This window comes from Microvirga sp. HS2 (assembly GCF_055792805.1).
The window spans coordinates 55,663-220,360 of the sequence record NZ_JBVVAJ010000006.1; the positions used below are offsets into that span (position 1 = coordinate 55,663).

General features: G+C 63.1%; 160 protein-coding genes, 4 tRNA genes, 2 pseudogenes and 2 riboswitches (1 of these 168 cut by a window edge). Of the genes and pseudogenes, 80 read left to right on the forward strand and 86 right to left on the reverse strand.

The features are described 5' to 3' along the window. The 5 genes from ACS5Q0_RS07520 to ACS5Q0_RS07540 form a co-directional block, all read right to left on the reverse strand. Nucleotides 1–423 carry the 5' portion of a nicotinamidase gene (locus ACS5Q0_RS07520; RefSeq protein ID WP_473125997.1) on the reverse strand. It extends 234 nt beyond the left edge of the window, so 423 of the gene's 657 nt are visible here — the first part of the coding sequence; it begins with the start codon at nucleotides 421–423; its stop codon lies off the left edge, out of view. A gap of 98 nt (nucleotides 424–521) precedes the next feature. Then, nucleotides 522–1,553, reverse strand: coding sequence for a BMP family ABC transporter substrate-binding protein (locus ACS5Q0_RS07525; protein WP_473126151.1), 1,032 nt, complete (start codon nucleotides 1,551–1,553; stop codon nucleotides 522–524). Nucleotides 1,554–1,687: 134 nt separating this feature from the next. After that, complete coding sequence (locus tag ACS5Q0_RS07530) at nucleotides 1,688–2,605, reverse strand: ABC transporter permease (RefSeq protein WP_473125998.1); 918 nt, start codon at nucleotides 2,603–2,605, stop codon at nucleotides 1,688–1,690. After that, the gene (locus ACS5Q0_RS07535) at nucleotides 2,602–3,678 is read right to left on the reverse strand and encodes an ABC transporter permease (RefSeq protein ID WP_473125999.1); all 1,077 of its coding nucleotides are present in this window, start codon (nucleotides 3,676–3,678) and stop codon (nucleotides 2,602–2,604) included. Before ACS5Q0_RS07535 ends, ACS5Q0_RS07530 begins: the two co-directional genes overlap by 4 nt. After that, nucleotides 3,668–5,215, reverse strand: coding sequence for an ABC transporter ATP-binding protein (locus tag ACS5Q0_RS07540; RefSeq protein ID WP_473126000.1), 1,548 nt, complete (start codon nucleotides 5,213–5,215; stop codon nucleotides 3,668–3,670). The genes ACS5Q0_RS07535 and ACS5Q0_RS07540 overlap by 11 nt, the downstream gene beginning before the upstream one ends. Before the next feature lie 150 nt (nucleotides 5,216–5,365). Here ACS5Q0_RS07540 and ACS5Q0_RS07545 point away from each other — a divergent pair, with 150 nt between their 5' ends. Then, nucleotides 5,366–6,574 (forward strand): UbiH/UbiF family hydroxylase, encoded by a 1,209-nt coding sequence (locus ACS5Q0_RS07545; protein ID WP_473126001.1) that lies wholly within the window; start codon nucleotides 5,366–5,368, stop codon nucleotides 6,572–6,574. Here the strand turns inward: ACS5Q0_RS07545 and ACS5Q0_RS07550 are convergent. Beyond that, a complete protein-coding gene (locus ACS5Q0_RS07550) occupies nucleotides 6,571–7,542 on the reverse strand; it encodes an AEC family transporter (RefSeq protein WP_473126002.1) in 972 nt (323 codons plus the stop codon). The genes ACS5Q0_RS07545 and ACS5Q0_RS07550 overlap by 4 nt on opposite strands. Nucleotides 7,543–7,806: 264 nt before the next feature. Between ACS5Q0_RS07550 and hspQ the strand changes: the two genes are divergently transcribed. Further along, on the forward strand, nucleotides 7,807–8,136 hold the full coding sequence (gene hspQ, locus ACS5Q0_RS07555; protein WP_473126152.1) for a heat shock protein HspQ: 330 nt from the start codon (nucleotides 7,807–7,809) through the stop codon (nucleotides 8,134–8,136). A gap of 77 nt (nucleotides 8,137–8,213) precedes the next feature. Here hspQ and ACS5Q0_RS07560 read toward each other — a convergent pair whose 3' ends face one another. Beyond that, nucleotides 8,214–8,993, reverse strand: coding sequence for an invasion associated locus B family protein (locus ACS5Q0_RS07560; protein ID WP_473126003.1), 780 nt, complete (start codon nucleotides 8,991–8,993; stop codon nucleotides 8,214–8,216). Nucleotides 8,994–9,207: 214 nt separating this feature from the next. On the opposite strand from ACS5Q0_RS07560, the gene ACS5Q0_RS07565 reads away from it, so the two are divergent. Continuing rightward, the gene (locus ACS5Q0_RS07565; protein WP_473126004.1) at nucleotides 9,208–11,019 is read left to right on the forward strand and encodes an extracellular solute-binding protein; all 1,812 of its coding nucleotides are present in this window, start codon (nucleotides 9,208–9,210) and stop codon (nucleotides 11,017–11,019) included. 101 nt (nucleotides 11,020–11,120) lie between these two features. Next, nucleotides 11,121–11,495: a response regulator gene (locus ACS5Q0_RS07570; RefSeq protein ID WP_473126005.1), complete on the forward strand. Its 375-nt coding sequence runs from the start codon at nucleotides 11,121–11,123 to the stop codon at nucleotides 11,493–11,495. A 76-nt stretch (nucleotides 11,496–11,571) separates the two neighbouring features. Here the strand turns inward: ACS5Q0_RS07570 and mfd are convergent, their stop codons facing one another. Together mfd and ACS5Q0_RS07580 are read right to left on the reverse strand one after the other, a co-directional pair. Then, a complete protein-coding gene (gene mfd, locus ACS5Q0_RS07575) occupies nucleotides 11,572–15,099 on the reverse strand; it encodes a transcription-repair coupling factor (RefSeq protein WP_473126006.1) in 3,528 nt (1,175 codons plus the stop codon). Nucleotides 15,100–15,176: 77 nt separating this feature from the next. Beyond that, nucleotides 15,177–15,473 carry an FAD assembly factor SdhE gene (locus tag ACS5Q0_RS07580; protein ID WP_473126007.1) on the reverse strand — a complete coding sequence of 99 codons (297 nt, stop codon included), beginning with the start codon at nucleotides 15,471–15,473 and terminating at the stop codon, nucleotides 15,177–15,179. A gap of 88 nt (nucleotides 15,474–15,561) precedes the next feature. Between ACS5Q0_RS07580 and recG the strand changes: the two genes are divergently transcribed. After that, nucleotides 15,562–17,679 carry an ATP-dependent DNA helicase RecG gene (recG, locus tag ACS5Q0_RS07585; protein WP_473126008.1) on the forward strand — a complete coding sequence of 706 codons (2,118 nt, stop codon included), beginning with the start codon at nucleotides 15,562–15,564 and terminating at the stop codon, nucleotides 17,677–17,679. Nucleotides 17,680–17,807: 128 nt separating this feature from the next. Here recG and glmS read toward each other — a convergent pair whose 3' ends face one another. Further along, the gene (glmS, locus tag ACS5Q0_RS07590; protein WP_473126009.1) at nucleotides 17,808–19,634 is read right to left on the reverse strand and encodes a glutamine--fructose-6-phosphate transaminase (isomerizing); all 1,827 of its coding nucleotides are present in this window, start codon (nucleotides 19,632–19,634) and stop codon (nucleotides 17,808–17,810) included. A gap of 111 nt (nucleotides 19,635–19,745) precedes the next feature. Continuing rightward, entirely contained in the window at nucleotides 19,746–21,122 is a 1,377-nt protein-coding gene (gene glmU, locus ACS5Q0_RS07595) for a bifunctional UDP-N-acetylglucosamine diphosphorylase/glucosamine-1-phosphate N-acetyltransferase GlmU (protein ID WP_473126010.1), read from the reverse strand. Between the two features lie 234 nt (nucleotides 21,123–21,356). On the opposite strand from glmU, the gene ACS5Q0_RS07600 reads away from it, so the two are divergent. Continuing rightward, nucleotides 21,357–22,877 carry an OpgD/OpgG family glucan biosynthesis protein gene (locus ACS5Q0_RS07600; RefSeq protein WP_473126011.1) on the forward strand — a complete coding sequence of 507 codons (1,521 nt, stop codon included), beginning with the start codon at nucleotides 21,357–21,359 and terminating at the stop codon, nucleotides 22,875–22,877. Beyond that, nucleotides 22,853–25,045, forward strand: coding sequence for a glucans biosynthesis glucosyltransferase MdoH (mdoH, locus tag ACS5Q0_RS07605; RefSeq protein ID WP_473126012.1), 2,193 nt, complete (start codon nucleotides 22,853–22,855; stop codon nucleotides 25,043–25,045). Before ACS5Q0_RS07600 ends, mdoH begins: the two co-directional genes overlap by 25 nt. Nucleotides 25,046–25,052: 7 nt before the next feature. Here mdoH and gcvA read toward each other — a convergent pair whose 3' ends face one another. Beyond that, the gene (gene gcvA / locus ACS5Q0_RS07610) at nucleotides 25,053–26,000 is read right to left on the reverse strand and encodes a transcriptional regulator GcvA (protein ID WP_473126013.1); all 948 of its coding nucleotides are present in this window, start codon (nucleotides 25,998–26,000) and stop codon (nucleotides 25,053–25,055) included. 128 nt (nucleotides 26,001–26,128) lie between these two features. On the opposite strand from gcvA, the gene ACS5Q0_RS07615 reads away from it, so the two are divergent. Further along, complete coding sequence (locus tag ACS5Q0_RS07615; RefSeq protein WP_473126014.1) at nucleotides 26,129–26,335, forward strand: hypothetical protein; 207 nt, start codon at nucleotides 26,129–26,131, stop codon at nucleotides 26,333–26,335. Nucleotides 26,336–26,339: 4 nt separating this feature from the next. On the opposite strand, the gene ACS5Q0_RS07620 is transcribed toward ACS5Q0_RS07615, so the two are convergent. After that, on the reverse strand, nucleotides 26,340–27,983 hold the full coding sequence (locus ACS5Q0_RS07620; protein WP_473126015.1) for a Na/Pi cotransporter family protein: 1,644 nt from the start codon (nucleotides 27,981–27,983) through the stop codon (nucleotides 26,340–26,342). A gap of 320 nt (nucleotides 27,984–28,303) precedes the next feature. Here ACS5Q0_RS07620 and ACS5Q0_RS07625 point away from each other — a divergent pair, with 320 nt between their 5' ends. The 3 genes from ACS5Q0_RS07625 to ACS5Q0_RS07635 all read left to right on the forward strand — a co-directional run bounded on the left by ACS5Q0_RS07625 (nucleotide 28,304) and on the right by ACS5Q0_RS07635 (nucleotide 33,039). After that, complete coding sequence (locus ACS5Q0_RS07625) at nucleotides 28,304–29,797, forward strand: acetyl-CoA hydrolase/transferase family protein (RefSeq protein ID WP_473126016.1); 1,494 nt, start codon at nucleotides 28,304–28,306, stop codon at nucleotides 29,795–29,797. 255 nt (nucleotides 29,798–30,052) lie between these two features. After that, nucleotides 30,053–30,394 carry a hypothetical protein gene (locus ACS5Q0_RS07630; RefSeq protein WP_473126017.1) on the forward strand — a complete coding sequence of 114 codons (342 nt, stop codon included), beginning with the start codon at nucleotides 30,053–30,055 and terminating at the stop codon, nucleotides 30,392–30,394. A gap of 143 nt (nucleotides 30,395–30,537) precedes the next feature. Next, on the forward strand, nucleotides 30,538–33,039 hold the full coding sequence (locus ACS5Q0_RS07635) for a cellulose binding domain-containing protein (RefSeq protein ID WP_473126018.1): 2,502 nt from the start codon (nucleotides 30,538–30,540) through the stop codon (nucleotides 33,037–33,039). A 52-nt stretch (nucleotides 33,040–33,091) separates the two neighbouring features. On the opposite strand, the gene ACS5Q0_RS07640 is transcribed toward ACS5Q0_RS07635, so the two are convergent. The 3 genes from ACS5Q0_RS07640 to ACS5Q0_RS07650 are packed head-to-tail and all read right to left on the reverse strand — an operon-like array spanning nucleotide 33,092 to nucleotide 36,682. Beyond that, nucleotides 33,092–34,132: a sensor histidine kinase gene (locus ACS5Q0_RS07640; protein ID WP_473126019.1), complete on the reverse strand. Its 1,041-nt coding sequence runs from the start codon at nucleotides 34,130–34,132 to the stop codon at nucleotides 33,092–33,094. Next, the gene (locus ACS5Q0_RS07645) at nucleotides 34,129–34,560 is read right to left on the reverse strand and encodes a response regulator (protein ID WP_473126020.1); all 432 of its coding nucleotides are present in this window, start codon (nucleotides 34,558–34,560) and stop codon (nucleotides 34,129–34,131) included. Before ACS5Q0_RS07645 ends, ACS5Q0_RS07640 begins: the two co-directional genes overlap by 4 nt. A gap of 1 nt (nucleotide 34,561) precedes the next feature. Next, nucleotides 34,562–36,682 carry a PAS domain-containing sensor histidine kinase gene (locus tag ACS5Q0_RS07650; protein ID WP_473126021.1) on the reverse strand — a complete coding sequence of 707 codons (2,121 nt, stop codon included), beginning with the start codon at nucleotides 36,680–36,682 and terminating at the stop codon, nucleotides 34,562–34,564. 216 nt (nucleotides 36,683–36,898) lie between these two features. On the opposite strand from ACS5Q0_RS07650, the gene ACS5Q0_RS07655 reads away from it, so the two are divergent. Beyond that, nucleotides 36,899–38,416 carry a peptide ligase PGM1-related protein gene (locus ACS5Q0_RS07655; RefSeq protein WP_473126022.1) on the forward strand — a complete coding sequence of 506 codons (1,518 nt, stop codon included), beginning with the start codon at nucleotides 36,899–36,901 and terminating at the stop codon, nucleotides 38,414–38,416. A 6-nt stretch (nucleotides 38,417–38,422) separates the two neighbouring features. Here the strand turns inward: ACS5Q0_RS07655 and purT are convergent, their stop codons facing one another. Continuing rightward, nucleotides 38,423–39,598, reverse strand: a complete 1,176-nt coding sequence (purT, locus tag ACS5Q0_RS07660; RefSeq protein ID WP_473126023.1) for a formate-dependent phosphoribosylglycinamide formyltransferase — start codon at nucleotides 39,596–39,598, stop codon at nucleotides 38,423–38,425. A 194-nt stretch (nucleotides 39,599–39,792) separates the two neighbouring features. Between purT and ACS5Q0_RS07665 the strand changes: the two genes are divergently transcribed. Together ACS5Q0_RS07665 and ACS5Q0_RS07670 are read left to right on the forward strand one after the other, a co-directional pair. Further along, the gene (locus ACS5Q0_RS07665) at nucleotides 39,793–40,095 is read left to right on the forward strand and encodes a hypothetical protein (protein ID WP_473126024.1); all 303 of its coding nucleotides are present in this window, start codon (nucleotides 39,793–39,795) and stop codon (nucleotides 40,093–40,095) included. Between the two features lie 73 nt (nucleotides 40,096–40,168). Continuing rightward, a complete protein-coding gene (locus ACS5Q0_RS07670; protein WP_473126025.1) occupies nucleotides 40,169–41,089 on the forward strand; it encodes a DMT family transporter in 921 nt (306 codons plus the stop codon). Between the two features lie 116 nt (nucleotides 41,090–41,205). Here the strand turns inward: ACS5Q0_RS07670 and ACS5Q0_RS07675 are convergent. From ACS5Q0_RS07675 to ACS5Q0_RS07700, 6 genes are all read right to left on the reverse strand, one after another. Further along, a tRNA-Arg gene (locus ACS5Q0_RS07675) sits at nucleotides 41,206–41,282 on the reverse strand. A gap of 20 nt (nucleotides 41,283–41,302) precedes the next feature. Next, complete coding sequence (locus ACS5Q0_RS07680; protein ID WP_473126026.1) at nucleotides 41,303–41,608, reverse strand: ETC complex I subunit; 306 nt, start codon at nucleotides 41,606–41,608, stop codon at nucleotides 41,303–41,305. Between the two features lie 39 nt (nucleotides 41,609–41,647). Next, nucleotides 41,648–41,724: transfer RNA gene (locus ACS5Q0_RS07685), tRNA-Pro, on the reverse strand. A 353-nt stretch (nucleotides 41,725–42,077) separates the two neighbouring features. Next, complete coding sequence (locus ACS5Q0_RS07690; RefSeq protein WP_473126027.1) at nucleotides 42,078–42,533, reverse strand: DUF192 domain-containing protein; 456 nt, start codon at nucleotides 42,531–42,533, stop codon at nucleotides 42,078–42,080. A gap of 12 nt (nucleotides 42,534–42,545) precedes the next feature. Further along, a complete protein-coding gene (locus ACS5Q0_RS07695; protein WP_473126028.1) occupies nucleotides 42,546–43,166 on the reverse strand; it encodes a cold-shock protein in 621 nt (206 codons plus the stop codon). A gap of 129 nt (nucleotides 43,167–43,295) precedes the next feature. After that, a complete protein-coding gene (locus ACS5Q0_RS07700; protein ID WP_473126029.1) occupies nucleotides 43,296–44,051 on the reverse strand; it encodes an SIR2 family NAD-dependent protein deacylase in 756 nt (251 codons plus the stop codon). 63 nt (nucleotides 44,052–44,114) lie between these two features. On the opposite strand from ACS5Q0_RS07700, the gene ACS5Q0_RS07705 reads away from it, so the two are divergent. The 4 genes from ACS5Q0_RS07705 to ACS5Q0_RS07720 all read left to right on the forward strand — a co-directional run bounded on the left by ACS5Q0_RS07705 (nucleotide 44,115) and on the right by ACS5Q0_RS07720 (nucleotide 46,800). Beyond that, nucleotides 44,115–45,140, forward strand: coding sequence for an acetyltransferase domain-containing protein (locus ACS5Q0_RS07705; RefSeq protein ID WP_473126030.1), 1,026 nt, complete (start codon nucleotides 44,115–44,117; stop codon nucleotides 45,138–45,140). A 194-nt stretch (nucleotides 45,141–45,334) separates the two neighbouring features. After that, on the forward strand, nucleotides 45,335–45,718 hold the full coding sequence (locus ACS5Q0_RS07710) for an acyl carrier protein (RefSeq protein WP_473126031.1): 384 nt from the start codon (nucleotides 45,335–45,337) through the stop codon (nucleotides 45,716–45,718). A 126-nt stretch (nucleotides 45,719–45,844) separates the two neighbouring features. Further along, entirely contained in the window at nucleotides 45,845–46,471 is a 627-nt protein-coding gene (locus tag ACS5Q0_RS07715; protein ID WP_473126032.1) for a 2-dehydro-3-deoxy-6-phosphogalactonate aldolase, read from the forward strand. 77 nt (nucleotides 46,472–46,548) lie between these two features. Continuing rightward, nucleotides 46,549–46,800, forward strand: coding sequence for a hypothetical protein (locus tag ACS5Q0_RS07720; protein WP_473126033.1), 252 nt, complete (start codon nucleotides 46,549–46,551; stop codon nucleotides 46,798–46,800). A gap of 157 nt (nucleotides 46,801–46,957) precedes the next feature. On the opposite strand, the gene ACS5Q0_RS07725 is transcribed toward ACS5Q0_RS07720, so the two are convergent. After that, a complete protein-coding gene (locus ACS5Q0_RS07725; protein WP_473126034.1) occupies nucleotides 46,958–47,191 on the reverse strand; it encodes a DUF6894 family protein in 234 nt (77 codons plus the stop codon). A 216-nt stretch (nucleotides 47,192–47,407) separates the two neighbouring features. Here ACS5Q0_RS07725 and ACS5Q0_RS07730 point away from each other — a divergent pair, with 216 nt between their 5' ends. Then, nucleotides 47,408–47,713, forward strand: coding sequence for a hypothetical protein (locus ACS5Q0_RS07730; RefSeq protein ID WP_473126035.1), 306 nt, complete (start codon nucleotides 47,408–47,410; stop codon nucleotides 47,711–47,713). Between the two features lie 54 nt (nucleotides 47,714–47,767). On the opposite strand, the gene ACS5Q0_RS07735 is transcribed toward ACS5Q0_RS07730, so the two are convergent. The 9 genes from ACS5Q0_RS07735 to ACS5Q0_RS07775 all read right to left on the reverse strand — a co-directional run bounded on the left by ACS5Q0_RS07735 (nucleotide 47,768) and on the right by ACS5Q0_RS07775 (nucleotide 55,860). Then, nucleotides 47,768–47,842 (reverse strand) — tRNA-Glu (locus tag ACS5Q0_RS07735). 81 nt (nucleotides 47,843–47,923) lie between these two features. Then, a complete protein-coding gene (gene recJ / locus ACS5Q0_RS07740; RefSeq protein ID WP_473126036.1) occupies nucleotides 47,924–49,735 on the reverse strand; it encodes a single-stranded-DNA-specific exonuclease RecJ in 1,812 nt (603 codons plus the stop codon). Between the two features lie 27 nt (nucleotides 49,736–49,762). Beyond that, the gene (locus tag ACS5Q0_RS07745) at nucleotides 49,763–50,203 is read right to left on the reverse strand and encodes a GNAT family N-acetyltransferase (protein WP_473126037.1); all 441 of its coding nucleotides are present in this window, start codon (nucleotides 50,201–50,203) and stop codon (nucleotides 49,763–49,765) included. Between the two features lie 134 nt (nucleotides 50,204–50,337). Beyond that, complete coding sequence (glpX, locus tag ACS5Q0_RS07750; protein ID WP_473126038.1) at nucleotides 50,338–51,336, reverse strand: class II fructose-bisphosphatase; 999 nt, start codon at nucleotides 51,334–51,336, stop codon at nucleotides 50,338–50,340. Between the two features lie 56 nt (nucleotides 51,337–51,392). Further along, nucleotides 51,393–52,718 (reverse strand): homoserine dehydrogenase, encoded by a 1,326-nt coding sequence (locus tag ACS5Q0_RS07755; RefSeq protein WP_473126039.1) that lies wholly within the window; start codon nucleotides 52,716–52,718, stop codon nucleotides 51,393–51,395. A 213-nt stretch (nucleotides 52,719–52,931) separates the two neighbouring features. After that, complete coding sequence (locus ACS5Q0_RS07760; RefSeq protein ID WP_473126040.1) at nucleotides 52,932–53,177, reverse strand: hypothetical protein; 246 nt, start codon at nucleotides 53,175–53,177, stop codon at nucleotides 52,932–52,934. 426 nt (nucleotides 53,178–53,603) lie between these two features. Further along, entirely contained in the window at nucleotides 53,604–54,167 is a 564-nt protein-coding gene (locus ACS5Q0_RS07765; protein ID WP_473126041.1) for a hypothetical protein, read from the reverse strand. A 3-nt stretch (nucleotides 54,168–54,170) separates the two neighbouring features. Further along, entirely contained in the window at nucleotides 54,171–55,391 is a 1,221-nt protein-coding gene (locus ACS5Q0_RS07770) for an LL-diaminopimelate aminotransferase (RefSeq protein WP_473126042.1), read from the reverse strand. 55 nt (nucleotides 55,392–55,446) lie between these two features. After that, entirely contained in the window at nucleotides 55,447–55,860 is a 414-nt protein-coding gene (locus tag ACS5Q0_RS07775; RefSeq protein WP_473126043.1) for a hypothetical protein, read from the reverse strand. 102 nt (nucleotides 55,861–55,962) lie between these two features. Here ACS5Q0_RS07775 and ACS5Q0_RS07780 point away from each other — a divergent pair, with 102 nt between their 5' ends. Continuing rightward, a complete protein-coding gene (locus ACS5Q0_RS07780) occupies nucleotides 55,963–57,768 on the forward strand; it encodes a PHA/PHB synthase family protein (protein ID WP_473126044.1) in 1,806 nt (601 codons plus the stop codon). 84 nt (nucleotides 57,769–57,852) lie between these two features. Here the strand turns inward: ACS5Q0_RS07780 and ACS5Q0_RS07785 are convergent, their stop codons facing one another. After that, on the reverse strand, nucleotides 57,853–59,193 hold the full coding sequence (locus ACS5Q0_RS07785; RefSeq protein WP_473126045.1) for an OmpP1/FadL family transporter: 1,341 nt from the start codon (nucleotides 59,191–59,193) through the stop codon (nucleotides 57,853–57,855). Between the two features lie 396 nt (nucleotides 59,194–59,589). Between ACS5Q0_RS07785 and ACS5Q0_RS07790 the strand changes: the two genes are divergently transcribed. After that, nucleotides 59,590–60,474, forward strand: a complete 885-nt coding sequence (locus ACS5Q0_RS07790; RefSeq protein WP_473126046.1) for a fumarylacetoacetate hydrolase family protein — start codon at nucleotides 59,590–59,592, stop codon at nucleotides 60,472–60,474. 123 nt (nucleotides 60,475–60,597) lie between these two features. Here ACS5Q0_RS07790 and argC read toward each other — a convergent pair whose 3' ends face one another. From argC to rplM, 6 genes are all read right to left on the reverse strand, one after another. Further along, nucleotides 60,598–61,557 carry an N-acetyl-gamma-glutamyl-phosphate reductase gene (argC, locus tag ACS5Q0_RS07795; RefSeq protein ID WP_473126047.1) on the reverse strand — a complete coding sequence of 320 codons (960 nt, stop codon included), beginning with the start codon at nucleotides 61,555–61,557 and terminating at the stop codon, nucleotides 60,598–60,600. Nucleotides 61,558–61,803: 246 nt separating this feature from the next. After that, the gene (locus tag ACS5Q0_RS07800) at nucleotides 61,804–62,181 is read right to left on the reverse strand and encodes a hypothetical protein (protein WP_473126048.1); all 378 of its coding nucleotides are present in this window, start codon (nucleotides 62,179–62,181) and stop codon (nucleotides 61,804–61,806) included. Between the two features lie 134 nt (nucleotides 62,182–62,315). Beyond that, nucleotides 62,316–63,131: a c-type heme family protein gene (locus tag ACS5Q0_RS07805; protein WP_473126049.1), complete on the reverse strand. Its 816-nt coding sequence runs from the start codon at nucleotides 63,129–63,131 to the stop codon at nucleotides 62,316–62,318. Continuing rightward, the gene (locus tag ACS5Q0_RS07810; RefSeq protein ID WP_473126050.1) at nucleotides 63,128–63,826 is read right to left on the reverse strand and encodes a hypothetical protein; all 699 of its coding nucleotides are present in this window, start codon (nucleotides 63,824–63,826) and stop codon (nucleotides 63,128–63,130) included. Before ACS5Q0_RS07810 ends, ACS5Q0_RS07805 begins: the two co-directional genes overlap by 4 nt. A 195-nt stretch (nucleotides 63,827–64,021) precedes the next feature. Beyond that, the gene (gene rpsI, locus ACS5Q0_RS07815) at nucleotides 64,022–64,498 is read right to left on the reverse strand and encodes a 30S ribosomal protein S9 (RefSeq protein ID WP_473126051.1); all 477 of its coding nucleotides are present in this window, start codon (nucleotides 64,496–64,498) and stop codon (nucleotides 64,022–64,024) included. Nucleotides 64,499–64,501: 3 nt separating this feature from the next. Beyond that, nucleotides 64,502–64,966: a 50S ribosomal protein L13 gene (gene rplM / locus ACS5Q0_RS07820; RefSeq protein ID WP_047189853.1), complete on the reverse strand. Its 465-nt coding sequence runs from the start codon at nucleotides 64,964–64,966 to the stop codon at nucleotides 64,502–64,504. A gap of 282 nt (nucleotides 64,967–65,248) precedes the next feature. On the opposite strand from rplM, the gene ACS5Q0_RS07825 reads away from it, so the two are divergent. Beyond that, nucleotides 65,249–65,887: a glutathione S-transferase family protein gene (locus ACS5Q0_RS07825; RefSeq protein ID WP_473126052.1), complete on the forward strand. Its 639-nt coding sequence runs from the start codon at nucleotides 65,249–65,251 to the stop codon at nucleotides 65,885–65,887. Between the two features lie 9 nt (nucleotides 65,888–65,896). Here the strand turns inward: ACS5Q0_RS07825 and ACS5Q0_RS07830 are convergent, their stop codons facing one another. After that, nucleotides 65,897–66,346, reverse strand: a complete 450-nt coding sequence (locus ACS5Q0_RS07830; protein WP_473126053.1) for a PaaI family thioesterase — start codon at nucleotides 66,344–66,346, stop codon at nucleotides 65,897–65,899. Between the two features lie 49 nt (nucleotides 66,347–66,395). Here ACS5Q0_RS07830 and ACS5Q0_RS07835 point away from each other — a divergent pair, with 49 nt between their 5' ends. Together ACS5Q0_RS07835 and ACS5Q0_RS07840 are read left to right on the forward strand one after the other, a co-directional pair. Further along, a complete protein-coding gene (locus ACS5Q0_RS07835; protein WP_473126153.1) occupies nucleotides 66,396–66,920 on the forward strand; it encodes a CoA-binding protein in 525 nt (174 codons plus the stop codon). Between the two features lie 97 nt (nucleotides 66,921–67,017). Beyond that, nucleotides 67,018–68,301, forward strand: a complete 1,284-nt coding sequence (locus ACS5Q0_RS07840; RefSeq protein ID WP_473126054.1) for an O-acetylhomoserine aminocarboxypropyltransferase — start codon at nucleotides 67,018–67,020, stop codon at nucleotides 68,299–68,301. 194 nt (nucleotides 68,302–68,495) lie between these two features. Here ACS5Q0_RS07840 and ACS5Q0_RS07845 read toward each other — a convergent pair whose 3' ends face one another. Further along, nucleotides 68,496–69,173 (reverse strand): AAA family ATPase, encoded by a 678-nt coding sequence (locus tag ACS5Q0_RS07845; RefSeq protein WP_473126055.1) that lies wholly within the window; start codon nucleotides 69,171–69,173, stop codon nucleotides 68,496–68,498. A 426-nt stretch (nucleotides 69,174–69,599) separates the two neighbouring features. Between ACS5Q0_RS07845 and ACS5Q0_RS07850 the strand changes: the two genes are divergently transcribed. Beyond that, on the forward strand, nucleotides 69,600–70,016 hold the full coding sequence (locus ACS5Q0_RS07850; protein WP_473126056.1) for a DUF1236 domain-containing protein: 417 nt from the start codon (nucleotides 69,600–69,602) through the stop codon (nucleotides 70,014–70,016). Between the two features lie 52 nt (nucleotides 70,017–70,068). Here the strand turns inward: ACS5Q0_RS07850 and ACS5Q0_RS07855 are convergent, their stop codons facing one another. Beyond that, nucleotides 70,069–71,163, reverse strand: a complete 1,095-nt coding sequence (locus ACS5Q0_RS07855; RefSeq protein ID WP_473126057.1) for a COX15/CtaA family protein — start codon at nucleotides 71,161–71,163, stop codon at nucleotides 70,069–70,071. Nucleotides 71,164–71,277: 114 nt separating this feature from the next. On the opposite strand from ACS5Q0_RS07855, the gene ACS5Q0_RS07860 reads away from it, so the two are divergent. Then, nucleotides 71,278–71,487, forward strand: coding sequence for a DUF2842 domain-containing protein (locus ACS5Q0_RS07860; RefSeq protein WP_473126058.1), 210 nt, complete (start codon nucleotides 71,278–71,280; stop codon nucleotides 71,485–71,487). On the opposite strand, the gene ACS5Q0_RS07865 is transcribed toward ACS5Q0_RS07860, so the two are convergent. The 5 genes from ACS5Q0_RS07865 to ACS5Q0_RS07885 all read right to left on the reverse strand — a co-directional run bounded on the left by ACS5Q0_RS07865 (nucleotide 71,484) and on the right by ACS5Q0_RS07885 (nucleotide 76,056). Beyond that, nucleotides 71,484–71,678 (reverse strand): hypothetical protein, encoded by a 195-nt coding sequence (locus ACS5Q0_RS07865; protein WP_473126059.1) that lies wholly within the window; start codon nucleotides 71,676–71,678, stop codon nucleotides 71,484–71,486. The genes ACS5Q0_RS07860 and ACS5Q0_RS07865 overlap by 4 nt on opposite strands. Nucleotides 71,679–71,796: 118 nt before the next feature. Beyond that, nucleotides 71,797–72,174 (reverse strand): hypothetical protein, encoded by a 378-nt coding sequence (locus ACS5Q0_RS07870; RefSeq protein ID WP_473126060.1) that lies wholly within the window; start codon nucleotides 72,172–72,174, stop codon nucleotides 71,797–71,799. A gap of 172 nt (nucleotides 72,175–72,346) precedes the next feature. Then, on the reverse strand, nucleotides 72,347–73,390 hold the full coding sequence (locus ACS5Q0_RS07875; RefSeq protein ID WP_473126061.1) for a response regulator: 1,044 nt from the start codon (nucleotides 73,388–73,390) through the stop codon (nucleotides 72,347–72,349). Nucleotides 73,391–73,402: 12 nt separating this feature from the next. Then, complete coding sequence (locus ACS5Q0_RS07880) at nucleotides 73,403–75,547, reverse strand: sensor histidine kinase (protein WP_473126062.1); 2,145 nt, start codon at nucleotides 75,545–75,547, stop codon at nucleotides 73,403–73,405. Between the two features lie 2 nt (nucleotides 75,548–75,549). Then, nucleotides 75,550–76,056, reverse strand: a complete 507-nt coding sequence (locus ACS5Q0_RS07885; protein ID WP_473126063.1) for a putative pterin-binding protein — start codon at nucleotides 76,054–76,056, stop codon at nucleotides 75,550–75,552. 336 nt (nucleotides 76,057–76,392) lie between these two features. Between ACS5Q0_RS07885 and ACS5Q0_RS07890 the strand changes: the two genes are divergently transcribed. Beyond that, a complete protein-coding gene (locus tag ACS5Q0_RS07890) occupies nucleotides 76,393–76,833 on the forward strand; it encodes a BA14K family protein (protein ID WP_473126064.1) in 441 nt (146 codons plus the stop codon). A 147-nt stretch (nucleotides 76,834–76,980) separates the two neighbouring features. After that, nucleotides 76,981–77,256 carry a hypothetical protein gene (locus tag ACS5Q0_RS07895; protein ID WP_473126065.1) on the forward strand — a complete coding sequence of 92 codons (276 nt, stop codon included), beginning with the start codon at nucleotides 76,981–76,983 and terminating at the stop codon, nucleotides 77,254–77,256. A 16-nt stretch (nucleotides 77,257–77,272) separates the two neighbouring features. On the opposite strand, the gene ACS5Q0_RS07900 is transcribed toward ACS5Q0_RS07895, so the two are convergent. Together ACS5Q0_RS07900 and ACS5Q0_RS07905 are read right to left on the reverse strand one after the other, a co-directional pair. Further along, nucleotides 77,273–78,256: a L,D-transpeptidase family protein gene (locus tag ACS5Q0_RS07900; protein WP_473126066.1), complete on the reverse strand. Its 984-nt coding sequence runs from the start codon at nucleotides 78,254–78,256 to the stop codon at nucleotides 77,273–77,275. 78 nt (nucleotides 78,257–78,334) lie between these two features. Beyond that, nucleotides 78,335–79,036: an extensin-like domain-containing protein gene (locus ACS5Q0_RS07905; protein WP_473126067.1), complete on the reverse strand. Its 702-nt coding sequence runs from the start codon at nucleotides 79,034–79,036 to the stop codon at nucleotides 78,335–78,337. Nucleotides 79,037–79,265: 229 nt separating this feature from the next. On the opposite strand from ACS5Q0_RS07905, the gene ACS5Q0_RS07910 reads away from it, so the two are divergent. Further along, nucleotides 79,266–79,652: a hypothetical protein gene (locus tag ACS5Q0_RS07910; protein ID WP_473126068.1), complete on the forward strand. Its 387-nt coding sequence runs from the start codon at nucleotides 79,266–79,268 to the stop codon at nucleotides 79,650–79,652. Nucleotides 79,653–79,694: 42 nt separating this feature from the next. On the opposite strand, the gene ACS5Q0_RS07915 is transcribed toward ACS5Q0_RS07910, so the two are convergent. From ACS5Q0_RS07915 to ACS5Q0_RS07935, 5 genes are all read right to left on the reverse strand, one after another. Then, nucleotides 79,695–80,009: a hypothetical protein gene (locus tag ACS5Q0_RS07915; protein WP_473126069.1), complete on the reverse strand. Its 315-nt coding sequence runs from the start codon at nucleotides 80,007–80,009 to the stop codon at nucleotides 79,695–79,697. A gap of 115 nt (nucleotides 80,010–80,124) precedes the next feature. Further along, a complete protein-coding gene (locus ACS5Q0_RS07920; protein ID WP_473126070.1) occupies nucleotides 80,125–80,502 on the reverse strand; it encodes a RidA family protein in 378 nt (125 codons plus the stop codon). 26 nt (nucleotides 80,503–80,528) lie between these two features. After that, nucleotides 80,529–81,356: a carbohydrate ABC transporter permease gene (locus ACS5Q0_RS07925; RefSeq protein WP_473126071.1), complete on the reverse strand. Its 828-nt coding sequence runs from the start codon at nucleotides 81,354–81,356 to the stop codon at nucleotides 80,529–80,531. Next, nucleotides 81,353–82,231, reverse strand: a complete 879-nt coding sequence (locus ACS5Q0_RS07930; protein WP_473126072.1) for a carbohydrate ABC transporter permease — start codon at nucleotides 82,229–82,231, stop codon at nucleotides 81,353–81,355. Before ACS5Q0_RS07930 ends, ACS5Q0_RS07925 begins: the two co-directional genes overlap by 4 nt. A 62-nt stretch (nucleotides 82,232–82,293) precedes the next feature. Then, the gene (locus ACS5Q0_RS07935) at nucleotides 82,294–83,550 is read right to left on the reverse strand and encodes an ABC transporter substrate-binding protein (RefSeq protein WP_473126073.1); all 1,257 of its coding nucleotides are present in this window, start codon (nucleotides 83,548–83,550) and stop codon (nucleotides 82,294–82,296) included. 179 nt (nucleotides 83,551–83,729) lie between these two features. On the opposite strand from ACS5Q0_RS07935, the gene ACS5Q0_RS07940 reads away from it, so the two are divergent. The 13 genes and pseudogenes from ACS5Q0_RS07940 (at nucleotide 83,730) to ACS5Q0_RS08000 (ending at nucleotide 97,197) form a co-directional block, all read left to right on the forward strand. Continuing rightward, on the forward strand, nucleotides 83,730–84,488 hold the full coding sequence (locus ACS5Q0_RS07940; protein WP_473126074.1) for an SDR family oxidoreductase: 759 nt from the start codon (nucleotides 83,730–83,732) through the stop codon (nucleotides 84,486–84,488). A gap of 12 nt (nucleotides 84,489–84,500) precedes the next feature. Beyond that, entirely contained in the window at nucleotides 84,501–85,580 is a 1,080-nt protein-coding gene (locus tag ACS5Q0_RS07945; RefSeq protein ID WP_473126075.1) for an ABC transporter ATP-binding protein, read from the forward strand. Further along, nucleotides 85,577–86,458 (forward strand): MurR/RpiR family transcriptional regulator, encoded by an 882-nt coding sequence (locus ACS5Q0_RS07950; protein ID WP_473126076.1) that lies wholly within the window; start codon nucleotides 85,577–85,579, stop codon nucleotides 86,456–86,458. Before ACS5Q0_RS07945 ends, ACS5Q0_RS07950 begins: the two co-directional genes overlap by 4 nt. A 16-nt stretch (nucleotides 86,459–86,474) precedes the next feature. Further along, complete coding sequence (locus ACS5Q0_RS07955; protein WP_473126077.1) at nucleotides 86,475–87,536, forward strand: D-TA family PLP-dependent enzyme; 1,062 nt, start codon at nucleotides 86,475–86,477, stop codon at nucleotides 87,534–87,536. A 42-nt stretch (nucleotides 87,537–87,578) separates the two neighbouring features. Continuing rightward, nucleotides 87,579–88,073, forward strand: coding sequence for a hypothetical protein (locus ACS5Q0_RS07960; RefSeq protein WP_473126154.1), 495 nt, complete (start codon nucleotides 87,579–87,581; stop codon nucleotides 88,071–88,073). Between the two features lie 39 nt (nucleotides 88,074–88,112). Then, complete coding sequence (locus ACS5Q0_RS07965; protein ID WP_473126078.1) at nucleotides 88,113–89,714, forward strand: N-acyl-D-amino-acid deacylase family protein; 1,602 nt, start codon at nucleotides 88,113–88,115, stop codon at nucleotides 89,712–89,714. A 345-nt stretch (nucleotides 89,715–90,059) separates the two neighbouring features. Beyond that, nucleotides 90,060–90,941 (forward strand): annotated as a pseudogene (locus tag ACS5Q0_RS07970) (AraC family transcriptional regulator); the annotation flags it as partial. A 194-nt stretch (nucleotides 90,942–91,135) separates the two neighbouring features. Further along, nucleotides 91,136–92,212 (forward strand): ABC transporter substrate-binding protein, encoded by a 1,077-nt coding sequence (locus ACS5Q0_RS07975; protein WP_473126079.1) that lies wholly within the window; start codon nucleotides 91,136–91,138, stop codon nucleotides 92,210–92,212. 78 nt (nucleotides 92,213–92,290) lie between these two features. Then, a complete protein-coding gene (locus ACS5Q0_RS07980) occupies nucleotides 92,291–93,115 on the forward strand; it encodes an ATP-binding cassette domain-containing protein (RefSeq protein WP_473126080.1) in 825 nt (274 codons plus the stop codon). Then, nucleotides 93,112–94,371 carry a sugar ABC transporter permease gene (locus ACS5Q0_RS07985; RefSeq protein WP_473126081.1) on the forward strand — a complete coding sequence of 420 codons (1,260 nt, stop codon included), beginning with the start codon at nucleotides 93,112–93,114 and terminating at the stop codon, nucleotides 94,369–94,371. The genes ACS5Q0_RS07980 and ACS5Q0_RS07985 overlap by 4 nt, the downstream gene beginning before the upstream one ends. Before the next feature lie 26 nt (nucleotides 94,372–94,397). Further along, entirely contained in the window at nucleotides 94,398–95,126 is a 729-nt protein-coding gene (locus ACS5Q0_RS07990; protein WP_473126082.1) for an SDR family oxidoreductase, read from the forward strand. A 61-nt stretch (nucleotides 95,127–95,187) separates the two neighbouring features. Continuing rightward, the gene (locus ACS5Q0_RS07995; protein WP_473126083.1) at nucleotides 95,188–96,795 is read left to right on the forward strand and encodes an FGGY-family carbohydrate kinase; all 1,608 of its coding nucleotides are present in this window, start codon (nucleotides 95,188–95,190) and stop codon (nucleotides 96,793–96,795) included. A 135-nt stretch (nucleotides 96,796–96,930) separates the two neighbouring features. Continuing rightward, nucleotides 96,931–97,197, forward strand: coding sequence for a hypothetical protein (locus ACS5Q0_RS08000; RefSeq protein WP_473126084.1), 267 nt, complete (start codon nucleotides 96,931–96,933; stop codon nucleotides 97,195–97,197). A gap of 224 nt (nucleotides 97,198–97,421) precedes the next feature. Here the strand turns inward: ACS5Q0_RS08000 and rnk (ACS5Q0_RS08005) are convergent, their stop codons facing one another. The 3 genes from rnk (ACS5Q0_RS08005) to ACS5Q0_RS08015 all read right to left on the reverse strand — a co-directional run bounded on the left by rnk (ACS5Q0_RS08005) (nucleotide 97,422) and on the right by ACS5Q0_RS08015 (nucleotide 100,602). Further along, nucleotides 97,422–97,850: a nucleoside diphosphate kinase regulator gene (rnk, locus tag ACS5Q0_RS08005; protein WP_473126085.1), complete on the reverse strand. Its 429-nt coding sequence runs from the start codon at nucleotides 97,848–97,850 to the stop codon at nucleotides 97,422–97,424. A gap of 690 nt (nucleotides 97,851–98,540) precedes the next feature. Then, nucleotides 98,541–99,341, reverse strand: coding sequence for a pseudouridine synthase (locus ACS5Q0_RS08010; protein ID WP_473126086.1), 801 nt, complete (start codon nucleotides 99,339–99,341; stop codon nucleotides 98,541–98,543). Nucleotides 99,342–99,354: 13 nt separating this feature from the next. Then, entirely contained in the window at nucleotides 99,355–100,602 is a 1,248-nt protein-coding gene (locus ACS5Q0_RS08015; RefSeq protein WP_473126155.1) for a Glu/Leu/Phe/Val family dehydrogenase, read from the reverse strand. A gap of 580 nt (nucleotides 100,603–101,182) precedes the next feature. On the opposite strand from ACS5Q0_RS08015, the gene ACS5Q0_RS08020 reads away from it, so the two are divergent. From ACS5Q0_RS08020 to ACS5Q0_RS08030, 3 genes are all read left to right on the forward strand, one after another. Next, nucleotides 101,183–103,096, forward strand: a complete 1,914-nt coding sequence (locus ACS5Q0_RS08020) for a C1 family peptidase (RefSeq protein WP_473126087.1) — start codon at nucleotides 101,183–101,185, stop codon at nucleotides 103,094–103,096. Nucleotides 103,097–103,317: 221 nt separating this feature from the next. Beyond that, nucleotides 103,318–103,656 carry a hypothetical protein gene (locus ACS5Q0_RS08025; protein ID WP_473126088.1) on the forward strand — a complete coding sequence of 113 codons (339 nt, stop codon included), beginning with the start codon at nucleotides 103,318–103,320 and terminating at the stop codon, nucleotides 103,654–103,656. A gap of 465 nt (nucleotides 103,657–104,121) precedes the next feature. Then, complete coding sequence (locus ACS5Q0_RS08030; protein ID WP_473126089.1) at nucleotides 104,122–104,760, forward strand: hypothetical protein; 639 nt, start codon at nucleotides 104,122–104,124, stop codon at nucleotides 104,758–104,760. Between the two features lie 21 nt (nucleotides 104,761–104,781). Here the strand turns inward: ACS5Q0_RS08030 and aqpZ are convergent, their stop codons facing one another. The 3 genes from aqpZ to ACS5Q0_RS08045 form a co-directional block, all read right to left on the reverse strand. Beyond that, nucleotides 104,782–105,534, reverse strand: a complete 753-nt coding sequence (aqpZ, locus tag ACS5Q0_RS08035) for an aquaporin Z (protein WP_473126090.1) — start codon at nucleotides 105,532–105,534, stop codon at nucleotides 104,782–104,784. Between the two features lie 91 nt (nucleotides 105,535–105,625). Further along, nucleotides 105,626–106,273, reverse strand: a complete 648-nt coding sequence (locus tag ACS5Q0_RS08040; RefSeq protein ID WP_473126091.1) for a hypothetical protein — start codon at nucleotides 106,271–106,273, stop codon at nucleotides 105,626–105,628. 203 nt (nucleotides 106,274–106,476) lie between these two features. After that, the gene (locus tag ACS5Q0_RS08045) at nucleotides 106,477–107,856 is read right to left on the reverse strand and encodes an aminotransferase-like domain-containing protein (protein WP_473126092.1); all 1,380 of its coding nucleotides are present in this window, start codon (nucleotides 107,854–107,856) and stop codon (nucleotides 106,477–106,479) included. Between the two features lie 181 nt (nucleotides 107,857–108,037). Here ACS5Q0_RS08045 and ACS5Q0_RS08050 point away from each other — a divergent pair, with 181 nt between their 5' ends. From ACS5Q0_RS08050 to ACS5Q0_RS08070, 5 genes are all read left to right on the forward strand, one after another. Next, on the forward strand, nucleotides 108,038–108,469 hold the full coding sequence (locus ACS5Q0_RS08050; protein WP_473126093.1) for a DUF983 domain-containing protein: 432 nt from the start codon (nucleotides 108,038–108,040) through the stop codon (nucleotides 108,467–108,469). A 295-nt stretch (nucleotides 108,470–108,764) separates the two neighbouring features. After that, nucleotides 108,765–109,346, forward strand: a complete 582-nt coding sequence (locus tag ACS5Q0_RS08055) for a GbsR/MarR family transcriptional regulator (RefSeq protein WP_473126094.1) — start codon at nucleotides 108,765–108,767, stop codon at nucleotides 109,344–109,346. 1 nt (nucleotide 109,347) lies between these two features. Further along, complete coding sequence (locus ACS5Q0_RS08060) at nucleotides 109,348–110,772, forward strand: cytochrome ubiquinol oxidase subunit I (protein WP_473126095.1); 1,425 nt, start codon at nucleotides 109,348–109,350, stop codon at nucleotides 110,770–110,772. A 3-nt stretch (nucleotides 110,773–110,775) separates the two neighbouring features. Further along, nucleotides 110,776–111,783 (forward strand): cytochrome d ubiquinol oxidase subunit II, encoded by a 1,008-nt coding sequence (gene cydB, locus ACS5Q0_RS08065; RefSeq protein ID WP_473126096.1) that lies wholly within the window; start codon nucleotides 110,776–110,778, stop codon nucleotides 111,781–111,783. Continuing rightward, nucleotides 111,783–111,905 carry a DUF2474 domain-containing protein gene (locus tag ACS5Q0_RS08070; RefSeq protein WP_473126097.1) on the forward strand — a complete coding sequence of 41 codons (123 nt, stop codon included), beginning with the start codon at nucleotides 111,783–111,785 and terminating at the stop codon, nucleotides 111,903–111,905. Before cydB ends, ACS5Q0_RS08070 begins: the two co-directional genes overlap by 1 nt. 28 nt (nucleotides 111,906–111,933) lie before the next feature. On the opposite strand, the gene ACS5Q0_RS08075 is transcribed toward ACS5Q0_RS08070, so the two are convergent. Together ACS5Q0_RS08075 and ACS5Q0_RS08080 are read right to left on the reverse strand one after the other, a co-directional pair. Next, nucleotides 111,934–112,911 (reverse strand): bile acid:sodium symporter family protein, encoded by a 978-nt coding sequence (locus ACS5Q0_RS08075; RefSeq protein ID WP_473126098.1) that lies wholly within the window; start codon nucleotides 112,909–112,911, stop codon nucleotides 111,934–111,936. A gap of 115 nt (nucleotides 112,912–113,026) precedes the next feature. After that, on the reverse strand, nucleotides 113,027–113,179 hold the full coding sequence (locus ACS5Q0_RS08080) for a hypothetical protein (RefSeq protein WP_473126099.1): 153 nt from the start codon (nucleotides 113,177–113,179) through the stop codon (nucleotides 113,027–113,029). Nucleotides 113,180–113,297: 118 nt separating this feature from the next. Here ACS5Q0_RS08080 and ACS5Q0_RS08085 point away from each other — a divergent pair, with 118 nt between their 5' ends. The 3 genes from ACS5Q0_RS08085 (at nucleotide 113,298) to rnk (ACS5Q0_RS08095) (ending at nucleotide 115,255) form a co-directional block, all read left to right on the forward strand. Then, nucleotides 113,298–114,011, forward strand: a complete 714-nt coding sequence (locus ACS5Q0_RS08085) for a FadR/GntR family transcriptional regulator (protein WP_473126100.1) — start codon at nucleotides 113,298–113,300, stop codon at nucleotides 114,009–114,011. 352 nt (nucleotides 114,012–114,363) lie between these two features. Continuing rightward, the gene (locus ACS5Q0_RS08090; RefSeq protein WP_473126101.1) at nucleotides 114,364–114,810 is read left to right on the forward strand and encodes a GreA/GreB family elongation factor; all 447 of its coding nucleotides are present in this window, start codon (nucleotides 114,364–114,366) and stop codon (nucleotides 114,808–114,810) included. Between the two features lie 7 nt (nucleotides 114,811–114,817). Continuing rightward, on the forward strand, nucleotides 114,818–115,255 hold the full coding sequence (rnk, locus tag ACS5Q0_RS08095; protein ID WP_473126102.1) for a nucleoside diphosphate kinase regulator: 438 nt from the start codon (nucleotides 114,818–114,820) through the stop codon (nucleotides 115,253–115,255). A 214-nt stretch (nucleotides 115,256–115,469) separates the two neighbouring features. Here rnk (ACS5Q0_RS08095) and ACS5Q0_RS08100 read toward each other — a convergent pair whose 3' ends face one another. The 6 genes from ACS5Q0_RS08100 to ACS5Q0_RS08125 form a co-directional block, all read right to left on the reverse strand. Then, nucleotides 115,470–115,931, reverse strand: coding sequence for a GreA/GreB family elongation factor (locus tag ACS5Q0_RS08100; RefSeq protein WP_473126103.1), 462 nt, complete (start codon nucleotides 115,929–115,931; stop codon nucleotides 115,470–115,472). A gap of 43 nt (nucleotides 115,932–115,974) precedes the next feature. After that, on the reverse strand, nucleotides 115,975–116,439 hold the full coding sequence (locus ACS5Q0_RS08105; RefSeq protein WP_473126104.1) for a RidA family protein: 465 nt from the start codon (nucleotides 116,437–116,439) through the stop codon (nucleotides 115,975–115,977). Between the two features lie 140 nt (nucleotides 116,440–116,579). Further along, complete coding sequence (gene speE, locus ACS5Q0_RS08110) at nucleotides 116,580–117,434, reverse strand: polyamine aminopropyltransferase (protein WP_473126105.1); 855 nt, start codon at nucleotides 117,432–117,434, stop codon at nucleotides 116,580–116,582. Then, entirely contained in the window at nucleotides 117,431–117,949 is a 519-nt protein-coding gene (gene speD, locus ACS5Q0_RS08115; protein WP_473126106.1) for an adenosylmethionine decarboxylase, read from the reverse strand. The genes speE and speD overlap by 4 nt, the downstream gene beginning before the upstream one ends. A 79-nt stretch (nucleotides 117,950–118,028) precedes the next feature. Continuing rightward, a complete protein-coding gene (gene rnk, locus ACS5Q0_RS08120) occupies nucleotides 118,029–118,658 on the reverse strand; it encodes a nucleoside diphosphate kinase regulator (protein ID WP_473126107.1) in 630 nt (209 codons plus the stop codon). A 221-nt stretch (nucleotides 118,659–118,879) separates the two neighbouring features. Beyond that, complete coding sequence (locus tag ACS5Q0_RS08125) at nucleotides 118,880–119,371, reverse strand: PTS sugar transporter subunit IIA (RefSeq protein WP_473126108.1); 492 nt, start codon at nucleotides 119,369–119,371, stop codon at nucleotides 118,880–118,882. Between the two features lie 425 nt (nucleotides 119,372–119,796). Here ACS5Q0_RS08125 and rnk (ACS5Q0_RS08130) point away from each other — a divergent pair, with 425 nt between their 5' ends. Further along, nucleotides 119,797–120,276 carry a nucleoside diphosphate kinase regulator gene (gene rnk / locus ACS5Q0_RS08130; protein ID WP_473126109.1) on the forward strand — a complete coding sequence of 160 codons (480 nt, stop codon included), beginning with the start codon at nucleotides 119,797–119,799 and terminating at the stop codon, nucleotides 120,274–120,276. 40 nt (nucleotides 120,277–120,316) lie between these two features. On the opposite strand, the gene ACS5Q0_RS08135 is transcribed toward rnk (ACS5Q0_RS08130), so the two are convergent. Beyond that, nucleotides 120,317–120,664, reverse strand: coding sequence for an HPF/RaiA family ribosome-associated protein (locus ACS5Q0_RS08135; RefSeq protein WP_473126110.1), 348 nt, complete (start codon nucleotides 120,662–120,664; stop codon nucleotides 120,317–120,319). A 1,168-nt stretch (nucleotides 120,665–121,832) separates the two neighbouring features. On the opposite strand from ACS5Q0_RS08135, the gene ACS5Q0_RS08140 reads away from it, so the two are divergent. Both ACS5Q0_RS08140 and ACS5Q0_RS08145 read left to right on the forward strand, forming a co-directional pair. Continuing rightward, nucleotides 121,833–122,024: a hypothetical protein gene (locus tag ACS5Q0_RS08140; protein ID WP_473126111.1), complete on the forward strand. Its 192-nt coding sequence runs from the start codon at nucleotides 121,833–121,835 to the stop codon at nucleotides 122,022–122,024. A gap of 13 nt (nucleotides 122,025–122,037) precedes the next feature. After that, nucleotides 122,038–122,262 (forward strand): hypothetical protein, encoded by a 225-nt coding sequence (locus ACS5Q0_RS08145; protein ID WP_473126112.1) that lies wholly within the window; start codon nucleotides 122,038–122,040, stop codon nucleotides 122,260–122,262. Between the two features lie 46 nt (nucleotides 122,263–122,308). Here ACS5Q0_RS08145 and thiC read toward each other — a convergent pair whose 3' ends face one another. Further along, nucleotides 122,309–124,156, reverse strand: coding sequence for a phosphomethylpyrimidine synthase ThiC (gene thiC, locus ACS5Q0_RS08150; RefSeq protein ID WP_473126113.1), 1,848 nt, complete (start codon nucleotides 124,154–124,156; stop codon nucleotides 122,309–122,311). Nucleotides 124,157–124,214: 58 nt separating this feature from the next. Then, nucleotides 124,215–124,322, reverse strand: a riboswitch (TPP riboswitch). A 90-nt stretch (nucleotides 124,323–124,412) separates the two neighbouring features. Then, nucleotides 124,413–124,516, forward strand: a riboswitch (TPP riboswitch). Between thiC and thiM the strand changes: the two genes are divergently transcribed. From thiM to ACS5Q0_RS08175, 5 genes are all read left to right on the forward strand, one after another. Beyond that, nucleotides 124,507–125,295, forward strand: coding sequence for a hydroxyethylthiazole kinase (gene thiM / locus ACS5Q0_RS08155; protein ID WP_473126114.1), 789 nt, complete (start codon nucleotides 124,507–124,509; stop codon nucleotides 125,293–125,295). Its footprint overlaps the riboswitch before it by 10 nt. Beyond that, nucleotides 125,292–125,957: a thiamine phosphate synthase gene (gene thiE / locus ACS5Q0_RS08160; protein ID WP_473126115.1), complete on the forward strand. Its 666-nt coding sequence runs from the start codon at nucleotides 125,292–125,294 to the stop codon at nucleotides 125,955–125,957. Before thiM ends, thiE begins: the two co-directional genes overlap by 4 nt. Beyond that, nucleotides 125,954–126,754 carry a bifunctional hydroxymethylpyrimidine kinase/phosphomethylpyrimidine kinase gene (gene thiD, locus ACS5Q0_RS08165; RefSeq protein WP_473126116.1) on the forward strand — a complete coding sequence of 267 codons (801 nt, stop codon included), beginning with the start codon at nucleotides 125,954–125,956 and terminating at the stop codon, nucleotides 126,752–126,754. Before thiE ends, thiD begins: the two co-directional genes overlap by 4 nt. An 85-nt stretch (nucleotides 126,755–126,839) precedes the next feature. Continuing rightward, nucleotides 126,840–127,829, forward strand: a complete 990-nt coding sequence (locus ACS5Q0_RS08170) for a TRAP transporter substrate-binding protein (RefSeq protein WP_473126117.1) — start codon at nucleotides 126,840–126,842, stop codon at nucleotides 127,827–127,829. 244 nt (nucleotides 127,830–128,073) lie between these two features. Next, nucleotides 128,074–129,021, forward strand: coding sequence for an aldo/keto reductase (locus tag ACS5Q0_RS08175; protein ID WP_473126118.1), 948 nt, complete (start codon nucleotides 128,074–128,076; stop codon nucleotides 129,019–129,021). 182 nt (nucleotides 129,022–129,203) lie between these two features. Here the strand turns inward: ACS5Q0_RS08175 and ACS5Q0_RS08180 are convergent, their stop codons facing one another. The 6 genes from ACS5Q0_RS08180 to ACS5Q0_RS08205 all read right to left on the reverse strand — a co-directional run bounded on the left by ACS5Q0_RS08180 (nucleotide 129,204) and on the right by ACS5Q0_RS08205 (nucleotide 135,202). Beyond that, a complete protein-coding gene (locus tag ACS5Q0_RS08180) occupies nucleotides 129,204–129,419 on the reverse strand; it encodes a hypothetical protein (RefSeq protein WP_473126119.1) in 216 nt (71 codons plus the stop codon). A gap of 135 nt (nucleotides 129,420–129,554) precedes the next feature. Then, nucleotides 129,555–130,253 (reverse strand): hypothetical protein, encoded by a 699-nt coding sequence (locus tag ACS5Q0_RS08185; protein ID WP_473126120.1) that lies wholly within the window; start codon nucleotides 130,251–130,253, stop codon nucleotides 129,555–129,557. Between the two features lie 322 nt (nucleotides 130,254–130,575). Then, complete coding sequence (locus ACS5Q0_RS08190; RefSeq protein ID WP_473126121.1) at nucleotides 130,576–132,093, reverse strand: UxaA family hydrolase; 1,518 nt, start codon at nucleotides 132,091–132,093, stop codon at nucleotides 130,576–130,578. 51 nt (nucleotides 132,094–132,144) lie between these two features. After that, nucleotides 132,145–133,551: a TRAP transporter large permease gene (locus tag ACS5Q0_RS08195; RefSeq protein ID WP_473126122.1), complete on the reverse strand. Its 1,407-nt coding sequence runs from the start codon at nucleotides 133,549–133,551 to the stop codon at nucleotides 132,145–132,147. Then, a complete protein-coding gene (locus tag ACS5Q0_RS08200; protein ID WP_473126123.1) occupies nucleotides 133,551–134,135 on the reverse strand; it encodes a TRAP transporter small permease in 585 nt (194 codons plus the stop codon). Before ACS5Q0_RS08200 ends, ACS5Q0_RS08195 begins: the two co-directional genes overlap by 1 nt. A gap of 104 nt (nucleotides 134,136–134,239) precedes the next feature. Further along, entirely contained in the window at nucleotides 134,240–135,202 is a 963-nt protein-coding gene (locus ACS5Q0_RS08205; RefSeq protein WP_473126156.1) for a sialic acid TRAP transporter substrate-binding protein SiaP, read from the reverse strand. 156 nt (nucleotides 135,203–135,358) lie between these two features. Between ACS5Q0_RS08205 and ACS5Q0_RS08210 the strand changes: the two genes are divergently transcribed. Continuing rightward, nucleotides 135,359–136,069, forward strand: a complete 711-nt coding sequence (locus ACS5Q0_RS08210; RefSeq protein WP_473126124.1) for a GntR family transcriptional regulator — start codon at nucleotides 135,359–135,361, stop codon at nucleotides 136,067–136,069. 11 nt (nucleotides 136,070–136,080) lie between these two features. On the opposite strand, the gene ACS5Q0_RS08215 is transcribed toward ACS5Q0_RS08210, so the two are convergent. Genes ACS5Q0_RS08215 through ACS5Q0_RS08225 form a run of 3 tightly spaced genes read right to left on the reverse strand, consistent with a single transcriptional unit; the run spans nucleotide 136,081 to nucleotide 138,407 of the window. Continuing rightward, nucleotides 136,081–136,920, reverse strand: a complete 840-nt coding sequence (locus ACS5Q0_RS08215; RefSeq protein ID WP_473126125.1) for an amidohydrolase family protein — start codon at nucleotides 136,918–136,920, stop codon at nucleotides 136,081–136,083. Between the two features lie 53 nt (nucleotides 136,921–136,973). Beyond that, a complete protein-coding gene (locus ACS5Q0_RS08220; protein WP_473126126.1) occupies nucleotides 136,974–137,408 on the reverse strand; it encodes an RbsD/FucU family protein in 435 nt (144 codons plus the stop codon). Nucleotides 137,409–137,429: 21 nt separating this feature from the next. Then, entirely contained in the window at nucleotides 137,430–138,407 is a 978-nt protein-coding gene (locus ACS5Q0_RS08225) for an aldo/keto reductase (RefSeq protein ID WP_473126127.1), read from the reverse strand. Nucleotides 138,408–138,858: 451 nt separating this feature from the next. Between ACS5Q0_RS08225 and ACS5Q0_RS08230 the strand changes: the two genes are divergently transcribed. The 3 genes from ACS5Q0_RS08230 to ACS5Q0_RS08240 all read left to right on the forward strand — a co-directional run bounded on the left by ACS5Q0_RS08230 (nucleotide 138,859) and on the right by ACS5Q0_RS08240 (nucleotide 142,451). Then, a complete protein-coding gene (locus ACS5Q0_RS08230; protein ID WP_473126128.1) occupies nucleotides 138,859–140,385 on the forward strand; it encodes a sugar ABC transporter ATP-binding protein in 1,527 nt (508 codons plus the stop codon). A gap of 32 nt (nucleotides 140,386–140,417) precedes the next feature. Beyond that, nucleotides 140,418–141,392, forward strand: coding sequence for an ABC transporter permease (locus tag ACS5Q0_RS08235; RefSeq protein ID WP_473126157.1), 975 nt, complete (start codon nucleotides 140,418–140,420; stop codon nucleotides 141,390–141,392). Between the two features lie 117 nt (nucleotides 141,393–141,509). After that, nucleotides 141,510–142,451, forward strand: coding sequence for a substrate-binding domain-containing protein (locus tag ACS5Q0_RS08240; protein WP_473126129.1), 942 nt, complete (start codon nucleotides 141,510–141,512; stop codon nucleotides 142,449–142,451). Between the two features lie 53 nt (nucleotides 142,452–142,504). Here ACS5Q0_RS08240 and ACS5Q0_RS08245 read toward each other — a convergent pair whose 3' ends face one another. Then, the gene (locus ACS5Q0_RS08245) at nucleotides 142,505–143,242 is read right to left on the reverse strand and encodes an FCD domain-containing protein (RefSeq protein WP_473126130.1); all 738 of its coding nucleotides are present in this window, start codon (nucleotides 143,240–143,242) and stop codon (nucleotides 142,505–142,507) included. Nucleotides 143,243–143,631: 389 nt separating this feature from the next. On the opposite strand from ACS5Q0_RS08245, the gene aldA reads away from it, so the two are divergent. The 8 genes from aldA (at nucleotide 143,632) to ACS5Q0_RS08285 (ending at nucleotide 153,385) form a co-directional block, all read left to right on the forward strand. Further along, nucleotides 143,632–145,104, forward strand: a complete 1,473-nt coding sequence (gene aldA / locus ACS5Q0_RS08250) for an aldehyde dehydrogenase (protein ID WP_473126131.1) — start codon at nucleotides 143,632–143,634, stop codon at nucleotides 145,102–145,104. Between the two features lie 75 nt (nucleotides 145,105–145,179). Further along, complete coding sequence (locus ACS5Q0_RS08255; protein ID WP_473126132.1) at nucleotides 145,180–146,160, forward strand: ABC transporter substrate-binding protein; 981 nt, start codon at nucleotides 145,180–145,182, stop codon at nucleotides 146,158–146,160. Between the two features lie 70 nt (nucleotides 146,161–146,230). After that, nucleotides 146,231–147,757, forward strand: coding sequence for a sugar ABC transporter ATP-binding protein (locus tag ACS5Q0_RS08260; RefSeq protein ID WP_473126133.1), 1,527 nt, complete (start codon nucleotides 146,231–146,233; stop codon nucleotides 147,755–147,757). Next, a complete protein-coding gene (locus ACS5Q0_RS08265; RefSeq protein WP_473126134.1) occupies nucleotides 147,750–148,757 on the forward strand; it encodes an ABC transporter permease in 1,008 nt (335 codons plus the stop codon). The genes ACS5Q0_RS08260 and ACS5Q0_RS08265 overlap by 8 nt, the downstream gene beginning before the upstream one ends. Nucleotides 148,758–148,765: 8 nt before the next feature. Next, the gene (locus ACS5Q0_RS08270) at nucleotides 148,766–149,743 is read left to right on the forward strand and encodes an ABC transporter permease (protein WP_473126135.1); all 978 of its coding nucleotides are present in this window, start codon (nucleotides 148,766–148,768) and stop codon (nucleotides 149,741–149,743) included. 36 nt (nucleotides 149,744–149,779) lie between these two features. After that, nucleotides 149,780–150,868 carry a mandelate racemase/muconate lactonizing enzyme family protein gene (locus tag ACS5Q0_RS08275; RefSeq protein ID WP_473126136.1) on the forward strand — a complete coding sequence of 363 codons (1,089 nt, stop codon included), beginning with the start codon at nucleotides 149,780–149,782 and terminating at the stop codon, nucleotides 150,866–150,868. Between the two features lie 23 nt (nucleotides 150,869–150,891). Then, nucleotides 150,892–151,647: an SDR family oxidoreductase gene (locus tag ACS5Q0_RS08280; RefSeq protein ID WP_473126137.1), complete on the forward strand. Its 756-nt coding sequence runs from the start codon at nucleotides 150,892–150,894 to the stop codon at nucleotides 151,645–151,647. 49 nt (nucleotides 151,648–151,696) lie between these two features. Next, on the forward strand, nucleotides 151,697–153,385 hold the full coding sequence (locus tag ACS5Q0_RS08285) for a GMC family oxidoreductase (RefSeq protein ID WP_473126138.1): 1,689 nt from the start codon (nucleotides 151,697–151,699) through the stop codon (nucleotides 153,383–153,385). A gap of 110 nt (nucleotides 153,386–153,495) precedes the next feature. Here the strand turns inward: ACS5Q0_RS08285 and ACS5Q0_RS08290 are convergent. Beyond that, nucleotides 153,496–154,599 (reverse strand): annotated as a pseudogene (locus tag ACS5Q0_RS08290) (GGDEF domain-containing protein); the annotation flags it as partial. A gap of 136 nt (nucleotides 154,600–154,735) precedes the next feature. Between ACS5Q0_RS08290 and ACS5Q0_RS08295 the strand changes: the two are divergent. Together ACS5Q0_RS08295 and ACS5Q0_RS08300 are read left to right on the forward strand one after the other, a co-directional pair. Continuing rightward, nucleotides 154,736–155,041, forward strand: coding sequence for a hypothetical protein (locus tag ACS5Q0_RS08295; protein ID WP_473126139.1), 306 nt, complete (start codon nucleotides 154,736–154,738; stop codon nucleotides 155,039–155,041). A gap of 212 nt (nucleotides 155,042–155,253) precedes the next feature. Next, entirely contained in the window at nucleotides 155,254–155,832 is a 579-nt protein-coding gene (locus ACS5Q0_RS08300) for a transglutaminase-like cysteine peptidase (protein WP_473126140.1), read from the forward strand. Between the two features lie 203 nt (nucleotides 155,833–156,035). On the opposite strand, the gene ACS5Q0_RS08305 is transcribed toward ACS5Q0_RS08300, so the two are convergent. Further along, nucleotides 156,036–156,461, reverse strand: coding sequence for a hypothetical protein (locus ACS5Q0_RS08305; RefSeq protein WP_473126141.1), 426 nt, complete (start codon nucleotides 156,459–156,461; stop codon nucleotides 156,036–156,038). A gap of 1,248 nt (nucleotides 156,462–157,709) precedes the next feature. On the opposite strand from ACS5Q0_RS08305, the gene ACS5Q0_RS08310 reads away from it, so the two are divergent. Beyond that, nucleotides 157,710–158,378: a response regulator transcription factor gene (locus ACS5Q0_RS08310; protein WP_473126142.1), complete on the forward strand. Its 669-nt coding sequence runs from the start codon at nucleotides 157,710–157,712 to the stop codon at nucleotides 158,376–158,378. 217 nt (nucleotides 158,379–158,595) lie between these two features. Further along, nucleotides 158,596–161,415: an EAL domain-containing protein gene (locus ACS5Q0_RS08315; RefSeq protein ID WP_473126143.1), complete on the forward strand. Its 2,820-nt coding sequence runs from the start codon at nucleotides 158,596–158,598 to the stop codon at nucleotides 161,413–161,415. A 55-nt stretch (nucleotides 161,416–161,470) separates the two neighbouring features. Here the strand turns inward: ACS5Q0_RS08315 and ACS5Q0_RS08320 are convergent, their stop codons facing one another. Beyond that, on the reverse strand, nucleotides 161,471–161,722 hold the full coding sequence (locus ACS5Q0_RS08320; RefSeq protein WP_473126144.1) for a DUF6894 family protein: 252 nt from the start codon (nucleotides 161,720–161,722) through the stop codon (nucleotides 161,471–161,473). A 268-nt stretch (nucleotides 161,723–161,990) separates the two neighbouring features. Between ACS5Q0_RS08320 and ACS5Q0_RS08325 the strand changes: the two genes are divergently transcribed. From ACS5Q0_RS08325 to ACS5Q0_RS08335, 3 genes are all read left to right on the forward strand, one after another. Further along, nucleotides 161,991–162,128 carry a hypothetical protein gene (locus ACS5Q0_RS08325; RefSeq protein WP_473126145.1) on the forward strand — a complete coding sequence of 46 codons (138 nt, stop codon included), beginning with the start codon at nucleotides 161,991–161,993 and terminating at the stop codon, nucleotides 162,126–162,128. A gap of 204 nt (nucleotides 162,129–162,332) precedes the next feature. After that, nucleotides 162,333–162,713 (forward strand): response regulator, encoded by a 381-nt coding sequence (locus ACS5Q0_RS08330; RefSeq protein WP_473126146.1) that lies wholly within the window; start codon nucleotides 162,333–162,335, stop codon nucleotides 162,711–162,713. Between the two features lie 118 nt (nucleotides 162,714–162,831). Beyond that, complete coding sequence (locus ACS5Q0_RS08335) at nucleotides 162,832–163,131, forward strand: transcriptional regulator (protein WP_473126147.1); 300 nt, start codon at nucleotides 162,832–162,834, stop codon at nucleotides 163,129–163,131. 594 nt (nucleotides 163,132–163,725) lie between these two features. Here the strand turns inward: ACS5Q0_RS08335 and ACS5Q0_RS08340 are convergent. Together ACS5Q0_RS08340 and ACS5Q0_RS08345 are read right to left on the reverse strand one after the other, a co-directional pair. Further along, nucleotides 163,726–163,803 (reverse strand) — tRNA-Pro (locus ACS5Q0_RS08340). Nucleotides 163,804–163,973: 170 nt separating this feature from the next. Then, on the reverse strand, nucleotides 163,974–164,189 hold the full coding sequence (locus ACS5Q0_RS08345) for a hypothetical protein (protein WP_473126148.1): 216 nt from the start codon (nucleotides 164,187–164,189) through the stop codon (nucleotides 163,974–163,976). Nucleotides 164,190–164,698 lie beyond the last annotated feature (509 nt).

Genomic DNA, 164,698 nt, shown 5'->3' on the forward strand with positions numbered 1-164,698 from the left:
CTCCAGCCCCGTCGCGGTTGCCCGGTCGGCCTCGCGGAAACCCGAATAGCTGTCGATGCCCGCATTGTAGCCTTTGCGGATGACGAGCTGCGCGTGGGGAATGTCGAGGTCGCGGGAAATCTCCGCGCCCGGCGCCCCCTGAACGCAATGGTCCGGCCACAGCACTTGCGGCCCATAGGCCAAGTCGATCATGTCGAACGGCTTCCGGCCGGAATGGCTCGATGCGAAGGAAGCATGCCCACGCGGATGCCAATCCTGCGTCAGGACCACATGCCGGAACGCCTTCGCCAGCCGATTGATCGGCCTGATGACCGCATCCCCATCGGCCACGGCCAGGGCTCCGCCCGGGAGAAAGTCATACTGCACGTCGACCACGATCAGGACATCGGATTCACGCGGTCGGATCGCTTCTTGCTCGGCCATTCTCGCCCTCCTCGTCAGGGGGCCTTTATAGGCGCCTCAAACGAAAAAGGCAGCCAATCTCTTGGCTGCCTTCGTGGTGATCCGGGAAGTCCCGCCGCTTATTGCGGGATCTTGTCGTCGATGCCCTTCACGTAGAAGTTCATGCTCAGGATCTGCTCGTCCGAGAGCGCGCCGTTGCCCTTGCACTCGACCTCCTTGCCGTCCTGGCTGACGATCGGGCACTTGAAGGGGTTGAGCTTGTGGGTCTTGATCGCGGCCTCGGTTTCCTCGGCCATCTTCTTCACGTCGTCAGGCATGTTCTTGTAGGGAGCCATCTGAACCATGTTGACGTCCAGACCGCCCCAGGTGTCCTCCGACTTCCAGGTGCCATCCAGAACGGCCTTGGTGCGCTGGATGTAATAGTCGCCCCAGTGGTCGATGATCGCCGTCAGCTGAGCCTTCGGAGCGAAGCGCTCCATGTCGGAGGCCTGGCCGAAGCCCAGCTTGCCGCGCGCCTCGGCGGCCTGGAGCGGAGCCGGGCTGTCTGTATGCTGCGTGATCACGTCCACGCCCTGGTCGAGCAGAGCCTTGGCGGCGTCGCCTTCCTTCGCTGGATCGAACCAGGAATTCACCCACACGACCTTCAGCTTCACGTTCGGGTTCACCGACTGCGCGCCGAGGAAATACGAGTTGATGCCGGAGATCACCTCCGGAATCGGGAAGGCGCCGACATAGCCGATGGTGCCGGACTTCGTCATCTTGCCCGCGATCTGGCCGGCGATGTAGCGGCCCTCGTGGAACTTGGCGGCATAGGTCGCGACGTTGGGGGCGCGCTTGAAGCCGGTCGCGTGCTCGAACTTGATGTTCGGATACTTCTTGGCGACCTTCAGGGTCGGCTCCATGAAGCCGAACGAGGTCGTGAAGATCAGCTTGTGGCCGGTGCGGGCCAGCTGCTCGATGGCGCGCTCGGAATCGGCTTCCGGCACGTTCTCGACGTAGGTGGTCTCCACCTTGTCGCCGAGAGCCTTCTCCATCTCCTTGCGGCCCTGATCGTGCTGGTAGCTGTAGCCGAAATCGCCGACCGGGCCGACATAGACGAAGCCGACCTTCAGCTTCTCCTGCGCGCCCGCGCTACCTGCGAAAAGAGCCATAGCGGCTGCGCCCGCCAAAGCCCCGATGATTGTCCTTGAAAGCATGCTCGCTCCCCCACGTTAAGGTTCCGTATCCCTGGCAGTTCAGAAGGTTTCTGGCAACACTTCTCGTGGCTAGAATAACATCAGTTTGATTACCGGTCAGGCACGAAAGGAACTCCGAGAGATCCCGGCGCTCCGATTGCCCGTCCATGCCGCAGAGACAGAAGCAGCAGCGCGAGGATCGTCGCCAGATATGGGACCGCCGACAGCGCCTGGGCCGGCACGCCGAACTGGGCCGCCTGGGCATGGAGCTGCAGCACGGTGGCCGTGCCGAAGATGTATGCTCCCACCAGCACCCAGGCCGGGCGCCAGGCCGCGAAGACGACCAGCGCGAGCGCGATCCAGCCGCGTCCCGACGTCATACCGGGAGCCCAGAACCGCGTGTAGACGAGCGACAGATAGGCTCCGGCGAGACCCGCGCAGGCTCCGCCGAACAGGATCGCGAGGAAACGCACCCGCAGAACCGGAAGTCCCAGGCCGTGCGCCGATCCATGGTTCTCGCCGATCGAGCGAAGGGTCAGGCCGGAGCGGGTCCTGCCGAGATAGAGCGCGATCAGCACCGTGAGCGCGATGGATCCGTAGACGAAGAGATCCTGCTCAAAGAAGAGGCGTCCGACCACCGGCAGGTCGCTCAGAACCGGGATGTCCAAGGGCGCGATCGGATCGCGTCGCGCGCCCACGAAAGGCGCTCCGATCAGGCCGGACAGGCCGATGCCGAAGATGGTAAGGGCCAGCCCCGAGCCGACCTGGTTCGCGGCAAAGCCCAGCACGGCCAAAGCGAAGAGCGCGGACATCGCGACTCCGGCCAGGATCCCGGCAAGCACGCCGATGAGCGTGGAGTCGAAGGTCACGGCGGCGGCGAAGGAGCACGCCGCGCCCATGATCATCATGCCTTCCACGCCGAGGTTGAGGACGCCCGACCGTTCCGTCACGAGCTCGCCCAGGGCGGCGATGAGGAGCGGCGTGGATGCCGTGACGATGGTGAGAAGAATGGCCTCGAAGGTGGTCACTTGCCCCCTCCCCGTGTCACGAGACGAATGCGGTTGCTGACGAGGGCGTCGGCCGCCAGGACGCAGAGCAGCAGGATCCCTTGGAAGGCCTGTGTCAGGTCCAGCGGCAGCTTCAGAAGGATCTGCGCGCTCTCTCCGCCGATGAAGGTGAGCGCGACGACCAGCGCCGCCACCAGGATTCCGAAGGGATTGAGCCTGCCTAAGAAAGCCACCGTGATGGCCGTGAACCCGTAGCCGGGGGAAATCGACGGCTGAAGCTGGCCGATCTGCCCGGAGACTTCGGCAATGCCCGCCAGTCCGGCGAGGCCGCCCGAAATGGCGAACACCGCGAGGGTCGTCGCCTTGGAGCTGAAGCCCGCGAACCGGGCGGCGCGCGGCGCATCGCCCGTGAGCTTCAGGCGGTAGCCGAACAGGGTTCGCCCGAGCACGACGGCGGTCACCAATACCGCGATGAGGGCGAAGACCGTTCCGTAATTCACGCGGCTCGCCTCGATCACCGGCGGCAGCGTCGCCGACGGGTCGAAGGTGACCGATTGCGGGAAGTTGAAGCCTTTCGGATCGCGCCAGGGACCGCGCACGAGATAGTCGAGCGTGAGCTGCGCGACATAGACGAGCATGAGGCTCGTCAGGATCTCGTTGACGCCGAAACGCGTTTTCAGAACGGCCGGGATGAGCCCGTAGAGCGCGCCGCCGATGATGCCGAGGATCAGCACGAGCGGCAGCACCCAGAAACCGGCATCGGTTCCATGGGTCTTCAGCGCGAGCCAGCTCCCTAGGACCGCGCCCATGACATACTGGCCTTCGGCGCCGATATTCCAGAGATTGGCGCGAAAGCAATAGGACAGGCCGATCGCGATCAGGGCGAGCGGCGTCGCCTTCACGAGCAGTTCCTGAAGCGACCAGGGATCGCTCAGAGGCTGCAGCACATAGACGTTGAAGGCCGCAATGGGCGAACGGCCCATGAGCCAGATCACGAAGCCTGCGATGAGGAACGACACGATGAACGCCACGACCGGCGCAACGGCGCGGGCGACGGGAGAAACGGTCGTGCGGGGGGTGAGCTCAAACCGCATGAGCGCCCCCTGGAGTTTGAGCCACGCCTAGCATTTCAAGGCCGACCGCCTCCTTGGTCCATGCGCCGATAGGTTTCAGCGGGCTCAGGTGTCCCTGGTGGATCACCGCCATCTGGTCGGCAACCTCGAACAGCTCGTCGAGATCCTGGCTGACCACCACGACGGCGCTGCCGTCGCGGGCGAGATCGACGAGAGACTGGCGGATGAGGCGCGCCGCGCCCGCATCCACGCCCCAGGTCGGCTGGTCCACGATCAGGAGCTTCGGCTTGCGGATGATTTCACGCCCGATGACGAATTTCTGCAGGTTGCCGCCGGAGAGCTTGCGCGCCTGAGGGTCGACTTCCGGCGTTCTCACGTCGAAGCTCTTGACGATCGTGCGGGCGAGCCGCTTGGCGGCGTTGAGAAGAATGAAGCCGGACCGGCTCACCTCGGTCGCGGCGTGCGAGATCAGCGTGTTCTCGCTCAGGCGGTGGGTCGGAGCGGCGGCATGGCCCAGACGCTCTTCCGGTACGAAGGCGGCGGCGAGACGGCGGCGGGCATCGATGCCCAGGGTGCCGCAAGGCCGGCCCGCGATGGCGATCGCATCGGCGCGGTCGCACAGCCTCTCGCCGGAAAGCGCCGCGAAGAGCTCGCTCTGTCCGTTGCCGGCGACCCCGGCGATGCCCACCACCTCGCCGGCCCGTGCCACGAGATTGATGTCCTTCAGGGCCTGCCCGTGGAGTCCCGCGGGCGGCATGTCGAGGTGATCGACCCGCAGGACCTCCTCACGGGGGACATGCGGCGCATCGGTGCGGATCTCGCCGACCTCGTTGCCGACCATCAGCGCGGCGATTTCCCGTGCGGTGCTCGCGCGCGGATCGATGGTCGCGACCACGCGCCCGGCCCTCAGGATGGTGGCGCGGCGGCAGAGACGACGCACCTCCTCGAGCTTGTGGGAGATGTAAAGGATCGAACAGCCGTCGGCGGAAAGCTTGTCCAGGGTCGTGAAGAGGTGCTCGGCCTCCTGCGGAGTCAGGACGGAAGTCGGCTCGTCGAGGATCAGGAGACGCGGGTTCTGCAGGAGGCACCGGACGATCTCGATGCGCTGGCGCTCGCCCGCGGACAGGGTCCAGACGGCGCGGTCTGCGTCGAGCGCGAGCCCGTAGGTGCGGCTGATCTCCCCGAGCTTGCTGCGGACCGTGGCAAGGCTCCACTCGCCGGAAAGGGCGACGGCGATATTCTCGGCAACGGTCATCTCGTCGAAGAGCGAGAAGTGCTGAAACACCATGCCCAGGCCGAGCGCCCGCGCCTCGACCGGGGAGCCGATGGTGACGGGCCGTCCTTCCCACCGGATTTCGCCCGCGCTGGGCTCGATGACGCCGTAAAGGATCTTGACGAGGGTCGACTTGCCGGCGCCGTTCTCGCCGAGCAGAGCATGGATCTCCCCCGGCTCGATGGACAGGTCTATGCCGTCATTGGCGAGCAGGTCGCCATAACGCTTGCTGATCCCTTTTAGCTCGACAAGGGGCGGCCCAGATGATGATACGTCTGCCTTCACGCAAGCGACTCTGAACTGAAGAGGTGGAAGTCGGTTCGACAAGAACCATGGATAACGATCATAGGGATGCGCCGCCTCGGTCGGCAATGGCGAATCCATGGATTATTGTGAGTCGGCAAGCCGTCCGGCGACAGATGACGGGGAAAGTTCTTGACTACGAAAAGCTACAGCATTGCCATTGTCGGAGCGGGAGCGGTCGGCCTGAGCGCTGCCCTGGCCTTCGCCCGCGACGGTTTCGAGACGGTCATGATCGGCGGCCTCGATGTCCGTCGCGACGGAAGGACCGTCGCTCTCCTCAACGGCTCGGTCCGTTTTCTGGAAGCTCTCGGCGTCTGGTCCCTTCTTGCTCCAGAAGCGGCTCCGCTCGAGGTGATGCGGATCATCGACGACACGGGCAGCCTGTTCCGCCCGCCTCCGGCCTCGTTCTCCTCGCGGGAAATTGATCTCGACGCGTTCGGCTGGAACATCGAAAACGTGACCCTCGTGGAGCGTTTGGCCGAGGCTGCCCGCTCGTACGAGCACCTGACGATCCTGCCCCAGCACGCCACCGACTTCCGGGCCGAGGAGGATCGGGCCGTCGTCACACTGGCCGACGGATCCGAGATCGAGGTCAATCTCGTGGTTGCGGCCGACGGGCGCAATTCCCGGCTGCGCCAGATCGCCGGGATCGAAGCCCGGACCTGGTCCTACCCACAGACGGCCCTGACCGCGATCCTGGCCCACGAGCGGGAACATAGGGAGACCTCGACCGAGTTTCACACCCGCAACGGCCCCTTCACGCTCGTTCCCCTCCCCGGCAAGCGCTCGAGCCTCGTCTGGGTGATGAGCCCCAAACAGGCCGAACAGCTCTCCAAGCTCGATGACGAGGCGCTGGCCCTGGCCATCGAGCGCCAGGCCCAGTCCCTCCTCGGGGCCATGCGGATCGACGGGCCGCGCGGGGTCGTGCCGATGACCGGGCTTTCCGTCGACCGGTTCGGCGCTCCCCGGCTCGCTCTCGTGGGCGAGGCGGCGCACGTCTTCCCACCGATCGGGGCCCAGGGCCTCAATCTGGGCTTTCGCGACGTGGCATCCCTGAGGGACGCGGTGGTAGACGCCTTCGACGACGGACGGGAGCCGGGATCCCCGGAAACGCTGAAACAATATCAGCGCAGCCGCGATCTCGACGTGCGTCTGCGGACTGCCGCCGTGGACGGGCTCAACAGAACGTTGCTGACAGGCCTTCTGCCGGCCGACCTCCTGAGGGGCGCCGGGCTTCTGGCGCTCAGCAAGGTCGGGCCCCTGCGCCGCGCGGTCATGCGCGAGGGCGTGCTGCCCCATATGGGAGCCCCCCGCCTCATGCAGGACGCCTCGACCGTTTAAGGAAAGAGATCGTAGGGCAAGGTGCCGGTGTTGGTCGTGAGGTAGAGCACGGCCGTCAGGGTCACGATCGACGCCAACGTGCCGATGAGGACGCAGGCGGAAGCGCGCTCGACGCCGACATTGTACTGGGTCGAGATCACGAAGATGTTCAGGGCGGGCGGCAGGGCGGCCATGGTCATGGCCGCGTAGGTCCAGGTCTGCCCGAAATCCCCGATAGCCGAGAGCACGATCCAGACCAGCAGCGGGTGCAGGATCAGCTTGACGAACACGAGCGCCGGCACCTCTCCGGGGATGCGGCCCAACGGGCGCATGGCCACGGTCACGCCGAGCAGGAAGAGCGCGCAGGGCGCGGCGGATCCCGACAGCCAGTTCACCATCTGATTGACGGGCCCGGGGATCGGGAGATGAAGATAGCTCGCCGCCATGCCGAGGGCGGTCGCCACGTTGAAGGGGTGGGTCAACACGCGCCAGACGATGCGGCGGATTGTTGCCGTCAGATTGAGCCTCTCCAGTCCTGCCAGGGACATGAGCAGCGGGACGACGGAGAACAGGAACAGGTTGTCGAACACGAAGATGAGGACGACCGGCGCGCTCGCGGCGGGGCCGATCGCGGCCAGGATCAGGGGCGGGCCCATATAGCCGACATTGGAATAGGAACCGGCGACGCCCTGCATGACCGATTGCGGCAGGTTCCTCGTGTGCCGCCACCCCGCCGCGAAGGACAGGAGGAAGGCGCAGGCGGTCGAGAAGGTGGTGCCCGCGATGAAAGCCCAGTTGGCGAGCTGATCCAGCGGCTTGTCGGCGATGAGCCGGAAGAACAGGCACGGCAGGGCCACGTAGATCAGGAAGAACTGCATCCAGGCGAGGCCCGCTTCCGGCTGCTTGACGGTCTTGCCGCAGAAGAATCCGAGGCCGATCAGGCCGAAGAATGGGGCGAGCAGGTTGAAAAGCCCGATCAGGTCGGACATCGCAGGCTCCTGATGCGAGGCTTAAGCAGCGAGAATAGGAGGTCATTCTTCTGGCAAGGTTCCACCCCTGCCGCAATCCCACCTTCGGAAAGCCGCTAGACCAAAATTGCAATGCTCGGCAGTCTATTCACTGAAAAATCGCCCCACCCTGCCCCATGGTTACTGGTAAACTATTGATGGGGTTCTCCGAATTGTGAAGGCAGCCGATTTGGAGATTCCAGCCAGCATATCTATATGCAAGGCTAAGGAGTTAGGACCATGCCTATGAAAGCGAGTTCGGCGAAATTCGCGATCGGCCAGGTGGTCAGGCATCGCCTGTTCGATTTCCGAGGCCTCATCTTCGATGTGGACCCTGAATTCGACAACACTGAAGAATGGTGGCTATCCATTCCCGAGGACGTTCGCCCCCGCAAGGATCAGCCGTTCTACCATCTCTTCGCCGAGAACGCGGAAACGGAATACATTGCCTATGTTTCCGAACAGAATTTGATGCCGGACCACTCGGACGAGCCCCTGCGCAATCCGATGATCGAGGAAATGTTCGTGCGCCAGCCCAACGGCGGATACAGGGCCAAGCCGAGCCTCGCGCACTGAGTCTCGCCAACTGACAGACTCAGCACAAACAAAAACGCCGGGCGAAAAGCCCGGCGTTTTTATTGGGGAGATCCCGATTACTGCTTGGGCGCCTGAGGAGCGGCCGGAGCGGGAGCAGCGCCCGGAGTGGCGGCAGCGCCGCCCTGGCTCTGGAGCATCTTCTGGCGCATCTCTTCGCTCTTCTTCTGGAGCTCTTCCTGGAGCTTCTTCTGCTGCTCCTCAAGCACCTTCGGGTCGATCGGAGGACCGTCGAAGGCCTTCGCGAAGCCTGCGGCCGGAACGGCGAAGGTGATCTCGCGGCCCACCTGATTCTGAACGCTGACGTTGAGGTTCGCGCCCTTCTTGAACGAGGCGATGAAGTCGTCCTTCACCTGGGCCTCGGCGAAGCAGCCATTGGGCAGGCACATCACGTAGCGGCCGGGGGTCGGCTGACCCTGATCGACGGCGAAGCGCAGGCCGGGCTGCAGGAGCAGGCCGAGCGGCATCACGAAGCGCACGACCTTCTGGGGCTGCGGGCCCTTCACGTCGTAGACCGCGAGCGCGAGAACCGGCTGGCCCTGATCCGAGACGAAGTCGCGGGTCGTGTAGCAGATCTCGGTGTTGGTGTTCTGGTCCTTGCCGCAGACCTTGGTCCATTCCGGCTGGGACGGCTCGGCCTTCACCTGGACGACCGTGGGGCCTGCCGGCTGCTGCGGCTGGCCCGGCTGACCCTGCGCGGGAGCGGCGGGCTTCGCCGGCTGAGCGGCGGGAGCCGCGGGCTTCTGAGCCTGAGCGGAAGCGGGCGCGCCAGCAAGGGCCAGGGCGATGGCCAGGCCACAGGTGCCCCCCAAGCTCGCGATGCGTGTCGCGAATGACATGTCGTTAGATCCTCTTCAGTCGAAAGGTCGGCTCTTGAATGGGCCGTTGGTATCCGGCTTTCTTAAACCTGCAATGGGACGGTGAATCTTTGCCGAATGCGGCGAAGACATGACCTGTGGGGCTCCTTTAACCTTTCATGGGCTAGGTTTCCAGTCACCCCGGTTAACTTTCTGTACAATATTGCCCCGAAATCCCCCGCGGAGCAGGAGACCCATGAGCCGCAGCCTCATACGGATAATTGGCCTGATCGCCATGTTGGTCGTGACGAGTATCGGGCCCGTGGCTGCGATAGAGGCCGGTGCTCCGCGGCATGGAATCGCCATGCATGGCGACCCCGCCCTTCCGGCGGATTTCCCCCACCTGCCCTATGCGAACCCGGATGCACCGAGGGGCGGACGAATCACCCTGGCGATCCAAGGGACCTTCGACAGCCTCAACCCCCTGATCGTGATCGGCGTCGCCCCGCCCGCCGTTCCCGATTACGTGCTGCAAAGCCTGATGATGCGCTCCCGGGACGAGCCTTTCACCGTCTATGGCCTGATCGCGCGCTCCGTGGAGATGCCGGACGACCGCAGTTCGGTGACCTTCAACCTCGATCCGCGCGCCCGCTTCTCGGACGGCCATCCGCTCACGTCCGATGACGTGCGCTTCACCTTCGAGCTCCTGAGGAAATACGGAAAGCCGTTCCACCGATCGAGCTTCGGTCAGATCAGATCCGTGACGGCGGAAAACCCGCACAGGATCACGTTCGACCTTTCGGGCTCCAACGATCGGGAATTGCCGCTCATCATCGCCACGATGCCGATCTTCCCGGCCCATGCGACCGATCCCGACACGTTCGACAAAACCACCCTCACCCCGCCCGTCGGGTCTGGCCCTTACGCCATTACCGAAGTCCGCCCCGGCGAGCGGATCGTCCTGAAGCGGCGAAAGGACTTCTGGGCCGAAGATCTGCCGATTCTGCGCGGCCTCTATAACTTCGACGAGATCCGCTACGATTTCTATCGTGACGACAACACCTTGTTCGAGGCTTTTCGCGCAGGACTTTATGATTTCCGTCTCGAAGGAGACCCCGCCCGCTGGGCGACGGGCTACACCTTTTCACGAATCGAGAGCGGGCGGACCGTTCGCGAAACCGTGCCGATCCGGCTCCCGAAGGGCATGAACGGCTTCGTCTTCAACACCCGACACCCGATCTTCGGTGACCCTCGGGTGCGGGAGGCCCTGGGCTACATGTTCGATTTCGACTGGCTCAACCGCAACCTGTATTACGGGCTGCTCACGCGGGCCGACAGCTACTTCTCGGGGTCGGAGCTCTCCTCGACGGGGCGCCCGGCGGACGAGCGCGAACGCGGGATCCTGGCCTCCTTCCCCGGAGCGGCGCGGGACGACATTCTGGAGGGCCAATGGAGGCCGCCCTCGCCGGACGGCTCGGGCCGGGACCGGACGATGGCCCGCTACGCCCTGTCGCTGCTGTCGGAATCCGGCTGGGCCCTCAAGGACGATGTTCTGCGCAACGAGCAGACCGGGGAGCCCTTCACGTTCGAGATGCTCGTCAGTTCGAGCCAGCAGGAGCGCCTCGCCCTCAACTTCGCCCAGTCGCTCGAGCGCATCGGGATCAAGGCGCGCGTCCGGCTCGTCGACAACGTGCAGTACTGGCGTCGCCTGTCGCAATTCGATTTCGACATGGTGCAATGGGTCTGGCCGGCTTCGGCCTCACCGGGGAACGAGCAGCGAAACCGCTGGAGTTCCGCGGCCGCGCAAAGGAGTGGCTCCCTCAATTTCGCAGGCGTCGCCTCTCCCGCCGTCGACCGCATGGTGGACGCTCTCCTAGAGGCGAAGACCAGGGAGGAATTCGTCTCGTCCGTCAGGGCCCTCGACCGGGTTTTGCTCTCGAGCTTCTACGTCATCCCGCTATTTTACGTGGGCGATCAATGGGTTGCCTATGATTCCAGCCTGAAGAAGCCCGACAGGACGCCTCTTTTCGGCACCTTTGTCGATTCCTGGTGGAAATCCCCCGACTAGCCCTTTTGCCGTGCGGGCTACCCTTATTGTTGCGGTTCCGTTCAGGTCGCCGATGCAACTAATCTTCTGCTTTGTTCGTTGAGGGGAGGTCTCCTGTCCCGATGAACGCGTTCTCACGCAAGGGTGTTGCAATGAATGGAATGCAGAAGGTTCTCGTCGTCGACAGCGGCGAGCGCGCTCCTGACAGCGCTCTTTCGGCAGAACTTGCCGGCATGGGATATGCCAGCGTCACGACGCCTTTCGAGGCCGCTGACGACGTTCTCGCCCTGATCCCCAGCCCCGCAGCCGTCGTGCTGCAGATGCCACGACATGCCAACTGGTCGGAAAGGAAACGGTTCCTGGAATTGGCGACGCGTCTGCGTAAGACTTTGGCCGCAAGCCATACGCCCGTGATCATCACCGGCGAGGCCAGCGGTGCGGCCACGATGCTCCAGAACGAGCTGAACACCCGAGTGGTGGCTGCGGCCGGGCTCTGACACTCACCCTTTAAGGAAGCCGAAGGGCTTTTCTTCCGTCGCGGCCTCCCCCACGACGCCGGCCTCGATCACGGGATCAAGCCGCCTTCTTCTCGGCGATCCGAACCAGATCCCGCAGGATGCTCGTGGACACCTTGATGCGTTCGTCCGGGGTCTCGACATCGCGCACGAACACGATCTTCATGTCAGGGCGCACCTTCGCGAAGGAAGCCTGCTCGGTCACGTAGGAGATGAGGCCTGCCGGATTGGCGTAGGAATTGTCGCGGAACGAGATGATGATGCCCTTCGGCCCGCCATCCACCTTCTCCACGTTGGCGCGGCGGCAGAGCACCTTGATCGCCATGATCTTGAGCAACTGATCCACTTCCGACGGAACGGGGCCGAAGCGGTCGACGAGTTCCGCCCGGAACGCATCGATCTCGCCGTCCGTCTCGAAGGTCGAGAGCCTGCGATAGAGGCCGAGGCGCAATTGAAGGTCGGCGATATAGCTCTCCGGGATCATCACCGGCGCGCCGACCGCGATGGTGGGCGACCATTGATCCTCGGCGGGCTCCTCGATGCCGGCCTTCAGCTGCGCGACCGCCTCCTCCAGCATCTGCTGATAGAGTTCGTAGCCCACTTCCTTGATGTGGCCGGACTGCTCCTCGCCGAGCAGGTTGCCCGCGCCGCGGATGTCGAGGTCGTGTGAAGCGAGCTGGAAGCCCGCGCCCAGCGTATCGAGGGTCTGGAGCACCTTGAGGCGCCGCTCGGCCTGCGTGGTCAGATTCTTGTTGGCGGGCACCGTGAACAGGGCGTAGGCGCGGGTCTTGGAGCGGCCGACGCGTCCACGGAGCTGATAGAGCTGCGACAGGCCGAACATGTCGGCGCGGTGCACGATCAGGGTGTTGGCGGTCGGAATGTCGAGGCCCGATTCCACGATGGTCGTGGAGAGAAGGATGTCGTACTTGCCCTCGTAAAAGGCGGTCATCACGTCCTCGAGCTGACCGGCGGCCATCTGGCCGTGAGCCACGGCGACCTTCGCCTCCGGCACCTCCCGGTCGAGGAACGTCTTCACCTCACCGAGATCGTCGAGGCGCGGCACCACATAGAAGGCCTGCCCACCCCTGTAGCGTTCCCGCAGGAGAGCTTCGCGAACAAGAAGCGGGTCGAACGGCGTGATGAAGGTGCGCACCGCCAGGCGGTCCACCGGCGGCGTGGTGATGAGCGAGAGTTCGCGCACGCCCGTCAGCGCGAGCTGCAGGGTTCGCGGGATCGGCGTCGCCGAGAGCGTCAGCACGTGCACCTCGGCGCGCAGCTCCTTCAGGCGCTCCTTGTGGGTCACGCCGAAATGCTGCTCCTCGTCGATGATGATGAGGCCGAGATCCTTGAACTTGATGGACTTGCCCAGGACCGCGTGGGTGCCGACCACGATGTCGACGGAACCGTCCGTCAGCCCTTCCTTGGTCTTCTTCAGCTCTCCCGAAGGCACGAAGCGGGAAGCCTGCGCGATGTTGAGCGGCAGCCCGCGGAAGCGGTCGCAGAAGGTTTTGTAGTGCTGGCGCGCCAGCAGCGTGGTCGGCACGACGACGGCCACCTGCTTGCCGCTCATGGCGGCCACGAAGGCGGCGCGCAGGGCGACTTCCGTCTTGCCGAAGCCCACGTCGCCGCAGACGAGGCGGTCCATCGGTCGGCCCGAGGCCATGTCGTCGAGCACCGCCTCGATGGCGTTGAGCTGGTCCTCGGTCTCCTCGTAGGGGAAACGCGCGGCGAACTCGTCGTAGAGCCCCTCCGGCGGGATCATGCGCGGGGCGTCCTTCAGGATGCGGGCCGCGGCGATCTTCATGAGCGCCCCGGCCATCTCCCGGATGCGCTGCTTCATGCGGGCCTTGCGCGCCTGCCAGGCCCCTCCGCCGAGCTTGTCGAGCTGGACTTCCGTCTCTTCCGATCCGTAGCGGGTCAGAAGCTCGATGTTCTCCACCGGCAGAAAGAGACGGTCGCCGCCCGCGTAATGCAGTTCGAGGCAATCGTGCGGCGCGCCCGCGGCCTCGATGGTCTTCAAGCCCTCGAAACGGCCGATGCCGTGATCCACGTGCACCACGAGATCGCCGGGCGTGAGCGCCGCGACCTCGGTGAGGAAGTCCTGCGGACGCCGCGACTTGCGCTTCTGGCGCACGAGACGGTCGCCCAGGATGTCCTGCTCGCTGATGACCGTCAGGTCACCCGTCTCGAAGCCGTGCTCCAGCGCCCAGATGCCGACCGGGATCTCGTTGCGCGGATAGGCCATCGTCTCCGAGAAGCGGCCGATCGGCTTCGTCTGCCTCAGGTCGTGATCCTGCAGCACGTGGCACAGGCGCTCGCGCGAGCCGTCCGACCAGGCACCGAGGATGACGCGCCTCCCCAGCCCCTGCTGGTCGCGGATGTGGCGGATCACGGCCTCGAACACGTTGGCGTTCTCGTCCGCCCGTTCGGCAATGAAATTCCGGCCCTGGCGCGCGCCGCAATCCACAACGATGCGCGGCGCTCCGGCTTCCGGCATGGCGAACGGCGTCAGACGGGCGAGCGGCAGCTTGTTCGTCCGCTCGGACCATTCCTCGGGCCTGACATAGAGCTGATCCGGCGGCAGCGGCCGGTACGGCGCCACGCCGGGCTGGTTCTGCCCCATCATCGCCTCGCGGCGGGCGTCGTAATAATCCTTCACCTGCGACAGGCGCTCCCCAGCGGCATCGTCGGCGAGCGCATCGAACACCACCGGGATTCCCGGCACGTAATCGAGCAGCGTATCGAGATGATCGTGGAACAGGGGCAGCCAGTGCTCCAGGCCGGGATAGCGCCGCCCCTCGCTGATCGCCTCGTAGAGCCTGTCGTCGCGGGTCGGCGCGCCGAACGCGGCCACATAGGCTTGGCGGAAGCGCTTGATGCTCTCCGTGGTGAGCTGCACCTCGCTCATGGGCACGAGGTCGAGGGAGCGGAGAGTGCCGACCGTCCGCTGGCTCTCGGGATCGAAGGCGCGGATCGATTCCAGGGCATCGCCGAAGAAGTCGAGGCGCACCGGGTTCGGAAGGCCCGCGGGATAGAGATCGATGATGCCGCCGCGCACGGCGTATTCGCCCGTGTCGCGGACGGTGCCCGTGCGCATGAAGCCGTTGGTTTCGAGCCAGTTGATGAGCAGGGTCGTATCCACCACGTTGCCCGGCGCGGCGGAGAAGGTCTCGGCCGCGATGCGGGCTCGCGGCGGGACCCGCTGCACGAGAGCGTTCACGGTGGTGGAGAGGATGCGCGGCTTGTCCTCGGAGGTTTTGGAGCGGGCCAAGCGCGCCAGGGTCGTCATCCGCTGCGCCGTGATCGCCGCGTTGGGCGAGACCCGGTCGTAGGGCTGGCAGTCCCAGGCCGGGAAGGTGAGGATCTCGATTTCCGGCGCAATGAAACCCAGGCTGTTGGCGAAATTCTGCTGCCGCTGCCCGTCGCGGGCCACGTGGACGAGAACGGCCGGCCCCTCCACGATCCCCGACAGGCCGCGCGCCAGATCCGCGACCGCGAGCGCGTCGAAGCCGTCCGGAACGCTGGACAGCGTCAGGCCATGGCCTTTCTTCAGGGCGTCGAGGGCGCGGGTGAGTGCAGACTTCATGGCGGCTTGTCGGATCAATGGAGGAGAACGCGGGCTTTTCGGGCCCGGTTCGTCAATAACGGGATAGAAACGGATCGTCAGTTATGGATCGACGAGGTGTGGGTATGAAAGGCCTTCAACCGCCGGAAAAGAGACGTGTCGTAATTCGAAGGGGTCTCGACCTCGCCCGTGATCCAGCCGAGCAGGTCCCGGTCGGTCACCTCGATCAGCCGCTCGAACTCGCCCAGATCTTCCTCGGAAAGCTCTCCGATCTCGGCATCCGCGAAGCGCCCCATGATCAGGTCCATCTCGCGCATGCCCCGATGCCAGGCCCGGAAAAGGATCTTTCTGCGGCGAACATCGAGGTCGGCGCTGCTGCGTGTGGTCCCGCTCATGAAAATGCTCCGGTGAGAAAAAGATAACGTCGCTTCGAAGCGGCTTGGCGGCTATATAACCATCTCCCTTCGACTTGACACCCGTTTGATGTCCTTGCGTCCATCCATTCTCGATCCCCTGTTTGCTCCGGCGGCCTCCCTGCCCGGCGTCGGACCGAAGATCGCCCCCCTCCTGGACCGCCTCCTGGGCGAGCCGGGCAGGCCCGCGCGGGTGGCCGATCTGCTGTTCCACCTGCCCAACAGCGGCATCTCGCGGGAAATGAAAGGCTCCATCGCCGATGCGCCGGTCGGCGAGCCGGTCACGCTGTCCGTCACCGTGGTGTCCCACCGTCCGCCCCCGCCCGGGCGCCGCGCACCCTATCGGATTCTCGTGGAGGACGAGACCGGGGACGTCTCGCTCGTGTTCTTCAACGGCCAGAAAGCCAGGCTGGAAAAGCTCCTGCCCGTGGGCGAGCGCCGCTACGTTTCCGGCAAGCTCGAGCTGTGGGACGGCCGCCGCCAGATGGTTCACCCGGACCGGATCCTGGATGACCGGGGCATCGAGAACCTTCCCGCCGTGGAGGCGGTTTATGGCCTCACCGAGGGCCTTTCCTCGCGCATGGTGGGCAAGTTCATCGGAGCCGCCCTAGAGCGGGTGCCCGATCTGCCCGAATGGCAGGATGCCGCCTGGCTCGGCCGGAACGCCCTGCCCGAATTCAAAACGGCGCTCTTCGCCCTGCACAGGCCCGACAACGCATCGCAACTGTCCGAGGAGGCGATCGCCAAGTCCGCGCCCCGCCGCCGCCTGGCCTATGACGAGCTGCTCGCCTCCCAGCTCGCCCTCGCGCTCGTGAGGAGCCGCATGCGGCGGTTGCCGGGCCGGGTGAACGCGGGCGACGGGCACCTCGTCGCAAAGCTCAAAGCCGCCCTGCCCTTCGGCCTCACGGGCTCCCAGGCCCAGGCCATCGAGGATATCCGGCGCGACCTCGTCTCAGATAAGAAAATGCTCCGCCTGCTTCAGGGCGATGTGGGCTCGGGCAAGACCGTCGTCGGCCTGCTCACCATGGCGAGCGCCATCGAGGCGGGCCGTCAGGCCGCCATGATGGCTCCGACGGAGATTCTGGCCCGCCAGCATTACGAGCGCCTCGCGCCCATGGCGGAAGAGGCCGGGCTGACCATCGCCCTGCTGACCGGCCGCGACAAAGGCGCCGCCCGCAAGGCGGTTCTCGCGGGTCTCGCGGACGGCAGCATCCAGATCGCGGTCGGCACCCATGCCCTGTTCCAGGAAGGCGTCGCCTTCCTGGACCTCGGCGTGGCGGTGGTGGACGAGCAGCACCGCTTCGGCGTTCATCAGCGCCTGGCGCTGGGCTCAAAGGGCGAGGCGGTCGATATTCTCGTCATGACCGCGACTCCGATCCCGCGCACGTTGGCGCTCACCTATTTCGGCGACATGGACGTGTCCGTGCTGAGCGAAAAGCCAGCGGGCCGCAAGCCCATCGCTACGAAGCTGATCTCCATCGACCGGCTCGACGAGGTCGTCGGCGGAATCGGCCGGGCCATCGCCAATGGCGATCAGGTCTACTGGGTCTGCCCGCTCGTCGGAGAGTCCGAGACGATCGACCTCGCCGCCGCCGAGGAGCGTTACGAGACCCTCAGGAGCTTCTTCGGCGATGCGGTCGGGCTCGTCCACGGCAAGCTCGCCGGCAAGGACAAGGACGCCGCCATGGAGCGGTTCTCCAGGGGCGAGACCAAGATCCTCGTCTCGACGACCGTCATCGAGGTCGGAGTCGACGTTCCCAACGCCACGGTCATGGTGATCGAGCACGCGGAGCGTTTCGGCCTCGCACAGCTCCACCAGCTGCGCGGGCGCATCGGGCGCGGCTCGAAATCCTCGACCTGCCTGCTCGTCTACAAGGGGCCCCTTGGCCAGATCGCCCAGGCCCGTCTCGAAATGATGCGCCAGACGGAAGACGGCTTCCGCATCGCGGAGGAGGACCTGCGCCTGCGCGGCGAAGGCGAAGTGCTGGGCACGCGCCAATCGGGAACGCCCGGCTTCAAGCTCGCCCGCCTGGAGGTGGACGGCGATCTTCTCGGCGCCGCGCGGGACGACGCGCGCCTCATCGTCGACAAGGATCCGGAGCTGCTGAGCGAGCGCGGTCAGGCCCTGCGGACCATGCTCTACCTGTTCGAGCGGGATTCCGCGATCAAGCTGCTGCGGGCGGGATAGACAGCGTCCTTCTCGTCATGGCCGGACTTGATCCGGCCATCCACGTTTTGGGAAACACAGCGCCTCCAAGACGTAGATCCCCGGGACAAGCCCGGGGATGACGTGGAGAGCTCGACAAATGCGTGGCGTCACTCCACCGTGACCGACTTCGCGAGGTTGCGCGGCTGGTCCACGTCTTTGCCCATGAAGACGGCGGTGTGGTAGGCGAGCAGCTGGATCGGCACCGAGTTGAGGATCGGGGCCACCACCGGATGCACGGACGGCATGACGATGGTCGCCATCGTGTCGAGGCCGGTTTCCAGCGCGCCCTTCTCGTCGGTGATGAGAATGATGCGCCCGCCGCGCGCGGCCACCTCCTGCATGTTGGAGACGGTCTTCTCGAAGATGTGGTCATGGGGGGCGATGACGATCACCGGCATGGTCTCGTCGATCAGGGCGATGGGCCCGTGCTTCAGCTCGCCCGCGGCATAGCCCTCGGCGTGGATGTAGGAGATTTCCTTCAGCTTGAGCGCGCCTTCCATGGCGAGCGGATAGGACGTTCCGCGCCCAAGATAGAGCACGTCCTTCGCCTTCGAGAGCTCGCGCGCCAGGATCTCGATCTCGTGCTCGCGTTTCATCGCCTCGCTCATCTGCCCCGGAACGGCGATGAGCGCGTCCACGAGCTCCTTCTCCTCCTCGGCGCTCAGCGTGCCGCGGGCGCGACCGGCCGCGATGGCGAGCGAGAGGAGAACGGTGAGCTGGCAGGTGAAGGCCTTCGTCGAGGCCACACCCACTTCCACTCCGGCCAGGGTCTGCGCGACGACCGCGCTTTCCCGGGCCATGGTGGAGGTCGGCACGTTCACGACGGAGAGCGTATGGAGCTTCTCGGCGGAGGCATAGCGAAGGGACGCGAGCGTATCGGCCGTTTCCCCGGACTGGGAGACGAAGAGCGCCAGCTCGCCCGGCTCCAGGGGCGCCTCGCGGTAGCGGAACTCCGACGCCACGTCGATTTCCACGGGAAGGCGCGCAAGCCGCTCGAACCAGTATTTCGAAACCAGACCCGCGAGATAGGCCGTGCCGCAGGCCGAGATGGAAATTCGCTTCAGGTCCTTGAAATCGAAGGGCAGCTCAAACGGAAGCTCCACCCGTCCCGCCGTGAAGTTCACGTAATGCGCGAGGGTGCGCCCCACCACTTCCGGCTGCTCGTGAATTTCCTTGGCCATGAAGTGGCGATGGTTGCCCTTGTCGGCCATGAACGAGCCGGCCGGAATCTTGTGGCGCGGACGCCGGACCATCGCCCCAGCGGCATCCCGGATATCGGCTCCCGTCCGGCGCAGGATCGCCCAATCGCCGTCCTCGAGATAGGTGATGTCGTCGGTGAAGGGCGCGAGGGCGAGGGCGTCGGAGCCCAGATACATCTCGCCTTCGCCGTAGCCGATGGCGAGCGGCGCGCCATGACGTGCGCCGATGAGAAGTTCATCCTCGCCATCGAAGAGGAACGCGAGCGCGAAGGCCCCGCGCAGTCGCGGGAGCGTCACGGCGACGGCCTCTACGGGCGGGCGGCCCTGCCGCATCTCGTACGTCACCAGCTGCGCCACGACCTCGGTGTCGGTTTCGGTCTCGAACCGCACGCCTTTGGATTCGAGACCGGCCTTCAGCTCCCGGAAGTTCTCGATGATGCCGTTATGGACGACAGCCAGCTTGTCGGTCGCATGGGGGTGGGCGTTGGTCTCGTTCGGCTTGCCATGGGTCGCCCAGCGGGTATGGCCGATGCCGATGTGCCCGGAGAGCGGTTCCTGGGAGAGCTTCGCCTCCAGGTTCCGGAGCTTGCCTTCCGCGCGCCGGCGGTCGAGGCGGCCGTGTTCCAGCGTCGCCACCCCTGCGGAATCGTATCCGCGATACTCCAGCCGCTTCAGGGCTTCGACGATCTGCTCTGCGACAGGTGTATTGCCAATAATTCCAACGATTCCGCACATGCCCCAGGGCTTCCTATTCGCAAGTTTATTCTAAGCTATGCTGCGCCTCTCCATACAGAGAATGCGAGGTATGCCGGAATCAACTTCGGTGACAGTTTGTGACAGCAGGCCTTATTTTCCTTTGGCCGCCTTGACCTTGGCCCGGAACCGCGCGGCCCAGCCCTCCTTCACGACCTGGCGGCCGCGCCCGAGAGCGAGCGCGTCCGGGGCCACGTCTTCGGTGACCACGGAGCCGGAGCCGACATAGGCCCCCTGGCCAATGGTGAGAGGCGCCACGAGGGACGAGTTCGAGCCGATGAAGGCGCCCTCGCCGATCTGAACGCGAGCCTTGTTATAGCCGTCGTAATTGCAGGTGATCGCCCCCGCGCCGATATTCGCCCCGGCCCCGACGCTGGCGTCGCCGAGATAGGTCAGGTGGCTGACCTTGGCCCCTGCGCCGAGGTCCGTGTTCTTCAGCTCGACGAAGTTGCCGACCTTCGCCTTCGGGCCGACGACGGCACCCGGACGCAACCGCGCGAAAGGTCCTATCCCGGCCTCCGAAGCGACGCGGGTCCCTTCCAGGTGGCTGAAGGCGTGGATGATCGCGCCCGCCTCGACGGTGACGTTGGGGCCGAAGACCACATGAGGCTCCACGATCACGTCCTGACCGAGAGCCGTGTCATAGCTGAGGAAAACCGTCTCAGGCGCGACGAGGGTGACGCCCGCCGCCATGGCCCGCTCGCGAAGGCGCTCCTGGATCATGCGCTCCGCGGCCGCGAGCTGCGCCCGGTCGTTAACCCCGTGCACCTCTTCCTCGGGCACGATCGCGATGGCCGCCCGGTGCCCGGCCTCGCGCGCGATCTCGACGATGTCGGTCAGGTAGTACTCGCCCTTGGCGTTGCTGTTACCGATCTGCTCCAGAAGCGCGAGGGCGACGTCGCCGCGGATCGCCATGAGGCCGCCGTTGCAGAGCGTGATCGCCCTCTCGGCCTCCGAGGCGTCCTTGTGCTCCCGGATGGCGAGAAGCTCGTCGCCTGACGTGAGGAGACGCCCGTAGCCGGCCGGGTTCCTGGCCTCGAAGGCCATCACCACCACGGCCGCGCCATCCGAGAGCGGGGCGCGCAACTTGGCGAAGGTGTCCGTCGTCACGAGGGGCGTGTCGGCATACGCGACGATCACGTCGTCCGGCTTCTCGGCGAGGGCATCCCTGGCGCTCAGAACCGCGTGGCCCGTGCCGAGACGCTCCCGCTGCACGAAGATCCGCGCATCAGGCAGAATCTTCGTCACCTCCTTCTCCACGTCCTCGCGGTCGGGCCCGATCACCACCGCCGTCTGCGTGGCGCCGGCCTCCGTCAGGGTCGCCAGAACATGTCCGACCAGCGAGCGGTTCGCGACGCGATGCAGGACTTTGGGAAGGGCGGATTTCATCCGGGTTCCCTCCCCTGCCGCCAGCACGACGGCCAGGCAGCTCCGGGCGGTGGAGGTCATGGGGGAATGGCTCGGTGTCATCAGGCTTCAATCCGGTGAGGTTCAGGGATGCAGCTAAATCAGAAGGGGTATTTCGGCAATCTTTCCATTGGGAACGGCCCCGATCGCGAACTGCCTCGTTTACTTCATACTCATGTTCGATGATAAATCATGAGTCTTCCTGATTGTCTGGCCGAAGAGCCAAGTTCACGCAAGAGTATCACTGTGTCGGTTTCGCTGGGGGCATCGCGCCCTTCTCATCCTCGGCGACGCGATGTGCTGGCCTATCTCAGCGCTTCGGTTGCCGCGCTTACGCTCGCGCCCGCCGTCCGGGCCCAGACCCCACAAGCCAGCATCGCGACCATGATGGGAGAGGGACAGCGATTCGATGCGGCCGGCGTGACCAATATCGCCCGCCAGCTTTCCAAGAAGCCGTTCGTGCAGCCGCCGAACGATCTGCCGGATGTGTTCTCGAACCTGAACTACGAGCAATACGTCGCCATCAAATCCCTCCAGCAGCCGATCTGGAGCTCGGAGGGGCGCGGCATTGCCCTCGAGCCATTGCACCGGGGCTTCGTCTTCAACAATGCGGTCGACCTCTACGTCGTCGAGGACGGGAATGTCCGGCGCCTCGGCTATGACCCAACCCAGTTCAACTTCAACGGGATCAACATCCCCAACGATCTGAAGGACATCGGCTTTTCGGGCTTCCGCCTAATCTCCCAGCCGGCCGAGGGCAAGCCCTTCGACTTCGCCATCGTCCAGGGAGCCACCTTCTTCCGGGCTCTCGCGCGTGGCCAGAACTACGGGGTCATCGCCCGTGCGCTGACCCTCAAGCCCGCGGAGGCGAAGGGCGAGGAATTCCCGGTCTTCCGGGCTTTCTGGATCGAACGCCCAAGCGTCGGCAGCAACAGCATCACAATTCACGGCGTCCTGGATTCGGAATCCACGACCGGCGCGGTCCGGATGACCTTCCGGCCCGGGGACATGACCATCGTCGACGTGGAAACGACCCTCTTCCCCCGCGTGAACCTGGAACATGTGGGCCTGGGCGGCATGGCCTCGACGTATTTCTACGGTCCTAACGACCGCCGGAACGCGGACGACATCCGTCCCGCCGTCTACGAATCCTCCGGCCTGCAGATGCTGAACGGTCAGGGCGAGTGGCTCTGGCGGCCGCTGCACAATCCCGAGACGCTCCAGATCTCGGCCTTCGTGGACAGTTCTCCGCGCGGCTTCGGCCTGCTTCAGCGGGAGCGGGCCTACGAATCCTTCCAGGACGACGACCAGCGCTTCGAGCGCCGGCCGAGCCTGTGGGTCGAACCCTTGAGCGATTGGGGCCAGGGCAGCGTTCAGCTTCTCGAAATTCCGACCGACGCCGAGATCAACGACAATATCCTGGCCTATTGGCGTCCGCGCGCGCCCATGGCCGCAAATTCCGAGATTGCCTTCGCGTATCGGCAATACTGGGGCTGGAACTCTCCCGAGCGGCCGCCGCTCGCCACCGTCATCGCGACCCGGTCCGGCCGGGGTAGCTCCGGACGGCGGCGGCGCTTCACCGTGGACTTTTCCGGCGAGATGCTGGGTGACAATTGGCCGAAGGACCTTAAATCAGTCCTCACCGTTGGTCCGGGCTCGTTCCAGAACCTCAAACTTCTGCCCTATCCGGAGCGGAAGACGATCCGCGTTGCATTCGAGCTTGACCCGGGCAACGAAAACGCGTGTGAGATGCGTCTCATCCTCGAAGCAGGCGGGAAACCGATAAGCGAGACATGGCTGTATCGTTGGACACCATAAGTTCCGACCCGAACACAAATATCGCCGCCCTCGGACGGCCCGAATCCATCATGCCTCCGGAAAAGCATCTGGAAATGCCGACCCAGCACCTGAGGCGCTGGTCGGCGGACCAGGAGCGCAAGCACGTCCGGCGGAATCCGAAGCTCGGAACCTGGCTCGCCCGTCTCTTCGTATTCGGCGGCGGCCTTCTGCTGACCGCATACGGCACCTACGAAATGTACCAGGTGGTGTCGGTGAGCCGCACCACTGCCCTCCAGTGGGTGCTGGTGGCTTTGTTCACCGTCAACTTCTCCTGGATCGCGGTGGCGTTCACCAGCGCCTTGCTCGGTTTCGCCGCCCTTCTCCGGCAGCGCCGCCCGGGTCCGCTTCCGGCCTCTCTCCAGGCGCGCACCGCCATCGTCATGCCCGTCTACAACGAGCAGACGGCCCGGACCTACGCCGCTCTCGAGGCGATCCACGAATCCGTCGAGGCGACGGGTTTGGGCGATGCGTTCGACTATTTCATTCTCTCCGACACAACGAACCCGGACGCCTGGGTTGCCGAGGAGCGCGCCTTCCTCGCTCTCAGGGAGAGGCTTGGCCCGAGGGCGCGGTTCTATTACCGCCACCGGGCGAAGAACCATCACCGCAAGGCCGGCAACATCGCCGATTTCGTCTCCCGCTGGGGCGGGCATTACGAGCACATGCTCGTGCTGGACGCCGACAGCCTCATGACCGGCGACTGCATCGTGCGTCTGGCGGCGGCGATGGAGGCCGATCCGGACGCGGGCATCATCCAATCCCTACCCCTCATCATCAACCGCAACACCCTCTTCGCGCGCCTTCAGCAATATGCGGCCCGTGTGACCGGCCCTGTCATCGCCATGGGGCTCTCGGTCTGGATGGGCCGGGACGGCAATTACTGGGGCCACAACGCGATCATCCGGACGAAGGCCTTCGCGTCGCATGCCGGCCTGCCGGACCTGCGGGGCAAGCCGCCCTTCGGCGGGCACATCCTGAGCCACGACTTCGTGGAAGCGGCTCTGCTGCGCCGCGCCGGATGGGACGTCTACATGCTGCCGGATCTGGAAGGATCCTACGAGGAAAGCCCGCCTTCCCTCATCGACCTCTCAGCCCGCGACCGGCGCTGGTGCCAGGGCAATCTGCAGCATATGCGCGTGATCACGGCCAAGGGCCTGAAGCTCCCGACACGGCAGCACTTCGCCACGGGCATCATGTCCTATCTGGCCTCGCCCTTCTGGCTGTTCCAACTGATCGTCGGTATCGCGCTCGTTCTGCAGACCACCTATATCCGGCCCGAGTATTTCTCCCGCGATTTCCGTCTCTATCCGATCTGGCCCCGGTTCGATCCCGAACGAGCCCTGGCCCTGTTCGCCCTGACAATGGGCATCCTGCTGGCCCCCAAGGTGTTCGGCCTGATCCTGATGCTGATCCGAGGCAAGGAACGCCGCGCCTCGGGCGGCGGGATCCGCCTGATTGTCTCGTCCCTCATCGAAATCGTTCTGTCGGCCCTACTCGCGCCGATCCTGATGCTGATTCAATCGGGCTCGGTGTTCCAGATCCTCCTGGGCCGCGACACCGGATGGCAGCCGCAGCGACGCGATGACGGATCGATCCCCTTCAGGGACATCGTTCGCCGGCACCGCGCCCATACGGTGCTTGGCGCTCTCGCCGGCATCTCCGCCTTCATGATCGCCACATCCCTGTTCCTCTGGATGTCGCCGACCATCATCGGCCTTCTGCTAGCGATTCCCCTGTCCTGGCTCAGCGGCCAGTTGGGAGCCGGTCTCGCCCTCAAGAAGCTCGGTCTCCTCATGACTCCGGAAGAGCACCAGCCTCCCGCCATCGCGGTCCGCGCGAACGAATTGCAGGAGCGCAACGCAACTCTCGGCTTCGACGACGAGGACAGTCTCAAGGCGATCTATTCCGATGCGGCCTTGAGGGAGCGGCATATCGAGATGCTGCCGCCGGCAGCGGCCCGCAAGCGCGGGATCATCGAGACCGAGCGCGCCCTGGCCGAAGCCAAGCTGGCTGATGCGGAAACGATCGAGGATGCCGTCAAATGGCTGCATCCCAAGGAGCGCATGGTCGTGCTGCACGACCGCACCCTGCTCAACATGCTCGTGCGCCTGAAGGAAAAGCCGGCCGAGGCTCAGGCGGCCGAATAGCAGCGTCTCAAGGCCAGGGCTCAGGCCCTGGCCTTGATCTTGCGCGCGATAGGATCCCTCTCCGCATCCCCGCCACCTCGCTGAGGATCCAGTCCCGGAACGCCTCGATCTTGGGCGATCGCCTGCGGCCCTTCGGATAGACCAGCCAATACCCGCGACCGGACTCGGCGAGGAGATCGAAAGGCTGAATGAGGCGCCCGGCGGCGAGGTCGTCCGGGAAGAAGAACGGATTGACGAGGGCGAAACCTTGCCCCGCCATCGCGGCCATTCCCTCGAATTGCTGCACCCCGAGCGAGTTGTCGGGACGCCGGGAGAGGTCGACATCGGGCACGCCCGCCGCAGCAAACCACTCCCTCCACCATGGATCGCTCGGCGAGATGATCGGAAATTTCAGGATGTCCGTCGGCTTCGTCAGTTCGGCGCCGCGAATCAGACCGGGGCTGCAGACCGGGGTGAAACGATTGGGAACGAGGTGATGAGCCTCCAGCCCAGGCCATGTGCCCTCCCCGCTCCGGATAGCGAGGTCGAACTCGCTTTGACCCAGGTCCACCATATGCTGACTGACCGAGATCTGCACCGCGATGTGAGGAAACAGGTTCTGGAAGCGGCCTAGACGAGGAATGAGCCAGTTGGCGGCGAACGTCGTCAGCGTCGTGACGGTGAGAATCGACTGAGCCGTCTCCGCGACCCCGGCGAAGGCCGCCCGCAGGGCATCGAACGCTTCCGTCACGGCGGGAGCGAGCTGCTGCCCCTTGGCGGTGAGCGTCACCTGCCGGGGCATGCGCACGAAGAGCGGTGCGCCGACACGGTCCTCCAGCATCCTGATCTGGTAGCTCACGGCGGCCTGGGTCATGCCGAGCTCTTCCGCAGCCCGGGTAAAACTCTGATGCCGGGCCGCCGCTTCGAAGACGCGCACCGCACTCATCGGAGGAAGTCTGGAGACTGGTTTCGGCATGTTCGATCCATAAGGCTGCCTTATGCCAGCCCCTTACCTTTCATTTTGTCAAGGCTCCCGAACAGGAGCATTGTCTCCCTCGAAGAACGAGGGGCCGAGGCGCCCCGAACACAGCACTGGAAATCGTCATGAGGTACGAAGATGCCCGCCGCTTGCGCGGCGTCGGGAGCGCTTGGCCGCGTCTGCAAATGTGGCTTCGCTCGTTTCGCTTTAGGCCCCGCAATCCGACAGCCGACCTGGGTCACCTGTCGGATCACGAGAGGCGTGACATCGGTCTGCCGGAGCCGCACCGCTACATGGACTGGCGCCGCCTGAAGGACGAAACGCGCGCGTGAGGCGTCAGGAGGAGAGCCGGCTCGGCTTGAGCTGGCCGCTCTGCTCCAGAAGCGAATGGCCCGTCGCCGCGATGTGCGCCTCGATGCGCTTCAGGTCGCGGACGATGTCGAGCTGGAGCGCGCTGGTATCCCCCACGGTCCGGCCGGAGCGAATCTGCTCGAGCTGCTTCTGGGTGACGGCGCGCTCCATATCGCGGAAGCGCTCCTTTTCGGACACGAGGCGGCGGGCCGAGCCCACGTCCTGGAACATCAGGACGGACGCGGCGAGCTGCAGGTGCTCCAGCAGCTTGTTGTGCATGTTGGTGATGTCGTCGAGGCTGTCCTTGGGCAGGCGCAGGTGGTTCTTGATGCGCTTGGCCGCCAGCTCCATCAGGTTCTTGTCGATGATGTCCCCGATGTGCTCCAGATTGATGGCGAAGGCTAGAATGTCGGAGAGCCGCTTCGCTTCCGTCTCGTTCAGGGCCTCGTGGTTGATCGAGCTCAGATAGCGCCGGATGGCGCTGTAGAGGCGGTCCACCACGTCGTCCGTGCGGCTCACCTCCGCCACGCGGCTGATATCATCCTCCCGGAAAAGATCCTGCGAGCTGCGGAGCATGATCTCCACCGTGTCGGCCATGCGTAGAACCTCCCGGGCAGCGTTCGACAGGGCGACCGAGGGCGTGTCCAGCGCGTCCTTATCGAGGTATTGCGGCATGCCCGGATCGGAGGCCACCAGTTTGTCCGGAAACGCTCTGGTGAGCAGTTTCGCGATCCACGGCAGCGGTCCGATGAAGATTACGGCGACCGCGATATTGAAGATTGTATGGAAGTTCGCCGCCAGTCGGGCCGGATCGGACTCCAGCATGGTCAGATAGCCGAGAGCGACATCGATCAGTGGCAGCGCCGCCACGCAACCGATGACGCGCATGGCCAGATTGCCGAAAGGCACACGGAACTTGGCCGGATCGCCGCCCAGGCCCTCCAGCATCGGATTGACGGAGCTGCCGAGATTGGCGCCGAGCACCATCACCAGCGCGGCATGCGTGTCGATGACGCCGGCCGTGGCCAAGGACATGATGAACAGCATGGCGGCGACGCTGGAATGGGCCATCCACGCGAAGAACCCGGACAGAAATACCAGGATCAGCGGATCCGGCGCGATAACCGCCAGAACGTTCTTGAGCACTTCCGAGGATTCGATCGGCCGGATCGTCTCGCTCAGCAGATGAAGCGACAGCAACATCAACCCGAGACCGATGGCGACCCGCCCCAGATCCTTCATCCGGCTCGACGATCCACGCTTGTAGCCGATGTAGCCGAAGAAGATCAGCATCGGGAAGATCAGGGTAATGTCGAAGGACAGCACCTGAACGATAAGGGTCGTGCCGACATTGGCGCCCAGCATGACGGCAAGGGCGGGCACCATGTCCACGGCGCCGCCCGCGGTGAAGGACGCCACCATGAGGGCCGTGGCCGTGCTGCTCTGCAGCACCGTCGTTACGCCGACCCCGGCCAGAAAGGCGCGCAGGCGGGTGCGCAGGCCGATGCCGAGGATCCACCGCAGATCGCTGCCGAAGGCGCGTTGAACCCCGCTGTTGACCATGTTGATGCCCCACAAAAGCAGGGCAATCTCACCGAGAAGGTGGATCAAAACGGTAGTGGCGGACATTTATTCCTCAGCAAACGACGAACAAGCGGTGAACCTTCTGCTTAGCCCCGTTGTCATGGAACGACAATAAGGTTGCCGGCTAATAATGACCAACCCAGGGAGATTTCCCGGATTTTTCGTTTGGCTTCCGGGAATTGGTGCTTCGGCCTCTCTCATTGGAGGGCTTTTGATCAGAATCAACGCAGCTCTGCATCCGAGGCCCTATCTGCCGAGCTTGGACGGGCCTAAGGCTTGAACCCGGCATGGGGGCCTTTCCCTGTGAGAAAAACACAGGTTGGGTCTGCCCAGGTGGCGAACTTGGATATTGCATAGGTTCATTGATGTATCGCGATCGTATTCGCCTCAACACGCTCTGGGGCAAGGTGATGTCGCCGGAAGAGGCGGCCATGCTGATCAAGGACGGCATGACCATCGGGATGAGCGGCTTCACGCGCGCGGGCGATGCGAAAGCCATCCCGCTCGCCCTTGCGCAACGGGCTGCCTCGGAGCCCCTGCACATCACCCTGATGACCGGCGCTTCGCTGGGCAACGACAACGACAAGCTCTTAACCGAGGCCGGTGTCCTGGCGCGCCGCCTGCCCTTCCAGGCCGACCCGACCCTGCGCGCAGCCATCAACGATGGCCGGGTCATGTTCATCGACCAGCATCTGTCCGAGACCGTGGAGATGCTCCGCTCGCACCAGCTCGGGCCCATCGACTACGCCATCGTCGAGGCCTCGGCGATCACGGAGGACGGAGGGCTCATCCCGACGACTTCCGTCGGCAACAGCGCGACCTTCGCGATCCTCGCCGAAAAAGTCATCGTCGAGATCAATCTGGCTCAGCCTCTCGAACTCGAGGGGCTGCACGACATCTACATCCCGACCCGCCGCCCCTTCCGGGAACCGATCCCGGTCGTGTCGCCGGAAAGCCGTGCGGGACTTCCCTTCATTCCCATCGACCCAACCAAGATCGCGGCGATCGTCGTCACGCAGAAATCCGACAGCGCGGCGACCACCGAGGCCCCGGATGCGGAAACGGCCGCCATCGCGGGCCACTTGATCGAATTCTTCCAGTCGGAGGTGAGAAAGGGTCGGCTGGGAACGACCCTCGGACCGCTTCAGGCGGGGATCGGCTCCATTGCCAACGCGGTCCTCCACGGTCTCATCGACAGTCCATTTCACGACCTCAAGATGTACAGCGAGGTTCTGCAGGACAGCACCTTCGAGCTCTTCGATTCAGGCAAGCTGGCGTTCGCCTCGGGATCGTCCATCACGCTTGGGCAGGAAACGCACGACCGCGTGATTCCGAGTATCGGCCGGTACAAGAACAGGATGGTCCTGCGCCCGCAGGAGATCAGCAATCATCCGGAAGTCATCCGCCGGCTCGGCGTGATCGGGATCAACACCGCGCTCGAATGCGACATCTATGGCAATGTGAACTCGACGCACGTCAACGGCACCCACATGATGAACGGCATCGGCGGCTCCGGCGACTTCGCGCGCAACGCCTATCTCGGCATCTTCGTGACGAAGTCGCTTGCCAAGAAAGGGGCGCTCTCGCGGATCGTGCCCATGGTGACGCATGTGGACCACAACGAGCATGATGTCGACGTGATCGCGACCGAGATCGGTCTCGCCGATCTCCGCGGGCTGGCACCGCGCGAACGCGCGGAAACGATCATCCGAAACTGCATTCACCCGACCTACCGCGAGCTGGCGGCGGATTATCTCAAGCGCGCGACCCGACGTGGTGGCCACACGCCCCATATCCTGGAAGAAGCTTTTTCCTGGCACATCCGCGCCCGGGAGACCGGCATGATGCTGCCGCCGTAGAAATCCGGCCTTCCAGGGCCTGATTGGCGTTCCGAAGCTGAATTATTCACATTCTTCAGCCTCGGGCGCGCCCTCTTGCCACAGACTCGCCACACGAGCCGATTTGGCTACTCCCCAAGCATGCCTTGTATAAACTTAAGGAACTCTGCTCTTTTCCACATGCAACAGATACGCATGTGAAGCTGTAATGCCAAGTTCGGGAATGAGCCGATGCAAGTAGGCAGTACATCACCGGTTGAGATTCGGGGAACCGAGATGGGTTTGGATGATCCATTTCCTATCGAGAAGTGCTCGGGACGAGTGCGGGGCGCAGTTCTCGCCGAGTTTCAGGGACGATGTCCTACGATCCGGGAGGTCGCCAGCATCTCAGACGCGCAATGGTTGACGGTTCCCAACATCGGCCCGACCACCCTGGAAGAGATACGCCGCTATATCGGCGAAGCACCGGTGGAAGAGCGGCTCTCGAACCTGCCGGTGATGGAGGACGGAGAACTGCTGTCCCGGCTGAACCGGGTCCAGCGCGAACTCAGCCTGATCGCCAGCGCCATACGGACGAGAGTTGCATCGGTCGCTTACAAGAAAGAGCACCACAAGTAAGCATGCGCGAAAGCAACGAAATGCTAAACGTTGCATCATATCATGTCGTATACGTAGGACTGCTTAAGCACGCAAATCGATTGACTATTTTCCTCTAGGAGAGCATTGGCAAAGCGTCAGTAAACAGGCGTACAATGTCCTCAATGTCCCTTCGCAGCGTCGACCTCCTCATCAAGGGGGAGCCTGGGGCTCTCATCACTGTCTCGGAAACCGCGGATGGAACCCTCACGTTCAGCGTGAAGGTCACGGACGTCATCTCAGGTCCTAAGGACGCGCCGGACATCGCCGACCTACGGGGCCTCTTCTTCCACGTATCCGATGAAGCTCTCCTGCCCGACCTGATGGTGACGGGCCCCGACGTGACGACCTATCTCGTCCAGGCCAACGATGTGATGCAGGTCGAGAAGGACGTCACGATGGAAGGCAAGGTCGGCAAGTCCGTCGGCCCCTTCGATGTCGGCATCGAATTCGGCACTTCCGGAAGCGGCAAGGACGACATTCGCGAGTCCAGCTTCACGCTGAGCGCATCCCAGCCCTTGAGTCTGGAATTCGTGATGCAGCAGCACTTCGGGCTGCGCTTGACGAGTGTGAGCAATAACGGCGTGGGCCGGGAATTAAGCCTCAAGCTCATCGGGCAGATGACGGGAACGCCGAAGGACATCGGCGAGACCCCGAGCCAGCCCGGGGAGACCTCTCCGCCGTCGGACGGCGAGGCTCCTGGCACCGACAATCCCCTGCCCGGGACGTCCTACGACGACCTGATCGAGGGCGGTGACGGCAACGATACGATCTACGGGGGACTCGGAGACGACGAGATCCAGGGTGAAGGCGGCGACGACCTGATCATTGGCGGCACGGACAACGGCACCCTTACGTGGGATGGCGGCCTGCGGATCAAGATCGGCGACAATCTCTACGGCAACGACGGCAACGACACCTTCCTGTACAAGGCGGGCGACGGCGTCGATCTGCTCTGGGACTTCCAGCCGGGGCACGACGTGATCAAGCTCGCCGGATACACCCTGGCCGATGTCTACGCCTTCACGATGGTCCGCTCCGTCGATAATCGGATTGCCACGGGCGATCATGACAAGATCGCGATCATCCTCGACCAGGGCGGTGACGCGATTGTCTTCAACGACTATCCCAGCCCGAGCTACGACGATATCGCCATCGTCTTCGCCGACGGCAGCACCCTCTCATCCGCCGAGATCCTGGATCGCGCGCATGCCCACGTGATCGCGCTCGCCGAGAGCACGGCGGGTGCCACCTCCCCGACAGCTTCGGGAGCACAGGCGAAGACGCCCTACGCGCCCCTTCTGCTCTACGGAGGAAACGACGGCGACACGATCATCGGCGGCCGGGGCCATGACAAGCTCTATGGAAACGAGGGCGTCAACGGTCTCAACGGACGCGAGGGAGACGATACGCTGTATGGCGGCAACACCGTCGATACCATCATCGGCGGAGACGGGAACGACACCGGCTTCGGCAATGGCGGCGACGACATCATCGTCGGAGGATCCGGATCGGATAAGCTCTATGGCGCCGGCGGCCACGACCTCATCTTCGGAGACGATGCCGAGGGGATCGATCTGCCCGCCCTGCTCACCTCTTACGAAATCCCCGCGGACGGGGACGAAGTTCAGGCTGCCATCAAGATTACCAATACCTGGTGGGGCGGTTTCCAAGCCGAGATCACGATCACGGCCAAAGAGAGCGTCAACGCTTGGGACATCTTCCTCAAGAGCCGGTTCCAGATCGAGAGCATCTGGGGCGCTGCCACGACCGCAGAGGCCAGCTGGACCGATGGGGTCTCCTACGAACTCGGAAATGCGACTTGGAACGGTTCGCTCTATGCCGGCCAGAAGACCACGATCGGCTTCACGGCCCGGACCGGCGTGAACGGCGTCGTCGACGCCGCTCATATCCTTGCGGGTCTCTCCATCGCCGACTCGCTGTCATCGTCCTCACTGACGGATAACGGCGTCGCCCGCAGTCTCGGCAATACGATGCGGGGATATGCAGGCGCGGATACCCTCGTGGGCACCTCGGCCAACGACACCTTCTACGTCGATCACACGGGCGACAAGGTGGTCGAGACGTCCGCGGGTGGCACCAGGGATCGGGTGATCACGTCGGTCAGCCATGTCCTCGAGGCGAATGTGGAGAACATGCTCACCACCGGCTCGGCTGCGATCAACCTGACCGGGAACAAGCTGAACAATGCCATCACCGGAAACGCCAGCCGGAACAGCATCAGCGGCGGCAGCGGCAACGACACGCTGAGTGGCGGCCTGGGCAACGATCTCCTGAACGGTAACGCAGGCAAGGATGTGTTCGTGTTCAACACGACGCTGAACGCCAAGTCGAACGTGGACACCATCACCGCCTTCAGCGTGACGGACGACACGATCCACCTGGAGAACGCCATCTTCAAGAAGCTCACCAAGACGGGCACGCTGAACAAGGCCTTCTTCACCATCGGTCCGAAGGCGAAGGACGCGAACGACTACATCATCTACGACAACAAGACCGGCGCGCTCTCTTATGATGCCGACGGGTCTGGCAAGGGTGCTGCGGTCAAGTTCGCTCAGCTCGACAAGAACCTGAAGATGACCTACGCCGACTTCATCGTCATCTGAGCTCCGCAAGAGCGCGAGCCTGTCGATCCGCCTCCCGCTTCGACAGGCTCGATCAGATCGAAAACGACAGGACGGCCCGCGTGCCGGTGTGTTGCGGGTCGAACTCGATGGCCGATTGCAGGTTCGAGGCCATGGCGCGCACGATCTTCGTTCCCAGGCCGCTGCCCTGGACCCGGCCTGTTCCCGTCCAGCCGATGCCGTCGTCCTCGACAGACAGAAGGACCTGCTCGCCTGAATTCGCCAGTATCACGCGGATGTCGCCGGTAGCGCCTTCCGGATAGGCGTATTTGAATGCATTGGTGACGAGTTCAGTCACGATCACGCCGACCGACACAGCCTTGTCCGTCGGGATCGGAATGGGCTCGGCGGTCAGCGAAATCGTATGCTCGCGGCCGGCTGCGCGCATGGCGCCTTCCAGCTCTTCCACCAGCCCCTCCAGATAGGTGTCCATCTCGACGAAGCGGACATCGTTGGAGGTGTAGAGACGCCGGTGGATCTGGGCGATGGCGGTGATGCGGCTCTGGGTCTCGGCGAGCGTATCCTGCGCAGTCGTATCGCCCGCGACCGCACGCTGCTGCATGGCGACGAGCGAGGCCACAAGCTGCAGGCTGTTCGCCACCCGGTGGTTGACCTCCCGAATGAGCATCTCCGCCCGTTCGCGTGCCTCGCGCATCTCCCGTTCGGCTGCTTCCTTGGCGCGGCGTAGCCGCGCAGCTTCGAGAGCCTGGTCCGCCGCCGAGTGAAGCAGGTCGAGAAAGACGCCGCCGACATCCTTGATGACGTAATCGGACGCACCCGCCTTCAGGGCCGCCACGGCGATGCGCCCTTCGTCGGCCCCGGTGACGTACACGACCGGAGGCGGATCAGGCAGCTTCTGGATTTCCGCCAGAACCTGGAGTCCTTCCTTGCCGGGCATGAAGTGATCAAGCGCGATCACGTCGAAGGGCGCCGCGGCAAGCCGCGCGAGGCCGTCGTCGCCGCTTAGGGCATGGGTTACTCGAAAGCCATGCCGAGAGAGCGCGCGCTCGACCAGTCGCCCGAGACCGGGATCGTCATCGATGTAGAGAAGGCGGATGGGCAGAGTGTCGCTCACAGAGTCTCAGGCACCTGAATAACGGATAGGAAAAGGCCAAGCTGGCGAATAGCCTGGGAAAACGACTCGTACTCGACCGGCTTGGTGATGTAGACGTTGGCGCCCAGGTCGTAGCAACGCTGCACCTCGCGCTGGTCGTCCGTAGTAGTCAGAACCACCACGGGAGCCCGCTTGAGCGTCTCGTCGCTCTTCAGCTTCGCCAGAATATCGACGCCGTTCATGTCGGGCAGGTTGAGGTCGAGCAGGACCAGGAAGGGACCGGAATTGCGCACACCGTCGTTGAAGAGGTGCTCAAGCGCGGCCGTTCCGTTGGCGAAAGTGCGGATCTCGTTGCACACCCCAGCGCGCCGGATGTTCTTCTCGATCAGACGCGCATGACCCTCGTCGTCTTCGATCATGATGATGGTGACGGGCTGCTGCTGGGGCATGTTACGCGGCCTCCGAACTCATGCTGATGTACTTGGGCAAGGTGACGGTGAAGAGTGAGCCTTCACCTAGTCTCGACTGGACCGAGATGCTACCCCCCAGCCTTCGCACAAGGGCGCGGACATGTGCAAGTCCAATTCCCTCGCCCTTCTGGTCCTGCGTTCCGGAGCGCCTGAAGAGGTCGAAGATCCGTTCGAAATCCCTTTCGTCGATGCCGCGGCCGTTATCCTCGATCTCGTACCGCACACCCAGGCCCAGATCCTGCCCCCGCACTACGATCCGGCCGGGGCGCGCCGGGTCGAGGTATTTCACCGCGTTGTCGATGAGATTGCCGAATACCTGCTCCACGGCCAGGCGGTCGCTGAAGAGATCGGGCACGGTTTCGATGATCAACTCGGCCCCACTCTCATGCAGCTGATGCGCAAGGCTTTGGCGCTGGGCATCGAGCAGCTTGTTCATGCTGATCTGCTCCGGCGCCAGCACCCTGCGGCCTTCGCGGGACAGTTTGAGGATCGCGTTGATCAGCTTGTCCATCTTGATCGTCGACGACCTGATGAACCCGAGCGACTCCGCAAGATCCTCCTCGATGGCGGCGCGGGCTTCCGGAGTAACAAGGTTCGGATGCGTTCCGGAAACGCTCTTGTAGAACTTCTCGATCTCGTTCTGGCAGTTCTCAAGTTCGCTCGTGAAACCCATGATGTTCACGAGCGGAGCCCGCAGGTCATGGCTCACGATGTAGGCGAAGCGCTGAATCTCGTCGTTCGCCGCATCGAGCTCCCCGACCCGTTCGGCCAGCATCCCGGCCAATCGGCGGGTCTCCTCCTCGGACTGAACCGCGCGCTCCCGGCTCGCCTTCAGCTCTTCCTGCGCCTCCTTGAGGTCATGAATGTCCGTGCAGGTGCCGTACCAACGCGTGATCCGGCCCTCCTCGTCGTAAACGGGCTGCGCACGCCCGAGAACCCAACGGTATTGACCCGAGCGGTGCCTCAGCCGGTATTCGATGTGGTACGGCTCGCCGGTTTCGAGCGAATGGCGCCACGTCTTCCACGCGCCCTCCCTGTCATCGGGATGGAACATCCCGTTCCAAGCGGCCCCATCGGTGGTGCCGACCGGCACGCCGGTATACTCGTACCAGCGCTGGTTATAGTAATCGTGGAAGCCGTCCGGTCGCGTCGCCCAGATGAGCTGGTCGATGGAATTGGCGATCGCCCGGAACCGTTCCTCGCTTTCCCGCAGAGCGTTTTCCGCCCGCCTGTGGTCCGTCACGTCGTGGCCCTGAACGAAGATGCCGGACACTTCGCCGTTGCGGCTGAAAATGGGCTGGTACACGAAGTCCAGAAAATGTTCCTCGGCCGTGTCGTCGGAGCCCTGGCTGAGCACGACGCGCACGCCTCGGCCGACGAACGGTTTGCCGCTGCGATAGACCCGATCGAGAAGGTCAATGAAGCCTTGATCCACGATTTCCGGCAGGGCCTCGCGCACGGGCTTACCGATCAGATCCGAGCGGCCGACGACTTGACGATAGGCCGCGTTGGCCATCGTGAACACATGATCCGGCCCGCTGAGCGCCGCGATGAATCCGGGCGCCTGCTCGAACAATTCCTGAAGGTGCTGGCGTTCCCGCGAAAGGACCTGGTTGACCTCCTGAACCGCCTGGGCGCGGCGGAACATGTCGGTCTCAATCAGCGCGGATGGGCCGGACAGGAACACCGAGGTCTGCGCGAAGGTTCGCAGATGGTGCAATTCCGTAACATCGACAGTGTGCTGCAGAATCGAGATCAGCTCTCCCGCCTCGTTGAACAGGGGCGTATGCGTGGCACTCCAATAGCGTGTCTCGAAGCCCTGGCCATCAGGCAATGGAATAGCGTACTCGATGAGCGGCAGATGGTCCGTCACCTTTTCGTCGGTGACCCGCTCAAATGAAGCGCGGAGCTGCTTGTGGCTTTCCGAGTCCGGATCGCTGGGAAACGCATCAAACATGCCGCGCCCGACGAGCTCTTCCCGTTTGCGCATCGTCACACGCAGATACGCATCGTTCATCCCCATGATGACCAGCGAGGGATTGAGCAGAACATACGGATTCGGCGATGCGTTGAAGAGAGACTCGAAGTTTATGGATTTCAATGCGTTACGCCAGGCGACACCCAGCTCCCCTTTAGTTTCGGCCTCTTAGGGCCCAGCCTAATGTAGGACGCCTCCCGGCCGACGCCAGATCTCTCACGGCAAAGCCTCGCCTTGCCGCAACAAAACTTGGTGAGACGCGTTCCGGTTTGGATCATGTCGGGAAGGTCCCGGTATCATGAGCAACGGGGCACTCGATTGGAAACAGAATACGCGTCTGTGACGGCCATCGGCGCCACGGTGAATGTGCGAGCGGCGGATTTTCAGACGCTCCAGGCCCGGCTCGGAAAAATCTTCGAACCGCTCGCCGCGTCGGATGCGCCGAGGACCATCCTGATCGTTCCCAGCCTGAGCATGGACTCGGAGGTGCTCGCCGGCATCTCGGGCGCCCATCATTATGAGGAGCGGATGCTGTGCTACCTCATGCTGCTCCGGATGCCGCGCACTCGCGTCATCTACGTTTCCAGCTATCCGATCCCGGAATCCATCATCGACTATTATCTGCACCTGCTGCCCGGCATCCCGGCGCAGCATGCGCGCAGCCGCCTCACCCTCTTCTCGTGCCATGACGGATCCTCCACGCCTCTGACGGCGAAGATTCTGGAGCGCCCTCGCCTTCTCGACCGGATCCGCGCGTCGATTCCCGATCCGGATTCCGCATACATGATCTGCTTCAACGTGACGAAACAGGAACGGAGTCTCGCGCTCGGGCTGAACCTGCCGATCTACGGCTGCGATCCGGATCTGTTGCATTGGGGCTCGAAGAGCGGCTCGCGCAAGATCTTCCGCGAGGCGGGAATCGACATGCCGGAGGGCTTCGAAGATCTCCACGGCGTGGACCAGATCACCGAAGCCCTGGTGGAGCTCAGGACGCGCAGACCCGGGATCAGGCGAGCCGTCGTCAAACTCGAGGAAGGTTTTTCCGGAGAAGGAAACGCTCTTTTCTCCTATGAGGGCGCCCCCGACGGCACAGACCTGAGGAGCTGGGTCGAGAACCAGTTGTCGCAACTCGCCTTCGAGGCGAAGGACATGACCTGGGAGATCTTCGCGGAAAAGCTCTCGAGCATGGGGGGAATCGTCGAGGAATTCGTGGAAGGCGACCTCAAGCGCTCGCCGTCCGCGCAGTTCCGCGTCGATCCCCTAGGCCAGCTGGAAGCGGTCTCCACCCATGATCAGGTTCTCGGCGGCGAAAGCGGACAGGTTTTTCTCGGCTGCCTGTTTCCGGCGGACGAGCACTACAGGCTCCAGATTCAGGAGAGCGGCAGAAAGGTAGCCCGCGCTCTCGCGGCCAAGGGCGTTCTCGGACGCTTCGCCATCGATTTCCTCTCCGTGAAGGAAGGCGACGCGTGGCGCCATTACGCCATCGAGATCAATCTGCGCCGCGGCGGCACCACCCACCCGTTCCTCATGCTGGAATTCCTCACCGAGGGGCGATACGACCCCGAAACCGGCACCTTCCTCACACCTTCCGGGCAGACGCGCTGCTATTACGCCTCCGACAACGTGCAATCGGATGCGTATCGCGGACTTCTGCCCGCCGACCTCATCGACATCGCAGCCCTGAACGGCCTTCATTTCGATGGCGCCAGCCAGCAGGGCGTGATGTTCCACCTGATCGGCGCTCTCTCCGAATTCGGCAAGCTCGGCGTGCTCTGCATCGCGCAGACGCGGGAGAAGGCCGAGGAATTCTATCGCCGCACGACCGAGGTTCTCGACCGGGAATCCCGTCCTGCCTGAAGCCTCTTATTCCTCGTATCTGATCCGGATCTTCGTCGCCGCCTCGCAGGCGGTGGCTCTCGCCTCCTCGACCGTGCCTCCGGATGCGAGAGCCACCGCCATGCGACGATATGGCCGTGTCGTCGGCTTGCCGAAGATGCGGACCTCGACCTCACTCTCGTCGGAGCCCAAGGCCAGAGCCTCCCCCAATCCCTCGACGGTGAAGCGCTCCGCCTCGCGATCGGCGAGGACCACGGCGGAGGCGGTTGGGCCCCGCAAACGGATGTGCGGGATCGGGAGACCGAGGATCGCGCGGGCATGGAGATCGAATTCGGAGAGGTTTTGCGACAGCAGCGTCACCAGTCCCGTATCGTGCGGTCGAGGCGACAGCTCGGAGAAAATGACTTCATCGCGGGTGACGAAAAACTCCACCCCGAAAATCCCGTAGCCGCCGAGATTGTCGACGACCTTGCGGGCCATGTTCTGCGCTTCGCTGAGGAGCCGGTCGGTCATCGGCGTGGGCTGCCAGGATTCCTGATAGTCTCCCCGCTCCTGTCGGTGCCCGATGGGTGCGCAGTAGCATACGCCTTCGCGTGTCCGGATCGTGAGGAGCGTGATCTCGTACTCGAAGGCGATGAACTCCTCCACGATCACCTTCCTGCGATCGCCACGCATATTGGCGACGGCATCGTTCCAGGCCCGTTCAAGCTCGTCGGCAGTCCGCACCGTGCTCTGGCCCTTCCCGGACGAGGACATGACCGGCTTGATCACGCAGGGAAGCCCCGTGTGCTCCACGGCTGCCCTCACCTCGTCCAGGCTTTCCGCGTAGCGATACTTGGACGTGCGAAGACCGAGCTCCGTCGCCGCCAGCTCGCGGATGCGGTCCCGGTTCATGGTGAGGGAGGCCGCGCGGGCGGAGGGCACGACCGTGAAGCCCTTGTCCGCGAACTCCTGAAGCACCTCGGTGCGGATCGCCTCGATCTCCGGCACGATGAAGTCGGGCCGGTGCTTCTCGATGGCGCTTCTCAGGGCGTCCGCATCGAGCATCGAGAACACCTCGGCCTCGTCAGCGACCTGCATGGCCGGAGCATGGGCATAGGAATCGCAGGCGATCACGTGGCAGCCATAGCGCTTGACCGAGATCACGAACTCCTTGCCGAGTTCACCCGATCCGAGAAGGAGAATTTTGGCTGTGAACACCATTGTGACCTTTCCTCTGCTTCGGCGCGAAACACCGGCCGCCCCACCGCGTTCTGTGGAAGCATGATTTCGCGCCTCTTTCCAGCCGCGTCGTCCCGGCTCGTCGCGAAGTCTGCGTCAGGCGCATCCCTGCCGTCACCCGAGCGCATTGTGCGAACGGCGGGTCCATACGCTAAGGGGAGCCCAGGAGAAGCGGAATGCTTGGAACGAAGAAAACACCGAACCGCTATGGCCGGCGGGTCACGCGCATTGAACCCCCATCCCTGGAGGAGGCGATCGCCGCCGCCCAGGGACTGACCGACAACGTCGATTGGCAAGTCGAGATCGCCTCCCAGCTCATGGGCATGGCGGAGGACGAGGTTCGGCCCATGGTTCTCAAGCTCTCGGCTCAAACCCGTCAGCCAGAGCGTCCCGCTGTCGCCGACCGCATTCTCGATCGCGGCGAAGGCGCCAAGGTCATTGTGGTGGAGCGGCGGCGCCCGCGCTTGGCAGCGCGCTAGAACTCACCTATCGATCGTCCGTGTCATCAGGGGACTGCGCGCGAGCAGTCCCTCCTCTTGAAGCATTTTCCCCATGGTCAAAGGCATCGTCCTTGCATTCCTTGCCTTTGCCGTCTTCGCCTGGGGCGATGCGGTGGTGAAGGCCATCGGCCATGGCCTCGATCCCTTCGAGGTGACGTTTTTCGGCTATCTCATTCCCCTCCTGCTCTCGCCGGCCTTCATGAAGCCGGGCGACAGGCTGACCGATCTCGTGCGCTGGAAGAGCCCGTGGCTGATGGCGCTGCGGGTCTTCTTCATCTCGGTGACGACACCCCTCAGCGTCATGGCCTTCACGAGGCTTCCTTTCGCGGAGGCCTTCGCGCTTCTGTTCCTGATGCCGAGCCTCGTGACGGTCCTTTCCATTGTCATTCTGAAGGAGACGGTCAGGTGGCGGCGCGGTCTTGCCGTCTGCGCAGCCTTTATCGGCGTGCTCGTGATCGTCCGCCCGGGCTTCCGGGAAGTCCTGCCGGGGCACGTGATCGCCATCGCGGCCGCGCTCTGCTCAGCCGGCGGCGTGATCATGGGGCGGATGATCGGCACCACGGAAAAGCGCTACACCCTGATCGGAAGCGTGTTCCTCGGGACGGCTGCGATCGCCGGCGTCCTGATGATTCCGGGCTTCGCGTGGCCGACCCTGCCCCAATGGGGCCTCCTGATCGCTTTCGCCGCCACGGCCTTCGTGGCTCAGGCCCTCTTCGTCATCGCGACCACCTATGCGCCCGCCGACCGTCTTGGAGCGGCGCAGTACAGCCAGATCCTCTGGGCGCTCCTCATCGGAGCCCTCTTCTTCGATGAATGGCCCGACGCCATGGCGCTCGTCGGCATCGCCATCGTCGTCGGCGCAGGGTTGTTCATCTTCGCGCGGGAGCAGACCCTGAAGAGCGCGCCCCTCGCTTCGACAGAGGCGAATGCGGCGCAGGCGGAGCCTGCCGCAGCGGAGTCGACCCCGCGGTAGAGCCGCTCTCGGCCAAAGGAAGTCGCTACGACACCCGCAGCGGCAGCTGGCTAGATGAGATCAACGTTGAAGAGAAAGCGGCTCTGGGCGGCGGTGCGGCCGCCGATGACGCGAAATGGCGACCCCTGCAGGGCTCGAACCTGCGACCTACTGCTTAGAAGGCAGTTGCTCTATCCAGCTGAGCTAAGGGGCCATCGAGCCGGGGACTGGACCTTAGTGAGTCCAGGGGCCGACGCGATTGAACTTGAAATTATCGGAATAGGCCATCGTCCGGCGCTTGACCTCGTGCGGCTCCTCGACCCGATAGGCGATGCCTTCGCGCTCGGCATAGGCCATGGCCTCTTCCTTGGTGTCGAACCACAGGCGGAGCTGCTGGCGGGTATCGCCCGAGCTGGTCCAGCCCATGAGGGGCTCGATCTCGCGGGGTTTGTCCTGCTCAAAGACGAGCAACCATTGCTTGGTCCGGGCCAAGCCGGACTGCGTTGCGGATTTGGCGGGTTTGTAAATCCGAGCAGGCATTGGTCTTTCGCACTCTCTCCAAGACGTGGGCCGGTGAGATGGTCGGGGCGGCAGGATTTGAACCCGCGACCCTCTGCTCCCAAAGCAGATGCGCTACCAGACTGCGCTACACCCCGAGTTTCTCAACAGCTTGGTTTCTCTATCGATTTGAGAACCCCTAGGCAAGCCCCAAGGTTGCAGACCCCAGAGCAATAACAGAGTATGAGCCCCAGCCCTGGATTGCCGCCCCAGACACCTGTTCAGAAACGCCCCGGATGAGGACGGATGGGCAAAATGCCCGGGCAAGCGGACCTCAACAGGTCGAATCATGGTTGCGGCCGAGACCAAGCCGGACAGGGCGTGTTTGCGACCACCCTTCGAGGGCTGCGCTTCAGTTCTGGCTGGGAACCCATTGCCAGCTGCTTCCACACAAGAGGAATTCGCCGAAAATGCTCTACCGAAGTGCGGGAAAAGTCAGAGATCGCCTGCCCTATCGCCTGAAGAGCGGATGCTCCACCCTGTCGCCCGGCTTGATGCCCAGTCGCGCCGCCGTGCCCGCATTCAACTCAAGGACAGAGAGAACAGGCTCGCCCGAGGAAATGGTGCGGGTTGATAGAGGCTCCGTATTGGCCGCAACGCGAGCAATCGTGCCGTCCTGACGGATGAACAGCATGTCCAGCGGCAGGTAGGTGTTTTGCATCCACATGGAGACCGGCTCGACCCGCCCGAAATCGAACAGCATGCCCCGGTCGGGCGCCATGGAGCGACGGAACATCAGCCCCTGCGCGCGATCCGCATCGTTGCGGGCAACCTCGACCTGGAAGCTGTGCTTCTGCCCGCCGTCGGTCGTGATCGACAGCGCCTCCAAAGCCTGGGCATAGACCGCCCCTGCCGAAGCGATCACAAGAGCGAGGGCCGGAAGGACCGGGCGGAGGCGCTGGAACACGAACGCAACCTGTCAGTGGGAGTGCGGCAAGGACATTTCAGCCAGGCGAACCTCGGCGGCCATGAGGCCCTTCGAACCGTCGCCGAAGCGCACGAAGACCCGCTCGCCCGGCTTCAGCTCGGCAATGCCGTAGCGACGGAGCGTTTCCATGTGCACGAAAATGTCGGGCTTGCCCTCTCCCTGAGTCAGGAAGCCGAAGCCGCGCAGGCGGTTGAACCATTTCACGACGGCCGGTTCGAGGCCGCTCGTCGGCACCACCTGAACATGGGTACGCGGCAACGGAAGCTCGGACGGATGCAAGGCCGTCGATTCGTCGAGCGAGAGGATGCGGAAGGCCTGCAGTCCGCGGGGCCGCTGGACGGCCTCCACCACGATCCGGGCGCCCTCGTTGGCGGCTTGGTAACCGTCCCGGCGCAAACATGTCACGTGCAGGAGAACATCGGGCATGCCGTTGTCGGGCACGATGAAGCCGAAGCCCTTGGCGACGTCGAACCACTTGATCCGGCCGCTCACATGAATGAGTTCGAGAGAGTTCTCCTCCGCTGGGGCCTGGGCGACCTCGCGGCGACCTTGATCGAAAGAGGAGTTTTCCTCTCGAAGATTGAAGGAGTTAGAGCCGAAATCGCTAGTCATGAATAAACCCGAACTCGAATCAAAAAACCCGATTCTTAAAAAGAGGATAACATCGTCCTGAATCAGGGGAAGCCGGAAACGCGCCTCAAAATGCGATGATTTTTTGAGCACACGGCGAGAGCGTTGAAATTACGAAAGAAATACCGACAGCACAGATCCGATTTCTGCATGGACCACGAGATCTGCCATGCCGTCGAGCGGGGTCGGCTCCCGATTGACGATCACGAGTTGCGCTCCGTTCTCCTTGGCGAAGGCCGGAAAGGCGGCGGCCGGGTAGACCACAAGGGACGACCCGACCACCAGGCAGAGATCACAGCGCGCCATGAGCTTCTGGGCCTTGCGCATCGCTTCTTCCGGCATGGCCTGGCCGAAGGAGATCGTGGCGGATTTCAGAACGCCCCCGCAATGGATGCAGGCGGGCGGATCCCCGCTCGCCTCGAAATGACTTCTGATCCAAGCGAGTTCATGGCGCCGCCCGCAGGAGAGGCATTTGGCATAGGTTCCGTTACCGTGAAGTTCGACGACCTGCTCTTCCGAAAGGCCCGAGGCCTGATGAAGCCCGTCGATGTTCTGCGTGATCACCGCAGGCATGTGCCCCGACGCGACGAGGGCGGTGATGCCGAGATGTCCCTGGCTGGGCAGTGCGCCGTGATAGAGGTCGTCCATGACGAACTTCCGGCGCCAGGCCTCGCGCCGCGCTTCGACGCTTTTGAGAAAGAGCTCGAAGGGAATCGGCTTGTTGCGCATCCAGGGGCTGCCGGGCGAGCGAAAATCGGGAATGCCGCTTTCCGTCGAGATGCCCGCCCCGGTGAATCCGACGACGACCCGGGCCTCATGGATCATGTCCTGCAATTCGGAGATTGACGCGGCGATGTTCTCGGTCATGTCACTGATATATGCCCCGAAGATGGGGATAGAAGCATTCTTCAACAACAGGATCAGCATCCCGTGACCGACGATCTATCCCACGCCGGAACCACCTGGAGACGCGCCCCAGCCGGCGCATCGGCGGGATATCCGCCCATCGCCGCGCTCCAGCGGTGGGATGCCATCGACGTGGCCCGTGGCGTCGCGATCCTCGCGATGATCGTCTATCACTTCAGCTGGGATCTGAGTTTCCTCCGGCTCATTGAGACGAACATTCTTCAGGTTCCGGCATGGCGATGGTTCGCGCGGGGCATCGCCGGGTCCTTTCTGCTCCTGGCCGGTGTGGGACTGACCCTGGCCCACCTGCAGGGCTTCCGCCGATGGGCCTTCCTCAGGCGCCTCCTGAAGGTCGGAGGCGCGGCTTTGGCCGTCACCCTCGTCACCTTTTTCGCCTTTCCCGAAAGCTACATCTTCTTCGGCATTCTCCACTGCATCGCGGTTTCGAGCGTACTGGCCCTTCCCTTCCTGCGGCTGCATCCTGCCCTTACGTTAGTCGCCGCCGCATTCTGCCTCGCCGCGCCGTCGCTTTTCACGAGCCCCGCTCTCGACGCACCCTTCCTGGATTGGCTGGGACTCGGCGCCTCGGACCCGGTGACTAACGACTACGTGCCCATCTTTCCATGGTTCGGCATGGTTCTGATCGGGATCGCGCTCGGCAGCCTTCTCCTGCCGCGCGCCGGCACCCTGCGCCTGGCGCGCTGGCGCGCACGAGATCCGCTGTCCCGTTCCCTCGTCTGGGCGGGACGCAAGAGCCTGCCGATCTATCTCCTTCACCAAGTGGTCCTGCTCGCGCTTCTCTACGGCGTGCTGCAGATCACCGGCCCCAATCCTAGGGCAGAAGCGAAGCCCTTCATGAACGATTGCGTGGCAACCTGCGTCGCGCAGAATGTCCAGCCGGCCACGTGCAGCTCCGTCTGCTCCTGCACGGCCGACCGGCTGCGCGAAAGCGACTTGTGGCGGAAGGTTCTCAGCGGCGCCACGACGGAGGATGACAGGACCCGCGTATCCCGCCTGGCCCAGCAATGCCTGCGGCGCAATCCGTCCTGATGTCGGCTCGTCCATTTCGGATTTCATGATCCGGCCGGCGGACAGGTGCTCAGCGAATTCCGGCGGCCATGACGGGATTTTGCAAACTCCCAAACGTAATATGCATCGATTCAATGTACGCGCTATGTTGTAGCGACCCGATGCGGGATATCGTTCTCCTCCGACACTACGTAAGCCGCCCTGAGGAATCCATCATGTCTCACCGGTTGGAGGCGAACGTTGCGCGTGAAATTGCCGACATCTGCAAATCCGTCAGTGAAGGCGGCACTCCTCAGGTCGACATGGACATGTCGCTGACCCGGGACCTCCGCTTCGACTCCGGGACGCTCATGCGGTTCTTCTCGCGGGTCGAGCAGCTCTATGCGGGCCTGGACCTCGAGCGGTGGTTCATCGAACACCGGATCAACGGCCAGGATACGCTCGGCAGCGTCGTGCGCTATATCGCCGATGCGCTGCCCCGTGCGGCATCCGAGGCCTCCTGCGACATCCAGCCGAAAAAGCGGCCCTCCGACCAGAGCCTCGCGGGCCAAGGCCCCCAGAGCGGCCACGCCTTTGCCGACGTTCTGTCCAGGAACTGAGAGGCCGTTCACAGGGCGCGACGATTGTGAACTCGGCACGCAAGAGCCAAGAAGACGCTGGAAAACTCCCGCCGCTTCCGCGTTAAGATCGAGAACCTGCCCCAATCATCATGAAGAGGTGCTGTCGTGTTGCGGGACTATCTCGCCGATCTTCCCCTGGTGGCGATCCTGCGCGGATTGCGGCCTGATGCCGCCGAAGCTGTCGGAATGGCCCTTGTCGAAGCGGGTTTTCGCATCATCGAGGTGCCCCTGAACTCGCCCGATCCATTCCGCAGCATCGAAATTCTAGCCAAATCCATGCCCGGCGACGTTCTCGTCGGCGGAGGAACGGTTCTGGATCAGGAACAGGTCGACGGCATCCGCGATGTAGGCGGCAAGCTCATCGTCATGCCTCACGGGGATCCCGACGTGATCCGTCGCGCCAAGGAGCACCGCATGCTCTGCACGCCCGGCGTCGCCACCCCGACGGAGGCTTTCGCAGCCCTCAAGGCGGGAGCGGACGCGATCAAGATCTTTCCCGCTGAAGGCATTCCCCCGGCCATCGTCAAAGCGTGGCGGGCCGTCCTGCCGAAGGACACGATCGTGCTGCCCGTGGGCGGCATCAAGCCCGACACGATGAAATCCTATGTGGATGCAGGCGCGAACGGCTTTGGCCTGGGTTCCGCGCTCTTCACGCCCGCCATGACCGTCGAGGACATCGCCCGCAATGCGCGCGCGTTCGCGAGCGCATGGAAGGATCTGCGCTCCCAGTGAAGCTCCTCCGACCTTTGCAGGAACCGCCTTACGGATAAGGCGTTCACACGGCACGGCTTTCAACAGGAGTTCTCACCATGAAAAGACTGGCTATCGTCCTTGCCGCGTCCTTGCTCAGCACGGCTGCCTTCGCTCAGGACACCACGACCACGATCAAGAAGGAGGAAGGGGTCCTCGGCAGCAAGACGACGATCGAGCAGAAGCGCGAGCCGAGCACCACGTCCTCCACGACCGTCACGACTGGCTCCGGCGTGGGTTGCACGACCGAGACGAAGCAGAAGACCAACGAATTCGGCGACACCACCACGAAAAAGACGACCGAGTGCTGAAAAGCGCTCGCACGAATGGAACGACAGCAAAGCCCGGCAGATGCCGGGCTTCTTTATTGCAAGGTGGCGAGTGCTGTTTCCCTTTGCCTGGGATCAGCTCTGGTCCTTGCCTTCGCACTTTCGGCGGCGAACCGGATCGACTTCGCCGAAGTATGATCTAGCGGCGCTTGCCGCTGCGCCCGCCGCGGAAGAACGGAACCGTCAACAGGCGGCGTCCCGTCTCATCCACGATCTCGAGTTCGATATTGCCCGCATCGCTCAGCTCCTCGCGCAGTTCTTCCACCGTGGCGATGGCTTCGGCGCGGGCCGCCTCCAGGTCCGGCAGTTCGACCCCCTCGTCGTCCTCGTCGACATCGTAACCGTCTCGGATGTTGAAGAAGAAGCGAGGCATGGCGGAACGCTCGAAAAAAGGAGGTAGCGGGAAAACGCCTTTAACTTCGGCAGGTTCACTCTAGCGGGAGAGGGCCTCGCTTGGACACCGGAATCCTGGTGAAGATGCCCGTTATGCAGCACAATTTGCTGCGATTGGGGGCATGGAGCTTTTTAGAAGACTTGCGCGTTGAAGAACATACCAAGGGTCATGCGGGAAAACCGCTTAGGACGTGTCATGATCCACCGATCCCTCGCCACTATGTCCATTCTCGGCTGCTCCCTTCTCGTCGGCTCCGCCGTCTCTGCGCAAGCCCAGACCTCCTGCGGGCCCAGAAGCGAGCTCGTGAAGCTGCTTTCCGATCAATACAAGGAGGATCCTGTCGGCATTGGCCTTGCTCAGCCCAACCAGGTGCTGGAGGTCTTCGCCTCACAGGCCGGCACATGGACGATGGTCATGACCATGCCGGACGGCAAAGCCTGTCTGATCGCAGCAGGCAACAATTGGGAAATGGTGACGAAGGTCAAGGGCAACCCGGCCTGAAGGCAAAAGCCTTCGATGGCTCAGTGACACCGCATTCTGAGGGAAGAAGAAGAGTGGCGCGCCCTAGGGGAGTCGAACCCCTCTTTCCTGCGTGAAAGGCAGATGTCCTAACCGATAGACGAAGGGCGCGCTGTGTTTCGGAGGGCATCGCCTCCGAAGTGGGCGGACATATAGATGGGTTCGTGACGTACCGCAAGCGTCAGTTTCGAATTATTCAGGCCTTGCCGCATCCATAATGCGCAGCTCGGCCTTTTCGTGTCCGCCCCACCGGTCAATGGAGAGCGTACCCGCCACATGCAGCGGGCTTCCGATGGCAGCCGACAGCGCGTTTCCAAGCGGCTGGCCCGCGGCGCGGAAGGCGATCCCCCCGATGAAGCTGCCGTCGCCCCCACGCAGTTTCACACGCATATGCCCGCCGCTCCCGACTTCTCGCACCTCGAAGACGCGATGCTGTGGAAAAACGAACATCGGCTCCGGTTGCCCCGAACCAAACGGCCCTGCCCGCTCCAGCGCCGTTACAAGCGACGGCTGCGCACCCGCAGCGGTCAACGTGGCGTCGACGGGAAAATGATCGTTCAGGCGCATGGTGCTGACGGGCTCGTTGAGCTTGTCCGTCACGAAGGCCAGGAAACGGTCAAGCTCGGCAGCGCGAATCGTGACACCTGCCGCCATCGTGTGCCCCCCGCCCTTGATGGCGATTCCGGCATCCACCGCCGCACGGACGGCATGCCCCAGATCCACGCCCGGGACGGAGCGGCCCGACCCCGTGGCCATTCCGTCGGGGTTGAGCGTGAAGGCGAAGGCGGGGCGGCGGAAACGCTCTTTGGTGCGTGCCGAAATGAGACCGACGACACCCGGATGCCATTCGGCCGAGGCCGTCAGGAGCACCGCCTGATCAGGGGCCTTTTCGAGCGCCAGCATGGCCTGAGCCTCGGCTTCCTGGACCGCGACGACCTCGATGGCCTGGCGTTCCCGGTTCAGACGGTCGAGTTCCCCAGCAATCTGGCCGGCCTGCACCGGATCCTCCGTCAGCAGGAGCCGGGATCCGAGCGCCGCATCGCCGATGCGTCCGCCCGCGTTGATCCGTGGCCCGACGAGATAGCCCAAATGCCAGCATTCCGGCGCTCCCGCGAGCCCTGCCGTGTCCAGGAGCGCGGCGAGGCCCACCCGGCGGCGGCTGCGCATGATCGCAAGGCCCTGGCGCACGAAGGCGCGGTTGAGCCCGGTCAGCGGCACCACGTCGGCCACGGTGGCAAGCGCCACGATATCGAGGCTGCCAATGAGGTCCGGTTCCGGCCGGTTCCGGAAGAATCCGCGTTCGCGCAGGACGCGGTTGAGCGCGACGAGGAACAGGAACACCACGCCTGCCGCGCAAAGATGTCCGAGACCGGAGAGATCGTCATGGCGGTTCGGGTTCACGATCGCGAGCGCCTCGGGCAGCTGCTCGGGCGCCTGGTGGTGATCGAGCACGACAGGATCGAGGCCGAGGCGCATCGCCTCGGCGAGCGGCTCGATGCTGGCCGTGCCGCAATCGACCGTAACGAGGATATCCGCCCCCTGCTCCTTCAGGCCCCGGATGGCATCAACATTCGGGCCGTATCCTTCCGTGATCCGGTCCGGGATATGGATGGCATAGGAGATGCCGCAGGCACGAAGGAATTCGGCCAGGAGCGCTGCGCTGCAGGCGCCGTCGACATCGTAATCGCCGAAAATGGCGACCTTTTCCGCCCGCGTGATGGCATCCGCGAGCCGGTTGGCGGCGGCTTCCATGCCGGTGAGCACATGGGGATCGGGCATCAGATCGCGCAGGCGCGGGTTCAGAAAGCCTTCCGTCTCGTGAATGCCCACGCCGCGGCCGGCGAGCACCCGCGCCAGGATATCCGGGACTCCGTGGGTCTGGGCAATGGCAAGGGCGATCGCGCTCTGGGCGGCGCTGCAGCGCTCGATCCAGGTCCGTCCCAGGGCGGATTGCGTCACGCCCAGAAAAGGCTTCGGCAGGGAAATAGGCGATGATTCGGTCACGCTCTGAGTATTACCCGTGAAATGTGGTTAAATCACCTTTCGGTATTGGATGAACCCGCTGCGGGAGGCCACCTTGTCGTAGAGGGCTTGGGCGTCCGTGTTAGTCTCGTGCGTCAGCCAGTAGACCCGGCTCGCCCCTTCGGCCCTCGCCCGTTCATAGACGGCCTCGATCAGGGCCCGCCCGATGCCGCGGCCGCGCACCTCCTCGGCGGTGAAAAGATCCTGCAGATAGCAGTAATTGCCGATCGTCCAGGTGGAGCGATGATAGAGGTAATGCACGATCCCGAGCATCCTTCCGTCGAGAACGGCGGCGAGCCCGTGCATGGGCTCGGCGGGATCGTTGAGCCGCCGCCACGTGGTCTCCGTCACCTCGGCAGGAACGGTGGCCTTGTAAAAGGTCAGGTAGCCCTGCCAGAGCGGCTCCCAGGCCTGCCTGTCCTCAGGCGCGATAGGACGAATTTGAATCATGCTGCTTCCCCAGTCTCCCGTCATGATCGCACGTCTCGCGGTCGCCCGCACCCCGAGCGGTGTCATTCAAACGTGGATGGCCGGGACGAGCCCGGCCATGACGAAGAAGCAATGTCCTGCGTCGCCGCGAGGACTTAATCCAAGTGGAATTTCGACAATTCGCGGTGCTCGCCGTGGATGCGGCGCACGGTGCCCGTCGCGGAGCGGTAGACCACCGTCTCCGTCGTGATCACTTCCTTGCCGAAATGAACGCCCTTGAGCAGCGCGCCGTCGGTCACGCCGGTAGCGGCCACGATCACGTCGCCGCGGGCCAGATCCGTCATGTCATACTTCCTGTTGGGGTCGGTGACGCCCATCTGGAAGGCGCGGGAGCGCTTTTCCTCGGTGTCGAGGATCAGGCGGCCCTGCATCTGGCCGCCGATGCAGCGCAGCGCGCCCGCCGCGAGCACGCCCTCGGGCGCGGCACCGATGCCGAGATACATGTCGATGCCCGTATCGCCCGGCTTGGTCGTGAAGATCACGCCCGCCACGTCGCCGTCGGTGATCAGGCGAACGCCTGCGCCCGTCTTGCGGATGGCGGCGATCAGCTCGGCATGGCGCGGCCGGTCGAGCACGAGGCAGTTGATCTCGTTCGGCTTCACGCCCTTCGCCTTGGCGAGGGCATGAATGTTGTCCTCGGGCGAGGCATCGAGATCGACGACGCCGGTCGGATAGCCCGGGCCGACTGCGATCTTGTGCATGTAGACGTCGGGGGCGGCCAGGAGCGTGCCCGCCTCCGCCATGGCCATGACGGCGATGGAGCCGGGCATGTCCTTGGCGCAGAGGGTCGTGCCCTCCAGCGGATCGACGGCGATATCCACCTTCGGTCCGTTCTTGTTGCCGACCTTCTCGCCGATGAAGAGCATCGGCGCTTCGTCGCGCTCGCCCTCGCCGATCACCACGGTGCCGTCGATGGGGAGCTTGTTGAGCTCACGGCGCATGGCGTCGACGGCGGCTTGGTCCGCCGCCTTTTCGTTGCCACGACCGCGCAGCCGGGCCGAAGCCACGGCCGCGCGCTCGGTGACGCGGACGAGCTCCATGGTCAGGATGCGCTCGATGAGTTGCCCCGGTTGGACGGTAATGCCTTGCGACATGGACGTGTCGTCTCCCTTTTAACGGTGACCGGTGGGCGTTTCCGCCCGCCCGATGATTAATCGCGTTCGATGCGAATGACTTGGGGCGGCTCGGCGATAAGACCATCCCCCGAGATCTTCTCCAGAGCGGAACGGATGGATGCTTCCGTCGCCGCATAGGTGATGAGGACGAGGGAAACCGGCGCCCCGGAGCGGCCGTGCGGATCCTTCGTGGCGGCCAGCTCGGAGCGTTTCTGCAGAATGCTCTCGAGCGAGATGTCCGCCTCGGCCATGCGGGTGGCGACACCGGCGGCAACGCCCGGCCGGTCATGAACCGTCAGGCGGATGTAATAGCCGCCCTCGTGGCGCTGCATAGGGGCCCGGACCGCCTTCTCCAGCTGCTCGACGGGTCTGCCGAACAAGGGCTGAACCAGGCCGGCGGCCACGTCGGCAATATCGGCCACCACCGCCGAAGCGGTGGCGTCGCCTCCCGCACCGGGTCCGATCAGCGTCAGCTCGCGCACGGCGTCCGCATCGATGGTCACCGCGTTGGTGACCCCCATCACCTGCGCAATGGACGAGCTCCGGGAGACCATCGTCGGATGCACGCGCTGCTCAATTCCCGTGTCCGTGCGCTCGGCGACGCCGAGCAGTTTGATGCGGAAACCGAGCTCCTTCGCCATGGAGAGGTCCAGCGGAGTGATCGACGAAATTCCCTCCACGTAGATGGCTTCGGCGTCGATCTCCGTCCCGAAGGCGAGACTCGTGAGAATCGCGAGCTTGTGGGCGGTATCGAACCCTTCAACGTCGAAGGTCGGATCGGCCTCCGCATAACCGAGGCGCTGAGCGTCCTTCAGGCATTCCTGAAACGTCAGCCCCTCCAGCTCCATGCGAGAAAGGATATAGTTGCAGGTTCCGTTGAGAATGCCGTACAGGCGCTCGACCCGGTTGCCCGGCAGAGCCTCCCGCAGCGTCTTGATGATCGGAATACCGCCGGCGACCGATGCCTCGAAGGCGATCGATCCGCCGTGAGCCTCGGCGAGCGTCGCAAGAGCAAGGCCGTGCTTGGCCAGCAGCGCCTTGTTGGCGGTAACCACGTGCTTTCCCTGCGACAGAGCCGTCCGCACGACCTCCAGAGCCGGCCCGTCGGCGCCGCCGACCAGTTCGACGACACATTCCACATCGGCCGAGCCGGCGAGGTCCACGGGGTTGTCGAACCACATGAACCGGGAGAGGTCGACGCCGCGATCCTTCGACCGGTCGCGGGCCGAAACGGCCACGACCTCGACAGGCCTTCCACCCCTCTGGGTCACTGTCGCGTTTCGGCGTTCGAGGATGCGGATGACCGACGCGCCGACCGTACCGAGGCCTGCGATGCCGATCCGAAGGGGTTTAGGCGACACGCCCGGCCTCCTTGGAAGGATCATTGAGTGATAATGGCCGCGCTCTTTTACGGCGACGCCTTGTGTCTGTCTACGCCTGGGAGCTGACGACCGCCCTGCACAGTCTAAGCCATTTCAGCCTTTTCCCCGGATAATGCTCACCCGAACTAGGCCTAGCCGGTGAGGATTTGGTAACGGCGAAGTGCGCTTGATGCGTGCTCGGCTGGACGTCGCCTAGAAGCTCTTGACTATCAGTATCAAGCGCTTGAGATCCAGCCAATGGGGCGAGATCGGGTACAATTTGGTCCAGTTACGGTAGACGGCACCTTCCCCTGAGATGGGATCGAATAGGATCGTCCGAAGATCGACCGTATGGATAAACCACTTTCCGTCCTTCCAGCCTGTTTCCTCAACCCAGTCATAATGGGATACGGTCTCGGGAAGCAGGTCCACATCGGAATAGAGTTCTCCAAGCGTCACTCGCCGAACCAACTCCCCTGAATGAAAAGAGGATAGGACCACTGTGGTGGAGTGCCTGTCCTGGGGCCACAGCAAGCTTTCGCCCTCATAGAGAGCCATCGCACTGCGGCAATCATCCCCGAGTTTGATGAATTGATGGTACTCGGGGATGACCCAAAGCTCTTTCCTGTCCTGATCGACAGCCCCGAATCCCGCGATCCGTGACCGAGCGACATCTGCACGTGCAAGGCATTCCCCGTTTGAAGAGCGGACCTCGTAGTCTGCTGGAAGCGGCAACCACTCGTCGGCGTAAGCAAGGTCCCAAAGGCGACAGCAGCGCCAAAGTACAGTGCAAAGACCAAGCTGAGCCTTGGGAGAGTTTGCTCAATCGAATTCGATGTTGTCGGCATGACCGACACGCCTCGCAAGGAACGAAATCTCAAAAGATCAGTTGATCTTCCCACCTGTGGCGGGGTCGAACAGGATCTTGCGGCCATCGACGGTACGGATGAACCATTTCCCTCCTTCCCATCCGGCGACAGGAGCATCCTCTATCCTCCAGGGCAACCAGCGTGTATGGGATACGCTCTGAGGAAGAGCATCTATATCGGGGTAGAGCTCTCCAAGGGTGAAGCGCTTAAGCAATCTTCCTGAACGGAAAAAGAACAGGACAACGGTAGAGGGTGAATGCTCCTGCCATATGATGCTGCCCCCTCCTCGATAAAGAGCCATCACGCTCTGGCAATCGTCAGCAACGTAGATAACCTGCTGATGCTCGGGGATGACCCAGAGTTTCTCAGCACCCTTGTCACCCAGGCGCGATCCGGTGATGCGGGAGGCAGCAGCATCAGCGTAGGCAATGCATTGTCCATTAGGAGAGCGTACTTCGAAGCTCCTGGGAGGCTGCACGGAGGCAACTTCATCGGCATACGCAGCAGAACTTGACGCGACGATGGATCCGGCGAAGGCGATTAGGAATCCGATGCCCCTCTGCCCCCTGCCTCCCGTCATTGCCTACCCCCTGCGCGCCATCGGGACCACGTTGTGCAGGATCTGGTCCGCATTGTCGAAGAACTTGCGGATGTTTCGCGCGGCCTGACGGATGCGCTGCTCGTTCTCCACGATGGCGATCCGGACATAATCGTCTCCGTGCTCGCCGAAGCCGATCCCCGGGGCGACGGCCACATCGGCCTTTTCCACCAGGAGCTTGGAGAATTCGAGGCTTCCCATGGCGCGGAATTTCTCAGGGATCTCGACCCACGCGAACATGGAGGCGCTGGGAGCCGGAACGGACCAGCCCGCCTTTTCGAAGGCGTCGACCATCACGTCACGGCGACGCTTGTAGGTGGCGCGCATCTCGCGAATGCAATCATCGGGGCCGTTGAGGGCTGCCGTCGCCGCCACCTGAATCGGCGTGAAGGCGCCGTAATCGAGATAGGATTTCACTCGGGCGAGCGCGGCGAGAAGGCGCTCGTTGCCGACCGCGAAGCCCATGCGCCAGCCCGCCATGGAGAAGGTCTTCGACATGGAGGTGAATTCCACGGCCACATCGATCGCTCCCGGAACCTGCAGGATCGACGGCGGCGGGTTATTCTCGTCGAAATAGACCTCCGAATAGGCGAGGTCCGAGAGCAGAATCAGCTCGTGCTTCTTGGCGAAGGCGACGAGGTCGCGATAGAAATCGAGGGAGGCGACATAAGCCGTCGGGTTCGACGGATAGCAGACCACGAGCGCCACGGGCTTCGGGATCGAGTGCATCACCGCGCGCTCGGCGGCCACGAAGAAATCCGGCGTCGGCTCGGCGGGAACGGAGCGGATCACGCCGCCCGCCATGAGGAAGCCGAAGGCATGGATCGGGTAGCTCGGATTAGGCACGAGAATCACGTCCCCCGGCTCCGTGATGGCCTGCGCCATGTTGGCGAAGCCCTCCTTCGAGCCCAGCGTCGCCACGACCTGCGTGTCGGGGTTGAGCTTCACGCCGAAGCGGCGCTCGTAATAGCCGGCTTGTGCCCGACGCAGGCCAGAAATGCCCTTTGAGGCCGAGTATCGGTCCGTGCGCGGCTTGCCGACCGTCTCCACCAGCTTGTCGATCACATGCTGCGGCGCCGGCAGGTCGGGATTGCCCATGCCCAGATCGATGATGTCCGCTCCATTGGCGCGGGCGGCGGCTTTGATGCGGTTGACCTGCTCGAAGACATAAGGCGGCAGACGCTTGATGCGGTAAAAGTTAGACATGGTTTGTCCTCGGGCGGGGTCGGATCAGTCTGGTATAATCGGCCCCGTATAGATGTCAGCGATTGGTATTGGAATTCGCTTTACGGGCCGGTGTCTGCGGCTTGTTGACCGGAAGCGTGATCGGCTCGGGCGGGGGCGTTCCCCCCAGGCGGGCCGCGTCGGCCCCTGCCGCCTCGTTGCGGGCGCGAAGGGCATCGAGCTCCGCCTCCGCCGCCTTCACCTCGGCCGCGGAGCGGGCGGGAGTGGGACGCCCATCCTCGGCCGTGCCGATGGGCATGTAATCCAAGCTCCCCGGGCGCGAGTGCGCAACGAAATCCGGCGTCGGCGCGGTCTTGGGACCGGCTCCCACTGCGGAGGCGACATCCCGCACGGGGTTGGAACCGCCTGCGCAGGCTGAGACGTTAGCAGCAACCAGCAGCGCCAGCACAAGGGCCGGCGGGCGGGAAACCATAGGGAACTGGATACGCATTGTCGGTAACCTAAGAGATGACTGCACAGGACGGGGATCGAACGCTAAGATGCTCGAATTGCGTCCCCTGGGCAATGGCGCGAGATAAAGGGAGATCGCCTTATGGACAAGCCATACGGTGAAGAGCAGGCCCGATCCTCAGGCCCGGATTTCGAGGAGCTCTCCCGCAACATGGCTCGCTTCCTCGAGGGAGCGACGAAAGCGACGGCCGCTTACCTGAAGCCGCTAGAGGAGCGCGGTTCTCCTCCCGAGATCGCGAACGACGCCTCGGAGGCGATCAAAACCTTTGGCCGTGTCGCCGAATCCTGGATGAGCGACCCGCAGAAATCCTTCGAGGCTCAGGCCCGGCTCAGCTCTCAATTCCTCGACCTCTGGGCCTCGACGCTCAAGAAGGCGCAGGGCGAGCCGGTGCCGCCGGTTGCGGAGCCGGAGCCCAAGGACACCCGGTTCATCGACCCGGAATGGTCGGAAAATCCCGTCTTCGACTTCCTGAAACAGGCCTACCTGATCTCCGCCCGATGGGCAGAGGACATGGTGGAGGAAGCGGACGGCCTCGACGAGCGGACCCGTCACAAGGCACAGTTCTATCTCCGGCAGATTTCGAGCGCCCTCTCGCCCTCGAACTTCCTGCTGACGAACCCGGAACTCATCCGCGAGACGATCAAGGAAAACGGCGCGAACCTGGCGCGTGGCATGGCGATGCTGGCGGAGGACATCCAGTCCGGGCGCGGCGAGCTCAAGATCCGCCAGACGGATCCCAGCAATTTCAGGGTCGGCGTGAATATCGCGACGACGCCGGGCAAGGTGATCTTTCGCAACGACCTGATCGAGCTGATCCAATATGCCCCCACGACCGAGCAGGTGTTGAAACGCCCGCTCCTGATCGTGCCGCCGTGGATCAACAAATACTACATCCTCGACCTCAACCCCGAGAAGAGCTTCATCCGCTGGGCGGTCGCTCAGGGGCTCACCGTGTTCTGCATCTCCTGGGTGAACCCCCAGAAGCAGCATTCCGAGAAGGGCTTCGAGCATTACATGCGCGAGGGCATCTTCTGCGCACTCGATGCCATCGAGCAGGCCACCGGCGAGAAGAAGGTGACGGCCATCGGCTATTGCGTCGGCGGCACCCTGCTCGCCGTCACCATGGCCTACATGGCCGCCAAGCGCGACAAGCGGATCGACAGCGCCACGTTCTTCACCGCGCAGGTGGACTTTACGCATGCAGGCGACCTGAAGGTCTTCGCCGACGAGGAGCAGATCCGCTCCGTCGAGGCGCAGATGAAGAAGCAGGGTTATCTCGACGGTTCGCACATGGCCAACGCCTTCAACATGCTGCGGCCCACCGACCTGATCTGGTCGAACGTGGTGAACGTGTACATGAAAGGCCGGCCCCCCACCGCCTTCGACTTGCTTTACTGGAATTCCGATTCCACGCGCATGCCGGCGGCGAACCACGCCTTTTATCTGCGCAACTGCTACCTCGAGAACAAGCTCGCCAAAGGCGAGATGGAACTTGCGGGCGTGAGGCTCGACCTGAAGAAGATCAAGGCACCGGTCTTCAATCTCGCCACCAAGGAAGATCACATCGCCCCTGCCCGCTCCGTGTTTCTGGGCTCGAAGTCGTTCGGAGGGCCGGTTGACTTCGTTCTAGCGGGCTCCGGGCATATTGCCGGCGTCGTGAATGCCCCCAACAAGCAGAAGTACCAGTTCTGGACGGGAGGCCCCGTCGAGGGCGAGCTGGAGGACTGGGTCGCGAAGGCTAATGAAACCCCGGGCTCCTGGTGGCCCTATTGGCTCTCGTGGGTCGAGAAGCAGGCCCCCAAGAAAATCCCCGCACGAGAGCCGGGGAGCGGCAAGCTGGAGCCACTCTGCGATGCGCCGGGCACCTACGTTCTGGCAAAGGCGTGAGGCCGCCCGCCCCCTCTCCTTCCTCATCACAAAACAGAAAGGCCGGCGTCACCGCCGGCCTTTTGGCTGTGAGTGCTCTGGTTCTCAGTACTTGCGGACGATCGGAGCCGGGATGGCCACCCTCGCATCATCCCAGCGGTAACGCAGGCCCGCCGAAATGATGTCGACACTCGAGTCCACATCGGCCACGAACGGCAGACCAGGGCGGAAATCCTGATGGCCCTCGACGATGCGAATGTCCGTGTTCTTCGTGAAAATGTGGGTATAGGCGACATCGAACGACAGCTTGTCGTTCCACTGATAGCCCACGCCGATCGAAGCCCAGATGCGGTCGTTGTCCGGCAGACGGGTCGAGCGGATATTCGTGTCGATCGGCGAATCCTCGTACGCGACACCGGCTCGCAGCGTCCACTGGGGATCCAGCTTGTAGTCCAGACCGAGCGAGTAGAAGTAGCCGTCGTCATAGTTGAGCGCGAGCGCCTGGACGGGCGCTCCCGTCGCCGAATTGGTGACGAGCGGTGTCTTGAGAACGCTCCAGTTCGTCCACTCGAAGCCGAGATGGACGGTCATGTTCGGGTTGATCACCTGCGAGAGACCGAGGGTGAGCTGATCCGGCGTCTTCAGGGTTGCATTGATCGGCGTCCGAATGCCGATCGGTGCCACGACACCCGGGGGAAGCGTGAAGGTTCCCTCAAGGTTATGCTCGATGGACGAACGATACCCGAGACCGACCGTCGTTCCGACGAAGGGGGTGATGGTCACGCCTGCCGTGAAACCGAAGCCGAAATCGTCACCATCGAGAATTCCGCTCGGCTGACCGGGACGTACGGCAGTGCCAGGCGCGGTGATCGGGGTCGGCACGGCGCTCTTCAGGCGAATGTCGAAATACTGGAGCGAGGGGCCCACAGCCACGGACAGCCAATCGGTGACCTTCACGCCGACCACCGGGTTGACGTTCACCGAGAAGATCCGGGACGAGCGGGAATAGACCTGACCGGCCCAGTTCTCCCGGGGGTCCGTCACGAGACCGTAGGGAGCCGTGCTGGAAAGGCCGATCCAGAGCCTGTCATTGATCTGGTACGAACTGAACCCGGTCGGCACGATGGCGTCCTGGCCGATGTCACCGGAAGCGCCGAAAATAGCGGTCGGCGTCTGGAGGGGATCCGGCTTGATGTCGACGCGCGGGAGGATCAGCGAAAGGTGCCACTCGCTGTTCCAGCCCGGCGACATCGTGATGACGGCGGGGTTCCAGAACATGGAGGAGAGATAGCCAGAGCCGGAAGCGGCACCGGCGAAGGAATAGCCCTGCGCCGTGGCACTCTGTTCACGCAGGCCGAAGGCGCCCGCCTGGGCACCGCCCTGGGCGGCGATGAGAGCTGCGAAGGAGACTGCGGCGAGGGACAAAGAACGGTTGAAACGGCTCATGGAAGTTTCCTGCCCTTTTCTGTTTTGTTGCAGGAATCCCGCCTGAGGGAATCCTGCATGAACCCGCACTGTGCCATGCTCAATTTTCGCCGCAATCTCCACACCTGTTCCCTGCCGGCTCCTGTAACGGACCGAATACTGTTGTTCATTTCTGCGGACTACATAGGAACCTGAAAGCACAATTGACGCGAATACGTTTCATTACGGTTAGTTCACATGTAAACTAGCGTATTTAAAGTTGCGAATTGAAATTATGCTGCATCTTCCCCGTTGGGGAAAATGTCGTCCTTTCTCCGCACTCGTGGCAAAACAGCAACATATTTGTGCCGGGAAAATGCATTGTAGGCGGGCGTGAATGCGCCAATTAGGACCATGCCGTTAGGATAGGAGCGCTTGATGAAACTGGTGAGATTTGGAGAGGCCGGACGCGAGAAGCCGGGAATCGTCGACAGGCAAGGACAGATCCGCGATCTCTCCGGGACGATCCCGGACATCACCGGCGCGACCCTGTCGCCGGAGATCCTCTCTCGGGTCCGCGCTGTCGACACCGAGACGCTCCCCCTCGCCCCGGATGGACAGCGTCTCGGCGCCTGCGTCGGGCAGGTGCGGAACTTCATCGCCATTGGCCTGAACTACGCCGACCACGCCGCCGAAACGGGCGCTCCCATTCCCGCCGAACCGATTGTCTTCAACAAGGCGCCTTCGTGCATCGTCGGTCCGAACGACGACGTGATCCTTCCCCGCAGGTCCGAAAAGACGGACTGGGAGGTCGAGCTCGCCATCGTCATCGGCGAGCGCGCATCCTATGTCGGCGCGAATGAGGCGCTCGATTTCGTGGCGGGCTACTGCGTCTGCAACGACGTCTCGGAGCGCGAATTCCAGATCGAGCGCGGCGGCACCTGGACCAAGGGCAAGGGCTGCCCCACCTTCGGCCCCCTCGGGCCCTGGCTCGTGACCAAGGACGAGATCCCGGATCCGCAGAACCTGTCGATGTGGCTCGACGTGAACGGCGAGCGCATGCAGACGGGCTCCACGAAAACCATGATCTTCAACGTGGCGCAGATCGTGTCCTACGTCTCGCACTTCATGATCCTCGAGCCCGGCGATGTGATCACCACGGGCACGCCGCCCGGCGTCGGCATGGGCATGAAGCCGCCGCGCTATCTCAAGGCGGGAGACGTCGTGAGCCTTGGCATCGAGGGCCTCGGCGAACAGCGCCAGCGCGTCGTCGCCTTCGAAGGCAGCGCGCTGGACACCAGCAAGGGCCGGAAAGGCCATTAATTCAGCATTGATTGCGCCGACGTCACGGCCGGGCATGTCCCGGCCATCCCTTCACCGAAAGGCTCGGCGCTTCCTGGATCGGGATCCCCGGCCTCGTGCCGGGGATGACGCGAATAGCCCCTGTCAGACCAATCCGAGCATGAGCTGGATGTTCTGCACGGCGGCGCCCGATGCGCCCTTGCCGAGATTGTCGAGGCGCGCCACCAGCACGGCGTGATTGTAGCTGTCGTGCTTGAACACGAAGAGCTCCAGGCGGTCCGTGTCGTTGAGGGCCTCGGGCTCGATCCGCTCGATCTTCTTGCCCTCGGACAGCGTCGGGACGACGCTCACCAATCCACCGCCCTTGTAGCGCTCGATCAGCGCCTGCTCCAGCTCGATAGCCTTCGGCTTACCCGGTAGCAGATCCAGATGGAGCGGAACGCTGACCAGCATGCCCTGGCGGAAATTGCCGACGGAGGGGATGAAGATCGGGCGCCGGGTCAGCCCGGTATATTTCTGAAGCTCGGGCACATGCTTGTGCTCGAAACCGAGGCCGTAGAGTTCGAAGGCCGGGGCCGTGCCTGCCTCGTATGCCTCGATCATGGAGCGTCCGCCGCCGCTATAGCCGCTCACCGCATTCACGCTGATCGGGTAATCGGCCGGGATCAGGCCGGCCTCGACGAGCGGCCGCAGGAGCGCGATGGCGCCCGTGGGATAGCAACCGGGATTGGCCACCCGTTCCGCCGAGGCGACGGCCTGCTTCTGCTGGGAGGAGAGCTCCGCGAAGCCATAGGCCCAGCCGGGCGCAACCCGATGGGCCGTGCTGGCGTCGAGGATCTTCGGCTTCCTGCCGCTCAGGCCATCGACGAGAGAAACCGTCTCCCGGGCCGCGTCGTCATGCAGACAGAGCACGACGAGATCGACATCCGCCAGGATCTCGCGCTTGGCCTCCGGGTCCTTGCGGCGCGCCGGGTCGATGCTCCGGATCGCCACGCCCGGGACGCCCTGCAGGCGCTCGCGAATGCCGAGGCCGGTGGTGCCCGCCTCGCCGTCGATGAAGACCGTCTTGGTGCCCTGTGAGAGATCCGCAGAATTCTGGGTCATGGTTGTCATGTCGATCCGATCCACCTGTGGCCGCCCCTGAGGCTCAAGCCAATAACGCCGATATGGTTCTGGAGAAACAAAAAAGCCGCGCATCGGCGCGGCTTGCGGTCAGGCCGTTCAGACAGCCGTCATCGCGCTCGCGCGGCGGGAGCGTTCGATCGACGTCGGCGGATCACGGCAATCTTGTTCATGCAGGGTTTATGCGATCAAAGCCGCCCCGCGTCAATCGGCGACGAGGGGCGGGCTTCAGGGGCCCTTGAAGGCGAGAGCTGCCCATATGTGAAAGCAGACCAGCGGCAGGATGAGGGCGGCCGAGCCGATATGGGTGGCGAGCCAAGCCTTTCTCATGGCCTGCTTCTTCTGCCTCAGGACCTCGTGATTGAAGAGCCCGCTGACCGAAGAAGCAAACAGGAGAGCGCTCACGGCCCAGAGAAGCGAGGCGCGAGGGCCTCCCATATGGATGAGCAGAAAGGCCAGCGGAACAAGCCCCGTCCAGCGATGGCTTCGATAGCTCTTCTGGAACTGTCGTCCATCGCCGCTCCGGCGTACGAAGTAGAGCCTCCATTGCCAGAGCACCGATACGAGAAGCAGCGCGCCGGTTACCAGGGAATAGGCAAGGAGCATGTCTCTTGAGCCCCTGTCCGACAACAGCAGTCGTCCCCCTGCCCCCGTTGAGAGACCAGCAGCCGCAAGCGCAGCAACCAGGAGGCCGAGGGGAAGATAAGCCGCCTTTTTCTGCCGGATTTTCGCGAGGACGCTCATGGAAGCAGGACCGCCGTGTTCAAGATCTGTAGGGCCGTCGCCTCCCTGACGGCCGCCATGAACGTTCCTTGATCAGGAAGCTGTCTCTTTCCCTTTTCTGGCCAGACGCTGCCGATGAGCGGCGGATCCCGGAAACGCCGGGCCTTGTCGAGATAGGCCGAGTAGGTCTGTTCGAGCGCCGCATAGACTTGGCCGATCTCTTGGCGCAGCTCCCGATCCGTGACGGACGCCTTCGGATGGGTCCAGGTCGCTGCCCCCATCACGTCGCCGAGGCTCCAGTCTCTCTTGGGAGTCTTGGGATGATCGTTGTGACAGCTCACGCAGCCGGGCGCTGCGGCAATGTCGGCGTAGAGGGCAACCTGAAGCCCCTGCTCCGACATAGCGAAATACCGAGGCTTGCGGTCCTCCTTCAAGATGCTGAACTGCCGGACCTGCTCTCCCCTGAAGGCATTCGACGGGTTGATCGGCCGGTCTGAGCCGAGAAAAAGCCCGAGGGGAGAGCCCTGCTCCCGAAGCTGCGTCGCGACCATTCGCAGGAAAAGGGCCGGCAACGGCCCGGCCTCGACGTCCGGCTCCCGCCAATCCTCGCCGAAGGCGAAGCCCGCCTCCTGACCTCGCGTCACGATGCGCTCGGTATAGATCTTCCGGGCGGCCGCATTCACGAGATTGCTGGAATCCAGCAGAACCCTGACGGGGATCCTTGGCGCATCGGACGCTCCGGCCCCGTCATCCGGGAGAGGAGGAGGTGCGGTGACGAACAGATAAATCGCGACCACACAGAGGGAGAGCATGGCGAGGACGTGTTTCATCATGGGCGGGTCGGCCGGGCTGGGTGCCGTTTGGCAGCCGCGTAGGGATCGGGGCCGCTCGCGAGATAGGAGCGGATCGCCCCGGCGTCGTAGGCGTCGGTCAGATGTCGCTGCGCCCTGCGTTCATGATTGTCGTGATAATCATGGCAGGTGAGACAGGTCGACCAGCGCTGCTGGCCGATGAGGCTCCCATGACCGACGTCGAGCGGATCGTTTTTTACGATAAGGTCGGCATGGCATTCGGCGCAGAAATCGGTTCCGGCGGAAGCCCTCTGGCCCCGGTGCTCTCGATGGCATCCCATGCAGGTGTCGGCGCGAATTGTCCTCAACGCCTCCGTAAAGCGCGGTTCGGCAAACCGGCCGAGAGCATGAGGATCCTGAGGACGCACATGGCACGCACTGCAATCTTCGGAACTCGGCGCACGAAATGCGAAGGAGGCGGATGTCTTTCGCAACCCCAGAATATAGGCGACATTGGCTTGGATTTGCTGGCGGATGGTCCCCCTCGCCGGGACGTGGCAGCCGTCGCAGGACAAAGCCTCGTGGCCGGGGGTCATGGTCCCGGGGTCGACGGAATGCAGGTACGTCGACGATGCCGCGCCGACGGCAATCAGTGCGATGCCGATGCAGAGGCAGATCCTGATGACTTTCGTCTTGAACTCGATCAACGGTTTTCCGCTCACCCAAGGCGCATCCATGCGCGGCCTTCCGTGAGCGGCTCAATACTCAAAATGATATTTCATTTCAAGGTGAGCATTCCGTTTTGAAATTTCCAGAACCGGAATGAGCGTCGCCCGATCCGGGAATCGCCAGGAACCGCACTTGCGATCCGGGCATGAATAAAAAGGGCGGCCCGAGAGCCGCCCTTTTCGAATTCGATAGCCTGGAGGCGATTAGCGCTTCGAGAACTGGAAGCTGCGGCGAGCTTTCTTCTTGCCGTACTTCTTGCGCTCGACGACGCGCGGATCGCGGGTCAGGAAGCCTTCCTTCTTGAGCGGGCCGCGAAGCTCCGGCTCGTAGTAGGTCAGCGCCTTGGCGAGGCCGTGGCGGACCGCGCCGGCCTGGCCGGAGAGGCCGCCGCCGTTGACGTTCACGACGATGTCGTACTGGCCTTCGCGCTGAGCGACCTGCAGCGGCTGCGACAGGATCAGGCGGAGAACCGGACGAGCGAAGTAAACTTCGACGGCGCGGTCGTTGATGATGATCTTGCCGGAGCCGGGCTTGATCCACACGCGGGCGACAGCGTCCTTACGCTTGCCGGTGGCGTAAGCGCGACCGAGCGAGTCGAGCTTCTGGACATGCTTCGGAGCTTCCGGAGCGGCAGACTGGGCGTTCTGGCCCAGATCGGCGAGAGACTGAAGGGTCGCCATGGATTAGGCCCTCACGTTCTTGGCATTCAGGGCCGCCACGTCCAGCACCTCCGGCTGCTGAGCCGTATGCGGATGCTCAGCGCCGCCATAGACGCGCAGGTTGCCCATGATCTGGCGGAAAAGCGGGCCGCGCGGGAGCATGCGCTCCACAGCTTTCTCGACCACACGCTCAGGGAAGCGGCCGTCCAGGATGAACTTGGCGGTGCGTTCCTTGATGCCGCCCGGATAACCGGTGTGATGGTAGTACACCTTCTGCTCGCGCTTGCGGCCGGTGAACACCACCTTGTCGGCGTTGATGACGATAACATTATCGCCGCAGTCGACGTGGGGCGTGTAGTTCGCCTTGTGCTTGCCACGCAGGCGCATGGCAACGATCGTAGCGAGACGGCCCACAACGAGGCCCTTCGCGTCGATCACAACCCACTTCTTCTCGACCTCGGCGGGCTTCAGCGAAGTCGTAGTCTTCATTGCGCTGTTTCCCATTGGAGCCCGTCCGGGCTCAGGTTCTGAAAAATGACAAACCGCCGCGAGATGCGGCGGCGAGTGAGGGGTGTTTAGTGACTTTCGGAAGGCAAGTCAACGGCATTCGCAAAGGGCATCGATCAATTAAATAGCAATTAAACCAAATACTTAGCATATATAGGTATCTAAATACCGCTGATGTGGTATCATAAAACCACATCCCATTTGTCATCCGACCTCGCCGCGGTTACAGTATTCCTCGCTCCGATCTTTCCTTAAGGATCAATCATGGCCGAAGACCTGATTTTCTATACCAATCCCATGTCGCGCGGCCGAATCGTCCGCTGGATGCTCGAAGAGGTCGGCCAGCCCTACCGGACGGAAGTTCTGGAATTCGGCACCACCATGAAGAGCGCGGACTACCTCGCCTTCAATCCCATGGGCAAGGTGCCGACGATCATCCATAACGGCACGGTCGTCACCGAGGCGGCGGCCATCTGCGCCTATCTGGCAGACGTTTTCCCCGCGGCGGGACTGGCGCCGCCCCACGGCGACCGTCATCGGGGCCCCTATTACCGCTGGATGTTCTTCGCCGCCGGTCCGGTCGAGTCCGCCTTGAGCAACAAGGCCCTTGGCTTCGAAGTGCCCGAGGAGCGGCGGGGCATGGTCGGATACGGCGGCGTCGCGGACGTGGTGAACGCCCTGGAATACGCCGTCACCCAATCCGATTACATCGCGGGCGACCGGTTCAGCGCGGCCGATGTCTATGTCGGCTCACAGATCGGCTGGGGCATGATGTTCGGCACCCTCGAGAAGCGCCCCGCCTTCGAAGCCTATTGGCAGCGGATCAGCGGCCGTCCGGCAGCGGTTCGGGCGCGGGAGATCGACGACGCGCTGGTCGCCGCCCGGCAGAAAACGCCTTCATAAAGCGTTGAATCAGCGGCGCTCCGGAATCGAATACGTCCCCGTCGCATGGCAGACAACATCGGAACTGCCCTCCGAAAACATCGACACCTCGCCCACTGCAAGCCGCTTCCCGAGTTTCAGGAGGCGGCACTCCGCGATCAGGGCGCGAGGTTCGGGCTTGCGCAGGAAATTGAAGTTGAGGCTCGTGGTGACGGCAAGCGCCACGGGGCCGACATGCGCCAGGATCGCGGCGTAGAGCGCGAGATCCGCCAGCGTCATCATGGCAGGGCCGGAAATCGTGCCGCCGGGGCGAAGATGACGCTCGTGATAATCCATGCGCATCCGCACGGAAAGCGGCCCGATCTCGTCGAGGAAGTAGGTCTGCCCCCCCATGTGGATCTGAGGGAACTCGCGATCCAGGAAGGCGACAAGATCTTCCTTCGTCATGACCGGATGATGGGATGCCGGAAGGGGTGACATGCGTCAAATGCTCGTTGAACTGCCCTGCCCTATCCCATACGTTCTCGCCATGGACCACAGCAATTACCCGAACGATTACATCCGCGGCATTCTCAACAGCGTGAAGACCATCGCGCTCGTGGGCGCGTCGGCCAATCCCGCCCGCCCGAGCTGGATCGTCACCAAATATCTGCTGGAGCGGGGCTACGACGTCATTCCCGTCAATCCCGGGCTCGCGGGCTCCGAGTTGCTGGGCAAGAAGGTCTACGGCTCGCTCGCCGAGATCCCCGGCCCCATCGACATGGTCGAGATCTTCCGCAACTCGGAAGCGGCGGGCCCGATCACGGATGAGGCCCTCGCGCTCGATCCCCTGCCCAAGGTGATCTGGATGCAGCTTTCCGTCCGCAACGACGAAGCGGCGGCGAAAGCCGAGGCTAGGGGCATCAAGGTCGTGATGGACCGCTGCCCCAAGATCGAGTTCGGACGACTGTCCGGCGAGATTTCCTGGCAGGGCGTGAACTCGCGAATGCTCAGCGCCAAAAAGCCGGTGCTCTCGGGCAAGGGCTTTCAGAAGCTCGGTCTCAATCGCCCATAGTCTTAGACAGGAGCCTTGCGCCCCTCCTTGACCGGACGAACGTTTCGTTCTTTAAAGAGAACAGAACATCATCCTCACGAGGAAAAGGGCTCCTGCCATGACTGACCGTTTGCCGGGCTTCGACACGCTTGCCATTCATGCGGGGGCCGCCCCCGATGCCGCGACCGGCGCACGGGCGACGCCGATCTATCAGACCACGTCCTTCGTGTTCGACGACGTGGATCATGCGGCCTCTCTCTTCGGCCTTCAGGCCTTCGGCAACATCTATTCCCGCATCGGTAATCCCACCAACGCGGTGCTGGAAGAGCGCGTCGCGGCCCTCGAAGGCGGCACGGCGGCCCTCGCTGTTGCCTCCGGCCACGCGGCGGAGTTCCTGACCTTCCACACCCTGCTTCAGCCCGGCGACGAGTTCATCGCGGCCCGCAAGCTCTATGGCGGCTCGATCAACCAGTTCAACCACGCCTACAAGAACTTCGGCTGGAACGTGGTCTGGGCCGATTCCGACGATCCGTCGACCTTCGAAGCCGCCATCACCCCGCGCACCAAGGCGATCTTCGTCGAGTCCATCGCCAATCCCGGCGGCGTGATCGTCGACCTGCAGGCCATCGCGGCGATCGCCAAGAAGCACCGCATCCCGTTCATCGTCGACAACACGATGGCGAGCCCCTACCTGATCCGTCCCTTCGAGCATGGCGCGGACATCATCGTCCATTCGGCCACCAAGTTCCTCGGCGGCCACGGCAACTCGGTCGGCGGCCTGATCGTGGATGGCGGATCGTTCAACTTCGCGGGCGACGACCGTTACCCGATGCTCTCCAAGCCGCGTCCGGAATACGGCGGGATGGTGCTGGGCGAGACCTTCGGCAATTTCGGCTTCGCCATCGCGGCCCGCGTCCTCGGCCTGCGCGATCTGGGCCCTGCCCTCTCGCCCTTCAACGCCTTCCTGATCCTCAACGGAATCGAGACCCTGCCCCTGCGCATGCAGCGCCATTCGGACAACGCCCTGGCGGTTGCCGAGCATCTCGCGAACCACGGCAAGGTGTCCTGGGTCAGCTATCCGGGCCTGCGGTCGGACCGGTACCACAACCTGGCCCAGCAATACTGCCCGAAGGGCGCTGGCGCCGTCTTCACCTTCGGATTGAAGGGCGGCTACGAAGCAGGCGTGAAGCTGGTCTCCAACCTCAAGCTGTTCTCGCATCTCGCCAATATCGGCGATACGCGCTCGCTGGTGATCCATCCGGCGTCGACCACGCACCGGCAACTCACGGACGAGCAGAAGACACAGGCGGGTGCGGGCCCGGAGGTGGTGCGCCTCTCCATCGGCCTCGAAGACAAGGAAGACCTGATCGACGATCTGAATCAGGCCCTCGACGCGGCTTGAGTCCCTTCCGCCGTATCCAGGTTCTCCGTTCAGAATCACCGGCCTTGCGCCGGTGATTCCGCTTTGATGGGCGCTGCGCCCTTCGGAAAAGGGATGGCCGGGACGAGCCCCGCCATGAAGAAAGCGAGAGAAACGGGCAATAAAAAGGGCGGCTTCGAGCCGCCCTCTGACTGAAAGAACGCGCGGCGCGTCGACTACGCAGCGCGCGAGGAGCCGCCAGCTTTCTTGTAGGTGCTGTGAATGGCGTTGAGCGAGCGCTCCAGCGCCGTCCACAGGCGTCCGATTTCCTCGGCGCCCTGAGAATTCGGCTCGTATTCCCTTGCGCCCTCGCCCGTCGCCAGAGCAAGGGTCAGTTCCGGACGATGGGTGATCTGGCCAGCCCAGACGGGAACCTGCAGCGCATTCAGAGCGCCGCGCGCGTCGGCGACAACCGGCGATTCCGCATCGCCGTGCTTGGCCGGGGCGGCGTTGATCACGGCGGCGTAGGGTTTGCGCAGCTCCCGCGCGATCTGAACCGTATCCTGCAGGGCCGCGATATCGAACAGGCTCGCCCGGGTCGGCACGATCACGAGCGTCGCGTGCTTGATGGATTCGGCCACGATATGGGACTTGTTGGGCGGCGTATCGATCAGAACCCACTCGTAGCCTTCGCGCTTGGCGTCCCGCAGGGCCTCGCCGAGGTTGCGCACATTGTGCTTCAGGCTGAGATGCTCCTGATCGCGGATCCTGTGCCACAGAGACAGCGACCCTTGCGGATCGTTGTCGATCAACAACGTCTTACGCGACGGGTTGGCAATATAGCTCGCGAGATGTGCAGCGAGCGTGCTCTTACCAGAGCCGCCTTTCCGCGAAGCAAAGACCAGCACATTCATGCCTGACTCCCTCATAAGCCTAAGAAAGCCCGCCGCCCTCTGTTAACGCGAGCTTAATATTGTTCATCTGTAGCAGAACAAGACCTGATTTCCTAATTCCACCTTCGATCACACTGTGCATATCCCCAAGCAGAACAGAGAGATTCCGGCAAAACTGCATGCCGCAACGTCAGGAAAATTCGCTGCCCCACAGGAAGGCAACGCCTCTCTGCCAGTATGTGAGGAATACCCGTTAAACGCCTGATCCTAATGATCGATCCGTCGATACGAGAAAATCCGGCAGAATAATTCCTGCGTTGAAGTCGATTCGGTGATCGGGATAATTTCCTTGAGATTTCGGCTGCAAGAAACCCTGTTGCGCAACCGGAACCACCTTTTTGCTTAGTCGTTAAGCTCCCGACTTCACCAGTGAAATGGAGCTGAGACATGTCTAAGAAGATTCTGTTTGCAGGCGCTGTTCTTGCGACCCTCGCCCCGGTGGGCGCTTTCGCCCAGGATCCGGCGGCCGGCGGCGCTGCGGCTGGCGCGGCGACCGGCGCCGTAGGCGGCGCGATCGTGGGCGGCCCGATCGGCGCTGCCGTCGGTGGTGTGACGGGCGCGATCGTGGGCGGCCTTGCCGGCGAATCTCAGCCCCGTTTCCGCCAGTACGTGGTCCAGCAGGGGGTTCCGTCCTATCGCTACACGGAAGAGGTGCGCGTGGGCGCCACCCTGCCCACCTCCGGCGTGCAGTACTATGAAGTGCCGGCCGAGTACGGCGTGACCCAGTACCGCTACACCGTGGTCAACGACACCCCGGTTCTGGTCGATCCCGGCACGCACCGCATCGTGCAGGTCATCCGCTAAATCTCACGCAGAATGACGGAGACAGGGCGGCCCTCGGGCCGCCCTTCTTGCTTCAGGCCATGCTGACGCGCGCGTGAACCACCGCCATGGCCAGCACCGCCATGGCGAAAACCTGATGGGCGAGCCCGGCCCAAAGCGGCACCACGAGCAGGAGGGTCACGATGCCGAGGGCCATCTGCGCCAAGGCCAGACACGCAATGCCGGTGGCGCGACGCGCGGCCCCCGATCCCGGCGCGTGACGGCGCACGCTCCAGGCATGCCAGAGCGCGAAGGCGACGATCGCGTAGGCCAGCATCCGGTGGTTGAACTGGACCAGCACGACGTTGTCGACGAAGTTCTCGATCCAGGGCTTCACCGTGAACAAAGCCGAAGCGGGTGGTATCAGGCTTCCGTCCATGAGGGGCCACGTATTGTATGTGTAGCCGGCCTTCGACCCTGCGACGAGCCCTCCCAGGGCGATCTGCGCCAGGATCAGGACGACGAGGGTACGGGGCGCAAAGCCGATTCCCTGCTCGGCGGGCAGCGCGCTGCGGTCCTTCAGCCCTGAAGCCACCCAGACCAGGCAGACGAGGATGAGGCTGGCGACGGTCAGATGCAGGGCGAGCTTGATGGGCGCAACGGCGGTCATGCCCGGCTCGAGGCCCGACGCCACCATGATCCAGCCGATGGCTCCCTGAAGCCCTCCGAAGGCGCCGATGCCGAGCAGCGTCAGCGCCAGCTGGCCCTTGATGAGCCCCCGGGCCCAGAAGAGCACCAAGGGCACGAAGAACACGAGCCCGATCAGGCGGCCGAGCTGCCTGTGCCCCCATTCCCAGGCATAGATGAACTTGAACTCGGACAGGGTCATGCCCTTGTTGACGAGTTCGTATTGGGAGATCTGCCGGTATTTCTCGAACTCGGCCTGCCAAGCCTGCTCCGTCAGGGGCGGGATCGCGCCGGTCACCGGCTTCCATTCCGTGATCGACAGGCCCGACCCCGTGAGACGGGTGGCCCCGCCCACCGCGATCATCAGCACGACCAGGGCGGCGAGGATGTAGATCCAGGTTCTCACCAGAGTCTGGGACCTGACGTGGGGCGATTGGCTTTCAGAAAGGCGCGCCAAGGACACGCCCTCGGATGAGGCTGCGACAGCCGTGCTCGTTCTCATGGCAAATTTAGACTTGAACCCAGGTTACGGCTTGTCACATAGAGGCTGGGTCGCCGAAGGGCAATCAATGACAGTGACGCACCGCCCTCCAGGCGGCGCCGGAAGGGGCTCAAGATGGGCATGCGTTTGCGCAAACTGATCGGAACGGTGGCGATGCTGATCTTCATCATCACCTACGCGCTGTTCGCCATGGCTCTGGCGGAGGGCCGGATCACCGAGGCGCCGAAGCTCGTCCAGACCCTCGCCTATATTGTCCTCGGCCTGATCTGGATCGTGCCGCTGATGCCGCTTGTGCGCTGGATGGCCAAGCCCGACAAGTCTTAAGCCCCGCCGATTCCCTCGATGACCTTGCCCGTGCCGCCGCACATCGGGCACGCCGTGACGCCGATGCGCCCGCTGCCCTTGCACTCGGGGCAGATGTTCTCGCCGGTGCCAGGGGTGCCCGGCTCAGCCTGATCGCCAGGATTCAGTTTCGGCTCGTCGGAAGCGGCTTGGTCGCGCGATGAATTGCTCATGACGGAACTCGTGTTGTGGCCTCCTCCGTCAACGCGGCAGCGGAATCGCGGTTTCTCCACCCGTCAAAAGAAAAGACCCGCTCGAAGCGGGCCCGTTCTCGATCCGGTGAGGATCCGATCAGTTGCACACCTGCCGGGTCCGGTATTCCCAACCCCAGCCGGGAACCCATTCGCGGAACCGCTCGGTCGTGCAGCTCTCGACGTAAACCCGGCGCGGCGCGCGGTGGTACACGACCGGCGCCGGCTCTTCCACATAGACGCGGGCCGGCGGAGGCGGCGGGGGCGCCACATAGACGGGAGCGGGAGCCGCATAGGCAGGCTGCTGGGCAACCGTCGCCCCGACGATGGTGCCGACGGCAAGCCCTCCCAGAACGCCGACGGCGGCGGCAGCCCCCGGAGACATGCGGTCGCGTGCGGATGCCGGCTGAGCGGCGGCCAAACCAGCCACCAGCGCCAGAGCGGCAGCCGAGCCGGAGAGGAGATTGAAGACCTTCATAGCTCGTCACCTACAAGCAGAGGGAGAATTCTGTTTCGCCCTTTCTTGGCAGCGACTATAGGGTCGCAAACCTCACTGGAAGCTGAACAGATTGTGGCAACGCCCTGCCCGAACTCTGTTTCAATTAGGACGGTCAACAATCCGTTAACGCCCCTTCCGATGAAGCCCCTGGTCAGTCTCCAGCCGTCCGCAGCGGCACCGACAGCAGCACGCGCACCAGATCCGCCTGCCGGTTGGTCTCGGTCTTCCTGAAGAGATTCTTCAGATGGAACACGACCGTGGTCTGGGCGATCTCGAGTTCCTCAGCGATCTGATCGAGACGCTTGCCGTCGATGAGCATCAGCGCCACCCGTGTCTCCGACGGAGTGAGATTGTAGAGCCGCACCAGGGTGTCCCCGGACACCTTCGTGCGCTGCTCGGTGTCGATCAGGAGCAGCACGACCGCTTCGGGACGCTCTTCCGCAGAAAAGCGCTGCCCCGGCACGAGCACCAGATAGGGACGCCCACCCGAGTTGCGGGGGAAGGAAACGATCTCGTCGAGAGTTTCCTCCTCGAAGGCTTTCTCAATGGCCTGATAGAGCTTGGTGCTCTGTTTGGCCGCAGCTCCTTTCAGCACGCCTCCGGAGACGCCGATGCCGTCGTTCTCTCCGACGATCCGCTCCGCCTCCTTGTTCATGAGTTTGACGGAACCCTTCTCGTCGACGACCACGACACCGACCAGGAACCGGTCGAACGCGAAGGTGGCCTTGTAGAGCGCTTCGACGGTTTGTCCGCGGGACGACCGAAGAACTTCCTGCCAGGCCTCCTCGGCGCGGCTGACGGCGCTCGTCCGCACGCGGTCGACTTGATTGAGGCGCGCGGCGACCGTCGCGAGCAGGATCTCGTAATCGATAGGCTTGACGAGATAATCGTCGGCCCCCGCCTGTTTTCCGACGAGCACATCGTTCCGTTCGGCCAGAGCCGTCAGGAAGATGAACGGGACATCCGCCTTGTCCCCCTGCTCGCGGATCGCCTTGAGGACTTCATAGCCCCCCAGGCCCGGCATGGTGATATCGCAGAGCACGAGATCCGGACGCTCCGTTTCGAGCAACCGAAGCGCCTCGCTGCCGTTCGATGCCTGGAGAACCCGGTAATTGGCGGCTCCCAGCTCTTCGGCCAGATCCGTCCTCAAATCGTCCTCGTCTTCAACGCACAGGATCGTTTTTTGATGAATCATGGATTTCGCCACTTATGCAGCCTGCTGCGCCTGGTCGGTCTGCGACAGCGGCAGGTCAAACGTAAACAAGGATCCCTCGGCCTCGTAGCTTTCCACCTGGATATCTCCTCCGTGCAAGCGCATGATTCTTTGCGCAAAATTCAAACCGATGCCAGTGCCCGCGATACCCGTGGCCGTCCTCGCTCGGTAGAAGCGATCGAAGATCTTGGGCAGTTCATCGGCCGGAATGCCGATGCCCCAGTCCCGAACGGAGCAGAAGGCTCGGGCGCCCTCCGCCCAAACCTTGATCTCGACGACCGGCTCCTCCCCCGAATATTTGACGGCATTCGATAGGAGATTGATGACGACCTGCTCGATCAGCATCGTATCACAGTAGACCCAGATCGATTGCTCGGGGACCTGAAACAGGATCTTGGAGTGGGAGCTCAATTCGCTCTGGCGTTCACCGATGTCCATGACGAGCTGGACGAGGTTGCAGGGCTCCGGGTTCAGCTCGATCCGGCCCTCATCGAGTTTGGCGGCGTTGAGGACGCTCTCGACAAGGCGGGTCAAGCGATTGCCTGCATTTCTGATTTTCTGAATGCGGCCCACGAGCTCGTCCGGCGTCAGGTTCGGCCCGCGCCGGAGAATTCGCTGAGCGCTTGAGTCGAGGATTGCCAGCGGCGTCCGGAACTGGTGCGACACCATGGAGACGAAATTGCGGTATGCGTTGGTGGTCTCCCGTTCGCGCTCGAGAGCCGACTGGAGCGCCGTCGCCACCTGTTTGTAGGCCGAGATATCGGTGAGCCGCACGAAGATGGTCGCGCCGTCCGCCTTCGAGACGGACAGATGAGCCCAGATGTCCTTCTTGAGCAGAACGTCGACCTCGATCTCATCGAACGGAGGCTGGGCGACCAGGAGCCGTTGATCCGCCCCTTCGCACATGGCGAAGCAGCGCAGAAAGACGGGCAGGCTCATCTCGTCCCTGCACCAGAGGGCTACGGGAGCGGAAGCCCAGATCTGCTCGTTGGCGAAAAGAAGCCTGCCGGTCCAGTCGAAGGCCGCAAATCCCTCCGAGGCGGATTCGATGGCTGCGATCAGGCGCCGCTCGGCCTGTCTCAGAGCAGCGGTGCGCTGAAGGACCTTGATCTCCAGATCGAAGTTCTGGCGCTCGGCCTGCTTGCGGGCCAGCCATTGCTCGGTCACGTCTCGGACGAAGGCGATCCCCAACTTCCGCTGCGCCATGGAAACCGGAAAACAGTTGATCTCAAGGCAGCGGTCCTGGCCCGCCTCACCGGCCGTTTCATCCTCGAAAATCGTGCTCTCTCCCGCGATCGCCAGATCGAGCGAGCGGATCATCTCCGGCTTCGAAAACAACGGGCCGAGATCCTGCATCAGGCGGCCGATGGCTTCGTCCGGCCTGACATTGAGCAGGCTCTCCATGCCTGGATTCCAGAGCAGGCACTCCAGTTTCTCGTCGAACATGACGATGCCCTGGTTGCTCACGTTGTTGATGACGAGATCCGAAAGTTCCTGTTCCTGACGCAGCAGCTGCTTGGCCTGACTGGCCTCCTGAACGCCCCTGAACAGGCGGACCAGCAGAAATCCGGCACTCAGGAAAATGCCGGTAAGAAAGGCGAGGCTCTCCAGCACGACCCGCAGATACATGGCCCGTTTCGACGCGGTGTCCGTCCGGTTGAGCAGCATGACGTCGTTGGCGGCATCCCGCAGCGTGTAGCCGAGATCGCGAATCTGCGTGCGCAGATTCGTAGCCTGTTCCGGTGTCATCGTCTGCTCGAGCAAGGGCTCGGCGAGAGTGAGCTGAAGATAGCCGACTTTCAGATCTCCCAGTAGGCCGATCTTGGCGATGACCTCGGACTGCGGACCGTCGAGCAACACGGCCACGCGACTGATCAGGATCGGCAAGCGAAAGTCCGGGGCCTGCTCGGTGTCGGCGAAAGTTTCTCCTGCGGCGTATCGAGCCAGGCTTTCCGCCATGAGCGCAGCCTCGAACTGCGCTTGGGAAATCATCCAGAGGTTGGAGTGAGTATCTTCGCTGCGCAGATCGCGCTCGATGTCGAACAACCGCACGACGGCGAAGCTCAAAGAGATCGCGAGCACCGCCGTCGTCAGAAGCGTGAACAATCCCGCTTTGTGGTTGTTGAGGTTCAGTCTCATGGTCACTCGACGTGCAGCTTGTTCAACTGCCAGATCCAGCGGGAGTCATAGACAGGCGTCTGCAGGGCACGATGCGCATCGCGAGGATAAACAATCCACAGCGGCCCCTTGTCGCGCAGCTTCAGGACCTGGCCGTCGACCCGCATGGCGATGATGGGCTCATAGTTCAGATCCTCGAACGGAATGGTGATCTTGTAGCTGTTCAGGGCCGAGGCGACGATGGATGTTCCCTTGGCCCCGACCCTGTCCAGAACAGCCCGAAGGGACACCCCCTCGAAGAGCTGTTGCGTGGCAGACATGGTGGAGACGGTCGTAATCGAGGCGGGGCCCAAGGCTTCGAGCATTTCCCGATCGAACTGGGCAGCCTGCCCGACATTGGTCTGCTCGATCTTGCCGGAAATAGTCAGCAGAACGGGCCCCTTCGGCGGCGGCAAGGGCTCCGTCGCACGCGCAAACGAACTCCACCCCAGAAAACCTATGAGCAGCCCCAGGAGCTGGATGTACCGCATGGAATCCCCGCTGGGAACATTACGTTAGAACATACGCTTCTTGGACGATTTCACCATAAAAATCCAGGGCAATGACGAACACCGACACGATACTCTCTGCCTTCTGCGGACGCCACACGTTCAATATACCGGGTTTCGGCACCGGCGAAACATGCTGCCGAGAGGCCGACAGCGGAGTTAAGGGTCGTTAAATCATTCCGATTACAGGAAATTCGCTCGATCGTGAGCCGTCATCGAGGGGAGACCGGCATCGATTGCAAGCTTGGCCACGACCGGTGTAACGTCCACGCGGCACAGCCCTTTGATGCTGCAAAATTGCAAGATCAGGAGTCCCCAATGCGCAAATTCGCCGCCATTCTTGGAAGCGCTGGCATTCTTGGAGTCGTTCTCGGCTCCATTCTGCCCGTTCAGGCGGAGCCGCTCCGCAAGCCCGCCCTTCCCCAAATCGACATGGCGTATCCGAATGAAGGATACACTCAGTACCGTCCCTATCGGGGATATCGTCCCCCGCCGCCCTATTATCATCACCGCCACTATCATCGCCGGCACGACGGCGGCTCCTCCGCGCTGGCCGCAGGCGCCGTGGGCTTGGCCGCAGGCGCGTTGATCGGCACCGCGATCGCCGGCAGCCAGGCCCAGGCCGCACCGCCCCCGCCTCCCGGCACGGTCGATCCTCAGGTCGCCGCCTACTGCGCCCGCAAGTACCGCTCCTACGATCCGGTGACGGGCACGTTCCTGGCGACCAACGGCCTGCGTTACGTCTGCACGTACCCCTAATCGCATCGCCACACGATATGGACCCACCGCCCTGTGCGGTGGGTTTTCTTATGGACGGCCCCGCGCCCGAGAGAGGCGAGGCTTTACGTTCGGGTCCGACGCCTTAGAACTGGTCGGAACCACGAAAACCAACCCAAGGAAATGTTCATGGCTCATTCCCCCGACAGCAGCGGCACCGTCATTCCGCCCAACGAGGCAGCCATCGTGACGGCCAGCAACATGACGGAGCTGGAACTTGTCCTGCCGGACATGGGCGACGAAGACCTGCCGGAGATCGCGATCTTCCTCGTGGCCTGCGCCATGCGCTTTCACAGCGACCCCAACTTCGTGCAGGAGCAGCTGGAGTGGCTTGTCCGGATGCATGACACCGAAGTGGACGAAGGCATGAAGCCCGACCAGCTGAACTCCGCCAACGACGACTGAAACAGGTCCCCGGGCGTCAGTCGAGGAAAACGACCGGCGTCCCTTTCTTGACTATTCCGGCGAGTTCCTCGGCGTCCCAGTTCGTCAGCCGCACGCAGCCGTGGGAATACGCCTTGCCGACCTTCTCCGGCTCCGGTGTGCCGTGAATGCCGTAAGACTCGATCGAAAGATCGATCCAGATCGTTCCGACTGGGTTGTTCGGACCAGGCTTGATCTCGAATTTCTCCTTCGCCTTCACGCCTTTGAATCCATATTCCGGATTGTAGGTATAGGTGGGATTGCGAACGACCGCTTTCACGGTGAAGCTGCCTGTCGGCGCGGGTTTCTCCTCGCTGCCGATGGAGGCGGGATAGACGGCAAGAACGGCACCGTCCTTTCCCAGCACGCGGAGAGCGTGTTCGCTCTTGAGAATTTCGATCTTGACGGCCTCGGGAAGCTCCTGCCTGCCGTTCGCCGGAGAGACATTCGCCACGACGATGCTTTCGCCGGCCTTGTCGAAGCGTTTCCCGGGGTTCAGCTCCTTGAGGAGGTCGATGTCCATGTGGAATTTCTCTGCCAGCAGCTCCGCAGGGCTCGAATAGGACAGCCGCTCGAGCTTGGCCTGATCCTCCATCCGCTCGGGAATTGACGCGAAGGGTCCTTTCACGTCCGCTTCGGCGATCGTGTAGGGGACGAGCACGGGGTCGGACGACATCTCGTTGAGTTTGGCCAGAAGCTCTTCGTCGAGCTTTCCGTCGACCTGAAGATCGTGCGTCTGTTCGAAAGCCTTGATGGCGTTCTGCAGGTTCTCGCCGTCACGCCCATCGACGACGCCGGGAGAAAAATGGGCACGATCGAGCAGGACCTGCGCCTTGATCATGATCGGGCTGACATCGTCTCCGGACCGGTCGGACGGATCGGAGGCGCCGTTCACCGCCTCCATGGTCAGGTCTTTCAAGGAAGCGGCAACGCTTCCCGTCATGCACATGAGACCAAACGCTACGCATACCAGAACTCTCATTCTTCTCTCCGCCTTTGCCATCTCGGGTTGAGGCCCACATCATGTCAAAGACGAACACCCGATGAGCGTTCCTCGCCTTCACTGACAAATTCGGTAATCGCCTTTTCGCGCCCGCAAATCGAGGTGCAGATGGTCCCCATGATCGGAATCGGCGCCGGGCCCCAGCACGGTCGTGAAGATCTGGCAGGCCTCCTTCTGAATGGCGGACTGGAAAGCAGCTTCCGATGAACCTTCAGGCTGGAACTTGATCGCGAGCGGAGGCCGCTTGTCGAACTCGAAACCCATCACGTCCACCCCATTCCCGAACGCGTGCTCGCTCCGCTTGCCGCCCGAGCGCTGATCACGGCACTGATAGGACGTGCCGATGAGGAGCTTGGTTGGAGCGCTCTGGAATTGCTCGCTCGACCGGGGTCTGACGATCTCGTCGACCCAGCGCGCCAGATTCTCCGCATAGCGGCATTCCATGATCGAGTCCGGGGCAACGTCGACGCCGTTTGCGAGTGCGGAGACCGAAACCGGATTACCGATCCGGCATCCGTTCTCCTCCACCGGAGGGCGTTTCTCGAACTTGAGCCCCATCGCCTCGAGCTGCCCAATGCAGGCCGTGTCCGCCTCGCTCGGGGAAGAGGCTGGCCCTTCCCCGGTTTCCGGTTTCGACACTCCATTCCCCTCGCCGGCGGGAGGGGTCAGCCCCTGCGGGCGCGGCGGCGGCAGAGGCGGCGGAACGGACGGCGCGGCCTCCTGAGAGAAACCGCCGTCCGGCAGGCCAAGCGCAGCCATGAAAACCAAAGCACGTATAAGCCCTGGCGCAAACCGTTGAACGTAGCGGCCTGTCGGTTTTGGAGCAGTGTCAGCAAGCTTTGCCATGCTTATCAACCGATGCCGGCAAGCTTGCGTTCCTTCATCCCTTTGGATCTCTTGCCGTCAACTCAGCCTCGCACCACATTTTTCTCGACCCTCGAAAGATCTTCGTCTTGCGGCGAGCCCTTTCGTCGCCGGGAAAGGACGTATGATGAGCCTGATTTCTCTTCCGCCTGCCGAGTATGGCGAGGGACTGGCGCTGGGTTCGAGACTGCACGAGCTTCAGGAAACCCACGCCACGAAGCGCGCCGCCGAGTTGCGGGCGAGGGTGGAGCGCCTTCGGGCCGAGTTACAGGATGCCGAGGAGCAGCTCGCCCATGAGCAGAGCCGCTGGCCCGAGATCGGAGAGTTCGTCCGCTGCCCCCTCACCGGCTTCTTCGGCCAGGTCACGAAGGTCACGCCTCGCGCCTATGGCCGTCCCTGGGTCGAGATCCTGCTGTATCTCGACACGAACATGCCGGGTCATGCCACCATCGACCTGTTCGCGAACTGGGAACTGATCGATCCGCCTGTTGAGGACAGCCGGGAGGCCTGAAGGCGAACGAGGCTGCTCCTTAGGAGCAGCCTCGGTCCTTAATCAATGCGTGGCTACGGAACGCACGTCCTCGGGCATCGTCGGGGCAGGCATTGCCGCCCCTTCCGAGCGTGGCGTAGAGCGCACGATCTGCGTCGGCTTGAACGCCTGCGTGACGAACCGGGGACGATTGCGCAGATCCATGAGCGCACGCAACTCGGCTGCCGGAAGATCCATGGCCTTCGCGTCGCGCCAGCGCCTGCGGAATTTCGGCTGTCGCGAGAAGAGGCTCCACACGCTCTTCACCTCCTCCTCGACCTGTAAAATGATCCGTCCGGAAAACGATTTCCGGAGGTTGAAACGCCCCGTCAGAGCCATTGTCCTGTTCCTTGCTGGGAATTCTTCGACCCGCCTTCCCGATAGGGGATCAGCGTCGCCAAAGCCTTAAGACACAAGGTAAACGGCCATGAACCGGGGTGCCATCGCCACAGGATCAAGAAGGCGTGTTCAACGGTTTGTAAGCGACGGCCTCGATCTCGACCTTGATATCGACCATCAGCCGCCCCTCGGCGGTGGTGCGGGCCGGAGGATTGGTGGGGAAATAGCTCGCATAGACCTTGTTGAAGCCGCCGAAGTCGCGCGCATCCTCGAGCCAGACGGTCGTCTTGACCACATCCGACATCTCCGCCCCGGCGAGCGCGAGAGCCGCCTTGACGTTTTCAAGAACCTGACGGGTCTGCACCTCGATGGTGCCGCCGATATTCTCCCCATTCGGGCCGACCGGAGTCTGGCCCGAAATGAAGATGAAGTCCCCGGCTCTCACCGCTGGCGACAGGGGGACATGGGAGGAGCCGAAAGTTTGTTTCGTCATGAATTTTCCTTTCGTGGTCGTGCGCTCTACTTGACCGCGCCCAGCGCGAGACCGCGCACGAGATAGCGCTGAAGCCACGCGAAGGCGACGGCGACCGGGATCGTCGCCGCGAACGTGGCAGCCATCACATGATGCCACTCCACGGTGTAGCGGCCCGATACCAGCGAGAAGATCTGGATGGGAAGGGTGTAACTGTCCTGCGAGCGCAGGAGCGTCAGGGCGATGACGAACTCGTTCCACGCATTGATGAAGGTGAAGATCGCCGTCACCACCATGGCCGGCACGGCGAGGGGAAGGAACACCTTCACGAGGGTCTGGGCCCGCCCTGCCCCTTCCATCCAGGCCGCCTCCTCCAGGTCGACGGGAATGGTGGCGAAATAGCTCTGCAGCATCCACACGGAGAAGGCGATGTTGAAGGCTGCATAGACGACGGTCACGGCGTTGATATTGTCGATCAGCCCCAGCGCCACCATCAGGCGGAACAGGCCCACCACAAGAACGATGGGCGACAGCATCTGCGTGACCAGCAGAAACTGACGGTAGAACTCCCGTCCCTTGAAGTCGAAGCGGGTCAGCGCGTAGGCGGCCGGAATGGAGACGATCAGCGATCCCAGTGTCGCCAGCACGGAGACGTAGAGCGAGTTCTTCAGAGCATTCCCGAAATTCGTTGCAACCCACATGGTCTTGAAGTTTTCCCAGGCGATCCGGGACGGCCACCAGGTCGGCGTCAACACTTCCGTGCTCGGTTTGAGAGCCGTGATCAGCATCACGGCAAAGGGAAAGATCGCCGCCGCGACGATCGGCGAGAGAATGAGCCAGCAGATCAGCGACCGGCGGAGCTTGGCGGCGTTCATGCCTTCACTCCCCGGGACGTGGTGAGCCGCACATAGATCACGGTGAAGACCAGCAGGATGCCGAACATCACCAGGGACACGGCGGACGCCTCGCCCAGTTTTCCCAGCCTGAACCCGACCTTGTAGAGATAGGTCACGAGAATGTCGGTGGAGTTCGCCGGACCGCCCTGCGTCATCGCCCAGATGATCGGGAACGAGTTGAACACATAGATCGTGTTCAGCACGAGCGCGATATTCAGGAAAGGTGCGATGAGCGGCAGCGTGATGTGGCGAAACTGATCCCAGCGCCCTGCCCCTTCCAGGGCCGCCGCCTCGTAAAGATCGTCGGGAATGGAGGAAAGGCCGCCCAGGATGATCGTGACGGTGAAGGGGATGGTGACGAGGATGCCGATGAGGATCTGCATCGGGAAGGCCGTCCTCGCCTCCGCAAGCCATTGGATGTTCTCGTCGATGACGCCCAGATCGAGGAGCGCGGAGTTGAGCATGCCGCTTTCGCCCGACAGGGCCCAGCGCCACACGATAGCGGTCATGGTGAGCGAGACAGCCCAGGGCAGCATGACGATGACGCGGGCGAGATCGCGTCCGTAGAAATCCTCGTTCAGCACCAGCGCGACAGGAACGGAACAGACGATGGCGCCTCCGACCACGCCGATCGTCCAGATCCCCGTTCGCCACAGCGAGTCGATGAAGTTCGGATCGTCGAGCAGCGCCCTGAAATTGGCCATGCCCACGAAATCGCGCAGCTGGCCGAAGCGGTTCACGCTGTGGCTCGCAATCTGCGCCAACTCGTTGACGGGCCAGATGACGATCAGGGCCGCCAGGACGAAACTGGGAAGGATGAGAACATAGGGTGCGACCACCCGTTTCGAGGTCATTGACGTTCCGCTGGCTGAACAAACGGATAAGGGGCCGGGCCCATGGCCGGCCCCTTTCGAGACTATTTCTTCAGGACGGCGTTCGCTTTGGCTGCAGCCTCCTTCAGGGTCGGCTCGATCTGTCCCTGGCCGAGATAGATCCGCTGCAGCGCCGAGGTCGTCGTGTCGGCGATCTCCTCCCAGCCTGCGATCACCGGCGCAAAGCGTGCGATCGGCAGGAGGCTCGTGAACACTTTCAGGTCGGCGTTCTCGACGAAGTACTTGTCCTCCGCCTCGGCCTTCGTCACCGGCAGGAAACCTTCATTGACCGTGAACTTGATGCGCTGCTTCGGCTGGAAGAGGAAGTCCAGGAACTTGAAAGCCTCGGCCTTGTTCTTGGAGTTCTGGAACATGATCACGGAATCCGTGACGCCGTAGGTGCCCTGATCACCACCCGGTCCCTTCGGAATCGGGGCGACCCCGTATTTGAGATTCGGCGCCTCGTCGCGGATCTGGTTCGCCAGGAACGGCGCGGTCATCATCATGCCGATCTTGCCCTGCTTGAACAGGTTCTGCACGTCCTCGCGGGCATAGGAGGTCACGCCTGGCTGCGTCGCCCCCTCGTCGATGAGACGCTTGTAGAGCGAGGCGGCGTCGATCGCGGCCTTCGAGTCGAGTCCCGACTTGCCGTCCTTTACGATGTCGCCGCCATAGGACCACATGGCATAATAGAAATAGACGTCGGTCTCGACCTCCTTACCCTGGAGACCGAAGCCATAGACACCGTTGCCGAGGGCCGTGATCTTCTTCGCAGCCTGCTCCAGCTCCGCCCAGGTTTTCGGCGGCTCGGAGAGACCGGCTTTCGCGAACAGATCCTTGTTGTAATACATCGCGCGCGCGGACGCCGCGATCGGAAGCCCATAGGTCTTGCCGTTCATTACCGAAGGGGTCAGGAACGTCTCGATGAAGCGGCCCTTGATCTCCGGAGTCATGTAGCTGTCGAGCGGCTCCGCGATGCCCTGCTCGACGAAGTCCACGAGCCAGCGGGTGCCGATGATCGACAGATCCGCATTGGCGTTCGCCGAAATGTCGGTGGTCAGCTTCTGAAGCAGGTTGTCCCACGGCACCACCTCGAACTGGATCTTGATGCCGGGGTTGGCCGCTTCGAAGTCCTTGGCCACCTGCTCGAAGTAAGGACCGGTCTTCGCCGAATATTCCGCGACCGTTACTCGGACCGTGCCGGCATTCGCCGTCGCGGAGAGGGCGACGGCTCCAAGCCCCGCGAGCATCAGTCCTTTGAGATTGGAGAAGGTGTTCTTGTGGAATGTTTTCACGTGCATGTTCCCTCTGCTAGGGCCGCACACCTTAGAAAAGCAGCCCGGCAGCATGCATTGTTGTGAAAGAAAATTACTTAGGCAAGGCTATACTTACGTATATTCCTGCCTTTGATGTTGCTAATTTTCATAAATCGCTTCAGCCTTGTCACTTACAGCAACAGAGAGCAGTTCGGAGCAAGCCGTTGAAGAACAGCTTGGAAGGCCGGTTAGCCGTCATTACGGGCGCGGGTGGTGGGATTGGCGTCACCATGGTCGAGCGGTTTCGGGACGCCGGTGCGCGCGTCGTCGCCTGTGACGTGGCGGCCGATGCGATCGAGTCCTTGGACGTTGCGCACAGGGAGGTCTTCGACCTCGGCAATCCCGAAGCCTGCAAAAGGGCCTGCGCGCGCATTCAGGAGCAGGTCGGCCTCCCCGACATCGTCGTCAGCAACGCAGGCTATACCCGCGCGGAGACGCTCGAACAGGTCGACGACCGGGCCTGGACCTTCGAGCTCGACGTCAACCTCAACGGCGCCCGCCATTTCACCACGCCGTTTCTCGAGCCGATGAAGGCGAGAGGGTCGGGCGTGTTCGTCTTCATCTCGTCCGTGAACGCCCTCGCCCATTTCGGCAATCCGGCCTATGCGGCCGCCAAGGCGGGTTTGCTGGCTTATGCCAGGGCCATCGCCACCGAATGCGGGCGCCACGGCATCCGTTCGAACGCGATCTGTCCCGGCTCCGTTCGCACGCATGCATGGGATCATCGGATCGAGAAGGATCCCGGGATCCTCGACGAGGTCTCGCGGCTCTATCCCATCGGGCACATGGTCAGCCCCGCGGATGTGGCGAATGCGGCCGTCTTCCTCGCATCGCCGTTCTCCGCCGGGATCACGGGCGTCGCCCTGCCCGTCGACGGCGGCCTGATGGCCGGCAACCTGCCCTTTATCGATGCGATCCGGTGAGCGGAGCGCCCGATGGCTGATCTCCACCTCGACCATGTGAAGAAGCGCTACGGCGCCCTCGAAATCCTTCACGGGATCGATCTCTCCGTGAAGGATGGCGAGTTCGTCGTGCTCGTCGGCCCATCGGGCTGCGGCAAGTCGACCCTTCTGCGCATGATCGCCGGTCTCGAAACGGTCTCCGAGGGAGAGATCCGCATCGGGGGCCGCCGCGCCAACGAGGTGCCGCCGCAGAAGCGCAACATCTCGATGGTGTTCCAGTCCTACGCCCTCTTTCCGCACATGACGGTGAAGGACAACATCACCTTCGGCCCCCGCATCCGGCGGGAGAATGCCGAGGAAACGGCGGGAAAGCTGGAGCGCGCGGCGGCGACCCTGAATCTCGGCCCCTATCTCGACCGCAGGCCCGGCCAGCTCTCCGGCGGGCAGCGCCAGCGGGTCGCCATGGGACGCTCCATCGTCCGCAATCCCGATCTTTTCCTGTTCGACGAGCCGCTCTCCAACCTCGATGCGAAGCTCCGGGTGCAGATGCGGACGGAAATCAAGGCGCTGCACCATAAATTCCAGAGTACCATCGTCTATGTGACGCACGACCAGATCGAGGCCATGACCATGGCCGACCGCATCGTCGTCATGAACGGCGGCCGCATCGAACAGGTCGGAACTCCCCTGGAGCTTTATGATCGCCCGGCCAATATCTTCGTCGCGGGCTTCCTCGGCTCACCGGCCATGAGCTTCATCGACGGGACGGTGGTGCGGTCCCGCGAAGGATTGTCCGTCCGCCTCCCGGACGGAACGATGGTGCCGGTCGCAGGCTCGCCAGCGCCCGACGGCGCCCATGTGAGCCTCGGCATCCGCCCGGAACATTACCGGCTCGACCCTTCGGGACCGATCCGGCTCGTGGTCGACGTGATCGAGCCCACCGGATCGGAAAGCCATATCTACGGGCATGTCGGCGAGGCTGAAGTGCGTGCCGTGTTCCGGGAGAGGATCGCCGTCGCTCCAGGCGAGACGCTTCGGCTGTCCGTCGATCCGGGGAAGGTCCATCTCTTCGACGCCTCGACCGGCCTGCGCCTCTCGGAGGCCAGGACGTGAGGGGTCCGCAGGACATCATCACGAGGGTCCGCAAATGGGCGGAGGACGGCTCCAAGGCGGAGCGCAGGCTCGCATCTCTGGTCCTCGACGACCTTGCTTACGTGTCCAAAGCGACGATCGCGGAGATCGCAGGCCGCGCCGGGGTGAGTGAGCCCACGGTGACACGGTTCGCGAGGGCGCTCGGCTGCGAAGGGATGCGCGATTTCAAGTATCATCTCGCTCAGGCCCTGGCCGTTGGCGGCAACTATCTCAACCCTTCGCCGATCCAGCGCGAGGAACGTGAGGAACGGATCCTCGCCGCCGTCTGCGGCAACGCCATCGCGGCGATCGAGAACATGCGGGCGACCATCGACATGAATGCCGTCGGGCTGATCGCGGATCAGATCGCGACCGCCCGCTCGGTGCTGGCCTACGGCTCCGGAGGCAATTCGTCGATCATGTCGATGGAGCTCCACAACCGGCTGTTCCGCCTCGGCTTGTCCGTTATCGCCCACAGCGACGGCCAGATGCAGAGAATGACCGCGTCGGTGGCGACGCCCGGAACGGTCGTGATCGCCTTCTCGATCTCCGGGTATTCCCCCTCGGTTGTCGACTCCGTCCGAATTTCGCGCCATTACGGGGCTAGGACGGTAGCCGTGACCGCGCCGGGCTCCGCCCTGGCGCGCGAGGCGGAGATCATCCTGCCTTTTTCGGTTCCGGAGGACGGCAACCTCTACAAACCGAATGCCGCGCGCTATGCCATGATGGCCATCGTCGATCTGATCGCGATGACCACGGCGGAAGCCATCGGGCCCTCCGTACTCGAGGGACTCCGCCGCATCAAGCACAGCTTGGCGGCTGTTAACGTCAACGATCCGAGACTGCCCCTCGGCGATTAAGAGACATCAGGCTCCCATGACCAAGATTCATGAACTGGATACCCCCGTCGTGCTGATCGACCTCGACCGCGTCGAGGCCAATCTCAAGCGCGCCCAGGATTATGCCGACGCCCATGGCGTGAAGCTGCGCCCCCACATCAAGACCCACAAGCTTCCTCAATTCGCCAAGCGGCAGATGGAGCTCGGCGCCATCGGCATCACTTGCCAGAAGATCGGCGAGGCCGAGGTGATGGTCGAGGCCGGGATGACCGACATTCTCCTGCCCTACAACATTCTCGGCGAGCCGAAGCTGAAGCGGCTTCTCGCCCTCGCGCGGCGCGCGGCGATCAAGGTCACGGTCGACAGCACGACCACGATCGACGGCTATTCCAGGACCTTTGCCGGCTCGGGCCTGACCCTTCCCGTTCTGGTGGAATGCGACACGGGCGGGGGGCGCGTGGGCGTTCAGACGCCCGAGGCGGCCCTCGCTCTGGCCCGGCACATCGCCGCCTCGGAGGGCCTGCGCTTCGCTGGCCTCATGACCTATCCCGCAAAGGGCATGGTCGCTCAAGCCAATGCATGGCTCGAACGCGCCAAGACCCTGCTCACCGAGGCGGGCCTCCCGCCCGAGATCGTCTCGACCGGGGGAACGCCGGATCTCTGGCACAGCAAGGAGAACCGGGCGGCCACAGAATATCGCCCGGGCACCTATATCTATCTCGACCGGTTCCAGGTTCAGGAGGGCGTCGGCAGCTTCGACGATTGCGCCCTTACCATCCTCGCAACCGTCGTCTCGCGCCCGACGGACACCCGCGCGATCCTCGATACCGGCTCGAAGTCGCTGACCAGCGATACCCTGGGGCTTCAGGGCTTCGGCCGGATCGTCGAGTATCCGGATGCATCGATCGTTTCGTTGAGCGAGGAACACGGCGTCGTGGACCTCACCCATTCCTCCGCCAAGCCAAAGGTCGGAGATCTGGTCCGCATCATCCCGAACCACGTCTGCCCCGTCACGAACCTCTTCGACGAGGTGACCTTCGTGCGCGGAGACGACGTGATCGAGACGGTTCCGGTTGCCGCGCGCGGCAAGGTGGCCTGAGCCCGTTTCCCTCGCCTGCGATTTCCCTGAGGTCCCGCCATGATGCCCTATATGCAAAACCCCTTCGCCGAAACCGACGCGGATCGCCGCGAGATCTGGACCATGCTGGTCGAGCGCGACATCGACGCATTTCTCGCGGCCGACTGGTCCATGGTCGACGCGGACTTCCGGCGTGAGGGATTCCTGGGCCTGCACGCGCACAAGTCCGAGCTGCCCGACAGCTGGCGTCTCGACTTTCCCGACCTGGAAACCTACCGCGACGAGTGGCTGCGGCAGGCCAAAGCCGCGCAGTCCGTCGAGTATGCCGAACCCGTCCGGGACGCGCTGTTCCGCGCCACGAACATGCGCGACATCGACTTGAGGGGCGACACCGCCGTCTGCCACAAGAAGTTCGACGGCACGATCGCGCTCAAGGGCGGTGGCGTGGAGGTGCTGAGCTGGCAGACGCTGTATTTCTGCGCCCGGCTCGACGGACGCTGGAAGATCACCGGCTTCGTCGGCTACATGCCCTACCCGATGGGCAAAGCACGCAGCTGAACCGGAACCGGCGCTCCCTTACTGGTGGCTGAGAAGACGATGACGAGACACTGGCTGATCCGAAATGCCCGGATTATCGATGGAACCGGAGCCCCGTGGTTTCGCGGCGATGTGCATGTGGTCGATGGGCGCATCGCCGATGTCGGCGCCAACCTGAAGGCGGAGCCCGGTGCGGCCATCGTCGATGCGCAGGACCGCTATCTTTCGCCCGGCTTCATCGACGCCCATTGCCACGACGACCTGATCTGCCTGCGGGAGCCGGACCGGCCCGAAAAGGCCCTGCAGGGTGTGACCACCGTCGTCGTCGGCAATTGCAGCTTTTCCCTCTATCCGGCACGGGGAGAATCCCGCGAGGACCTGCGCAAGCATTTTTCGGGCCTGCTCGGGCAGACCGCGCCCGAGGAGATCTTCGACGACTTCGCCGATTACCGCGAGCGGCTTCACCAGGGCGTCGCCATCAACGTCGTTTCCCTCGTCGGCCATGCGGCCCTGCGCCTTGCGGTCATGGGATACGACCGGCGTCCGGCGACCGCCGAGGAAATCGCCGCGATGGAAGCACTGCTCGATCGCCAGCTCGAACAGGGCGCGATCGGCCTGTCCCTGGGCCTGGTCTATCCTCCGAGCGCCTTCGCCGATCTCACAGAAATGGTGGCCCTGGCCAAGGTCGTGAAATCGCATGGACGGCTGATGACCGCGCATGTGCGCAGCTACGAGGATCAGCTCGTTCAATCCATCGACGAATTCGTCGGCATTCTCCGCCAATCCGGCGCGGCTGGTCTGCTGTCTCACCTTCAATCGGCGGGACGCCCGAATTGGGGCCAGATCCCTCGCGCCCTGGAGACTCTTGAAGCGGCGCGGCAGGAAGGCATCGACATCAGCTTCGACATGTATCCCTATCCGGCCGGCAGCACCTATCTCCTGCAGCTCCTACCGCCCGCGGTCCTCGAGGGGGGCTTGGAGAAGCTCAAGCAGCGGCTGCGCGATCCCGAGATCGGCCCCGTGCTGCGCCGCTGGGTGGAGAACGGCGGCCCAGCCTTTCACGGCCAGAGCAAGTTGTCGCTCATCGGCTGGGAGAACGTGCGCGTTTCGGGCGTCAACAACCCGGTCCTGAAGCATCTGGAAGGCCTGAACATGCGTCAGGCTGCCGGGCGCGAGTCCATCGAGCCCTATGATCTTCTCATCCGCCTCGTGGAGGAGGACGAAGGGCAGACCGGTGTCATTCTGTTTCAGCTCGATGAGAACGACCTGCATGCAGCCTGCTGCCACCGGCTGCACATGGTCGGATCGGACGGACTGCCCCGGCCCGGCACGAAACCCCATCCCCGCGCCTTCGGCACCTTCCCCCGCATCATCGGTCCCTTGCGCCGCGATGAAGGATGGTTCTCCATCGAGGACGCGGTGCGCCGCATGACATCGATTGCGGCCCAACGCTTCTCCCTGCAGGATCGCGGGCTGGTACGGCCCGGCATGGTGGCCGATCTGGTGCTATTCGAGGAAGGCGTCACTGACAGGGCCACCTTCGACGAATCCACCCTGCTGCCCTCCGGCATCACCCATGTCTGGGTGAACGGTGAAACCATCGTGCGGGACGGCGCACAGACGGGAGCCCGTCCGGGCCGCATGCTTCCCCTGATGGCGTGAGGCTCTCGCTGCCGCTCCCAAACGGGAACGGCAGATCCGGCATTTCAGATGAGATGCCTCTGTTCAAAGCCGACATTCGCGGGACCCGCGAGAATCGTTACATCATTCGACAAGCGGATCAGCAGAGACTTTCCTGCCCGCCTTCCCGTCGAAGATCTGCGACATACATATTATGGCGGATCGCGGCACCACCTCGTCAAAAAAGTATCATTCTCTGCGGCAAAACGTGCTGGCACGCGCTTGCGGCGAAGGTTACCGTCATCGTCAGTGAGAGCCGAAACTGAGATCGGCCGGCTGGGAGCGAGGGTCGTCGCGAGCACCCGCACCGGCCTGGAGGAAACGGACATGGAGCCGGATCTCGAAGTCGTTCAGATTAGGCCGGGCGAGTCATTCGCCGCTTGGTCGCACGGCTATCCCTACCGCACGGTGCGCTGGCACTTTCACCCGGAATACGAACTGCATCAGGTCGTAGCCACGAACGGGCGCTATTTCGTCGGCGACTTCATCGGCGAGTTCGAGCCCGGCAACCTGGTGCTGACCGGACCGAACCTCCCGCACAACTGGGTCAGCGACGTTCCGAAGGATGCCATCGTTCCGCTGAGATGCCACATCATACAGTTCAGCGAGGATTTCGCCAGCGGGGCGATGAAGACTCTCCCCGAACTGTCCGCCCTCACGCCCGTGCTGGAAGCGTCGCGACGGGGCGTGCTCTTCAGCAGGGAAACCAGCCGCGAGATTGCGCCCCTCATGGAAGAGGTCATGCATGCCAAGAGCGTGCGCCGCATCGAGCTGTTCATGATGATCGCCGGGCTCCTGAGCCGCGCCAAGGGCTCACGGATGCTTGCCAGCCCCAGCTACCTTCCGGATCCTTCAGGCTACATGTCGGCGGGCATCAACAAGGCGCTCGCCTATATCCGTGAAAACCTGACGCAACCCTTCAACGAAGCTGACTTGGCCGGGATCGCCGGCCAATCGACGAGCGCGTTCTCACGCGCGTTCCGGCAGCACACCGGGATGTCCCTGGTTCAATACGTGAAGCGGCTGCGCATCAATCTCGCCTGCCAGATCCTCATGAGCGACGAGCAGGCCTCGATCACCAGCATCTGCTACGAGGTCGGCTACAACAACCTCTCCAATTTCAACAGGCAGTTCCTGGCCGAGAAGGGCATGACCCCTTCCCGGTTCCGGCGCCTGCTGCTCGACAACATCAACACGGCCAAGGCCGCGCAACGGAGGAGCCAGGAAGCAGCATCTCAGCCATCAAGGGTAAGATCGGGCAGCCCAGGAGAGCCGCCCGAGAAACGAGGCGCCCTGCTCTGAGATCCGGGGAGGCAGCGAAAGACAGAAGCTGCAGCAAACCGTCGCCCACGAGCCGGCGCAATTCGACTGCACTATAATCGTCATCAATGGGAGAGAAACGAATGATTACGTCCTCATGGAAGCTCGGCGGCCTTGCGGCGCTGACCCTCACCCTGCTCGCCGGAACCGGCGCAGCGCTGGCCCAGAACGCGAAGGTGTCCAATGCCACGGTCGCCTTCCTCATGCCCGACCAGGCTTCCACCCGCTACGAGGAGCACGACTTCCCCGGCTTCAAGGCCGAGATGGAGAAGCTCTGCCCGACCTGCAAAGTCCTCTACCAGAACGCGGACGCGAACGTCTCGCGCCAGCAGCAGCAGTTCAATTCCGTGATCTCCCAGGGCGCGAAGGTGATCGTGCTCGATCCAGTCGACTCCGCGGCTGCCGCATCGCTGGTCAAGCAGGCGCAGAGCCAGGGCATTAAAGTGATCGCCTATGACCGGCCGATCCCCGACGCCAAGGCCGACTTCTACGTTTCCTTCGACAACCAAGCCATCGGCAAGTCCATCGCGGACTCGCTCGTGCAGCACCTGAAGAAGAACAACGTGACAGCGAGCAACGGCACCGGCGTTCTGCAAATCAACGGATCGCCCACCGATGCGGCCGCCGGCCTCATCAAGAAGGGCATCCACGAGGGTCTCGACAACAGCGGCTATCCGATCCTGGCCGAGTACGACACGCCGGAATGGGCTCCGCCGAAGGCGCAGCAATGGGCGAGCGGCCAGATCACCCGCTTCAACAAGAACATCCTCGGCGTCGTGGCCGCCAATGATGGCACCGCCGGAGGCGCCATCGCAGCGTTCAAGGCAGCCGGCGTCAATCCGGTCCCGCCGGTCACCGGCAACGATGCGACGATCGCAGCGCTTCAGCTCATCATCGCGGGCGACCAGTACAACACGATCTCCAAGCCGAGCGAGATCGTGGCCGCGGCAGCCGCCAATGTAGCGGTCCAGTTCCTTGGGGGAGAGACGCCGAAGGCGGATACGACCCTCTACGAAACGCCCTCCAAGCTGTTCGTTCCGGCCGTGATCACGGCGGAGAACCTGAAGGCCGAGATCATCGACAAGAAGATCAACACGGCCGAGCAGCTCTGCACGGGCCGCTATGCCGAAGGCTGCAAGAAGCTGGGCATCACCCAGTAATCTGCGAACGCCGTCCGGCCGCTCCGGCGGCCGGCCTTCACTGAGACGGCGGAAGGCTCCGCCAGGGTTTGAGAAGCAATGGACACAATCCAAGAGCAACCCGACAAGCGCGAACTCGTGCTCAGCCTGCGCGGAATCTCGAAGCACTTCGGCGCCGTATCCGCCTTGACCGATATCGATCTGGACGTGCATGCGGGCGAGGTCGTGGCGCTCGTGGGCGACAACGGCGCCGGAAAGTCGACCCTCGTCAAGGTCCTGGCCGGGGTGCACCAGCCCAGCTCGGGCTCGATCATGTTCCGTGGAAAGCCGGTGACGCTCGCGGATCCGAGCGCCGCACTCGGCCTCGGCATCGCCACGGTGTTCCAGGACCTGGCGCTCTGTGAAAATCTCGACGTCGTCGCCAACATCTTTCTCGGGCGGGAACTCAGTCCGTATCGGCTGGACGAAGTGTCGATGGAGCTGAAGGCCTGGACCCTGCTCAACGAATTGTCCGCGCGCATTCCCAGCGTCCGTGAGCCCGTCGCCTCCCTCTCCGGAGGGCAGCGGCAGACCGTGGCCATCGCGCGCTCGCTCCTGCTCGAACCCAAGCTCATCCTGCTGGACGAGCCCACGGCCGCCCTCGGTGTCGCCCAGACCGCCGAGGTTCTCGACCTGATCGAGCGCGTCCGCGACCGCGGCCTCGGCGTTATTATGATCAGCCACAACATGGAGGACGTGCGCGCGGTCGCGGACCGCATCGTCGTGCTCCGGCTCGGCAAGAACAACGGGGTCTTCGAGCCCGACGCCTCCAATCAGGAACTCGTCAGCGCCATTACGGGCGCGGCCAACAACGCAGTTTCGCGTCGCGCCAGCCGGCGCCAGGCGCAGAGTGGAACTTCACAGGCACCGGAGGGACGCCCATGACAAAGAGCGCGGAACAGAACGCTCAGACGGCTCCGATGCTCGACCGCAGAGACGAGCGCGTGAAGCATGCGGAAGGGATCGGGGGTTCGATCCGAGCCTTCTGGGACAGGGTACGGTCCGGCGACCTCGGCTCGCTTCCCGTCGTCGTCGGCTTGGCGATCATCTGGACGGTTTTCCAGAGTCTCAATCCGGTCTTCCTGGCCCCCAACAACCTCGTCAATCTCCTGTTCGACTGTTCGACCGTCGGCGTGATCGCACTCGGCATCGTGTGCATCCTCATCGTCGGTGAGATCGACCTTTCGGTCGGATCGGTCAGCGGATTCGCCTCGGCGCTTCTGGGCGTCATGTGGGTCAACCAGGGCTGGCCCGTCGCAGCCGCCATCATCGCAGCGCTCGTCCTCGGCGCCTTGATCGGGGCCATCTACGCCTTCCTGTTCAATCGCTTCGGCATGCCGAGCTTCGTCGCCACTCTGGCGGGGCTTCTGTCGATTCTGGGGCTTCAGCTCTATCTTCTCGGCTCGACCGGCTCGATCAACCTCCCCTACGGCTCGCCGCTCGTCGATTTCGGCCAGCTGCTCGTCATGCCCGACGAGGTCTCCTATGTGCTCGCGGCTCTTCCCGGCATCGTGATGCTCGTTCTCGGCTACCGCACCGCCGCCCGCCGCCGCAAGGCCGGGCTGTCGGCACAGCCCATGACCAGTCTTCTGCTGCGTTCCGCCGCCATTACCATCGTTCTGGAATTCGTCGCCTATTATCTCAATCTCGATCGCGGCATCCCGTGGATGTTCGGCCTGTTCGTGGGACTCGTGGTGGCGATGAACTATGCGCTGACCCGCACCCAGTGGGGCCGCCAGATGCTGGCGGTGGGCGGCAACCGCGAGGCCGCGCGCAGGGCGGGCATCAACGTCAAGTTCATCTACACGACGGCCTTCATGCTCTGCTCCGGGCTTGCCGCCGCCGGCGGCCTCCTCGCTGCGTCGCGCCTGGCCTCGGCGAGCCAGCAGGCGGGCACCGGCGACGTCAACCTGAACGCGATCGCTGCCGCCGTGATCGGCGGAACCAGCCTGTTCGGCGGACGCGGAAGCGCCTACTCGGCCCTCCTCGGGATCATCGTCATCCAGTCGATCGCCAGCGGCCTGACGCTGCTCGATCTCTCCTCGTCGCTTCGGTACATGATCACCGGCGCCGTTCTTGCCATCGCCGTCATCGTCGACTCGCTGGCACGACGCTCGCGCGTTTCCCATGGCCGGGCCTGAGCAACCGAACGAAAAGGAAGAAAGCCATGGGCGAGAAGTTAAACGGGAAAGTCGCGGCCATTACCGGGGCGGCTTCCGGCATCGGCCTCGAATGCTCCAGAATTCTGTTGTCCGAGGGTGCTCGCGTGGTTCTTATCGACCGCGACGAAGAGGCGTTGAAGAACGTCTGCGCGGATCTGGGGTCGCAAGCCATTCCGCTGCGGATCGACGTGACCGATCCGGCAAGCGTCGCACAGATGATGCCCCAGATCCTCGACCGGACGGGCCAGCTCGACATCTTTCACGCCAATGCGGGGTCGTATATCGGGGGCGAGATCCTGAAGGGCGATCCTGATGCCTGGGATCGCATGCTCAATCTCAACATCAACGCCGTGTTCCGTTCGGTCCATGCCGTTCTGCCCCACATGGTTGAGCGCAAGACCGGCGACATCATCGTGACGAGTTCGATCGCCGGTCTCGTTCCCGTCGTGTGGGAACCGATCTATACCGCGTCCAAACATGCCGTGCAGGCCTTCGTGCATACGGTCCGGCGACAGGTCGCGCCGCACGGCCTGCGCGTCGGCGCCGTCGCTCCGGGCCCCGTGGTGACGGCTCTCATCAAGGACTGGCCGAAGGACAAGCTGGATGCGGAGCTCGCGGCAGGCGGTCTGATGCAACCAGTCGAGGTCGCCGAGGCCGTCCTGTTCATGCTCACGCGACCCAGGACCGTCACCATTCGCGACCTCGTCATCCTGCCGCAGAGCAACGATCTCTAGCCTCTGCTCGCCGGCACAAGCCGGTCCCGCCCTTGCTTCCTCTTTGGATGGTTGAACAGCCATGGCCCAGCATTTTCTCGGCATCGATGTCGGCACCGGCAGCGCCCGCGCCGGCCTCTTCGACGACCAGGGCGCCCTCCTCGCCGCCGCCAAGGCCGATATCGCAACCTGGCACGAACCCGGCGGGATCGTGGAGCAGTCGAGCAACGATATCTGGCGCGCCGTTTGCGCCTGCGTGCGCGAAGCCGTGCGCAAGGCGGCGGTGTCGCCGGAGAGCGTCGCGGGCATCGGCTTCGATGCGACCTGCTCTCTCGTCGTCCTGGGGCCGGGCGGCGAGCCGCTGCCGGTCGGCCCGTCCGGCGAGCCCGAGCGCAACATCATCGTCTGGATGGATCACCGCGCGACCGAGCAGGCGCGCAGGATCAACGGCACGAGCGAGGCCGTGCTGAACTATGTGGGCGGGTCCATTTCGCCGGAGATGGAAACGCCGAAACTGGTGTGGCTTTCCGAGAACATGCCCCAAACATTCACGGGTGCATGGCAGTTCATGGACCTTGCCGATTTCCTCACCTGGAAAGCCACGGCGAGCCTCGCTCGCTCGACCTGCACCGTAACCTGCAAATGGACCTATCTCGCGCATGAGAACCGCTGGGACGAGGGCTATTTCAGAAAGGTGGGGCTCGGCGCTCTCGCCGAGGAAGGCTTCAGCCGCATCGGCACCGAGGTCGTGCCGGGAGGCACCGCGCTCGGTAACGGCCTGACTGCGGAGGCCGCTGCCGACCTCGGCCTGAACCCTGGAACGCCTGTCGGCGCGGGTCTGATCGATGCCCATGCCGGTGGCGTGGGAACGGTCGGCGCGCGCGGCAACGTGGGGAGCGTCCTCACCCGCATGGCCTACGTGTTCGGCACGTCCGCCTGCACCATGTCCTCGACACGAGAACCCGCCTTCGTGCAGGGCGTGTGGGGCCCGTACTACTCCGCGATGATCCCGGGGCTATGGCTCAACGAAGGCGGTCAATCGGCAGCGGGCGCGGCCATCGATCATCTCGTGCGGATGCATCCCGCCTCCGAGCAGGCGGCGAGGAGCGCTCGCGAAAACGGCACCAGCCTCAGCCAGTGGCTGTCGCTCGAAGCCGAGCGTCGCGGCGGCGCATCGGCCCTGCCCGGTCTCGTCGGCGAGGTGCATGTGGTTCCCGAATTCCTCGGCAACCGTGCTCCGTTCGCGGATCCCGCAGCACGGGGCGTGATCGCCGGGATCGGCATCGAGAGCGATCTCGACAGTCTCGTTGCGCTCTACCTCGCGGGAATCTGCGGCCTGGGCTACGGCGCCCGGCAGATCGTCCAGGTTCTGGCCGAGAAGAACGTGGCGATCGATACCATTGTCGTCAGCGGCGGCGCGGGCCAGAGCCCGCTCGTGCGGCAGCTCCTTGCCGACACCACGGGAAAGATCGTCGCCGCGCCTGTCTCGCAGGAGCCCGTTCTCCTCGGCTCGGCCATTCTCGGAGCCGTCGCGGCTGGCCGCTACACCGACATCGACGAGGCCATGGCCTCCATGTCCGCCCTCGGTGAGACCTATCAGCCCAGCACCGCATCGGTTGCATGGCACGAAAAGAGGTTCAAAGCTTTCGAGATGCTGCAGCAGGTCGCGAAGGCCATCAGAACCCGCTGAACGGAGCTCCGCCGGTCTCGCCCCGCGGCAAAACGCGGGGCCAAATCAACCTTCGCGGCTTTGACCGCGGACGCATACCGCCCTAGTTTGCAGGCCTACATCCGAATCAATCACGGTTTCGAACAGGGGGCGCCGATGCACCGCATCATCGCTGGTATCGTCTTTGCTTGCTTCAGCATCGCTTGCACAAGCTTCGCCTTCAGCGCCGACAACACACGCGCTCAGCATCGGAGCTGGATGCGAAAACTGGATACGCCCGGCGGTACCTTGCCAGAGTCGCTCGACGTGATGATGGGGCGCGAGGCGTCCGAGGCTCTCGTGCCGGGCGGAACCTCCGCCCAGCACCGGTCATGGATCAGGAAGCTGGAGATCCCACACGAGACGAGCGGCGCTCCGCTTTGACCCGTCGTGAGTACCCGGCGGGCCGGCCAGCGAGCGACGACGCACGTGGGCCGAAAGTGGCCCGGGTCGTCCGCATAAAGCGCTGCGCTCACACAGCTAGAGCATCGGACCCAAAAGTGGATTTGCACTTTTGGGATCGATCCGATGCTCCCTTCTTGGATGAGAGCATCAATCCCAGAAGCGGATTTTCACTTTGGGATCGATGCACTGTCGGTTCGGCCCGCTCAGGCGGATTGCTGCTCCACGACGGCCGGTTCGCGCACCTGCAGCACCGTCAGCCGCTTCTTGTCTCCGTTGCGCGTAATCCAATCGATCGACTTGCCGACGGGGAGCCCGATCAGGGCTGTTCCGATGGGGGTCAGGATGGAGATCCGTCCGCGCGCGATATCCGCCTCGTTCGGGTAAACGAGCGTGACCGTCTGAACTCTGCCGCTCACGTCGTCACGGAATTCGACTTCGCAGCCCATGCAGACGATATCGGTTGCACTGCGCCCCTTGGGAAGGACATGCGCGCGATCGAGCTCGTCGGCGAGTTCGGCGGCAACTTCCGGCATGGTGTGCGAGGCGGCATCCGCAAGCGTCGACAGTTTTTCATGATCGGTTGCGGTGAGTGTGATCCGAGGCTTCGAGCTGCCTGTGGTTTTCTTGGTCACTGTCTTTCTCCTGGTTCTGTTGTGGGCCGGTGCGGTTCATGCCGCACTCGGCCCGGGATCGTTGTCGTCATCGGGCTGGATCGGTTCGCGCGTCTTTTCCGGCGCTGGACGCGGTCGCGGGACAAGGCGGATCACGTTTCCGCCCGGCGGCTCCGAATCCTGGGGAATCGGAACCGGCTTCGGCGACGGTTCCTCCGAGAAATGATGCACAGCACGGTCTCCAAGGTTTCGAGTGTTGTTTTCTGCAAGGGCCGTCCGGAGAATCTGTCCCAGGAAAGCGGATGAGGGGTGGCCTGCGCCGCTGCGCAGGAGGTTCCGATTGGGGCTGCCTTCCAGACCCGCCGTGTGCACGGACTTGCGCTCCGCTAGGCGGAGCACGCGTTTGAAGATGTGATGAAACATACCGCCGCACCGGATGGCTCAATATCCGGCCTCACAAGATGTCCGAAAATCCAGGTATCTTGCAGCGCCCCGAACTCGGAGCGCGAATATGCGTCGAGCTCGGGGCTACTTGCCCGCGATGAGGTTGCCTGACCGGTGCAGGCCGCGACGGATTTGTGCGAAGCTCAACATGATGCCTGATGCTCGTACAGATCGCGGCGCTTGTCAAATCTCCGGCCCGAGACTGGGCTGCGGGGCCGCTCCGCCCCGGAGCCGATCGGCCCGCCGCGCCAGCGCTGCCGAAATTCGTTAGGCTTTCTTTCTCGTCAGGCCGTCGACCGTGCGAGCCGGCATGTCGAGCAGAGCCTTCTCGTCGGCCGTGAGGTGGCGCACCGCGCCCCGGGCGAGATCGCCCAGCCGCACTCCGCCGACATCGACCCGCACGAGGCGAACGACCTCCGCTCCGACTGCGGCAAGCAGGCGGCGGATCTGACGATTCTTGCCCTCGTTGAGAACGATTTCGAGCCACGCATTCCGCGTACCGCTCCGAAGCACGCTGGCTGCCTTGGCGACCAGTCGCTCTCCGTCAAGCACCATGCCCTCCAAAAGCCGCTCCAACGCGGCGTGATCGAGCTGGCGATCGATCTGCACGTGATAGACCTTCTCGACGTTCGATGCGGGATCGAGCACCCGCTGGGCCCAGCGGCTATCGTTGGTCATGAGCAGCAATCCCTCGCTGGCCTTGTCGAGGCGACCGACAGGCGCGACGAACGGAAGATCGAGCCCCTCCAGGCAGTCATAGACCGTGGTCCGCTCCTGCGGATCGTCGCGGGTCGTGACGAGGCCGCGCGGCTTGTTGAGCATCAGGTAGACCTTGCGCTCGGCTGCGACGGACTGATCGTCGACGGTGATGCGGGCGCGTCCGGGATCGACCCGGACGGCAGGGTTGCGCGCAATCCGCCCGTCAACGCGAACACGCCCTTCGGCGATCAACGCCTCGGCTTGCGTGCGGGAGCAGAATCCGAGCTTCGACAGGGCGCGCGGCAAGCTGACCACCGCGTCGGGATGACGCCGTGGCCCACCTGCGCCCCGCAATCGGGGCGGTTTCATGATGATGAGGTTCTCAGCTCGTGAAGAACTGCTGCGTTCCATGCGCCTCGATGGCGCCGGCGAGCCGCGAAAGCGCATGCACATAGGCGGCGCTGCGCAACGAGATCCCCTTGTCCTTCGCGAGAGACCAGATCGCTCCGCCTTCCCGCTCCATCATCGTCTGCAGACGCGCATGCACTTCTTCGACGGTCCAGTAATAGCCCTGCCGGTTCTGCACCCACTCGAAATACGAGACGGTGACGCCGCCCGCATTCGCCAGGATGTCCGGAAGAACGATGACGTTCTTGCTCGTCAGAATCGCGTCGGCTTCGGGCGTGATCGGACCATTGGCGAGTTCAAGCACCACACGGGCCTTCACGCCGGCGGCATTGCCCTCGTGGATCATATCCTCTAGAGCCGCCGGCACGAGGATATCGCAGTCGACGGAGATCAGATCTTCTGCCGACAGCGACGAGATGCCATCCGACCCTGCGAGGCACGTGACGCTCCCCTGCCCCTTGGCAGCGAGAAGCTTGCCAACGTCCAGGCCCGATGGGCAGTGGATCGCTCCCTTGGAATCGGAAACCGCGACGATCTTGTATCCGTCCCCGGCCAGCAGCCTCGCGATATGCTGCCCCGCATTCCCGAAGCCCTGGATGGCGACCCGGGCGCCGGGTGCCAGTCCGAGCTGCTGCGCCAAGCGCCGGACGAGATAATAACCGCCCCGCGCCGTGGCATCGTCGCGCCCCAGCGAGCCGCCCAGGGCGATGGGCTTGCCCGTGATCACGGCCGGCGTCGCATCGCCGACGATGGAGGCGTACTCGTCGGCCATCCAGCCCATGACCATGGAATTGGTGTAGACGTCGGGCGCCGGAATGTCGCGATCGGGCCCGATGATCTTCGAGAAGGCTTGGATATAGGCGCGTGAGAGGCGCTCGAGCTCTGCCTTCGAGAGCGTATGCGGATCGACGCGCACGGCGCCCTTGCCGCCACCATAAGGCAGGTTCATGACGGCGCATTTGAACGTCATCCAGAATGCAAGCGTCTCCACCTCCTCGATGGTGGAATCCGGATGAAAGCGGATGCCGCCTTTGGTCGGGCCGCGCGTATCATCATAACGGCAGCGCCATGCCATGAAGGATTTTCGAGAGCCGTCGTCCATGCGGATCATCAGGCGGACTTTCGTCGTCTCGCGCGGGTACTTCAGTTTTTCCAGTACGTCCGCATCGAGATCGAGGTGCCGGGCGGCCTCGTCGAGGCGGGTTAGCGCCTGGTCCAGCATGGAGGCTGCTTGCAATCTATCTTACTCCTGTCTGTTGTTTCAGATCGGGCAGGTTGCCGTTTCGCAGCCTTAATGGCGGCTTCCGCGTTGAAGTGCAACAGTTTCGGGCCCTTTCCTGTCGGTGGAAATTGCCCGCGAGCCGACTGCCTTCATCGTCGCAACCACGTCGCGTGCGCATCTGGAGGTCCCGCGGTGGACGCGGATGGAAAGCGGCAAAGTCGCGATTCAAGCGACACTCTTCGGTACGTTGCATCATTAGCTTCAGTGAACTGCGTATGCCGGACCCGCGCTGCAACGGCCGTGGCCCACAGCGCTCCGGCCCGATCAGCGAAACGTATCCCGAAGAAGGGAGGCTCTCCGAGTCGACGGCCAGGCTTGAGCGTGAGATGATGCTGAAGGGGCGCTCGACTTCTGCGGTGACAGTATGGCACAGGCGCGGGGCACATCGAACGCCGACAAGAAATCCCGCAAGGCGGGCCGCTCCAACGGCTCTTCAAGCCGCTCGCGGGCGGTGCGGAACGCACCACGATCAGCATCCTCGGCTTCGTCCGATGACATTCCGAGCGACGCGAGCCCCCTGATGGCATCCGCTCCACCCCGGATTCGGGTGGGCAATCGCGAATTCGCCGGATCGCGCAAGAAGCTCGGATCGCATATTCTCGACATTCTTCCGGACATGCCGGACATCCGGGATCGCATCTATCTCCCGCATCTCCGGGCCCTCCTTCCCGGCATCTATCCGAGGATAGCATTTCCGGTCCGGAATCAGGGCAAGGACTCGAGCTGCACCGGCTTCGCCCTGGCCCATGTGATCGACTTCCTCCGCTCACGGGAGATCGGACCGGAGCGCCCGGAGCCCGTGAGCTCGCGCATGCTCTACGAGATGGCGAAGCGCAACGACGAGTGGGAAGGCTCCGCCTACGAGGGATCGAGCATCCGGGGCGCTCTCAAGGGCTTCTATCAGAACGGCGTCTGCAGCGATGCGACTGCGCCGGACAAACCCGGAATCAAGCATTGGGCGCTCACCTACGAAATGGCGAAAGAGGCGCGGGAAACGCGGCTCGGCGCATATTTCCGGATCCAGCCGGACATCAGCGACTACCATGCCGCGCTCAACGATATCGGCGTCATCTACGCATCCGCGCAGATCCACTCGCATTGGGACGCGCCGAAGGACGGCCTCATCGAAACCGGAGGCGATCCGATCGGGGGTCATGCCTTCGCCATCGTCGGCTACGACGACACCGGCTTCTGGATTCTCAATTCCTGGGGAGCGGAATGGGGCGTCAACGGCATCGCCAAGTGGACTTATGCCGATTGGGCGAACACGATCATGGATGCCTGGGTCCTGCAGCTTGGCGTCCGTGCGCCGGCCGCGTTCGGAGCCGCGCCAGGCGTCACTCCATCGAGCGCCACGGGATTGTTCGGCTTTAACGAGCCGACGCGGGCGGACATCATCGGCCATTACACGAATATCGATGATGGAGTCCTCGTCACCTCGGGCAAGTATGGATCTCTCACCGAGACCGAGATGCAGGAGACCGTCGAGCGCCTGACCGACCCCGCCTCCAACGGCAACAAGGGCTATGACCACCTGGTCATCTACGCACATGGGGGGCTGAACACGCTTGCGGCCGAGGCACAGCGCATCGCGATCTGGAAGAGGAACGATATCTACGGCCGCAACCGAATCTACAACTTCCACTTGATGTGGGGTTCGGGCTTTCTCGATGAAGTCTTCGGCCAATTGTCCCAGTCGCCCGCCGTTGGTCGCGCTGGAGGCCGGATCACCGATTGGTTCTTCGAGGCAGGCATCGGCAAGCAGACCGGCTCATATGCGTGGCGCAACATGAAGCAGGACTCATTGATGTCCTTCAGCGGCAGCCCGGAATACGACGGCGGGTTCAAGGGGTTGTCGCCGCTCCTGTCCGGCCTCGACAGCGCACCCCGACGCCCCAAGCTCCATCTTGTCGGGCATAGCGCCAGAGCAAACGTGCTCGGATACCTGCTTGCCGCCCTGGAGCGATTCAGGCTCAAGCGGGTGGAGCTTGGATCGATCCACCTAATGGCGCCAGCCTGCACGGTCGCGTTCTTCAAAGAGCATTATGAGCCGTATCTGACCGGCAAAGGCGGGCTCAGGCTGCTGGACAGGATCTACCTCTACAACCTGACGGACCAACTGGAACAGGACGATACGGTCTCCAGCACCGTGCCCCTGCTTCCGTCCTACAGTCATTCGCTGCTCTATCTGGTTTCAAGGGCGTATGAGCAGGCGCCGAACACGCCTCTGGCGGGGATGCAGGCGTATGCGCGCGCGCTGCCCTCGCATGCGAAGCTCGATATCGCCTACTCGACCGGCAGCAGCGGAAAAACCACCTCGCGCACCCATGGCGGCTTCGACAATGATCCCGCAACGCTCGGAACGATCATGTCGCGGATTCTCGGAAAGCCAGCCCCTTTCCCTCCGAAAGCGGACGAGCTGACAGGTTACTGATGGTCGAAGTCACAAGGAGCGATGCGTGTAAACCGGCCGCCGACGCGCCGGCATGCATCCCTTGCTCTCATCCCGCATGCCGATGCGGTCCGTGCGGAACATGAACCGAAATGCACCTCGTTGTCGCTTTCGGCCAAGTGCGTGTCACATCCGGTCAAGCCGCGCGCGCCTCACTGCCTTACAATGGTTTTATTATAGGCGAATTGTTGCGGAGAGACGGCATGGTTCGGTTCGCAGGACTTCTAGCGCTGCCCTTACTCACCTCGGTTGCCTGGGCGGAGTCTCTCCCGCGCTTCGACATCTCCGCCATGTGCCGGGCCGCTCCCCGTCTGGAAGCCAGCGACAAGGACACTGATCAGAACTGTGTCCGCGACGAGACCGCCGCGCGAACCGAACTGGAGCGGCAATGGACCAGCTACGATGCGGGGCAGCGGGATAGATGCACCCGGGAAACCATGGTCGGTGGCGCTCCGAGCTATGTCGATGTGCTCACCTGCATTCAGATGGCGAGCGGCAACGCCCCGCCGTCCCAGCAGCATCGTGCACGCGGTAAGCCTTGAGACGACCGAGGCGTTCGCCCGAGGAAGCGTCGCAGCGCTGCCGCTCGCGGCAGCGCCAGTGCCCTGTCTCCGCAGGTCCTACCTCTGATGGATAGATCGCGCTTCGTGAATGGGAATCGCCTGGATCCCAAGGACGAACTCGGATCAGATGACAGCGGGATCCGATGCGACAGGACGAGAAGGGACAGAGATGGAAGCTTTCACGCGCCGACTGCGCCACTACCTGTCCTGGATGTTCGTGACGTCGTTTGCCGCTGCCGGATCCGCCTCGTGGTGCCATGCGGCCGAACTCGCCCCACCCCTGCCTCCTGCTCCGGAGGAAGCCGCCGTGCCACCATCCGCATGGATGTTCCAGTTCGTTCCCTATGGCTGGCTCATTTCCCTGGACGGCACACAAACCGTGCGTGGCCGCTCCGTGAAGGTGAATGCCAGCTTTCTCGACATCGTCAAGAACAGCGCTCGCTCTTGGCTCTCATGGGCACCGTCGAAGCTCGCCGCGGTCCGTTCACGCTTTATGGCGATTTGGTCTGGAGCAGTGTCGGTGCGGATGCGGGAAGCCTCCGTACCCGCACCCTGGCGCCGGGCGTCACCACGACGGTGGGACGCTCCCTCAGCGTAGACATCAACATGGCCATTGTCGAAGCGGGCGCATCCTACGAGGTGATGCACTCCGGGGCTCTGGCGTTCGACATTCTGGGCGGTGCCCGCTACTGGCACCAGGAGGCGGATGTCTCGTTCGAGGCGGTCCGGACCGCGCAGGTCGGCGATCTCGATCTCGTCGGCGGCTTGGCCATTGCCCGGTCCGGCTCGTTCGACTGGATCGACCCCGTCGTCGGTGCGCGCCTGCGCTATGCCATGGCACCGGGCCACAATCTCTTTCTTCGCGGCGACATCGGAGGCTTCGGAGTCGGGAGCAGGTTCTCCTGGCAGGCCGTGGGCGGCTACGTCTTCGACTTCGGCGCCTATCACGGGATCACCTTCTCGGGCGTGGTCGGCTACCGGGCGCTCTTCGTCGATTATGCCCAGGGCTCAGGCCGGCAGCGCTACGAATTCGACATGACCCAGCACGGACCCATCCTCGGCATCAGCGCCCCGGGGTTCTGATGCGTTGAGGGATTATTCCGCTCACTCGGCAGGCGCCGGGGGCGTGAGGCCGGTAACCTGCGCCGAGGGCTCCTCGCTGAGCCAGCGATAGAGCACGCCGCCGAGCGCACCGCCGAGAAGCGGCGCCAGCCAGAACATCCACAATTGCGCCAGCGCCCAGCCGCCGACGAACAGTGCCGGGCCGGTGCTGCGGGCCGGATTGACCGAGGTGTTGGTGATTGGAATGCCCACCAGGTGGATCATCGTCAGCCCGAGCCCGATGGCGATCGGCGCAAACCCCACCGGCGCCTTGCCATGGGTTGAGCCCATGATGATGAACAGAAACATCATGGTCAGCACCACCTCGGCCAGGAAGCCGGAGATCAGGCTGTAGTGCCCGGGCGAGTGCGCGCCATAGCCATTGGCGGCGAAGCCCTTGGCCAGATCGAAGCCGGGAGCGCCGCTGGCGATCGCGTAGAGTACCGCCGCGGCGAGAATGGCCCCGGCCACCTGGGCCACGATGTAGGGCAGCACGTCCTGCCTCGGGAAGCGGTTGCCCGCCGCCAGGCCCACGGTCACGGCCGGGTTGAGATGGCAGCCCGAGATATGGCCGATGGCATAGGCCATGGTCAGCACCGACAGGCCGAAGGCGAACGCCACGCCGAGCAGGCCGATGCCGACGTCGGGGAAAGCAGCCGCGATGACCGCGCTGCCGCAGCCGGCAAAGGTGAGCCAGAAGGTGCCGATACCTTCGGCCACGCATTTGTGCAGATTCGTCGGGTTGCGCAGATCCATGGAACGCTCCTTGGATTCACTCGGGATTCATTTGCCGACCGTCGAGCGCGTCGCTCCGCGACGCGCTCGACGGTTTCAAGCACTGCGTGGATTACTGGCCCACAACACTTCCGCGAGCCCTGCCACCAGGCGTGCGGCATGAGCATCCAGTTCCCACGGCAGCGGGTGTGGTCAAAGCACAGGTGCGGACCTGAGTCGTACAATAGCCGCCAACAGCCGAAGTCTGGTAGGGATAATTGTAATAGGGATACGTTGCGGCCGCTCCCAGCACGCTGCCCGTGACGAGACCGACGCCCAAGCCACCGTAGTAATTCCCGTAATAGTTACGGTAATATGGATACTGCGCGTAGTAGCGTCCGTAATAGGGGTAGCGGCCATAACGCCCGTAATACGGGTAGCGTCCGGAGTAGCGGCCATAATAGGGATAGCGACCGTAACGCCCGTACCCAACGCGGTTGCCCCGATAGCCGATCGCTGCCTGGCGATAGGCCCCCGCCCCTGGACGGACGGCAGCGACACGACCAGGATAGCCGCCTGGGCGCGCGGCGATCGCCCCGGCGCGGCTCACGCCGCCGCGGGGAACGTACATCCGATGCCCTCCAAAGCCGCCGCCGTATCCTCCTCGGCTGATGTGAGCGCCCCCTCCTCCAAAGCCGCCGCGGCGCTGAGCCTCCGCATTACCGGGGATGAGAAGAGCACTCAAAATCAGAGTGCTCAGGATCAAGAGCAGTCTCTTCATGGCATCGCTCCTTTTGCCCTCATGCGGCAGGCGCGACCGGGAAATGATCGGCGCAGATAATGCATTAGCGCCCTTTGCGGCAGGCTGCTTGATCGTTTGAGACAGCGCTTGCTGTTTTTGACACCCTGCAACGATGGCCGTCGGGCGCCAGATGAGAATTCACCCCCGGTGCCAAGGGATCATGAAGCCGCTCTTGAGCCGGATCACACGATGGACGAGAGGGCGCTGGGTCCGTGCGACAAGACCGTTGCCAGCAACCTCAGGCCCCGCTCCAGCATCGCCCGGTTCTGCGCTGCGCCGAGAGAGACGCGGATGGCGTCCGGCGCGGCTCCGACCGCGAAGGCTTCGCTCGGCACCAATGCGAGTCCCGATTGCCGCGCGTAGACGTTGAGGTCGGCCCGATGCCAGCGATCCGGCAAGGTCAGCCACAAATGATGTCCCTCACGATGGCTCTTGAAGGCGTGTCCGTTCAACACCCGTCCGGCGATGGCCTGACGCGCGGCGCTCTCGTCGCGGATCGCCGCCGTGACGTCGTCGAGGGTCCCGTCGAGGATCCACCGTGAGGCCAATGCCGCCATGAGGGGCGGCACCATGAGAGTCATGGCGCGGATCTCCGCCGCGAGCCGCAGCGTGTCCGACAACCCCGGCGTGACCACGTAGGCCGTCCTGAGGGCCGGCGTCGCGCATTTCGACAGGGTGGCGATGTGCCATGTGACATCCGGCGCCAGGGCCGCGATCGGCGCCGGTGCCCGCTGAGGCAGTGCGCCGTACGCATCGTCCTCGATGATCATGATTCCGTGCCGGCGCGCGACCTTGGCGATCGCCTCGCGCCGCTGGATCGACATCGTCGCGGTCGTCGGATTGTGGATGGTTGCAACGCAGTAGACCGCCTTCGGCCGCTCCCGCGCGCACACCTCGTCCAATGCAGCGGGATCAAGCCCCTCAGCATCCATTGCAACGGGAACCAGCCGCACCCTGAGCTGCTCGGCGATGGCCCGGAGCCCAGGATAGGTGAGATCCGGAACGCAGATGGCACTGCCCTCCGGCGCCAGGACGCGCACGATCGCGTAGAGCGCCGTCTGCGCTCCGCCCGCCACCACGATGCGGTCGAGAGGAACCGCACCGAGGCGAGGCGCGAGCCAACGCGCGCCCGCGGCGCGGTCCGGCCCGGCTCCGATGCTCTCCTGGTAGTGAAGATGCATCAGGCCCTGGGGCGCATTCAGCATCCCCGCGATCCCGTCCTGGATGCGCTCCCGCAGCTTCGCTTCGGGCGGCTGCGGCGGCATGTTCATGCTCAGGTCGATGATCGGAGATCCGGAGGAAGCAGCCTGCGCCGCGCCTCCTCTCCGCACATGGCTGCCCCGTCCCGTGTTCGCCTCGATCAGCCCCATACGACGCGCCTCGTTGAAAGCGCGGGTGACGGTGGTCAGGTCGACCCCGAGCTCCTTTGCAAGCTGCCGCTGCGGCGGCAGGCGTTCTCCTGGACGCAGGCGACCGGACTCCACATCGGCCCGCAGCGCCTCGGCGATGGCCAGGTACTTGGGCCCGCTTTCCTTCTCGATCTGCGGCATCCAGGACAACACGTTTCCTTGACCTTCTTGTCTTGCAGATGTATGGCTCAACGGCCACATACATGATGCACAGACGGGCGATACGAAATCGAGTGCGACCCGCCTCTTCAGCTTCTTTAGAGCAAAAACTCTATACCAGAATGTATGGATCATCAATCCATACATATTCAAGTAACCTGGAGATCAGTTCGAGATGAAGACGAGCCTTACTGCACGGGACGCCATCTTCAAGCACGGTCTGAGGTGTCGCTGCCCTCGGTGTGGAGAAGGTCGCCTGTTCAAGGGCTTCCTGACCCTTGCTCCGCGCTGCGAAGCCTGTGGCCTCGACTTCTCCTTCGCCGATCCGGCGGACGGCCCGGCTTTCTTCATCATGATCATCATGGGCATCCCGGCGGCCGGGTTCGGTGTCTGGGTCGAGACCATGTGGGAGCCATCGGTCTGGGTTCACCTGCTCACATCAGGACCATTCATGCTGCTGACCTGCATCCCGCCGATCCGGCCAACCAAGGGCATGCTGGTGGCGAGCCAGTACTTTCACAAAGCCGAGGAAGGTCGTTTCGCGCTCCCGCAACAGACGGCGAACACGAAGAAGACCGTCCCCGAGCGGACAGCGTCCGGCACCTGAACCCATCATCGCCTGCGCTCGGCCACGGCCAGCTCCACGTGATGATTGGCCGGCCAATCATCGCCTGAGGCGCAATGCCGCTCGCATGGCGAGGCTGCGTATTCTTGGGTGCATACCTATCCCGTTACCATGACCACGGGCTCAGCGCCTCCGCGCCCCCCGTAGGAGCATACCGCCTCCCCCTATCCCTTGAGACGTGAAGCCCGCACGCTTGCACCCCCGTTACCTCAGCAAACCTTGACTTAGATCAATGTTTATCCGACATTTCAGAAAATTCTGAAATTTCGGAATCGCCATGAATCTTCCTCCCCTCGTCCAAACCTTCGTGCTGCATTTCGGCGAGATGGGCTCCCGTTGGGGCATCAATCGCACCGTGGGGCAGATCTATGCCCTGCTGTTCGTGTCTCCGGAGCCATTGAACGCCGAGGACATCGTCGAGCGGCTCGGCGTGTCCCGCTCCAACGTGAGCATGGGCCTCAAGGAGCTGCAGGCCTGGAACCTCGTGCGGCTCCAGCACAAACCCGGTGACCGTCGCGAGTACTTCTCCACGCCCGACGACATCTGGCAGATCGTCCGCAGCCTAGTCGAGGAACGAAAGAAGCGCGAGATCGACCCGACCATGACGCTCCTGCGCGAAGTTCTCATGCAGGAACCCGCGAGCGCGGAGGAGCGCCATGCACAGGAACGCATGCGCGAAATGCATGATCTGTTCGAGCTTCTGACAGGCTGGTACGCCGATGTGCGGAGGCTCGATACGGAGCGTCTCGTCCAGCTCCTGACGCTGGGCTCCAAGGTTCAGAAGATCTTGGAGATCAAGGATCGTCTCTTCGTCGTGCCGGGATCGAAGAAGAGCCGCAGCGACGCCAAGGATCAGTGACATGTTCGATCAGTTCGACGCGCTTCTCCTCGCGCGTTTTCAGTTCGCGTTCACGGTTTCGTTCCACTTCGTCTTTCCCGCGTTCTCGATCGGACTGGCGAGCTATCTCGCCGTGCTCGAAGGGCTCTGGCTGTGGACCGGCCGGGAGGTCTATCTCAACCTGTTCAAGTACTGGCTCAAGATCTTCGCGCTCGCCTTCGCCATGGGCGTGGTGTCCGGCATCGTGATGTCCTATCAATTCGGCACCAACTGGGCGGTGTTCTCGGACAAGGCCGGGCCGATCATCGGTCCGTTGATGGCTTATGAAGTCATGACCGCCTTTTTCCTGGAGGCCGGTTTCCTGGGCATCATGCTGTTCGGAATGGGCCGCGTCGGCCGGCGGCTGCATTTCGCCGCAACGCTCGCGGTGGCCATCGGCACGTTCATCTCCGCCTTCTGGATTCTCTCCGCCAACTCCTGGATGCAGACGCCGGTCGGCTACACCGTCAACGAGGCGGGCCAGTTCTCGCCGGAGGATTGGTGGGCGATCATCTTCAATCCGTCCTTTCCTTATCGCCTCGTGCACACGGTGCTGGCCGCCTATCTCACCACGGCCCTCGTGGTCGGCGGTGTCGGCGCCTGGCATCTCCTGCGCGACCGCACCAACAAGGGCGCGCGGGTGATGTTCTCGATGGCCATGGGAATGGTGGCTCTCGTCGCCCCGCTCCAGATTCTGGCCGGAGACATGCACGGCCTCAACACCCTCGAGCACCAGCCTGCGAAGGTCATGGCCATGGAGGGCCATTTCGAAAGCCATCCGGACGGCGCGCCGCTGATCCTCTTCGGCATCCCCGATCAGGAGGCCGGCACGGTCCGGAACGGCATCGCGATCCCGAAGGCGTCCTCGCTCATCCTCAAGCACGACCCGAATGCGTCTTTGAACGGCCTCGACACGGTCGATCGTGCGGAATGGCCCTATGTGCCCGTGGTGTTCTGGTCGTTCCGCATCATGGTGGGCCTGGGCTTCCTCATGCTTGGCCTGGGAGCGCTCAGTCTCGTCGCCCGCTTCCGGGGCCGCCTTTACGACTGGCGCCCCCTGCACTGGCTCGCCCTTTCGATGGGACCTTCCGGTTTCGTCGCTGTGATCGCGGGTTGGGTGACCACGGAGGTCGGACGCCAGCCTTTCACCGTCTACGGCCTGCTCAAGACCGCGGCATCGGCCTCGCCGCTCGAGGCTCCGGCCGTCGCCGCCTCGCTGATGACCTTCATCGTCGTCTACTTCATCGTATTCGGCGCGGGCACCGGTTACATTCTCAAGCTGATGGGCAAACCGCCTCATTGGGGAGAAACAGGGCCCGAAACCGGTCCCGATCACCCGATCCGAGCGGCTGGCATCACTCCGGCTACCGCCGTCGATCCGATCCGTACCCTGGGCGCACGGACCTGAACCATGACAACCTTTCTCGATCTCCCCACCCTCTGGGCCTTCGTCATCGCCTTCGCCGTCTTCGCGTATGTCGTGATGGATGGCTTCGACCTCGGCATCGGCATCCTGTTCCCGTTCTTCCGGCCAGGTCCTGAGCGCGACAGCGCCATGAACTCGGTCGCCCCGGTCTGGGACGGCAACGAGACCTGGCTGGTGCTCGGCGGCGGCGGCCTGATGGCCGCCTTCCCGCTCGCCTATGCCATCATCCTGCCAGCGCTCTACGCGCCGATCATCGCGATGGTCCTGGCGCTGATCTTCCGCGGCGTGGCGTTCGAGTTCCGCTGGCGCGATCCAGGCCATCGGCGTTACTGGGACATCGCTTTTACCACCGGCTCCGTCGTCGCCACGCTGGCGCAGGGCATCACGCTCGGCGCGCTTCTCCAAGGAATCGCAGTCGAGGGTCGGTCCTATGCTGGCGGCTGGTGGGACTGGCTGACGCCCTTCAGCCTGCTCGTCGGGATAAGCCTCGTGATCGGCTATGCCCTGCTCGGCGCGACATGGCTGGTCATCAAGATCGAAGGCGCGGCACAGGATCACAGCTATCGTCTCGCCGGACGGCTCGCTGTCGGAATGATCGCCTGCATCGGAATGGTGAGCGCAGCGACGCCATTCCTCAGCGCAGCCTATTATGAACGCTGGTTCGCCTGGCCGCAGGTCCTGTTCACGGCACAGGTGCCGTTGCTGGTCGGCCTCTGCTCCGGCACCCTGCTGGTGGGCCTGGCGCGCCGCTGGGAGTATTGGCCGTTCCTGCTGACTCTCGGGCTGTTCGCCCTCTGTCTCGTCGGACTGGGGATCAGCATGTTCCCGCACGTAGTGCCCGATGCCGTCACCATTCACGAAGCCGCAGCCCCGCATGCCAGCCTGACGTTTATGCTGGCCGGCGCGAGCGTGCTGCTCCCGATCATCCTGGCCTATACCGGGTATTCGTACTGGGTCTTCCGCGGAAAGACCGGCCACGAGGGATATCATTGATGCGTGATACAAGCGGACCGCATTCCGCCCTGCGTCAGTGGCTGTGGTTCATCGGCCTCTGGGCCGCAGGGGTCGGCACAACGGGTATGGTCGGTCTCATCATCAAGTTCTGGCTGACCTGAAGGCCGCACGGCGTCTGCTGCCTGATCGTCATGGAGCAACAGGCGCGGCAACGCTGTCGGATGCATATCGCCGGGCAAGGACCGCCCCGACCAGAATCTGGATCTGGTTGTAGAACATGATCGGCAGAACGATCATGCCGAAGCCCGGAGCGGCCGCAAACAGCACCTTCGCCAACGGCAAGCCGGACGCGAGGCTCTTCTTCGAGCCGCAGAACACGGCCGCGATCTCGTCGCCCCTGGAGAAGCGCAGGCGGCGGGCGGCGAAAGCCGTAACGGCCAACACGACGGCAAGCAGCAGCAGGCACAGAACCGCCGTCAGAGCCACGGAGGCCGGCGGAATGCGCGACCACAGGCCATCGACCACAGACTGCGAAAACGCGGTATAGACGATGAGTAAAATGACGCTTTGGTCGAGTTGACCGATCCGGCGTTCATGGCGCGCCATGATATTGGCGAGCCATGGGCGCGCGATCTGCCCCAGCAAGAACGGAAGCAGCAGCTGGAGAACGACGTCCGTCAGCGCCGTGCCGAGGTCGATGCCCTGATCGACGGAGCTCCGGGTGAGCAGCGACAGCAGCACCGGAGTCAGCAGCAGGCCGAAGACATTCGATGCGGCGGAACTGCAGATCGCCGCCGGCACATTGCCGCGCGCCATGGCGGTGAAGGCGATCGAGGACGACACCGCCGACGGCAGAGCCGCGAGATAGAGGAACCCCAGGAGCAGATCCGCCGGCAGCCACGCGCGCGGCAAGACGCCGAACGGCACAACGGCCAGAGGAAACACCACGAATGTGATGGCGAAGATGAAAAGATGAAGTCGCCATTGAACCAAACCTGCGATCACCACCTCGCGCGGGAGGGCCGCACCATGCACGAAGAACAGGAGCGCGATCCCCCAGATTCCCAAGGTATCGAGAGCCTCCGCGCTCGTTCCCTCGGCCGGGAGCACGGCGGCAAGCGCTACAGCCGCCATGATGAGCAGAAGAAACGGATCGATCTTGCGCATGGGTTGTTCCAATCGGATCGTTGAGAGCCCACAGCCGGTGGCGCCGGCTCTGGGTAAGATGTCCGCCGCGTCTTGGGAGCAGACGGGACTTGCCTGTCGAATATGCCAGCGGCGCTTAGAGGGCCCGGAAGAACCCGTCGATGACGATCCAGACGAACATCGGATAAAGCGGGAGCCCGACGAGTGTGCCGATCATACGGCCCAGGCGGACCTCCGGATCGGCACTGGGCTCATCTCCGACAAGCCTTTCGAACAGGGTGGTTTTCATTGGCGATCTCCTCCGGCCTCTTGTTTCTCGCGGTCTCTTGCGCGTCCGGACCTTTCGCTCCAGGACCGGTCCTGGTAGATAAGACCAATTCGGATTGGTCTATGAATTGGTCTGACAGATGCCAGGAACACGGCTTACGTCGGAAGCCGCAACACGAAGGCTCCGCGCCTATCTGAGACAGCACGCTTACGGGCCCCAGGACCGGCTGGAGCCGGAGCGGATCCTCGCCACCCGTATCGGCTGCAGTCGCGAAACCCTGCGGAGTGCGCTCGCCGTTCTGGAGAGGGAGGGGCTGATCTGGCGCCATGTGGGTCAAGGCACCTTCGTCGGACCACGCCCGGCGCACGAGCCGATCCGCCCGTCGGTTCTGGCGGAGATGGCCTCCCCCGCCGATGTGCTCGACGCGCGCCTGCTGATCGAACCCCCGATTGCGGGAGGAGCAGCCTTGCGGGCGACGGCGGATGACATCGCGCTTCTTCGCCACCATGCGCTCAAGAGCAGCGATGCTCCCGACTGGCAGGCCTATGAGCAGGCGGACGACGCTTTTCACAAGGGCATCGCACGGATCACCGGCAATCCCCTGCTGATCGCGTTTCTCGACGTCCTATCCTCGGTGCGCGGCCGCGCCCGGTGGCAGCGGCAGCATGATCTGGCCTTCCGCCGCGCCCGCAAGAAGGAGTATGCGGCGCAGCAGGGACGCATGCATATGGCGATCGTCGAAGCCATTGCGGCACGGGATCCTTCGGCAGCACGGCAAGCCATGTTCGACCACCTGAGCGCGGTGAGAACGATCATGGTGCACGATGATACCGATCGCGAGGAGCGTGCGTAACGGGACGCAATCCGCGCCCGAAAGCGCCCCGGATCAGTCCTTAGTCCCATGCCGCGCGCCTCCCGAAACCTTGCATTTGCGGGCAGCGGAGCTATGTTATCAGGGTCATGATCAAGCTCGTGAAACATCTTCGCTTCCTAGCGCACGCGGGCTGCCTCAAAGCAGGCGGGTAGGCCCCGAAGGCCGGCTGGACCCTTGGGTCGCCGGCGCTCGGGGGACATGAATGCCAACTCGGACCATCCGTCAGCATCGCCTGTGCCGCTGAGCCCTCGGCGATCCGTCACCTGTGCCCATTCGACCGGAACGCACATCCTGCACAGCCGGCCGGAGGACCGCTTCTGAGGAGGTTTCCATGAACGCGCTGCCCGATCTTCCGCCGATCACCCTTGCGACCAGCGACTATAACCGCCTGCTGTTCACGGCGATGCTGCGGCAGAAGCAAAACCGCCGGGTGCCCGATTTCCTGCTCAAGGAACTGCGCCGCGCGACGGTCTGTCATCCTGCAAGCCTTCCGGAGGATATCGTCTCCACGAATTGCCGCGTGATCTATCGGCTCGACGGCGAGCCGAGAACGCGCGCGCATCTGCTCGTCCATCCGGAAGACCTGATCTGGCCCGGCGCGGAGATCTCAGTCACCACTCCTCTCGGAACCGCTCTCCTTGGCCTGCGCGTCGGCGACCGCATGCCTTTTGCGGAAGCGGATGGACACCACGAGGTATACGTGGAGGGTATAGGCCTGCGTTTCCTGGACGATGGATCGACGGTAACCCGCTCTCCAGGCGGTCTCGCATGGGTATGAAAGCATCATGATCAGACACGAGAACCTTCCGCCCGTCACGATTGCAGCCGGAGACTATGAGCGCCTCGCCGGAATTGTAACCATCGGCGTGGAGGATCCTCGCGACCGCTCCGCCGCCGCCATGCTCGCGAATGAGCTGATGCGCGCGACGATCGTGACGGATCATGCGATCCCGCGCACGGTAGCGACGATGCATTCGCGCGTGGAGTTCCGGGACGACGTGACCTTGGACACTCACTGCGCCACTCTCGTTTATCCCGGTGAGGCGGACGGAGGAGTGGAGCGCATTTCCGTCCTGACCCCGATCGGAGCGGCTCTCATCGGCCTTCGTGAAGGCCAGTCGATCACATGGCGAACGTCGAAGGGCTGGCGCAGTCTGACTCTGCTGCAAGTGTTCTACCAGCCGCACGGACAATTCGTCGAGCCATGGAGAGAGTTATCGTGAGGCCGGCAGAGGCGTCACAGAACAAGCCCTAACGGCGTCCGATGCGCCAGTGTCCTTTCCGGCGAAGCAGACCCGGCTCTCCGCCAAACAATGAGGTATATCACAGAACGGAGCTGTTTCCCCTTGCGCGGGAACAGCTCTAGCCTCTTACGCCTCGATTCCCGGCGCGAGCCGGGGATGACCACGGAGGAGATCAAGTCCCGCTTCGATCCCGTTATGACAGTCCATTGGCGCCTCCTGATCGCGGCGCACCGCCAAACGGCGCGAAAGCTCCGACCACGCGTGGCCCGACCGTCTCAACCTCGACACAGGTGTCAGGGGCCCCATCCGAACCAAGTAGCGGCATCCTGTCTCCGGCGCGCAGCCCGAGCAGCGAAAGCCCGACCGGCGTGAGGACGGACAGTTCGGCCGGTGGCCACATATGATCGTCGGGATGGATCAACATGCGTTTTTCGGATCTATCCTCGCCAGAGAGGCGATACGTCACGAAGGTGTCGAGCGCGGCGACGTCGTCGGCGACCTCATCCGGCGCGCAGATCCTGGCGCGGCGCAATTCGCGCTGGAGCGGCGTCGCAAGCGGATGCATCTGGCCGGCGAGCTGTTCCGCCGTCTGTTGAAGTCGCTGATGATCGCGCCGCGTCAGCGTGATCGGCGGAAGGTGAACACTCATGGTCATCGACTGAATCCGGATACCTCGATCAGGCGTTCAACAGGCTGCGTCATGGGACGACCGTGTTCTCCACAGACGACGACGGACTTCCAGGCGGAAGGATTGCCGTCGCGGAGATTGCCACGATCGCGGCGGGATCGACGAGCCCCGAAACCTCGACAAGGGCCATGGCCGGATCGTGACTTCCCATGACCTCCCGATAGACCACGCCGATCTCGGGAAGTCGGGTCCTGTAATGATCGATATCGAGCACATACCAGGTCATCTGTGCTATATGCTCAGGAGCCCCGCCCGCTTCGGCGAGCACCGTTCGAACGTTCCGGAGCGCCTGGCGCGCCTGTTGAACGAGCCCGATCGTCGTCACCCTCCCCGCATTGTCTGTGGCGATTTGACTGCCCAAGAACACGAAGGTTCCGGTGCCGGCCACCGCATGCGAGTAGCCGTGCGGGCTCGGCCACTTGGGTGGATCGATCCTTCGAAGCGGCGTTGCCGGGGCTGATGAAATAATCGTCATGGTGTCCTCCTGGCGGGCTCCACAGGGCAGTCTGTGCGAAGCCGTGTTGACCGAATGCGATGAGGGATGGTCCCGGGACGGCAGTGGCCCGAGCCACAGCCGTCCCGGGTCTCAGGACCCTGTTTTTAGAAGCCCCGTACTCATCGGGGGGCGCCCCTGGAGGAGGACGAGAACGAGGGAGCCAACGCAAAGGCAGCTCTGTGCACCTCGGGCGTGTAGTAGCACGTCGTCCCCTGCAACCGACGGAAACGGTCCCGCAGGACCTCATATGGCGGCCTCAACGCATCACGGGACTCGCCCGCCACGACGAGCGCGAGCAAGCCGCTGGCGTAAGTCGGGACAGGGGCAAGGTACGGCCGCACGCCCGGGAACGAGTCCGACAGGCGCTCGCAGACTGCCATCAACTCCTCGGACTGGAAGAACGGTGCGCCGCTCTGCACGGCAACCATTCCGCCCGGGCGCAGGCGTTTTCGACATGCCTCATAGAATCCCGCCGTAAAGAGCGGCTCGCCCGGCCCCACCGGATCCGTAGAGTCGATGATGATGACGTCGAACAGCTCTCTCGTCTCGTCGATGTATCGCGTTCCGTCCATGACCAGAACGTTCGTTCGCGGGTCGTCGAACGCTCCATCGGAAACCATCGGCAGGAAACGCCGGGACAGATCGATCACCTCGCTGTCGAGCTCCACCATCGTGACGCGCTCGACCGGGTGTTTCAGCACCTCTCTCAAGGTACCGCCGTCGCCTCCACCAATAATCAGGACATCCTGCGCAGAGCCGTGTGCCATCAGCGGAACGTGAGCGATCATCTCGTGATAGATATGGTTGTCGCGCTCTGTCAATTGCACGGCGCCATCAAGCACCATCACCTTTCCGAAGGTCGCGTTCTCGAAGATCAGTACGTCCTGGAACTCGGTCCGCCAATGATAGAGTACGGTGTCCATGCTGAGCATCTGCGCATAATGCCCGGAAAGCCGCTCCTGGAACCAGCTCATAGGATCACTCCTCGCTTGTGCTCCGCCAGCGTCACCATTCCGGGCAGGAATGCCTCTTTCAGAACCTCGATGGCTTTGTGCGGCTGCGCCTTGCCGCACATGAAGACGTCGACCGCCGCGTAGGCGGCCTCGGGCCAGGTATGGATCGAGATATGACTTTCCGCCAGGACCGCGACGCCGGAGATGCCGCCATTCGGACTGAAGTGATGAAGGTCGATGTTCAGGAGCGTCGCGCCGGCACGGGCGGCGGCATCTCGCAACGCCTGCTCGACCAGGGCAAGGTCGTCCAGGCTCGTGGCGTCCCAGAGGTCGACGATCAGGTGGGTTCCAGCGTAACGAAGACCGTCGCGGTTGATGAAGTGATCGAGACGATCATCATTGGCCGGAGCATGACTCGACGAGAGAAGAGCGACAGGTCTGATCCTATCAGCATGATGCGGGCTCTTCTCGAAGCCGTGCGCTGGCGGGCGCAGGTCGGGAGCGGCAATCGCGCTGAGGCGGGTGGTTTCGGGCATTCACTTCTCCGCTGGCAGGATTTCTGCCGGTTACAACACAGGGAACCGCACGGCCGGAACGGACCGCGAGGCTCGTCATTCACGCGTCGGCGCGGACCATGCGCGCTCGTGTGGACTGGGACTCGGTGAAGAATGGCATGCGAACCTGCAGCACCGTCAGGCGCTTGAGCTCGCCGGTGCGCGTGGTCCAGTCGATCGACGCGCCGATAGGGAGACCGAGCAATGCCGTTCCGATCGGCGTCAGCACCGAGACGCGCCCCTTCGAGATGTCGGTCTCATTCGGATAGACGAGGGTGACCGTCATGATGCGATCGCTCGCGACATCACGAAAATCGACGGCGCACCCCATGCACACGAAATCGAGCGGCTGGGGCGCCTCGGGAACAATCTGCGCGCGATCGAGCTCCTCGGACAGCTCGGCGACCCGGTCATGCATCGTATGCGCGGCAGCATTGGCCATGGACGAAAGCTTCTCATGATCAGCGATCGTCAGGGTGATGTGCGGCATGTCACCGCCAGAGGATTTTGTTGACATCTCAAGCCTCCTGTTTTGCTGTAGACGCCAGCGCGGGTCACCCGCCTCTGCTCGCGGATCAGTGTTGCCGTCCGATCTTTCGGCCCCTCCCCGTCTGCATATGTCGCCGATCTCACCGGCGCGCGCCTTGCGTTCCGACAGGCAATCCATCGCTTCAGCGAGGCGCTGAAGCATGCCGCGACATCGGGTTCGCCAGCATCCGGCGTTACAGATCATCGGGAATGGAAGGATCTTGCGCCCCGAACTCGGGGTGCGAATGCACGTCGAGTTCGGGGCTACTTGCCCGCGATGAGGTTGCCTGCACGAAGCAGGCCACGACGAAATTGTGCAAAGCTCAACATGATGGGCGGATGCTGGTACACATCGCCCTGTTTGTCAAATCAGCCCAATTTTCCTCAACATAGTTCCGGTTGTGCCAAGGCAGGCGCGAGACCGGCGCGCCATGCATCGCTGGTCAATATGATATGGACGGCCACCGCATCCGTCGCTGACCGGAGGCGCGTTGCAACCTCGCGGTCGCGCAGCCGACGCGCCACACAGGCCAGGGCTCGGAGATGGGTGGATTCCTCCCCATCGGGGCTCAGAAGAAGGAACGTGAGATCGGCGGGAATGCCGTCGGACGCGCCAAAATCGTGCCCCGGGTTCAGCCGCGCGAAGATGCCGATGGGCCGTACAAGCCCCGGGATCGGGCCATGGGGGATTGCGACGCCCCGCCCGAAGCCAAACGTTGACCTGCCCCACTGCTCCAGAACGATGCGGCAAATTGCGTCGTTGTCCAACGCCGTCTGCGGGGCCGCGATGCGGGAGAGTTGATCGACGACATGACGGACGTCCCGTGCGCGCAAGCGCGAAACCACACATGCGGGAGAAATCAGGGATGCCATCATGGTATACCTCATCGTCGATGTCGGTCCGGTATGCAGAATAAGAAGACGCGTGGTCATGCCATTACAGCAACGCTTATCTCCAAGGTAAGTTCTAGAATAGGAAGGAAACTATCCTTCTGAGCTTCGCACAACGAGCCATGACGTCATTCACTTGATTATGTAACCCGTCGACTTGAATTGGCGGTATTTCAAACTATCTTGAAAGAACCATGCCGAACGTCATCAGCGCTTTTCCCATAGCTCTCCTCGCTTCAAGCTGCTGATCCCGGGCGCAAGCCAGATGTCTTGCCCCGGGACCGCGTCCCCCCCTGCACGCGCGAACAAGACGACAGCGGCTCGTCCGAGCCGAGCTCCCCGGTTGACCTCAGAACATGTCCAGCTGCGAGCTCGCCCGCGATATCATTTTTTGTTTTCAGGAGAATGAGGTGCCAACGACCCACATTATTCCGACGATCGGTTCAATCGATCATGCGCGTCTCCAGCGGATTGCATCGGCTGGCATGCAAATCCGCAGAGCGCCTCCTTCCGCGCAGCTCCTCGCTTCGGAGCTGGAGCGCGCGCGGGTGGTCGATCCGGCGAGACTTCCGTCGAACGTGATCTCCATGCACTCCGTTTTCGACTTCCGCGACGGCATCACCGAGCAGATGCGGCGGGCCATGCTCGTCTATCCCGGCGAGGAGGATGCCGGTCATGGGCGGATCTCGGTGCTGTCGCCTCTCGGCGCGGCGTTGATCGGGCTGGCAGAAGGGGAATCCTTACCCTGGCGCAGCGCCACTGGTGTCTGGCGAACTTTGCACGTCATCAAGGTGGTTCGTCAGCCCGAGCGAGAAGATGTGCCTCACGAGACAATGGTGAACGACGTTCAAACATCGACGCGAAGCGTTTCGGGCTGCGTCGCATCTTGACAAAGCGCGGGCCGGAGATTTCCTCCGGCCCGCGAGGAATTCATGCAGACGTTGAGACCGGAGCCTGAGCGTTGGAGCGAGCCGCCATGCGCTGCGTCCTCCTGTTGAGCTGCCGGCCGGCCTTCCCAAGGGCCTGATCGAACGCCCGATGACAATCGCCTGCGACCGCCTCGCCGATGATCACCTTGAGGGTGCCGACCTGCAGATTGATCGTGCATGAATAGGTATGTCCTTCGCGACTGAACCCAACTGTCGCGTGGTTCAACTTCCCGAAATGTGATCCGACGACATGCAGGACGCCCTCCTGCACTTTACCGTGGAACGCCTCTTCGATGTCGATATTGCGGCCTTTGATCATGATCGGCGCGCCTGTTTCATTCTGTTTCATAGATAACTCCTTCATAGAACGGCGTAGTGGAAGTTTTCGTGACGAGGCTCAAACCTCGTCGGGCGCTCCCGGACGATATCGTCGAGGGATCGCGAAGCGTTTGATCTGACTGGTTTGTCGATCGTGTAAGAACACCAAGGGCACCGCGCTGCGGCCCTTGGCAGAATGCGTTTGCAGACGCTGCAGACGTCCCGACGAACGCGCTTCAACACCGATGATCTCCTGTCGCGAGCAAGGGCTCGCTGTTGCTGTCCAAGGCGAAAGGCGCGGCGGGAAAAGGACCGGCATTGCCAGCCCTTTCTGCGCCGTGGCCTCATGGGGTTTCGCCTATCCCCTCCTGCTGGGCCGGAAGGTGTGGGTTGCGGCTACATGGGCAGCGAGGATGAGCGTGAGAGATGCGCAGACTCCCAGAAGGCTGATGGAGGCTGCAAAGCCGAACATCTCTCCAATAGCCTCCCAGAAGAGGAGCTGTGCGAGCGTTAGTGCGAAGAAAACTGTAAGAGCGACAATTGACATGACCTCACCGTCGGTCGTCTCGCCGAGACGCCGTTCTTGGTTTTTCGATTGTGTTCGCAAGCAAACCCGCACACCGGATCGCTTCACGGTGTGGATGCCGAAGAGGCTATCGTTAGTCGGGTTACTGACGTGTCCCGTTCATCCCCGGACAAAAACGTCCGGGGCTCAGGCTCCCGTCTTGAGACGGCCTGCGCGGAAAGCGGAAATGGTACGGATCACGGACATGGCACACTTAATCTCGGCCTTGTCGTCGCCGAAGTCAAGGTTGTCGGTCTGCCAGAAGCCTGTTTGACAAAGTCTTGTGCTTGCCTAAGCTTGCCGCGCTATGCCGACCTATCCGAGCCATATCCGTGGCCTTTGCCACGCAGGAACCTTGATCGCAGGACAGTAGCCCCGAGAGACAGCGCTGAGGATGCGCGGGCTCGGGGCGGACAACCTATCGAACAACGCAAGGCCAAAGAGCTCTAGACGCAGAGAGCCTGGGCAGCCCGTCACTGCCCTGCCTGCATGTTGGCTCGTTGTCGCTGCGCGCGGCGTCGATGAATCTTCCCACACACGTCGGTCGTGCAAGCGCAGCGCCAACGTTCCGCAGGATCAACGAGCGGGGCATGGATTGGTAAATTTTATGAGCAGAGAATCAAAGAAACGATCATTGAGCTATCGTGTCTCGACACCCGAGGAGAGAGCCCGGCGTCAGGCCGAGACCGAGAAGCGGTCAGAGCGCATCGCGGCGCTGAAGGCACAGGGTCTCAGCAACTCCACCATCGGAATCCGCCTGGGCTTGAGTTCCAGCACCGTAGGCCGAATTGCGCGGGAATACATCCAGCAGCGGCACGAGACCTGAAGAGGAGAATGGGATGTCCGTTCGCGCCGAACCCATGTCGAGCCGGCACAATGATGTCGTCAACCCTGCGGAAGCCGAGGCGCTGGCCCGTGAACTCTACGAGAGAGCCTGTCGCGACGACACCTTCGATGACCTCAAGCGGCGGGCCGCGTTCGACCGGCAGGATGCAGGCCGCCTCAGGCACTGGATCCGGGTCGCGAAAGGCATCCTGACAGACGGGCTTCGCCATCAACCGTAATGGCGAAGCCCGCCGAGTGAGAACCAGGGGTCTCTTGTGGACGGCTTCAAGGCCGTTCGAGATAAAGTCGTCCGCCTCCTTCCACGAACTCCCGGCTCTTCGCGCGCATTCCTGACAACCGTTGCTGCTCTTCCGGGCTCAGGGCGGCGACCTCCGCACGCAGATCCTGCGTAATCTTCATCGAGCAGAACTTCGGACCGCACATGGAGCAGAAATGCGCCACCTTGTGCGCCTCCTTCGGCAGCGTCTCGTCATGGTAAGCCCGCGCCGTATCAGGATCGAGCGAAAGGTTGAACTGATCCTCCCACCGGAAGTCGAAGCGCGCACGGGACAGGGCATCATCCCGCACCTGAGCGGCCGGATGCCCTTTGGCGAGATCGGCTGCATGAGCCGCGATCCTGTAGGTGATGACGCCTATCTTCACGTCGTCCCGGTTCGGAAGGCCCAAATGCTCCTTGGGCGTGACGTAGCAAAGCATTGCGGTTCCGAACCACCCGATCATGGCGGCCCCGATACCGGAGGTGATGTGATCGTATCCCGGTGCGATATCGGTCGTAAGCGGGCCGAGCGTGTAGAACGGAGCTTCGCCGCATTCCCGGAGCTGCTTGTCCATGTTCACCTTGATCTTATGCATCGGAACATGGCCAGGGCCTTCAATCATCACCTGGCAACCCTTGTCCCAGGCGATCCTGGTGAGCTCGCCGAGTGTCTCGAGCTCCGCGAACTGCGCCTCGTCGTTCGCATCCGCAATCGAGCCCGGGCGCAGTCCATCGCCGAGCGAGAACGAGACGTCATACGCCCGTATGATGTCGCAGATCTCGTCGAAGCGCTCATAGAGGAAGCTCTCCTTGTGATGCGCCAGGCACCAGCGCGCCATGATCGAGCCCCCTCGGGAAACGATGCCTGTCACCCGGTCGGCTGTCAGGGGCACGTAAGGGAGGCGCACACCCGCATGGATCGTGAAGTAATCGACCCCCTGCTCCGCCTGTTCGATCAGCGTGTCCTTGAACACCTCCCAATCGAGCTTTACGGGGTCGCCGCCGACCTTTTCCAGCGCCTGATAGATCGGCACGGTTCCGATCGGGACCGGTGAGTTGCGCAAAATCCACGAGCGGATGTTGTGAATGTTGCGGCCGGTCGACAGATCCATCACCGTATCCGCCCCCCACCGGATCGCCCAGACGAGCTTTTCGACCTCGTCCGCTGCTGTCGAAACCACGGCTGAGTTGCCGATATTGGCGTTGACCTTGACCAGGAAGTTCCGCCCGATGGCCATGGGCTCGAGTTCCGGATGGTTGATGTTGGCGGGAATGATCGCGCGCCCACGGGCGACTTCCTGGCGGACGAACTCCGGCGTGATGAAAGCCGGAATAGAAGCCCCGAAGCTCTCCCCGTCGGCGATCTTGGCTGCTGCATCCGCGCGCATGGCCTCGCGGCACAGGTTCTCGCGGTGGGCGACGTAGATCATCTCTTCCGTGATAATGCCGGCACGGGCAAACTCGAGTTGCGTGACCATTTGCCCATGCGCCGCACGGCGCACGATGCGCCCGGCGGGACATGGCGCCACGAGCGCCTCGGGTGCGACATTGCCGTTATCCTCGGGCTTGACCAGCCGCGCCTCGATCGCGGCGAAATCACGCGCCGCAATCCAGGCTTCGCGAACGAGAGGAAGGCCGTTGCTGAGATCGACGACCGCATCGCTCTGCGTGTAAGGCCCGGAAGGGTCGTAGACACGCACGGGAGGCTCATTGGGGTCTGTCAAAACGATCTCGCGAAAGGGAACGCGGATGTCCGGACGCCCTGCGGGCGTACCGTAAAGCTTGCGCGATCCTTGAATCGGGCCGGTGGTCACGGATTGAGGAATGCCTTTGGGCTTGTCGATGTGGGCAGTCACTGGATCTCTCCTCTTCGATAAAGGGAGATCCGGGCAAAGCGAGCTGAGGGATACGTGTCGTGCTCGATAGTTCCAGTCCCTCCGCCGGTACGACCCGGATCAGGTTCAAGGGTCACGGCGGATCAGCCGACTCTCAGCCCCTCACAGGGCTCCCCTCGGAACGTCTTTGATTGTTGGCGAGAGACTCCCGCATGTCAACCGGACGCACCGGAGAAGATCGCTCCTTGCCAAGGAGCGACGAAGGGATTATTTCAAAGACATCTCCTTGGGGTGCCCGAACGGGCTGAGAGATCTTTGTGAGATCAACCCATCGAACCTGATCCGGATCATGCCGGCGGAGGGATTGCGAGATGACGGACACACCAGCGTCCATCTGGGACGCTCACGATCTTCCCCATCTGGCCGGGCTTCTTCTCGCGTGTCTTCGCGGCGAGCGCACGCGCGTGCATGCGATTACGAACGCGGCCGCGCAAAGCTTCACGGCCAATCTTCTGCTGGCAGCGGGCGGCGTTCCCTCCCTGACCATCGCGCCTGACGAGGTCGTTGCCTTCACCAGCCGATCGAGTGCGCTCCTCGTCAATCTGGGAACCCTCGACGCTGACCGGCGCGACGCGATACCCCAGGCTATCGCCGCCGTGCATGCGTGCGGGAAGCCCTGGGTGCTCGATCCCGTGTTCGTGGATACGTCGCCGCCGCGGCTGGAATTCGCCCACGCCTGTCTTGCGAGCAGGCCGTGGGTCCTGCGCTGCAATGCGGGAGAGTTCGCAGCCCTGGCCGGTCGTGATGCGACGGCCGGGAATGTCCTGGCTTTCGCACAGGCCCATCACACCGTCGTCGCCCTGACCGGCGACACCGACCTCATCACGGATGGCAACGACGTCATCCGTGTCGATAACGGTCATCCTCTGATGGCGCACGTCACGGCCATGGGATGCGCGGGAACCGCTCTGGTTGCGGCCTTCGCCGCCCTGCACGGCAACACGCTCGAGGCTGCGGCCGCGGCTCTGCTCGTGACCGGCGTCGCCGGCGAGATCGCGGCACGAGAAGCAAAAGGTCCAGGCACCTTCCAGCCCGGCTTCCTCGATGCCCTGTTCAATCTCGACGCCCCCACACTCGGCGTCTACGGGAGGTTTTCGTGAATCCAGTCGACCTCAGGCTCTATGGCATCGTTGATCCCGAACGGACGGGCGGTCGGAGTCCCGTGGATCTCGTCCGACAGGCCGTTTCCGGCGGCGTCACCCTCATCCAGTACAGGGACAAGCGCGCGGACGGCCGACGCCTCGTGGAAACCGCGCGGGCGCTGAAAGCAGCCCTCGCCACCACGAATGTGCCTCTCCTGATCAACGATCGTGTCGACGTCGCCTTGGCGGCTGGCGCGGACGGTGTCCATCTCGGACAGGACGACATGCATCCGAAGGATGCGCGCGATCTGCTCGGACCTCGTGCGATCATCGGGGTCACCGTCAAGACGGCGGAGCACGCCGACGGGTTGCCGGATATGCCCCTCGATTACGCCTGCATCGGCGGCGTCTTCACGACCGTGAGCAAGAACAATCCTGATCCTCCTCTCGGGCTCGAAGGGCTTCGCGAAGTGCTGGCGCGTGTCAGGCTTGCGAGTGCGGCGCCGGTCGGCGCCATTGCCGGCATCGATGCCTCGAATGCGCAAGCCGTGATCGCCGCTGGCGTTGACGGGATCGCCGTCATCTCGGCTCTCTTCAGGGCGGCGGATGTGAAAGCCGAGGCCTCGCGGCTGCGACACATCGTCGATGAGTCCCTCACAATGCGGAGCGCCTCCACATGACTGCCATCGCAGTGACGATCGCAGGCTCGGATTCGGGCGGCGGCGCGGGGATACAGGCGGACATCAAGACCTTCTCGGCCCTCGGCGTTTACGGTGCGAGCGTCATCACCGCGCTCACTGCGCAGAACACCACCGGAGTCCAGGGCATTCATGACGTTCCGCCGGCCTTCGTGGCCCGGCAGATCGACAGTGTCTTCTCGGATCTCGCAGTCGATGCGGTGAAGATCGGCATGCTGTCCCGGACCGCGGTCATCGAAGCGGTCGCGGAGGGGCTCACGCGCCACGGTGCGACGCGCGTGGTCCTCGATCCCGTCATGGTGGCCGCGAGCGGCGACCGTCTTCTCGCGCAGGAGGCTGTCGATACGCTGCGTCGCTCCCTGCTGCCGAAGGCGCTGCTCGTGACGCCTAATCTTCCGGAGGCTGCAGCCCTCCTCGACGAGCCGGTCGCTGCGGATGAGCGGACCATGCATGGGCAGGCCGAGCGGCTCCTGGCCTTGGGGCCAAAAGCCGTCCTGGTGAAAGGTGGTCATGGGGCCGGCCCCGAGAGCATCGACATTCTCGTGGATTCCCGAGGCGTGCGGCGTTTTTCCGCTCCCCGGATCGACACGCTCAACACACACGGCACAGGCTGCACGCTGTCTTCGGCCATTGCGGCGGGCCTTGCCAGAGGGCTCTCGCTGGGTGACGCCGTGGCGGCAGCCAAGGCTTTCATCAGCGCAGCCATAAGTGCCTCCAGCCAACTCCAGATCGGACACGGGCATGGTCCCGTGCATCATTTCCATGCCAATTGGTCCTAGAATCTCGCGGCGAGCGGCGCTTGGAGCAAGCGCTGCTTTTCTTGCCACCCCGTCTGTCGTCCATGCGCAGCCCTTGCGCTGGCGCATGGTCACGTCCTGGCCGAAGGGCCGAACAGGACCCGGCATCTCCGCGCAGCGGATCGTCGAGCGCATCAACGCCATGAGCGGCGGGAGGCTGCAGATTTCCCTTTTCGCCGCCGGTGAGATCGTGCCGCCCTTCGCGGTCCTCGACGCCGTCTCGAACGGCACTGTCGAAATCGGCCATACGGCCTCGCTCTACTGGCAGGGGCGCATGCCGGCAGCGGGCTTCTTCACCTCTGTTCCGTTTGGCCTCGGACCAATCGAGCATCAAGCGTGGATCGAATTGCGGGACGGCCAGGCTCTCTGGGATGAGCTCTACCAGCCGTACGGCGTTCGTGCCTTTCTCGCGGGCAATACGGGCCCTTCGATGGGGGGATGGTTCCGGCGCAGGCTCTCGGGCGTCGAGGACCTAAAGGGCATGCGACTTCGCGTCCAGGGGCTCGGAGCCGAGGTCTATGCGCGGCTCGGCGCAGTCCCCATGACGGTCTCCGCCGGGGACCTTCTGCCCGCCCTGGAAAAAGGCTCCATCGACGCTGCGGAATTCCTGGCTCCTGCAACCGACCTCGAAACGGGCCTGCCCAAATACGCGCCGCACTATTACGCGCCCGGCTTCAACAAGCCGAACGGAGCGAGCGAGTTTCTGATCTCGCTCTCGGCATGGGAGCGGCTCCCGCCGGATCTTTGCAGCATCGTCACAGAGGCTTGCAGAGCCGAGCATACGCTCGGTCTCGCCGATGCCTGCCAAACCAATGCCGCAGCCCTGATCGAGATTCTCGGGAAATATCCGGTCACGCTGGAAGCCTTCCCTGCCTCCATCCTCGAAGCCGCTCAGACGGCATCGAGCGAGGTTCTCGACGGCATTGCCTCCACCTCTCCGCTCGCCGCTCGAATCGTGGAAAGCTACCGGAATGCCCAGCGGGATCTGCGAAGCTGGTCGGCCCTTGCGGCCGACATGACGAGAGCGAACCTCCGTATCTCGGCAGCCACGCGGTGATGCCATCTCCGCCGGGCACTGCTCCGCCATCGCCTCTGGATAGCGCCGGCGAGCAATATCCATGGACCTAAGCCCCTGCGAAGATGTTAGGCAGACTACAGGGGATATGAACCGGTGATTCAAGCGCCCAACCGCGAGCCCGATGGAGCTGCACGAACCGAACTGCTATCGTCGGTTCGGATCCCTTCGCCCCCTGGGTAGGCCTCGCATCCCCGGACCCAGCAAATCACGTTAGGATACTTCAATGGACAAGCGTCGGCTCGGCCGCTCAGACCTAATGGTTTCGCCCCTCTGTCTCGGCGGCAACGTCTTCGGCTGGACGGCAGACGAGGCAACATCGTTCAAGCTCCTCGACGCGTATGCTTCAGACGGATTGAACTTCATCGACACGGCGGATGTGTACTCCTCGTGGGTTCCAGGTCATGCAGGAGGCGAGTCCGAGACCATCATCGGCAAGTGGATGAAGGCTCGCGGGAACCGGTCGAATTTGGTTATCGCCACCAAGGTTGGCTCCGAGATGGGACCCGGGAAGAAGGGGCTCTCCAAATCCTATATCCGCTCGGCCGTCGAAGCCTCGCTCCGTCGGCTGCAGACGGACTATATCGACCTTTATCAGTCGCATCGGGACGATCCGGATACGCCTCAGCAGGAGACCCTGGAGGCCTATGCGGAGTTGATCCGGGAGGGCAAGGTGCGGGCGATCGGCGCATCGAACTTTACGGCGGAGCGCCTGCGGGAGTCTCTGGAGACAAGCGCGAAGCTCGGGCTGCCGCGTTATGAAAGCCTCCAGCCGGAATACAATCTGTACAACCGCGCAGGCTACGAGAGCGAACTCGAACCGCTATGCCGAACTGAGGAGATCGGGGTCATTCCGTATTACGGTCTCGCGAGTGGCTTCCTGACAGGCAAGTACCGCTCAAAGGCGGATTTCGGCAAAAGCCCGCGCGGCAGCCGGATGAGCGCCTATCTGAACGAACGCGGCAAGCGCATTCTCGCAGCTTTGGACGACGTCGCTGCCAGAAAGAACGCGAGCCTGGCGCAAGTCGCCCTCGCCTGGCTGATGGCGCGCCCTGGCCTGACGGCGCCGATTGCCAGCGCCACGAGCCTTGAGCAGATGGCGGATCTGGTGGCGTCGACGAGGCTCCGTCTCGATGCCGCCGACATCGCGCAGCTCGACCGGGCCAGCGCCTAGAGCATTTTTCGGCGAAGTGGACCCGGTTCTCCGAAAAAAATGCGGCACACCAAAGAGAAGAGCTGGTTCCACGCGTGTGGAGGCAGCTCATTTCGTGGCAGTGCCGGTCCACATTTCCGTGCGATGCTCCACTCTTTGGAAGAGCGCATCGTTCAAGCGGTCCCGCAGGGCCGCACGATGCGCTAGGCGACCTTCTCTTCGCTCAGTGAGGCGATCCTGACGGCAGCGGCATCCGCCTGCTCCTGCTGGCGGAACTCGGCCAGTTGCTGACGGACGTCGTGGTACAACGGACGGAAGGTCGCGCCATGGCTTTCGACGATGTCGGCGAGGACATGGACGGCCTTGAGGAGCTTGTCCTCGGTGATCGGTCCGTGGTCCCGGTGATGCCATTCGGTCATGGTGCCGTCTCCTTTTCTGATGAGACGGCACAGTGGCGAGATGATCTTGATGTGAGGTTAATTTTCCACGGGGCGCCCGGGGCACATGCTCGATTCAACCACCGGGAGAGGTTTGCGACGCAGCCAAGCAACCGCCTATCGCGGGCGCTTGTTCTGGATAGTCAGTTCCATTTCACGCATAATGGCCTCTTCGATCTCATCGAGATTGGCCTTCGTGGATTGGCCATGGGACGGCGCCTGACCGAGCGCCGGCCGGGCTGAACCGACCGGGTTTGCAGCGGGCCTGCGCAGATGCGGGCGCGTTTGGCTCGGGAAGCGGTTCTCCAACGTGTCGAGCAGACTTTCGAGGGCCGTGTTGGATAATGGAATATCGGGCGCCTCGTTGAGGCCCGCAAAGGCGATGGACTTGTTGGTGTAACGGCCATCGCGCGTCACTTCAGGACCGAACCAGGTCAGCGGGCGGAAGTCCCTCGCCTCCCCGTCGGTATCGAATTCGATTGTGACGAGATGCACTTCGCGGGGGTGGATGACCTGATCGATGAGAGCGACCCGATCCCCGATAGGAAGTTTTGTCCGGTCGTAAGCAATCTCTCCGGAACACACATCGAGGAGTGCGTGCGCATGAGCCATCGGCACTTCGGCCCGTTCCTCGACCTCCCCTTCCGAGGTCGCTATTCGCAGGACCAGCAGACCCTTGTTCTCCTCCAAGCGAACCAAGGCGGCACGGCCCGGCTGCTCCGGGAAGTAGCCTTCGATCTGGCGCAGACCACCCCGTTCGCGTTGAACGAGCCGGGCGAGAGACGAAGCAAGGAGGAAACGGCGGCGAGCGGTCATGAAAGCTAAGAAAGGAATGAGATTGATCGGGGCAGTCTTCGTATAAGGTCGGAAAAGAATGAAGCAAGCCTCAACAGCATAGACCGGCGACCGCAGGCCGCAAAATCGCTGATTTCCTCATCCCGTGAGCCGCAGGGTCGCAGGCCCGTCACGCTAGATGATATTTCATATCTTCGCCACAAACCCGGAATGTCTCGATGATCGGATCACACGAGCCGATCCGGCGGAAACACATCGTTCATGGACAGTCGCTAGCAATATCATTGCACGAAGCTGCGCCGCAGTGCCCGCGTGGCGTCTGCCCGCTCCGACATCCTGAACCTTACATGACGGCGCCGACTTGCCACGGAACGAATTCGAGATCCCCATAGCCGAGATCCTCGGACTTCGTGTGTTCGCCGGATGCGACCCGCAGGAGCTTGTCGAAAATCTCGGCGCCTTTCTGCTCGAGCGAGACACCGTCGAGGATATCGCCACAATTGATATCCATGTCCTCCTGCATGCGCCGATAAATGTCCGAGTTCGTCGCAAGCTTCAACGATGGAACCGGCTTGGCCCCGAATGCGGAGCCCCGCCCCGTGGTGAATGCGATGAGGTTTGCTCCCCCCGCGACCTGGCCTGTCGCCGACACCGGATCGTAGCCGGGCGTGTCCATATAGACGAAGCCGTGCTCCTTCACCGGCTCGGCGTATTCGTAGACGGCCTGTAACGTCGAGCGGCCGCCTTTTGCGGTTGCGCCGAGTGACTTCTCCAGGATCGTCGTGAGACCGCCGGCCTTGTTTCCGGGAGATGGGTTGTTGTTCATCTCGCCCCCGTTGCGGGCAGTGTAAGCCTCCCACCAGCGAATGCGCGAGACGAGTTTTTCGCCCACCTCGCGCGTTGCGGCACGCCGGGTCAGCAGGTGTTCGGCTCCGTAGATCTCCGGCGTCTCGGAGAGGATCGAAGTTCCACCGTGGCGCACCAGCAGGTCGGACGCGACACCAAGGGCGGGGTTCGCGGTCAGTCCCGAATAACCGTCGGACCCGCCGCATTGAAGAGCGAGGACTAGCTCGGAGGCTGGGCGCGTCTCGCGCTTCGCGCGCGCCGCGATGGGAAGCATGTCGCGGATCCCGGCGGCGATCGCCTCGACGGTCTTACGCGTGCCGCCCGTCTCCTGGATGGTCAAGGTCCGGAAGGTCTCCGTCTCCTCCAGACCGTATTCCTTTTTCATGCGCCCGATCTGAAACACCTCGCAGCCGAGACCGACCATCACGACGCCCGCGAAATTCGGATGGCTGGCATAACCCCATTGTGTCCGGCGCAGGATATCGAAACCCTCGCCGTAAGCCGCATGGCCGCATCCCGTGCCGTGGACGATCGCCACCACCCCATCGATGCCCGGATACCCATCCAGGATTCCCGATCGTTCGATCTCGGCTGCGGCGAACCGGGCCACCGATGCGGAGCAGTTCACCGACGTCAGGATGCCGATGTAGTTCCGGGTTCCCGTCTTCCCCGACGAGCGCCGATAGCCCTCGAAGGTCGCCCGCATCTCCGGCGGCAGCAGATCGTCGTCGCGGGCATCTGCGCAGAAGGCGTAGTCACGCTCGAAATCGTGCAGGCCGACATTGTGCTCGTGCACCCACTCTCCCGGCGCGATATGGGATTTAGCGAAGCCGATGATCTGTCCAAACTTTCGGATCGGCTCGCCTTCACGGATCGGCTCGACGGCCATCTTGTGGCCGCGCAGGATCCGCTCCCGGGCGGTGAGACCGGAAACGGTATCGCCCTGGTTCACGAGATCGATGGCGATGACGACGTTGTCGTCGGCGGAGAGGCGGATCGTGCGGGGGGATGTCATGTTCGTCCCATTAATATCGGTAAGCTCGTTGAGGATGCGCCGGAAGCCGCTTCATCGCCCGAGGCCCATCTGTCGCGGAAGCCAGAGAGTCAGTTCCGGAATATAGGTGATGGCGATCAGCGCCAGCATCAATGGGACCAGCCAGGGCAGAATCGCCATGGTCGTCCGCTCAACGGACAGCTTCGCTACGCGTGCCAGCACGAACAGAACCATCCCGAGGGGCGGATGAAGCAGACCGATCATCAGGTTCAGGACCATGACCAGGCCGAAATGGACCGGGTCGATGCCGAGCTTGAGCACGATGGGCAGCAGGATCGGCACCAGAATCGTGATCGCCGCGATGGTATCGATGAAGCAGCCGACGAACAGGATCAGGATGTTCGCCAGCAGCAGGAACACCCATTTGTTCTGCGTGACGCCGAGAATCGTGTCCGATAGAAGCTGTGCCGCCTGGCTGACGGTCAGGAGCCAAGCGAAGATGGATGCCGCCGTCACGATGAAGAGAACCGACGCGGTCGTCTCGATCGTGTCGAACGTCGCCTTCGCGAGGCTCCTGAACGTCATGGAGCGGTACCGCACCAGGCCCAAGAACAACGACCAGATCACCGCCGCGACGGCTGCTTCCGTTGGCGTGAAGATGCCGAGCGTCATTCCGCCGATCAGGATGACGGGAGCCATGAGCGCCATGACGGCGGAGAAATCGAAATACCAGTCGAGCGCCAGGAGCGCAGCCAAACCGATGCCGATCGCGAGGTTGGTCGAAAGCCCGGCCTGAACCAGGAGCCAGACGGCAACCGGAAACGCGAGAACCGTCAGCACTTCGATGCTGGCGCTGCCGAGCTTGCGCCAGGAGAACGGCGTATCCGATCCCCAGCCGTTTCGATAAGCAAAGTACGCAACGGTCACCATCATGAGGACCGTCATGAACACGCCCGGGATGACTCCACCGAGGAACAGCGCGCCGATCGAGACGTTCGCCATCATGCCATAGATCACGAACGGTAACGAAGGCGGAATGATCGGGCCGAGCGTTGCCGAGGCCGCTGTCACGCCCACCGAGAACTCGGTGGAATAGCCGTGGTCCTTCATGGCCTTGATCTCAATCGTTCCGAGGCCCGCCGCATCGGCGATCGCGGTACCGGACATGCCGGAAAAGATGACCGAGCCGATGATGTTCACCTGGCCGAGGCCGCCCTTCATCCAGCCGACGAGGGCGACGGCGAATGAGTAAATCCGGCCAGTCACACCGGCGATGTTCATCAGATTGCCCGCCAGGATGAAGAACGGAACAGCCAGGAGCGGAAAGCTCTCGACGCCCGCGATCATGCGCTGCGCGACGATCACGTCCGGAACCACGCCGGTCGCTAGAATATAGAGCAGTGAGGCCACCGCCATCGAAACGGCGACGGGCAGCCCGAGAATCATGAGGACGAGAAAGGAGCCAAGAAGGATCAGCATCAGGTTTCTGCCACCACAGGAGCATCGGAAAGTTCGGGCCGCTCAAGCACGGAATAGCCGCGCCGCCAATTGGCGACAGCCACCTGAATCGAGCGGAAGCACATCAGAAGAAAGCCGATGAAAACGAATGCATAGGTCAGGTTTTTCGGCAGATTGATCGTCGTCATCTGCTCGTCTCCGACGATGCTCATGAACCGCCAGATCAGCACGGCTCCATAGGCGAAGAAGGCAAGACGAGCGAGGTCCACCACAGTCGCCAATGTGCGGCCGACGACGGGCGGGACATAACGATAAACGAAATCGACCTGAATATGCCGGCTCATGCGCACGCACATCGCCGAGCCGATGAAAACCAGCGCGACATTGAGATTGGTCGCAATTTCCTCGGTCCATGCAAAGGAGTCGTTCAGCACGTAGCGGGTGAAGAACTGGGTAAAGACAGCGAATGCCATCGCCCAGAACAGACCCAGTGCCAGCCAATCTTCAAAGGCATATTCGGAGAGATCGACGGGCGCATGTTCGCTTTCGTCGAAGGTCCGGGCCAGTTGTTCGGCGTTGACCTGGGTATGAACTTCCGTAGCCATCGATCAAGGAACCTCGTCCTGAGAACATCAAGGCGCAACAAGTCGGCGTCCGGTACGCTGGACGTTGAAACGGGGCCGCGGTCTGACGGCCCCGTCCGGAAGCATCAGAGCCCTTCCGGCTTCAGCGCCTGGATCTTGTCGTAATCGGATTTCCGGTAGCCCAGGGATTCAAGCGTGACGTTTTTCATCACGGCATCCTTGAACTCGTCCTTGTTCACCTCGGTGATAGTCAGGCCCCTCTGCTTGAAGGTTTCGATCAGCTCCTTCTCCTTGGCCTGGATCTCGTCCGATGCGCGAACCGCAGCCTCCTGAGCGACGTCGGCAAAGATCTTTTTGTCCTCGTCCGAGAGCTTGGCCCAAAGTTGCTTTGAGATGATGGTGGCGAGATGGTCGACGATGTGGCCCGTGAGCACGATGTGCTTTTGCACCTCGAAGAATTTCTTGGCCTCGATGGTCGTCAGAGGATTTTCCTGCGCATCGACGGTGCCGTTCTGAAGCGCAAGGTACACCTCCGCAAAGGCGATTGGAGCCGTATTGGCGCCGCAGGAGCGCGGCATCGCCAGATAGGCAGGCGCATCAGGCACACGGATCTTGAGGCCTTTCATATCGGCACAGGTCTTGAAGGGCTTATTCGTCGTGGCATGGCGTATGCCGTAATAGGTGAGCGAGACCATGTGATGGCCGGTCTTGTCGGCGTATCCGTCCGCCAGTTCCTTGAACACGTCGCTTTTCGCGAAGGCGAGCAGGTGTTTGGCGTCACGGAAGATATACGGATAATAGCCGATACCGATGGGCGGGTAGCTGCGGGCGGCGAAGCTCGGACCGGAGATGATCATATCGACGGTGCCGAGCGACAGGCCCTGGTTGATATCGCTTTCCTTGCCCAGCTGCGAGGCCGGGTAGACATCGATTTGGTAGCGGTTATTGGTGCGCTTCGCGATTTCCTGCGCAGCCCACACGGACTGCGTGTGAAACGGTTCCGAGGTTTCATACACATGAGCCCATTTGAGCTTCGTCTGCGCGCTGGCGGGCAGCGTCAGCGCGACTGCGGTCGTCAGGCCGAGCATAAGGCGGCGGGTCACTGAGAACATGCTGGCGTTTCTCCCAAAACATCCGGCTCTGTGTCCGGTTGATGAGCATGAACGAGCGCATCGGCTCGCGTGGAACCCGACAAGATCATGGCGTCAGCCTGCCGGATCGACTAACATGTTAGCGCCAGAACCATGACCGACAAGATAGAACATTATAGCTTTCTTGAGCCTATCGAGCGTGGGCCACGCGGAAAGACGACCGAGCAGGTGGAGCAATCGCTGCGCGCCGCCATCGTCGCTTTGAAGTTTGCGCCAGGCGAATTCATCGACAAAGGGCTCGTCTGCGCCAGGCTCGGCGTGTCGCGTTTCCCGGTCTCGGAGGCGTTGGCGCGGCTGGCGGCGGAAGGGCTGGCCGAGATCCTCCCCCAGAGAGGCACACGGGCCGCCCGGATCCGGCTGGCGGAGATCAGGGAATCGATGCTGATCCGCCAAGCTCTTGAAGCAATGGTCGCCGAAACAGCGGCCCGGCGCCTGCCGTCGGAGGCGCGCGCCGCTCTCGAAAGAAATCTGCGGGCGCAGGAAGCAGCGGTTCAGCGGGACGACAAGGCCGGGTTCCACGCCCTGGATCTCGCCTTCCACGCAATCCTTGTGGACAGCCTGGAGCTGCCCCGGGTCGCCACCGTGATCGAGGCCTCGCGGGCCAATATCGACCGGGTACGCCAGCTCCTGTCATCCCCTCGCCGTCATGCCGTCACGCTCGCCGAGCACCGGGACCTGCTCAGAGCCGTGGAAGCAGGCGATGGAGAAGCGGCGAGACGTGCGATGGAATCTCATCTGGAAGCCGTGATGGAAGAGCTGGATCGTTTCTCGGCGGATCATCCCGAGGTCTTTGCCCTGCGCTGATGGCCTGCCGCTCAGCGGTGCCCGCGTCGCGAGAGATAGATCCGGGCCGCATTGCCGCCGAGGACCGCACTCTTCTCGGCGTCGGAGAGGCCCGCGATCAATTCCAGCGTCACAGCCCGCCAGCGATCATATCCGCCTGCGAGATTGACCACGGGCCAATCGCTGCCCCAGAGCAGCCGTTCAGGCCCGAACACATGAAGAAGGTGATCGACATAGGGACGCAGATCCCCGGTTCGCCGCTCAGGCCCCGCTTCCGTCACCAAGCCCGACAGCTTGCACACGACGTTCGGGCGGGCCGCCATTGCGGCCATATCCGCCCGCCACGGGTCAAGCATGCCCTTCCCGATGAAAGGCTTCGCTCCATGGTCGATGACGATGGACAGGTCGGGGTGGCGATCCGCTATGACGAGTGCCCGCGACAGGTGGCGGGGCAGCACGAGGGCGTCGAATACGAGCCGATGCTCGACGAGGGCGCAGAAGGAGGCTGCGAGGTCCGGCCCGACGAGCCAATCATCATCGGCGATGTCCTGCACCATGGGACGAAAACCGACGATCAGAGGATTATCCGCAAGCCCCGCAATGGTTTCCCTGGAGTCCGGCGCCGTGAAGTCGACCCAGCCGACGACTCCGGAGACGAAGGGCGCGGTTTCCGCGGTCGCCAGCATGAATTCCGTCTCGGCGACGGTGGGGGCCGCCTGCACGAGGATCGTCCGGTCGATCCCGTGCTGGACCAAGAAGGGCCTGAGATCCTCAGGTCCATAATCACGGTAGAGCACGTCCAGGTCCGGGCTCATCCAGGCATAATCGCCCCTGCTGACGCGCCAAAAATGCTGATGAGCGTCGATCCGCATCCTTCGGTCCCTCTCATGGCTGCACTTTGAAAAACCAGCGCCGACGAGCGCGCTCAAACGGAACGAACGACACCTTTTTTCAGGATGATGTTGCCGTAAAGTCTCGCCTCGCCCGTCGAGACGATGGCGAAGGCCGCCCTCGCCCGCTCGTAGAAGGCAAAGCGCTCGAGGGAGGCGAGACGAAAGTCCGCTCCTTCGTGACGGACGATGATGGCCCGGAACTCGTCGAAGATCGGCTGCTCGCCCTGCGGCTTGCCCACGACCTCCATCCGCCAGGCCGGCTCGGGCACGAAATCGTCGAGAGGCATCACCGAAAGAACCGCGTCCGTCACCGCCGTCGCCGTCAGCCCGTCGAGCCTCACGAGACGCCGTGCCATGGACGCTGCCGGGAAGTTCGCGTCCACCACGGCGATGTCGTCGCCATGGCCCATGGAGCGCAGCACCATCAGCAATTCGGGTGAGAGCAGCGGATTGATGTTCTTCAGCACGTCGTGCCTCCTCGGCGGCGGCTATCCCGCCTTGTATTCGCGCGCCGCCTCGGGATCATCGGCCGAGAAGGACAAGGTGTCCAACTCGTCCCACACCTCCTGCGGGATCGGCCAACGCGCCCATTGAAGCGTCTGCTCGACCCGCTCGGGCTTGCTCACGCCGCAGATCGTGGCGGTAATCCGCGCATCGCGCATCGAGAACTGCAGGGCGGCAGCTCCGGGAGGAACATCGTGCTTGGCGCAGATCGCCTCGACCCTGCGGACCGGATCGAGCATCGCGTCGGAGGCCTCCTGATAGACGTAGCGGCGGTACGAATCCGTGCCCTTCGCCAAAACGCCGCCGGCATAGGGCGCGGCGTTGAGGACGGCGATGCCCTTGGCGCAGGCGAAATCGATCATGGAATGCGCATTGCGGTTCGTCAGGGTGAACCGGTTGTGCGTGATCAGCACGTCGAAGTCCCAATCGTTCAGGAGCGGCATCATGACATGCACCGGACCGGCAGCGAGGCCGACGGCCGTTGCCAGCCCCTCCTCCTTCATCTTGAACAGCTCGGCGAGCGCTCCGCCCGGCCCGGTCGTCGCCTCCAGGGAATCCGTGTGCTCCGGATCGTGCAGATGCAGGATGTCGACCCGGTCGAGGCCGAGGGCCTTCAGGCTCTCCTCCAGCGAGCGCCGGGCCTGGGAGGCGTCGAAGCGGTTCGTTTCGGGATCGCGATCCAGCTTGGTCGAAATCACGAACCCGGCGGGCACGCCGCCCCGTTCGCGGATGACCGCGCCGATCCGTTCCTCGCTGCGCCCGAACCCATAGATACGGGACGTGTCGAGGAAATTCACGGGGCTGTCGAAGATGGCCTCGATCGTCTTCCTCGCCCGTTCCTCGTCCACGCCGTAGCCGTAGGTATCGGGCATGTCGCCCAGCGAGGACGTGCCGAAGCCGATCTTCGACACGGCAAGCTGCGTGCGTCCGAGCTTCGTCTTCTCGATCGGGTCGTCTGCCATGCGATCGCTCCGCCTATCCCCGCTCTGGTCATCTTGACTCAAGCTATGGCGTCTCCACGGGCCGGCAAGAAGCAACTGTCGGTCGGTGGCTACTCCATTCGGAGCAACGGCATCATCATCGGGCTTGGGAGCTTAACCTGAACGTCAGGTGTAAGATCATTTCAGTTGCGTCCTACAACTCTTCATGAATATCATCCTCTCAAAAGAATAGGCCTTTCCACACAAAGCCCGGCCCATCTCCGCGAGAGATGGACCAGCAGGGCGGAGGAGGCCCGGGATCGTCGGGGGCCGACGGTCGGGAGGAACCCATGCGGGGTCAGGGCAGCATTCTGCTCCTTTCCGCAGCAGCACTGGGCCATCAGGGCGCCCGCGTATCGGCGCGCCGTCATGGCGGCGCTGTTCGTCTCGTATGGGCGCCGCCTGCAAGGCGTGCGGCGGTGGGAAGCGCCGGATGACTCCCCTCGTCACGATCCGGAATCTGGACAAGGCTTTTCCCGGCGTTCAGGCGCTGAAGCAGGCTCAGTTCGAGCTGCTCCCCGGCGAGGTCCATGCTCTCATGGGCGAGAACGGCGCCGGCAAATCGACCCTCATGAAAATCCTGGCCGGCATCTACGCCAAGGATGCCGGCGAGATCCGCATCGACGGCGTTCCCGTGGACATCCCCTCCCCTCGAGCCGCGCAGGATCTCGGGATCAGCATCATCCATCAGGAACTCAACCTGATGAACGATCTCACTGCCGCGCAGAACATCTTCATCGGCCGCGAACCGAAGCGGGCCTTCGGCCTCTTCCTCGACGAGGAGGCGCTGAACCGGAACGCTGCGGCGATCTTCGAACGGATGCATCTCAAGCTCGATCCGCGCACCGAGGTCGGTACGCTCAGCGTCGCCAAACAGCAGATGGTCGAGATCGCCAAGGCCCTCTCCTTCAGGTCCAGGGTCCTGATCATGGACGAGCCCACGGCCGCCCTGAACAATGCGGAAATCGGCGAGCTGTTCAGGATCATCCGGCAGCTCAAGTCCGAAGGGGTCGGGATCGTCTACATCTCGCACAAGATGGACGAGCTGAAGGAGATCTCCGATCGGGTCACGGTCATGCGCGACGGTGAATATGTCGGCACCCTGCCGACCGCCTCCACGCCCGTCGACACCATCATTTCCATGATGGTCGGCCGCAGCCTGACCGAAACGAAGACCGAGGTTCCCGACCTTCTGGAGCATGAGGTCGTGCTCGAGGTGCGCAACCTCCAGCGCGCTCCCGCCATCCGCGACGTGAGCTTCCGCTTGCGCAAAGGCGAGATTCTCGGCTTCGCGGGCCTGATGGGCGCGGGACGCACCGAGGTCGCCCGCGCCATCTTCGGCGCCGATCCACTCGACGGCGGCGAGATCGTCGTCCGGGGCAAGACCGTGAAGATCCGCTCCCCGAAAGATGCCGTGCGCCTGGGGATCGGTTATCTCTCCGAGGACAGGAAGCGGTTCGGGCTCGCCACGGGAATGGATGTGGCGACCAATATCGTGATGCCTTGCCTGAACCGGTTTCTCTCCCTTCACACTTTTCTCAAATGGCGGGCGATCAGGGAAACCTCGCGCTCCTATATCCGGCAGCTGAGGATCAAGACGCCCTCCGAAGCGCAGGAAGCGCGGCTTCTGTCGGGCGGCAACCAGCAGAAGATCGTCATCGCGAAGTGGCTCGCCCGGGATTGCGAGATCCTGTTCTTCGACGAGCCGACCCGGGGGATCGACGTCGGAGCCAAGAACGAAATCTACAAGCTCCTGAATGCGCTTGCCGCCCAGGGACGCGCCATCGTGATGATTTCCTCCGAACTGCCGGAGATCCTGCGCATGAGCCATCGCATCGCCGTCATGTGCGAGGGGCGGCTCACCGGCGAGCTGCCCGCGGAAGGGACTACCCAGGAAGATATCATGCGGCTTGCCACACAACGGCGTAGCGTGACTGGCGACGAGAGGATGGCGACGTGACGACCCTCGTAGAGAAGGAAAATCCGAACGTCATGAAGTCCGCCGTGGTCAGCCAGGGGACGTGGCAGAAGATCCTCGCCTTCGCCAGCCTGATCGCTCTCATGGCGGTCTTCAGCATCGCGTCCGAGAATTTCCTCCAGAGAGACAATCTCATCGGGATCCTCCAGGCAACGGCCGTGAACGGGGTCCTCGCAGTCGCTTCCACTTTCGTGATCATCACGGGCGGGATCGATCTGTCGGTCGGCACTCTCATGACCTTCTGCGCCGTGATCGCAGGCGTCTTCCTGACCTATTGGGGCCTGCCAATGCCTGTCGGCGTGGTGGCGGCCATCGCCGCGGGCGCCCTCTGCGGCTCCATTTCCGGCACGATCATCGCCAAGATGAAGGTTCCGCCCTTCATCGCGACGCTCGGCATGATGATGCTCCTGAAAGGGCTGGCGCTGGTGATCTCCGGAACCCGGCCGATCTATTTCAACGATACGCCGAACTTCCCGATGATCTCACAGGAATCGCTCATCGGGACCGTTCTTCCGTTCCTGCCGATTCCGAACGGTGTTCTCATCCTCTTCGTGGTCGCGATCGCCTCGAGCATCGTCCTCTCCCGCACGGCCTTGGGGCGCTACACCTTCGCCCTGGGCTCCAATGAAGAAGCGGTGCGCCTGTCCGGCGTCAACACGGATTTCTGGAAGATCATCGTCTACACGGTTTCAGGCGGGATCTGCGGCATCGCCGGTCTCATCATCGCCTCGCGATTGAATTCGGCGCAACCCGCGCTCGGGCAGGGCTACGAGCTCGACGCCATCGCCGCAGTCGTCATCGGCGGCACATCGCTCAGCGGCGGCCGCGGCACGATCCTGGGGACCATCATCGGCGCGTTGATCATCAGCGTGCTGACGAATGGCTTGAGGATCCTCTCGGTCGCCCAGGAATGGCAGACTGTCGTGACCGGGATCATCATCATCCTCGCCGTCTATGCCGATATCCTGCGCCGCAGAGGTCGAGCCTGACCCCTGACCGCTCATGTCGATGGAGGAGAATACACGCGCCTCGAAACCATGACGATCCGGCACGCCGAACCCGACAGAACGCCGGACCCAAGAACCCACGATGTCCAGGAGGAAACCATGTTGAACAGACGCGCCCTGATCGGTGCCATCGGCATCGCAGCTTTTGCCGGCCTCGCCAGTCCGGCAACGGCTCAGGAAACCTACATCCCGCTTATTTCGAAAGGCTTCCAGCACCAGTTCTGGCAGGCCGTGAAGGCCGGGGCCGAACAGGCGGCCAAGGACTACAAAGTCCGGATCACCTTCGAAGGGCCCGACAGCGAAACCATGGTCGACAAACAGATCGACATGCTGTCGGCGGCGCTCGCCAAGAATCCGCAGGCCATCGGCTTCGCCGCCCTCGACAGCCAGGCGGCCATTCCTCTGCTGCGCAAGGCACAGGCCGCCAAGATTCCCGTGATCGCCTTCGACTCCGGCGTCGACAGCGATATTCCGCTCACGACGGCGGCGACCAACAACATCGCCGCCGCGGCTCTGGCCGCCGACAAGATGGCGGAGCTCATCGGGGGCGAAGGCGATATCGCACTCGTCGTCCACGATCAGACGAGTCGCACGGGGATCGACCGGCGCGACGGCTTCGTCAACCGGGTCAAGGAGAAGTACCCCAAGATCAACATCGTAAGCGTCCAGTACGGCGCCGGCGATCACCTGAAATCGACGGAGATCACGAAATCCATTCTCCAGGCCAATCCGAAGCTGAAGGGCATCTTCGGTGCGAACGAGGGCTCCGCGATCGGTGTCGTCAACGGCGCCAGGGAGATGAACCGCAAGATCGTCATCATCGGCTACGATTCAGGTAAGCAGCAGAAGCAGGCCATTCAGGATGGCGTGATGGCCGGCGCCATCACGCAGAACCCGGTCGGCATCGGCTACAAGACGGTCGAGGCGGCCGTGAAGGCCCTCAAGGGAGAGAAGCTCGACAAGGTGATCGACACCGGCTTCTACTACTACGACAAGTCGAATATGAGCGATCCGAAGATCGCGGCGGTCCTCTACGATTGAACCGCCCCGGAAGCGGGGAGGCCCATGGCCTCTCCGCTCATTGGTGCGCGATGCTAGCTTTCGGCCGGAAACGTGGAGCGCACGAATTCCCATGCGGCGACGAGATGACGTCGCATGGCCTCCTCGGCGGTGTCCGGATCGCGCATCATGATGGCATCGAAGACCGCCTTGTGACCTGCATAGTTCATCTGATCGACGTCGCTCCCCCGCTTCATGGAACGCCAATGCTGGGTCAGCCACTCCACATAGGCCTTGTGAAGGGCCGGATAGATCGGGTTACCGGGAATGCGGTAGAGCACTGCGTGGAAAGCGGCGTCGGTTTCGTCGAAGGCCATGGGATGTCCGATGGCTTCGCGGTTTGCGTCGAGCGCCGCGCGCAGCTCCTCGACATCGTCGCGCCGCGCATGCTTCGCGGCCCAGCGGGCGAGCGAGGTCTCGATGAAGATCCGCGTGTCGAAGAGGTTCCAGACGCCCTGACGTTCGGCGACAAGGTGGCCGACGAGGCTCGCCACCTTGTCGATGGCGATCTCATAATCGGGCTTGCGGACGATCGGCCGATGCCCGAGCCGCGTTTCGACAAGGCCACGATTGGCAAGCGAGAGAATGGCCTCGCGCACGGCCGAACGGCTGACCCCGTAGCGCTGCATCAGGTCGCGCTCGGCCGGAAGGCGCTCCCCTTCCTGGAGATTGCCGGATTGGATCATTCGCACGAGATCGGCAGCGACGGCGTCGGATCGTCGTCCTGCCCCGCTCCCGGCTTCCCGGCGGTCGACACCCTGGCTTTGATCCATCGCTCCCCTTTGGCCTCCAACCGCGGAACGCGCCCTCATAAAGCGCGGCGGCGGTCCCCTCAAGCATGCTCTCGCTTATCATATGGTCCGACCAAATGCCAGACTGATGAGCCACAGCAGGCGGAGTCATTCTTATTCTCCCGGACGAAAAAGAGAGGCCATGAAAGCGGATCTCCCGCATGGACAGCAGGGTCACCGCACTTGACAGCACCAAACCGTATCATCCATTCTCCTTTCGGTCATACCAAAATAGATCGTGAAACGACATTTGGTTTGACCGGGCGCGTCATGAGCAGCTTGGAGGAAACACAAGTGACGCCATTCTCAGGCACGACGCTATCGCCCCTTCCCTCTTATGGCGCCCGCCCGCGCTTCGGAGAGGTCCGGCAATGACCGCGACCATCGCCGGCGCTGGTGCCGAGGCCGTGACGCATCACCAGATGTATATCGACGGAGCCTGGACGGACGGACGCAACCCGGCCCGTTCGGAGGTCGAGAACCCTGCCAATGAAAGCGTCTTCGCCACCGTTCCCGCGGGCTCGGCCGAGGATGCGGTCGCCGCTCTCGAAGCGGCCAAGCGCGCCCAGCCGGCCTGGGCCGCGCTGCCGCCTATCGTTCGTGCCGGTTACGTCACCGACCTCGCCTCGGCCGTCAGGCGCGAGAAGGACCGTCTCGCCCGCACCGTGGTCCTGGAGCAGGGCAAGCCCCTCAATCAGGCAGAGGGAGAGATCGACGCGGTCATCACCTTCCTGACCTTTGCAGCCGAAAGCGCGCGACGCATCGAAGGCGATATCCTGCCCTCGGATTTTCAGAACGAGGAGGTATGGATCCGCCGCGTGCCCTTCGGCGTCGTGGTGGGCCTCACGGCCTGGAATTACCCGGCGGCGCTCGCGGCCCGCAAGATCGGTCCGGCTCTCGTCGCCGGCAACACCATCGTGGTCAAGGGGCACGAGTCCACGCCCCTGTCCGCGCTGGAGATCGCCCGGCTCGCCCATGAAGTCGGCTTTCCGAAGGGCGTCCTCAACGTGGTCACCGGCGACGGGCGCGTCGTGGGCGATGCCCTCGTGCGGTCGCCCCTGAGCGACATGATCACCATGACCGGGAGCGTCCGCGCAGGCCGCGAGATCTACGCGGCAGGCGCCCATGAATTGAAGGTCGTCCGCCTCGAACTCGGCGGCAAGGCTCCGTTCATCGTGCTCGACGATGCGGACCTCGACTCCGCCGTCGAGGCAGCCATCGTCTCGCGCTTCACGAATTGCGGGCAGATCTGCACCTGCAACGAGCGCATGTATCTGCACCGGAGCATCGCGGAACCGTTCCTCGACAAGTTCGTATCGCGCGTGAAGACCATGCGGCTCGCCGATCCGATGACCAATCCCGACATGGGGCCGAAGGTGAACCGGCCGGAAGTCGACAAGGTCGAGGAAATCGTGAACGAGGCCATCGCATCGGGTGCCGAGGTTCTCACAGGCGGCCGTCGTCTGAAGGAAGGCGAATTCGCGCGCGGGCACTGGTTCGAGCCGACGGTCCTTCGGGTCGACAGCAACCAGGCGAATGTGATGCAGCGTGAGATCTTCGGCCCCGTCGCTCCCGTGATGACGGTCGACAGTTTCGAGCAGGCTCTGACCTTCGCCAACGATACGAGCTACGGCCTGTCGGCCTATGTCTACACCAACGACCTGCGCCGGGTCATGCGACTGTCGCGGGAACTGTCCTTCGGCGAACTCTATGTGAACCGCCCGTGCGGCGAACTCGTCCAGGGTTTTCACACGGGCTGGAAACATTCGGGCCTCGGCGGAGAGGACGGCAAATACGGTTTCGACGGATACCTGCGGAAGCAGACGACTTATGTCCGCTGGTGACGATCCGCAGCCATGACGGCTGCGGCAACACACCCGAAGAACCCTGACAACGGGGCGGAACTCATGGAGAGGAACATGATGCTCAGAAGGACTTTCCTGGCGCTCGCGACGGGCGTGGCTGCCATCGGGCTGGGGCTCGGCGGCGCATCGGCGCAGGAGCTGCCGAAGCTGAAGAAGAAGGATCACTACAAGGTCGGCTTCGCGCAGACCGAATCCAACAACCCCTGGCGCATCGCGCAGACGGAAAGCATGAAGGCCGAAGCCGCCAAGCGTGGCGACCAGCTCGTCTATACGGACGCGGCCGGTTCTGCTGCCAAGCAGGTGGCCGACGTCAACTCGATGATTGCTCAGGGCGTCGACCTGATCTTCCTCGCACCCCGCGAGGAGAAGCCGCTGATCCCCGCCGTCATGGCGGCCAAGAAAGCCGGCATCCCGGTGATCCTGCTCGACCGCAACGTCGACCAGAGCCTCGCCAAGGCAGGGCGCGACTACGTGACCTTCATCGGCTCCGATTTCGTGGACGAAGGGAAGCGCGCGGCCGAGGCCCTGACCAAGGCGATGGACGGCAAGGCCAAGATCATCCAGCTCGAAGGCACCACCGGCTCGTCGCCTGCCAATGACCGGCGCAAAGGCTTCGAGGATTACATCAAGGCCCATCCGGGCATGCAGATCGTGGCCTCGCAATCCGGCGACTTCGCCCGCGACAAGGGCCGCCAGGTCGCCGAGACCCTGCTGCAGGCGCATCCCGATGCAACGGCGATCTATGCTCACAACGACGAAATGGCCATCGGCGCGATCGCAGCGCTCGAAGCGGCTGGAAAGACACCCGGCAAGGACGTGATCGTCGTGTCGGTCGACGGCACGCGGGATGCGCTTCAGGCGATCATCGACGGCAAGATGCTCGCCACTGTCGAGTGCAATCCGAAGTTCGGACCGAAGGCCTTCGAGACTCTCGACCGTTACGCCAAGGGCGAACAGATCGAACCGTGGGTGATCAACACCGACCGCTTCTTCGACAAGTCGAACGCGGCGCAGCTCATCGCCGACGCCTATTGATCGCGGGACGCTGCCCGCCACGGCGGGCAGCGCCTTTCTTGTCAGGGACATCACGGGTCACGGAGCTCTCATGGCGCCGCTTCTTTCGATGCACGGGATCGACAAGCGCTTTGCCGGAATACCGGCTTTGCGCGCCGCCGAGCTCAGCGTGGAGAAAGGCGAGGTTCATGCACTCATCGGCCAGAACGGCGCGGGCAAGTCGACCCTGATCAAGATCCTGACCGGCTACTACACCAAGGATGCCGGCGAGATCGTCTTCGACGGGAGACCCGTCGCCTTCACCTCGCCGCAGGAGACTCAGAGAGCCGGCATCAGCACGATCTACCAGGAGATCAACCTCGTGCCCTACCGATCGGTGACGGAGAACATCTGTCTCGGCCGGGAGAAGCGCCGCTTCGGTCTTCTCGACTGGCCCGCGATGCATGCGGAGGCCCGCGGACTCCTGGCGCGGTTCAATATCGACATCGATGTCCATCGCCCCCTCATGGCCTATCCGACCGCCGTGCAGCAGATGGTGGCGATTGCGCGCGCCATCGGGTTCGATGCCAAGCTCGTCATCATGGACGAGCCGACATCCTCCCTCGACGAACGCGAGGTCGGCGTCCTCTTCGGCGTCATCCGCCAGCTCAAGGACGCGGGCGTGTCCGTCATTTTCGTCAGCCACAAGCTCGACGAACTCTATGCGGTCTGCGACCGCGTGACCATCATGCGCGACGGACGCACGGTTCAGGTTGCCGCGATGACGGCACTGTCCCGGCTCGATCTCGTGACCACCATGCTCGGGCGTGAGCTCACGCAGGTTCTGCAGGAGGGCCACGGGCCCGTGGACACGGAGGGCGCGCGCGAGCCCATCCTGAGGGTCCAGAATCTTGCGGTCGGGCGGAAAGTCCGCGACGTCAGCTTTGAAGTCCGTCCCGGCGAAATCGTCGGCCTCGCAGGCCTGCTCGGCGCCGGACGGACGGAGACGGTCCGGGCCGTGTTCGGCGCCGACCGGCCCGAGTCGGGATCGATCCGGTTTTCAAGCTCAGACCACGCGATCGCCCAGCCTGCTGACGCCATCGCGGCGGGAATGGGCTTCTGCTCCGAGGACCGCAAGCTCGAAGGCATCATCCCGGACATGACGGTGCGGGAGAATATGATGCTGGCTCTCATGCCGAAGCTCGCCCATCGCGGCATCGTGGCCGAGGCGCGGAGCCGCACCATCGTCGATCGCTTCATCAAGCTGCTAGGCATCCGCTGCTCGGGGCCCGAGCAGCGCATTCGCGAGCTGTCGGGCGGCAACCAGCAGAAAGTGCTCCTCGCCCGCTGGCTCTGCATGAACCCGAAGCTCCTCATCCTCGACGAGCCCACGCGCGGCATCGATGTCGGCGCGAAGGCCGAGATCCTCAACCTGATCAGGGAGCTGGCGGGCCAGGGCCTCGGTGTTCTGATGATCTCCTCCGAGTTGGAAGAGGTGGTGGAAGCGGCAAGCCGCATCTTCGTTCTTCGCGACGGACGAACGGTGGCCGAACTCGAAGGAGACGCCGTGAACGAACAGACCGTCATGGCCGCCATGGCTCATGGCGACGCGGACAGGCGGGAGGCCGCCCATGGCTGACACCGCGACGACCGTTCCGCCCGCGCCCGCCCGGGATGCGTCGCGCTTCGACGCAAGGGCCTTCCTCACCCGTTACGGATCGTGGATCGCGCTGGCGCTGCTCATCCTGGTCAATCTCGCGATCACTCCGAACTTCGCCACCTGGCAGACGCTCAACGTGAACCTGACCCAGGTCTGCACCATCGTGATCGTCGGCGTCGGGATGACGCTCGTGATCGCGACCGGTGGCATCGACCTCTCGGTCGGCGCGCTCATGGCCATCGCAGGAGCCCTTGCGCCCCTGATCTTTCTCGGCAAGCTCTTTCCCCTGCCCCATCCGGCCGTCGGAATCGCGCTCGCTTTCGTCCTGCCGGTCCTCGTCACGGCGGTTCTCGGCTGGCTCAACGGCTGGCTCATCACGCACCTGCGCATTCAGCCGATCATCGCCACGCTCGTCCTGTTCATCGCGGGCCGCGGCATCGCTCAGGTGTTCACCAACGGCAATCTGCAGGTGTTCAACCTGCCGGAGTTCCAGTTCATCGGCCTCGGACGCATTCTCGGCATTCCGTTTCAGGCCATCCTGATGGTCGTGATCGTGGCGGCCGCCGCATGGATGCTCAGACGCACGGTATTCGGCAGGCAGATTCTCGCCATCGGAGGCAATGAGCGCGCATCGCGCCTCGCGGGAATTCCCGTGGCGTCCGTGAAGCAGCGCGTCTACCTCATCAGCGGCCTTCTTTCCGGCATCGCGGGCCTGATCGTGATCGCCCGCAACTCCGCCGCCGATGCCAATCTCGTCGGCCTCGGCATGGAACTCGACGCCATCGCCGCGGTGGCCGTCGGCGGAACGCTCCTGACCGGCGGGCGCGCGACGGTGGTCGGGACGCTGGTGGGCGCCCTGATCATCCAGCTCGTTCGGTACACCCTTCTCGCCAACGGCGTGCCGGACGCGGCCGCCCTCGTGGCGAAGGCCGCCATCATCGTGCTGGCCGTCTGGCTCCAGCGGCAGGGACAGCGGTGAGGTCGATCATGAACGGCACCATGAGCCTCAAGACCCTCCAGGCCATCGGGCGCTTCGGCGTGCTGCTCGCGCTCGTGGCCCTGATCGTGTTCGGCTGGCTGCGCTACGACAACTTCCTCGGGAGCTACAACGTGCTCTCGGTCCTGCGGTACAACAGCATGTTCGCCCTGGTCGCCTTAGGCATGTGCTTTGTCATCATTACCGGGGGCATCGATCTCTCGGTCGGATCGACGGCGGCCCTCGGCAGCGTCGTGGCGGCGCTGGCCTCGCCCTACGGCCCGGTGCCCGGCCTCCTTGCCGGATTGGGTGCCGGTTTGGCGATCGGCGCGTGCAACGCGTTCATCATCACGCGGCTCAATATCCTGCCCTTCATCACCACCCTGGCGACGATGCTCGCCGCGAGCGGCTGCGCGTTGCTCCTGGCCGGCAATCAATCCGTCTCCGTGTCCTACGAATCCGGATTCACCGAGTTAGGTCAGGGGGATTTCCTGGGCTTCCCCATTCCGGCCTGGATTGCTCTTGCCGCTTATCTCCTGGGCTCGCTCGTTCTGAACTTCACCTCCTTCGGCCGCACGGTCCTGGCCATCGGCGGCAACGAGGAGGCCGCGCGGCTCATGGGACTGTCCGCCGACCGGGTCAAAGCATCCGTTTATCTTGCGAGCGGCGGGCTTGCCGGTCTGTCGGGCGTGATCCTCGCGGCGCAGTTCGGCGCGGGTCAGCCCATCGAAGGCGTCGGCTGGGAATTGTTCGCCATCGCGGCCGTGGTCGTCGGCGGAACGCTCCTCACAGGCGGCGTCGGGTCCGTGGGCTCGACGCTCGCCGGGGTTCTGCTGCTCGGCCTGATTTTCAACATCCTGAACTTCGAGAACGGCCTCGGCTGGATCAGCCTCTCCGCCTATTGGCAATCCGTCATTCGGGGCCTGTTCCTGCTGCTCGTGGTCGCCATTCAGGCGCGCCTGAGCGTGCGGGCGGAAGAGACGGCGTGATTTCGCAATATCGCATTTCAACGAACGGGATGACCCATGCCTCGGATTACCTCCATCGAACCCGGCTTCTACCGCATTCCGCTCCCCACCGTTCTGACCGACTCCATGCATGGCGAGATGCGGGCTTTCGAGCTCAACACGGTTCGCATCCGCGACGCGGATGGCGCGGAGGGCGTGGGCTACACCTTCACCGTTGGACGCAATGGAGCCGCCATCGATGCGGTCCTCGCGCGGGAAATCCCAGAGATCATGGATGGCGAGGAAGCCGACGAGATCGAGCGGCTCTGGCACAAGGCATGGTGGGCGCTCCATTACGGAGGGCGGGGCGGCCCGACCGTGCTCGCGATTTCCGCCTTCGACATGGCCCTGTGGGATCTCAAGGCCAAGCGCGCCGATCTTCCGCTCTGGAAAGCCCTCGGCGGTTATGACGCGAAGGTGCCCTGCTACGCGGGCGGCATTGATCTCGACCTGCCTCTCGACAAGCTGCTGCGTCAGACCGACGACAACCTCGGAAAGGGCTTCCGCGCGATCAAGATGAAGGTCGGCCGCGCCGATCTGTTCGAGGACGTGGAGCGAGTCAAGGCGATGCGCGAGCATCTCGGCGACGGTTTCCCCCTGATGGCCGACGCCAACATGAAGTGGAGCGTCGACGGCGCAATTCGCGCCGCCCGCGCCCTGCGGCCATTCGACCTGACCTGGATCGAAGAGCCCACCATTCCCGATGACCCGGCAGGCCATGCCCGGATTGTTCGCGAGGGCGGGCTGCCCGTCGCGGCGGGCGAAAACCTGCGCAGCCTCTGGGAGTTCAAGCTCTATGTCGCGGGCGGGGGCGTGACCTATCCGGAGCCGGACGTCACCAATTGCGGCGGCGTCACGCCCTTCATGAAGATCGCCCACCTGGCAGAGGCCTTCAACCTGCCGGTCACGAGCCACGGGGCGCACGACGTGACCGTGCATCTCCTCGCCGCCTGCCCGAACCGCTCCTACCTCGAGGCCCATGGCTTCGGACTCGAGCGGTATATCGCCGAGCCTTTGCAGATTAAGGACGGCTGCGCCCTCGCCCCGAACCGTCCCGGCCACGGCATCGCGTTCGACTGGCAGGGGCTCGAGCGGATCAAAGCCTGACCTCACACCGGTGAATGCTCACGATGAACCCTTTCTCCGATACTCTTCTCTCCGGAAAGACCGCGCTGGTCACGGCGGCCGCGCAAGGCATCGGCCGCGCATCGGCGCGTGCCCTCGCAGACGCGGGCGCGACGGTCTTCGCGACGGACATCAACGAGGAGGCGCTCGCGTCCCTCGCCAACGAGCGCTCCGTCATCACGCCGCTCCCTCTCGATGTCCGCGATCCCGCCTCCATCGCAGCGGCTCGGGAGCGCACGGGTCCGATCGGGATTCTGTTCAACTGCGCCGGAACCGTGCATCAGGGCCCGCTGCTGGAATGCGATGACGAGGCCTGGGCCTTCTCCATGGACCTCAACGTCACGGCCATGTTCCGCATGATCCGCGCCTATCTTCCCGCGATGGTGGAGCAAGGGGGCGGATCGATCATCAACATGAGTTCCGTCGCGGGCGCCGTCAAAGGCGTCGCGAACCGCGCCGCTTATTGCGCCACGAAGGCGGCGGTCGCAGGCCTCACCCGCTCCATCGCCGCCGATTACGTCACGGCGGGAGTGCGATGCAACGCCATCTGTCCCGGCACTGTCGAGACGCCGTCGCTCCACGAGCGCATGCGCGCGCAGGGCGATTACGAGAAGGCGCGCGCCGCCTTCATCGCCCGTCAGCCCATGGGACGGCTCGGCACGCCGGAGGAGATCGCGGCTCTCGTCGTGTATCTCGCCAGCGATGCCTCGGCTTACACGACGGGACAACTTCACGTCATCGACGGCGGCTGGACCGCCTGATCGGGAAATATCTCGACCGGTCTCAGGAGAGTGGCAGAAGGGTTCAGGCATGAGAGAGCGTTTCGACCATATCGTCGTCGGCGGCGGCTCGTCGGGCTCGGTGGCGGCGGCCCGCTTGGTCAACGAAGGCGCGTGCGTGCTGCTGCTGGAGGGTGGCTATTCGCATCGGCACCCGCTTCTGGACATGCCTCCGGGGATCTTCAAGATGATCAACGGCAGCAAGTACATGCGGTATCACCACACGGTGCCGCAGGAGCATCTCGACGGGCGCGTGCACGACATTCCGCAGGCCAATGTTCTCGGCGGCGGATCATCGGTGAACGCACAGGTCTACATGCGCGGCAGACCGTCCGACTACGACGAATGGCACGAGATGCTGCGCAGCGAGAACGATTATCCGGGCTGGAGCTGGGCCGACGTGCTGCCGCACTTCCGCACCATGGAGGGCAACAACAGGTTCTTCAACGAGTTGCACGGCGCGGACGGCCCCCTGCTCGTCTCCGACCCCGGGCACATCAACGACATGTCGCGCTGGTTCGTGCAGGCCGTGCAGGCGCTGGGCGAACCGTTCAATCCCGATTTCAACGGACCGAAGCAGCGCGGCGTCGGATTCTATCAGTTCATGAACCGACGCGGCAAACGCAGCAGCGCCGCTTATGCCTTTCTCGCGCCCCTCGCCGACAACCCCAATCTCGTGATCCGCCTGCAGTCGCGCGTGCGCAGGATCATCATCGAGAATGGCCGCGCCACTGGCGTGATCTATCGCGATGCGAAGGGGGTGGATCATCAGGTCCATGCGGACGGCGAAATCATCATGGCTGCCGGTGCGCTCATCACGCCCCAGGTGCTGATGCTCTCGGGGATCGGCCCGGCCGACCGGCTGAAGGAGCACGGGATCACGTGCATCGCCGATCTTCCGGGCATCGGCGAAAACCTCATCGACCATCCCGAGGTTCCGATGATCGCGATGGCGAATGGCCCTTACGGCTATTACAAGCAGGGCGTCGGCTGGCGGATGCTGCTCAACGGAATTCACTTCAGGCTGTTCGGAAGCGGCCCGATCCTCTCCGCGGGCGTGGAGGCCGGAGCCTTCGTGAACCCGACCGATCCGGATGGCGAGCCGACCATTCAGGCCTTCTGCGTGCCGATCGTCTATCTCGACCGCGACACGCTCACCCTCGTCAAGGACACCTACGGCCTGACGATCACCACCGTGGTGGTGAAGCCAAAATCCCGCGGCTTCGTCCGTCTCCGCTCCGCCGATCCTGACGACATGCCACTCGTCTCGCCCAATCTTCTCAAGGACCCCGCGGATGCCCGCGCGATGCTCGACGGGCAACGCTTCTTCCTGCGGGCATTCCGGACGAGCCCTCTCGCTGAAAGGATCGCGCGCATCGCGATCCCGGATCCCGACGACCTCAGCGACGAAGCGCTCATGAAGCATTGCCGCCGCTTCGTGAAGACCAACTATCATCCGAGCGGCACCTGCCGAATGGGCGCAGCCAGCGATCCTATGGCGGTGCTCGATTCAAGGCTGCGCGTGCGCGGCGTCGAGAACCTGCGCGTCTGCGATCTCTCGGCGATGCCGAACATCAATGCGGGCAACACCAACGCGCCGGCGATGATGCTCGGGAGCCGCTGCGCGGAACTGATCACCGGACGCCCCACGGTCAGCACGGCCCAGTTCGGCCCGCGCCTGTCCGAGCAGGGAGACATGAGTGTTGCGAGCTTGAACTGATCCAGGGCGCCGGTTGCGCGCCTTCCGCTCTGCGACGAAGGCATTGCGGCGCTCTCCCGGGTTCCTTCGCCTCGTCGGCCCGCGACCTTGGTCCGATCGAACACCTGAATGCGATTTCGGCCGGCCCGTTTGGCGCGATAGAGCGCCTCGTCGGCCTCCGAATAGGCCCGGTCGAACGGATCGAAGGACTCGCGGACAGCAACGCCGACGGACAGCGTCAGGCGAACAGTCGCCTTCGCGGCAACGATGGGGGTTCTCTCCATCATCAGCAACAATTCGCCGAGCACGGGAAGAAGCTCCTCGACCGAGGCCGTCGACGAGATCAGCGCGAATTCCTCGCCCCCGAAGCGGCCGACCGCACCATAGGGCGTCAGATGCCTGGCGATGATCTTCCCGACGGCCTGAAGAACGGCGTCGCCGACCTGGTGGCCATAGGTGTCGTTCACGGTCTTGAAATGATCGATATCCATCAGCACGAGCACGATGGCCTGCTGCGCCAGCGTTTCGTTGAGTTCCACCAGGGAACGCCGATTGGACAGCCCTGTGAGCATATCGTGCCGCGCCCAATGATCGTTGTCGCGCTCGGCCCGCATGGTAGAGACGAGCATCCCGTTGAGCCGGTAGACAGCCTTGCTCATGGCGTAGAGATAAAACGGTATTTGCAGGGCGGTCAGCAGCATGATCGGCTCGCCGGACATCACCGCGCCGAGACAGGTGGGCCCGAAGCTCAGGACGATCATGCCGGTCGCCAGGCGGGGCGCGGCAAAATTCCTGAAGCAGATCCCGCCCATCATGGCAGCCGATGAGAGGCACGCGAGGGCAGCCACGATCCAATCGCCGCTCAGCAGGCTGATGAAGGCTCCAACCCCGACGCCGAAGGCCCAGACGAGCGCGAGAACGAGATACAGATCTGTGGGCGTCTCCTGTCGCCGCGTTGCGGCCCGATAGGCGATCAGGATCAAGCAGGTTCGCACGAGGCCCAGCAGAACCTCGAGGAAGAGCCACGCCAGGAACAGGGGCTCGGGCTTGCGCACGGCGATGACGGCCGACACCAGGATCGTGTTGGCCACGCCCCCGATGAAGATGGGCAGGGTCCCGAAGAGGTTCGAGATCAGCGCATGGCGGATTTCGGTCGGAACGTCCTTGCCGGGATCGGCCAACCAGCGCGTGAACCGCCATTTCGGCAGGCTGAATGTTCTCGTCGTGTCTACCATGGACAGCCTTCGCGCGCCTGTGGACCCCGCGCCCGAACCATGACCGCCCAGCGTGCCTGACGCTACAGAACCATGCCTCTATAGGATTAAGATCTGACTAGCAAAGCCGCTTTATGGCGCAGAAGGCGGGCGCTGTTTGAGAGACGCGTCGCTCACGAAAAGGCTATCACCCTCCCCCTCTCGACCACCTTCCTACGCGGAAGGCATCGCTCAGCCACTGACGATTTCCGAGAAGACCGGCGCGGCGCTGAACTGCCTCAAGAACCGCCAGCCTGACGAGTGGCGCGACAAGCAGGTGCAGGAGCACGAGCTGCGCGAAGGTATACCGTTCTCCGTAGTCAACTTCCGCTCCTCGGAGAAAGGGCAAGAGGCGAAGGAGGACCATAGCTCTGAGATGGTGCGACCCGGGTTGCGTGGCGCTAGCTGGACATGGGCCAATTAACCCATCGTGACGGTTTGAAAGGAAGCTGTTGGACGCCTGCTGAAGATTTACTCCAGCACAATGGCGGAAGCAGGACGGGCGTCTCCTAACGCGCCGTGCGCGTGGATAAGCTGCCTTATTCTAGGCTTAGAATCACTTTTTAAGAGGAATGAAGTCAACGGCGGCCGGTGGTTTGGGTTCCGGCGCAGCGAAGATATTTTGGGGGCTTATCAATGATCCGCTTGTCTCATGCTGTAGGCAGTATTCTGCTGGCACTCATTGCTGGGCTTTCCTCTGCACCCGTTGCAGCACGGCCTGCGGCATCCATCGCACTGACTCCTCAGCGGATGGCGCAGCTGCAGCAGGTCAACCACTATGTTAATAGCACCATTACTGAAGTCTCAGACATGGAGCAGTATGGGCGCGAGGATGTGTGGGCACTCCCCAGCAGCGGCAAAGGGGATTGTGAAGACTTCGCCCTCCTCAAGCGCAAGCTCCTGTTAGAGCGCGGCTGGCCAGCTGCATCTCTCTCCATCGCCGTAGGCGCAACCGCGCAGGGTGTAGCGCATGCAGTTCTGATGGCTCGCACCGACAAGGGTGACTACGTACTGGACAATCTCACCACATCGATTCTGCCGTCTCATCAAACAGGACACGCGTTCTTCTCTTATCAGTCCGGGCACGCGTGGGTTTCGGCGTCCGGTGAGAGAACGAATGAGCCGACAGTGGATCTCCCGGTGGCCGGGGTCTCCCCTGGAACCCAAATCGCCTCACGCGCGCGGCGCGGCAAGCTCCAGTTCCGCCAGTTTTAGGTGATCTCAAGCGTCACGTTAGAGACTGTCCCAAAGAGACTGGCCCCGAAGCTGCTTGGTACGACCAACCGCCCCTGCACCCTTCCTACCCCGCTCATGGCGCTCGGCCATACCTCACCTCTCCCCGTGCTCTGGATGGGAGAGTGCGGCGAGCGAGGCAACCGGAGAAGCCCCTAGCTCGAACTTAGCTAGGGGCCCTTCGATTAGGCTTTCCTTACACTGTTAGCGCCGGCCACCTTCACCACCTCGGCCGCCGCCATTGCCATTCCCGTGGCCGCCGTCGCCTCCCCGGCCACCGCCATTGCCGGCGGGACCATCTGCATCGGTGCCGTCACCATTGTTCGAGCCACCGGGATTGGACGAATCATTCCCATCGGGGTCATTACCGTGGCCGTTGTTGCCGTGGCCTCCTGCGTTACCGTTTCCAGGCCCAGAATTGCCGCCAGTGCCACTGGTAGAGCCGCCATCGGGCGAGCCACCGGCATTTCCTGCACTGCCAGCACTTCCGCGCCCCCCTGCCCCAGCGCCGCCGTTGTCAGCAACGGCTCCGCCGCTGCTCGGGCCTGGTCCCGAGCCCACCGTGCCGGAATTGCCGACACCGCCGACAGCACCGGCACTTCCAGGAGCACGGTTGCCGCCGCTAATAACACCCGTCGCCCCACGGGCTGGACTGGAGAGGCCCGGACCGGAAGCAGGGCGGCTGCCGATCGATCCAGTGATTGTGGCATCCTGATCCTGGTTTTGTATGCGATCTAGTCTGCGGAGCGCCTGAGGTCGAATTGCGCAACGGCAGACTTCCTGACCCGCAACAACCCGAAGACGGCAGCTGTGGTACATGGAAGCGTCCGCGACAGCCGGGACGCACTGCTGAGCAGTTCTGACGACTTGGGCATAGGATGGCGTCGAGAAAGCAAGGAAGAGGACAGCGCCAGACAAAGTGAGGGCGTGCGAACGCTTCATGGAGTTCACCTACAAAACTCATGGTTTGTGAGAGTAGGCTGAAGAAGATCAGCCTATATTCCTGAAGACGCAGGCAAACGAAATTGGTTCCTAATCCAAATTTGGTAGAAGACCGCCTTAGTAAATCAAATCTAAACGCAAATCGGTACGGCTACACACCTAGCCAGACTCGGCGAGCCTTCATCTACTAGAGAATGGGGGATTTGGCAGAAAGAAAATCCATGAGGGATGGCTAGCCCCAGAGGACACCATGGTGAAGACAGCCAGTGAAGCGCCGTCGCGCTGAAAATAGATTTCGCTCCGAAACAGTTCCCTTTGCATTGAGCGAACTCTTAACCCGTCTCTCGACGCCGCCTTGGACACCCACCCACGCCAACTTCGTCTACAACTATGATACCTCGGCCAAACCACGTCGTTGAGCCTCCCTGGCCACAGGGCATGATGAAACATCGACCGGGAGATAGGCCTGCCGCCCCGGCGCAGCCTACCGCTGGGCTGCCACGACCTCGCCGTCGAGACCTGCCCCTCTTGCCCGAAAACAGGTTGGAGACAGCCCCTGAGCGGCTACGGGAGGAGATCTAGCAACAGGAGGTGTCAGGCTCCGACCCCGAAGGCTTGAGCTGCCCGCCGTGGTGAGGCTTCGGAAGCCTGCAAGTGCCGTTCGGCATGCCTGGGATTAGGATTCCCTAGGCCATCTGGTCTAATGGACCTAACGTCATGTCACGCCCTAACAAGGACAAAAGTCATAGCATCGCTTGATTCGCGAATGTCCGGACCGCTGTTGAAAGAGGCTTTGTAAAAGGCTTCAACTGCATAGCGTACTCCTGTGCCTAAGCACTTTGCCGAACTACACTTGGAGTTGTTGTTCGGCAAAGCGGTCCTGTGATCTTCGGAAGCGTCTGTGGGGGCACAGAACCATGCATATTGTTGTCGATGAGCGGCAGACGATCACGGCCGGATACGTCACGAGTTTTGACCAGGAAGGCGTCTCAGCCTTGGGATTGCCCTCCTGGGAGTTTCACCGCTGGATCGAGACGAGCGCCAGCGGCGTCCTGGCCAACGTCCGGGGCTTTCTGCTCGGCGAGTGCGAGGAACGGACCGCCATGGCGGCCACGATCCGCCGACGCTCTCCGGCACCGGTCATTGCCCTGTGCGAGGCGCGCTCTCTGGAGCAGACCCTCCACCTGTTCTCAGCCCAGTTTGATGACGTGGTGCGCCAGCCCATTCATGTCCGCGAGATCCTCGCTCGCTCGGAAGCCATCTGGCGTCGTATCAATGGCGACCAGGCGACGGAGACCGGATCGGAGCGTCTCAAAGTCTACTTTGATGGACGAGACCCCGAGATCGATGGCATCAGCCTGCCCCTGCCCCGCCGGGAGCGAGACATCCTTGAGCATCTGGTGCGGCATCGCGGCCGCTGGGTCCAAAAGGGCCAGATTTACCGCACGATCTACGATGCCTCCGACGAACTGGAGGAAACCGTAGTCGAGGGGCATATCAGCAAGTTGCGCAAGAAACTGCGCCACCGCCTCGGCTACGATCCGATCCAGGCGCAGCGGCACGTGGGATACAGCTTTCTGAGCTGATGCCTGTTCCGTTCTTGATCCAAGCAACAGCATCGACTTGAAAGAACCCCTGTGACGATTCTTCTCATTGCGACGGTGGCAGGCTCATTGGCAGGACTCACGGTCTTGCCTCTGGTGCGCATGATCATAGCATCCAGAACGTGGCGGCAGGCGCGAGGCTAGCTGCCTGGGCGCGGATATCCCAACCAACAGAGCTAGGCAGCAACAAAGACACATCGTGACCGCCGAAGATTTTCTGATCGGAATTTTCGACACCAGCATCGATTGCATCGAGGTGCTCGACTTGGATGCCCGCCTGCTCCTGATGAACGGAGGCGGCCTTCGCGTCATGGGGATCAGCGATGTTTGCTCTCTTGCGGGGCGCTCCTGGGTCCAATGTTGGGCAGACCAGGACCAGGAAGCGGCACAGGCTGCCGTCCAGAACGCAAAAGCTGGGAAGTTCGGACGCTTCCAGGGGGAGCGCGCGACGGCCAGTGGCGCGCTCAAGCGGTGGGATGTAATTGTCACGCTGATGCGGACCAGGGCTGCGCGGACAGAGCGCCTGCTGTCCGTCTCGCGCGATGTGACGGCACACCAGGAACCGCCGCAAGAAGACGACAGAACGCGGCGGCAGCACCGTGCAATCGCGGAGGCGAATGCCGCCATCCTCTGGCGCGTCACCCCGGACGGCTCTTCTCTCGAAGGTGAAGGGTGGGATGCGTTTTGCGGTGTCGCCGTTGAGAAGAACCAGCCGGATTGGTGGTTCGGCACAGTTCACCCTGATGACCGCGAGCGTGTATCTGCTGCTTGGACCAACGCGTTGCGGTCCGGTGAGCCCCATAGCTGCGAGTTCCGCATCCGGCATGTCAGCGGCGAGTACCGATGGGTGGCGGATCGCGGTGTGCCCCTCAAGAACGAAGAGGGCACGATCGAGGAATGGGTTGGAGCAATCTCCGACATTCACGAGCGCAAGCAGGCAGAAGAGACGCTTCGGACCAGTGAGGAGCGCCTGCGGCTTGCCCTCGAAACGACAGCCATGGGAATTTGGGATGTCGATCTTGTCACCGGGCACCGGCAATGGACAGCCGAGGCCCGACGCATCCTCGGCATCGCGGCCGATGCTCCGATCACGCGCGAGAGTTTTCTAAATTGCGTCCACCCGGATGATCGGCGCGACGTGGAGAGCAAGTTCTTCGCCGACTGGCCCGCCAGCGGGCCGAGCTATGGCGGCACGTACCGCATCATCCGTGCTGACGACGGCCAGGAACGCTGGGTTGCCACAAGTGGCCGGACACTCCTCGACGAGGAGAGGCGACCGGTCCGCAAGATCGGAACCATTCAGGACGTAACCGACCGCATGCAGTTGGAGAATGCACTGCGGGCCGGCGAAATGCGGCTGAAGCTGGCCCTCCGGGCAGGCCGCATGGTGGCTTGGGAGCGCGATCTGGCGACGGAGTATGTGACCCGCTCGGCCAACGCTCTTGAGTTGCTTGGTGTCGGATCCGGTCCGCTCTCGGAGTTTCTCCGGAGGGTTCACCCCGAGGATCGTGCACAGGCCGAGTCGTTCATCCGGCGAACTGATCGTCAGGCCCCTGAGACGGCGGAGTTCCGGTACATCCCGTCTAGCGGACGGATGATGTGGTTGGGCGCACGAGCGGAACGGGCTGGTCCTGATCATCTGATCGGCATCACATTCGACATCACCGACCGCAAGATGGCCGAGGAAGAGGCATGGCGCTCCTCCAATCATGACCCTCTCACGGGCTTACCGAACCGGGTCCTGTTCCAACGCCGACTGGAGCAGGCTCTCAGAGAGGCCCGACAGAATGGCACCAGCGTCAGCCTGCTGCTGGTTGATCTGGCCCAATTCCAGGAGGTCAACGACACCCTCGGTCATGAGGCAGGCGATGCCCTGCTGAAGGAAACGGCCGTGAGGCTCTTAGGCATGATCCGGGATTGCGACACCGTGGCCCGCGTCGGCGGCGATCAGTTCACGATCATGGTTGTTGAGCCGCTGACCCTGGATCACGCAACCCGTTTCGCGGATCGCGTGATCGAGACACTGCGCCGCCCCTTCACCCATGCCGGACGGCGGCTCACTGGCAGAGCGAGCATCGGTGTGGCTGCTTTCCCCGACCATGCGTCCACACCGACCGAGTTGATGAATGATGCAGACTTCGCGCTCCGGTACGCCAAGGCGCATGGGCGAGAGCGCGTCGTCACGTATTCGTCCAAGCTGCGCCTCGCCAGAGAGCAGCGGGTTGCACTCGGGCGGGAGGTTCACGAAGCGGTCTCAAGCGGTCAGTTCGTCCCCTATTATCAGCCGAAGGTGTGCCTTGCGACCGGCAAGATTGTGGGATTTGAGGCGCTCGCCCGCTGGCACCATCCCAGCAAGGGATTTCTGTCGCCGGACGTCTTCGGAGCGGCCTTTCATGATCCTGAATTGGCGCGCGCCATTGGTAGGCAGATCGGCATCAAAGCTGTTTCCGACATGCGCGTTTGGCTTGAGTCCGGCCTCACCTTTGGACGTGTGGCGATCAACCTGTCGGCGTCGGCCTTCGATGAGCCGAGGCTCGCCGACGAACTCCTCGTGCTCCTGGAACGCGCATCCGTCCCATCCAAGCACTTCGAGGTTGAAGTCACCGAAACGGTCTTCCTCGGCAAAGGCTCGGAGCATGCCTCTGCCATCCTGGCACAGTTGCATCGGCGAGGCGTCCGAATTGCTCTCGACGACTTTGGAACCGGCTATGCTTCGCTGACGCACCTCAAGCAGTTCCCGGTCGATCACGTCAAAATCGACCAGAGTTTTGTGAAAGGCCTGGAACACAACATCGGAGATGACGCTATCGTCGAGGCGGTCATTGGACTGTGCCGGAAGTTGAACATCCAGATGACTGCGGAGGGCGTCGAGACTTGGGGGCAGGCACAGCGCCTTCGGGAGTTGGGCTGCGACCACGCGCAGGGTTATCTCTATTCCAGGCCGTTATCCGCATCACAGGTGCCGTGGCTGCTCTCAGCGTGGGATGCGCAAAGGGCTGGGCAGACGCGAACGGATTAGCCGCACAGGCTGTCAGTTCGTGGGCTGAAGAGTGTGCTACGCCCGAGGATCGGTGCTAATGCCGAGAGGAACTCTCCGAGTACGGATCGTTGAGCGGGAGGCTCTCAATGACGCCCCCGGCGTCGTCCGTGATGTCGAGCCTCCAACCCTGCCACTCAGCCGCCGAAATCGGGTCTTCTGCTTGCAGTTCCTGAATGACTTCCATCGCGTAGATCACGGCAGCCTGAAGATCCGTGACAAGAACCCCCTCCTCGTCGCGGATCATGTCCATTCCATTGCTAAGATTGAAATAGAAGCGGGAGGTCACTCTGGAGGACAACAGGAGCTAAAGTGGAAATCCGGGCGACCCAAATGGATAAACATAAGTTAGTTCTCTTCAAGACAGAAAAAATTCTGCAACTTTATCCCGGACGTTAACTGGACGATGAAATATCAACCAGCAAGTCGCGCCGGCGGTTGATATGTTCCTCCGAAGAACTGCGCATAGTGCTCTTTGCACTGGTACATATTGCAATCATCGCCTGGAGTTAAATACGCTGGTTGTCACGGATAGTCCGGGACCGGAGTTATCATTCATGGTGCAGGACGGCGACCGTCCTCAACAGCCCGACGCCCACAGCGAACGCCAGCGCGTCAAAGAGCATATCAGGCGGATTCTCCGAAATCTGGCCGCACAGTTGAAACAATCCTCGGATCCCAAGAAGTCTGAGTGAAGTCGTCTCCGGGCACGACTGCGCGGTCCTTATGTCGAAGTGGCCTGCTTTCCTCCCGGTGCCATCCCTGTCGTCCATGCTGCGTCAGAAGGACTGATCCACTCCGAGAGAGGCCATCCGGCAAGAAGGTCTGCCTCCAAAGTTATGCTTTGACGGCTTATGACTATCATCCTATTGTCCGCGCCTATGTCGGATCCGGGTATCGTGGCCGCTCCTCCTGTCGTCCTCGTCGTTGAGGATGAGCCGCTCGTGCGCGCTCTCGCAGCCGACGTGTTCGAGGACGAAGGTTTCGAGGTCATCGAGGCTTCGACGGCTGATTTTGCTCTGACCGTTCTGACTGCTCGGGGCGATGTGAGTGCACTCTTTACAGACGTTGACATGCCCGGCCGATTGAACGGCTTGGATCTGGCCCATGCGGCCAAGACGATGTACCCGGACATTGTGGTGATCGTCGTCTCAGGCAAGCTGCCGGCTGGCTTCAGCGGAGCGGCTCCCGCGGCTCGCTACATACCGAAGCCTTACCGGATGGCCGACGTGATCCAAACGATCCGCAATGCGCTCGACGAGCAGCCCAACCGGGCATAGCAGCACAATCCCCTGCTATTAACCACGAGTGCAATCTGCCCCCTCACTAGACCATTTGGTCTAATGACACGGCAGTCTCCGAGGCATCCTATCGCCCTGACTGACTTCGGGGGCGAAGATGAACGACTTGGACCGAGCCAACAAGCTGATTGAAATCCGAATGGGCCTCAGTTTCTCACAGAGCGCGATGGCCAATCTTCTTGAACTGAATACTCGGAAGTATCAGGCGTTCGAGTGGGGCGAGTGCGAGATCCCCAACCTCTATATCTTGGCTGCCGAGCGCGTTGCATTGGCTTATGCAGTTTGGGATAGAGCCCCGATGAAAGCGCCGTCTGCGGTCCGGGACGAGGCGCTCATTCTTGCGAGGCTGACTGAGGCGTTAGGAGCGGCTGGAACGCCTACTCAATCAGTGCCGTAGCTGCGGCTCGCCTAAACAAATCCATTGAGCTCTTCGCAAGGCCTGCGAAGCCCTGCTCTGTCAGACTCTTTCCTCCCCTAAGTTTCAGCCTCCCGTCCAAACACGGAAAAAAGTGCAGTCAGTGCGGCATCTCGATCCTTGAGCCATAGCCAGGTGGCATCTTGTAGTCGTCAAGTTCGTTTACGGCGGCATTCTCAGCTGGCCTGTCACGTGCCCGAGCTTCGTCCTCCGCAATCGCTGTCGAGAGATGCAAAAAGCTTCTCACGGCCGCGATAACCCAGAGCGAACGTAAAATCAGTAGAACAAGCGTGTCGGTAAGGGCTGCCGGAAGCAATTGTGCGTAGGGGCCTCTGGCGAGGAGCATCGTCTGCGTGCCGTAGCCTAACGGTGCAGGAAAAGCCGGGAGGTTTTTTGGCGCTATTGGCACAGCGCGAGAGGAGCGTTGGAATGCCGAAGGATTTTAGGGCATCGCCTGAGATGCCTGCTACAGGTTCGATGGCGGCATCGAGGAGGCACCCCCCTCTTCGTGCTTCCGATATGCTTCCGGAGCACTACCGTCTCGGAAGCAAAAGTGCCCTAAGCCTTTGAAATAAATGGTCGGAGCGAGAGGATTTGAACCTCCGACCCCTAGTCCCCCAGACTAGTGCGCTAACCGGGCTGCGCTACGCTCCGACTGCCGAACGGCTTGGATCCTCTAGCTATTTTAGCCCTTCGGCGCAACCCCCAAAATTCAGGTTCGGCGCTTTAGGGAATGAACGGCAAAGATCGGGAGGAAACGCGGGGACAGCCCGCCCCAAGGCTTACCTGCGCCGGATCCATAAAACCGGCAACGCCGCGCCTGGTCACGATCCCGGCTTCAGGCGTTTCATGCAGACAGCCACGAGAGCGCACAGAACGGCGCCGGCAATGCTGACCACGGCGATCTCCGCCATGAAATGAGCAGGCGGCTCGACCCCACTCGGAAGGTCAAGATAAGCCTCTCCCAGTTCGAAAAGGCTGCCAACCAATGTGCCGCCGAGCGCTCCATCGAGCATCAGCAGATCAAGATCCCAGTTCATGTCCAAAACTCGCCTGTCTGGCTGCCGCTGAAGACCATCAGCGGACGGCGAGCTTAGCGGATATCGGCCATGAGGGGAATGAGCCGCGCCCCCCGGGACGCAGGGATCCTCCCCCTCCACCGAGCCGATACATCTCTTTCCGAAGCCTGGATCTCCAAGATGAAAAGGCCCGCTCCACACAGGGTGAAGCGGGCTAGTCACAGGAGCGGTCTCGGGAGGAATGAGTGTAAAACGATCGCCTGATTGGCTTGTTGCAGGGTGCGGCGTTCCACCTCAACCCCTCTCCGCCCGCTCCTCCTCCGGTCGTTCTCCAGAACTCTTCAGCTCATGAGCCGTTCTCATCCTGCCGATGAGAGTGGAAGGACCGGATCGTGGTCGAGTGGAAGTGCGCATTCCAGGGATGGTGATCAGTGGTTCCACACGATCATGATCACTCGTTCTGGTGATCGTGATCACCGTCAGCGTTGACCTGGCGGTCCGCTGAGCGGCAATGAAGCGGTCAGTACCGC

Coding starts and splice junctions, on each gene's coding strand:
- ACS5Q0_RS08260 (WP_473126133.1), top strand. CDS start 146,231: ATGGCGCCGCTTCTTTCGATGCACGGGATCGACAAGCGCTTTGCCGGA.
- ACS5Q0_RS08050 (WP_473126093.1), top strand. CDS start 108,038: ATGAAGACGAGCCTTACTGCACGGGACGCCATCTTCAAGCACGGTCTG.
- ACS5Q0_RS08085 (WP_473126100.1), top strand. CDS start 113,298: ATGCCAGGAACACGGCTTACGTCGGAAGCCGCAACACGAAGGCTCCGC.
- ACS5Q0_RS07645 (WP_473126020.1), bottom strand. CDS start 34,560: ATGCCCCAGCAGCAGCCCGTCACCATCATCATGATCGAAGACGACGAG.
- ACS5Q0_RS08225 (WP_473126127.1), bottom strand. CDS start 138,407: ATGGCAGACGACCCGATCGAGAAGACGAAGCTCGGACGCACGCAGCTT.
- ACS5Q0_RS07695 (WP_473126028.1), bottom strand. CDS start 43,166: ATGACTAGCGATTTCGGCTCTAACTCCTTCAATCTTCGAGAGGAAAAC.
- ACS5Q0_RS07665 (WP_473126024.1), top strand. CDS start 39,793: ATGCTTGGAACGAAGAAAACACCGAACCGCTATGGCCGGCGGGTCACG.
- ACS5Q0_RS07670 (WP_473126025.1), top strand. CDS start 40,169: ATGGTCAAAGGCATCGTCCTTGCATTCCTTGCCTTTGCCGTCTTCGCC.
- ACS5Q0_RS07955 (WP_473126077.1), top strand. CDS start 86,475: ATGACCAAGATTCATGAACTGGATACCCCCGTCGTGCTGATCGACCTC.
- ACS5Q0_RS07870 (WP_473126060.1), bottom strand. CDS start 72,174: ATGAAGGTCTTCAATCTCCTCTCCGGCTCGGCTGCCGCTCTGGCGCTG.
- ACS5Q0_RS08230 (WP_473126128.1), top strand. CDS start 138,859: ATGACTCCCCTCGTCACGATCCGGAATCTGGACAAGGCTTTTCCCGGC.
- ACS5Q0_RS08105 (WP_473126104.1), bottom strand. CDS start 116,439: ATGACGATTATTTCATCAGCCCCGGCAACGCCGCTTCGAAGGATCGAT.
- ACS5Q0_RS08300 (WP_473126140.1), top strand. CDS start 155,254: ATGATCCGCTTGTCTCATGCTGTAGGCAGTATTCTGCTGGCACTCATT.
- ACS5Q0_RS08310 (WP_473126142.1), top strand. CDS start 157,710: ATGCATATTGTTGTCGATGAGCGGCAGACGATCACGGCCGGATACGTC.
- ACS5Q0_RS07745 (WP_473126037.1), bottom strand. CDS start 50,203: ATGATTCAAATTCGTCCTATCGCGCCTGAGGACAGGCAGGCCTGGGAG.
- ACS5Q0_RS07850 (WP_473126056.1), top strand. CDS start 69,600: ATGTCTAAGAAGATTCTGTTTGCAGGCGCTGTTCTTGCGACCCTCGCC.
- ACS5Q0_RS07925 (WP_473126071.1), bottom strand. CDS start 81,356: ATGAACGCCGCCAAGCTCCGCCGGTCGCTGATCTGCTGGCTCATTCTC.
- thiM (WP_473126114.1), top strand. CDS start 124,507: ATGACGGACACACCAGCGTCCATCTGGGACGCTCACGATCTTCCCCAT.
- ACS5Q0_RS08015 (WP_473126155.1), bottom strand. CDS start 100,602: ATGCTGGACCAGGCGCTAACCCGCCTCGACGAGGCCGCCCGGCACCTC.
- ACS5Q0_RS07775 (WP_473126043.1), bottom strand. CDS start 55,860: ATGCGTATCCAGTTCCCTATGGTTTCCCGCCCGCCGGCCCTTGTGCTG.
- ACS5Q0_RS07885 (WP_473126063.1), bottom strand. CDS start 76,056: ATGCGGTACATCCAGCTCCTGGGGCTGCTCATAGGTTTTCTGGGGTGG.
- ACS5Q0_RS08010 (WP_473126086.1), bottom strand. CDS start 99,341: ATGAAACCGCCCCGATTGCGGGGCGCAGGTGGGCCACGGCGTCATCCC.
- ACS5Q0_RS07905 (WP_473126067.1), bottom strand. CDS start 79,036: ATGGCTGCGCTTGGCCTGCCGGACGGCGGTTTCTCTCAGGAGGCCGCG.
- glmS (WP_473126009.1), bottom strand. CDS start 19,634: ATGTGCGGAATCGTTGGAATTATTGGCAATACACCTGTCGCAGAGCAG.
- ACS5Q0_RS07615 (WP_473126014.1), top strand. CDS start 26,129: ATGAGGTACGAAGATGCCCGCCGCTTGCGCGGCGTCGGGAGCGCTTGG.
- ACS5Q0_RS08070 (WP_473126097.1), top strand. CDS start 111,783: ATGCGTGATACAAGCGGACCGCATTCCGCCCTGCGTCAGTGGCTGTGG.
- ACS5Q0_RS08195 (WP_473126122.1), bottom strand. CDS start 133,551: ATGCTGATCCTTCTTGGCTCCTTTCTCGTCCTCATGATTCTCGGGCTG.
- mfd (WP_473126006.1), bottom strand. CDS start 15,099: ATGAAGTCTGCACTCACCCGCGCCCTCGACGCCCTGAAGAAAGGCCAT.
- rnk (WP_473126102.1), top strand. CDS start 114,818: ATGATCAGACACGAGAACCTTCCGCCCGTCACGATTGCAGCCGGAGAC.
- ACS5Q0_RS07965 (WP_473126078.1), top strand. CDS start 88,113: ATGACGAGACACTGGCTGATCCGAAATGCCCGGATTATCGATGGAACC.
- ACS5Q0_RS07620 (WP_473126015.1), bottom strand. CDS start 27,983: ATGTCCGCCACTACCGTTTTGATCCACCTTCTCGGTGAGATTGCCCTG.
- ACS5Q0_RS07780 (WP_473126044.1), top strand. CDS start 55,963: ATGGACAAGCCATACGGTGAAGAGCAGGCCCGATCCTCAGGCCCGGAT.
- ACS5Q0_RS07580 (WP_473126007.1), bottom strand. CDS start 15,473: ATGAGCGGGACCACACGCAGCAGCGCCGACCTCGATGTTCGCCGCAGA.
- ACS5Q0_RS08235 (WP_473126157.1), top strand. CDS start 140,418: ATGAAGTCCGCCGTGGTCAGCCAGGGGACGTGGCAGAAGATCCTCGCC.
- ACS5Q0_RS07975 (WP_473126079.1), top strand. CDS start 91,136: ATGATTACGTCCTCATGGAAGCTCGGCGGCCTTGCGGCGCTGACCCTC.
- ACS5Q0_RS08265 (WP_473126134.1), top strand. CDS start 147,750: ATGGCTGACACCGCGACGACCGTTCCGCCCGCGCCCGCCCGGGATGCG.
- ACS5Q0_RS07730 (WP_473126035.1), top strand. CDS start 47,408: ATGATCCACCGATCCCTCGCCACTATGTCCATTCTCGGCTGCTCCCTT.
- ACS5Q0_RS08145 (WP_473126112.1), top strand. CDS start 122,038: ATGTCCGTTCGCGCCGAACCCATGTCGAGCCGGCACAATGATGTCGTC.
- ACS5Q0_RS07910 (WP_473126068.1), top strand. CDS start 79,266: ATGATGAGCCTGATTTCTCTTCCGCCTGCCGAGTATGGCGAGGGACTG.
- ACS5Q0_RS08280 (WP_473126137.1), top strand. CDS start 150,892: ATGAACCCTTTCTCCGATACTCTTCTCTCCGGAAAGACCGCGCTGGTC.
- cydB (WP_473126096.1), top strand. CDS start 110,776: ATGACAACCTTTCTCGATCTCCCCACCCTCTGGGCCTTCGTCATCGCC.
- rpsI (WP_473126051.1), bottom strand. CDS start 64,498: ATGGCGACCCTTCAGTCTCTCGCCGATCTGGGCCAGAACGCCCAGTCT.
- ACS5Q0_RS08255 (WP_473126132.1), top strand. CDS start 145,180: ATGATGCTCAGAAGGACTTTCCTGGCGCTCGCGACGGGCGTGGCTGCC.
- aldA (WP_473126131.1), top strand. CDS start 143,632: ATGACCGCGACCATCGCCGGCGCTGGTGCCGAGGCCGTGACGCATCAC.
- ACS5Q0_RS07830 (WP_473126053.1), bottom strand. CDS start 66,346: ATGTCACCCCTTCCGGCATCCCATCATCCGGTCATGACGAAGGAAGAT.
- ACS5Q0_RS08175 (WP_473126118.1), top strand. CDS start 128,074: ATGGACAAGCGTCGGCTCGGCCGCTCAGACCTAATGGTTTCGCCCCTC.
- ACS5Q0_RS08075 (WP_473126098.1), bottom strand. CDS start 112,911: ATGCGCAAGATCGATCCGTTTCTTCTGCTCATCATGGCGGCTGTAGCG.
- ACS5Q0_RS07700 (WP_473126029.1), bottom strand. CDS start 44,051: ATGACCGAGAACATCGCCGCGTCAATCTCCGAATTGCAGGACATGATC.
- ACS5Q0_RS07840 (WP_473126054.1), top strand. CDS start 67,018: ATGACTGACCGTTTGCCGGGCTTCGACACGCTTGCCATTCATGCGGGG.
- ACS5Q0_RS08285 (WP_473126138.1), top strand. CDS start 151,697: ATGAGAGAGCGTTTCGACCATATCGTCGTCGGCGGCGGCTCGTCGGGC.
- ACS5Q0_RS07565 (WP_473126004.1), top strand. CDS start 9,208: ATGAGCCGCAGCCTCATACGGATAATTGGCCTGATCGCCATGTTGGTC.
- ACS5Q0_RS08040 (WP_473126091.1), bottom strand. CDS start 106,273: ATGAAGAGACTGCTCTTGATCCTGAGCACTCTGATTTTGAGTGCTCTT.
- ACS5Q0_RS08215 (WP_473126125.1), bottom strand. CDS start 136,920: ATGCGGATCGACGCTCATCAGCATTTTTGGCGCGTCAGCAGGGGCGAT.
- ACS5Q0_RS07895 (WP_473126065.1), top strand. CDS start 76,981: ATGGCTCATTCCCCCGACAGCAGCGGCACCGTCATTCCGCCCAACGAG.
- rplM (WP_047189853.1), bottom strand. CDS start 64,966: ATGAAGACTACGACTTCGCTGAAGCCCGCCGAGGTCGAGAAGAAGTGG.
- mdoH (WP_473126012.1), top strand. CDS start 22,853: ATGGCTGTATCGTTGGACACCATAAGTTCCGACCCGAACACAAATATC.
- ACS5Q0_RS08240 (WP_473126129.1), top strand. CDS start 141,510: ATGTTGAACAGACGCGCCCTGATCGGTGCCATCGGCATCGCAGCTTTT.
- ACS5Q0_RS07625 (WP_473126016.1), top strand. CDS start 28,304: ATGTATCGCGATCGTATTCGCCTCAACACGCTCTGGGGCAAGGTGATG.
- ACS5Q0_RS07920 (WP_473126070.1), bottom strand. CDS start 80,502: ATGACGAAACAAACTTTCGGCTCCTCCCATGTCCCCCTGTCGCCAGCG.
- gcvA (WP_473126013.1), bottom strand. CDS start 26,000: ATGCCGAAACCAGTCTCCAGACTTCCTCCGATGAGTGCGGTGCGCGTC.
- ACS5Q0_RS08345 (WP_473126148.1), bottom strand. CDS start 164,189: ATGAACTGGGATCTTGATCTGCTGATGCTCGATGGAGCGCTCGGCGGC.
- ACS5Q0_RS07880 (WP_473126062.1), bottom strand. CDS start 75,547: ATGAGACTGAACCTCAACAACCACAAAGCGGGATTGTTCACGCTTCTG.
- ACS5Q0_RS07875 (WP_473126061.1), bottom strand. CDS start 73,390: ATGATTCATCAAAAAACGATCCTGTGCGTTGAAGACGAGGACGATTTG.
- ACS5Q0_RS07985 (WP_473126081.1), top strand. CDS start 93,112: ATGACAAAGAGCGCGGAACAGAACGCTCAGACGGCTCCGATGCTCGAC.
- ACS5Q0_RS07550 (WP_473126002.1), bottom strand. CDS start 7,542: ATGTCCGACCTGATCGGGCTTTTCAACCTGCTCGCCCCATTCTTCGGC.
- ACS5Q0_RS07960 (WP_473126154.1), top strand. CDS start 87,579: ATGCCCTATATGCAAAACCCCTTCGCCGAAACCGACGCGGATCGCCGC.
- hspQ (WP_473126152.1), top strand. CDS start 7,807: ATGAAAGCGAGTTCGGCGAAATTCGCGATCGGCCAGGTGGTCAGGCAT.
- ACS5Q0_RS07720 (WP_473126033.1), top strand. CDS start 46,549: ATGAAAAGACTGGCTATCGTCCTTGCCGCGTCCTTGCTCAGCACGGCT.
- ACS5Q0_RS08055 (WP_473126094.1), top strand. CDS start 108,765: ATGAATCTTCCTCCCCTCGTCCAAACCTTCGTGCTGCATTTCGGCGAG.
- ACS5Q0_RS07810 (WP_473126050.1), bottom strand. CDS start 63,826: ATGGATGCGCCTTGGGTGAGCGGAAAACCGTTGATCGAGTTCAAGACG.
- ACS5Q0_RS07990 (WP_473126082.1), top strand. CDS start 94,398: ATGGGCGAGAAGTTAAACGGGAAAGTCGCGGCCATTACCGGGGCGGCT.
- ACS5Q0_RS08210 (WP_473126124.1), top strand. CDS start 135,359: ATGACCGACAAGATAGAACATTATAGCTTTCTTGAGCCTATCGAGCGT.
- ACS5Q0_RS07845 (WP_473126055.1), bottom strand. CDS start 69,173: ATGAATGTGCTGGTCTTTGCTTCGCGGAAAGGCGGCTCTGGTAAGAGC.
- ACS5Q0_RS08090 (WP_473126101.1), top strand. CDS start 114,364: ATGAACGCGCTGCCCGATCTTCCGCCGATCACCCTTGCGACCAGCGAC.
- speD (WP_473126106.1), bottom strand. CDS start 117,949: ATGCCCGAAACCACCCGCCTCAGCGCGATTGCCGCTCCCGACCTGCGC.
- ACS5Q0_RS08205 (WP_473126156.1), bottom strand. CDS start 135,202: ATGCTCGGCCTGACGACCGCAGTCGCGCTGACGCTGCCCGCCAGCGCG.
- ACS5Q0_RS08270 (WP_473126135.1), top strand. CDS start 148,766: ATGAACGGCACCATGAGCCTCAAGACCCTCCAGGCCATCGGGCGCTTC.
- ACS5Q0_RS07945 (WP_473126075.1), top strand. CDS start 84,501: ATGGCTGATCTCCACCTCGACCATGTGAAGAAGCGCTACGGCGCCCTC.
- glmU (WP_473126010.1), bottom strand. CDS start 21,122: ATGACACCGAGCCATTCCCCCATGACCTCCACCGCCCGGAGCTGCCTG.
- ACS5Q0_RS07710 (WP_473126031.1), top strand. CDS start 45,335: ATGTCTCACCGGTTGGAGGCGAACGTTGCGCGTGAAATTGCCGACATC.
- thiD (WP_473126116.1), top strand. CDS start 125,954: ATGACTGCCATCGCAGTGACGATCGCAGGCTCGGATTCGGGCGGCGGC.
- ACS5Q0_RS08275 (WP_473126136.1), top strand. CDS start 149,780: ATGCCTCGGATTACCTCCATCGAACCCGGCTTCTACCGCATTCCGCTC.
- recG (WP_473126008.1), top strand. CDS start 15,562: ATGTCCTTGCGTCCATCCATTCTCGATCCCCTGTTTGCTCCGGCGGCC.
- ACS5Q0_RS08100 (WP_473126103.1), bottom strand. CDS start 115,931: ATGACCATGAGTGTTCACCTTCCGCCGATCACGCTGACGCGGCGCGAT.
- aqpZ (WP_473126090.1), bottom strand. CDS start 105,534: ATGGATCTGCGCAACCCGACGAATCTGCACAAATGCGTGGCCGAAGGT.
- ACS5Q0_RS07900 (WP_473126066.1), bottom strand. CDS start 78,256: ATGAGAGTTCTGGTATGCGTAGCGTTTGGTCTCATGTGCATGACGGGA.
- ACS5Q0_RS08335 (WP_473126147.1), top strand. CDS start 162,832: ATGAACGACTTGGACCGAGCCAACAAGCTGATTGAAATCCGAATGGGC.
- ACS5Q0_RS08135 (WP_473126110.1), bottom strand. CDS start 120,664: ATGAAACAGAATGAAACAGGCGCGCCGATCATGATCAAAGGCCGCAAT.
- ACS5Q0_RS07890 (WP_473126064.1), top strand. CDS start 76,393: ATGCGCAAATTCGCCGCCATTCTTGGAAGCGCTGGCATTCTTGGAGTC.
- ACS5Q0_RS07805 (WP_473126049.1), bottom strand. CDS start 63,131: ATGATGAAACACGTCCTCGCCATGCTCTCCCTCTGTGTGGTCGCGATT.
- ACS5Q0_RS08170 (WP_473126117.1), top strand. CDS start 126,840: ATGGTCACGTCCTGGCCGAAGGGCCGAACAGGACCCGGCATCTCCGCG.
- ACS5Q0_RS08200 (WP_473126123.1), bottom strand. CDS start 134,135: ATGGCTACGGAAGTTCATACCCAGGTCAACGCCGAACAACTGGCCCGG.
- ACS5Q0_RS08020 (WP_473126087.1), top strand. CDS start 101,183: ATGGCATCCGCTCCACCCCGGATTCGGGTGGGCAATCGCGAATTCGCC.
- ACS5Q0_RS07790 (WP_473126046.1), top strand. CDS start 59,590: ATGAAACTGGTGAGATTTGGAGAGGCCGGACGCGAGAAGCCGGGAATC.
- argC (WP_473126047.1), bottom strand. CDS start 61,557: ATGACCCAGAATTCTGCGGATCTCTCACAGGGCACCAAGACGGTCTTC.
- ACS5Q0_RS07825 (WP_473126052.1), top strand. CDS start 65,249: ATGGCCGAAGACCTGATTTTCTATACCAATCCCATGTCGCGCGGCCGA.
- ACS5Q0_RS08190 (WP_473126121.1), bottom strand. CDS start 132,093: ATGACATCCCCCCGCACGATCCGCCTCTCCGCCGACGACAACGTCGTC.
- ACS5Q0_RS07765 (WP_473126041.1), bottom strand. CDS start 54,167: ATGACGGGAGGCAGGGGGCAGAGGGGCATCGGATTCCTAATCGCCTTC.
- glpX (WP_473126038.1), bottom strand. CDS start 51,336: ATGTCGCAAGGCATTACCGTCCAACCGGGGCAACTCATCGAGCGCATC.
- ACS5Q0_RS07770 (WP_473126042.1), bottom strand. CDS start 55,391: ATGTCTAACTTTTACCGCATCAAGCGTCTGCCGCCTTATGTCTTCGAG.
- speE (WP_473126105.1), bottom strand. CDS start 117,434: ATGAGCTGGTTCCAGGAGCGGCTTTCCGGGCATTATGCGCAGATGCTC.
- ACS5Q0_RS08180 (WP_473126119.1), bottom strand. CDS start 129,419: ATGACCGAATGGCATCACCGGGACCACGGACCGATCACCGAGGACAAG.
- ACS5Q0_RS07800 (WP_473126048.1), bottom strand. CDS start 62,181: ATGCTCCTTGCCTATTCCCTGGTAACCGGCGCGCTGCTTCTCGTATCG.
- ACS5Q0_RS08125 (WP_473126108.1), bottom strand. CDS start 119,371: ATGATGGCATCCCTGATTTCTCCCGCATGTGTGGTTTCGCGCTTGCGC.
- ACS5Q0_RS08025 (WP_473126088.1), top strand. CDS start 103,318: ATGGTTCGGTTCGCAGGACTTCTAGCGCTGCCCTTACTCACCTCGGTT.
- ACS5Q0_RS08060 (WP_473126095.1), top strand. CDS start 109,348: ATGTTCGATCAGTTCGACGCGCTTCTCCTCGCGCGTTTTCAGTTCGCG.
- ACS5Q0_RS07635 (WP_473126018.1), top strand. CDS start 30,538: ATGTCCCTTCGCAGCGTCGACCTCCTCATCAAGGGGGAGCCTGGGGCT.
- rnk (WP_473126107.1), bottom strand. CDS start 118,658: ATGCTTCAGCGCCTCGCTGAAGCGATGGATTGCCTGTCGGAACGCAAG.
- ACS5Q0_RS08185 (WP_473126120.1), bottom strand. CDS start 130,253: ATGACCGCTCGCCGCCGTTTCCTCCTTGCTTCGTCTCTCGCCCGGCTC.
- purT (WP_473126023.1), bottom strand. CDS start 39,598: ATGGTGTTCACAGCCAAAATTCTCCTTCTCGGATCGGGTGAACTCGGC.
- ACS5Q0_RS08080 (WP_473126099.1), bottom strand. CDS start 113,179: ATGAAAACCACCCTGTTCGAAAGGCTTGTCGGAGATGAGCCCAGTGCC.
- ACS5Q0_RS08245 (WP_473126130.1), bottom strand. CDS start 143,242: ATGGATCAAAGCCAGGGTGTCGACCGCCGGGAAGCCGGGAGCGGGGCA.
- ACS5Q0_RS07915 (WP_473126069.1), bottom strand. CDS start 80,009: ATGGCTCTGACGGGGCGTTTCAACCTCCGGAAATCGTTTTCCGGACGG.
- ACS5Q0_RS07570 (WP_473126005.1), top strand. CDS start 11,121: ATGAACGCGTTCTCACGCAAGGGTGTTGCAATGAATGGAATGCAGAAG.
- ACS5Q0_RS08000 (WP_473126084.1), top strand. CDS start 96,931: ATGCACCGCATCATCGCTGGTATCGTCTTTGCTTGCTTCAGCATCGCT.
- ACS5Q0_RS07865 (WP_473126059.1), bottom strand. CDS start 71,678: ATGAGCAATTCATCGCGCGACCAAGCCGCTTCCGACGAGCCGAAACTG.
- ACS5Q0_RS07835 (WP_473126153.1), top strand. CDS start 66,396: ATGGACCACAGCAATTACCCGAACGATTACATCCGCGGCATTCTCAAC.
- ACS5Q0_RS07785 (WP_473126045.1), bottom strand. CDS start 59,193: ATGAGCCGTTTCAACCGTTCTTTGTCCCTCGCCGCAGTCTCCTTCGCA.
- ACS5Q0_RS08325 (WP_473126145.1), top strand. CDS start 161,991: ATGGTGCAGGACGGCGACCGTCCTCAACAGCCCGACGCCCACAGCGAA.
- ACS5Q0_RS07995 (WP_473126083.1), top strand. CDS start 95,188: ATGGCCCAGCATTTTCTCGGCATCGATGTCGGCACCGGCAGCGCCCGC.
- ACS5Q0_RS07930 (WP_473126072.1), bottom strand. CDS start 82,231: ATGACCTCGAAACGGGTGGTCGCACCCTATGTTCTCATCCTTCCCAGT.
- ACS5Q0_RS07525 (WP_473126151.1), bottom strand. CDS start 1,553: ATGGCTCTTTTCGCAGGTAGCGCGGGCGCGCAGGAGAAGCTGAAGGTC.
- ACS5Q0_RS07980 (WP_473126080.1), top strand. CDS start 92,291: ATGGACACAATCCAAGAGCAACCCGACAAGCGCGAACTCGTGCTCAGC.
- ACS5Q0_RS07935 (WP_473126073.1), bottom strand. CDS start 83,550: ATGCACGTGAAAACATTCCACAAGAACACCTTCTCCAATCTCAAAGGA.
- ACS5Q0_RS07725 (WP_473126034.1), bottom strand. CDS start 47,191: ATGCCTCGCTTCTTCTTCAACATCCGAGACGGTTACGATGTCGACGAG.
- ACS5Q0_RS07535 (WP_473125999.1), bottom strand. CDS start 3,678: ATGCGGTTTGAGCTCACCCCCCGCACGACCGTTTCTCCCGTCGCCCGC.
- ACS5Q0_RS07630 (WP_473126017.1), top strand. CDS start 30,053: ATGGGTTTGGATGATCCATTTCCTATCGAGAAGTGCTCGGGACGAGTG.
- ACS5Q0_RS07860 (WP_473126058.1), top strand. CDS start 71,278: ATGGGCATGCGTTTGCGCAAACTGATCGGAACGGTGGCGATGCTGATC.
- ACS5Q0_RS07560 (WP_473126003.1), bottom strand. CDS start 8,993: ATGTCATTCGCGACACGCATCGCGAGCTTGGGGGGCACCTGTGGCCTG.
- ACS5Q0_RS07855 (WP_473126057.1), bottom strand. CDS start 71,163: ATGAGAACGAGCACGGCTGTCGCAGCCTCATCCGAGGGCGTGTCCTTG.
- ACS5Q0_RS07680 (WP_473126026.1), bottom strand. CDS start 41,608: ATGCCTGCTCGGATTTACAAACCCGCCAAATCCGCAACGCAGTCCGGC.